The 229562-nt window shown below is 65.6% G+C and carries 201 protein-coding genes and 2 pseudogenes (1 of these 203 running past the window's edge); 117 read left to right on the forward strand and 86 right to left on the reverse strand.

Going from position 1 to position 229562, the window contains the following annotated elements; all coding sequences use genetic code 11:
• Positions 1-674, reverse strand: a 674-nt coding sequence (locus tag QOL68_RS07310; protein WP_282949252.1) for a Shedu anti-phage system protein SduA domain-containing protein, incomplete at its 3' end; no start/stop codon positions are given.
• Between the two features lie 275 nt (positions 675-949).
• On the opposite strand from QOL68_RS07310, the gene QOL68_RS18945 reads away from it, so the two are divergent.
• The 7 genes and pseudogenes from QOL68_RS18945 (at position 950) to QOL68_RS07340 (ending at position 5457) form a co-directional block, all read left to right on the forward strand.
• Positions 950-1144: a hypothetical protein gene (locus tag QOL68_RS18945; RefSeq protein ID WP_420822512.1), complete on the forward strand. Its 195-nt coding sequence runs from the start codon at positions 950-952 to the stop codon at positions 1142-1144.
• A complete protein-coding gene (locus QOL68_RS18950; protein WP_420822513.1) occupies positions 1129-1347 on the forward strand; it encodes a hypothetical protein in 219 nt (72 codons plus the stop codon). The genes QOL68_RS18945 and QOL68_RS18950 overlap by 16 nt, the downstream gene beginning before the upstream one ends.
• Positions 1348-1406: 59 nt before the next feature.
• Complete coding sequence (locus QOL68_RS07320; RefSeq protein WP_146130863.1) at positions 1407-2186, forward strand: hypothetical protein; 780 nt, start codon at positions 1407-1409, stop codon at positions 2184-2186.
• A 29-nt stretch (positions 2187-2215) separates the two neighbouring features.
• Positions 2216-3076, forward strand: coding sequence for a hypothetical protein (locus QOL68_RS07325; protein WP_282949251.1), 861 nt, complete (start codon positions 2216-2218; stop codon positions 3074-3076).
• Positions 3077-3527: 451 nt separating this feature from the next.
• A pseudogene (locus tag QOL68_RS07330) lies at positions 3528-3995 on the forward strand (TrbG/VirB9 family P-type conjugative transfer protein); the annotation flags it as partial.
• Positions 3992-5221, forward strand: a complete 1230-nt coding sequence (locus tag QOL68_RS07335) for a TraB/TrbI/VirB10 family type IV secretion system protein (protein WP_282949249.1) — start codon at positions 3992-3994, stop codon at positions 5219-5221. The pseudogene QOL68_RS07330 and the gene QOL68_RS07335, both read left to right, overlap by 4 nt.
• Complete coding sequence (locus QOL68_RS07340; protein WP_105999349.1) at positions 5218-5457, forward strand: DUF2274 domain-containing protein; 240 nt, start codon at positions 5218-5220, stop codon at positions 5455-5457. The genes QOL68_RS07335 and QOL68_RS07340 overlap by 4 nt, the downstream gene beginning before the upstream one ends.
• A gap of 339 nt (positions 5458-5796) precedes the next feature.
• Here QOL68_RS07340 and QOL68_RS07345 read toward each other — a convergent pair whose 3' ends face one another.
• Entirely contained in the window at positions 5797-6609 is an 813-nt protein-coding gene (locus QOL68_RS07345; RefSeq protein ID WP_282949248.1) for an alpha/beta hydrolase, read from the reverse strand.
• A 553-nt stretch (positions 6610-7162) separates the two neighbouring features.
• On the opposite strand from QOL68_RS07345, the gene QOL68_RS07350 reads away from it, so the two are divergent.
• From QOL68_RS07350 to QOL68_RS07360, 3 genes are read left to right on the forward strand one after another with little or no spacing between them, the layout of a single operon-like run.
• Positions 7163-7438 carry a metal/formaldehyde-sensitive transcriptional repressor gene (locus QOL68_RS07350; protein ID WP_105999351.1) on the forward strand — a complete coding sequence of 92 codons (276 nt, stop codon included), beginning with the start codon at positions 7163-7165 and terminating at the stop codon, positions 7436-7438.
• Positions 7439-7446: 8 nt separating this feature from the next.
• A complete protein-coding gene (gene dmeF, locus QOL68_RS07355; RefSeq protein ID WP_282949247.1) occupies positions 7447-8391 on the forward strand; it encodes a CDF family Co(II)/Ni(II) efflux transporter DmeF in 945 nt (314 codons plus the stop codon).
• Positions 8388-8567, forward strand: a complete 180-nt coding sequence (locus tag QOL68_RS07360; RefSeq protein ID WP_282949246.1) for a DUF1289 domain-containing protein — start codon at positions 8388-8390, stop codon at positions 8565-8567. The genes dmeF and QOL68_RS07360 overlap by 4 nt, the downstream gene beginning before the upstream one ends.
• 53 nt (positions 8568-8620) lie before the next feature.
• Here the strand turns inward: QOL68_RS07360 and QOL68_RS07365 are convergent, their stop codons facing one another.
• Complete coding sequence (locus QOL68_RS07365; RefSeq protein ID WP_282949245.1) at positions 8621-9325, reverse strand: hypothetical protein; 705 nt, start codon at positions 9323-9325, stop codon at positions 8621-8623.
• Between the two features lie 209 nt (positions 9326-9534).
• On the opposite strand from QOL68_RS07365, the gene QOL68_RS07370 reads away from it, so the two are divergent.
• From QOL68_RS07370 to QOL68_RS07385, 4 genes are all read left to right on the forward strand, one after another.
• Positions 9535-9774: a hypothetical protein gene (locus tag QOL68_RS07370; RefSeq protein ID WP_282949244.1), complete on the forward strand. Its 240-nt coding sequence runs from the start codon at positions 9535-9537 to the stop codon at positions 9772-9774.
• A 187-nt stretch (positions 9775-9961) separates the two neighbouring features.
• Entirely contained in the window at positions 9962-11188 is a 1227-nt protein-coding gene (locus QOL68_RS07375; RefSeq protein ID WP_282949243.1) for a TolC family protein, read from the forward strand.
• On the forward strand, positions 11185-12225 hold the full coding sequence (locus QOL68_RS07380) for an efflux RND transporter periplasmic adaptor subunit (RefSeq protein WP_282949242.1): 1041 nt from the start codon (positions 11185-11187) through the stop codon (positions 12223-12225). Before QOL68_RS07375 ends, QOL68_RS07380 begins: the two co-directional genes overlap by 4 nt.
• Positions 12222-15263: an efflux RND transporter permease subunit gene (locus QOL68_RS07385; protein WP_282949241.1), complete on the forward strand. Its 3042-nt coding sequence runs from the start codon at positions 12222-12224 to the stop codon at positions 15261-15263. Before QOL68_RS07380 ends, QOL68_RS07385 begins: the two co-directional genes overlap by 4 nt.
• An 18-nt stretch (positions 15264-15281) precedes the next feature.
• On the opposite strand, the gene QOL68_RS07390 is transcribed toward QOL68_RS07385, so the two are convergent.
• Positions 15282-16361 carry an endonuclease/exonuclease/phosphatase family protein gene (locus tag QOL68_RS07390; protein WP_282949240.1) on the reverse strand — a complete coding sequence of 360 codons (1080 nt, stop codon included), beginning with the start codon at positions 16359-16361 and terminating at the stop codon, positions 15282-15284.
• 155 nt (positions 16362-16516) lie between these two features.
• Between QOL68_RS07390 and QOL68_RS07395 the strand changes: the two genes are divergently transcribed.
• The 7 genes from QOL68_RS07395 (at position 16517) to QOL68_RS07425 (ending at position 23018) form a co-directional block, all read left to right on the forward strand.
• Positions 16517-17281 carry a hypothetical protein gene (locus QOL68_RS07395; RefSeq protein WP_282949239.1) on the forward strand — a complete coding sequence of 255 codons (765 nt, stop codon included), beginning with the start codon at positions 16517-16519 and terminating at the stop codon, positions 17279-17281.
• A gap of 1 nt (position 17282) precedes the next feature.
• Complete coding sequence (locus QOL68_RS07400; RefSeq protein WP_282949238.1) at positions 17283-18389, forward strand: glycosyltransferase; 1107 nt, start codon at positions 17283-17285, stop codon at positions 18387-18389.
• Positions 18386-19132, forward strand: a complete 747-nt coding sequence (locus QOL68_RS07405; protein WP_282949237.1) for a DUF2334 domain-containing protein — start codon at positions 18386-18388, stop codon at positions 19130-19132. The genes QOL68_RS07400 and QOL68_RS07405 overlap by 4 nt, the downstream gene beginning before the upstream one ends.
• Before the next feature lie 214 nt (positions 19133-19346).
• Complete coding sequence (locus QOL68_RS07410) at positions 19347-20129, forward strand: hypothetical protein (protein WP_283404286.1); 783 nt, start codon at positions 19347-19349, stop codon at positions 20127-20129.
• Positions 20126-20650 (forward strand): DUF2141 domain-containing protein, encoded by a 525-nt coding sequence (locus QOL68_RS07415; protein WP_282949235.1) that lies wholly within the window; start codon positions 20126-20128, stop codon positions 20648-20650. The genes QOL68_RS07410 and QOL68_RS07415 overlap by 4 nt, the downstream gene beginning before the upstream one ends.
• Positions 20647-21822 carry a glycosyltransferase gene (locus tag QOL68_RS07420; RefSeq protein WP_282949234.1) on the forward strand — a complete coding sequence of 392 codons (1176 nt, stop codon included), beginning with the start codon at positions 20647-20649 and terminating at the stop codon, positions 21820-21822. The genes QOL68_RS07415 and QOL68_RS07420 overlap by 4 nt, the downstream gene beginning before the upstream one ends.
• The gene (locus QOL68_RS07425) at positions 21822-23018 is read left to right on the forward strand and encodes an LptF/LptG family permease (protein WP_282949233.1); all 1197 of its coding nucleotides are present in this window, start codon (positions 21822-21824) and stop codon (positions 23016-23018) included. Before QOL68_RS07420 ends, QOL68_RS07425 begins: the two co-directional genes overlap by 1 nt.
• Positions 23019-23178: 160 nt before the next feature.
• On the opposite strand, the gene QOL68_RS07430 is transcribed toward QOL68_RS07425, so the two are convergent.
• Positions 23179-23913: an HAD family hydrolase gene (locus QOL68_RS07430; RefSeq protein WP_158258062.1), complete on the reverse strand. Its 735-nt coding sequence runs from the start codon at positions 23911-23913 to the stop codon at positions 23179-23181.
• Positions 23914-24001: 88 nt separating this feature from the next.
• Here QOL68_RS07430 and QOL68_RS07435 point away from each other — a divergent pair, with 88 nt between their 5' ends.
• The 6 genes from QOL68_RS07435 (at position 24002) to QOL68_RS07460 (ending at position 31131) form a co-directional block, all read left to right on the forward strand.
• Positions 24002-25204, forward strand: coding sequence for a CDP-glycerol glycerophosphotransferase family protein (locus tag QOL68_RS07435; RefSeq protein ID WP_282949231.1), 1203 nt, complete (start codon positions 24002-24004; stop codon positions 25202-25204).
• Positions 25194-26510, forward strand: a complete 1317-nt coding sequence (locus QOL68_RS07440) for a lipopolysaccharide biosynthesis protein (protein WP_242445924.1) — start codon at positions 25194-25196, stop codon at positions 26508-26510. The genes QOL68_RS07435 and QOL68_RS07440 overlap by 11 nt, the downstream gene beginning before the upstream one ends.
• Before the next feature lie 113 nt (positions 26511-26623).
• Complete coding sequence (locus QOL68_RS07445; protein ID WP_106000813.1) at positions 26624-27202, forward strand: sigma-70 family RNA polymerase sigma factor; 579 nt, start codon at positions 26624-26626, stop codon at positions 27200-27202.
• A complete protein-coding gene (locus tag QOL68_RS07450) occupies positions 27189-28139 on the forward strand; it encodes a FecR family protein (protein WP_242446189.1) in 951 nt (316 codons plus the stop codon). The genes QOL68_RS07445 and QOL68_RS07450 overlap by 14 nt, the downstream gene beginning before the upstream one ends.
• Positions 28140-28143: 4 nt before the next feature.
• Entirely contained in the window at positions 28144-30516 is a 2373-nt protein-coding gene (locus tag QOL68_RS07455) for a TonB-dependent receptor (protein WP_282949229.1), read from the forward strand.
• A gap of 51 nt (positions 30517-30567) precedes the next feature.
• On the forward strand, positions 30568-31131 hold the full coding sequence (locus QOL68_RS07460; protein WP_282949228.1) for a cytochrome b/b6 domain-containing protein: 564 nt from the start codon (positions 30568-30570) through the stop codon (positions 31129-31131).
• 179 nt (positions 31132-31310) lie between these two features.
• On the opposite strand, the gene QOL68_RS07465 is transcribed toward QOL68_RS07460, so the two are convergent.
• The 7 genes from QOL68_RS07465 to QOL68_RS07495 all read right to left on the reverse strand — a co-directional run bounded on the left by QOL68_RS07465 (position 31311) and on the right by QOL68_RS07495 (position 40301).
• Complete coding sequence (locus tag QOL68_RS07465) at positions 31311-32645, reverse strand: MFS transporter (RefSeq protein ID WP_282949227.1); 1335 nt, start codon at positions 32643-32645, stop codon at positions 31311-31313.
• 90 nt (positions 32646-32735) lie between these two features.
• Entirely contained in the window at positions 32736-33350 is a 615-nt protein-coding gene (locus QOL68_RS07470) for a transmembrane anchor protein (protein ID WP_282949226.1), read from the reverse strand.
• Positions 33351-33367: 17 nt separating this feature from the next.
• Positions 33368-34090, reverse strand: a complete 723-nt coding sequence (locus QOL68_RS07475) for a HupE/UreJ family protein (protein ID WP_282949225.1) — start codon at positions 34088-34090, stop codon at positions 33368-33370.
• Between the two features lie 65 nt (positions 34091-34155).
• A complete protein-coding gene (locus QOL68_RS07480; protein ID WP_282949224.1) occupies positions 34156-37362 on the reverse strand; it encodes an efflux RND transporter permease subunit in 3207 nt (1068 codons plus the stop codon).
• Complete coding sequence (locus QOL68_RS07485) at positions 37352-38599, reverse strand: efflux RND transporter periplasmic adaptor subunit (protein WP_282949223.1); 1248 nt, start codon at positions 38597-38599, stop codon at positions 37352-37354. Before QOL68_RS07485 ends, QOL68_RS07480 begins: the two co-directional genes overlap by 11 nt.
• Positions 38596-39828 carry a TolC family protein gene (locus QOL68_RS07490; protein WP_282949222.1) on the reverse strand — a complete coding sequence of 411 codons (1233 nt, stop codon included), beginning with the start codon at positions 39826-39828 and terminating at the stop codon, positions 38596-38598. Before QOL68_RS07490 ends, QOL68_RS07485 begins: the two co-directional genes overlap by 4 nt.
• A gap of 110 nt (positions 39829-39938) precedes the next feature.
• Entirely contained in the window at positions 39939-40301 is a 363-nt protein-coding gene (locus QOL68_RS07495) for a hypothetical protein (RefSeq protein WP_282949221.1), read from the reverse strand.
• A gap of 457 nt (positions 40302-40758) precedes the next feature.
• Between QOL68_RS07495 and QOL68_RS07500 the strand changes: the two genes are divergently transcribed.
• From QOL68_RS07500 to QOL68_RS07560, 13 genes are all read left to right on the forward strand, one after another.
• Positions 40759-41151, forward strand: coding sequence for a DUF3703 domain-containing protein (locus QOL68_RS07500; protein WP_282949220.1), 393 nt, complete (start codon positions 40759-40761; stop codon positions 41149-41151).
• Positions 41148-41531 (forward strand): hypothetical protein, encoded by a 384-nt coding sequence (locus tag QOL68_RS07505; RefSeq protein WP_282949219.1) that lies wholly within the window; start codon positions 41148-41150, stop codon positions 41529-41531. The genes QOL68_RS07500 and QOL68_RS07505 overlap by 4 nt, the downstream gene beginning before the upstream one ends.
• Positions 41532-41586: 55 nt before the next feature.
• Entirely contained in the window at positions 41587-42795 is a 1209-nt protein-coding gene (locus QOL68_RS07510) for a TolC family protein (RefSeq protein ID WP_282949218.1), read from the forward strand.
• 13 nt (positions 42796-42808) lie between these two features.
• Complete coding sequence (locus QOL68_RS07515; protein WP_282949217.1) at positions 42809-43981, forward strand: efflux RND transporter periplasmic adaptor subunit; 1173 nt, start codon at positions 42809-42811, stop codon at positions 43979-43981.
• A 1-nt stretch (position 43982) separates the two neighbouring features.
• A complete protein-coding gene (locus tag QOL68_RS07520) occupies positions 43983-47264 on the forward strand; it encodes an efflux RND transporter permease subunit (protein WP_282949216.1) in 3282 nt (1093 codons plus the stop codon).
• Positions 47265-47347: 83 nt separating this feature from the next.
• Entirely contained in the window at positions 47348-47752 is a 405-nt protein-coding gene (gene copM, locus QOL68_RS07525; RefSeq protein WP_282949215.1) for a CopM family metallochaperone, read from the forward strand.
• 1 nt (position 47753) lies between these two features.
• Positions 47754-48383, forward strand: a complete 630-nt coding sequence (locus QOL68_RS07530) for a cation efflux transmembrane domain-containing protein (protein ID WP_282949214.1) — start codon at positions 47754-47756, stop codon at positions 48381-48383.
• Between the two features lie 209 nt (positions 48384-48592).
• The gene (locus QOL68_RS07535) at positions 48593-49063 is read left to right on the forward strand and encodes an SRPBCC family protein (protein WP_282949213.1); all 471 of its coding nucleotides are present in this window, start codon (positions 48593-48595) and stop codon (positions 49061-49063) included.
• A gap of 186 nt (positions 49064-49249) precedes the next feature.
• Positions 49250-51739 carry a heavy metal translocating P-type ATPase gene (locus QOL68_RS07540; protein ID WP_282949212.1) on the forward strand — a complete coding sequence of 830 codons (2490 nt, stop codon included), beginning with the start codon at positions 49250-49252 and terminating at the stop codon, positions 51737-51739.
• Between the two features lie 37 nt (positions 51740-51776).
• Positions 51777-52259 (forward strand): SRPBCC family protein, encoded by a 483-nt coding sequence (locus QOL68_RS07545; RefSeq protein ID WP_282949211.1) that lies wholly within the window; start codon positions 51777-51779, stop codon positions 52257-52259.
• A complete protein-coding gene (locus QOL68_RS07550) occupies positions 52256-52702 on the forward strand; it encodes a disulfide bond formation protein B (protein ID WP_282949210.1) in 447 nt (148 codons plus the stop codon). Before QOL68_RS07545 ends, QOL68_RS07550 begins: the two co-directional genes overlap by 4 nt.
• A complete protein-coding gene (locus tag QOL68_RS07555; protein ID WP_194954596.1) occupies positions 52699-53343 on the forward strand; it encodes a DsbA family protein in 645 nt (214 codons plus the stop codon). The genes QOL68_RS07550 and QOL68_RS07555 overlap by 4 nt, the downstream gene beginning before the upstream one ends.
• Before the next feature lie 180 nt (positions 53344-53523).
• Positions 53524-53829 (forward strand): hypothetical protein, encoded by a 306-nt coding sequence (locus tag QOL68_RS07560; protein ID WP_194954597.1) that lies wholly within the window; start codon positions 53524-53526, stop codon positions 53827-53829.
• Between the two features lie 28 nt (positions 53830-53857).
• Here QOL68_RS07560 and QOL68_RS07565 read toward each other — a convergent pair whose 3' ends face one another.
• Together QOL68_RS07565 and QOL68_RS07570 are read right to left on the reverse strand one after the other, a co-directional pair.
• On the reverse strand, positions 53858-54517 hold the full coding sequence (locus QOL68_RS07565; RefSeq protein WP_282949209.1) for a class I SAM-dependent methyltransferase: 660 nt from the start codon (positions 54515-54517) through the stop codon (positions 53858-53860).
• Positions 54518-54564: 47 nt separating this feature from the next.
• Positions 54565-55254: a helix-turn-helix transcriptional regulator gene (locus tag QOL68_RS07570; RefSeq protein WP_282949208.1), complete on the reverse strand. Its 690-nt coding sequence runs from the start codon at positions 55252-55254 to the stop codon at positions 54565-54567.
• 315 nt (positions 55255-55569) lie between these two features.
• Here QOL68_RS07570 and QOL68_RS18955 point away from each other — a divergent pair, with 315 nt between their 5' ends.
• Complete coding sequence (locus QOL68_RS18955) at positions 55570-57492, forward strand: FTR1 family protein (RefSeq protein WP_282949261.1); 1923 nt, start codon at positions 55570-55572, stop codon at positions 57490-57492.
• A gap of 68 nt (positions 57493-57560) precedes the next feature.
• Here the strand turns inward: QOL68_RS18955 and QOL68_RS07580 are convergent, their stop codons facing one another.
• Positions 57561-58199, reverse strand: coding sequence for a cation efflux transmembrane domain-containing protein (locus tag QOL68_RS07580; RefSeq protein WP_282949207.1), 639 nt, complete (start codon positions 58197-58199; stop codon positions 57561-57563).
• 68 nt (positions 58200-58267) lie between these two features.
• Between QOL68_RS07580 and QOL68_RS07585 the strand changes: the two genes are divergently transcribed.
• Positions 58268-58675 carry a MerR family transcriptional regulator gene (locus tag QOL68_RS07585; protein WP_194954601.1) on the forward strand — a complete coding sequence of 136 codons (408 nt, stop codon included), beginning with the start codon at positions 58268-58270 and terminating at the stop codon, positions 58673-58675.
• Between the two features lie 30 nt (positions 58676-58705).
• Here QOL68_RS07585 and QOL68_RS07590 read toward each other — a convergent pair whose 3' ends face one another.
• From QOL68_RS07590 to copC, 9 genes are all read right to left on the reverse strand, one after another.
• Entirely contained in the window at positions 58706-59068 is a 363-nt protein-coding gene (locus QOL68_RS07590; RefSeq protein ID WP_282949206.1) for a copper-binding protein, read from the reverse strand.
• A gap of 22 nt (positions 59069-59090) precedes the next feature.
• Entirely contained in the window at positions 59091-62225 is a 3135-nt protein-coding gene (locus QOL68_RS07595; protein WP_282949205.1) for an efflux RND transporter permease subunit, read from the reverse strand.
• Positions 62222-63460, reverse strand: a complete 1239-nt coding sequence (locus QOL68_RS07600) for an efflux RND transporter periplasmic adaptor subunit (protein WP_282949204.1) — start codon at positions 63458-63460, stop codon at positions 62222-62224. The genes QOL68_RS07595 and QOL68_RS07600 overlap by 4 nt, the downstream gene beginning before the upstream one ends.
• Entirely contained in the window at positions 63457-64686 is a 1230-nt protein-coding gene (locus QOL68_RS07605) for a TolC family protein (RefSeq protein ID WP_282949203.1), read from the reverse strand. The genes QOL68_RS07600 and QOL68_RS07605 overlap by 4 nt, the downstream gene beginning before the upstream one ends.
• A 67-nt stretch (positions 64687-64753) precedes the next feature.
• Positions 64754-65077, reverse strand: coding sequence for a hypothetical protein (locus QOL68_RS07610; RefSeq protein WP_282949202.1), 324 nt, complete (start codon positions 65075-65077; stop codon positions 64754-64756).
• Between the two features lie 8 nt (positions 65078-65085).
• Positions 65086-65451, reverse strand: a complete 366-nt coding sequence (locus QOL68_RS07615) for a hypothetical protein (protein WP_282949201.1) — start codon at positions 65449-65451, stop codon at positions 65086-65088.
• Positions 65452-65618: 167 nt separating this feature from the next.
• Complete coding sequence (locus tag QOL68_RS07620) at positions 65619-67940, reverse strand: heavy metal translocating P-type ATPase (protein WP_282949200.1); 2322 nt, start codon at positions 67938-67940, stop codon at positions 65619-65621.
• 186 nt (positions 67941-68126) lie between these two features.
• Entirely contained in the window at positions 68127-69092 is a 966-nt protein-coding gene (gene copD, locus QOL68_RS07625; protein WP_282949199.1) for a copper homeostasis membrane protein CopD, read from the reverse strand.
• A 4-nt stretch (positions 69093-69096) separates the two neighbouring features.
• The gene (gene copC / locus QOL68_RS07630; RefSeq protein WP_282949198.1) at positions 69097-69480 is read right to left on the reverse strand and encodes a copper homeostasis periplasmic binding protein CopC; all 384 of its coding nucleotides are present in this window, start codon (positions 69478-69480) and stop codon (positions 69097-69099) included.
• Positions 69481-69624: 144 nt separating this feature from the next.
• Between copC and QOL68_RS07635 the strand changes: the two genes are divergently transcribed.
• The 10 genes from QOL68_RS07635 (at position 69625) to QOL68_RS07680 (ending at position 79690) form a co-directional block, all read left to right on the forward strand.
• Positions 69625-69891 carry a hypothetical protein gene (locus QOL68_RS07635; RefSeq protein WP_282949197.1) on the forward strand — a complete coding sequence of 89 codons (267 nt, stop codon included), beginning with the start codon at positions 69625-69627 and terminating at the stop codon, positions 69889-69891.
• A gap of 26 nt (positions 69892-69917) precedes the next feature.
• Positions 69918-70331 carry a periplasmic heavy metal sensor gene (locus tag QOL68_RS07640; protein ID WP_422059619.1) on the forward strand — a complete coding sequence of 138 codons (414 nt, stop codon included), beginning with the start codon at positions 69918-69920 and terminating at the stop codon, positions 70329-70331.
• On the forward strand, positions 70328-70912 hold the full coding sequence (locus QOL68_RS07645; RefSeq protein WP_282949195.1) for an RNA polymerase sigma factor: 585 nt from the start codon (positions 70328-70330) through the stop codon (positions 70910-70912). Before QOL68_RS07640 ends, QOL68_RS07645 begins: the two co-directional genes overlap by 4 nt.
• A gap of 114 nt (positions 70913-71026) precedes the next feature.
• The gene (locus QOL68_RS07650; RefSeq protein WP_282949194.1) at positions 71027-72877 is read left to right on the forward strand and encodes a copper resistance system multicopper oxidase; all 1851 of its coding nucleotides are present in this window, start codon (positions 71027-71029) and stop codon (positions 72875-72877) included.
• Complete coding sequence (locus tag QOL68_RS07655) at positions 72874-74079, forward strand: copper resistance protein B (RefSeq protein ID WP_282949193.1); 1206 nt, start codon at positions 72874-72876, stop codon at positions 74077-74079. Before QOL68_RS07650 ends, QOL68_RS07655 begins: the two co-directional genes overlap by 4 nt.
• Before the next feature lie 38 nt (positions 74080-74117).
• Positions 74118-74561 carry a DUF305 domain-containing protein gene (locus QOL68_RS07660; RefSeq protein ID WP_282949192.1) on the forward strand — a complete coding sequence of 148 codons (444 nt, stop codon included), beginning with the start codon at positions 74118-74120 and terminating at the stop codon, positions 74559-74561.
• A 160-nt stretch (positions 74562-74721) separates the two neighbouring features.
• Positions 74722-75087 carry a DUF411 domain-containing protein gene (locus tag QOL68_RS07665; protein ID WP_282949191.1) on the forward strand — a complete coding sequence of 122 codons (366 nt, stop codon included), beginning with the start codon at positions 74722-74724 and terminating at the stop codon, positions 75085-75087.
• A gap of 454 nt (positions 75088-75541) precedes the next feature.
• Positions 75542-78244 carry a TonB-dependent receptor domain-containing protein gene (locus QOL68_RS07670; RefSeq protein ID WP_282949189.1) on the forward strand — a complete coding sequence of 901 codons (2703 nt, stop codon included), beginning with the start codon at positions 75542-75544 and terminating at the stop codon, positions 78242-78244.
• A 10-nt stretch (positions 78245-78254) separates the two neighbouring features.
• A complete protein-coding gene (locus QOL68_RS07675; RefSeq protein WP_282949188.1) occupies positions 78255-78959 on the forward strand; it encodes a PepSY domain-containing protein in 705 nt (234 codons plus the stop codon).
• Complete coding sequence (locus tag QOL68_RS07680) at positions 78956-79690, forward strand: PepSY domain-containing protein (protein ID WP_282949186.1); 735 nt, start codon at positions 78956-78958, stop codon at positions 79688-79690. The genes QOL68_RS07675 and QOL68_RS07680 overlap by 4 nt, the downstream gene beginning before the upstream one ends.
• 10 nt (positions 79691-79700) lie before the next feature.
• On the opposite strand, the gene hutC is transcribed toward QOL68_RS07680, so the two are convergent.
• Genes hutC through QOL68_RS07705 form a run of 5 tightly spaced genes read right to left on the reverse strand, consistent with a single transcriptional unit; the run spans position 79701 to position 83173 of the window.
• A complete protein-coding gene (hutC, locus tag QOL68_RS07685; protein ID WP_282949184.1) occupies positions 79701-80537 on the reverse strand; it encodes a histidine utilization transcriptional repressor HutC in 837 nt (278 codons plus the stop codon).
• A gap of 27 nt (positions 80538-80564) precedes the next feature.
• On the reverse strand, positions 80565-81320 hold the full coding sequence (arsH, locus tag QOL68_RS07690; RefSeq protein ID WP_282949182.1) for an arsenical resistance protein ArsH: 756 nt from the start codon (positions 81318-81320) through the stop codon (positions 80565-80567).
• A gap of 5 nt (positions 81321-81325) precedes the next feature.
• Positions 81326-82390 (reverse strand): ACR3 family arsenite efflux transporter, encoded by a 1065-nt coding sequence (gene arsB / locus QOL68_RS07695; RefSeq protein WP_282949180.1) that lies wholly within the window; start codon positions 82388-82390, stop codon positions 81326-81328.
• A gap of 11 nt (positions 82391-82401) precedes the next feature.
• A complete protein-coding gene (gene arsC / locus QOL68_RS07700) occupies positions 82402-82830 on the reverse strand; it encodes an arsenate reductase (glutaredoxin) (RefSeq protein ID WP_282949178.1) in 429 nt (142 codons plus the stop codon).
• A 13-nt stretch (positions 82831-82843) separates the two neighbouring features.
• Positions 82844-83173, reverse strand: coding sequence for an ArsR/SmtB family transcription factor (locus tag QOL68_RS07705; protein WP_282949176.1), 330 nt, complete (start codon positions 83171-83173; stop codon positions 82844-82846).
• 175 nt (positions 83174-83348) lie between these two features.
• Here QOL68_RS07705 and QOL68_RS07710 point away from each other — a divergent pair, with 175 nt between their 5' ends.
• Entirely contained in the window at positions 83349-83834 is a 486-nt protein-coding gene (locus tag QOL68_RS07710) for an arsinothricin resistance N-acetyltransferase ArsN1 family B (RefSeq protein WP_282949174.1), read from the forward strand.
• A gap of 125 nt (positions 83835-83959) precedes the next feature.
• Here the strand turns inward: QOL68_RS07710 and QOL68_RS07715 are convergent, their stop codons facing one another.
• The 8 genes from QOL68_RS07715 to nth form a co-directional block, all read right to left on the reverse strand.
• Complete coding sequence (locus QOL68_RS07715; RefSeq protein ID WP_282949172.1) at positions 83960-85228, reverse strand: site-specific integrase; 1269 nt, start codon at positions 85226-85228, stop codon at positions 83960-83962.
• Between the two features lie 254 nt (positions 85229-85482).
• The gene (locus QOL68_RS07720) at positions 85483-86745 is read right to left on the reverse strand and encodes a thiolase family protein (RefSeq protein WP_282949170.1); all 1263 of its coding nucleotides are present in this window, start codon (positions 86743-86745) and stop codon (positions 85483-85485) included.
• 161 nt (positions 86746-86906) lie between these two features.
• Positions 86907-88313, reverse strand: a complete 1407-nt coding sequence (locus QOL68_RS07725; RefSeq protein ID WP_282949168.1) for an efflux transporter outer membrane subunit — start codon at positions 88311-88313, stop codon at positions 86907-86909.
• A 146-nt stretch (positions 88314-88459) separates the two neighbouring features.
• Positions 88460-91642, reverse strand: a complete 3183-nt coding sequence (locus QOL68_RS07730) for an efflux RND transporter permease subunit (protein ID WP_282949166.1) — start codon at positions 91640-91642, stop codon at positions 88460-88462.
• Positions 91643-91799: 157 nt separating this feature from the next.
• On the reverse strand, positions 91800-93077 hold the full coding sequence (locus tag QOL68_RS07735) for an efflux RND transporter periplasmic adaptor subunit (protein WP_282949164.1): 1278 nt from the start codon (positions 93075-93077) through the stop codon (positions 91800-91802).
• Between the two features lie 4 nt (positions 93078-93081).
• Positions 93082-93498, reverse strand: coding sequence for a hypothetical protein (locus QOL68_RS07740; RefSeq protein WP_082657783.1), 417 nt, complete (start codon positions 93496-93498; stop codon positions 93082-93084).
• Between the two features lie 360 nt (positions 93499-93858).
• The gene (locus QOL68_RS07745) at positions 93859-94470 is read right to left on the reverse strand and encodes a TetR/AcrR family transcriptional regulator (RefSeq protein WP_058455233.1); all 612 of its coding nucleotides are present in this window, start codon (positions 94468-94470) and stop codon (positions 93859-93861) included.
• Between the two features lie 81 nt (positions 94471-94551).
• A complete protein-coding gene (gene nth, locus QOL68_RS07750) occupies positions 94552-95223 on the reverse strand; it encodes an endonuclease III (protein ID WP_282949260.1) in 672 nt (223 codons plus the stop codon).
• A gap of 179 nt (positions 95224-95402) precedes the next feature.
• Between nth and QOL68_RS07755 the strand changes: the two genes are divergently transcribed.
• Positions 95403-95849 (forward strand): hypothetical protein, encoded by a 447-nt coding sequence (locus QOL68_RS07755; protein ID WP_058455232.1) that lies wholly within the window; start codon positions 95403-95405, stop codon positions 95847-95849.
• A gap of 66 nt (positions 95850-95915) precedes the next feature.
• Here the strand turns inward: QOL68_RS07755 and QOL68_RS07760 are convergent, their stop codons facing one another.
• Positions 95916-97082 carry a M48 family metallopeptidase gene (locus tag QOL68_RS07760; protein ID WP_282949160.1) on the reverse strand — a complete coding sequence of 389 codons (1167 nt, stop codon included), beginning with the start codon at positions 97080-97082 and terminating at the stop codon, positions 95916-95918.
• A gap of 61 nt (positions 97083-97143) precedes the next feature.
• Positions 97144-97869, reverse strand: a complete 726-nt coding sequence (gene dapB, locus QOL68_RS07765; RefSeq protein WP_282949158.1) for a 4-hydroxy-tetrahydrodipicolinate reductase — start codon at positions 97867-97869, stop codon at positions 97144-97146.
• A gap of 126 nt (positions 97870-97995) precedes the next feature.
• Here dapB and QOL68_RS07770 point away from each other — a divergent pair, with 126 nt between their 5' ends.
• Positions 97996-98700, forward strand: coding sequence for an NAD-dependent deacylase (locus tag QOL68_RS07770; protein WP_282949156.1), 705 nt, complete (start codon positions 97996-97998; stop codon positions 98698-98700).
• Positions 98701-99272: 572 nt separating this feature from the next.
• Here the strand turns inward: QOL68_RS07770 and tadA are convergent.
• Complete coding sequence (gene tadA / locus QOL68_RS07775) at positions 99273-99728, reverse strand: tRNA adenosine(34) deaminase TadA (RefSeq protein ID WP_282949153.1); 456 nt, start codon at positions 99726-99728, stop codon at positions 99273-99275.
• A gap of 128 nt (positions 99729-99856) precedes the next feature.
• Here tadA and rpmB point away from each other — a divergent pair, with 128 nt between their 5' ends.
• Entirely contained in the window at positions 99857-100150 is a 294-nt protein-coding gene (gene rpmB, locus QOL68_RS07780; RefSeq protein ID WP_058455227.1) for a 50S ribosomal protein L28, read from the forward strand.
• Between the two features lie 36 nt (positions 100151-100186).
• On the opposite strand, the gene QOL68_RS07785 is transcribed toward rpmB, so the two are convergent.
• On the reverse strand, positions 100187-101185 hold the full coding sequence (locus tag QOL68_RS07785; RefSeq protein ID WP_282949151.1) for an esterase-like activity of phytase family protein: 999 nt from the start codon (positions 101183-101185) through the stop codon (positions 100187-100189).
• A 169-nt stretch (positions 101186-101354) separates the two neighbouring features.
• On the opposite strand from QOL68_RS07785, the gene QOL68_RS07790 reads away from it, so the two are divergent.
• From QOL68_RS07790 to QOL68_RS07805, 4 genes are all read left to right on the forward strand, one after another.
• On the forward strand, positions 101355-101759 hold the full coding sequence (locus tag QOL68_RS07790; RefSeq protein ID WP_282949149.1) for a glycine zipper 2TM domain-containing protein: 405 nt from the start codon (positions 101355-101357) through the stop codon (positions 101757-101759).
• Between the two features lie 179 nt (positions 101760-101938).
• The gene (locus QOL68_RS07795) at positions 101939-103030 is read left to right on the forward strand and encodes a Ppx/GppA phosphatase family protein (protein WP_282949147.1); all 1092 of its coding nucleotides are present in this window, start codon (positions 101939-101941) and stop codon (positions 103028-103030) included.
• The gene (locus tag QOL68_RS07800) at positions 103027-103740 is read left to right on the forward strand and encodes an RlmE family RNA methyltransferase (protein ID WP_282949145.1); all 714 of its coding nucleotides are present in this window, start codon (positions 103027-103029) and stop codon (positions 103738-103740) included. Before QOL68_RS07795 ends, QOL68_RS07800 begins: the two co-directional genes overlap by 4 nt.
• Positions 103741-103800: 60 nt before the next feature.
• Positions 103801-105264 (forward strand): S41 family peptidase, encoded by a 1464-nt coding sequence (locus tag QOL68_RS07805; RefSeq protein ID WP_282949143.1) that lies wholly within the window; start codon positions 103801-103803, stop codon positions 105262-105264.
• Positions 105265-105284: 20 nt separating this feature from the next.
• Here the strand turns inward: QOL68_RS07805 and QOL68_RS07810 are convergent, their stop codons facing one another.
• The 8 genes from QOL68_RS07810 to QOL68_RS07845 all read right to left on the reverse strand — a co-directional run bounded on the left by QOL68_RS07810 (position 105285) and on the right by QOL68_RS07845 (position 112820).
• Positions 105285-106934, reverse strand: coding sequence for a M20/M25/M40 family metallo-hydrolase (locus QOL68_RS07810; RefSeq protein ID WP_282949141.1), 1650 nt, complete (start codon positions 106932-106934; stop codon positions 105285-105287).
• 206 nt (positions 106935-107140) lie between these two features.
• Complete coding sequence (locus tag QOL68_RS07815; protein WP_282949139.1) at positions 107141-107587, reverse strand: MarR family winged helix-turn-helix transcriptional regulator; 447 nt, start codon at positions 107585-107587, stop codon at positions 107141-107143.
• Between the two features lie 107 nt (positions 107588-107694).
• Complete coding sequence (locus QOL68_RS07820) at positions 107695-108105, reverse strand: Ohr family peroxiredoxin (RefSeq protein ID WP_282949137.1); 411 nt, start codon at positions 108103-108105, stop codon at positions 107695-107697.
• Positions 108106-108258: 153 nt separating this feature from the next.
• Positions 108259-109206 carry a CorA family divalent cation transporter gene (locus QOL68_RS07825; RefSeq protein ID WP_282949134.1) on the reverse strand — a complete coding sequence of 316 codons (948 nt, stop codon included), beginning with the start codon at positions 109204-109206 and terminating at the stop codon, positions 108259-108261.
• Between the two features lie 63 nt (positions 109207-109269).
• Positions 109270-109416 (reverse strand): hypothetical protein, encoded by a 147-nt coding sequence (locus QOL68_RS07830; RefSeq protein WP_282949132.1) that lies wholly within the window; start codon positions 109414-109416, stop codon positions 109270-109272.
• Between the two features lie 73 nt (positions 109417-109489).
• Complete coding sequence (locus QOL68_RS07835; RefSeq protein WP_282949130.1) at positions 109490-111616, reverse strand: S9 family peptidase; 2127 nt, start codon at positions 111614-111616, stop codon at positions 109490-109492.
• A 99-nt stretch (positions 111617-111715) separates the two neighbouring features.
• Positions 111716-112114, reverse strand: a complete 399-nt coding sequence (locus QOL68_RS07840; protein ID WP_282949129.1) for a DUF2141 domain-containing protein — start codon at positions 112112-112114, stop codon at positions 111716-111718.
• Positions 112071-112820 carry a sterol desaturase family protein gene (locus QOL68_RS07845; RefSeq protein ID WP_282949127.1) on the reverse strand — a complete coding sequence of 250 codons (750 nt, stop codon included), beginning with the start codon at positions 112818-112820 and terminating at the stop codon, positions 112071-112073. The genes QOL68_RS07840 and QOL68_RS07845 overlap by 44 nt, the downstream gene beginning before the upstream one ends.
• Before the next feature lie 46 nt (positions 112821-112866).
• Here QOL68_RS07845 and crtY point away from each other — a divergent pair, with 46 nt between their 5' ends.
• From crtY to QOL68_RS07895, 10 genes are all read left to right on the forward strand, one after another.
• Positions 112867-114024 carry a lycopene beta-cyclase CrtY gene (gene crtY / locus QOL68_RS07850; protein WP_282949124.1) on the forward strand — a complete coding sequence of 386 codons (1158 nt, stop codon included), beginning with the start codon at positions 112867-112869 and terminating at the stop codon, positions 114022-114024.
• Positions 114021-115493: a phytoene desaturase gene (locus QOL68_RS07855; RefSeq protein ID WP_282949122.1), complete on the forward strand. Its 1473-nt coding sequence runs from the start codon at positions 114021-114023 to the stop codon at positions 115491-115493. The genes crtY and QOL68_RS07855 overlap by 4 nt, the downstream gene beginning before the upstream one ends.
• The gene (locus QOL68_RS07860; RefSeq protein ID WP_282949259.1) at positions 115493-116074 is read left to right on the forward strand and encodes an LOG family protein; all 582 of its coding nucleotides are present in this window, start codon (positions 115493-115495) and stop codon (positions 116072-116074) included. Before QOL68_RS07855 ends, QOL68_RS07860 begins: the two co-directional genes overlap by 1 nt.
• Positions 116074-117036, forward strand: coding sequence for a phytoene/squalene synthase family protein (locus QOL68_RS07865; RefSeq protein ID WP_282949120.1), 963 nt, complete (start codon positions 116074-116076; stop codon positions 117034-117036). The genes QOL68_RS07860 and QOL68_RS07865 overlap by 1 nt, the downstream gene beginning before the upstream one ends.
• Positions 117033-117602 carry a nicotinamide riboside transporter PnuC gene (gene pnuC / locus QOL68_RS07870; RefSeq protein WP_282949118.1) on the forward strand — a complete coding sequence of 190 codons (570 nt, stop codon included), beginning with the start codon at positions 117033-117035 and terminating at the stop codon, positions 117600-117602. Before QOL68_RS07865 ends, pnuC begins: the two co-directional genes overlap by 4 nt.
• The gene (locus QOL68_RS07875; protein ID WP_058455210.1) at positions 117599-118117 is read left to right on the forward strand and encodes an AAA family ATPase; all 519 of its coding nucleotides are present in this window, start codon (positions 117599-117601) and stop codon (positions 118115-118117) included. Before pnuC ends, QOL68_RS07875 begins: the two co-directional genes overlap by 4 nt.
• Before the next feature lie 75 nt (positions 118118-118192).
• The gene (locus QOL68_RS07880; protein WP_282949115.1) at positions 118193-118843 is read left to right on the forward strand and encodes a 5'-methylthioadenosine/S-adenosylhomocysteine nucleosidase family protein; all 651 of its coding nucleotides are present in this window, start codon (positions 118193-118195) and stop codon (positions 118841-118843) included.
• A 64-nt stretch (positions 118844-118907) separates the two neighbouring features.
• Positions 118908-119459, forward strand: a complete 552-nt coding sequence (locus QOL68_RS07885) for a tetratricopeptide repeat protein (RefSeq protein ID WP_282949113.1) — start codon at positions 118908-118910, stop codon at positions 119457-119459.
• 145 nt (positions 119460-119604) lie between these two features.
• A complete protein-coding gene (typA, locus tag QOL68_RS07890) occupies positions 119605-121437 on the forward strand; it encodes a translational GTPase TypA (RefSeq protein ID WP_282949111.1) in 1833 nt (610 codons plus the stop codon).
• Between the two features lie 202 nt (positions 121438-121639).
• Positions 121640-122209 carry a pseudouridine synthase gene (locus QOL68_RS07895; protein WP_282949109.1) on the forward strand — a complete coding sequence of 190 codons (570 nt, stop codon included), beginning with the start codon at positions 121640-121642 and terminating at the stop codon, positions 122207-122209.
• Positions 122210-122265: 56 nt separating this feature from the next.
• Here the strand turns inward: QOL68_RS07895 and QOL68_RS07900 are convergent, their stop codons facing one another.
• Both QOL68_RS07900 and QOL68_RS07905 read right to left on the reverse strand, forming a co-directional pair.
• The gene (locus QOL68_RS07900; protein WP_282949108.1) at positions 122266-123237 is read right to left on the reverse strand and encodes an alpha/beta fold hydrolase; all 972 of its coding nucleotides are present in this window, start codon (positions 123235-123237) and stop codon (positions 122266-122268) included.
• Between the two features lie 74 nt (positions 123238-123311).
• The gene (locus QOL68_RS07905) at positions 123312-123863 is read right to left on the reverse strand and encodes a carboxymuconolactone decarboxylase family protein (protein WP_282949105.1); all 552 of its coding nucleotides are present in this window, start codon (positions 123861-123863) and stop codon (positions 123312-123314) included.
• A 114-nt stretch (positions 123864-123977) separates the two neighbouring features.
• Here QOL68_RS07905 and QOL68_RS07910 point away from each other — a divergent pair, with 114 nt between their 5' ends.
• From QOL68_RS07910 to QOL68_RS07930, 5 genes are all read left to right on the forward strand, one after another.
• Positions 123978-124919 (forward strand): LysR family transcriptional regulator, encoded by a 942-nt coding sequence (locus tag QOL68_RS07910; protein WP_282949103.1) that lies wholly within the window; start codon positions 123978-123980, stop codon positions 124917-124919.
• 87 nt (positions 124920-125006) lie between these two features.
• Entirely contained in the window at positions 125007-125501 is a 495-nt protein-coding gene (locus QOL68_RS07915; protein WP_282949101.1) for a hypothetical protein, read from the forward strand.
• A gap of 121 nt (positions 125502-125622) precedes the next feature.
• Complete coding sequence (locus QOL68_RS07920) at positions 125623-126087, forward strand: hemerythrin domain-containing protein (RefSeq protein ID WP_204991999.1); 465 nt, start codon at positions 125623-125625, stop codon at positions 126085-126087.
• A 141-nt stretch (positions 126088-126228) separates the two neighbouring features.
• The gene (locus tag QOL68_RS07925; protein ID WP_282949098.1) at positions 126229-128574 is read left to right on the forward strand and encodes a TonB-dependent receptor; all 2346 of its coding nucleotides are present in this window, start codon (positions 126229-126231) and stop codon (positions 128572-128574) included.
• Positions 128575-128660: 86 nt separating this feature from the next.
• Entirely contained in the window at positions 128661-128930 is a 270-nt protein-coding gene (locus QOL68_RS07930; RefSeq protein WP_282949096.1) for a DUF3297 family protein, read from the forward strand.
• Positions 128931-129034: 104 nt separating this feature from the next.
• Here QOL68_RS07930 and QOL68_RS07935 read toward each other — a convergent pair whose 3' ends face one another.
• The 3 genes from QOL68_RS07935 to QOL68_RS07945 form a co-directional block, all read right to left on the reverse strand.
• Entirely contained in the window at positions 129035-129601 is a 567-nt protein-coding gene (locus tag QOL68_RS07935) for a CHAP domain-containing protein (protein ID WP_282949094.1), read from the reverse strand.
• Between the two features lie 166 nt (positions 129602-129767).
• A complete protein-coding gene (locus tag QOL68_RS07940) occupies positions 129768-132122 on the reverse strand; it encodes a putative bifunctional diguanylate cyclase/phosphodiesterase (protein WP_282949092.1) in 2355 nt (784 codons plus the stop codon).
• Positions 132123-132291: 169 nt separating this feature from the next.
• Positions 132292-134043 (reverse strand): fatty acyl-AMP ligase, encoded by a 1752-nt coding sequence (locus QOL68_RS07945; protein WP_282949090.1) that lies wholly within the window; start codon positions 134041-134043, stop codon positions 132292-132294.
• A 181-nt stretch (positions 134044-134224) separates the two neighbouring features.
• Here QOL68_RS07945 and QOL68_RS07950 point away from each other — a divergent pair, with 181 nt between their 5' ends.
• The 4 genes and pseudogenes from QOL68_RS07950 to QOL68_RS07965 all read left to right on the forward strand — a co-directional run.
• Entirely contained in the window at positions 134225-134797 is a 573-nt protein-coding gene (locus tag QOL68_RS07950) for a regulatory protein RecX (protein WP_282949088.1), read from the forward strand.
• 31 nt (positions 134798-134828) lie between these two features.
• Positions 134829-135308, forward strand: coding sequence for a DUF192 domain-containing protein (locus QOL68_RS07955; protein WP_282949086.1), 480 nt, complete (start codon positions 134829-134831; stop codon positions 135306-135308).
• A gap of 60 nt (positions 135309-135368) precedes the next feature.
• A complete protein-coding gene (locus QOL68_RS07960) occupies positions 135369-135755 on the forward strand; it encodes an NADH:ubiquinone oxidoreductase subunit NDUFA12 (protein ID WP_204991991.1) in 387 nt (128 codons plus the stop codon).
• Between the two features lie 240 nt (positions 135756-135995).
• Positions 135996-136166, forward strand: a pseudogene (locus tag QOL68_RS07965) (DUF2155 domain-containing protein); the annotation flags it as partial.
• A 35-nt stretch (positions 136167-136201) separates the two neighbouring features.
• Here the strand turns inward: QOL68_RS07965 and aat are convergent.
• Both aat and QOL68_RS07975 read right to left on the reverse strand, forming a co-directional pair.
• Positions 136202-136993, reverse strand: a complete 792-nt coding sequence (gene aat, locus QOL68_RS07970) for a leucyl/phenylalanyl-tRNA--protein transferase (protein WP_204992078.1) — start codon at positions 136991-136993, stop codon at positions 136202-136204.
• Positions 136990-137826 carry a class I SAM-dependent methyltransferase gene (locus QOL68_RS07975; protein ID WP_282949083.1) on the reverse strand — a complete coding sequence of 279 codons (837 nt, stop codon included), beginning with the start codon at positions 137824-137826 and terminating at the stop codon, positions 136990-136992. Before QOL68_RS07975 ends, aat begins: the two co-directional genes overlap by 4 nt.
• 68 nt (positions 137827-137894) lie before the next feature.
• On the opposite strand from QOL68_RS07975, the gene QOL68_RS07980 reads away from it, so the two are divergent.
• A complete protein-coding gene (locus QOL68_RS07980) occupies positions 137895-138068 on the forward strand; it encodes a hypothetical protein (RefSeq protein ID WP_283404287.1) in 174 nt (57 codons plus the stop codon).
• A 39-nt stretch (positions 138069-138107) separates the two neighbouring features.
• On the opposite strand, the gene QOL68_RS07985 is transcribed toward QOL68_RS07980, so the two are convergent.
• The 6 genes from QOL68_RS07985 to QOL68_RS08010 all read right to left on the reverse strand — a co-directional run bounded on the left by QOL68_RS07985 (position 138108) and on the right by QOL68_RS08010 (position 144825).
• Positions 138108-139601, reverse strand: coding sequence for a TadA family conjugal transfer-associated ATPase (locus QOL68_RS07985; RefSeq protein WP_058455191.1), 1494 nt, complete (start codon positions 139599-139601; stop codon positions 138108-138110).
• A 192-nt stretch (positions 139602-139793) separates the two neighbouring features.
• On the reverse strand, positions 139794-140051 hold the full coding sequence (locus tag QOL68_RS07990) for an ATP synthase F1 subunit epsilon (RefSeq protein WP_058455190.1): 258 nt from the start codon (positions 140049-140051) through the stop codon (positions 139794-139796).
• A gap of 123 nt (positions 140052-140174) precedes the next feature.
• Positions 140175-141713 carry a F0F1 ATP synthase subunit beta gene (gene atpD, locus QOL68_RS07995; protein WP_082657781.1) on the reverse strand — a complete coding sequence of 513 codons (1539 nt, stop codon included), beginning with the start codon at positions 141711-141713 and terminating at the stop codon, positions 140175-140177.
• A gap of 24 nt (positions 141714-141737) precedes the next feature.
• A complete protein-coding gene (locus tag QOL68_RS08000) occupies positions 141738-142613 on the reverse strand; it encodes a F0F1 ATP synthase subunit gamma (protein ID WP_282949077.1) in 876 nt (291 codons plus the stop codon).
• Between the two features lie 75 nt (positions 142614-142688).
• A complete protein-coding gene (gene atpA, locus QOL68_RS08005; protein ID WP_282949075.1) occupies positions 142689-144218 on the reverse strand; it encodes a F0F1 ATP synthase subunit alpha in 1530 nt (509 codons plus the stop codon).
• A gap of 40 nt (positions 144219-144258) precedes the next feature.
• Positions 144259-144825, reverse strand: a complete 567-nt coding sequence (locus tag QOL68_RS08010; RefSeq protein ID WP_204991986.1) for a F0F1 ATP synthase subunit delta — start codon at positions 144823-144825, stop codon at positions 144259-144261.
• Between the two features lie 280 nt (positions 144826-145105).
• On the opposite strand from QOL68_RS08010, the gene QOL68_RS08015 reads away from it, so the two are divergent.
• Entirely contained in the window at positions 145106-145783 is a 678-nt protein-coding gene (locus QOL68_RS08015) for a dienelactone hydrolase family protein (RefSeq protein WP_283404288.1), read from the forward strand.
• 51 nt (positions 145784-145834) lie between these two features.
• Here QOL68_RS08015 and QOL68_RS08020 read toward each other — a convergent pair whose 3' ends face one another.
• Positions 145835-146992, reverse strand: a complete 1158-nt coding sequence (locus QOL68_RS08020) for a serine hydrolase domain-containing protein (RefSeq protein ID WP_282949070.1) — start codon at positions 146990-146992, stop codon at positions 145835-145837.
• Here QOL68_RS08020 and QOL68_RS08025 point away from each other — a divergent pair.
• Positions 146991-147419 carry a hypothetical protein gene (locus QOL68_RS08025; RefSeq protein ID WP_282949068.1) on the forward strand — a complete coding sequence of 143 codons (429 nt, stop codon included), beginning with the start codon at positions 146991-146993 and terminating at the stop codon, positions 147417-147419. The two genes, QOL68_RS08020 and QOL68_RS08025, sit on opposite strands and share 2 nt — an antisense overlap.
• Here the strand turns inward: QOL68_RS08025 and QOL68_RS08030 are convergent.
• The 6 genes from QOL68_RS08030 to purD all read right to left on the reverse strand — a co-directional run bounded on the left by QOL68_RS08030 (position 147416) and on the right by purD (position 152858).
• Complete coding sequence (locus QOL68_RS08030) at positions 147416-147661, reverse strand: hypothetical protein (RefSeq protein WP_058455184.1); 246 nt, start codon at positions 147659-147661, stop codon at positions 147416-147418. The two genes, QOL68_RS08025 and QOL68_RS08030, sit on opposite strands and share 4 nt — an antisense overlap.
• A 3-nt stretch (positions 147662-147664) precedes the next feature.
• Positions 147665-148909 (reverse strand): low temperature requirement protein A, encoded by a 1245-nt coding sequence (locus QOL68_RS08035; RefSeq protein ID WP_082657780.1) that lies wholly within the window; start codon positions 148907-148909, stop codon positions 147665-147667.
• Positions 148899-149672, reverse strand: coding sequence for a helix-turn-helix transcriptional regulator (locus QOL68_RS08040; RefSeq protein ID WP_282949065.1), 774 nt, complete (start codon positions 149670-149672; stop codon positions 148899-148901). The genes QOL68_RS08035 and QOL68_RS08040 overlap by 11 nt, the downstream gene beginning before the upstream one ends.
• A 203-nt stretch (positions 149673-149875) precedes the next feature.
• The gene (locus QOL68_RS08045; RefSeq protein ID WP_282949063.1) at positions 149876-150799 is read right to left on the reverse strand and encodes an alpha/beta fold hydrolase; all 924 of its coding nucleotides are present in this window, start codon (positions 150797-150799) and stop codon (positions 149876-149878) included.
• A gap of 107 nt (positions 150800-150906) precedes the next feature.
• On the reverse strand, positions 150907-151521 hold the full coding sequence (locus tag QOL68_RS08050) for a helix-hairpin-helix domain-containing protein (RefSeq protein WP_282949062.1): 615 nt from the start codon (positions 151519-151521) through the stop codon (positions 150907-150909).
• A 59-nt stretch (positions 151522-151580) separates the two neighbouring features.
• The gene (purD, locus tag QOL68_RS08055; RefSeq protein WP_282949061.1) at positions 151581-152858 is read right to left on the reverse strand and encodes a phosphoribosylamine--glycine ligase; all 1278 of its coding nucleotides are present in this window, start codon (positions 152856-152858) and stop codon (positions 151581-151583) included.
• Here purD and xseA point away from each other — a divergent pair.
• From xseA to QOL68_RS08095, 8 genes are all read left to right on the forward strand, one after another.
• The gene (gene xseA, locus QOL68_RS08060) at positions 152857-154284 is read left to right on the forward strand and encodes an exodeoxyribonuclease VII large subunit (protein WP_282949060.1); all 1428 of its coding nucleotides are present in this window, start codon (positions 152857-152859) and stop codon (positions 154282-154284) included. The genes purD and xseA overlap by 2 nt on opposite strands.
• Positions 154285-154359: 75 nt before the next feature.
• A complete protein-coding gene (locus tag QOL68_RS08065) occupies positions 154360-154566 on the forward strand; it encodes a DUF2093 domain-containing protein (RefSeq protein ID WP_282949058.1) in 207 nt (68 codons plus the stop codon).
• A gap of 26 nt (positions 154567-154592) precedes the next feature.
• Positions 154593-155489 carry a M23 family metallopeptidase gene (locus tag QOL68_RS08070; RefSeq protein ID WP_282949056.1) on the forward strand — a complete coding sequence of 299 codons (897 nt, stop codon included), beginning with the start codon at positions 154593-154595 and terminating at the stop codon, positions 155487-155489.
• A 257-nt stretch (positions 155490-155746) separates the two neighbouring features.
• The gene (locus QOL68_RS08075; protein WP_058455176.1) at positions 155747-158869 is read left to right on the forward strand and encodes a TonB-dependent receptor domain-containing protein; all 3123 of its coding nucleotides are present in this window, start codon (positions 155747-155749) and stop codon (positions 158867-158869) included.
• An 87-nt stretch (positions 158870-158956) separates the two neighbouring features.
• Entirely contained in the window at positions 158957-160960 is a 2004-nt protein-coding gene (locus QOL68_RS08080; RefSeq protein ID WP_282949054.1) for a sulfotransferase, read from the forward strand.
• On the forward strand, positions 160957-162114 hold the full coding sequence (locus QOL68_RS08085; RefSeq protein WP_282949052.1) for an aspartyl/asparaginyl beta-hydroxylase domain-containing protein: 1158 nt from the start codon (positions 160957-160959) through the stop codon (positions 162112-162114). The genes QOL68_RS08080 and QOL68_RS08085 overlap by 4 nt, the downstream gene beginning before the upstream one ends.
• Complete coding sequence (locus QOL68_RS08090; protein WP_282949050.1) at positions 162111-163631, forward strand: putative 2OG-Fe(II) oxygenase; 1521 nt, start codon at positions 162111-162113, stop codon at positions 163629-163631. Before QOL68_RS08085 ends, QOL68_RS08090 begins: the two co-directional genes overlap by 4 nt.
• Positions 163632-163671: 40 nt before the next feature.
• Complete coding sequence (locus QOL68_RS08095) at positions 163672-164010, forward strand: hypothetical protein (RefSeq protein WP_283404289.1); 339 nt, start codon at positions 163672-163674, stop codon at positions 164008-164010.
• A gap of 40 nt (positions 164011-164050) precedes the next feature.
• Here the strand turns inward: QOL68_RS08095 and clpB are convergent, their stop codons facing one another.
• A complete protein-coding gene (clpB, locus tag QOL68_RS08100) occupies positions 164051-166630 on the reverse strand; it encodes an ATP-dependent chaperone ClpB (protein WP_282949045.1) in 2580 nt (859 codons plus the stop codon).
• Positions 166631-166759: 129 nt separating this feature from the next.
• Here clpB and QOL68_RS08105 point away from each other — a divergent pair, with 129 nt between their 5' ends.
• The 4 genes from QOL68_RS08105 (at position 166760) to QOL68_RS08120 (ending at position 173577) form a co-directional block, all read left to right on the forward strand.
• A complete protein-coding gene (locus QOL68_RS08105) occupies positions 166760-168913 on the forward strand; it encodes an acylase (protein WP_282949043.1) in 2154 nt (717 codons plus the stop codon).
• Between the two features lie 90 nt (positions 168914-169003).
• Positions 169004-171880 carry a M16 family metallopeptidase gene (locus QOL68_RS08110; RefSeq protein WP_282949041.1) on the forward strand — a complete coding sequence of 959 codons (2877 nt, stop codon included), beginning with the start codon at positions 169004-169006 and terminating at the stop codon, positions 171878-171880.
• A 25-nt stretch (positions 171881-171905) separates the two neighbouring features.
• Entirely contained in the window at positions 171906-172208 is a 303-nt protein-coding gene (locus QOL68_RS08115; protein WP_204991974.1) for a hypothetical protein, read from the forward strand.
• A gap of 157 nt (positions 172209-172365) precedes the next feature.
• A complete protein-coding gene (locus QOL68_RS08120; protein ID WP_282949038.1) occupies positions 172366-173577 on the forward strand; it encodes a multidrug effflux MFS transporter in 1212 nt (403 codons plus the stop codon).
• 37 nt (positions 173578-173614) lie between these two features.
• Here QOL68_RS08120 and QOL68_RS08125 read toward each other — a convergent pair whose 3' ends face one another.
• From QOL68_RS08125 to QOL68_RS08145, 5 genes are all read right to left on the reverse strand, one after another.
• Positions 173615-175165: an amino acid permease gene (locus QOL68_RS08125; RefSeq protein ID WP_204991972.1), complete on the reverse strand. Its 1551-nt coding sequence runs from the start codon at positions 175163-175165 to the stop codon at positions 173615-173617.
• A gap of 113 nt (positions 175166-175278) precedes the next feature.
• Positions 175279-177408 carry a penicillin-binding protein 1C gene (gene pbpC, locus QOL68_RS08130; protein WP_502957386.1) on the reverse strand — a complete coding sequence of 710 codons (2130 nt, stop codon included), beginning with the start codon at positions 177406-177408 and terminating at the stop codon, positions 175279-175281.
• Between the two features lie 119 nt (positions 177409-177527).
• Positions 177528-183365, reverse strand: a complete 5838-nt coding sequence (locus tag QOL68_RS08135) for an alpha-2-macroglobulin family protein (protein ID WP_282949035.1) — start codon at positions 183363-183365, stop codon at positions 177528-177530.
• 218 nt (positions 183366-183583) lie between these two features.
• On the reverse strand, positions 183584-183961 hold the full coding sequence (locus tag QOL68_RS08140; RefSeq protein ID WP_282949034.1) for a histidine triad nucleotide-binding protein: 378 nt from the start codon (positions 183959-183961) through the stop codon (positions 183584-183586).
• 9 nt (positions 183962-183970) lie between these two features.
• Entirely contained in the window at positions 183971-184291 is a 321-nt protein-coding gene (locus QOL68_RS08145; protein WP_197410162.1) for a phosphoribosyl-ATP diphosphatase, read from the reverse strand.
• An 89-nt stretch (positions 184292-184380) separates the two neighbouring features.
• Between QOL68_RS08145 and ung the strand changes: the two genes are divergently transcribed.
• The 6 genes from ung (at position 184381) to QOL68_RS08175 (ending at position 187183) form a co-directional block, all read left to right on the forward strand.
• Positions 184381-185094: a uracil-DNA glycosylase gene (gene ung / locus QOL68_RS08150; protein WP_282949033.1), complete on the forward strand. Its 714-nt coding sequence runs from the start codon at positions 184381-184383 to the stop codon at positions 185092-185094.
• Complete coding sequence (locus QOL68_RS08155) at positions 185091-185849, forward strand: sulfite exporter TauE/SafE family protein (RefSeq protein ID WP_282949031.1); 759 nt, start codon at positions 185091-185093, stop codon at positions 185847-185849. Before ung ends, QOL68_RS08155 begins: the two co-directional genes overlap by 4 nt.
• Before the next feature lie 87 nt (positions 185850-185936).
• Positions 185937-186068, forward strand: coding sequence for a hypothetical protein (locus QOL68_RS08160; protein WP_269433229.1), 132 nt, complete (start codon positions 185937-185939; stop codon positions 186066-186068).
• 34 nt (positions 186069-186102) lie between these two features.
• Positions 186103-186384 carry a DUF427 domain-containing protein gene (locus QOL68_RS08165; protein WP_282949029.1) on the forward strand — a complete coding sequence of 94 codons (282 nt, stop codon included), beginning with the start codon at positions 186103-186105 and terminating at the stop codon, positions 186382-186384.
• A gap of 12 nt (positions 186385-186396) precedes the next feature.
• Positions 186397-186861, forward strand: coding sequence for a YaiI/YqxD family protein (locus tag QOL68_RS08170; RefSeq protein ID WP_282949028.1), 465 nt, complete (start codon positions 186397-186399; stop codon positions 186859-186861).
• 142 nt (positions 186862-187003) lie between these two features.
• Positions 187004-187183, forward strand: a complete 180-nt coding sequence (locus tag QOL68_RS08175) for a hypothetical protein (protein WP_204991964.1) — start codon at positions 187004-187006, stop codon at positions 187181-187183.
• A gap of 181 nt (positions 187184-187364) precedes the next feature.
• Here the strand turns inward: QOL68_RS08175 and QOL68_RS08180 are convergent, their stop codons facing one another.
• Entirely contained in the window at positions 187365-187586 is a 222-nt protein-coding gene (locus tag QOL68_RS08180; RefSeq protein WP_204991963.1) for a hypothetical protein, read from the reverse strand.
• Between the two features lie 128 nt (positions 187587-187714).
• On the opposite strand from QOL68_RS08180, the gene QOL68_RS08185 reads away from it, so the two are divergent.
• The 3 genes from QOL68_RS08185 to QOL68_RS08195 all read left to right on the forward strand — a co-directional run bounded on the left by QOL68_RS08185 (position 187715) and on the right by QOL68_RS08195 (position 188819).
• The gene (locus QOL68_RS08185) at positions 187715-188062 is read left to right on the forward strand and encodes an Mpo1-like protein (protein ID WP_282949258.1); all 348 of its coding nucleotides are present in this window, start codon (positions 187715-187717) and stop codon (positions 188060-188062) included.
• A gap of 73 nt (positions 188063-188135) precedes the next feature.
• Positions 188136-188339, forward strand: coding sequence for a DUF2061 domain-containing protein (locus QOL68_RS08190; RefSeq protein ID WP_204991962.1), 204 nt, complete (start codon positions 188136-188138; stop codon positions 188337-188339).
• A gap of 51 nt (positions 188340-188390) precedes the next feature.
• Positions 188391-188819: an OsmC family protein gene (locus QOL68_RS08195; protein ID WP_058455156.1), complete on the forward strand. Its 429-nt coding sequence runs from the start codon at positions 188391-188393 to the stop codon at positions 188817-188819.
• Here the strand turns inward: QOL68_RS08195 and QOL68_RS08200 are convergent.
• Both QOL68_RS08200 and QOL68_RS08205 read right to left on the reverse strand, forming a co-directional pair.
• Positions 188816-189400 carry a 2'-5' RNA ligase family protein gene (locus tag QOL68_RS08200; RefSeq protein WP_282949022.1) on the reverse strand — a complete coding sequence of 195 codons (585 nt, stop codon included), beginning with the start codon at positions 189398-189400 and terminating at the stop codon, positions 188816-188818. The two genes, QOL68_RS08195 and QOL68_RS08200, sit on opposite strands and share 4 nt — an antisense overlap.
• A gap of 80 nt (positions 189401-189480) precedes the next feature.
• Positions 189481-190026, reverse strand: coding sequence for an Ivy family c-type lysozyme inhibitor (locus QOL68_RS08205; RefSeq protein ID WP_282949020.1), 546 nt, complete (start codon positions 190024-190026; stop codon positions 189481-189483).
• Positions 190027-190196: 170 nt separating this feature from the next.
• Between QOL68_RS08205 and QOL68_RS08210 the strand changes: the two genes are divergently transcribed.
• Positions 190197-190604, forward strand: coding sequence for a DUF1801 domain-containing protein (locus tag QOL68_RS08210; protein WP_058455153.1), 408 nt, complete (start codon positions 190197-190199; stop codon positions 190602-190604).
• A gap of 70 nt (positions 190605-190674) precedes the next feature.
• Here QOL68_RS08210 and QOL68_RS08215 read toward each other — a convergent pair whose 3' ends face one another.
• Complete coding sequence (locus QOL68_RS08215) at positions 190675-191520, reverse strand: hypothetical protein (protein WP_282949016.1); 846 nt, start codon at positions 191518-191520, stop codon at positions 190675-190677.
• A 158-nt stretch (positions 191521-191678) separates the two neighbouring features.
• Here QOL68_RS08215 and QOL68_RS08220 point away from each other — a divergent pair, with 158 nt between their 5' ends.
• The gene (locus QOL68_RS08220) at positions 191679-192587 is read left to right on the forward strand and encodes an arylamine N-acetyltransferase family protein (RefSeq protein WP_282949014.1); all 909 of its coding nucleotides are present in this window, start codon (positions 191679-191681) and stop codon (positions 192585-192587) included.
• On the opposite strand, the gene QOL68_RS08225 is transcribed toward QOL68_RS08220, so the two are convergent.
• The 5 genes from QOL68_RS08225 to QOL68_RS08245 form a co-directional block, all read right to left on the reverse strand.
• Positions 192584-193417 carry a ThuA domain-containing protein gene (locus QOL68_RS08225; protein WP_282949012.1) on the reverse strand — a complete coding sequence of 278 codons (834 nt, stop codon included), beginning with the start codon at positions 193415-193417 and terminating at the stop codon, positions 192584-192586. The two genes, QOL68_RS08220 and QOL68_RS08225, sit on opposite strands and share 4 nt — an antisense overlap.
• Before the next feature lie 101 nt (positions 193418-193518).
• Complete coding sequence (locus QOL68_RS08230) at positions 193519-195546, reverse strand: BamA/OMP85 family outer membrane protein (protein ID WP_282949010.1); 2028 nt, start codon at positions 195544-195546, stop codon at positions 193519-193521.
• A 97-nt stretch (positions 195547-195643) separates the two neighbouring features.
• Complete coding sequence (locus QOL68_RS08235; protein WP_204991956.1) at positions 195644-197008, reverse strand: HlyD family type I secretion periplasmic adaptor subunit; 1365 nt, start codon at positions 197006-197008, stop codon at positions 195644-195646.
• On the reverse strand, positions 197005-198792 hold the full coding sequence (locus QOL68_RS08240; protein ID WP_204991955.1) for a type I secretion system permease/ATPase: 1788 nt from the start codon (positions 198790-198792) through the stop codon (positions 197005-197007). Before QOL68_RS08240 ends, QOL68_RS08235 begins: the two co-directional genes overlap by 4 nt.
• Before the next feature lies 1 nt (position 198793).
• Complete coding sequence (locus tag QOL68_RS08245; RefSeq protein WP_282949007.1) at positions 198794-199987, reverse strand: helix-turn-helix transcriptional regulator; 1194 nt, start codon at positions 199985-199987, stop codon at positions 198794-198796.
• Between the two features lie 359 nt (positions 199988-200346).
• Here QOL68_RS08245 and QOL68_RS08250 point away from each other — a divergent pair, with 359 nt between their 5' ends.
• The 8 genes from QOL68_RS08250 to QOL68_RS08285 all read left to right on the forward strand — a co-directional run bounded on the left by QOL68_RS08250 (position 200347) and on the right by QOL68_RS08285 (position 221039).
• Positions 200347-201957, forward strand: coding sequence for a TolC family protein (locus QOL68_RS08250; protein WP_282949006.1), 1611 nt, complete (start codon positions 200347-200349; stop codon positions 201955-201957).
• 268 nt (positions 201958-202225) lie between these two features.
• Positions 202226-204415: a calcium-binding protein gene (locus QOL68_RS08255; RefSeq protein WP_282949004.1), complete on the forward strand. Its 2190-nt coding sequence runs from the start codon at positions 202226-202228 to the stop codon at positions 204413-204415.
• 456 nt (positions 204416-204871) lie between these two features.
• Positions 204872-205855, forward strand: a complete 984-nt coding sequence (locus QOL68_RS08260) for a M23 family metallopeptidase (protein ID WP_282949002.1) — start codon at positions 204872-204874, stop codon at positions 205853-205855.
• A 515-nt stretch (positions 205856-206370) separates the two neighbouring features.
• On the forward strand, positions 206371-215016 hold the full coding sequence (locus tag QOL68_RS08265; RefSeq protein ID WP_282949000.1) for a DUF5801 repeats-in-toxin domain-containing protein: 8646 nt from the start codon (positions 206371-206373) through the stop codon (positions 215014-215016).
• Between the two features lie 113 nt (positions 215017-215129).
• Complete coding sequence (locus tag QOL68_RS08270) at positions 215130-216527, forward strand: TolC family outer membrane protein (RefSeq protein WP_058457064.1); 1398 nt, start codon at positions 215130-215132, stop codon at positions 216525-216527.
• Positions 216528-216577: 50 nt separating this feature from the next.
• Complete coding sequence (locus QOL68_RS08275; protein WP_283404290.1) at positions 216578-218710, forward strand: type I secretion system permease/ATPase; 2133 nt, start codon at positions 216578-216580, stop codon at positions 218708-218710.
• Positions 218707-219771: a cell wall hydrolase gene (locus QOL68_RS08280; protein ID WP_282948995.1), complete on the forward strand. Its 1065-nt coding sequence runs from the start codon at positions 218707-218709 to the stop codon at positions 219769-219771. Before QOL68_RS08275 ends, QOL68_RS08280 begins: the two co-directional genes overlap by 4 nt.
• Complete coding sequence (locus QOL68_RS08285) at positions 219768-221039, forward strand: HlyD family type I secretion periplasmic adaptor subunit (RefSeq protein ID WP_282948993.1); 1272 nt, start codon at positions 219768-219770, stop codon at positions 221037-221039. The genes QOL68_RS08280 and QOL68_RS08285 overlap by 4 nt, the downstream gene beginning before the upstream one ends.
• Before the next feature lie 116 nt (positions 221040-221155).
• Here QOL68_RS08285 and QOL68_RS08290 read toward each other — a convergent pair whose 3' ends face one another.
• Together QOL68_RS08290 and QOL68_RS08295 are read right to left on the reverse strand one after the other, a co-directional pair.
• Entirely contained in the window at positions 221156-221794 is a 639-nt protein-coding gene (locus QOL68_RS08290; RefSeq protein ID WP_167541773.1) for a LuxR C-terminal-related transcriptional regulator, read from the reverse strand.
• Positions 221795-222432: 638 nt separating this feature from the next.
• Positions 222433-223548, reverse strand: a complete 1116-nt coding sequence (locus tag QOL68_RS08295; protein ID WP_282948990.1) for a transglutaminase-like cysteine peptidase — start codon at positions 223546-223548, stop codon at positions 222433-222435.
• Between the two features lie 377 nt (positions 223549-223925).
• On the opposite strand from QOL68_RS08295, the gene QOL68_RS08300 reads away from it, so the two are divergent.
• The 4 genes from QOL68_RS08300 to QOL68_RS08315 form a co-directional block, all read left to right on the forward strand.
• Entirely contained in the window at positions 223926-226931 is a 3006-nt protein-coding gene (locus QOL68_RS08300; protein WP_282948988.1) for a TonB-dependent receptor, read from the forward strand.
• Positions 226932-227034: 103 nt separating this feature from the next.
• Positions 227035-228597, forward strand: a complete 1563-nt coding sequence (locus tag QOL68_RS08305; RefSeq protein WP_282948986.1) for a tryptophan halogenase family protein — start codon at positions 227035-227037, stop codon at positions 228595-228597.
• Positions 228598-228607: 10 nt separating this feature from the next.
• Positions 228608-229327, forward strand: coding sequence for a SapC family protein (locus QOL68_RS08310; RefSeq protein WP_282948984.1), 720 nt, complete (start codon positions 228608-228610; stop codon positions 229325-229327).
• A protein-coding gene (locus tag QOL68_RS08315; RefSeq protein ID WP_282948981.1) for a cupin-like domain-containing protein crosses the window boundary here: on the forward strand, positions 229320-229562 show its beginning. The gene runs 786 nt beyond the window's last position; 243 of the gene's 1029 nt are visible here — the first part of the coding sequence; the start codon lies at positions 229320-229322; the stop codon falls past the right edge of the window. Before QOL68_RS08310 ends, QOL68_RS08315 begins: the two co-directional genes overlap by 8 nt.

The raw sequence follows: 229562 nt of genomic DNA on the forward strand, positions 1-229562 counted from the left end.
GGCGTTTCGAGCGCGGACGGCATCACATCGTTCAGCAGTCCACGCCGCAGACGATCATAGGTGGCGATCGATATCTTCGGGCTTAGGTCTTGGAAGCCTACCCTTACCTTTCGCTGCGCTTCATTCTCCAGGCGAGAATCCCCCATCACGATCGTCACACCATCCGGCTGTTTTATGCGTTCGTTTCCGACATTCACGCGGACATTCTCGATGTAGTTCGCGAAGTGGCTCATATATTCGCCGCACTGAGCAAGTGCTTTATGTGCTTCCGTACTAAGCCCGTCGCCGCGCTTGTTCGCGAACTGGACGTCAGGCCGTTTTAGCTCGATGATCTGCCAACTATAGCCGAGCGAGTTGCTCATGGCCGCTATAAAGTCAGGAATGAGACCGCGCTGGCCGTTTACCTGATTGGTCCGAATCCACCGTTTGGCATATGCCCATGTCCCGTGATGACCAGTCGTCCGGAATGCATATTGCAGAAGGTAGGGATGCGTCTCGATTATATTTTGCATCGCCTCTTCCGACCCTGTGGCCAAAGCGGCATCGAATTCTCCAGCCAGCTTGGCGCTAAAATCTCGTCTCGAACCGTACAGCGCGTCCGGAAATTGCTCTGCAAGTTCCCTGTGAAATCGCGCCTGATTTTCCGGTTTGGATAGCTCGAATAGAGTCGGCATCGTTTTCGCTCCTCTTGAACACAAAGTCTACCAGCGCCTCAGGCGGTTGAAAGCCCCCAACTGAGCGCGGCATCTGATGAGCGCACTCTGGCCTCGGCACGCTCGGCCAGGGCGCGCGCTGATGTCGGGCCGCGCGGCGCACTCGGCTCGCTTTCCTTGCGGGGCGGCGGCTAGGCACTGACGCGCATCGCACGCCGCCCCGCTGCGGGCTCGCCAAGAGCGCGTCATTCTCTGGAGGGCATCCGCTGAGTTTCCTGCGCGATAAGCTCGGCACGATGGGGATCTTCCGCTGCGCCGATCTCGCGTCGATCCGAGACGGGCGCAATATCGAGGTCGCCGACGTCATTCTCGTCCGACAGCGGCCCGGGTCGGCGAAGGGTGTGCTCTTCGTTACGATCGAGGACGAGACGGGGATCGCCAACGGCATCGCTTCGACATCTTCCGGCGCCAAGTCATGTCGGCCTCGATGATCGGGATGCGCGGCCGGCTCCAGAAGGAGGGCGAGGTCATCCACATCATCTGCGACCGGATCGTCGATCATGATGCGATGCTGCGGTCGATCGCGCAGGGTGAAGTGTCGATCGCACCCGGTCGCGGGGATGGCGCGCGGAACGGAGGAGGACCGGATTCGCGCGATGCGCCGCTCCGCATCCGGAGTCATGATTTTCACTGAAACATGGCGAGGTTATCAGATATGTTGTCAATCCGATCGCAGCCGTCCACCAAGCAAATATGAACCTGAACGACGCTTTGAAATTGGTTGCGGATGCTCGCGCAGCCAATCCCCAGACCGACGTCCTCTATCAGGCGGTCGACGCGCGCTCCACCATCACCATAGACGTCTCTCCCGAGGAGACTTGGGGCAGCGAGACAACCGCCTTGGGGACGACCATCTCCGTGGCGCGCACGGCTCACCCTTCCGAAAGCCTGATGCACGAACTCCTCCACGCCGACTTGAAGCTGAAGGGATTTCGCCAACATCTGACGATGCTACGTGTGGATGACAACGACATGGTCCAACATGTCGTGCAGGCGCTTGACAATGAGCTTCAGCATCATCGAATGTTCCCGGCATTCGTGGCTGCGGGGCTCGATCCATCCAAATTTTACTGCGATTCAGATGGACAAACCTACAAGAGCGTCCGCACCGAACTCAAACGGATGAAACCGAAAGTGGCGACAACCGGATATTTGTTCCTCAAATATCTGTCTGCCATCGCACCCGGCGGTGCGGGCACCGACGCGGATCGCGAACAGCTCAAGCGGTTCTTTCGCTTGACGGTGCCAGGAGAAAAAATGGCGAAAATCGACGCTGCGGCAGAAATGCTGCTTGCATGGGGAGGCGGTACAAGTCTCGATGCTGGACCCGTCATTCGCGATATCCTTGAAGTCCTTGGTTTCAATGGCTGGTGGATCGGGGCCTCACACAATTTCCCGAAAGACGGCCATTTCATTGGGGCGCCGTTCACCATGCAGGACGCCGAGCGATATGCCGAAGTCTCGCAGGGCTGACGCTGACGGAATGGATCGGGCGACGACCGATGGCTGAACGCGGCGCAATCGCCTTCGAGCCGAAGGTCGAATTTCCCGACAACGCCTTCGAAGCAGCACGAATGTACCTCGCGCTGATGGCTTACCCCGAGCTAGGCGAAGGCCAGCCCGGCGAACGAGGATGCCGCCTCACTGAGGCGTTCTGGGAATATTATATGTGGAACTGGAGGCGGGTTCGCGGTCTGCGCGAGGTCCGTGCCGCGCTCGCCGCGCCCCGCTTCAACACGCCCCGCCAGCGCCGTTTCGAAGGCGCGGTGGAACGTGGCCGCCGCCGTATCATGCGCCGCTTCGCGGCATTCGACATCGTCGGAAGCCAGATGGTGAGCGCGATGTTCAACGCTAACGATATCGCCTACCGAATGAAAAGCGCGGGCGAGGATCCGTTCGAACGGAGCCACACGGGAGGACACGCAACCCTTCGAACCGAGATCTGGCAGCGAGCCATGCCAAGCGCACGGCGCATCATTCGAAACAATCTACCCGGATGGTCGGAGAGCTTCGATCTGAAAGAGAGTGTCGTTCCGGCAGACCCGATCCAGAAAGAAAGGGATCTGGTTGCGCGCGGATTTGTGCAATCGCGGTCCGTCATCCACATGGTTCACGGCATCAACCAGATACTCGAGGATCATGAAAAGGACCTTTACGCGCTGGGCGATGCGGACTGGTTGCTCGTCCTGCTTTGGAACTGCGAAATCTGGATCTGGGAAGCCATCGAACATGCAGAGCGATGGCGGATACTCTCCGGCTGGACTCGCATGCCAATGATCGCTCCCGATCTGATGGTCGAGCTTGTGTCTCCAAAAATGTGCGCGAAATTGCCCACTGCGACGCCGGAAAGCGACCTGCCATAGTTCCCGATGAAAGGAGCTATGATGGAAGTGAATGACCTCGTCGCGCTGTTGGGCGCATTGGCCGCCTTGCTGTCCGCACTTGCCGGGCTGGTGACGGCCTGGCGCAAAAAGCCTGAAGAATAGCCGCCGTGACGGTTCGAATGTTGGCTATCCGCCTCCCGATCGACCTGCACCTTCCCCCTCAGTCGCCTTTCTGCGGGCCTCGACGCGCCTGTGCCGTCAACCCCGTTCGGGGTTCACCCTCGCTCTCGCTCGGTGACGGCCGCTCGCGGGCCCTCCCTTGGGCGCCATCGGGGATAGGCCCCGACGATTCAGGAGAAATTACATGGCCACCATCGCAAATCTCACCGTTAAGACGGACGGCAGCTTCGAAGGCACGCTTGCCACGCTCAGCGTCACCGCACCGATCGCGATCATCCCCAACGGTCGCAAGGCCAAGGACAGCGAACCGATCATCAACACCGACCGTCGCACCTATCATGTCGAACTGCGCGCGACCGCCGCATCCTATATGGCGTCGGTCTCCTGGACCTATCCCGCCGACGAGCTCATCGCCTTGCAAGTCGCCGAGGCCGAGGCGGCGCGCGCCGCGCCCGTAGCCGGGGCGATCGATCTGGCGGCGCTCAATTTCCGCTACCGGATTGCGGGCGACAAGGTCGATTGGCGCCCGGTCCGCGCGTTCGACGACACGCGCCAGCTCTTCATCGAGTTTGGCGCAGATATCGCATCGGGCGACATGCCGCCGCTGTTCGTCATCGGCCGCAGCGGCGAAGCCGAACTCGTCAACTACCGGGTGCAGGGGCGCTACATGATCGTCGACCGCCTGTTCGAGCGCGGCGAACTCCGCTTGGGGGCCGGGAAACAGGCGCGGACCGTCCGGATCGAGCGCGAGATACCGCGCCGCCGGGGCCGGTCATGACCGAGCGCGAGGATCAGGCCGTGCCGCCCGCCGAAGAGCCGGGCGACGAATATCGCGCTGCGCAGCCGCCGGGCATCGACGCCTTCCGCCTGCGCGGCGACCCGCCGCGGGTGATGCGGCTGTCGCGCAAGACGCTGGCGAGCATCGGTGCGGTCGGCGGCATTGCGATCGGCGGCGCCTTGCTCTGGGCGCTGCAACCCTCGGCGCCCAAGACGGCAGAGAATCTCTATTCGGCCGATACAGCCAACCCCGCCGAGGTCGTCACGGGCGCGCCCGCCGACTATGGCAAGGTGCCGAAGCTTGGGCCGCCGCTGCCCGGGGACCTTGGCAGACCGATCGTGGCGGCGCAGCAGAACGGGGAAATCGTCCCCGTGCCGCCGATCGAACAGACGCCGCCCGACGGACGGTCGCTGGCCGACGAAGCGCGCGAGCGCGCGCGGCAGGAGCGTGAGAGCGCGCAGACGAGCCGGCTCTTTCTTGGCGGCGGTTCGTCGCCTGCGTCAGTGGCCGACGCGCTACCGGGGTTGATCGATCGTCCGGTCGGCGACCCGGCGGCACCCGAGGCGCGCGCGCGAACCGCGACGACGGCACGCCGCGCCTTTATCGAAGGCAGCGCCCGGACGCCCGCCGAAAGTGCCGAACGTATCCGCAAGCCGAGCTCGCCCAATATCCTCCAAGCCGGAAGCCTGATCCCGGCAGCGTTGATCACCGGAATAAGGTCCGATCTGCCGGGACAGGTGACCGCGCAGGTGACGCAAAATGTCTATGACAGCCCGACCGGTCGCATCCTGCTCATTCCCCAGGGCGCGCGGCTTATCGGCGAATATGACAGCGAAATCGCTTCGGGGCAGGAGCGCGTGCTGCTTGCCTGGGACCGGCTGATACTGCCCGGCGGCCGGTCGATTCGGCTCGATCGCCAGCCCGGCGCCGATGCACGCGGCATGGCAGGAGTTGCCGATCGCACCGACCATCATTGGGGATCGATGCTGCGCGCCGCGCTCATTTCCACCTTGCTCGGTGTCGGCGCCGAACTTGGCTCCGACGGCGATGACGCGATCGTGCGTGCGCTTCGCGACGGGTCGCAGGATACGGTCAACCAGTCGGGCCGGCGCCTCGTCGAGCGCCAGATGAATGTCCCGCCGACCCTCACCATTCGCCCCGGCTTCGCGCTGCGCGTCCTCGTAACCCGCGATCTGATCCTTGAGCCTGAAGGAGGCGCGTCGTGAGCAGGCTCAGACTTGGTCCGATCGCCGACGACAAGCCGGTGAAGCTTACGATCGAATTGCCGGGATCCCTCCATCGCGAATTGCTCGTCTATGCCGAGGTGCATGCGAAGGCCAATGGCCTCGCGGCGCCTATGGCGCCGGAAAAGATCGCGGTGCCGATGATCGAGCGCTTTATCGCGACCGATCGTGGATTTGCGACGGAACGGCGGCGTCATCCTCGCGTCGGTCAGGCTTGATCGCCCATATTTTGTTCGTTCAAACCGCTGACGGCTGTGCGCCAAAAAAGACGCCCGCGCGATCGAAACCGTGCGGGCGTCAGATGAAGATCTCTGTTCCCTGAAAGGAAGAGCTCTTCTGGGTCGCACGGCGCGGATAGCGTCGCGAGCCGACCGATAATTGTACGGCAGCGCCAAAAGATACCCCGGAGTTCAAACCGATGTCGGCGTTCGATTGGTTTCAGCCAGAAGCCCGGTGATCTCCGATCGGCCAAGACCAGCGAATTCCCTGAGTAGCAAACATTCCGGGGAGATGAAGTGCAGGCGCGCTCATCGAGCACGATTGCTTGCCCCATTTGCTCAAAGAATTCCTGTGTCCTTGAGCCAATCTTCCACGAGCGTCGGCCATCTCTCAACGGGATGACCCAGCGGGCGCATGGCGAAGGCGTGACCTCCCTTGGCAAAGAGATGGACTTCTGCTGGAACGCCTGCCTCGTCCAGCGCTCGCGCATAGACGGTGCTGTTGCAAATCGGATCGACAGGATCGTCCCAAGCCTGAAGAAGAAATGTCGGCGGGGTCATCTTGGTGACTTTGATTCCAGGATCAAGCGAGCCCCCCGCTCTGCACAGGTGGCCCGGGAACATTGCGATGGCAAAATCGGGCCGGCTGCTCACTTTGTCTATTTCGTCGACTGGCTGATAGGCAGGTTCGAATATATTGCTGGTCTGCGCGACCAGATACCCTCCCGCCGAGAAGCCGATGACACCGATCTTGCGGGGGTTGATCTTGAGCTCACTGGCGCGCGAGCGCACCAGGCGTATTGCACGCTGGGCGTCCTGCAACGCAAGGAGGTGCTTGGGCGTCACTGCACAATGGCAGCCTTCATCATAATGGTGGTTGCTTTTGGGAACGCGGTATTTGACGAGCACGCAGATAGTGCCTCTTGAAGTCAGCCAATCGCAAACTTCACTACCTTCCAGATCGATCGCGAGCTTGGAAAATCCTCCGCCGGGAAAAACCAGCATCGCGGCGCCATTGCCGGGTTGTTTGGCTGGAAACACCGTGAGAGTGGGCACAGTAACGTTGAAGACGCCGGTAACCGGACGTCCGGCGAAGCGTTTCGGATTCGTTGCCGTTTCGCTATACTCGGGAGGAAGTTTGACATCTTCCATGTTCGGCGCGGCTCTAGGCCACAATGGCGTCTGCTGATGGCCCGCCGGGGGTTGCCACACGCCCTCCTTCCTGCCCTCAACGCTTGCCGCCTCGGTCACCTTTGTCAGGCCCTTAGCGTCAGAGATAAGCGTCTCAGCCTCGCTGCAGCCAACAACGAAGCCTTGAACGCACAAAAGGCCTGCTAGAGTCAGGCTTCGCCGCAATGAAACTCCGATCCGCCCCGCATTCCGCATTGTCCTGCTTCCTCACCTCGGATCGCCACCGGAAAATTTCTCCTGACGGCATCTAACCTCCAATTGAGCGGCTGACCAACGGATGATTTCTCGGGCTAGAGGCCAATTTTTTTAGGGACATGCCGTGGATCTCGATCAATCTTGCTAAACACGCTGCGCGCTTTGGAAGCTGCGGCGCAGCATTCGGACTTTGAGCGCGCGGCTCCTTGCTGGCATTGTTGCGGACGGGGCCGGGGCCGCGGCGCATTCGCAGCCCTAGTGGAGTTTTGCAGCGATATCGGCTGGCGCCATGTTCCCATATAGGCTAGGGGGCTACCCTATGGGACATATGATCGAAAAGAAGGGCGACCTCTTGGCCCGCGTCAAACGGATCGCCGGCCAGGTTTCGGCCGTCGAGCGAGGGCTCGATCGGGACGCCGGTTGCGCGGAGATTCTGCATCTCGTCGCCGCCGTGCGCGGCGCCGTGAATGGCCTGCTCGACGAAATCGTCGTCGATCATCTCGACGAGCATGTCGCCAAGCCCGGCCTGTCGGACGCCGAGCGGAAAAAGGGCGCTGAAGAACTGATGACGGTCATCCGTCGGTACGTGAAGTAGAGCCACCCATGGCAGAGACGCGCAACATCGACACGCTCGAGCACAATCACGTCTTCCTGGGCGCGTCGCATGACGAGAATGCGCGGCGCACCCTGTGGGTCGTCGCGCTTACGGCGGTCATGATGGTGGGCGAGATCATCGCAGGCTATGTGACGGGCTCGATGGCCCTGCTGGCCGACGGCTTCCACATGGCGACCCACGCGGGCGCGTTGAGCGTGGCGGCGGCCGCCTATTCTTACGCCAAGCGCCACGCGTCCGACCGTCGCTTCAGCTTCGGCACCGGTAAGGTCGGCGATCTTGCCGGTTTTGCTTCGGCGCTCATTCTCGGTCTCGTTGCGCTCGGGATCGGGATCGAATCCGTCTTGCGTCTGTATCAGCCGATCCGTGTCGCGTTTGGAGAAGCCACGGTGATCGCGATTGTCGGGCTAGGCGTGAACATTGTCAGCGCATTCCTGCTGTCCGGTGGCCACGCCCATGGTCATTCACATGGTCATGGGCATCACGATCATCATGGGCACGATCATGGGCATGGTGGCAAAGGTCAGGACAATAATCTGCGATCGGCCTACGCCCATGTGCTCGCTGATGCGCTTACTTCGGTTCTTGCGATCGCGGCCCTGCTGGCCGGTCGATATCTCGGCTGGATCTGGCTCGATCCGGTCATGGGTATTGTCGGTGCCATCGTGATCGCACGCTGGTCCTGGTCGCTCATGCGCGACACCGCGTCGGTGCTGCTTGACGCAAGCGATGAGCAGGTGGCGGGCGAGGTGCGCGACCTGCTGGACGGTCCGGGCGGTGCCCGCATTACCGATTTGCACGTCTGGAGAATTGGGCCGGAAGCGCATGCCGGCATTGTCAGTGTCGCGTCCGGACCCGGGATTGATCAGGAAATGATCCGGGGGCGGCTCAAGCCGGTGCATGAACTCGCCCATCTCACGGTCGAGATCCGATGAAATCGCCGTGCGTCGAAATCTGTTCGTTTGACGGGCGCACCGGTTGGTGCCGCGCCTGCGGCCGCACCAAGCAGGAATGCCGGGGCTGGAAGAAGGCCCGTCCGCATCAGCAACAGAAGATCGCATCAGACCTGCCACGACGTCTGGCGAAGTTGACTGCGACACGATCCGATTAACGGTCGTCGTCAGCGTTTGAACGGGACGCACAAATCACGGCCGTTCTGGAAAGTCACTTCGGTGCTTGAAATGCGGTCTCCAGCTCATCGACCATGTCCAGCTCGGCCTTCGCCGCCGCCCGGGCCCGGGTGACATCGTGCGCTTTGACCGCCGCTTCCATCGCAGTCAGCCCATCGTCAAACCGGGTCCGCAGCTTGGCGAGAGGCGCCAACCCGGAAATCTTTGCCCACCGTTCGCGCGCATAGGTGGTGGCTGCTGCCATGTCGTCCCAACGCGGCGGCTTGGCCTGTGCATCGGCATCATAACGAAAGCCGGCATAATCGAGCAGGCTGACATCAATCGGCACCGCAGGTGTGCCGGGAACCGCGCTCACAATGCTGCGAAAGCCCTCAATCGAGGCGAGCGCGAGATCGACTCTCTGGTCGGATTTTCGCGCGCGGCGGACCGCAGCAAGATGTGTTTGCAGGCTCGCTGACAAGGCAGGGGGAACCATGGGTTTCAACGTGCCAGCCGCCGCTTCTGCCGCCAGTATCGACGTGTCGAGCTCGGCCGGCGTCGCGGTAAATGCCGTCTCGGTCAATGTCTCGAAGGGTTCGCCCGCTGCAGACAGGGCCGCGGCAACTTTCGCTTGGTTGCTTGCCATGGCCTGGCTTGGCGCCGGTTCCGGCATGTCGGCCTTCCCGCCCGTGTCGTTCTTGCCGCCACAGGCCGAGAGCATAAGCGCTGTCGCAAATATTGCTAAGCCGGGCTTGATCATGAGGATGCTCCTTGGGTGGGGGGGATTTCGATGGCGGCGATGCGAGAGTGCTGCTGTCTCGCGGTCGATAAGTTCCGCAAGTGATGCGCGGTATACGCAATGTCCCATATAATCAGCCGAAGCTCCTCTTCGGCTGGTCGAACCAATGCGGACAAAGCAGCTAATATCACACCCCGCCAGCAAGAGTCGCGCTCGAAGGCATATTGAACATGGACGAGGCACCCGCCGTTGCAATCCTTGCGGCCTTTGTCGACGAACGGCGACGCTCCGCGATTGCCTCGGCGTCGCTTGATCGATGTGTGCGCCGCTCAAACAGCTTCTCGCGCGGCAAGCGCCAAATGGCGGAGGCTTCAGATTTCGGCGGATTTTCTTTTTCCGATGCGGGCTTTCTCGCCTGGCGGCGTCAACAGCCCAATGTCCACTCTGCACGCTCCAGCATTCCCGCATGATGTCGAGGCGTTAGTGGTGGGCAGCCGGAAGCGAAGGGGCTATCGTTCGAGCATGACCAAATGGTTTCGGCTGTCACCGCCCATATTGCTGCTCCTGCCGCTGGGGGCTTGCGCCCATTTTGAACCGCGACCACTCGCTGCCGATCCCATGTCCGCGCCGGCTCTACAGGCGCCAATTGCCGACCTCTTGTCGCGCGACGCCGCGCATATCGACCGGCCCTATCTGAAACCCGTGGCGCTCGACCTGTCGGCCCCGCTCGATCCCAATGGCATCGCGATACTCGCGGTGATCGCCAACCCGGAACTCAAGGCGCAGCGCGCCCGCGCCGGCGTGCGGGACGCGCAAGTCTTCGCCGCGGGGCTGCTTCCCGATCCCAGCTTCAGTTTCGGCGTCGATCATATTCTCTCGGGTCCCGATCCGCTCGACAATATCGCCGGCGCGCTCGGTTTCAGCCTCAATGCGCTGCGCACCCAAAAGGTACAGCGCGCCCAAGCGGTCGCCGAGGCGCGGCAGGTTCGGCTCGACCTGGCCTGGGCCGAATGGCAGACCGCCTGCAATGCGCGGCTGCAGGCGGTGCGCGTTTTGGCGCTCGAGCAGGCGCTCGCCAATGCGGCCACCAGCGCGGATGCCAGCGAGGCGCTGCTCGGGCGCTATCTGAAAGCGGCGGGCCGCGGCGACATCGCGCCCGATCAGGTCCAGTCATCGCGCATTGCCGCGCTCGATGCCCAGAGCAATTTTCGCAGCGCCCAGACGAATCTCGCGACCGCGCGCTCCGAACTGCATCGCCTGCTCGGCCTGCCGCCGGCCTACGCGCTGCGGCTAGCGCCCGCGCCGCTCCCGGCGCTGGTTCCCGATGCCGATCGCCTCCTCACTCTCGCGCTGACCGGCCGCGACGATCTGGCGGCCTTGCGCGCCGGTTATGACGCGCAGGAAGCCGCCGTTCGCCGCGCCATCCTCGACCAGTTCCCCACTCTGGATCTTACCATCAGCGGCGCGCGCGATACCGGTGGCAACAAGCTCATCGGCCCTTCGATCGGCTTCACCTTGCCGCTGTGGAACCGCAACCGCGGCGGCATTGCCGTCGCCGAAGCCACCCGTGAGGCGCTGCGGCAGGAATATGACGCGCGCCTGTTCCAGACCCGCGCTGATATCGCCGCCGCCGCATCAGGGCTTGCGATCGCGCGCCAGCAATATGCGCTCCTGCGCGCCGGGATGCCGGCGCTCGCGACCTTCGCGTTGGCGAGCCGCCGGGCCGCACAGCGCGGCGATCTCGCGCTCGCGACCGCCGAGGTCGCCGAGCAGAGCCTGCGCGACCGCCAATTGCTGCTCCTCCAGTCCGAACAGGCGATCGCCGAACAGACCATCGCGCTCGAACTGCTTGTCGGCGCCCCCCAGGAAGCTTGGACCCTATGATCAGCCGCAAACTTCTTGCCCTGCCGCTCGCTTGTGGCCTCATGCTGAGTGGCTGCCAGTCCCCTGCCGATACCGCGGCGCCCGACCCTGTAGCGACGATCGATGTCGCCGCCGTAACCACCGGCGCCATCGACGAAAAGCTAACGCTTTATGGCGCCGCCGAGGCCAATGGCGCAGGTAAATATACGCTGTCGGCGCCGATGGAGGCGCTGGTCCAGGCGATCGACGCGCCAGTCGGGAGTCAGGTGAAGCGCGGCCAGATTCTCGTCCGCCTGAGCCCCAGCCCGACCGCTCGGCTCGATCTTGCGACGGCTTCCGCAACGGCCAATGCCGCCGATCTGGCGCATGCCCGCGCGCGGCGTCTCCGAGCTGATGGATTGGTGAGCGACGCCGAGGTCGAGACGGCGCGCGCTGCCAAACAGGCCGCCGATGCGTCGCGCGCAAGCCTGGCCACCCGCAATAGCGCACTGGTCCTTCGCGCGCCCGCGAGCGGCACCGTCGAGGTCATCGGTGCCAGCGCAGGCGAACTCGTCGCCGCCGGTGCGACGATCGTCTCGCTCGTCAAGGAGGGCGATCTGCGTGCCCGCTTCGGCGTCGATCCCGCGATCGCGCGGCGCATCCCCCAGCCCAGCTATGTCGAAATCACCGCGGCAGGCAGCAAAGCGGCCTTCAACGTCCCCATATTGTCGGTCGACAGCGTCGTCGACCCGGTTACCAAATTGGCGTCGGTCTATGTCCAGATACCCGATGAAAGCGGTGTCGGTGCGGGCGAGAGCCTGACCGGCCGCGTGCTCCTCGCCAATATCGCCGGCGGCATGACCATACCCTATGCTGCCTTGCTCGACGATGGCGGCCAGCCCTTCGTTTTCGCCATCGTCCAGAATGTCGCCAAGCGGCGCGATATCGTTGCCGGTCCGCGCACCGGCGACCGGATCGCCGTTACGTCCGGGTTGAAGCCGGGTGACCGCGTCGCCACGGTCGGCGTCACCGCGCTCGAGGATGGCATGAAAGTCCGCATCCAGGCCGCGAAGAAGTGACCGACGTCATCAGCAAACATGCGCGGTCGATCTGGCTCGCGGTGATCCTGCTCACCCTCGCAGGCGTGGTATCCGCGACCCGCGTTCCCGTCGGGCTCTTCCCCAACATCGACTATCCGCGCGTCGTCGTCTCGGTCGATGCCGGGGATCGCGACGCGGCGCAGATGGAAGCCGAGATCACCCGCCCGATCGAGATCGGGCTGCGCGCCGTCCCGGGCGTGACCGGGGTCCGCTCGGTCACGAGCCGCGGTAGCGCCGAAGTCGCGCTCAACTTTCAATGGGGCGACGATATGGTCGCCGCGGCGCAATCGACGCAAGGCGCGCTTGCCACGTTGCTGCCGACCCTGCCGACGGGGACGCGCTTCAACGTCCGGCGCTCGGATCCCACGATCTTTCCGGTCACCGGCTTTGCCTTGACCTCGGACAGTCTTAGCCCCGAGGCGCTTCGTACCCTTGCGGAACTCAAGATCCTGCCGGCGTTGACCTCGGTCGAAGGCGTTGCCGGCGTCGATATCCTCGGTAGCAGCCCCCGTGAATTTGCAGTCGAGGTCGATCCATCGCGGCTGCAGTCGCTCGGCATCAGCCTGAGCGACGTCGTGGCAACGCTCGGCAAGGCCAATATGGTGCGTGGTCTCGGCAAGATCGAGGATCGGCACCGTCTCTATCTGGTCCTGCTCGAAAACCGCGTCGCCGATGCAAGCGATCTCGCGGCGGTCCCGGTCAAGGCGGCGGCAGGCGGCTCGGGGGTTGTCACACTCGGGCAGATCGCGACAATCACGCCCTCGACCGCTCCGGCGTTCAGCCGGGTGACCTCGGACGGCAAGCAGGCAGTGCTGGTCAACGTCCGCCAGGCGCTCAAAGGCGATACCGTGGCGATCGTGCGCGCGGTCGATGCGCGCCTCGCCGCGCTCCGCCTGCCGCCGTCGGTCAAGGTCACCACCTTCTACGACCAGTCCGAACTTGTCGTAGGCGCGGCCAATGCGGTGCGCGATGCGATACTGATGGGCGCGGTGCTCGCCGGAATCGTGCTTTTCGTATTCCTCCGCTCGGGACGGCTGATGGTCATCACCGGGCTGATGTTGCCCGCGGTCCTCGCGGCAACCTGTCTGCTTCTCTTCGCGCTCGGGATGAGCTTCAACATGATGACGCTGGGCGGCATGGCGGCCGCCGTCGGCCTTGTCGTCGACGATGCGGTGGTGATGCTCGAACATATGATGCGGCGGATGCAGGAGCAGCGGCTGAGCGATCCGCAGTCGCTCCTCGGCGCTGCCGCCGAAATGGGCATGCCTCTGCTCGGATCGACCATGGCGACGATCGTCGTCTTCCTTCCCCTCGCCTTCATCAGCGGGGTGACCGGGGGCTTTTTCCAGGCGCTGGCCGTCACGATGGTCGCTGCGCTGCTCATTTCCCTGCTCTTCGCGCGCTTCGTAATTCCCTTGGTCGCCGCTCATTGGCTGCGCCAGAAGGACGCGGAGTCCGCCGACCGGGCCAACGCCATCCTCGACCCGCTGCTCGCCCGCTACGGCCGCGCGAGTGCGCGCGCCTTTGGCCGGCCTGTCCTGTTTGCGGCGGTCGTCGGGGCGGTTCTGGCGGTCAGCGGCTACGCCGCCTGGCGCAATGTCCCTTCGGGGTTCATGCCGAAGATGGACGAAGGCGGCTTCGTCCTCGACTACAAGGCCCAATCGGGTGCGTCGCTCGAGGATACCGACGCCCTGCTGCGGCGTGTCGAGACGATCATCAGCGCGACCCCGGAAGTGGCGAGCTACTCGCGGCGGACCGGGATCCAACTCGGCGGCGGCCTGACCGAAGCCGATGAGGGCGATTATTTCATCCGGCTCAAGGGCGGCTCGCGGCGCGATATCGAGGCTGTGATGACCGGTATGCGCGAGAAGATCGCAGCCGAGGTGCCGGGGCTCGAGGTCGAGCTGATCCAGCTGATGGAGGATCTGATCGGCGATCTGACGGCAGTGCCCCAGCCGATCGAGGTGAAGCTCTTCGGCGACGATACCGCAGCGCTCGAAGCGGCGGCGAAGACGATCGGCGAGCGCATCGGCAAGATATCGGGGGTCGTCGAGGTGGTCGACGGCCTGCGCGTCGCTGGCGACGCGATCAGCATCGCGGTCGATCCAGGTGCAGCAGCCCAATATGGGCTCGATCCCGACAGCATCGCCGCGCAGCTCGAAACCGCGATCGGCGGCACGGCCGCGACGCAGGTCCGCATCGGTGCGCAGCTGATCGACGTTCGGGTGCGCGCGCCGCAGGACCTGCGAAACGATGTCGCACGGATCGAGAACCTCCCGCTCGTCGCACCGGACGGCAGCAGCATTCGCCTGGCGGCGGTCGCCACCGTCTCGGTCCAGAGCGGACAGAAGCAGCTCACGCGCGAAAATCTCGCCCCCTATATCGCGGTTACCGCGCGGCTCGAGGGCCGCGATCTCGGCTCGGCCATGACAGAAATCCAGAGCGCGGTCGGCCAGCTCAAACTCCCGACCTCGGTCCGCGTCGAATATGGCGGGCTTTATGCAGAGCAGCAGAAGAGCTTCGCCGACCTTGCGTTGGTGTTCGGGGCTGCTCTGCTGCTCAGCGCGTTGCTGATTACCCTTCTGTTCGAACGCGCCGGCTGGACGGCCGCCGCGATCGCGACGGTGCTCCTCACCGCGGCGGCGGTGATGATCGGACTGTGGGTCATGGGAATCGAACTCAATATTTCCGCGCTCATGGGGCTGACGATGGTGGTGGGCATGGTCGCCGAACTCGTCATCTTCTTCCTCGCCGAGATCGAAAGAGACAAGCCGCTCACCGCGGCGATGTTGCTCGAAGCCGGGAAGAAGAGGCTGCGCCCAATCCTGATGTCTGCGTTGATCGCGGTGCTGACGCTCGCGCCGCTCGCGCTCGGGCTGAGCCGCGGCGCCGGACTTCAGCAACCCCTCGCCACGGCGATCATTTTCGGCCTGATTGCCGCGGTGCCGCTGGTGCTCTTCTTCCTGCCAGCCGTCCTGCTGGCGCTGGCGCCGCGCGAGCCTGCACCGGCCGGCTGACCGTGGACGCCGGGCCGATCAGGAGAGCGGGCGCCGCCGATGCGCTGGGGACCTGAACGCCTGCGTCAGGCGATAGGTCACGCGATAACCGACATGGTCTGAAAACATCGTGCCGTCGCGCTCGCGGCCGAACGGCACCGCCATCGCGATGGCCTGGATCGAAGCGCGATAGCCGGGCGAGAAAAATTGCCAATCACGCCCTTTCTGGAAGACAGTGGCGGCGATAGCCGGGACCGCGCGTCCGCAGGGCGCGTCCGATTTCAGGCAATGCTGGAGCGCGTTGTCGATCGACAGGCGCCGCTTCGTGGTCCAGTTCGCCGCGCTGTGCGCGGTCAGGAATGAGCGCCGCTCGGCCGAGCTGGCGTTGAAATCGCCGGCCAATATGACAGGCTGGTCGGGATTGCGGTAGCGGGTGAGAAAGGCGTCGATCGCCTCGACCTGCCGCCGATAAGCGTAGAGCGAACGGGTCTGGGCGACGCCCGAGGATTTCTTGCTGTTCATATGGGTGGTGACCACTGTCACCGGCGTTGCGCTGCCCGGCACCTTGATCGTCACCATCAGCATGCCCTTGTTGGCGAGGCAGTCATAACCCGCGCAAGCAAAGGCGGGGAAAGCCTCGCGATGCACCGACAGGATCGGATAGTCCGACGCCAGGATCAACCCCGAGCCGACTTGTTTGCCCGAACGCTCGCCCTTGAAGAAGCTCGCGCCGTCGATGAAGGGCCGGTCGCTCGCGCGCGGCTTCACCATGCTCTGCAGATCGCGAGACGGACCTTCGACAATATAGCGATAGCCGCTACGACGCGCGATCGCTTTGGCCGGCGCGGTAAAGGCCTCCTGCAGGATGATTACATGCGGCTGCGCGTTGCGCGCGCGCATCGCGAGCAGACGCGCTTCGATGCGCGTGAAGTCGGCGGTGCGATCGGAGGCGATGGGCCAGGGCAGGCCCTTCACATTGTAGGCCATGATCGAAAGTGCGGACGCCGCCGGTGGAGCGGGACGCCGCGGCTCGCTCGCGGCGGCACGAGGGGCGAGACCTCCGAGTAGCAGCGGCGCCATCGCCATCAGTCCGCCCACGCGCATGATCTTCGTCTCCATCCTGGCGATCCCTTCCGCTTCGAGAATTGCTGATTGACGCCGCGGTGCGCAGCGATCCGCACTTTGCGCAGCCGGTGCGGGAATCGCGGCCTGATGGCGTCAGACCTTCCGGACGCCTGACTGGCAGGCGCCGGAGCTTGCCCAGGGGATATGCGATGACGGTGATTGCGGCCCGTGCTGCAGCGATGGCTGCGCTGATACTTCCCTTTGCGGCACTCGCGCAGGAGGCATCGCCGAGCATTGCGGTGACCCACGCCGCGCTCATCGCCCGCGATCGACTGCCTAGCTCGGCGCGGCTCCCCATCGCGCCGGTCCCCACATCGTCGATGTTGTCCTTACTGAACGGTTCGACCGCGCCTGTCTCCGATATCGCAGCGCTCGGACCAATGAAGGTCCGGTCGGCCACCGCCGAGTGGACAGACGGCGAGTTCAAGCTGACTGCGATGCGCGCGCGTTCGCTCCCCGCGACATCTGCCCCGCAAAGTTTCGAATATCGGCATTTCGGGCTGTTGGCGATTCAGCTGGGCGCGGCCCAGCAGATATCTGCGCGCGACACGCTGTCGCTTGGCGCAACCTTTGCGGTTGAGCGCCGACGTCCCGCGTTCATCGTCAGCCCGCACAGAAATTATCGCACCGACGAGCGCGCAATCGCGCTGCACTGGTCCCGCGACAATCGCTTCGATTTCGCTGCGAGCTTGTTCGACGCCGGTCCAGCGAAGAACCGGACCCCCGTCGAGCGTATCGCCGACCTCGCTGGCGGCGCGCCCCGCGCGGTTCGCGGTTGGGGGCTGACCGCCGGCTTGCATCCAGCGGGCGACCCCGAGCGCCTGTCGGTCGGCATCGATTTTCGACAGCAGCAGGACCGCGATGTTCAGCACCGGGACGCGCGCGTCCAGATCTTCCTGAGGCAGAAATTCTGACATGACCCACGCCAGCCACATTGCCATCATCCTCCACGATTTCTCGACCGGAGGAAGCGAGCGGATCGCCATTCGCCTCGCCAACCGCTGGGCCGAGATGGGACGCCGCGTCACCATCATCTGCGGCACCGAGAGAGGCGCGGCGCGCACATTGGTCCGAGCCGGCGTGACGGTCCTGTCTTGTTCGCCCGAGACAAAGCGCAGCCCCTGGTCGCGCGCCCAACTCGGCTGGCGCATGGCACGACTCGTCCGTGCCGCAGCCCCCGACATCCTGTTCTCGCCAGGTAATTTTCACCTCATCATCCTCGCCTTCCTCGGACGTCAGCGTTTCACGAAAAGACCGGTCTTCGTCAGCAAGCTTAGCAACCCGATTCGCCGCGGTGGCGTCCGGCGCCTCGTGCGCGGGCTTGCCGACGCCGCCATCCGCCTCGCCGCCGCCCCGGCGGACGTGCTGGTCGCGATGTCGCCGTCGCTGCTCGCGGAGGCGCGATCGGTGTTTCCCGGCCACGCGCTCGCCGAAATAGCCGAGCCCATCCTCGAGGACGATATCGCTGTACCGCAAAGCCGCGCCGGCCATGAACCCGCGCCGCTCATTCTGTGCGCCGCGCGACTGGCGCCGCAAAAGGATTTGCTCACCGCCATACAGGCTTTTGCCGAACTGCCGGTCGCGCTGAAAGCGCGGCTGCTCATTCTCGGCGAAGGCCCTCTGCGCGGCCGCCTCGAACGCGAAGCGCGGCGGCTGGGGGTCGCGTCGCGGGTCGAGATGCCGGGCCATGTTCCCGACATCGCACCCTATCTGGCGCAAGCTGATCTCTATTTGATGAGTTCGCATTACGAAGGCTATCCTGCGGTCCTCGTCGAAGCGATCGCGGCCGGCGTTCCGATCGTGACGACCGATTGTTCGCTCGCGCTGCCCGAAATCTTCCGGTCGTCCGAGCTGGGCGCCGTCGTCCGGCAGCGCCAACCCGAGGCCATCGCCGCGGCGATCGTCGCGCGGCTCCGCCGGGCGCGCCCCTCGACCGGTGCCGCGCGCGAGCTGACCGATCGTCATAAACTCGGTGCATCGGCAAAGGATTATCTGGCGCTCTTCGACCGGCTTGCCGCATGAGATCCTCGCGCCGCCTGCTGGCCTCGATCCATGACGTCGCACCGGTCCATGCGGCGCGGCTCGACCGCCTCGTACCGCTCGTTGAGGAAGCGGTGGGGCCGGGGCGCTTTGCGCTGCTCGTCGTCCCCGACTTTCACCGGCAAGGATTGCTGACGGCCGACTCCGGGTTCGGGCGCCGTTTGCGCGACTGGTCGAATGCCGGATGCGAGATATTCCTCCACGGCTTCACCCATCTCGACGAGAGCCGCCACCACAGTGCCAGCGCGCGGTGGAAGGCGGCGCGGATGACCGCGGGCGAAGGCGAATTTCTGGGATTGTCGACCCGCGATGCCGAAACGAGGATCGCCGCGGGCCGCGACATGATCGAACAGCTCATTGGCCGGCCGATCGCCGGCTTCGTCGCGCCGGCCTGGCTCTACGGCGAGGACAGTATTGCCGCGCTTGCGGCGCAGAACATCTGCATGATCGAGGATCATTTCCGTGTCTGGAACCCGCAGACCTCGGCGGTCCTCGCAAGGGGACCAGTCGTCACCTATGCCAGCCGTTCGGCTGCGCGCATTGCAAGTTCGATCCTCTGGTCGCAGCTTGCGACAAGGCTGCTCGCGCGGGCGCAAACCGTTCGCCTTGCGGTCCACCCGCATGATGTCGATTCGCCGCGCCTCCTGGCCGAAATTGCGCGCGCTCTCGCGGCCTTTGCGCGCTCGCATCGGCCATCGCCATACCGCGATCTCGTGCCCGGATGATTTTTCGAAGGCCATGGTGCGGATTATGCGCGCGCCTGGCGTCACTCCCCCAGGAACCGCTGCCAAAAGGTGATCGATGGCCTCTCGAGCTTTGCGCACAAACCCGGGGACATGGACCGAGCGCCTCCGGCCACTGCTTCGGGAGCGACAACCTTGGCAGAAATTTCTCTCCCTGGGCCTGTCGCTCGCGCTCCTCGCGGCGCTCGGCTCGAAATTGGCCAGTGTCGGCTTCAGCGACCTGTTGCGAGGCGTGCCCGCCTCGCCGATCTTCTGGATAGGCTTTTCGGCCTATTATCTTGCCCTGCCTGCCTCCGAATGGGTGATCTTTCGGCGCTTGTGGAATATCCCGACCGCTGGTTTTGCCGCCCTGTTGCGCAAGCTCGTCAGCAACGAAATCCTGTTCGGCTATAGCGGCGAGGCCTATTTCTACGGCTGGGCGCGGCGTCGCGCGACGATGGCGGCGGCGCCCTTCGGCGCCATCAAGGATGTCAGCATCCTGTCGGCCGTCGCGGGCAATCTCATGACCCTGGCCATGCTCGCGCTTGCTTGGCCTGCCATCGGCCGCATGGCCCCTGAATTCCATGGTCGCACCGTGGCCCTGTCGGCGGCTCTGATGATCGGGATGTCGCTCGCGCTCCTCGCCTTCCGGCATCGCATCTTCTCGCTGCCCCGCGCCGAACTGCGCATGATATTCGGGGTTCACATCGGGCGTTTGCTGCTGACGACATTTCTGTTGGGCCTCATGTGGCACAGCGCGCTGCCGATGGTTTCGATGGGCTGGCTGCTCATCCTCGCGACCCTGCAACTGCTCGTGACGCGGCTCCCCTTCGTTCCCAACAAGGATCTGGTTTTCGCCAGCGTTGCAATTTTCCTGATCGGTCATGACGGCGCGCTCGGCCCGTTGATCGCGATGATCGCCGGCCTGACGCTGCTCGTGCATCTCGCGCTCGGCGCCGTCCTGACCTTGACCGAACTGGCCACGGCGCACCGGGCATGAGGCACGCAATCGCGCCGCTTTCGCTTTTGCTGCTCGCCGCAGCGGGGCCGGTCCGACCCGATGCCTCGCTCGGCAAGGCCGAGGCGGTGTGCCGGCCGAATGAAGCCGGCCCGGCCCTGCTTGTCGGGATAACCGGGCTCAAGGATCGCAAGGGATTGGTTCGGGCCGAGCTCTATCCCGACAATGACAGCGACTTTCTCGCCGACGATGCGGTCCTGATCAACGCGCATAAATTGTTCCGCCGCGTCGATCTGGACCTGCCGGCATCCGGGCCGGTGACCCTGTGTCTGCGTGTCCCTGGACCCGGCCGCTACAGCCTGTCGGTCCTGCACGACCGGAACCGTAATCTCAAATGGGACAAATTGTCCGATGGCCTTGGCTTCGGCGGCAATCCGAAGCTCGGCTGGTCGAAACCGACGGCCGCGGCCGCTTCGGTCCTAGTGGGAGCGGGGCCGACACGCGCCCAGATCGTCATGACCTATCTGAGCGGGCTCAAATATCGCCCCCTGGAGCGCAAATGAAAATCGCCGATGTCTGCGCCTTTTACACGCCGCACGGCGGCGGCGTGAAAACCTATATTGATCGCAAACTCGCGCTCGGCGCTTCGCTGGGGCACGAGGTCGTCGTCATTGCCCCCGGCTCGCACGATCATGTCGAGCTGCGCCCCGGCGGCGGCCGGATCGTCCATATCGCGAGCCCGCACCTGCTCGTCGACCGCCGCTATCGTTATTTCGACGATGTGGCGGCAGTGCATGCCCGTCTCGACGCCGAACGCCCCGATTTCGTCGAGGCCTCGTCGCCCTGGCGCACCGCGAGCATCGTCGCGGGCTGGCAGGGGAGCGCACCGCGGTCCCTCGTCATGCACGCCGATCCACTGGCGGCCTATCCCTATCGCTGGTTCGGCCGCTTCGGCAGCCGTGAAACGATCGACAGGAGCTTCGACCTCTTCTGGCGTCATTTGCGCCGCCTCGGCGAGCGCTTCGATTGTGTTGTCAGTGCCAATCGTCATCTTTCGGCGCGGCTGCTCACGGGCGGCGTGGCAGGCGTCGCGACAATTCCAATGGGGGTCGACCCGGGCCTGTTTTCTCCCGTGCATCGCGATGCCGACCTGCGCCGCGATCTTCTGGCGCGCTGCGCACTTCCCGAAAGCGCGAGCCTGCTCATCGGCGTGGGCCGTCACAGTGCCGAAAAGCGCTGGCCGCTCGTTGTCGACGCATGCCTTGCGGCATCGCAACATCGCCCGATCGGTCTCGTCCTTGTCGGCGACGGCCGCGACCGGGGGCGGCTCGTGCGTCACATCGGCAACAATCCGCATGTCCATCTTCTTGCCCCGATTGCCGATCGTCTCCTTCTCGCCAAGCTCATGGCGAGCGCCGACGCGCTGATTCATGGATGCGAGGCCGAAACCTTCGGCCTCGTGGCGGCGGAGGCTGCGGCGTCGGGGTTGCCGCTGATCGCGCCCGATGCGGGCGGCGCGTCCGATTTTGTCGGCGACGACAACGGCGAGCTCTACGCGGCTGGCGATGCGAGCGCCGCGGCGCGGGCGATCGGGCGGCTCCTCGCGCGCGATCGCAGCCGGCTACGCGCGGCCGCCGCCCGGCGCGCGCCCGACACACCGCGCATCGACGATCATTTCGCGGCACTTTTTTGCCATTATCAGCTGCTCGCTATGCCTCTGCGCTCTGCCGCCTGATGCCAGCTATTGATCTCTATATCGCGCGGCGGTTGGCGCTCCCCTTTCTCGCCACCGGCGCGGTGGTCATTCTGCTGCTGAGCCTGGAGAATAGTCGGCGGCTGATGGGCTTGCTCGACAATGTCGAGCAGCCGGTCGCGGTCCTGATCAAGCTCATGGTCTATCTCGTTCCAGAATATCTCGGCATCGGCCTCCTGATCTCGGTGTTCGTGGCGGTGGCGGTTGCCTTTCGGGGTTTTGCAATCAGCGGCGAACTCGATATCTTTGCATCAATCGGTTTGTCGCCGGCACGGCTGCTCCGCGTTCCGCTGCTGTTGGCGCTTGCGGTTGCCATGCTGCATGCCGGACTACGCGCCTATGTCGAACCGGCTGGCGAGCAGCGGCTCGACGCGCTCGGCACATCGATCGCGCTCGGCAATCTCGGCTTGTCGATCGCGCCGGGCGAGTTTCTTCGTCCTCGCCCCGACACGGTGTTTCACGTCGACGCCGTCGATCGGCGTACCGGCGAATTTCGGGGTCTTTTTCTTCGCAATCCGGACCTGACCGTCGCTGCCCGGGCCGGAAGGGTCATCAACGGCGGGCGCGGCGAGGTGCTGCTGCGGCTATCCGACGGCCATGTCATCGTCACCCGATCGGCCGGCCGGCTCGAAATTGCGTCCTTCAAAGCATTGAAGATGCCCGTCCAGCTGCTCGCCCCAAAGCTGGCCCGCGGGACGGCGCGCCATCGCAACGATCGCCTCATGCTGGGCGATCTGATCGGCGCCGCTGTCGGCGGACGAACGGGCGCCGAGCGCAATGCGGCGCGCGCTGCCCTGGGCAGCCGGTTTGTCACCGCCGCCTTCATCATCCTCGTCCCCTTTTTCGGATTTGCGCTTGGCGTTCCCCCGAAGCGGTCGACGTCGGCGCTCGGACTTGGCGCCGGAATCCTTCTCATCGTCGGCTTCGTTCAGGCCGTCGTGGCCATCGAAGATAGCGCCCATGCGCTGGCTCCGCTGTTTCAGCTGATGATCGTCTTCGGCTTTGCCCTCGCGGCTCTCGCCTTGTTTCGCTTTCAGCGCAGCCAGGGTCCCGGCGCGATCGAGGCTGCGCTCCTCTCGGCGAGCCGGCCTGCGCGCCACCTGTCGCGCTGGATGCCGGTCGATCGTTTGATGATGCGGTTGCCGGCCGCGCGCCGGCCGATGCCATCGGCCGTCTGAATGACCGTCCGCACCCACCGGGTCGGCCAATCGGGCGCGGCGCACTCGCCTTCGAAAGGCAAGACACGCGATCGCGCCCGTTTCGTTTGGCAGCGGGGCGCGCCGCTCTGGTGGAACCTGCTGCGCTTCGCGACACGAAACCGCAGCGATTGATGCGGTGTCAGGTCGGGGTCACTCTGGCCTGCGCTTGCGGAGCCCCATCGCGCGCCGCCTTGGCCTCGCGCCAGTCATAGACAGTCCAGCCGCGCCTGAGCGCCACATTAAGCAGCTTCTTCGACGGATTGACCGCAACGGCCTCGTCGGCCCATTCGAAGGTCGGAAGGTCCGACAGATCGTCCGAGAAAAAGCGGATATGGACCTTGGTGCGATCGATCTCCTGGCCGCGGAGCCAATGTTCCAGCATTCGCCGCTTGCTCTCGCCATAGCAATTCTCACCGGCGATCCGTGGCGTGAGATCGCGCCGGCGCCACATCGACGCGGTACCGACGACATCGGTGACGCCAAGCTGCGACGCGATTGCCTCAAGATAGAAGAGATGCGCCGCCGAGGCGATGACCACTCGCCGTCCGGCAGCGGTTTCGGCGGCGATGCTCGCAATAGCATCGGCATGGACATTGCGCGTGAGGCTGTGTTCGGCATAGGCGTCGGCAAGGTCAGTGACGGCGTCGAGGTCGACGGCGCCTCCGAGCATCAGACGGTGCATCGCCTGCTTGAGCTGCTTGCGCGTCAGAACCCCCGCTTTGTAAGCGGCCATGAGCGCGACGACCAGCGGCACGAAGATCAGCCGCCACGGGCTGCGCCTCCGCGCGGCAAAAAACAGGAACGGCGACCAGGTTCCGTGGATGGTGAGGGTGCGGTCGAGGTCGAAGACCGAAAGCGGACGGGACGATGGCATGAGCGTTTTCCTCCGCAGCGAGGACGCCACCAGAAGCTTTTTTCCGCACTTGATGCGGATATCGCGCCGCCGCGGCGTCATTCCCCCCATGCGGATCGCCTTTCTTTTCAACCACGACCAGATTCACCAGATGGCGCACAGTCTGCCGGTCGCCACAGCGCTGGCGCGAATGGGCAGCGGCGCTGATATCGTCATTGCGACGACCAGCGACCTTCTCGCGCGCGAAGCGCTCCGACTGATGGGCGGCGCGGTCCCGGCGGGCCTGCGTCTCGTCGCGCTCCGGCTGCGCTCTTTTGCATCCCGGGGCATCGAGGCGGCTCTCGGATCCCTCGTCCCTGCTGCGAAATTGCTGGTTTACCGGGACAATCTGGACTTTTTCCGATCGCTCGACCTGCTCGTAGTGACCGAGCGCACGTCGCTGATCCTGAAGTCCCGTTACGGCCTGTCATCGCTCCGCATGGTCCTGACCGATCATGGCGCGGGCGATCGGGCGATCGGTTTCGGCACGTCCACCGCCCTCTTCGATCATATCTTGGCCGCTGGGCCGAAGATCCGCGACCGACTGACTAGCGAAGCCGGAGTCCGTCCCGAGCGATTGACGATCACCGGCTATCCGAAGTTCGATATCGCCGCCGGCGATGGGCGCCCGCTCAAGTTTCGCGGGAGCAATCGGCCGATCGTACTCTACAATCCGCATGTCTCGCCGCATCTCTCCTCCTGGTACAAGCAGGGCAGGGCAGTGCTCGACTATTTCCTTGCCTCCGATCGCTACAACCTGATCTTCGCGCCCCACATCATGATGTTCGAGCGGCGAATGGCGGTCACGATCGACAAGCTTTGCGTCGGTCTGCCCGGAACGCTGCACCGCCGCTACGCCGCAGCCCCGAATATCCATATCGATCTCGGCAGTGCCGCGCTGACCGACATGAGCTATACCAACGGGGCAGACATCTATCTCGGCGACGTCAGCAGCCAGGTCTATGAGTTTCTCAAATCGCCCCGGCCTTGCCTCTTCCTCAACAGCCACGGCATCGATCCCGATCAGGATCCGAATTTCGCGCACTGGCAGTCGGGGCCGGTCATTTCGAAGGCGGTCGATCTTGGTCGCGGCTTGGAGGAAGCGGTAGCGGAGCATCCGGCGCGCTATCGCGCCGTGCAGCGACGGCTCTTCGACCATACGTTCGACCTCACCGCCGAGCCGTCTTCGGAGCGCGCCGCGCGCGCAATCGTCTGTCTCGCCAGCGGTCGCAAGCCCGAGGGCGCATCGTCCGACACCTGTCTTGTTCACTGACATCGCAAAAGGTTCGGCAGGGCCGGTTCTTCGTATCTACCAGAATCTCGGCCTGCTGCTCGGCGGCAAGGCGGCGGCAGGGCTGATCAGTCTCATCTATGTCGTCGCCGCGGCCCGCATCCTCGGCCCCGAGCAATATGGCGTGCTCGTTCTCGTCAATTATTTCGCGATGCTCGTCGGCGGGCTCATCGCCTTTCCAGGTTGGCACGCGATTGTCCGCTACGGCGTCCAGCCGGCTGAAAATGACCACGCCAAGCTCATCCGGTTGCTCCGCTTTGTCGGCGCGATCGAACTCGCCGCGGGGCTGGTCGCGGTGATTGTCGCGGCGATCGCGGTGCCGATCGTCGGACCGCTGCTTGGGTGGTCGCAGGATGCGCAGGCGCTGGCGATACCCTATTGTTTCGCGGTCCTCGCGACCGTGCGTGCGACCCCCGGCGGGTATCTGCAGATCCTGCGACGCTTCGACCTCCTTGCGCTCCACAATATCGTGACGCCAGTGATGCGGTTGCTCGGAACGCTGGTGGTCATCGCCTTCGATCTCGGGCTCACGGCCTTTCTCGTCGCTTGGCTCGTCGCTGCGCTGGTAGAGGGCATATCGCTCTGGGTCGCGGCCATCTACCTTGCGCGTCGTCATATGCTCGACGAGCCTTTGCTCGGCGCCGTTGCGGACGCGCGGCGCGAGCATGACGGTCTGGGCCGCTTCATGCTGACGGCCAATGCCGATATCATGCTCGGCGACCTCACCGGCAGGCTGACGCCGCTCATTGTCGGCGCAATGCTCGGCCCGGCCGCAGCGGGCCTCTATTCGATCGCGCACCGCGCGACGATCGTCATCTCGCAGCCCGCTCAAATATTGGGACAGGCAGCTTATGCCGAGCTGGCGCGTCTCGCCGCGGACGGCCGCGCGAGGATCGCCATTCGGCATGCCCTCGCGCGCTGCGTCGGTATCGCGCTTGCGACAGCGCTACCCCTGGTTCTTCTCCTCGCACTCTTCTCGCGCGAGGTGGCGGTGCTGATCGGAGGGTCCGCCTATGCAGGTGCTGCGACAGTCATGATATGGCTTACGTTGGCAAGAGTCGTGGCAATGGCCGGACCCCCGACAAGTGCGGCGCTGATCGCATTGGGCCATCCCGGGCTGTCGGTCGGGGGAAATTTGGTCGCCGGACTGGGCCTCTTGCCCTTGCTGCCGTTCTTCACCGGTTCCGCCGGATTGGCGGGCGCCGGCTATCTCGCATTATTGCAGGCCGTGATCGCGGCAGCCCTGCTCGGCTCCGCGCTGTGGCGGGTTACCGCCCGCGCCTCATGATGTCTCCGCTCGCCTCTGCACCGACGCACGGTCACACGCCTTTCCTATTTCGTCGATATCGGGCAGTGATCATGCCCAGCCGCGAGAGCGAAAATGGAAGTGCGCAGCATTTGATGACCGAAGCCCCTGGGCTAGAAGCGATGTTCTTGGCCAATCGGGCGGCCTTGCTGCGCTATTTGCGTGTTCGTCTCCGCGGCGATGGCGATGGCGAAGACATATTGCAGGACCTGTGGCTGAAGCTCGCCGATATCGATGCGAGCCTGATCGCCGAGCCGCTCGCCTATCTGTATCGCGCCGCCGAGAATCTCGTCCTCGATCGCCGCCGCTCGGCGCAGCGCCGTAACGCGCGCGAGCAGGAGTGGACCAAGGGTCATATCGAGGGCAGCATCGCCGCCCCGCGCGACGCCCAGCCGTCGGCCGATCGCTTGCTGGTTGCGCGCGACCAGCTGAGGCGGGTCGATGCGGTCCTCGACACATTGCCCGAACGCACTGCCTTTGCCTTTCGGGCCGTACGGATCGACGGTGTTCCGCAAAAGCAGATCGCTGCCGAAATGGGGATCAGTCTCAGCGCGGTCGAAAAGCATTTGCAACGGGGGTATCGAGCGGTCCTGGACCTCAAGCAGCAGCTCGATGTGGAAATCGACGCGCCGCAACGTCAATGGGCCGAAGGAATTGATGATGGGGACCGGTAGCATCACTGACGACGCCATTGCATGGCATGTGCGGCTGCAAGGTCCGGCAGCCGACGGGGCACTGTGGGCCGAGTTCACGGCATGGATGGAAGCCGATTCGGCGCACGCCGATGCTTATGATGCCGTTGCCATGGCGGACGAGCATCTCTCCGACGAACTGGCAGGCACCGAAACGGTCATCGAGCCTTTGTCCCCGGCCTCCAACGACAATGAACCTGGAGCGCTGCCATGGTATCGGGGCCGCGCTTTTCTGGCGATCGCCGCCAGCCTCGTCCTCGCGCTGTTCCTGTCTCCTGCATTCTTCAGGTCGCCGGGGATGGAAACGATCACGACCTTGCCGGGCGAGACGCGCGAAATCGCTCTGGCCGATGGGTCTAAAATCGCTCTCAACGGCGGCACCACGATCGCGTTCGACCGGAAAGCCGAACGCTTCGCCCGCCTCGAGAGCGGGGAGGCGATCTTCACGATCAAGCATGACAGCGCGCGCCCCTTTGTTGTCGACACCGGCGACGGCACCCTTCGCGACGTCGGCACGATCTTCAACGTGCGACAATCTGCCGATGGTCTGGAAGTCGCGGTGTCCGAAGGCAGTGTGCAGTATCAACCGGGCTCCGATGCGGTGACGCTCACGCCGGGCAAACAGCTACGCGTTCGGCGCGGAACCAAGAAGGTCCTCGTGTCGGCGGTCGATCCGGCCACCGTGGGGGGATGGCAACAGGGGCGGTTGAGCTATCGCGACGCGCCGCTCGCCACGATCGCGGTTGACTTGTCACGGTCGCTCGGCACGTCTGTGACCATATCGCCGGATCTGGCAGGTCGGAGATTCTCGGGGGTCATCCGCGTCGATCGCGACGAGGCGCGCCTTTTCCGCCAACTGGAATCCTTGCTAGGTGTCCGTGCGCGTCATAGTGCCAAGGGATGGCAATTGACGCGTTGATCCGGTGACCTGGACCCATTTGATACCCGTAGCGGCGATCGCCATCTGGACGGCAAGCCCGGCGGCCGCTGCGGAAAGCCAGCGCTTCGATATCCCAGCCCAGCGCCTCGACAATGCATTGATCACGCTTGGTAACGCGGCGCAAATCTCGATCGGCGGAATCGATCAGAGGCTCGCCGGCGCGCGCAGCAAAGCCGTTCACGGGCGGATGACGATCGCCCAGGCGCTGACGACGATGCTGCGCGGTACCGGTTTCACCTACCAGATCGTCGATACGCAGACCGTGCGGATCGTCGCTTTGGCGCCGCGGTCCAAGCCTGTGCGGCCCGCCCCTCGACCCGCCGTGCCGCCGCCGAGAGCCAGCGCCGCGGCCCCGGCGCCCGCCGAAATCGTCGTGACCGCGACCAAGCAGGGTCAGGCCCTCGACAGCTATCCCGGCACCGCACATATTCAGTCGGTCGGCGGGATCGGCCTCGGTGAAAATCAGGGTACGGCAGCATTCATTGCCCGTATTCCGACGCTGACCTCGACCAATCTTGGGCCCGGCCGCAACAAATTGTTCGTGCGCGGGATTGCCGACAGCAGCTTCTCGGGACCGACCCAATCGACCGTGGGTCTCTACCTTGGCGACCTGCGGCTCACCTATAACGCCCCCGAGCCCGATTTGCGCCTCTACGACATCGACCGCATCGAAGTGATCGAAGGGCCCCAGGGTACTCTCTATGGCGCGGGCGCGCTCGGCGGCATCGTGCGGATTGTCCCCAGGATGGCGGACAATGGCGGGTTTCACGCTTCGGCGACCGTCGGGCGATCCGTCACGCGCGATGCCGAACCCGGCTATGATCTCGGCGGAATGCTCAATATCCCCGTCATCGCCGACCGAATGGCGCTCCGCGTGGTCGGCTACAACCAAGTCGAAGGCGGCTACATCGACAATGCGACGCTCGGTATGCGCAATACCAACCGGACGCGCATAGACGGCGCGCGCGCTACCCTGCGTGTCGAGCCTGGCGACAATTGGACGATCGACCTCAACGCCGTCATCCAGAACATCGATACGCGCGATGGCCAATATGCCGAAATCGATCAGCCGCTTCGGACTCACGCGGCCAATATCGCCCAGCCGCATGACAATGATTTTAGGGCGGCAGGACTGGAAATCGCCAAGGACTGGGGCGATCTCAAGCTGCTCTCCTCCACCGGGATCGTGGACCATGACCTGTCGGACACCTTCGATGCGACCGGGTATGGAGGAAATCCGGAAATCCAGATATTCCAAGGGCATGAGGCGATTCGCCTCCTGACCCACGAGACGCGCCTCTCGCACGGCATGCCTTCGGGCAACAGCTGGGTCGCAGGGGTTAGCCTCGTCCGCAATATCGACCGTATCGACCGTCGGCTCGGCCCTCTCGGAGCGCCGGTCACGCTGGCGCAATTGCGAAACCAGAAGACCGAAGTCGCAATCTTCGGCGAGGCGACCCAGCGGATCGCTCCACGCCTTTCCGGAACGCTTGGGGGGCGTGTCGTCTTTGCCGAGACGATCGGGGAGCTGATGGGTGGCTCCGGCGAGGATTTCGAACCGAAGCGTCGGCAAATTCGTGTCCTCCCGACTGCGGCACTGTCATGGAAACCGACGTCCGACCTCCTGACGTTCTTGCGATACCAAAGCGGCTTCCGCAGTGGCGGCATCGCGATCACGGGGGGACAGATCAATTCCGCGCAGCGATTCGATTCGGACTCGATCCACAACGTCGAACTCGGGGTCCGGTTCGGCAGCGAGGCTGACAGCGCGAGGCCCCGTTTTTCCGGCGGCATCACAGCATTCTATTCGATCTGGACCAGTATCCAAGCCGACCTGATTGGAAGCGACGGGCTACCCTTTACCGAAAATATCGGACGCGGCACGGTTTATGGTGCGGAGATCAACGGCCGGTGGCACGTAACCGATCACCTGTTTTTCGACGGTGCGCTGTTCATCAATCGCAGCGCGCTGACCAATCCCGTGGAGGGGCTCGAAGAGGCCGACGAAAGACCGCTTCCCAACGTCGCTCGAACCGGTGGACGGTTTACGGCGGCTTGGGAAAGCCCGCTGTCCGACCGGCTGAGCCTGAAACTCGACGGGACCGTAAGGCTAATCGGCGCATCGAGCCTTGGGACGACCGCGCCGCTCATCCTCGAGCATGGCGAAACGACCCAGCTCGATTTTTCCGCTTCGCTCGCGGCAAGGGACTGGGCGCTGACGCTCGATGCCACAAATCTCCTGAATGTTAGCGGGAACAGCTTTTCCTACGGAAATCCGTTCACCGTGGCGCTGGGCAAGCAGATTACGCCACTGCGGCCGCGAACCGTGAGGGTGGCGCTTCGGTTAGGCTTCTGAACAATTGGAAAGGCGCTAACAGTGACCTCGCGAACACAGGAGTGGGTATTTATGTCCGATGCCGTGTTGAAAAATAGACGGTCGACCGCCACCAAGATTCTGCACTGGTTGGTGGCGCTCGCCATCATGACGCAATTGGGCCTTAGTTTGGTGATGCAAAGCCCGACTCGCAACCGTCCCGGAGATAGCTTTTTTGAAATCCATGAAAAGGTTGGGATCGCTGCGACGTCGCTGCTCGCGGCATTCTGGATCTGGAGTGTCTTGCGTTCGGGCGAGACGCGCCTCGTTGCGTTTTTCCCTTGGTTCTCGCCGAAGCAACTCAGGTTTGTCGCTACCGATGCCAAAAGACTATTTGCACCGATCGAGGACGGAAACAGGGAGCGGCCATTTGCCAGCGCCATTCATGGTCTGGGACTCATCATTGCCTCGGTGATGGCGCTAAGCGGTGTCGTTGGCTATTTCGTGGCCTCGGCTAGCCCCCTCATGGAAGTTCATGAAACGGTGGCCCCGTTGATGTGGGCTTATCTCATCGGGCATGTTGTCAGCGCACTTTTCCACGAACTGCGCGGCGAGCGGATCATCGCGGCCATGTTCTACGCATCGAGCCGCCAGTAGGTTTCACGGTTGGAATGGCTTCGTTAGGCAAGCCAGCGCGCAAAATTGACAAAACTCGCCGACGGTCGATCCCCCCGTGTTTCATGCTGGCGCGGTGATCTCGACAGTGTCAGGGCATGCTCCATTTTTCGAGGACAATCGGCTCCTTAATCGGACGTGAGTCGTTAAGAGGCGAACCCCTATCGGTCTGGCCAGTGGGGGTGCAGATCGTCAATTACGAATGCGTGTTCTGCTTCCCCCGTCGCATGATCCTCGCGAAGATGCGGATGGTCCGCCGGCAAATCGTCATGACGATGCGTCAGGATGTCCGGGTCCTCGCGCGGCCAGACACGCAGGGCGATGAGCGTTCCCATGAGCGCCAGCACCGCGCTTGCGGCGAGGGCCGTGCCCATTCCGGCGCGGGCACCAACCTGGCCGGCGAGCGGATAGGCGACAAGCCAGCAGACATGGCTCAGCGCGAATTGGGCCGCAAACAGGGCCGGCCGGCCCCCAGCATCCGACGAGCGGCGGAGCAGACGCCCGCCCGGCGTGATGCTGGCGGAATAACTGACGCCGAGCGCAAACCAGCCCAGCAGCAGGAAGCTCCAATAGCCCGGCGCCTCGTGCATCGACCATGATGCTGCCAGCACGGCGAGGACGACGGTCATGGCCACGGCTGCCGCAATCATCACGGCGCGGTCGGCGACCCGATCGAGCAGGCGCGGCAACAGCAGCGCCGCGAGCATCGAGCCGCCGCCGAAGGCTGCAAGCGTGATCGCCATCTCGCTCTGTCCCAGCCCGAGAAGGCCGCGCACCACCGCCGGCGTGTTGACGATGACCATCGCACTGGCGGCCGCCGCGGCAAGCGTAACCGCCAGCAGGCCGCGAAGCCGCGGGGTCCTCAGATATTGGCGGGTGCCTTGCGTCGTCTTGTCATAGATGCCGCCGTCCGGCGCCTTGGCCGCGGTGCGCGGCAGCGTGACCGACAGCACGAGCAAAGCCGAGCAGGCGAAGCCGATCGCGGTGCCCGAGAAGAGCCAGTGGAAACTGATGATACCAAGCAGCGCGGCGGCGAGGATAGGGCTGACGAGGCTTTCCATGTCATAGGCCAGACGCGAGAGCGACAGGGCGCGCGTATAATCCTTCTCGTCGGGCAGCACGTCGGGGATCGTCGCCTGGAAGGTTGGCGTGAACCCGGCCGACGCCGACTGGAGGATGAAGATCAGGAGATAGATTTGCCACACCTGGTCGACGAAAGGCAGGAACAGCGCGACGAGGCCGCGCACCACATCCATCGCGACGAGGAAGGGCTTGCGCGGCAGGCGTGAAGCATAGGCTCCGACGACCGGCGCAACGCCGATATAAGCGACCATCTTGATCGCCATCGCGGTCCCGAGCACTGCGCCTGCATCGGCGCCGGCGATCTCGAAGGCGAGGAGGCCAAGCGCGACCGTTGCGAGGCCCGTGCCGACGAGCGCGATGATCTGCGCGAGGAACAGGTGGCGGTAGGTCCGGTTGGCAAGAACGGCGAGCATAGGTGGAACTCCGCTGTCGGCGATTATAGGGGCATCGTCTCCGACCCGGTCGGCGACCGGGCCGGAGTCCGTCAAATCATTGTTGCCTTGTCAGACAACGCGGCGGATGTCGCTATAGGCGCCGTCGGTGCGCAGCGTAATCGTCACGGGCGCGTCCGAGCGATTGCGCCAGAACCAGCCGTGCTTGCCGTCGAAGGCTGCGACAAGTTCGCCGCTCTCGCCGGTGGTATCCTTGCCCTTGCCATAGCCGTGGTACGCGATGCCCGGTGCGTCGGCGTGCGTGTCGAAATTGACGCGCCCGCCTTCGACCGACCAGTTGAAGTTGAGGCGCGCGTCCTTCGCCATCGTCGCCTTGATTTCGGCACCCTGTCCTGGCGCGAGGGTAAGCTTCATCGTTTCCGAGCGTTGCGGCGCGTCCGCCTTGGCGGCGGTTGCTGTCGGAGATGCCACCTGGGCAGCCGGAGCGGCGGAAGCACTTCCGGTGGCCGCGTCGGCCGCGGCCTCTTTGGCGAGCTGCAGCTTGACCTCGCCCATTTCGGTGAGGCCAAGCGCGCCGCCGATCCCGGTCGGATCGATCGCATATTCGCTGGGCAGCACGACGGCGACGAGGATGGCGCCCGCGGCAACGGCGGCGAGCGCGGTCGCGCGGATCAGCTGGCTGCTGGTCGGCAGGTCTTCGGGGCGGGGGCGCTGTGAATTGAACATGATGTGGTTTCCTTCGATTAAGCGGCCGCGAGGCCGGCGAGCTGGTAGCCGACGAGCACGAAGCCCGCGGTCATGAGGATGGTGTTGACGGCGAAGGCATGGCGCATGAAGCTCGGGGTGCGGCGCCAAAATCCCATCAGGATGAGGATCGTGCCGAGCGCGAGCAATTGCCCGATCTCGACCCCGATGTTGAAGGCGAGCAGGTTGGGGATCAGGCCTTCGTTCGCGATCTCGAACTCGAGGATTTTCGTCGCGAGGCCGAAGCCGTGGAAGAAGCCGAAGATCAAGGTCGCGGCCTTGGTGTTGGGCTGGACGCCGAACCAGCGCTGATAGGCGCCGAGATTGTCGAGCGCCTTGTAGACGACCGACAGGCCGATGATCGCGTCGATGATATAGGCGTTGGCGCTGATGCCGGTGAGCACGCCGAACAGCATCGTCGTCGAATGGCCGATCGCGAACAATGTCACATACAGCCCTATGTCCTTCATCCGGTAGAGGAAGAAGATCACACCGAAGAGGAAGAGCAGATGGTCGTAACCGGTGACCATATGCTTGGCCCCGAGATAGACGAACGGCCAGAAGAGAATGCCGCTGCTTTCCTGGATATAGCCCTTGTCGCCCTCGGCGACATTGTGCGCCCAGGCTTCTGCGCCGATCGCGAAACAGAGAAGAAGGAGGCTCGCGGCGAGCAGTGCGGCGCGCAGGACGCCGCCCGGCGGAGCGATGGATCGGATAGACATCATAATACTCCTAGAATGTCGGGAATGGGTGCCCCGCGCGCCGACTGGGCGCGCGGGGCGAGTGGTCAAGCCGGTAAAGGCTTGGCCGCTGGGGGCTCGGGATTTGGGTCCTTGGCGCGGCGGCCGTGCACCATGCGGTAGAGCGCCGGCAGGATGAGCAAGGTGAGGATCGTCGAGGAGACGATCCCGCCGATCACCACCGTCGCGAGCGGACGCTGGACCTCCGCCCCCGCGCCGACGTTGAACGCCATCGGCACGAAGCCGAGGCTCGCCACCAGCGCGGTCATCAGCACCGGGCGGAGACGCGTCAGCGCACCCTCGCGGATCGCCACATCGAGTCCGCTCCCCCCTTCGCGAAGCTGCCGGATGAAGCTCAGCATGACGACGCCGTTGAGCACCGCGACCCCGGAGAGCGCGATAAACCCGACGCCCGCCGAGATCGACAACGGCATGCCGCGCACCAGCAGCGCCGCGACGCCCCCGGTAAGTGCCAGCGGCACCCCCGAGAAGACGATTCCGGCATCCTTCGCCGAGCGGAACAGCGCATAGAGCAGGCCGAAGATCAGCAGCAGTGCGGCGGGCACCACGAGTTGGAGCCGCTTGGCCGCCGAGATAAGCTGTTCGAACGTCCCGCCATAGCTGATCCAGTAGCCTGCTGGCACCTCGACCTCGGCATCGACCTTTGTTCTCAGCTCCTCGATGAAGGAGCCAAGATCGCGGCCGCGGACATTGGCGGTCACCACGACGCGGCGCTTGCCATCCTCGCGGCTGATCTGGTTCGGACCGATCACCACCTCGACCTTCGCCACATCTGCGAGCGGCACGAACCCGCGCATCTCGCTGTCTGGACCCGGCAAGGGGATGCGCAGCCGGCCGAGCTCGTCGACCCGCTCGCGCGCCGCTTCGGGCAGGCGCACGATGATCGGGAAGCGCCGGTCGCCCTCGAAGATCTGCCCGGCCTCGACCCCGCCGATCGACACGGCGACGACATTCTGGACGTCGCCGACGTTGAGCCCGAAGCGCGCGAGCGCCGCCCGGTCGGGCGTGATCTGGAGCACCGGCAGGCCGGTGACCTGCTCGACGCCGACATCCTGCGCGCCCTCGATACCCGAGGCCACAGTCTCGATCGCGTCGCCGACTTCGCGCAGCGTGTCGAGATCGTCGCCAAACACCTTGATCGCGACATCGGCGCGAACCCCCGAGAGAAGCTCGTTGAAACGCATCTGGATCGGCTGGGTGAACTCGTAATTATTCCCCGGGATCTGGGCCACGGCGGCCTGCATCTCGCGGACGAGCTGGGTCTTCGGCTTTCTCGGATCGGGCCAGTCCTTGCGGTCCTTCATGATGATGAAGGTGTCGGCGACCGACGGCGGCATCGGATCGGTCGCGACTTCGGCCGTGCCGATCTTCGCCACCACCCGGTCGACCTCGGGGAACTGTTTGATCCGTGCTTCGAGCGTCGTCTGCATCGAGATCGCCTGGCTCAGGCTGGTGCCCGGAATGCGCAGCGCGTGCATCGCAATATCGCCTTCGTCGAGATTGGGGACGAACTCGGACCCCATGCGCGTCGAAGCGAACCCCGCGATGGCGACAAGCGCGACCGCGCCCGCAACGAACGCGGTGCGCAGCTTCAAGGCGCTGTCGAGCGCGGGCGCATAGGCCTTGCGCGCCCACAGCATCAGCCGGCTTTCCTTCTCCTCGACCTTGCCGGTGACGAACAGCGCGATCGCCGCCGGCACGAAGGTGAGCGAGAGGATCAGCGCCGCGGTCAGCGCCATCACGACGGTGATCGCCATCGGATGGAACATCTTGCCCTCGACCCCGGTGAGCGCGAAGATCGGCACATAGACGAGCGCGATGATCAGCATGCCGAACAGCGAGGGGCGGATGACCTCCGACGTCGCCGAGGCCGCGAGCGCGAACCGTTCACCACGATCGAGCAGTCGCCCGGCCTTGTGCTGCGCCTCGCCGAAGCGGCGGAGGCAATTTTCGACGATGATCACCGCGCCATCGACGATCAGCCCGAAATCGAGCGCGCCGAGGCTCATCAAGTTCCCCGAGATGCCGCCCCGCACCATGCCGGTGATCGTCATCAGCATCGTGATCGGGATGACCGCCGCGGTGATCAGCGCCGCGCGGACGTTGCCGAGCAACAGGAAAAGGATGACGATGACGAGGAGCGCCCCTTCGAGCAGATTCTTCTCGACCGTCCAGACCGCGCGTTCGACCAGATCGGTGCGGTCGTAGATCGGCACCGCCTTGACCCCGGCGGGCAGCGCCCGTGCGGCGACCTCGAGCCGTTCCGCGGCGGCACGCGCCACGATCCGGCTATTCTCGCCCGCGAGCATGAAGACGGTTCCGAGCACCACCTCCTTGCCATTTTCGGTCGCGGCGCCGGTGCGCAGCTCCTCGCCGAGATCGATGTCGGCGACGTCGGCAACGCGGATCGGGATGCCGTTCCGGTTGCTGACGATGATCGCCTTCAGATCGTCGATGCCCAACGCCTGGCCCGGGGTGCGGACAAGATATTGCTCGCCATAGCGTTCGACATAGCCCGCGCCGCTATTGTCGTTGTTGGATTTCAGCGCGCGCACCACATCGTCGAGCGTCAGCCCATAGGCCGACAATCGCGCCGGGATTGGCGTGACATGATATTGGCGCTCATAGCCGCCGATGCTGTTGACCTCAGTGACGCCGGGCGTGTTGCGGAGCTGGGGCCGGATGACCCAATCCTGGAGCGTGCGAAGGTCCTCGGGCGTGTAGGCACTGCCATCGGGCTTCTTTGCGCCGGGGTCGGCCTCGAGCGTATACATGAAGATTTCGCCGAGGCCGGTCGCGATCGGTCCCATTTCGGGGGCGACCCCTGGCGGAAGCTGTTCGCGCGCCGATTGCAGCCTTTCGTTGATCAGCTGGCGCGCAAAATAGATGCTCGTGCCGTCCTCGAAGACCGCGGTGACCTGGCTCAGGCCATAGCGCGAGACCGAGCGCGTATATTGCAGCCCCGGCAGGCCGGCGATCGCGGTCTCGACGGGGAAGGTCACGCGCTGCTCGGCTTCGAGCGGCGAGAAGCCGGGTGCCTCGCTGTTGACCTGGACCTGGACGTTAGTGATGTCGGGGGTAGCGTCGATCGGCAGCCGCTGGAAGCTCCAGACGCCGATCGCGCAGAGAAGGAGGACGGCGGTGAGGACCGCCCAGCGGAAGCGGATCGAGCCCGCGATCATCCGTTCGAGCAAATGCGCCTTGTCTGGCGGGGAGCTGGTGTCAGTGGTCATGGCTGGCCCCCGATTTCTCGATGTCGGCGCGGATCAGGAAGGCTCCGTCGACGACATAGACTTCGCCGGGCGCGAGCCCGCCGAGGACTTCGGTCCATTCGGGTGTGCGCCGCCCGATTTCGAGCATCCGCACCTCATAAGTATTACCAACCTTGGCGAAGACGACCTCGAAGTCGCGGAAGCGCTGGATCGCCTTGGTTCGCACCGCGAGCGGCACATTGGCCTGCGCCACCGCGAAGCTGCCCTCGACCCCCATGCCGGGCCGGAATGTGCGCGACGCCGTCGGCGGTAGATGGACATGCGCCATCAGTGTCTGGCTGCTGATGTCGGCGGTCGGCAGAATCGCTTCGACCTCTCCCTCGAAGCGCGCTTCGCCCGACAGGCTGCGCAGGTTCACCGGCTGGCCGACGCGGACCCGTTCGGCGTCGCGCGGATAGACGAAGAACTCGGCATGAAGCTTGGTCGGATCGGCGATGACGAAGAGCGCGCGATCGCCGGTCGTGTCGCCGACATTGACATTCTTTTCAACAATCGTGCCGCTGATCGGCGCCGTGATGCTGTAGGTCTGGAGCGAATGGCTCGATTCCACCCGTGCGAGAATTTGGCCGCGCCGTACTTGCTGGCCGAGCTTGCCATTCAGCGACATGATCAGGCCGGGAAGCCGGGCGCGGACATCGGCCTTGCCTTCGGGCGTGATCTCGATCCGCCCGCCCATGTCGATGAGGTCGCTGACGGTCGCGCCGCCCGCCGCCTCGACCTTGACCCCACCCGCCTTCGCGGCTTCGGCGGTGATCGTGGTGCGGCCCTCATAGGAGGCGTAGGACCATTTGTGGTTGCGCCCGCCTTCCGACGCCGCAACGCGAACGTCGAAGCTGTGCGGTTCGGTGACGACGCCGCTGCCGCGCAGGAAATCCTCTTGCGGCGTGAAGCTGAACCGGTCGATCTTGCCGCCGAGACGGCCAAGCTCCATCGTCAGTTTGACCTCGGACGGCTTGACCGGCTTGTCGTTCCGGAAGGCATAGACGCGGAACTCCGGATCGACGCCATCTTCGAAGATGGTGACCTCGAGGGCGAAATCGCCGTCGCGCAGCATCCGCCCGCGATGCGGGCCGCGCTCATATTCGCCGGCCTTGGCAGCGGCTTCGCCGCCATCTTTCGTCGGAGGACCGTCGCTGCACGAAACGAGGAGCGCGGCAGTGAGGAGTGGGAACGCCCACATAAGATGTTTTCTGCTCATCGAGCATTCTCCATGGTCGGGATGAGGGCCGCGTGGCGGCCGGTCAGGCGGTCGAGGCGCACGCCCATAAGGTGGAAGCGGCGCAAGAGTTCGACGCGGCGCGAGCGCGCGTCATGGGCGGCGATCTGCGCCTGGCTGAACTCGAGGAAGGTGAAGGCGGTGCCCCCGCGCGCCAGCCCGTCGCTGATCAGGCGCACGGCGCGACTGGCGCTGGGAAGCACCTCCTCGTCGATACGCTTGATTTCGGAGGCGATCAGCCGGCGGTCGGCGACCAGCCGGTCGATCTCGCGGCCGATTTCGACGCGCGTGACCGCAACCTCGGCTTCGAGTGCGCGCTGTTCGGCGCGCGCGCGTTCGACATTGCCGCGATTGGCGGCCTTGCTGCCGAGCGGAATCGAGCCGCCGACCATCACCGCCAGATCATTGCCTTGCCCGAAATGGCGAAGGCCGACACGGGCGCTCGGATCGGCGACATTGCCGGTTTCCGCAAGCTTCACCTTTGCCTCGGCCGCCGTGATCTCGGCCGCGAGGACCGCGACATCGGCTGAGTCGCCGGTGGCGGGAACCGCCACGTCGAGCGTTTGAAACGCAACGGCATCGAGCTGATAGTCGCCGGTGCCGCCCCACCAGACCGCGAGGTTCGCTCGCGCGTTTCGCGCGGTCTCGCGTGCCTGTTCAAGCGCGATCTCGGCCTGCGCGACATTGGTGCGGGCGCGTTCGGCGGCGAACCACGGATCGAGCGCGCCGGTCACGCGGCGGACGACGTCGAGTTCGACGCGCTTGAGGTCGGTAAGTCGTGCTTCGGCGACGGGGATCGCCGCTTCCGCGGCGAGGGCTTCGACCCACGCCGCTTGAACGCGCGCGAGCCGGTCGAGCAGGCGAATGCGGTTCTGCTGGCCGACGATCGCGACATCGGCGCGCGCGGCGCTGATCCGCGCCTCGCGCTTGCCGCCGCGCTCCCACGTCCGTTCGTACCAGCCCGTCGTCTGTGACTGGTTTAACGGCGAATAGGGGTCGGTCCCCGCGAAGTCCTCGAAGTCGATCCCGACCACATCCCGCGGTCGGACGTCGGCCTGCAATATGGCGGCATCGGCCGCTTCGAGCCTTGCGGCGTTGGCGGCGACCGCAGGATCGCTGGCGGCAACCCGCGACAGCGCTTCATCGAGACTTAGGTTCTGCGCCTGGACCGGCAGCGCGAAGGCGGCCAGCAGGGCGCTCCCGCAGAGCAAGACTCTACGGGCAGCATGCGCGCCAAAGCGCGCGCGATTATGGAAAAACATGAGATAACGGCCTCGCTGAAAGGCGTAGAAACATCCCACGCCTCAGGCGGCGCGGGAACTCAGACGGTCAGCGAGATGGTTCTGGGAGGGCGCTCGGGTCCGAGAGCTCGCAGGCCGGCAATCGGCCGCTCGATCCGCCCGCCAAGCAGCGAGCCCGAAGGCGCAAGGGAGGTTGCAGTTGCGATATTGGGAATGAGCAGGTTCGGCCCGCTATCGCCATGATGATGGTGACTGCCATCCAGATCGTCGTCGGGCTGATCACCGGTATCGTGCGAATCGTCATGAGGCGCCGCATGGTCGTCGTGCACAGCGTCGATCGCGAAACTATCTGCCCCTTCATGATCGTGCACCACCATGAGGGCCGGCGCATGCTGGATCTGGCCGGCTGCCTTGGCGGGCATTGTCGCCGCATAGAACATCATCAGCGCCACGCAGAGCATCGCGATCAGGCGGTCAATTGCACGGGCGGGCGAAGTTGGCACATCCACGCGTGTAGTTGCGATCCCTTCCGTTGACAAGCTGCAGCTACCCGCCTCGGCAGGATCGAAATCAATCTCTGAGTGGAGGCTGCGGGTGGTCGGGACGTGGCGCAGGGCCGGTGACGCCAATTCAGATCCCTCAGACTGAGGTGAGAACCGGCCGAACACGGAGTCCCATGATGGGGAACTCGCTCAGCGTCTCGTGACCGGCATACGCCTTTCGAACCAATCTGCGCCGCCCAATATCGGCGGCGGGCGCCATTGGGTCAGCGCAATAATCCGTTCCAAGCTGTTGCGAATGACCTCAAGATCAGCGCTGTCCTCGATTAGGTGCTTGACCCTGTAGTAACTACAGGGTGTAGGTCGCGTTCCGACTCGAGGTTATTCGAGAGGAACGCGCATGGCAAACGACCCCCACCCCGCTAAGATCGCAAAGGCATCAAGCAAAGCCGAAGACCCCGTGCGCACCGCTTATTTTCTCGAACTGAGGGAATATCGAACAGCGCGGGCAATCGGCGACTTCGCTGCGGCATGGCGGCACCTCGAGCGCGCCCATATCGTCGCTCAGCCCAGGTTATGGCTGCACATGGGATCGCATATTACGATGCTCGCATTCGCTTTTTCGCGCCGCGATATGCGGGAAATGTCGGGTCAGTTGCTGCGCATTGCCCTCGTTCCACTCGGCGCGCTGACCGGCCGCCTCCCGACCGGCAACACCGGTCGCGCCCGCATTAGCGCCTTCGCGCCAATGCCGGACGATTTGCAGACTTATATGCGCCAGGATGCGCCATGATCCTCGGCTTGCCTGCGTCTCGTCCGGCTGCTAACCGGCGGTTGATGCGAAATCGCGCGATCCAGTTCCTGTTGCTCATTGTGGCGCTTTTGGCTTGCCCGGACACACCGGTCATGGCCTATGACGCTGCGCCGATTGGCGTCGACGCGCATCAGCATGTGTTTGCGGAGGCCGCCGACGACGCGGCCCCCGACGACAACAGCCCGACGGGCAGCGGCACCGAACTGGTGCATCACCATCATTGCCCCACAGGCTTGGCCGTTGACGCATCGGACGCGGCCGGCGGCTGGTTGTCGACGCGTGACGTGCATCTCGCCGGCACCGCTTCGGCACTCGCTTCGCGCGCGACCGCTCCCCCCACCGAACCTCCCGCCGCCTGATCTCTGCTTCGCGCAGGCCTTTGCCTGCGCCGTGACGCATTGATCAGGAGTATTTATGTCGAAATCATTGGGCACCCTGCTGTTTGCAGGGTTGCTGACCATGGCAGGTCAGCCGGCGTTCGCCGAACCTGTCTCGTTGTCCGACGCGCTTGCGCGCGGTCAGGATGTCTCCCCTCGAATTGCCAAGGCCAAAGCCGAACTGAAGGCGGCCGAAGGCCGCGCCATGCAGGCCGGCGTGCGGCCGAACCCTACCATATCCGCCGAAGTTGAGAATTTCAGCGGCACCGGGCCTTATCGAACCTTTGGCCAGACCGAGACCACAGTCGCGGTCTCGCAGCCGTTCGAACTCGGGGGCAAGAGGCGCGCCCGCAAAGAGGTCGCGGCGGCCGAGCGAGAGTTTGCGCAAATCGCGCTCCGCAGGGCCGAGGCCGACCTCGCATATGACATCATCGTTTCGCACGCCAAGTTGCGCGCGGCCGAAGATCGCGCGAAGCTCGCCGACAGCGACTATGCTAGGGCGGTCGAACTCGCGCGGATCGCTGAGACGCTCGTCGATGTCGGACGCGATCCGCCGCTAACCAAGCTGCGCGCCGACGCGTTGCTCGCCGAGGCGAAGGCCGAAAGCCTGCGCGCAAAGGCGGAGCTTTTGTCGGCGCGGCAGGAGTTGGCCTTGCGCATCGGCAGCGAGGATCCCGAATTGTCGGCCATCGCTCAGGATATTCCGACACCGCCGGCCTTGCCTGCCGATGCCCAGAGCCTCGACGAACGCCTCGCGGCAGCCGAGCGCGATGCGGCTTCGGCGCGAATCCGGCTCGCTCAGGCTGAGGGCGTTCCCGACATCACGGCGTCGGGCGGGGTGCGCAACTTTCGGGAAAGCAAGGACACCGCGTTCATCGTCGGCGTTTCGATCCCGCTGCCGGTGTTCAACCGCAATCGCGGCAATATCTATGCAGCGCGCGCGAGCGGCGAAGCCGCCGAAGCCGAGCTTGCCCAGACGCGTCTCGATACCCGCTTCTCGCGGCGCGATGCCGAGCTGATGCTCGCGGCCGCCACCGAGCGTGTGACGGCCTTGTCGGGCGCCGGACTCTTTCAGGCGAGCGAAGCGGCCCGGGTTGCCGAAATCGGATACCAGCAGGGCAAGTTCACGCTCATCGAGCTGATCGATGCCCAGGAGGCGCTGACCAGCGCCAACCTCAAACTCATTGAAGCCGAACTCGACCGCGCCCGCGCCTTGGCTGCGCTGGGCCGCGCGAACGCGCAATAGGGGACTGAACATCATGCAAATTTTCGAAAACAAGAACCGCCTCATGGCCGCCGTCGCGGTCGGGGCGCTCATACTCGGCGGCGGCGGGATATTGATCGGACGATCGATGACCGCGCCCGAAGCTGCCGCACCCGCGGCAGCACCCGCCGAGAAAGAAGAGGAAGGCCATGTCGAAGGCCAGATCCTGATGGACGTGGCGCGCGCCAAGGGCGCTGGCATCGTCACTGAGACGATCCAGTCCGGCGGTCTCGGATCGGAGATCCTGGCACAGGGTATCGTGGCAGCGACCCCTGAAGGCGAGGCCGTGTTAACGGCGCGCGCCGACGGGGCGATCACGCGCATCAATCGGCGGCTTGGCGACTATGTCAGCATCGGTGACACGGTGGCGGTCATGGAAAGCCGCGATGCGGCTGCGATCGCGTCCGAACGCAGTTCGGCAACGGCGCGGCTGGCTCTTGCCCGCTCGACATACGCCCGCGAAAAGAAGCTCTTCGATGCGCGCATCACCGCAAAGCAGGATCTCGAGGCCGCCGCGGCGGCGCTCTCAGAGGCCGAATCCGAAGCACGGCGTTCGCAGTCGGCGGCATCGGCCGCCAAGGTATCGGGCGACGGCCGCACCCTTGCGGTGACGAGCCTGATTTCGGGGCGGGTCACCAAGTCCGACGCGAAACTCGGGTCCTATGTGCTAGCGGGCACCGAATTGTTCCGGGTTTCCGATCCCCGTCGCATCCAGATCAATGCCTCGGTGCTCGCCGCAGATGCCCGGCGGATCAAGCCCGGCGATACGGCGGTGATTGAACTGCTCGGCGGTGAGACTGTGAATGCTGTGGTTCGCTCGGCAACCCCGAGCCTCGATCCCGACAGCAAGACCGCAACGATTGTCCTCGTCCCCGATGGCATCGGCGGCCTCACGCCCGGCCAGGGGCTGCGTGCGCGGATCAAGCCGCAGGGCGCCGCAGGTTCCACGCTCATCGCGCTGCCCGAAGAGGCGGTGCAGACCGTCGAGGGCCGCGAAGTCGTGTTCGTCAAGACTGCCAAAGGCTTCCAGGCGACCACAGTGGTCACCGGCAAGCGTGGCGGCGGCCGTATCGAAATCGTCGACGGGGTGAAGCCCGGCGCGGTGATCGCGACCAAGGGCGCTTTCCTGCTCAAGGCCGAAATGGGCAAGGGCGAGGCGGAGCATTGAGATGATCGAAAAACTTCTCGACGCGTCGATACGCTTTCGCTGGGGTGTGGTCATCCTCACCCTCATCATCTCGGCCTATGGCATCACGCAGCTCATGAAGCTGCCGATCGATGCCGTTCCGGACATCACCAACAAGCAGGTCCAGATCAATACCGTCGAACCCAATCTCGGTCCGCTCGACATCGAACGCCTCGTTACCTTCCCCATCGAAACCGCCATGGCGGGAATTCCCGGTCTGCAGACGTCGCGCTCGATTTCGCGCAACGGGTTTAGCCAGGTCACGGTGATCTTCGAGGATCATACCGATCTCTATTTCGCGCGGCAGCAGGTCGCCGAGCGGCTCAATCAGGCTAAAGGCACCTTGCCCGATGGCGCCGAACCGCAAATGGGACCGGTTTCGACCGGTCTTGGCGAAGTGCTGATGTACACCGTCGATTTCGCGCCGACCTCGGGGAAAAACAAACCGACGGTCGCCGGGAAGCCGGGCCTCCAGCCCGACGGCTCCTATATAACACCGACCGGGGAGAAGCTCGTCGATGAGGTCGCCAAGCTTGGCTATTTGCGGTCCGTTCAAGATTGGGTGATCCGTCCGCAGCTGCGCTCGGTATCCGGGGTTGCCGGGATCGATTCGATCGGCGGTTATGAAAAGCAGTTCGTCGTTCAGCCCGACGCGACGAAAATGGCGAGCTATGGGATTTCTTTCTCCGAACTCGCCGAAGCCCTCGAACGCGCCAATATTTCGGTCGGCGCGAACTTCGTCGAACGTGGCGGCGAGGCGTTTCTGGTGCGCGCCGATGGCCGCATCCGCACACTCGATGAAATCTCTCGCGCCACCGTTGCAAGCCGCGGCGGCGTTCCCGTCATGGTTCGTGACGTCGCGACCGTGCAGATCGGCGGCGAATTGCGGACCGGCTCGGCATCCGAAAACGGGAAGGAGCTGGTCGTCGGCACGGTGTTGATGCTGGCGAACGGCAACAGCCGGATCGTCGCATCGGCCGCAGCCGAACGCTTGAAAGACGTCACGAAATCCATGCCCGCGGGCATCGTCGTCAAACCGGTGCTCGATCGCTCGCAACTCGTCGATGCGACGATTGGCACCGTCGAGAAGAATCTCGCCGAAGGCGCCTTGCTGGTGGCCGCGGTTCTGTTCTGGTTGCTCGGCAACTTCCGTGCAGCCGTCATCGCCACGCTTGTCATCCCGATCTCGTTTCTGATCATGGGGACGGGCATGAACATCACCGGCACGTCGGGCAATTTGATGAGCCTCGGCGCGCTCGATTTCGGCCTCATCGTCGACGGCTCGATCATCATCATCGAAAACTGCCTCAGACGACTGGCCGAACGACAGCATCATGAAGGGCGATTGCTCTCGCTGAGCGAACGACTGCACGAGGTGTTCGAAGCCTCGCGCGAAATGGTGAAGCCGACGATTTACGGGCAGGCGATCATCTTCCTGGTGTTTGTGCCGTTGCTCACTTTCACCGGAGTCGAAGGCAAGACCTTCTCGCCGATGGCGATCACGGTGTTGCTGGCGCTGGCGGGTGCCTTCATTGCATCGCTGACCTTCGTCCCCGCGATGGTCGCACTGCTTCTTCGCGGCAAGGTCGCCGAGAAGGAAGTGCGTGCGATCGCATGGGTGAAGACGCGCTACGAGCCCGTGCTCAAGCGCGTCATCGCGCGGCCCTGGCCGTGGATTGGTGCCGGCGGCGGGACCTTCGCCGCGGCTGTCCTGGTGTTCGGCATGCTCGGCAGTGAGTTCATCCCGGTCTTGGGCGAGGGCAATCTTGCGATGCAGGCGCTTCGCATCCCGTCGACGTCTTTGAACAAGTCGCAGGCGATGCAGTTGCAGGTCGAAAAGGCTGTCTCAACCCTTCCCGAAGTCGCCTTCATCTATTCCAAAACCGGTACGGCAGAGGTCGCCAGCGATCCGATGCCGCCGAACGCATCGGATACCTTCATCATCCTGAAGCCACGCGACGCATGGCCCGATGGCGTCCGCACCAAGGATGATGTGATCGAACGGGTTGAAAAGAAGCTTGAGCCGCTCGTCGGCAACGCCTTCGAAATCAGCCAGCCGATCCAGCTGCGCTTCAACGAGTTGATCGCCGGCGTGCGCGGCGACATCGCAATCAAGCTCTACGGAGACGATCTCGACGAAATGGGCCGCGCGGCGCAGCAGGTCGCCGCGATCCTGAACACCGTCCCGGGCGCTGCCGACGTCAAGGTCGAACAGACCGCGGGCTTCCCGGTCCTCGACGTCCAGTTCGACCGCGATGCCATCGCACGTTACGGGCTGACGTTGCAGGATGTCAGCGACACGGTCGCGGCCGCGCTCGGTGGGCGCGAAGCCGGCATCGTATTCGAAGGCGACCGGCGATACGATATCGTCGTCCGTCTCGATCGCGCCACGCGCGACGATCTCGACGCGGTGGGGGCGCTTCCCGTGCTTCTTCCCGGCGAGGGCGGTGCGAGGGCATCGGTGCCGCTCAGTGAGCTGGCCAAGTTCGGCTTCTCCGAAGGGTTGAACCAGGTCAGCCGTGAAAACGGCAAGCGGCGGGTGGTGGTGCAAGCCAATGTCCGCGGCAACGATCTGGGATCCTTCGTCGCCGAAGCACAGGAGAAGGTGAACGCGCAGGTCAAGCTTCCGACGGGCAGCTTCATCGAATGGGGCGGGCAGTTCGAGAATCTGCAAGCCGCATCGGCGCGGTTGTCGATTGTCATCCCGATCATCTTCGCGGCGATCTTCGGCATCCTGTTCATGGCCCTGGGCGGCGTGCGCCAGGCGATTGCGGTCTATTCTGCAATCCCTCTCGCGTTGGCCGGCGGCGTCTTTTCGTTGCTGCTGACCGGGCTGCCCTTCTCGGTGTCGGCGGCGGTGGGTTTCATCGTGCTTTCGGGCGTGACGGTGCTCAACGGGCTGGTCGTGATGTCGAGCATCAACCAGCGCATCGACGAAGGAAAACCGGTCGATGTCGCGATCGGCGAGGGCGTCATGGAACGCGTCCGCGCGGTGCTGATGACGGGTATCGTGCCCGCGATCGGCTTCGTACCGATGGCACTCGCCACCGGAACCGGCGCCGAGGTGCAGAAGCCGCTCGCGATCGTCGTGATCGGCGGGTTGATCACCTCGACCTTGCTCACCTTGTTCGTCTTGCCCGCGATCAGCCATCTGCTGCTTCGCGGCCGGCACAACAAGCATGTCGCCGGCGACTATACGGACGTAACCGCCCTTGGCGAACGGGTGTTCCTGCCCGGTGAGGACACGGGCGGCAAACCGGCATGAGCGAGCATCAAGCTCCTCATGCCACGCAGGACGAAACCGATGGCGGCTCTCCGCCGCCATCGGCTTTCCCGGGAGGCAGGGTGATGAAGACCTCCATATCGCTGCTTGGACTCTTGCTTGCGGCCTGTTCGTCCGGGAAGCCGAGCGCCGACGCGGACAGCGCCGGACATGGCGATATGCAGCATGCGGCCGCGGCCACCTCGACACCGGCGGCCAAAGCGTTCGAGGCGGCCGCTGACAAGATGCACAAGGATATGGCGGTGGTTCTCACCGGCGATGCCGATACCGACTTTATGCGCTCGATGATCCCGCATCACGAGGGCGCCGTGGCGATGGCCAAGGTCGCGCTCGAACATGGTAAGGATCCCGAAGTGCGCGACATCGCCAAATCGGTCATCGCGGCGCAGGAGAAGGAAATCACCGCCATGCGAAGCTGGCTGGCGCGGCGCGACAAGGCGGCGCCGCAAAGCCCGCCCAAGGTGAACTGACATGGCCGAGGCTCCCGATCGCGCCGGCGTCGCGGGCGGTTCTGAAAACCCGGACGAACGCCGCACGCTATGGGTCGTTCTCCTGCTCAATGCCGCGATCGCCGGCGGCTTCTTTGTCAGCGGCTTCTTCGCGGATTCCAGTGCGCTGGTGGCGAACGGGGTCGATAACAGCGCCGATGTCGCCGTTTATGCGATCAGCCTCGCGGCGCTCAGTCGCGGCGACAAGTGGAAAACGCGCGCGGCCAAGGCGTCGGGCGCGATGCTCCTGCTGTTCGCTGTCGCCATTCTCGTCGACGTCGCCCGCCGCTATCTCCAGGGGAGCGAACCGATCGGCGCGACGATGATGATCATGTCCGCCATCGCCGCGGTCGTGAACTATATCTGCCTGCGGCTGCTGCAGCGGCTGGAGAAGCCCGACGTCAACCTGCGCGCAGCGACGACGTTCAGTTTCAACGATTTTGTGTCCAACGGCGGCATTCTTGTCGCCGGAGCGCTCGTCCTGTGGCTCGGCAGCAACTGGCCCGATCTGCTCGTCGGCCTCGCGACAGCGGGGATCGCGATCAAGGGCGGAATAGAAATCCTGCGCGACGCGCGCAGCGAGGAAAAAACCGCAAAAGATGGGTCGACCTAAATGGAAGACTCGGTGGCATCGGCGAAAGCGCAGCGACGGAGATGCGGCGGGATGCATCCGCTGGCTTCATTTCTTTCCGATTTGTCACCGATGCGTGCGCCGCAGAATGTCACGATATCCAGAGTTGGCCGGCACGTTGCCGGTTTCCACCGCGGCGCAGGTCCCTCGCCTGCGTCGCGGACTAGCTTCCCGAAGCAAGGAGCTTGCCGATGTTCTCGGTAGAAAGTTCGCTCCGTCTGCACGTTCCGATCGGGCGCGTCTGGCGCTTGCTCGTCGATGTCGAGCGCTACGGCGACTGGCACCCGACGCTGCGCTTTACCGATCGCCCCGGCGACGAGGAGCGGCTGAACTATATCTATTCGCCGCGCGGCGCACGCGGGCCGGAGTTGGCGGCCGAGGGACGGGTTACCGGGCTCGACTGGCTGACCAGCTTCTCCTGGCTGACGGGGATGCCGGGCGTGCTCGTGATCGAGGAAAGTTACCGCCTCGAAAAATTGGGACAAGGCGTCGAGGTGACGCATCGCCTCGCCTGCCGCGGCCTCTTCTCCTGGCTCGGCTACCCTTTCCTGCGGCGCTTCTGCCGTGTCTTCCTGGCGCGCTCGAACAGCGCGCTCGAACAGCATTTCCGTCGCTCGACGGTCCAATCCCGATACGCTCGGCCAAGCGGACGGCGCGCATGAAGGATGATAAGATCTTGGCCGCCGGGAGCCCTCGGCTCCTTGCCCCCGCCCCCCCGGTCGAGGGTCACTGGCGGCCAAGGAGGTGCGGGAGTGGGTCGCGTGCCAAGGCTCCCGCACCTCGTCCATTCGGCAGGACGGGGTGTCGCCCGGACCCTCTCGAATTTGGCAAAAGAAAAGGATCGCATGATGAGTGACCAGCTGCGGCTCGATATACCGCTTCTTCTGCCCGAGGTCGGCGACGAAGCCGATCGCTGCGTCGCGCGCCTGACCAGCGAACTTGAAGGCCGCGAAGGTGTCGACAAGGTCCATGTCGTGCGCGCCGACGACAGCGTGGTGCCGCAGCTTTGTATTCATTACCGGCCCGACATCCTCCCGCTCGAGCGGGTACGCCAGCTCGCGCGGCGTGCCGGTGCGAAACTTGCCGAGCAATATCAGCATCTCCTCTGGACCGATGTCGAGGGGCTCGGGCACACGCGCCGCGCCCGCACGGTCAGCGACCGACTGCGCCAGCTTCCCGGCGTCGTGGAAGCCGAGGCGACCGCGGCGGGCGTGATCCGCGCGGAGTTCAGCCGGACCGATATTTCACTCGACCAGATCCGCTCGGCACTCGCCGATATGGGCGTCTATCAAAAATCGGCGGGGGAGACGAAGACGATGCCAACGAAGCACGCGCAGGAAGAAAAGGGCGACCATAAGGATCATGATCATGGCGAAGGGGCCGGCGGCGATCATGGTCACGCCCACGGCGGGATCTTCGGCGCAAACACCGAACTTTATGTCGCGCTCTTGTGCGGCGCGGTTCTCGGGATCGGTTTCGCGATTGAGAAGCTGACAGGCTTGCCAAGCTGGGTGCCGCTCGCTTTCTACATCGGTGCCTATGGCCTTGGCGGCTGGTTCACGCTCCGCGAGGCGATCGAAAATCTGAAGCTCAAGCGTTTCGAGATCGATACACTGATGCTCGTCGCGGCCGCTGGCGCCGCCGCGCTCGGCGCCTGGGCCGAGGGCGCGCTGCTGCTCTTCCTCTTCAGTTTCGGGCATGCGCTTGAACATTATGCGATGGGCCGCGCCAAGCGCGCGATTGAGGCGCTTGCCGAACTCGCACCGCAAACCGCGGTCGTTCGCCGCGACGGCGAAACGGCCGAGGTTCCCGTCGAGCAATTGCTCGTCGGCGATATCGTCATCGTGAAACCGAACGAGCGGCTTCCCGCCGACGGCTTCGTGACCCTCGGCCGATCAAGCGTCAACCAGGCCCCGGTGACCGGCGAAAGCGTGCCGGTCGACAAGGAGCCGGTGGCCGACCCGAAAGAGGCGGCGGCGCGCGCCGACGCGCTCGAGGCGAAACACCGGGTGTTCGCGGGCACGATCAACGGCGAAGGCGCCATCGAGATTGCGGTGACCCGGATTTCGAGCGACACGACGCTCGCGAAGGTCGTCAAGATGGTCAATGAGGCCGAGACCCAGAAGTCGCCGACCCAGCGCTTTACGGACAAGTTCGAGCGGATATTCGTGCCGAGTGTCCTCGGCCTCGTTTTCCTCCTTCTCTTCGCAGGGTTCGTCGTCGACGAGCCCTTCCGCGACAGCTTCTACCGCGCCATGGCCGTCCTCGTCGCGGCGAGCCCCTGCGCGCTGGCGATCGCCACGCCCAGCGCCGTGCTCTCCGGTGTCGCGCGCGCCGCGCGCGGCGGCGTGCTCGTCAAAGGCGGCGGGCCGCTCGAAAATCTCGGTTCGCTGACCGCGCTGGCTTTCGACAAGACGGGAACGCTGACCGAAGGACGGCCGCGCATCACCGACACGATCCCGGCGCCTGGGGTCACCAAGGAAGAGCTGCTTGCCATTGCAGTCGCGGTCGAGAGCCTGAGCGATCATCCGCTCGCGGCCGCCATCGTACGCGATGGCCGGGAGATTTTCCCCGACGCCGCGCTTCCGGTCGCCACCGATCTGAAGAGCCTTACGGGCCGCGGGGTCGAAGCCAAGGTCGACGGCGAAATCGTCAGCATCGGCAAGGCCGAAATGTTCGGCACCGACGGCATCGCACCGCTATCGGCCGAAATGGCGACCGCCATCGCCGGGCTCCGTGAGAAGGGTCGAACGACGATGGTCGTGCGCAAGGGAACGCGCGATCTCGGTGCGATCGGCCTCATGGATACACCACGCGCCGCGGCGCGCGAGACGATCGCACGTCTCAGCAAGCTCGGTATTCGTCGCATGATCATGATCTCCGGCGACCATCAAAAGGTCGCCGAATCGATCGCCGCCGAGGTCGGTCTCAACGAGGCATGGGGTGACCTGATGCCTGAGCAAAAGGTCGATGCCATCAAAAAGCTTCGCGCCGAGATGCCCGTCGCGATGGTGGGCGACGGCGTCAACGACGCCCCCGCCATGGCGAGCGCCACCGTTGGCATCGCAATGGGCGCGGCAGGCTCCGACGTCGCGCTCGAGACCGCCGACATCGCGCTGATGGCTGATGACCTGTCGCATCTGCCTTTCGCGATCGGCCTTAGCCGCCGCACCCGCTCGATCATCCGCCAGAATATGGTGGTCAGCCTCGGCGTCGTCGTCGTGCTGGTTCCGGCGACGATCTTCGGCCTCGGGATCGGTCCGGCGGTTGCGGCGCATGAAGGCTCGACCCTCGTTGTCGTCGCGAACGCGCTGCGGCTTCTGGCTTATCGCGAATAACCGGGCCGAGGTGGCGTAGCCAATATGGGAGTTGAGTGTGTTTGAGATTGCAAGGGAGACGCTGCTGCCGCGGTCGCCGGCGCAGCTTTGGGACGTTTTGGTGGATTTCGACCACTATGAGCGCTGGAATCCCTATGTCCGGCCCAAAGGTCTCGCCCGACGCGGGGCGGAGGTCGAATATTCCTTCCGGATGAATCCGGCCAATCCGCGCTTCTGGCGCGTCACCGCAACCCTGTCCGAATGCGAGCCGGGTGCGCACCTCGCGTTCGACGTGAAGCTCAGCCGCCTGCTGCTCTCGATCGAGGAACATTTCCGGATAGAGCCCGCGCCGGAAGGCGCGCGGTTGATCCACATCATAAGCTGCAAGGGCCTGATCGCGCGGCTCAGCCTCCCTAAGACGCGCCGAAATTTTGAAGTGCTTCTCAGCGAAACCGACCGCTTCCTGACCCAATATCTCGCTCGGCCGCGAGCCAAGCCACCAGCGAAGGTCATGCGAAAGAAAGGCGGACGGCGACCGTGAACCGGATTGTCCGCGAAACGCAGGCCGGAGATCGCGCCGCCTGGCCAGCGCTGTTTGCCGCCTGGCTGGCTGCGCTCGCCGCGAGCCTCGGGGCCATCTTCATCGGCGAGGTGATGGGGCAGGCCCCGTGCGTCCTTTGCTGGTTCCAGCGCGCCTTCATGTTTCCGCTGGCGATCACGCTTGCCATCGCCGCCTTCCGATCAGACCGCCATGTCGTGCCCTACGGGCTCGCACTGGCGGCGGGGGGCTGGCTTGTCGCCCTCTATCACCTGCTCCTTTACGTGGGATTCATCCCCGCACCGATCGTTCCGTGCGACGGCGGGCCGTCTTGCTCGGGCGAATCGATGAGCGTCGCTGGCGTGCCGCTTCCGCTGCTGTCACTCGCTGCCTTCTCGGCCATTTTGGGGCTTTTGCTCATTTTCCAAAGGAGACTGAAATCATGAACAGACGTTTCGGCGTGGTAGCCACCCTGGTTGTATCGGCGCTCGCGTTCACCGGCGGCGCCATGCTCTACAGCGGATCGGTCGCAGGCGAGCCCGCACCAAAAGCGGTTGCCGGTCCCGTCGATGCGCTCATCCGGCCCCATTCGGCCGTCATTGGGCCGAAAAATGCGCCGGTGACCATCGTCGAATTCTTCGATCCCTCCTGCGAAGCCTGCCGCGCCTTCTTTCCCAAGGTGAAGGAAATCCTCGCCGCTTATCCGAAGGATGTGCGGCTGGTGATGCGCTATCTTCCCCTCCACCCGGGATCGGCCGAAGCGATCGTTATGCTCGAGGCCGCACGTGTCCAGGGCAAGCTCGAACCCGTGATGGCCGCGGTCCTCGATGCCCAGCCCGACTGGCATGACGGCAAGATGGACGCGGCATGGGCGGCCGCCGAAAAGGCGGGGCTTGATGTCGCGAAGGCGCGTGCCATGCCCTCCGCCGAGGCGATGGCATGGATGGAGCAGGACATCGCGGATGCGCGCGCTGTCGGTGTGCGCGGAACGCCCACCTTCTTCATCAATGGCCAAAAACTGCCCAATTCCTCGCCGGAACAGCTCGAAGCTGAAGTTCGCGCGGCGGTCGCTGCGAAGGGCAAGTGACGATTTGCGTCCCGGCGAAGCCCGGGGCGGGCCGTCCGTACCGCGATTGATGCACAAGATGTCGGCCACCTTGCCGCGAATATAACCCGGGTCGCCGCCCAGTCGTGGGCGAAGACCTCATATTCAGAAGGCATTCAAAGACGAGGGCGGATTGCTGGAAACCGAAAAGGAGAGGCTGACATGCGCAGATTTCTGACCATCGCGGCGGCGATGCTTGCCTTCGCCGTTCCCGGCACGGCCCTTGCCCAGCATCATGACGATCGCGGCGGCTGGAGCCGCGGCGATGATGCCCCGCCGGGGCGCGACCGCGATTATCACTCGGCGCGCCACGACGTACCCAATCATGGCTATGACCGAGGCTATCGCTCGAATGATCGCGATTATCGCGGCAATGATCATCGCTACGAGCGGCGCGATCGCTATGAACGACGCTACCAGAAGCGCCGCATGCACCATCATCATCGCGGGCGCCACTGGCGCGGCTAGGCCCGATCGCGCGGTGGACGAAAGGCCGTTACCGCTCCGCCCGATAGATTGAAATCGAACCGGTCGGCGTCGCGATGATCTTTGCCTCTTCCACGGCGTCGAAACCGGCGGATGCGAGAGTGTCCGGCATGCAGCCTCGGGCATTGGGTTCGGTATATTCGACCCCGTCGAGCCACTGGATCTGGCGGAACAGCATGCGCATCAGGGGCGAGCGCTGCTCGCCGTAATCGGCGATGAACAGTTGGCCGCCCGGCCTAAGCAGGCGATGCATCTGCGCGGCTATGGCTTGCTTGATCTCCATCGGACATTGATGAAACACGAGGCTTGAGACGATCTTGTCGCATCCCTGAAGCGCGGCGAACCCATCCAGCTCATCGCCCATTGCCTCGAACCAATGGATATCGGCGCCAGCAGTGCGGGCTTTGGTTTGAGCGATCTCCAGCACGGCCGGGTCGGGGTCCACTGCCAAAATCTCGCTTTCCGGCTCGCCTTCCTTCAACGCGATCGCCAGGGTCCCCGTGCCGCAACCGATATCGACAATCCGATCGCCCGGTTGCGGTGCGACAAGCTTCAGCAAGTCGCTTCGCCACCTTTTCTCTCGGGTCATGAGTGCGATTGCGGCGTCATAGCGGTCGAGCGAACCGCTCTTGCCAAGCGCGGGTACGAAATCTCTGTCGGTGTCGGTCATGACCCTTCTTTAACGGCGGCCATCGCATCCGCGCTTGAACGGAGGGGCTATCCCTCGATCATGAGATCGCTCGCGCAAATGCCGAACATCGCCTTGATCGTGCGCGCGAAATGGGCACTGTCGCTGAACCCTGCCATGTGGGCCGCCTCCGTTGCGCTATGCTGTCCGCCGATCGCGTCGAATGCAATCAGCAAGCGGCGCCACAGCACATAGCGTTGGAATGGCATTCCGATTTCGGCGGTAAAGAGATGGCGGAACCGTCCGAGCGACAGGCCGCTCTCCCGGCCGGCGTCGGCAAGCCGGACGGGTCCTGCCCCGATGAGCCGATCGATCGTCGTCGCGGCTTGCACGATGCGCGCATCGAGCGGTCGGCGCGGTTCAAGTGCGAGCCAAGCCTTCCAGAAGCCCGTGCCACGGTCGCTCGCGACATGGATCGGCTTCGCGCCGTTCAGGCGCGCTTTCAGATCGTCCGGCGGACCGAATTGGATCGTCGGCTCGACATACCAGAGCTCCGCCTCGCTCGCCGGAAGAAGGCAGTGAACGGCTTCGGGCTCGATGAGCAGGCACCGACCTTTGTAGCGCCGCCCCTGGCTATCGATCACTTCGACCGGATCGTCGGAAAAGACCGCCTGCGCGGCGAAGTGCCGATGGGGAATGGTATCGCCGACCGAACCCGACCAGCAGGCGAGAAAATCGCCAATGCGAAGTCTGCCTTTCCAATGTGCGAGGCCGGTCATGCTATTCTGATAGCAGCAGGTCCACCTGGCCGTCACCCCGGGCGATGAAGCGGCTTGGCGTTCCTATATTTCTGAAGAGGCGGCGTCCGGTCAGGCAAGGTGCTCGCATGGACCGAGCGGAACTTGCTTCGGCGCAGCGCGAGAGGCTCGCGCCCGTTGGCGTTGTGCTCCTCGGGAGTCTGATCCCGTTGATCGCGGGTTAGCCAAAGACGCCGATTCCATCTTGATTGCCAGGCCCCAATCAGTCAGTGCAAATCATTCTCAATAGAGGTGGCTGGCGTGGCGATGACCCTGAACCGAAATTCATTCGCGCCGATGCGGGCGCTGGGGCGCGGCGCTCTGGCTGTTCTGCTCTTGGCCCTGATCGCCCTCCAGCCGGCCCGCGCGAGCGAACCCGAGGTTCAGACCATTTGGCGGCTGCTCGATTATGTTGCCGTTGATTATCCCGGTGCGGTGTCCGGCGGCAAGGTTACGAGTGCGGCTGAATATGCCGAGATGACCGAGTTTGCAGCGCAGGTCGAAGCGCGATTGAAACGCCTGCCGCAGAAGACCGCGAAGCCGAACTTGGTGGCTCGCGCCGCCACCTTGCGGCAATCGATAGCTGCGAAATCTGCACCGGCGACGATCGAAGAACAATCGCGGGGGCTCGCCGAGGCGTTGCTTGGAAGCTACCCTGTTCCGCTGGCGCCGCGGTCGGCTCCCGATCTGGCGCGCGGCGCGAAGCTTTACGCGGAAAATTGTTCCATGTGTCATGGCACAACCGGCGCTGGAAACGGCCCGGGCGCCGCGGGACTCGATCCGCCACCGATCGCTTTCACGGACGCGGCGCGTGCGCGCGAGCGCAGCCTGTTCGCGCTCTATCAGGTGATTTCGCAAGGCCTTGAGGGCACGTCGATGGCGAGTTTCGAAGCCCTTCCCGACGAAGATCGCTGGGCGCTGTCCTTTTATGTCGGCAGCCTCGCCTTTCCCGAATCTTCGCAATCCACCGGTCGGCAGATATGGGACAGGGACGCGCCCGTTCGGGCCGCCATACCCGATCTTGCGACCCTCGTGGCCAAGACTCCCGCGCAGCTTGCGCGCGAGTTTGGGGATGGCAATGCCGGGCCGCTGACGGCCTTCTTGCGTCGCCAGCCCGAAGCCGTCGTTGCGAAACCGGTCGGCTCGCTGGCGCTGTCCCGCCAGCGCCTCGAAGCGAGCCTGAAAGCCTATGCCGCCGGCGACCGCGGTGCAGCGTCCGATCTGGCGTTATCCGCCTATCTCGATGGATTTGAACCAGTTGAACCGGTTCTTGCGGCGCGCGATCCCGACCTCATGGCGAAGATCGAGCTGGCAATGGGAAATTTGCGTTCGGCCATCGGAAAGGGTCGCCCGATTGCGGAAGTCGAGGCGGCAAATGCCGAAGTGGCGCGGCTGTTCGTCGAAGCCGAGGCGGCCCTCGCGCCCGAGCGGGCGAGTGCGTCGTCCAGCTTTCTCGGCGCGTTCGGCGTTCTCCTGCGCGAAGGCCTTGAGGCATTGCTGATCGTCATCGCCATGATGGCCTTTCTTCGTAAAACCGGGCGGACCGACGTGATGGGCTATGTCCATGGCGGCTGGGTTTCGGCTCTTGCCGCAGGGGCGTTGACCTGGTTCGTGGCAACCTACTTTATCGGGGTCAGCGGGGCATCGCGCGAGCTCACTGAAGGCTTTGGTTCACTCTTCGCCGCGATCATCCTGATCTCGGTCGGTATCTGGATGCATGGCAAGAGCAATGCCGAAGCTTGGCAGCGTTATATCAAGGAGAAAATCTCCGCCGCGCTGTCGCGCCGGTCGGCGTGGTTTCTGTTCGGCCTGACCTTCCTCGTGGTCTATCGCGAGGTGTTCGAGACGATCCTCTTTTACGCAGCCCTATGGGCGCAGGGAAATGGCGGCGCCATGCTGGCGGGAGCTGCGACGGCTGCGGTCCTGCTGGGCCTAATCGCCTGGGCCATGCTGCGCTACAGCGCCCGGCTCCCGATCACGCAGTTCTTCTCCTGGAGCGCGGCGCTGATCGCAGTCCTGGCCATTGTCTTGGCCGGTAAGGGTGTCGGCGGGTTGCAGGAAGCCGGCCTGCTCGGCGTTACGCCGCTGGCCGGATTTCCCCGAGTTCCGATCCTCGGGGTATACCCGACGCTTCAGACGGTGCTGGCGCAGCTTGCGGCCGCGATCATCCTTGCCGCGGGCTTCTGGTTCAATCGGGCAACGGCGCCGCGCGCGGCTTAGCTTCGCGCGGCGGAGAACATCGTGAGCATGCTGTCAGTGGGCACGAGCAACGACGGGCTTCCCGCACGTCACTCTTTGGCAACCCCTGCCTTGTGCGAAGAAATCTCTCCAAGCGCGTCGCGGATAATATCATAGGCCGAATGGAGGAAGAGCAGCGCGATGACGCCGGCGACGAGAAGGTCGGGCCAGGCCTTGCCGGTCACCGCAACCAGACCAGCCGCGACGATAACCGCCACATTGGCAAGGGCATCGTTGCGCGAGAACAGCCAGATCGCGCGCGCCGTCGCGTCGCCTTCGTTGCGGAAGCGGCTGAGCACCAGCGCCGCCGAGATGTTGACGAGCAGCGCCACGACACCGATGCCGCCCATGAGATCGGCCTCGGGCGCGATCGCATGGAAGGAGCGCCAGATCGCCAATCCGATTACCCCGAGTCCCAAGACGGCGAGAAAGCAACCCTGAACAAGCGCCGTGCGGCTACGCGCGACGGCTGTCCAGCCAAGCGCGATCAGTCCAATAAGGGTGATCGAACCATCGCCGATGAAATCGAGCGAGTCTGCCTTGAGCGCCTGCGACCTTGCGAGGAAGCCGCCGGCCAGTTCAATCACGCCAAAGCCAAGGTTGAGAATGACGACGATCCAGAGCGCGCGGCGATAGGCGGGATCGACACCTGCGCGCTCTTCATCGGCCTCGCAGCCACAATCGCTCATGTCGTCAATCCTTTCCCGTCGCGAGTCGGGGGTCTATATGCACCCTCTAGCAACTATAGGGTCAAGCGATGAAAATCGGAGAATTGGCACGCGCGACCGACACCAAGGTCGAAACCATCCGCTATTATGAATTGGCAGGACTGCTGGCGCCGCCTGCGCGGACCGCTGGCAATTACCGTTCATACGGAAGTGACGAACTCGAGCGCCTGTCTTTCATCCGGCGCGCGCGGGACCTCGGATTTGCGCTGGAGGAGGTCCGCGAACTTTTGGCGCTTGCCGACGACCGCGACCAGCCATGCGGCGCCGTCGATGCGGTCGCGAGCAGCCATCTCGCGACGATCGAGTGCAAGATTGCCGACCTCTCCCAGATGCGCGATGAACTCGCACGCATCATTGGCGGCTGCCGTTTGGGAAAGGTCGGCGACTGCAAGATCATCCAGACGCTGGGGCCGATGCGCGGTTCGGCGCAGGGCTGATCCGTGCCGGATGGGCTGGCGGTCAACCCGTCAGGGTGCGGACTTCGCCTCGATCCGCGTGATGCTGCCCTCGGCACCGTTCCAGTCGAGTTCGAACGCGACGCGGTCGCCGACCTTCAGACCTTTGAGCAAATCCGACGGGGCCTTGAACCCCATGGCCATCGGCGGCCATTTCAGGGCAGCGATTTCGCCATGATCGAGCGTGACCGTGCCCTTGGCGGCATCGATCGCGGTGATCGTTCCTTCGCCTTTGCCATGCTGCACTTCGGAAGCCGAGGTGGCCGCTGTCGCTTCCTGGGGAGCGGTGGTGGGCTGTTTGTCGGCTTCGGGGCTGCAGGCCGAAACGGCGATCAGCAGCACCATGCTGCCGGCCAGAATGCGCATCGATTTCATATTCGGTCTCCTTGTTTTCATGTCACGTCGTCGGGGTTTTCAACGGTTGCTGATCGGGCCATCGCCGGCGCATCATCAGATAGGCGGCGGGGACGATGAACATCGAGAGCAGCGGCGCGGTGATCATCCCTCCGATCATCGGTGCGGCGATCCGGCTCATCACCTCGGAACCGGTCCCGGTTCCGACGAGGATGGGGAACAGCCCCGCAAGGATGACCGCGACGGTCATCGCCTTGGGGCGGACCCGGAGCAAGGCTCCGTCGCGGATGGCCTCCTCGATCGGGCCGTCGCCACGCGCGGCGAGCGCCTGTTTAAGATAGATGAGCATCACCACCCCGAACTCCGCCGCAACGCCCGCGAGCGCGATGAAGCCGACCGCGCTTGCAACCGACTGGTTATAGCCGAGCAGATAGAGCAGCCACAGCCCGCCGGTGAGCGCGAAGGGCAGCGTCGCCATGATGAGCAGCGCTTCGTCCCAGCGGCGGAAGGTCAGGTAGAGCAGGGCGAGGATGATCGCGAGCGTGACGGGTATGACGATCTTCATCCGCTCGGTCGCGCGAACGAGGAATTCGAACTGGCCCGTGTAGGAGACGCTGATCCCCGGCGGCAATTTGACGTCGCGCGCGACCGCCTGCTGGATATCGCCGACCAGCGTCTGCAAGTCGCGGTCGCGGCCATCGACATAGATCCAGGTCACCGGCCGCGCATTCTCGCTGCGCAGCATCGGCGGGCCATCGCTGATCCGCACCCGTGCCACGGTGCTCAGCGTGATCTGCTGGCGCGACGGCGTGAGGATCGGCAAGTTTTCCAGCTTGCCGAGGCTATCACGAAGTTCGCGCGGATAGCGCACGTTGATCGGGTATCGCGCCAGCCCCTCGACCGTTTGCCCGATGGTCTCGCCGCCGATGACGCCGCCGACCAGCGCCTGCACGTCGGCGACATTAAGCCCAAACCGCGCCGCAGCCGCGCGATCGATGTCGACGTCGATATAGCGCCCGCCGGTCAGCCGCTCGGCGAGCGCCGAGGCGACGCTTGGAACCTTGCGGACGACCGCCTCGATCCGCTTTGCGGTGCGGTCGATCTCGGCGACATCCGATCCTGCGACCTTGATGCCGACCGGGCTCTTGATCCCGGTCGCCAGCATGTCGATGCGGTTGCGGATTGGCGGGATCCAGAAATTGGCGAGGCCGGGGACCTTCACGCGCGCATCGAGTTCGGCGACCAGCTTCTCTGGCGTCATCCCGGCGCGCCATTGATCGCGCGGCTTGAAGCGGATCGTCGTCTCGAACATTTCGAGCGGCGCAGGATCTGTCGCGGTGTCGGCGCGGCCGGCCTTGCCGAAAACGCTGTCGACCTCGGGTACCGTTTTGATGAGCCGGTCGGTCTGCTGGAGCAGGCTCGACGCCTTGGCGGTCGAGATGCCCGGCAGCGCCGACGGCATATAGAGGAGGTCGCCCTCGTCGAGCTGCGGCATGAACTCGCCGCCGAGCTGGGTCAGCGGCCACAGGCTGGTCGCGAAGATCAGCCCCGCGATAACCAGAGCCCTTTTGGGATGGCGCAGAACCTGGTCGAGCGCGGGGCGATAGGCGTGCGTCAGCCAGCGATTGACCGGATTGGCCTGTTCGCTCGGGATCCGCCCGCGGATGAGCCAGCCCATGAGCACCGGGACGAGGGTGATCGACAGAATTGCCGCCGCCGCCATGGCATAGGTCTTGGTAAAGGCGAGCGGTCCGAACAGCTTCCCTTCCTGTCCCTCGAGCGAGAAAATCGGGAGAAACGAGAAGGTGATGATGAGGAGGCTCAGGAAAAGCGCCGGGCCGACTTCTGCGGCGGCGTCGGTGATGACCCGCCAGCGCTCCTTGCCCTCTAATGGCTCGCCGGGATGATCGCGTTCCCAATGCTCGAGATGCTTGTGGGCATTCTCGATCATTACGACCGCCGCGTCGACCATCGCGCCGACCGCGATCGCGATGCCCCCGAGCGACAGGATGTTGGCGTTGAGACCCTGGAACCGCATGACGATGAAGGCGATCAATATGCCGAGTGGCAGGGTGAGGATCGCGACGAGCGCCGAGCGCGCGTGCCACAGGAACAGCGCGCAGACGATTGCGACAATGATGAACTCCTCGACGAGCTTCGAGGTGAGATTGTCAACCGCGCGGTCGATCAGACCCGACCGGTCATAGGTGGTGACGATTTCGACCCCCGGCGGCAGCCCAGCCTTGAGTTCGGCGAGCTTGGCGCGCACCCCTTCGATCACCTCGCGGGCATTCTGGCCCTGGCGCATCACGATCACGCCGCCCGCGACTTCGCCTTCGCCGTTGAGTTCGGCGATACCGCGCCGCATGTCGGGGCCGATCTGGACAGTCGCGACATCACCAATCGTCACGGGAATGCCGCCCGCTGCGGTGCGAACGGGCACGGCGCGAAAGTCGTCGAGACTTTTGAGATAGCCGCCGGCGCGCACGATATATTCGGCCTCGGCCATTTCGACCGTGCCACCGCCGCTTTCCTGGTTGGCGCGCTGGAGCGCCTCGGTCACCTCTTGCGCGGTCACGCCATAGGCGGCGAGCTTCGCCGGATCGACGAGGACCTGATATTGGCGCACCATGCCGCCGATGCTCGCGACCTCGGCGACGCCGGGCACCGCCTTGAGCTCGAAGCGCAGAAACCAGTCCTGGAGGCTGCGAAGTTCGGCGAGATCGTGGCGTCCGCTCTTGTCGACGAGTGCATATTCGTAAATCCAGCCGACCCCGGTCGCGTCGGGGCCGAGCGACGCCCGGGCGCCTTCGGGGAGGCGACTTTGCACCTGGCTCAGATATTCGAGCACCCGGCTGCGCGACCAATAAAGGTCGGTGCCGTCCTCGAACAGCACATAGACGAAACTGTCGCCGACGAAGCTGTAGCCGCGCACGACACGCGCGCCCGGAACCGACAGCATCGTCGTCGTGATCGGATAGGTGACCTGATCCTCGACGATGCGCGGCGCCTGACCCGGATAGGTCGTGCGGATGATGACCTGCACGTCGGACAAGTCGGGGAGGGCGTCGACCGGCGTCGTGCGGACGGCGGCGACCCCGATCAGCGCCAGGATCAGCGCCGCGGCGACGACAAGGCCGCGCGCGGCGACCGATACGCGAATGACCTTTTCGATCATTTCGCAACGTCCAGCGGCCGGACCGCGATGCCGGTCAGGCTCGCTTCGGAATCGAGCAGGAACTGGCCCGACGCCACGACCTTCTCGCCTGCTGCAAGGCCGCGCAATATTTCGGTCTTGCCGCCGCCTTCGCGCCCGGTCTCGACCTCGGCGGGGTGATAGCGGCCATCGCCCATCTCGAGCATCACGATCGTGCGCGTCCCGGTGCGGATGACCGCTTCGCTCGGCACGAGCAGCGCGGGCTTGGCGTCGCCTCCCAATGCCACGCTCGCGAACATGCCGGGGCGCAGGCGCCCGCCGCGGTTCGCGAGTTCGACCCGCACCGTCAGCGTCCGGCTGTCCGCCGCCGCGGTCGGCAGGATCGCGACGACACGGCCGCCGAAACTTTCGCCCGGAAAGGCGGCGAGCTTCGCGGTCGCGCGCTGGCCGACCTCCACAGCGCCGGCCTGTGCTTCGGGGAGCGCGGCATTCAGCCACACCGTCTCGAGGCCCGAGATTTCCGCAAGCGTCTGGCCGGCGGCGAGCGTCACGCCCGCGCGCGCATTGAGCGTCTGGATGACACCGCCGATCGGTGCACGGACCGTAACCGTGCCGCTCGTCCGCCCGCTGCGATCGACTTGTGCGATCACGGCCTCGGGCATGCCCATCAGGCGCAGGCGTTGCCGCGCTGCGGCGGTGAGTTCGGGCCGGCCAAGGCGTTTGACGCTCAGATACTCGGTCTGGGCGCCGCCCCATTCGGGCGATTGCAGGTCGGCGATCGGAGCGCCCGCGCGAACCACATCGCCGGGCGCGAGCCGATAGACGCGCTCGACGAAGCCGCCCGATCTTGCCTGGACGATCGCGACGTCGCGCTGATTGAAGTCGACCGTGCCGGTGACGTCGAGCGTCGCGGCAAGGCTCCCTGTCTCGGCGGCCACCACCCGGATGCCGAGACTCTGACGCGCCGACGCATCGACCGATATGCCCGGCGTGGCGTCGCTCGCGCTGCCTCCGTCGGCATATTTGGGCACCAACTGCATATCCATGAAGGGCGACTTGCCGGGCTTGTCGAACTTCTGGTTCGGGAACATCGGGTCGTAATAATAGAGTATTTTGCCGGGATCGCCGGTCGCCGACCCGGCCACCGTCTCGTTGTCGCCCCGCTGCCCGAGCCAGTAGCCGGCGCCTCCGGCAAGCAGCACCGCGGCCATCAGTGCGGCGCGCCACCGCGCCGCCGTTGTCGTCGCATCGGTCATGGCCGTGCCTCCCCATAAGTGAAATTGATGCGAATAGTGTCGCGCGCGACTTCGGCCTCGCGCCCCAGCGCATCTACTTCGGCTTCCGCAAGCGTCAGTGTCGACAGGAGCGCGGTCCCGAGATCGAGCCGGCCCGCCCCGAAGCTTTCGAGATCGAGCTGGGCGCGCTTCTTGGCAAGCGGAACCAGCCTGGTCCGCGCATTGGCAAGCTGCTCGTCGTGCATGCGGTGCATCGCAAGGTCGGCCGACAGCGCCGCCGCGATTTCGCGTTCGGCGGCTTCGCGGTCGAGGCGCGCCCGCGTCGCTTCGCTCGCGCGTGCGGCGATCTTTGGATCCTGGCGCTTGGCGGCAAAGAACGGCAGGTCGATCGTGACCCCGACCGTGACGAGGTCGCCATAATTGGGTTCGCGTCGGCCATAGGCCGCATTGACCGTCCAGTCGGGCCGCTTCGCGGCGCGTGCGAGGCCGGTCTCGGCATCGGCAGCGATCGTTCGGGCGTCATAGGCGCGCAGCCGCGGCAGCGCGGCAAGGCCGGTGCGCAGCGTATCGCCGTCGACCGCGAGTGGTGGCGGTGCGCCCGCCGTGTCGGCGGCCGGATCACCCGTGAAGCGAATGAGCTGCGCACGGAAGCGCGCGATCTCGGCGGAAAGCGCGCTCCGCCGATCGGCCACTTCGGCCCGCAGCTGCTCGGGTTCGAGCGCCTGCGCCGGGCGCGCCGCGCCGCTGGCGAGCCGCCCGGTTACCGTCGCCTGAAGATCATCGAGCCCTTCGTCGAGCAGCTCGAGTTCCTTGAGCCGTTTCTTTGCATAGAAAAGATCGATCCACGCGAGCGCGGTCGCGAGGCGCACATCCTGCGCGGCGACCGCCTGCTCGGCCTCGGCGACCTTGATGTCCGCGCCGGCGCGTTGCGCCCGCGCGCGCCGCTTGGCGGGATTGGTGAATTCCTGGCTGATACCGATGACCTGCATCGTGAAATCGTCGCGGTTGAAGCGGCCCGCATCAGGGCCGGTGACCGGAAAATCCTGAAGCGCGAGATTGAGCTTCGGATCGGGAAGGCGATCGGCGGCAATCGCCGCGGTCTCGGCCGCGCCGACGCCCGCCTCGCGCGCCTTCAGTTCGGGGGCCTGACGTTCGGCGAGCCGCAGCGCGTCGCCGAACGTCAAGGGCTCGGCGTGCAGGGCGGCGGGCAGCAGCACCGCCAGGGCTGTTGCAAATAATATGCGCATGATGGGCCTCTCTTCCGGACAGGATGGCGGGACCGTCCCCGGCGCGGGTCGCCGGGGACGGGAGCCATCAGCCTTCAGAGGGCATCGTCGCCTTGCCGGACATCGCCTTCATGCAGTCGGCCGCATCGGACTTCATCATCGCGCAGTCGCAATGCGCCATCTGCGAAGCCGCGTCCTTCATCCAGACGCGTGTGCGCGGGTTGATGTTGGACTTGTTCGGTCCGGGAACATAGCGCTCCTGCCATTCATAATGGCCGCCGGTCTTCTCCTGGGCGAAGGACGGCGCTGCGAAAGCGGTGGCCGCAAGGACTGCGGCAGCAAAAAACATTCTCATGGTGAATTCCTCGATTGAAAAGCCCGGAATTGCGCGTCGGAACAGACCGGCGCGCAAAATGCAGTTCAAGCGAGGATTAGCGGTGGTTCGGGCTCGGGGCCGAAGCTGCGTCCAACCAGCCGCCGCACGGCCAGCGGATCGGTCAATTCGCGCTGGTAGTCGGCAACGGCAAGCGGCGCCGCCGGCGCGACGACCGCCAGCGGAATAGCGCAGCCCATCTTGGCGATGCAGTCGAGCGTCATCCCCTTGCAGGGCTTATCGGACTGCGAGGTTTCGATGCCCATCATCTCGGCGCACTCGGGGCTCATCGCCGACGCGGCAGCGGGTTGCGGCGTTTCGACGACCGGTCTTGCCATAGCGAACGCCGTCTCCTGGCCAAAGAGACCAAGGAGCGCGCCTGCGAGCAGCATCAAGGTGAGCCAGCGTTTCACGGTAAATGCATGATCCTTGCAGCAGCTTTCGTCAATTTGAATCGGGGCGGGATAGCTGCTCCCTATTCGCGGGGAAACGACGTCCAGTTACGCGGCGTCCGTGCCTCTTGTCTTCATTCTCTTTTTCCGCCGGGCGACTGCGATCCGCGCCTGTTGCGATGTCTCGTTCAGATTCTTACGAACCGCAGCCGCAGCGAATTGGCTATCACGCTGACCGACGAGAGCGCCATCGCGGCGGCGGCGATGATCGGCGACAGGAGCAGCCCGAAGACCGGATAAAGCACCCCCGCCGCCACCGGAATGCCCGCGACATTATAGGCGAAGGCGAAGAAGAGATTCTGGCGGATATTGGCCATCGTCGCATGGCTGAGCTGCCGCGCCCGGACAATGCCCAGAAGGTCGCCGCGCAGCAACGTCACGCCCGCGCTTTCAATCGCGACATCGGTTCCCGAGCCCATCGCGATGCCGACGTCGGCGGCCGCCAGCGCCGGGGCGTCATTGACGCCGTCGCCCGCCATGGCGACGATCCGGCCTTGCTCGCGCAGCCGCTGGACGACCGCGCTCTTCTGGTCGGGAAGGACATCGGCCTCCACATCGTCGATGCCAAGGCGCCGAGCGATCGCCTCGGCGGTGACGCGGTTGTCGCCGGTCAGCATGATGACCTTGATTCCTGCCCCGCGTAGGGCCGCAAGTGCCTCGCCTGTCGTCTCCTTTACGGGATCAGCGATGGCGATGACGCCGGCCGCTTTTCCGTTGACCGCAATATAGATCGCCGTCGCACCATCGGCGCGCAGCCGGTCCGCCGCCTCGGCAAGCGCACCCAAATCGACGTCATATTCTTCGAGAAAACTTGCGTTGCCCAGAACGATCGCCTTGTCATCGACGACCCCCACGATGCCCTTGCCGACCGGCTGGTCGACGCCCGAGGGTTCGACGAGCGCGAGGCCTCTGTCTTCGGCTGCTTTGACGATGGCCGCCGCCAACGGATGCTCGCTGCTGCGCTCGAGGCTCGCGGCAATCCGGAGCAGATCCTGCTCTTCGAAGCCATCGGCGACTTCGATAGCAACGACCGATGGCTTGCCCTCGGTAAGCGTCCCGGTCTTGTCGACAACGAGGGTGTCGATCTTTTCCATCCGCTCAAGCGCCTCGGCATTCTTGATCAGGACGCCGACTTCGGCGCCGCGGCCCACGCCGACCATGATCGACATCGGCGTCGCGAGCCCGAGCGCGCAAGGGCAGGCGATAATCAGCACCGAAACGGCGGCGATCAGGCCATAGGCCATGGCGGGCGCCGGGCCGAGAAACGACCAGACCAGGAAGGCGATGACCGCGACGACAATCACGCCCGGCACGAACCAGCCCGACACGGTATCTGCGAGACGCTGGATCGGCGCGCGGCTACGCTGCGCATCTGCCACCATCTGAACGATGCGGGCGAGCATCGTGTCGCGCCCGATCTTCTCGCTGCGCATGAGCAGGCCGCCGGTCTGGTTGATCGTGCCGCCGATGAGAGCGGAGCCAACATCCTTGGTGACCGGCATCGACTCGCCTGTGACCATGGACTCGTCGACCGTGCCGCGCCCTTCGAGCACGGTCCCGTCGACCGGAACCTTCTCGCCCGGCCGAATCCGGAGCGTGTCGCCAACTGCGACATCGTCTAGCGCAATCTCCTCGTCGCTCCCGTCATCGCGGACCCGCCTCGCGAGCTTCGGCGTCAGGTCGAGAAGTGCACGGATCGCACCGCTCGTCGTCTCGCGGGCTCTGAGTTCGAGTAGCTGCCCGAGCAGCACCAGCACCGTGATGACCGCGGCGGCCTCGAAGTAAACTGCGACCGAGCCGTCGGCGGCACGAAAGGCGGCTGGGAAGATGTGCGGGGCGATCGCCGCGATCATACTATAGCCCCAGGCGACGCCCGTTCCCATCGCGATGAGGGTGAACATGTTGAGGCTCTTGTTGCGGATCGAAACCCAGGCGCGCTCGAAAAAGGGCCAACCTGCCCACAGCACGACGGGGGTCGCGAGCAGCATCTGAATCCAGTTGCCCGACTGGCGACCGACATATTGGTAGAGGCCGGTCATATGGCCGCCCATTTCGAGCGCGACCACGGGAAGAGCGAGAATTAGCCCTATCCAGAAGCGTCGCCGCATGTCGCGATATTCATCGCTGGGGCCGTCCGATGCGGTCGGCATGACCGGCTCCAGCGCCATGCCGCAGATCGGGCAGCTTCCGGGGCCGGGGCGCTGAATCTCGGGGTGCATCGGGCAGGTCCAGATGGCGCCCTCGGGTGCACCGGCTGCGACCGCCTCGCCTTCTGCGGCATAGCGATCGGGATCGGCCTCGAATTTGTCGAGGCAGCCTGCGCTGCAGAAATAATGATGTTCGCCGCCGTGCGTCGCGTTGTGCGGCGTGGTCGCCGGGTCGACCGTCATGCCGCAAACCGGATCGGTCGTGCTCCCGCTGCCTTTGCCCGCGTCCAGATGATCGTGCATCGTTGCCGCTCCCGTACATATCGGTTGCCCGCCTGATGGCTGGGCCGTCCGAACGCTCCCGGTCGAGTTCGCCGATGGCGTCCTTCCTGACGGTTCCAGAATGGAACCGCTCCTATCGATACGCGAGAAAAGCGGTTATCCCTCGGATTTTCTTTGCCCCTGCCGTCAGGCCCGGGGGCTGGCCGGTCAAATCGGTTCGGTGCCGGCGAAGGGTTCGAGCGTGCCGACCCAGGCCACGAGCGCGAGGATGGCGAACGCGGCCAGCGCTTCGAGAATCAGGCTTTTGCGCATAGCTGCAAGCGCCCGTTCGGGGTCGGCATCGATGCCTTCATTCTCGGTTCCCGAAACAGCGGCCGCGAGCGCGGGGGCAAGCCGCCAGCGGTTGGCAGCAGCGAGCGCCAGCATCAGTCCGAACAGCACGAGCTTGGCGACGAGCAATTGTCCATAGGGGGAGCCGAGAGACCGGCCGAGATTCTCGGTGCCAACGATCATCTGGCTGTTGATCAGGCCGGTTCCGGCGATGACGAGGACGCAGATCGTGCCAATGAGCGAAAATCGATCGAGGCTCCGCGCCGCGAGGCGCAGCCCGTCAGGTATCTCGCGGATACGCCGCGGCGAGATCAGCAGATGAAAGGCGCCGATCGCGCCGATCCAGACCGCCGCTGCGACCATGTGCGCTACGTCGCTTATCCTGTGAACGGTGCCCGCGGTGCCTTCGGTCGCCCCCGCGTGGCCCGACCAGACCAGCGTTGCAACGGCGACAGAACCCGCAGCGACCAGTGTCACGGCTGTGGCCGTCGGCCGGCGCGTCATCCATATCGACGCCGCCAGCGCGAGCAGAAGTGCGGCACTTCGGATTATCCAGGCCATCCCGACATCGGTTTCGCGCACGAGGTCCCAGAATGGCTGGAGTTCCAGGGATATGAGCCCCACGCCCTGCATTGAGGCTGCCAGCACGCCCATCCCAAGGAGAGAGAGAAGCAGTCCGGCGGCGCAGAGCCATCGCTCCACGCGCCAGATCGCGGCCATCGGCTCCGGCCCATGGCGCTCGCTTTGGGTCAGCGCGTATAGCGGGAACGCTGCGAGGCCGGCGATGAGCATCAGGTCCGCATAGAGCGCGAACCTGATGCCGATCAGGACGATATCGCCCACCGCCCTACTTTACGGTGAAGCTGAACTCGCTGCCCATGCGGTGCGTGTCGGCACCCGCCGCCGACCATTTCACCTTATAGGTTCCGGGGGTCAACGGGCGTTTGACCATGAGCATCATCGATTTGCCGTCCTTGCCCATCATCGACGAATAGGGAATCTTCATCGGTGCGTGATTGGCCATGCCCGGCATTCCCGTCATGACGAGTTCGGTCTTGACCGTCGAGGCAATGACCTTTTCGTTGAATTTCAGGTCGATCTTGGTCACCTTCGAAACGGTCGAATTGGCAGCGGGCGTCGAGCCGACGAGCTTGGTGTGCGCGCCGGCCGCGACCGGTGCGAGAAGCAGCGCGACAGCTGCTGCGGTAGAGGGGAGAATGGACTTGAACATAAAGACCTCCATTTGCGTGTCTGTCCTGCTAATACGCAATGGGCTGGCCTAACCCTCATGCGATCCACATGAATATCGGTGGGGTGAGGGGTAGTCGTCGTTCGCGCGTATGAACAATGTAACAAGTTTTGGCGAGTTGGGTCGATGGACGAAGAGCTGCACATTTTCAACCGGATCGGCCTGCCTGCCGGGCTGGACGCGCTTGACGATCGCGTCATGGGCGCCCTGACCGTTCGTCGGCGCGAAACGATGGCGACGCGCCGTCTCATGGCGCTTGCTGCCTTTGTGTCGCTCGGCGGCGGAATCGTTGCCGGAAGCGCGGTTTCAGAACCCGCCGTTGCGGCAAGCCCCCTAAGCCCGTTCGGGCCGGCAAGCGCGCTGGCGCCCTCGACCCTGCTGGAATCGCAATAGCAATGTCTTCGCGGCGTCTGCTTCTCGTGGGCCTTATCGCCTTCGCTGCGGCGATCGTCGGCGTGTTCGTCGGCCGGCTGGCGACCGATGCTCCCAAGGCGAATGAAACTGAACTGCATACGCTCCTCCACGATCAACTCGATCTGACCCCGGCCCAGGATGCGAAAATCGACCGGATCGAGGCTGACTTCGCCGGCCGCCGCCGCGCACTCGAACTCGAGATGCGCGCTTCCAATGTTCGGCTTGCGGAGGCGATCAAGGCCGAGCAGGGCTATGGCCCCCGGGTGACCGAGGCCATCGATCATACGCATGACGTCATGGGGACGCTGCAGAAGGAAACGCTCGTCCATCTTTTCGCCATGCGAGCGGTCCTCGATCGCGACCAGGCGGAAATGTTCGACGAAAGCGTGGTCAAGGCGCTGACCGCCGATGCGCGGTGAACCCTGGCCTTTCGCACGCTAGCGACCAGGATCTCGCTGCCTATGCCCGCGCCGGGCGCGACGATGCCTATCGTGAATTGCTGAGCCGGTACAAGGCGCCGGTCTATCGACTGATTGTCAAACACGTCGGGGACCCCGACGAGGCGCTCGATCTGACACAGGAAACCTTCCTGGCCGGCTTTTCCGCGCTGAGCCGCTATGATGGCGACCGTCCCTTCCGTATCTGGATTGCCCGCATCGCGATTAACAAGTGCCGCGATTGGGCGCGCCGTCGCAAGGTGCGCGCCTTCTTTTCGCGCGCCCTGCCCCTCGAGAGCGCGCATCATGTCGCCAGCGATATACCCTCGCCCGACATGGAGGCGAGCGACCGGCTGGAGCTCGCCCGCGTTCGCGGCGCGATCGCGCAGTTGCCGCAAAATCTGCGGGAGGTCCTGCTCTTGCGCGGCATGGATGATGTGAGCCAGGCCGAAGCGGCAGCCATGCTCAATGTGAGCGAGAAAACCGTCGAAACCCGTCTCTATCGCGCCCGGATGCGGTTGAGAGGCCTGCTGGCTGAATCGAGTAACCAGGTTCCGGAGTGACCTCGTGCCTTGCCGTCTCGAACGGCGCTCGGTCTATTCAGGCATTTTGGGTGAGGGGTGACCGCCGCGGATGCGTATGGCTTTAGGAACAATCAGTAACGGTCGGGATGAATAATGCAGATAGACAGGCGTCGATTTGTAAACGGGGCATTGGGCGGCGGAGCGGCGGCCGCGATGGCTGCATGGTTCCCCGCTTGGGCCCAGTCGGGATCGACCGGGATCACCGCGCCCGTTCCAACCGTTTCGGGCAACGACATCACTCTGCGCATCGCTCGGCAGACGATGCGAATCGACGGCAAGCTGAGCCGCGCCATCGGCATCAACGGCACGGTCCCGGCGCCGCTGGTGCGCCTCAAGGAAGGGCAGACGGCGAAGCTCACCGTCGTCAACGACCTCGACGAGGATAGCTCGATCCACTGGCATGGCCTGATCCTGCCGTTCCAGATGGACGGCGTACCCGGCGTGAGCTTTCCCGGCATCAAGCCGCGATCGACTTTCGTCTACGAATTTCCCGTCGTTCAGTCGGGCACCTATTGGTATCACAGCCATTCAGGGCTTCAGGAGCAGCTCGGCCATTATGGGCCGATCGTCATCGATCCCGCCGGCGCTGATCCGATCGGGTACGACCGCGAGCATGTCGTGGTCCTGTCCGACCATAGCCAGATCTCGCCCGAAGCGATTTTCCGCAAACTCAAGGTCAATCCTGGCCATTTCAATATGCAACGCCAGACCTTATCTGGCCTCATGGCCGGCAAGGATCAATCACTTGCGGAGCGCATCGATTGGGGCAAGATGCGGATGGACCCGACCGACGTCGCCGACGTCAACGGCTCCACTTACACCTTCCTCGTCAACGGCCACGGCCCGCGCGACAACTGGACCGCGCTTTTCAATCCGGGCGAACGCGTGCGCCTGCGGATCATCAATGCCTCGGCGATGACGATCTTCAATGTCCGTATTCCGGGCCTCAGGATGACGGTGGTGCAGGCCGACGGGCTCAATGTCGTGCCGACCGAGATTGACGAGTTCCAGATCGCCGTCGCGGAAACCTACGATGTGATCGTGACCCCCGTCGAGGACCACGCCTACACGCTCGTCGCCGAGGCCAACGACCGGTCGGGGATGGGCCGCGCGACGCTTGCGCCGCGCGTCGGCATGATCGCCGAGGTTCCGCCGCTGCGCGAACGGCCGCTCGCGACGATGAAGGACATGGGCATGGGCGACATGGACATGTCGGGCGGCGCGATGGCGGGAATGGACCATTCGGGTGGAAGCAATATGGGCGCGATGCCTATGCCCGCGAGCGACCCTTCCTGTTCGCCGGAACATGCCAAGATGGGTCATTGCACGCCGGCAGGCGAAGCCGGCGCGATGGCAGGAATGGATCATGGTTCGGGTGGCGCCATGCAGCACAGCATGCGCGACTTCAATGTCGCGCCGCAGGTCAAGCGCGATCCGGGTGTTCAGACGATCTCGCCGATGCCGGTCGACCGGATGGGCGAGCCGGGACAGGGGCTTGAGGACGTCGGACACAAGGTGCTGACCTACCACGATCTGGTCGCGCTAGAGCGCAACCCCGATGTGCGCGCCGCCTCGCGCTCGCTCGACATCCATCTTACCGGAAACATGGAACGCTTCATGTGGTCGTTCGACGGCGTGAAGATGTCCGACTATCATGAGCCGATCCCGTTCATCGAGGGCGAGCGGGTGCGGATTAACCTCATCAACGATTCGATGATGAGCCATCCCATTCACCTGCACGGGCATTTCTTCGAACTGGTTACCGGCAAGGGCGACCGCTCGCCGCGCAAGCATACCGTGCTGGTTCAGCCGGGCGGCACCGCGAGCTTCGACTTCACCGCCGACGCGCTCGGCGACTGGGCGTTCCACTGCCATCTCCTCTACCATATGCACGCCGGAATGATGCGCGTCGTCAGTGTCCGCCCGAAGGGAGACGGCGAATGACCCGGATCGCGCTCCTCCTTGCGGGCATCGCGCCGTTCGCTTTTGCTGTTCCCGCCGCAGCCCAGTCGATGGACCATTCGATGCACGGCGCGGCCCCCACCGCGACGCCCGCTCCCTCGTCCACGCCGGCACCGGATGCGCCGCCTGCAACCGATACGGCCGCAGACGGGTCGATGGAGCCGATGGACCATGGCGATATGCCGGAGATGGATAGCGAGCCCGCGGCCTCGACCTGCGCGCCCGAACATGCGGCAATGGGCCATTGTACGCCCGAGGCGGAGGCTTTGGGCAAGGACGCTGCGGATATGGGTGCGATGGATCAAGACACTGCGCCGCCGACGGATCCCGACTGTACCCCCGAACATGCCAAAATGGGCCATTGCACACCGAAGGCTGCGGAGCCCATGGCGGGAATGGAAGGCATGGCAGCGGCGAGCAGCGCCAGCGGCACGGACCTGCCGCCGGGCGACGCGGTCGCGCCCGCGCCGCCCGCAGACTGGTATGCCGATCGCATTTATCCCAAGGGCGAAATGGAGCATTCGCGTCACGAGATGATGAAGGAAAATGGGGCGCAGACCATCGCCTTCGTCAGCTTCAATCTCGCCGAATATCAGGCGCGCAAAGGCCGCGATGGTTTCCGCTGGGACGGCGAGGCCTGGTACGGCGGCGACATCAACCGGCTCACCGTCAAAAGCGAGGGCGAAGGCGTGTTCGGCGAGGGTATCGAGAGCAGCGAAGTGCAGGCGCTCTACAGCCGGGCGATCGGGCCCTATTTCAACGCGCAGGCCGGGATCCGGCAGGACTTCGGACCGGGCCCCGACCGAACCTATGCGACCATTGGTTTTGAGGGACTCGCGCCCTATTGGTTCGAAGTCGAGGGCGCACTCTTCCTTTCGAACAAGGGCGACTTGCTCGCCCGGCTCGAAGGCTATTACGACCAGCGCCTCACCCAGAAGCTGATCCTCCAGCCGATGGCCGAATTCAATCTCGCGGCGCGGGACGTGCCCGAGAGCGGCGTTGGGTCGGGCCTGTCGAATATGGAACTCGGGCTCCGCCTGCGCTACGAGATCGTGAAAGAGTTCGCCCCCTATGTCGGCGTCGAATGGGCGCGCAAATTCGGCGACACCGCGCGCTTTGCGCGGGCGGCGGGCGAGGATGCCAATGGTGTCAGCTTCGTAATGGGGGTGAGGGCCTGGTTCTAGAAGTTTTGCGGGGTGGCAGGACGTCGAGGAGAAATGCCATGAAACCAGCCTATCGCAGCCTCGCGCTGCAGACGATCGTCAGCGGCATCATCATGTATCTGGTGATGTTCGTCATGATCGACCGCCTCTCGAGCTTCTACAACAATCTCAACATGCTCTACATGACGCTGATGATGGTCGCACCGATGGTCGTGCTGATGATCGTCGCAATGCCGGGCATGTTTCCGTCGAGGCGTCTCAACATGGTCCTGCTGCTCGGATCGGCGCTCGCCTTCTTCGGAAGCTTCGCGCTCATCCGGACGCAGACGACGATCGGCGACACCGCCTTCTTGCGTTCGATGATCCCGCATCATTCGGGCGCCATTCTCATGTGCGAACAGGCTTCGCTCAAGGATGCTGAACTACGACGGCTCTGCAGCGACATCATCGCGGGGCAGGCGGCCGAAATCGAACAGATGAAGTCGATTCTCGCGAGGAAATGACATGAAAAGTCCGATCACCCGGCGCCATCTTTTTGGCTTGGTTGCGGCCGGGTCGGGGATGATGCTTGCGGGCTGCAATTCTTCCTCGCGGCCAACGGCAGCGGAAGAGAAGAATGGCAACGCGCGCACGCCGGTCGCCAATGCGACGAAAAGCAGGCAGATGCTCGTCTATCGCGATCCCGAATGCGGATGCTGCGAAGCGTGGGCGGATATCGCACGCAAAGCCGGTTATCAGGTGACCGTCGAGAACCGCGCGGACATGGCTGCGGTCAAGGTGCGACTTGGCGTGCCTGACCAGCTGGCGTCGTGCCACACGGCCCTCATCGGTGGCTACGCAATCGAGGGTCATGTGCCGATGCGGCATATCGCGAGACTCCTCCAGGACAAACCACGCGACATTCGCGGAATTGCCGTGCCCGGTATGCCGCGCGGCTCTCCGGGCATGGAAATGCCCGATGGCAGTGCGGACGCATTCGACGTGATGGCATTCGGCGGCGACGGCAAGATTTCTGAATTTCGCACCTAACGTCGCGCCACGGCTGACGCGGCCGCTGCTCCGACCGGTGGTATCTCCTCTCCCGCGCCGCTGCCGGGGGCGCGGGGGCTTGTGCGCAGCGCCTCGGGCCAGCGTGAACCATTCGAAATGGCCATCAGCATGAGTAGTCCGGTCTCCGGCGATTCGCGCGTCCGTCAGGAATCGTTCGCAACAGCCGCGGCGCGGGACGGCCAGCAAGCGAGAGTTGCTGTAATTTAATTACCAGAATTTGAGATATGACTACGCGCCGCAGGTGCGGGCTCGCTCCATAGGAAAAAAAATGTCTTCGACATGAGGGGAAAGTCTTTGGCGTGCGTATAAAGCATATCCGCTGCAACCAAGAGAAATGAGGCTAACTTATTGAAGTTAGCCAATTATTTCTATTGACCTGTATATACATTTGATGCTCTCTACGGTTCATAACGTAACCAAAAGGGGGTTTCGCATGTCGATCAAAAAATCATTGCTCGCGAGCGCCGCGGTGGTCGCAACTATCGCAACGCCGGTCTTCGCGCAGGAAGGAGAGGCCCCCAGGCCCGCCGCGGAGGTCAGTGATGCGGGGAGCGATATCGTCGTAACCGGCTCGCGTATCCGGCGTCAGGATCTGGCCGGTGTCGGTCCCGCCACGGTCGTTTCGGCTGAGCAGATTGAGAACACCGGTCTGGTGAATATCGAGACGGTGCTGCAGCGCCTGCCCGCCAACGCCGGCTTTGCGGGTAACCAGACCTCGGCCTATTGGGCGAACAACGGCTATGGCACCGCGCAGGTCAACCTGCGCGGTCTCGGTATCAAGCGGACGCTCGTGTTGCTCAACGGTCGTCGCCTCGTCGCGGGCGGAACCGGGGCGAACTCGTCACCCGACCTCAACATGATCCCGGTCGTCGCGCTCGCGCGCACCGATGTGCTCAAGGACGGCGCCTCCGCGATCTATGGCGCCGACGCGATGGCGGGCGTTGTCAACCTCGTGACGCGGACCGACTATGAAGGTCTCGGTCTCAGCGTTCGCCAGGGCATCACCGAAAAGGGCGACGGATCGGATTTCACCGCCGACCTGATCTGGGGCATCCGCAACGACCGCGGCGGCTTCATGGCTGCGGTAACCTATCAGAAGACCAGCGCCGTCAATATGGCGACCCGCGCACCCTGCTCGCTTGCGGAAACCACCCCCGGCACACTTGGCTGCGTCAACAGCGCCTCGACGATCGGCGGCCGCGCGGTGCTGCCGAACGGCCAGCAGATCAATTTCAACCAGGTCCTCGGCGGCAACGGCAACTTTTTCGAGCCCTACAGCGCGGCGAAGCATAATTTCAACTCGAACCCATTCCTTAACGCGGTTAGCCCGGTCGAACGTGTCAGCACGGCCTTCTTCGCTGACTATGACCTGACCGACAATATCGAGGCGTTCGGCGAATTCCTTTATACCTTCCGCAAGTCGAACCAGATTGCGACGCCGGGCACGCTGCGCAATCTGTCGATCGCGGCGAGCAACCCGACCAATCCGACCGGGCAGAACATCGTCCTCATCCAGCGGCGTCTCGCCGAGCCCGGGCCGCGCCAATTCTTTCAGGAAACCGACACCTGGCAGGGCACTTTCGGGCTGCGCGGCAAGCTGTCTAATGACTGGGGCTGGGAAGTCGCGGGCGCGTTCGGACGCAACACCGCGGTCGATGGGTCCACCAACATCGCCAATCTCGAGCGCGTCCGCAATACGATCAATACCAGCATTTGCAGCCCAGCGCCCGGCGCGGCCATTCCGTGTGGCGACTATCTCGGTTTCGGCGATCTGACCCCGGAAGTGCTCGATTATATCCTCTTCACCTCGCGCGATCGCGGCGGCAACGAGCTGGCAACAGTGACCGCCGACCTCAACGGCGACTTGTTCAAGCTGCCCGCAGGACCCGTCTCCTTCGCGGCTGGTGTGGTCTATCGCAAGGAGAAAGGCTGGCGCGATCCCGATCCGCTGACGGTGCTCGGCATTGCCAACACCAACCAGCAAAGCCCGATCTCGGGGACCAGCATCGCAAAGGAAGCCTATCTCGAGCTGTCGGTGCCTATTCTTGCCGATACGCCCTTTTTCCAAGCGCTGACGGCCGGCGGCGCGGTCCGCTATTCAAACTATGATCTGTTCGGAAGCGACTGGAACTATAAGGCCAGCCTCGACTGGGTCATCAACGACAGCTTCCGTCTGCGCGGCACCTACGGCACCGGCTTTCGTATTCCGAATGTCCCCGAACTGTTCGGCGGTGTGTCCGAAGGCAATCTTACGACGACCGATCCCTGCTCGCGCTATTCGACAAGCGGCAACGCCGGGCTGATTGCCAATTGCCAGGCATCGGGCGTCCCGGCGAACTATGTTCAGCTTGGCACGACGATCCTGACAACCGTTGGCGGCAACGAGGATCTTCAGCCCGAAAGCTCGACGACCTGGACCGTCGGGACGGTTATTTCGCCCAAGGGGCTGGTTCCCGGCCTGTCGCTGACCGCCGACTGGTTCGACATCAAGATCAAGGATGCGATCCGGGCGATTCCGGGTTCGACCAAGCTCGCCATCTGTTACGCCAGCGCCAACCTGTCGCATCCCTTCTGCGACGATTTCACGCGCAGTCCGCTGACTGGAGAGGTGACCTTCCTTTCGGCGCAGCCGATCAACACCGGACGCGAGGAGATGAACGGCCTCGATCTTGGCCTCGTCTATAATAATGACATCGGCAGCGTGAATGTCTCGCTCGACGTCAACCTGACCTACCTCAACAAATATGTCGTCCTGCCCTTTCCCGGCGGCGCGCCGATCGACTTTGACGGTTTCATCGGCGGCGGGAACGGCGGTTATCCGAAGTGGCGCGGCTATGGCGTCCTGACCGCCGAAAAGGACGGCGTCAGCGCGACCTGGTCGACGCAGTGGATCGGCAAGGCGACCGACTTCAACGCTTCGCCTGGAGAAATTGGCTACAGCACCCCCAACGTCTTCTATCACAATCTCCAGGTTGCCTTCGAGATCGACGAGAAGACGCGTTTCCAGGTCGGTGTCGACAATCTCTTCGACCGCAAGGCGCCCTACATCCAGAGCTTTACCGATGCGAACACCGACACGATGACCTATGACCTGCTTGGGCGCCGCTTCTATGTCGGCTTCCGGACGGCATTCTGAGGCTATCGTCATGGCTATCCGCTGGCCGTTGCTTGTACGGCGAACGCATAAATGGTTGGCCCTGGTGGTTGGCGTCCAGGCTTTGCTCTGGACTCTGACGGGCTTTTATATGGTGGTTGTCCATATCGACACCATACATGGCGACCATCTGGTGCGCGCGCCGGCGACCGAAGTTATCGACCTTGCCGGCCTTGCGCCGCCCTCGCGAATCGTTGCGGCCGCACCCGGCGTTTCGGAAATCCGCTTGCAGCGATTTTTCGGGTCCCCGGTATGGCGAGCCGAGACGCCGGAAGGCGCGAAACTGTTCGATGCCCGCTCAGGTGCGCCGCTGCCTGCCCTGACCGAGTCCCAGGTCCGCGAGCAGGCGCGGCGCATCTATACGGGCGAGGGCAAGATCGTTTCGGTGCAGCTGCTTGCGAAGGCGCCGCAGGAAATGCAGTCGCGCAAGCCGCCCTATTGGCAAGTCGAGTTCGAAGGCTGGAACCGTCCGACGCTCTATCTGTCGCCGCAGACGGGCGAACTCATCTCGCGCCGCCACGCCCTGTGGCGCGTCTTCGACTTCGCGTGGATGCTCCACATCATGGATTATGACGAACGGACCGACGTCAACAACCCGCTGCTCCGCGTCGCGACCTGGAGCGCCTTTGCCATGGCGCTGACGGGCGCGTGGCTGCTGATCTGGTCCTTCAAGCGCCGAAAGAAGAAGACGGCATGAAACGCATCCGGCTGACGCCGCTCTTTTTCCGCCGCATCCACAAATGGGTCGGGCTTATCCTCGGACTCCAGTTCCTGCTCTGGGCCTTGAGCGGCTCAGTCATGGCGCTTCTCGACAAAGACAAGGTTGGCGGCCACGGCGGCGGCATGTCGCATGCGCATCCCCTGCCTGCTGGCGAGTATTTCGACGTCGCTGCCTTGCCGCGCGGCGAACCTGTCACGGGAGTTCTCTTGCGCGATCTCGGCGCTCGGCCGGTCTATGAACTTCGTACGACCAAGGGCACCCGCCTCGTCGATGCCACCACCGGTAAGGATATGCGCGTTGATGAGGACATGGCGCGCGAGGTCGCGTCGATGATGAACGAGGCGCCGATCCAGAAGGTCAGCATACTCGCCAGGCCAAACCTTGAAGCGCGCGATCATGACGGGGCGATGTGGCGCGTCGACTTTGCCGATGCCGAGAACAGCAGCGCCTATGTCTCGCTCGACACCGCGCGCTTCCTCGTGATGCGCGGCGATACCTGGCGGACGTGGGACTTTTTCTGGATGCTCCACAATATGGATTATGTGAACCGGAAGAGCTTCAATCACCCGCTGATCATCTTCGTCGCCTTTGGCGCGCTATGGCTTTCCGGGACCGGCTTCTATCTGCTCTTCAAAAGCTTCAGCCGCGCCGATTTCCGATGGTTGCGCCGGCGCCGCAAGCCTGTGGTGACCCGCAGCACAGCCTGACCAGCGGCCGTCAATCGTCGATCGAAAAGGCGGCCGAGAGTTCGAAGCGCGAGCCGGGATGCGTTAGCCAGGCGTGGCTGACAAGGCGTGAGTGGCTCCATGTTCTCCGCGTCATCCGCAGCACCGGTTCACCATTCGACAGCCCCAGCATGCCGTGCGTTCGCGCATCGGGCATCTCCGCGCGGACGCGGTGCTCGACCCGTTCGAGCGGCGCGGTTTGTGTCAGATATTCGTTCGGCGTCGTCTGCGTGAAGTCCATCTTTCCATAGTCAGGGGCAGCTGACGCGAGCACAAAGCGCTCTTCGAGCTGGATCGGGAATTCCGCTTCGTGATGGACGATGATCGAGTGGAACAATTTTGTCCCGACCGGCACTTCCAAAAGCGCCGCCATTTCGGCATTGGCCCGGATCTCGTCATTCTGCACGACACGGGCACGGTAAACATGACCGCGCTCGCGTATCTCTTCCGCAATATTTCGGATTTCGATAATCTGGCCGATCGGTTTCGGCTCCGCAATAAACGACCCGCTACCGGCGCGGCGAACCAATATGCCCGCAGCCTGCAGCTCGCGGAGAGCTCGGTTCGCGGTCATGCGCGATACGTCGAACTGCTGCACCAGTTCAGCTTCCGAGGGAACACGGTCGCCGGGTTTTAAGTGGCCGTCCCGAACGGCGTCGCAAATGCTTTGCTTGATTGCCGCATAGCGTGGCGCAGCGCGGCTGTCCTTGTCCTCGGCTTCGACTGGCCGGGAACCGGCTGAACCTTTTGAATTGTTTGAACCGCTTCCGGCTGTGCGAGGGCTGAAATCCATAACCCGTCTATACAGGTTGGTGCGGGGAAATTCCAAGCGGCTGGACGGGCGAAGGAAAAAATATCATGTCCCCGGTAAACCCGCCATCTCGGCCGGCGTGATGACAGGCTCGTTGCGGTCCTTGCGCTCCGAATAGCGATCGACGAGATGGTCGGCATGGCCGCGCGTAAGCACGGTGAATCGCACAAGCTCCTCGGCAACATCGACGATCCGGTCATAATAGCTCGAGGGCAACATGCGTCCCGCCTCGTCGAACTCGGCATAGGCCTTCGCGACGCTAGACTGGTTGGGAATCGTGATCATTCGCATCCAGCGGCCGAGAATGCGCAGCGTGTTGACGCTGTTGAACGACTGCGATCCCGCAGACACCTGCATCACCGCGAGCGTGCGTCCCTGTGTCGGGCGCAGACCCTTATAGGCAAGTGGCAGATGGTCGATCTGAGCTTTCATGATGCCGGTGATCTGTCCGTGCCGCTCGGGGCTGCACCAGACGTGACCTTCCGACCAGAGCGAATGCTGGCGCAGTTCCTCGACCGCCGGATGATCGTCGTCGGCGATCAGGTCGGGCAGCGGCAGGTCCGACGGGTTGAAAATGCGCGTTTCGCAGCCGAACAGCCGGAGCAGGCGCGCGGTCTCCTCGACCACGAGCCGCGAAAATGAGCGTTCGCGAAGCGACCCATAGAGAAGGAGGATGCGCGGCGCCGGATCGAGCGGGCCAAGGCCGAGGCCGGGCTGCGACCGGATATATTCGGGGCTCAGCGCCGGAAAATGGTCGGGGTCAGCGAGCGTCCGGAGACGGGAGAAAGTCGTGGCGGACATGATGGTCAGTCTTTCGCGGGAGTGGAGGCGGGAAACCAGCGCCTGCCGAACCAGAAGGCGAGATGGACCAGCAGGATCAGCACAGGCACTTCGACCAGCGGGCCAATGACCGCTGCAAAAGCAACGGGGGATGCAAGGCCAAACGCGGAGATGGCGACGGCGATCGCCAGTTCGAAATTATTGCCCGCCGCGGTGAAGGCGATCGCGGTCGTGCGAGGATAATCGGCTTCGATCAGCTTTCCCATCCAGAAGCTGATGACGAACTGGACGACGAAATAGATGGTGAGCGGGATCGCGATCCGCACGACGTCGCCCGGAATGGTGACGATCTCGCTCCCCTTTAGGCTGAACATCGCGACGATCGTAAAGAGCAGCGCGACGAGGGTGATCGGCGCGATCCTTGGCAGGAAGCGCTTCTCGTACCAGTCATTGCCCTTGGCGCCGGCCAGTATTTTGCGGGTCAGGAAGCCAGCGAGGAACGGGATGCCGAGATAGATCAGCACCGCCTCGGCGACCGTCCAGAAGCTGACGTTGATGACGCTGCTTTCGAGCGCGAAGAGCGGCGGCAGCACGGTCAGGAAAAACCAGGCATAGACGCTGAAGAAGAGGATCTGGAAGATCGAGTTGAAGGCGACGAGCGCCGCGACATATTGATTGTCGCCCTTCGCAAGTTGGTTCCACACAATCACCATCGCGATACAGCGCGCGAGGCCGATGAGGATCAGGCCGGTCATATATTCGGGTTTGTCCGAGAGGAAGATGACCGCGAGCGCGAACATCAGCACCGGACCGATGATCCAGTTCTGGATCAGCGATATCGCGAGAACCCGCTTGTCCTCGAACACCCGCGGCAGCTCGTCGTAGCGAACGCGCGCGAGCGGCGGATACATCATCAAGATGAGGCCGATTGCGATCGGCATGTTCGTCGAGCCCCACGAGAGGCTGTCGATCGTGGCGGGAAGTCCGGTGAAGGTCGAGCCGAGCAAGACGCCCAGCGCCATCGCGAGGAATATCCACAAGGTCAGATAGCGGTCGAGAAACGACAGGCGTTCGCGCTCCGGTTGCGTCATCGAATCGTTCCTCAGGCGCCGAGGCGATTGCCGGCGTCGTCGACCACCTGTTCGCCGTCTTCCTTGGCGAAAGCGCCGCGCTGGCGTGCAGCAAGGAGGTCGAGCACCGCTTCCGACGGGCGGCAGAGCTTCACGCCGAGCGGCGAGACGACGAGCGGCCGGTTGATCAGGATCGGATGCGCCATCATCGCGTCGATCAGGGCGTCATCGTCGATGCTCTCATCGCCGAGGCCGAGTTCGGTGAAGGGCGTTCCCTTTTCGCGGAGCAGGTCGCGCGGCGAGATGCCGGCTCGCTCGATCAGCTGGACAAGCATTGGCCGCGAGGGCGGTGTCTTCAGATATTCGACGACATGGGGCTCGATGCCCGCGTTACGGATCATAGCGAGCGTATTGCGCGACGTTCCGCAGTCGGGATTATGATAGATGATAATGTCGGTCATGATCGGGTTCCCGTCAGCAGCAGGCGAGCTCGGCGAGCAGCGGCTCACACAATTCGGGGCGCCCTTGGCAGCAGTCCTTCGCGAGAAAGAGCATCAAGCCCTTCAGTGCGTCGATCTCGGCGCGCTGGATAAACTGGCGTCCGCGCTTCTCTGATTTGACCAGCCCGGCTTTGGCAAGAACCGCAAGATGAGTGGAGAATGTGCTCTGGGTCAGTCCCGAGGCATCGACAAGTTGGCCCGTCGACAGCCCTTCGGGCTCATGTTGGACCAACAAGCGGAAGGCCTCGAGCCGGGTGGGGTGTGAAAGCGCCGCGAGCGCGGCAAGGGCGGTGTCGGTGTTCATACATCGGGATTATCCGATAGGTATATGTGCGTCAAGACCCATCGGAAAAATACGATGCATATGCATGGCAGCTGCTTTGCTGTAGCGCCGCCAACACGGCGCCGGACGTGAGGCCTTGATTGCCCGGAGGTGGCAGGCCAATCTGTCCAATCTCCTATTCTGAAACGGTGAAAACATGGATGTTCGTCAAATCGTCATGGAGGACGCACCGGCAGTTCAGGCAATTTACGCACCTTACGTAGCCGGCACGACGATCTCGTTCGAGGAGGTGCCGCCCGACATCATGGAAGTTGAACGGCGCATAGCCGCCATAGTGCCGCACTATCCCTACCTCGTGGCCGAAGTGGACGGGCGGGTTGTCGGTTACGCCTACGCCTCCGAGCACAGGACCCGCGCGGCATATCGGACATCTGTCGACGTGACAGTCTATGTGGCGCCTGGCGCACAACGAAGCGGCATAGCGCGCTCCCTATATTCTCGTCTGCTCCCGGCAGCAGCAAGCTTGGGCTATCACGCCGCTTTTGCCGGCATCGCGCTGCCAAATGAGGCAAGTATCGGGCTCCACGAATCTATAGGCTTCGAGCTGGTGGGCATCTATCGTGAAGTCGGACGAAAATTTGATGCCTGGCACGATGTCGGTTGGTGGCAGCGACTGCTGTGAGCGATGCGGTGATCGCCGAAAGGCGAACGTCCGTCTCTCATGATTTGCGCCGAGAAGGACGCCGCCTATCGCCGAAGTCGATCTTCCACTTTCCCCGGTTTCAAACCAGACGTGTCATGATTGACCTAGGCAGCTAGTTGCATCGTCTGCTGTTTCTCGGCGCCGCGTGCCAGCAATCGTTCGATCTCACTGGATGTCCGCTCCACCGCCAGCTTTAGTGCTTCGTCGATATGGACATAGTCTTGCGTCACATTCTGCGAGGCATGGCCCAGCATGGCGCGAATTGTGAGTTCTGAAAATCCGAGGTCGCCGGCAACACTTCCAAACGTGTGACGAAGCGTATGCGGCGTGACACCTTTGATCCCCGCCAGGCCGCATACCCGCTTCAGGCAACCGCTGACCGCGGTAAACGGGCCTTCGCCAATCGCCGATGGAAACAAGTGCGGGTTGCCGGCAATCTCCGCCTGCGCTTCGAGCACACGGATTGCGGCGGGCCCAATCGCACGAATTTGCGCGCCGCCCTTGGTATCGGGAAACATGACATAGCCGCGATCGGAGTGCAGCCAGCTGCGGTGCATCGCTTGGCCTTCCTGACGGCGATAGCCGGTCAGGAGCAATGTGCGCAACACGCCAAGGGCGATCGGGTTTTCCCCGCCAGCTTCGGCATAGGCGATTGCCTTTCCGAGCATCTCGATCTCGGCGGCGCTCAGGCGCCGGGTCCTTTTCTTTCCGGCGAGTTTCTTGGCGCCAAGCGTCGGATGGGTTTCGAGCAGGCCCTTATGCTTGGCATGGCCGAGGATCGCCTGGAGCGTGCCGACGCAGCGACCCGCGACGCCAGGCCCACCGGTTGCCTTTCCGCCACGGCCTCCCGTCCGGGGCTTTGCAGTCTTGCCGTTCTTTACGTCGGTCTGCATCTGCTCGACGATCGCAATTGTCAGATGCTTGACGATGCGGTTGCCGATCAGTGGGCCGATATGCGTGCGGATACGGCTCTCATCCAGATCGAGCGACGATGTTTTGATGGGGACATTCTTGCGGCCGAGAATGTTCCCGGCCCGAGCCTCTTCGAGATACCAGCTGCACATCTCGGAAACCGTCATACCCTTGCGAACTTGGCGGACCTTGTCGGCGGGATCTTCTCCAACAATGACCTCAGCCAGTTTCAGTTTCGCGAGATCGCGAGCCCGGTCGACAGTCAGCACGCCAAATCGTCCGAGGTTCATACGACGCTTGATGCCCTCGGAATTTCGATACTGGACGACAAAGGTCTTGATACCCGACGCCATGATCCGAAGACCGAAGCCCTTCACCTCGGTATCCCACAGAATGACTTGTTTCGCTTTTGGCGGAACGAGGGCGTCTATGGCCCGCTTGGTCAGCTTCACTATTGGCATGCGCACCTCCTGTTGGAGACACAGCCTCGGAAATCGTCCGTGTCTCCAATGTGTCTCCAAATTCGCGGAAAAAGGGGACGACCGCAGGATACATTAGGTCGAATGGGTTTTCAATAAATTGTGCAAAAATAGTGAGATAGCGTAATATCGGAAGGTATCGAAAAGGTAGAACGGCAAGTTGCCAAGGTTGGGGTCGAGGGTTCGAATCCCTTCGCCCGCTCCAGTTTTCCGAAATCGACGAACGATCGCCGGCCTTACGGGGTGCGCAGCAGCGCCACTGTGCCGTGGCCGCCGTCGGCGCAGACGCTGACGATCGCCCATGACCCGGACGGCAGCGCCGACAGTTCCTTGACCGCCTGGCTGAGGTCGCGCGCGCCGGTCGCGGCGAAGGGGTGGCCGATCGCGACCGAGCCGCCGTTCGGGTTGACGCGGTCCCATGGGAAGGGGCCGAAGTCGAAATCGACGCCCGCGCGGTCCTTCGTCCAGCCGGGCTTTTCGAGCGCGGCGACATTGGCGAGCACCTGTGCCGCGAAGGCTTCGTGGATTTCCCACAGCGCGACGTCCTCGTAACGCAGCCCGTGCCGCGCCAGCAACCGCGGGATCGCGAAGCTCGGCGCCATCAGCAGCCCGTCGACATGATGATCGACCGCGGCGATCTCCTGATCGACCAGCTCGGCGAAGGGCGTTCCGGCGGGTAGGCGCGACAGCCCCGCCTCGGTCGCGACCCACAGCGCGGCGGCGCCGTCGGTGATCGGCGAACTGTTGCCAGCGGTCAAAGATCCCTTGTCCGACTTGTCGAAGGCGGGGGGCAGCGAGGCAAGTTTTTCGGCCGAGGTGTCGGCGCGCGGATTGGCGTCGCGCGCGAGTTCGGGGAGCGGAAGGACGAGATCGTCGAAGAAGCTGCGCTCCCATCCGGCGACCGCGCGCTGGTGGCTCTTGAGCGCCCAATCGTCCTGCGCCGCGCGGGTGATGCCCCATTCCTGCGCGGTTTCCTCCATATGGTCGCCCATCGTGCGGCCGGTGATGCGGTTCGCCCAGCCCTTGACGGGCAAGGTCAGATCGTCGGCGGTCAGCGCCTGCAAGGCGGCGATCGCGGCGGGCGGGTCGGTGCGGAACAGCTTCGTGATCCTTTTCGACGCGTCGAGCTTCAGCCCGATCGGCGGATTGCTCATCACCTCGGCGCCGCCGACAAGCGCGAGGTCGGCGCTGCCGCCAAGCATTCCGGCGGCGGCGAAGGCCGCGACCATGCTCGTCGAGCAGGCGAGGACGGCGGAGAAGGCGGGGACGGTCGGGTCGAGCTTTGCGTCGAGCCACACTTCGCGGCCGATATTGCTCCAGCCGAGGCTCGGGATCACCGTACCCCAGACGAACAGGTCGGGACGCGCGATATCGGCCATCGCCCTGGCGAGCGGGACCGACAGGCTGATCGCGTCATGGTCGGCGAGCGCGCCGCCGCCGCGTCCGAAGGGGGTGCGAAGGCCGGAGGCGACGAAGATTTTCTGGGCGTAGCGCTGCATGGTGACAAACTCCCGATGCGGATCGCGGGGCGGCGGAAGTGCCGCGCGCATCGCTTATATTGGGAAACCAATGTCGCCGGACAAGGCGCGGTCCGGGCGGATTGCCTATGCCCGCAGAAACAAAATCTGTGTCCCCGTGACGGCGGGGACACAGGGCAATATCAGCTCCGGTTCCACCGTCCGCCGAGCGCGCGGAACAGATCGACCTGCGCGTCGGCGATCCGCGCGTCGGCAAGCGCCAGCGAGGCTTCGGCCTCGGCGAAAGTGCGTTCGGCATCGAGCGCGACGAGCCCGTCGATCGCACCCTCGCGCTGCTGCGCGCGGGTGATTTTTACCGCGGTCTCGGCCTGATCGCGCGCCGCCTGCAAGGCGGTCCGCCGGTCGAGCTGGTGCGCGTAGGACGACAGCGCGGTTTCGGTTTCCTCGAGCGCGCGGAGCACCGTCCCGTCGAAGGTCGCGAGCGAGGCCTGCGTGTCGGCCTCCGCCCCGGCGATCCGTGCGCGCGCGCCTTCCTGGTTGAGGAAGTTCCAGTTGATCAGCGGGCCGAGCAGCCAGCGCAGCGGTCCGCCGCCGAACAGGTCGCCGAGCCCCGAGCTGGTCTGGCCGACCGACGCGCCGAGCGTGACTTTCGGATAGAGGTCCGATGTCGCGATCCCGATGCGCGCGGTCGAGGCGGCGAGGCGGCGCTCGGCCGCCGCCACGTCGGGGCGGCGCGCCAGCAGCGCGGCGCCGTCGCCGACCGGGATCGGCTGGTCGAGGCGCAGCGTCGACGTCCGCGCCGCCGCGATCTGCGGCAGTTCGGCGGGCGCACGGCCGGTCAGCGTCGCGAGACGGAATAGCGCGGCGTCGCGCTCGGCGGCGATCGCCGGGATGTCGGCGCGGCGCTGGTCGCGAAGCGCGGCGATGCGCGCCGTGTCGAGCTTCGTCGTCAGTCCGACCTCGGCGCGGCGCGCGGTCAGCGCGACCGACTTGTCGAGCAAGGCGACGATCCGCTCGGCGACGCCGAGCCGTTCGGCGGCCGACGCGGCATCGGCATAGGCGCGCGCGGTTTCGGCAGCGACGGTGACGCGCACCGCCTCGGCATCGGCCTCGGCGGCAGCGACATCGCCGCGCGCCGCCTCGATCCCGCGCGACACGCGGCCGAACAGGTCGACCTCATAGCCGACGGTCAGCCCGGCATCGACCTGCCAGCCGGTGCGGTCGGCGCCGGGCGGAACCTGACCCTCGCTGACGCGGCCATAGGTCGCACCCGCGCTGAGGTTGGTCGAGGGCAGGCGGTCGCCGCGGACTTCGCGCAAGGACGCGCGCGCCTTGGCGATCCGCGCCACCGCGACGCGGACGTCGGTGTTCGCCGCGAGCGCGTCGGCGACCAGGCCGTCGAGCACCGGATCCTTGTACAGCCGCCACCATTCGGCATCGGCGGCAGCGGTACTGGTGACCCCGGCCTTGGTCGAGAGGAAGGGGCCGGACGCCGTCACAGGGGGAGTGGGCGCGACGAAGTCCGGCCCGACCGCGCACGCCGAAAGCGTCAGCGCGGATACGGTGATGAGAAGCGAACGAAGAAGCATTGGAGGTCTCCTGAAACTCTGCCTTCAAAAGAAAGCGGTGTGTTCCCGCGAAGGCGGGAGCCCATCTCGGGCCGGTGCTATTTTGAACCGATCGGTGATGGGTCCCCGCCTTCGCGGGGACACACGGATATTGGCCATGACCCTATCTATTCCGCCGGCTGCAGCGCGGGATCGGCGGCGCCGCCGCGGCCACGCAGGGTCGCGAGACGGTCGCCGAGTGCACGGCAGACGACATAGAAGGTGGGGGTGAAGAGCAGGCCGAACGCCGTCACGCCGATCATCCCGAAGAAGACCGCGGTGCCGAGCGCCTGGCGCAGCTCCGCGCCCGCGCCGCTGGCGATGAGGAGCGGCACGGCGCCGAGGATGAAGGCGAAGCTCGTCATCAGGATCGGACGCAGGCGGTCGCGCGCGGCGCGCACCGCGGCTTCGACCGGCGACAGCCCGTCCTGTTCCTCGGCTTGGCGTGCGAATTCGACGATCAGGATCGCATTTTTCGCCGCGAGCGCGATGAGGACGACGAGCCCGATCTGCGTCAGGACATTATTGTCCATGCCGCGCAGATTGACGCCGACCATTGCCGCGAACAGACACATCGGCACGATCAGGATGATCGACAGCGGAAGCGTCAGGCTTTCGTACTGTGCCGCGAGGACGAGGAAGACGAACACCACCGCCAGCGCGAAGACGAGCGCCGCCGTGCTGCCCGCCGCCTTCTGCTGATAGGCGATGCCGGTCCATTCGGTGCCGTAGCCCGCGGGCAGATTGTCGGCCGCCAGCTTCTCCATCGTCGTCAGCGACGCGCCCGACGAATATCCCGGCGCGGTGTCGCCATCGACCTCGACCGCGGGGTAGAGGTTGTAGCGGACGACGCGGTACGGACCGGTCTTGTCCTTGAAGGTCGCGACCGACCCGATCGGCACCATTTCGCCGGTGTTCGAGCGGGTCTGTAGGTTGGCGATGTCGGCAACCGACTGGCGGAACGGCGCATCGGCCTGTGCGGTCACGCGATAGGTGCGGCCGAGCAGGTTGAAGTCGTTGACGAACGCCGACCCCAGATAGACCTGCAGCGTCTCGAACACGCGTTCAGGAGGCACGCCGAGCAGGTTCGCCTTGGCGCGGTCGATATCGGCATAGACGCGCGGGCTGCCGGTGTCGAAGAAGGTGAAGACCTGCGCCAGACCCGGGGTCTGATTGGCCTTACCGATCAGTTTGCCCGATTCCTCGGCCAGCTTCTGATAGCCATGACCGCCGCGGTCCTGCACCATCATCCGGTAGCCGCCGGCCGAGCCGATACCCTGGATGAGCGGCGGCGGGATCACGATCACGCGCGCTTCGGTGATGTCGGCGACGTCGGCGCGCGCTTCGTTCATGATCTCGTCGAAGCTGACGCCGAGTTTCTTGCGCTCCTCAAAACTCTTGAGCGGGAAATAGGCCGCGGCGGCGTTCGGGGCGAGCGTCTGCGACGGCCCGTCGAAGCCCGCGAGCATCACCGAACCCAGGATGCCCTTGTTCGGCAGGATGCGCTCGGCGACCTTGCGCAGCGCCGCGTCGGTGCGTTCGACCGAGGCGCCGGGGGGCAGCTGGACGACCGCGAGGAAATAGCCCTGATCCTGCGCCGGGATGAAGCCCGTCGGCGTTGCCCAGAACAGGCCCGCCGTGGCGGCGATCAGGCCGCCATAGGTGATCATCATCCGCTTCGGACGCCGGACGAGGCGATCGGTGAGCGACGCATAGGCCGTGCTCATCTTCTCGAACGCCGCGTTGAAGGCGTCACCGGCGCGCTGTAGCAGCTCGCGGATGCGCGAGGGTTTGGCGGGCGCGGCGTGCGGCTTCAGCAGGATCGCGGCGAGCGCGGGCGACAGCGTCAGCGAGACGATCAGCGAGATGATCGTCGCGGTCGAGATCGTCACCGCGAACTGCTGGTAGAAGGCGCCCGACAGCCCGGTCAGGAACAATGTCGGCACAAAGACCGCGCAGAGCACGAGGACGATCGCGACGAGCGCGCCCGACACTTCGTCCATCGAGGTTTGCGCGGCCGTCAGCGATGACAGCCCGCGTTCGAGGTTGCGTTCGACATTCTCGACCACGACGATCGCGTCGTCGACGACGATGCCGATCGCGAGCACGAGCCCGAAGAGCGAGAGGTTGTTGAGGCTGTAGCCGAACGCCGCGAGTACCGTGAAGGTGCCGACGAGCGAGATCGGAATCGCGACGATCGGGATCACCGCGGCGCGCCATTTCTGGAGGAAGACCAGGATCACGATAACGACGAGCACCATCGCTTCGAGCAGCGTGTCCTTCACCGCGTCGATCGACTGCTCGATGAATTTGGTGGGGTTATAGATGACGCGATATTCGAGGCCCTTGGGGAAAGTCTTCGACGCGGCTTCCATCTCGGTCTCGATCGCCTTGGCGGCTTCGAGCGCGTTCGATCCCGGGCGCTGGAACGCCGCGAGGATCACCGTCGGGTCGCCCGACAGATAGGTGTTGCTGTTGTAGTCCGACGCGCCGAGCTCGACGCGCGCGACGTCGGCGACGCGCACCTGCCGCCCGTCGGCGTCGGTGCGGATCACGACGTCGGCGAACTGCTGCGGGTCGGCAAGGCGGCCCTGCGTCTCGACGTTGAGCTGATAGGCGTTGCCGCTCGCATAAGGCGGCTGGCCGAGCGAGCCCGCCGCGACCTGCACATTCTGCGCGCGCAGCGCCGCGACGATCTCGCCCGCGGTCAGGTTGAGCGCCGTGGCGCGCGTCGGGTCGATCCACACGCGCATCGCATAGTCGCGCGCGCCGAACAGGCGGACGTCACCGACCCCGTCGATGCGGCTCAGCCGGTCCTTGAGCTGGGTCAGCGCATAGTTGGACAGGTACGAGCGATCGAGCGACTTGTCGGGCGAGACGAGGTTCACGACCATCAGGAAGTCGGGCGAGGTCTTGCGCGTCACGACGCCGAGACGCTGCACCTCTTCGGGCAGGCGCGGTACCGCGATCGCGACGCGGTTCTGGACCAGCACCTGCGCGGCGTCGAGGTCGGTGCCGATCTTGAAGGTCACGGTGATCGTCACCGTCCCGTCGCCGGTCGACTGGCTCGACTGGTAGAGCATGTTGTCGACGCCGTTGATTTCCTGCTCGATCGGCGTCGCCACCGTCTCGGCGACGGTCTCGGCCGACGCGCCGGGGTAGTTGGCGGTGACCGTGACCGTCGGCGGGACGATGTCGGGATATTGCGAGACGGGCAGCGACCAATAGGCGATCGCGCCGACGAGGGTGATGATCACCGCGATGACCGCGGCAAAGATCGGGCGCATGATGAAAAAGCGCGAAAGACGCATGACGGGCTCCCCGGACTGGAGGATCGAATTTCCAATTATCCCCCTCCCGCTTGCGGGAGGGGCAGCGAGCCCCGGACTTGATCCGGGGCGCAGCGGGGAGGGCATCGGACGGGCAGACCCTCCCCAAACCCCTCCCGGAAGGGAGGGGCCTTCAGGCTCAGCGCGCGAAGGTCGCTTCGCCGACCAGCGCGGTGCTCGGCGGCGCGGCGGTCGCGGCAACCGGCGCGATCTTGCCGACGCGCGTCTGGACCTTGGTCCCGGGTTGCGCGAGCTGCGTCCCGACGATCACGACGCGGTCGGTCGGCGTGACGCCGCCGCGCACGACGCGCAGGCCGTCGACGACGGGGCCGAGCTTGACCTCGCGTGCCGCGACCTGACCGTCCTTGCCGACCACCAGCAGCGTCTTGCGCGCCTGATCGGTCTGGATCGCCGCGTCGGGGACGAGCAGCGCGCGTTCTTTGGCGCCGCTCGACAGGCGCATGTTGCCGAACATGCCGGGCGACAGGAACAGGTCGGGATTCGCGATCACGGCGCGGCCGCGGATCGTGCCCGAACGCGGGTCGATGCCATTGTCGGTGAAGTCGAGCTTGCCGGTGCGGCTGTAAGTCGCCTCGTCCTGCAGCTTGACCTGCACCTCTGTCCCGCTGGCGCCCTCTTCCTGCGCGCGCTTCGCTTTCAGGAACAGGCCTTCGGAGCCGTTGAAGCTGAAATAGATCGGGTCGAGCGCGTTGATTGTCGTCAGCAGGCTGCCAGCACTGCCTTCGCCCGCGGCGACGAGGTTGCCCGCATCGACGCGGCGGTCCGAGATGCGGCCGTTGATCGGTGCGCGGACCTGCGTGAACTCCATGTCGAGCGCGCGCGAGCGGACCCGCGCTTCGGCGGCCGCGAGGCTCGCCGAGGCGGCGCGCACCCGGGCGTTCAGCTGGTCGAGATCGCTCTGCGACACCGCCTCATCGGCGACCAGCCGGTTGGCGCGGGCGAGATTGGTCTGCGCCAGCGCCAAGTCGCTGCGCGCGCTCGCAGCTTCGGCGCGCGCTTCGGCGAGCGCGGCGGCGAAGGGGCGCGGATCGATCGTGAAGAGCAGCTGGCCCTTGCGGACGATCTGGCCGTCGGTGAAGTGGACGCCGGTGAGCTGGCCCGAGACGCGCGGGCGTACCTCGACCGAATTCACCGCCTCGAAGCGGCCGACATAATCGTCCCACTCGTTGATGTCGCGCACCAGCGGCGCGGCGACGGTGACGACCGGAACCGGCGGTGCGGCGTTCGCCGGCGCCTCGCGATGGGTCAGACCCCAGCCGGCGGCGACAAGCAGGAGGGCGGGCAGGCCATATTTCAGGCCGCGGCTGCGCCAGCGATGCCTGGCGGCGTCATTCGGGGCGGGGACGAGGGCGGCTTCTGCCGTCTCCTCGCCCTTGATGGGGGAGAGCATGTTCATGGGATTACTTTCGGAAAAGGCGGGCGACGTGCACTTCGGCGACGCGCTTGCCGAGCAGTTCATAATGATCGGCGTTGAAACCCGCGGCGAAGAAGGCCTGGATTTCACGCTTCGGTACCGAATAGCTGTGGTGCCAGGTCAGCACCGCCATGCGGCGCAGCGCCTCGAGCTTCGGGTCGGCGAGGCGGCGGTTGAAGCTCTCGCCGAAGATATGGCCGAGGAATTTCTGGAAGCGCCCGGGTTCGCGCAGGCTCGAAGGCCGGTCGTGACGCGCGAGCATCACGACCGACCACTCGAGCGCCGAAAAGCCGGCGGGAATATCGGCTTTCGGCGCCGCGGGGGACAGCGCGGGGGCGGAAGGGGTGGGGTTTGCAGCGGCGATGGCGGCGGCGAACCCGTCGTTCAGTGCAAGATAGGCCATGGGTCGATCCTCCTGGAGATGAAGGTTTTATCGGGGGTGCCGGGCGCGAGGGGGCGCGAACCCCGGGGACACTTGCGCCCGGCGAGGGGAGATTCTGGACAAGGGAAGCCGCGTGCCGCCCGGCGGGCGTCAGCGCGAAATTCCGGAAAAAATTAGGGTAGGGCTAGCGGACTAGTCCCGGGTGCAGTCGCAGTGGCTCATCGGCGTTTCCCTTCGCGTCTGGCGGCGGGGCAGGAGCGCCCTGACCATCTGTACTAAGCGGTATATAAACCCGCCGTTCATCTTGTCAAGGAGTTTTGTACCGATCGGTATCGAAAAATTTCGGGCCGGCGATGTTTTTCTTTCGCCGGCCGACCGGCCTTATTTGCTCGGCCACAGCGCCAGGCTGGTGTCGACCAGCCGCTCGAGCTCGGCGCGCGTCGCCCCGGCCCCTGCCTGCACCGTGATTCCCTGCAGGATCGCGTAGAGAAAGCTCGTCAGCCCCTCGGCGTCGATGTGCGCGGGCAGGTCGCCTTCGCGCTTCGCCTGTTCGAACCGCTCGACCAGCGCCCGCTGCGACGAAGCACGGCGGCGGATCACATCGGCCTTGATCGACTCGGCCTCGGGGCTGCACGCGAGCGAACTCATCAGGCCCATGCAGCCGTGCGGCTCGCCTTCGGCGGCGTGCACGTCGACCCCGCCGCGCAGATAATATTCCGCGACCTTGCGCGCCGTCGGCTGCTGGAGCGCGGCGCGCGTATATTCGAGCTTTTCCGCCTCATAGAGATCCAGCGCCTTGTGAAACAAGGCTTCCTTGTTCCCGAAGGCGGCATAGAGGCTGGGCTTGGTGATGCCCATCGCCTCGGTAAGGTCGGTCATCGACGCGCCGTCATAGCCCTTCGCCCAGAAGACGTGCAGGGCTTCTGCCAACGCCTTGTCGACGCAGAACTCACGCGGACGTCCCTTGACGGGGGGGGCAATTGTGCTTTCCATAACGGGCGGTATATAATGACGGACGCGAGAATGTCTAGGGGCTGAACCCGGGGGAGCGGTCCGCGCTCCTTTCGATGACGTTCAGGGCTTGGCTGCCGTCTTCGCTTTCTTCGCGCCAGGCTTGGGGGTTTTCGGCTTGTAGCGGCAGAGATCCTCGACAGGGCAGCGCCAGCATTCGGGGGTGCGCGCCTTGCAGATGTAGCGGCCGTGGAGGATCAGCCAGTGGTGCGCGCCGACCCGGAACGGCTCCGGCGTGTCCTTGTCGAGTTTCCTTTCGACCGCAAGCACCGTCTTGCCGGGCGCAAGGCCCGTGCGGTTGCCGACGCGGAAGATATGTGTGTCGACCGCGAAGGTCTCGGCTCCGAAGGCGCAGTTCATCACGACATTGGCGGTCTTGCGCCCGACGCCGGGCAGTTCGACGAGCGTGTCGCGGTCGGCGGGCACCTCCCCGCCAAAATCGCGGACGAGAATTTCGCTGAGCGCGATGACATTCTTCGCCTTGGCGTTGAACAGCCCGATCGTCTTGATGTGCTGCTTGAGCCCCTCCTCGCCGAGGGCGAGCATTTGCTCGGGAGTCTTCACCTCCTCGAACAGCCGCCGCGTCGCCTTGTTCACCCCGACATCGGTCGCCTGCGCCGAAAGCACCACCGCGACGAGCAGCTGGTAGATATTGCCGAATTCCAGCTCGGTCTCCGGGCTGGGGTTCAGCTCGGCGAGGCGGCGGTAGAATTCGAAGATATCGGCCCTTTTGATAGCCCCGCGCTCCCGCCCCAACTACCCCGAATGGGCTATTTGACTCGCCCATAGCGAAGATACAAGGTCCGTCCACTCCGAAGGCGAGTCGTCAGATCGATTGCTTCGGGTGAGTTCGTTGTCGGGGTACGCCGGACAAGGGGGTCCGGGGATCCTCACCCGGCCTGGAGGGCAGATCAATGACCGGAAAATGGAAAGCGGCCGTGCTGGCCGCGCTGCTGTCGTGCGCCGCGACGGCGCCTGTCGCAGCGCAGGATTTCCCGCTCGTCTCGGGCGATTTTACCGAGGTCTCGATGATCAAGATCGCCGACGGCGGCGAGATGGACTATGCCAATTATCTGGCGGACAAATGGAGGAAATCGCAGGAATTCGCCAAGTCGAAGGGCTGGATCACCGGCTACGCCGTCTATTCCAATTTCAATTCGCGGCCGGGCGAAGCCGATCTGTTGCTGGCCGTATCCTTTCCGAGCCTGCCCGATGCGGCCGAAGAGGAAAAGCGCGACGCGGCGTACCGCGCCTATATGCAGCGCAGCGATGCGCAACTCGTCGCCGAATCGGGGGATCGCGCGAAATATCGCACGGTGCTGGGCAGCTACCTGATCCGCGAGCTCAAGTTCAGGAAATGATCGCGCGGACGGCGGGCCGGGTCGCCCGCCGCCCCCGCCGCGCCCCGCCGCCTTCTTCGCGACGCCTCATTTGTCCGCGGGCGGATGCGCTGCCTTCCACTCCATCGCCGCGCGCACGCGCCGTTCGACCGAAGGGTGCGAATAGAAGACGAACTCCTCGACCGCGTTCGGGCGCGGGCTGCGATATTCGGCGGTCTTGACCAGCGCGCTGGCGAGCGCGTCGGGCAGGTTCACCGTCTGCAGCGAATAGGCGTCGGCCGCGCTTTCGTCGGTGCGCGACAGCGTGTTCAGCACCGGCTGCGCGAGGAAGGCGAAGAGCGAGAGGAGGAACATCAGCACCGGAAAACCGCGCGGATCGCCGATCCCCGCATCGCTGCCGAACGCACGCGCGACGCGCGGAAAGAGCCGGTCGGCGAGGAAGAAGAGCAGCACCGCGAGCAACGAAAAGACGATGACGATGATCCACACGTGACCGAGGACATAATGGCCGATTTCGTGCCCTGTTACTGCCTTCACCTCGTCGAGCGAGGCGCCCTTCAGCGCCACGTCCGAAATCGCGATGCGGGCCGAATGGCCGAGCCCCGAGACATTGGCGGTGAAATTGTTCGACTGGCGCGAGCCGTCGAACATGTAGATGCGGTCGGGGTCGATCCCCGCCTCCTTCGCCTGGACGACCAGCGCATCGCGCACCGGCCCCGCGGGCACCGGCTTGTAATCGTTGAACAGCGGTTCGATCACGACCGGTGCGAGCAGCAGGATCAGCGAAATCGCGGCGGCGGCGAGCCCGCCCGACCAGATCCACCAGCGCTTCCCCGCGCGCCGGATCAGCGCATAGATGCCGAGGAAGAAGAGCGCGCCTAGCAGAACCCCGATGACCAAGCTGATGGCGCCCTGCCCCAGATAATCGCCGAGCGGCTGGCTGGTGCGGCCATAGGCGGTTTCGCGCCACCAGCCGGTGTAGAGATCCCACGGCAGCGTGACGATCGCCGAAAGCAGCAGGAAGGCGGCGCAGACAAGGAAGGTGCGGAGCGCGAAACCGCGCTTGCCCAGCTTTGCGTCGATCCGGTCGAGGATGCGCAAGCGCACGAAAAGATATGTGACCAGCCCCGCGACGACAACACCCCAGAAACTCAGCCATTCGCTGCCATGGGTATAATTGGCGGCCTTGGCGAGCGCCTCGGGACCGAGCGCGTCGATATAGGCCTTGGTCGCGGCGGCGGGATCGAAACTCATGGCGGTCCTCCAGCTGTGTTGTTTCTATAGAACACAGGGAGAGGCGGCGTGCAAGCGGGGTTCAAAGACCCAGCACCTGCGGCATCGTGTAGCGGCCGGGCTTCTGGTGGACCAGCCACAGCGCCGCGCGAACGGCGCCGCGCGCGAAGATCATCCGGTTCTCGGCGCGGTGCGCAAGGGTGATCATCTCCTCGGGCCCCGCGAAGATCACGTCATGGTCGCCCGCGACGGTGCCGCCGCGCAACGACGCGAAGCCGATCTTGCCGTGCCCGCGCGCGCCGGTCAGGCCGTCGCGGCCGCGTTCGGAGCAGGTCGCGAGACTGATCCCGCGCCCCTCGGCAGCCGCCTGGCCGAGGAGCAGCGCGGTGCCGCTCGGAGCATCGACCTTCTTGCGGTGGTGCATTTCGACGATCTCGATATCCCAGTCGGCATCGAGCCGCGCCGCCGCCTCGCGCACCAGATGCGCGAGCAGGGTGACGCCGAGCGAGGTGTTGCCGGTCTGGAGCACCGCAATGTCGTGCGCGGCGTCGTCGATCAGATAATGGTGGCGCTCCTCGAGCCCGGTCGTGCCGATCACGATCGGCTTCGTCGCGGCGACGCAGGCATCGAGCGTCGCTTCCAGTGCGGCGGGTGAGGAGAAATCGACGAGCACGTCGCTGTCGGAGGCAAGGCGGACGATGTTGCCGCCCTTGTCAACGCCGCAGCTGCGCTGTCCGGCCTCCGAGATCGCGGCGGCGAGCGCGACGCCCATCCGCCCTTCGCTGCCGATAATGCCGATGCTGGTCATGGTACGTCCCCTCGATTTCACTCCCCCTTAGCCGCTCGCATCGAGCGAAGTCGAGATGTCCCGAAGGCCGGCGCGATGTCGACGGGTATCTCGACTTCGCCCGACCCGAACGGTTAGAGAGACAGCATGTCTCCGATCCAGAATATCGTCATCCTGACCGGCGCCGGCGTCTCGGCCGAAAGCGGCATCGACACCTTCCGCGACGCGGGCGGGCTGTGGGAACAGCATCGCGTCGAGGATGTCGCGACGCCCGAGGCATTCGAACGCGACCCCGATCTCGTTTTCCGCTTCTATGACATGCGGCGCGAAGCGATCCAGACGAAGCAGCCGAACGCCGCGCACCGGGCGCTCGCGCGGCTCGACGCAAAGTGGCCCGGCGAGCTGACGATCGTCACGCAGAATGTCGACGATTTGCACGAGCGCGCCGGGGCGAGACGGCTCATCCATATGCACGGCGAGCATCTGACCGCCTGGTGCACCGGCTGCGACGCGCATGTGCGGTGGACCGGCGCGTTGATCGACCGGCCTGCTTGCCCGGCGTGCGGCGTGCGCGGCCACCTGCGCCCCGACATCGTCTGGTTCGGCGAGATGCCGTACCGGATGGACGAGATTTACCATGCCATCAATCGCGCCGACCTGTTCGTGTCGATCGGCACCTCGGGCGCGGTCTATCCCGCGGCGGGGTTCGTGCGCGAGGCGCGCGCGATGGGGGCGCTGACGCTCGAGCTCAATATGGAGCCGAGCCAGGGCAGCCATTGGTTCGACGAGGCGCGCCACGGCCCGGCGACCGAGCTGGTGCCGCAGTGGGTCGAGCAGGTGCTGGAAGGTTGAACGGACTCGGCTCGATACGGCGCCGACCGGTTGCGACCGGAGGTTGCCGTTTGGTTCCTCCCCGTGGCGAAGCCATGGGGAGGTGGCAGTGCGAAGCGCTGACGGAGGGGCAAATGGCGCGACGTTGCCGCCCCTCCACCATCGCCTGCGGCGACGGTCCCCCTCCCCAAGGCTACGCCACAGGGAGGATCGCTCCATCATCGTCACCCCGGACTTGATCCGGGGCCTGCCTTGTCTTTTTATCCGAGGCCGGAAGAGGAAAGGCGGGTCCCGGGTCAAGCCCGGGATGACGAATAGCGGAAGGGCGGCTCCCCACCCCAAAGCCGCCACCGCCTTCAAATAGGCCTTTCCTACATTATCCCGCGGTGCCAGCCTTCCTCCGGCTGTTCCATCTGGCGGATAAAAGCGGTCCCGGTTCGGCTTGCAGGCGCGGCGGGCGCGATGCGTCCGGCAACCCCCATCTCCAGAACCGAGGATGCCATAGGCTGAACTTTCCTGAACTTTGAAAAATCCAGCTCGCGATCACCAACGAAAGCGTGGCCGCTTCCCGGCCTCGGCAGACAGCGCCGGACTCACCGCCGCGCGGCGAAAAAGTCCTTCAGCAGCGTTGCCGCCTCGCCCGCGCCGATCCCGTCGTAAATCTCGAGCCTATGGTGGATCGTCGGCTGGGCGAAGGTGCGCGGGCCGTGGGCCACCGCCCCGCCCTTCGGGTCGTCGGCGCCATAATAGAGGCGCGCGATTCGCGCGTGCGCGATCGCCCCGGCGCACATCGCGCAGGGCTCGAGCGTGACATAAAGGTCGCAACCGTCGAGGCGCTCGTTGCCGATTTTCGCCGCCGCGGCGCGAATCGCGACGATTTCGGCGTGCGCGGTGGGATCGTGCGATTCGCGGGGGCGGTTATGGCCCTCGGCGATGATGCGGCCATCCTTGACGATCACCGCGCCGACGGGCACTTCGCCCCAGTCTGCGGCAATCTGCGCCAGGTCGAGCGCGCGGCGCATCGGTTGGGGAAGAGGAAATCGAGCCATTCGTCCCCGCTAATCGCTTGACGAATCTCCGGCAAGCCGATAAGCGCGCGCCTTTCCCGGCCCATCCGGTCCTTTCGGAGCCTTTCGGCCCGCCCCGGACGCCGCCCATTGATTCGAGGAAGAAGACGATGTCGCGCATTTGCGAACTGACCGGCAAGGGCCGCCAGATTGGCCACAATGTCAGCCACGCCAACAACAAGACCAAGCGCACCTTCCTGCCCAACCTGCAGAATGTGACGCTGCTGTCGGACGCGCTCGGCAAGGGTGTGAAGCTGCGCGTGTCGACCCACGGCCTGCGCTCGGTCGAGCACAATGGCGGTCTCGACAACTGGCTCCTGAAGGCCGGTGACGAGCAGCTTTCGGCGAACGCCCGCAAGCTGAAGAAGGAAGTCGCGAAGAAGCTGGCCGAAAAGGCCGCCTGACCTTCCAGGTTTTTCGAATTGCAGGAGGCCGGCGGTTTACCGCGCGGCCTTTTTGCTGTCCGGCGCGCGAACCGGCAGGCCGACGAGTTCGAACTGGACGAGCAGGCTTCGCTGCCAGCGATTGAAATTGTCGTCCGATACGAGCCAGAGAAAGATGCGGGCGCCATCGGTCGTTACCGCCGCGCCTTCGTAATTGTCCGCGAGCGCCCCCGGCACGCGCCCGATCGTCCGTGATCGCAGGACGGCACCCGGGCGGATGTCGGCGGGATCGACGATCGCGACGGTCGTCGTGAACACCGGATCGAAATCCACCCGCCGATGCACGAGCAGAATGCGCCCGTCGGGGAGCGTCGTCGCGTCGCTGACCGCACCCTTGCCTTCCGCGTCATAATAGAAACGCTGCGCGCGCGTCCCCGGGACCGAAGGATCGCCCTCGAACAGCAGCGCCTCTCGACCGCGCGGGTCGTCGTCGGCATTTTCGGAGAAGATGACGATCCGCCCGTCGGGCAAGCGTGCCATCGCCTCCGGCCCGCTATTCTTGGGCCAGTGCGGCCACGGAAGCGCCGCGCGCGATTCGATCCGGCCAAGCGTCGGATCGAGGCGCCAGACCTCGTTCACAAATTCGAGCGCGACCCGGCTTTGGCCCGTCGCCGGGTCGAAGAGCAGCGCCTCGACGTCGCTTTTCGACTTCTTGCCGACATTGCCGCCGGGCACCGGGATCTTGCCGATCCGCGCGTCCGCGACGCGGTCGCCGGGCAGCACCGCGAAGCGCGCCCAATAGCCATTGTCGGCGACGAGCTGGAACCGGTCCGGCCCCGTCACGGCAAGCGATGAAAAGCCGCCGAACATCGCGTTGAAGCTGCTGAGCCGCCAGCCGCGAACAAACCGCAACGCGCCGGCCCGGCTCGCCGGATAGCCGAGTGCGTGGACCGCGATGTCTTGCGACGCGGTGTCGACGACGGGCCGCACCTGCCGCGCGCCTATGGCAGGGCCGATGGCGACGAATATCAGGGCGGCAAGGAACAGGCGGCGCATCGGCGCGGCGATAGGGCCGAACGACGGAAAAGCGCAAGGGGAAGGCAATGAAAGCTGAACCTTAGCCAACAGCGGTGTTCAGGCTTCGCTCAAAGCGAATCGGGCAGAACAGCGTCATCGACCCACCCACTGCCCGACACGGGCTGACACAAGATGAAGGAGAATGACGATGAAAAAGATGGTGACCCTCTCCCTCGCCGCCCTGATGTCGACCGCGACGCTCGGCATGGCGGCACCGGCGGCAGCGCAGCCGGGCTTTTACAATGGCGGCTACGACGCCTATTCGGCGAGCTATGATCGCGACCATCGTCGCTATGATCGCTACGACCGCCGTGGCGACCGCTATGACCGCCGCGATTATCGTAACGATCGCCGCTATTATCAGGGCAGCCGCCGCAACTATCGCCAGTGCGACAATGGCACCGGCGGAACCGTGATCGGTGCGATCGCGGGCGGCCTCGCCGGCCACGAGATCGCAGGCCGCGGCGACAAGACCGTCGGCACGATCATCGGCGGCGCCGTCGGCGCGATCGCCGGCCGCGCGATCGACAAGGGTAATGACGGCTGCCGCTAAGCAGACCCGAACCCCAATAAAGTCTCTTCCCTCCCTTTGCCCCGTCCGGCTGCCGCCGGGCGGGGTTTTGCTGCGTGCAGGGGGCGGGGTTGCCAACGGGGCTGCCGCCGCCTAGTTTGACGTCAAGTGCACGTTCGCGGCTTCGCGCGGACGCGTGATTGAGACAGGTCAACATAGCCATGCGGCAAATGGCAGCGCCATCAGGGCGATCGCCGCGGCCCGGTCCGCCGGCGAAGCGAATTCAAAAAGGGGATTCTCCGTCCCGTCCGATGCCGGTTGTCCGGCCCCGCAGCTATGCCGCCATCGATCTCGGGACCAACAATTGCCGGCTGCTGATCGCGCGTCCGCAGGACGGCGAGCTTGTCGTGATCGACGCTTTTTCCCGGATCGTGCGCCTGGGTGAAGGGTTGCACGCGACCGGACGGATCAGCGACGCGGCGATGGACCGCACCGTCGCCGCGCTCGCGATCTGCGCCGACAAGCTCCGCCGCCGCCACGTCACCCTGTCGCGTGCGGTCGCGACCGAAGCGTGCCGACGCGCCTCGAACGGCGCCGAACTCGCCGCCCGCGTCAAGCGGGAGACGGGGATTGCGCTGGACATCATCTCCGCCGCCGAGGAAGCGCGACTCGCCGTGCTCGGGTGCCACAATCTCATGGAGCCGGGCGACGGACCCGCGCTGATCTTCGACATCGGCGGCGGCTCGACCGAATTGATGCACGTCGACGTGTCCGACCAGGACGTCAAGATTCACGACTGGATCAGCGTGCCGTGGGGCGTCGTCTCGCTGACCGAGCATGCGGCGCCGGGCGAAGACAGCCTGCCCGCGCGGCAGGCGAGCTATGCGCGGATGCGCGAAGTCACGCAGAGCGCCTTCGCCGCCTTCGCCGACCGCGCGACACGCTTCACCGGCCAGCCGCTCCGTCTGCTCGGCACCAGCGGCACGGTGACGACGCTGGCCAGCGTGTTCCTCAACCTGCCGCGCTACGACCGCCGCGCGGTCGACGGGCTCGCGGTTCCCGCCGATGCGATGCGCGACATCAGCCGCCGCCTCGCCGAAGCGAGCCTCGACGACCGCGCCGACATCGCGTGCATCGGGCGCGAGCGCGCCGATCTGGTCGTCGCGGGCTGCGCGATCCTCGAAAGCATCATCGACCTGTGGCCCGCCGCGCGTGTCGGGGTCGCCGACCGCGGTATCCGCGAGGGCATCCTGCGCACGCTGGCGATGCAGGGCCGCGACGTGCCCGTGATCCGGCGCGAGCATCGCAAATGAGCAAGGGCGCAGGGGGAGGCGGCCGCTCGGGCGGCCGTGGCGGCTTGCACGAGCGGGTGAAGACCGCACGGCGGCGCACCGCGTCATCGACGCGCTGGCTGCAGCGGCAACTCAACGACCCCTATGTCCGGCGTGCGCAGGCCGAAGGCTATCGTTCGCGCGCCGCGTACAAGCTGATCGAACTCGACGAGAAATTCGGCTTGCTCAAGAAAGCGCGCGCCGTCGTCGATCTGGGGATCACCCCCGGCGGCTGGTCGCAGGTCGTGCGCAAGGCGAACCCCCGCGCACGCGTCGCCGGAATCGACCTGCTTCCGTGCGAGCCGATCGAAGGTGTCGAGATCCTCGAGATGGATTTCATGGACGACGCCGCGCCCGACGCGCTGATCGAGGCGCTGGGCAGCGCCCCCGACCTGGTCATTTCGGACATGGCGGCGAACACCGTCGGCCATCCGCAGACCGACCATTTGCGGACCATCGCGCTCGCCGAGACCGCCGCCGACTTTGCGGTCCGGAATCTCCAGCCGGGCGGCGCCTTCGTTGCCAAGGTCTTCGCCGGCGGCGCGGACCGCGAGCTGCTGACCGTCCTCAAACGCAACTTCGCGACGGTGAAGCACGCGAAGCCGCCCGCGAGCCGCAAGGGATCGCCCGAACTCTACGTCATCGCGCAGGGGTTCAAGGGACGAAGCGCGGATACCGGAGAGGACTGTTGAGGTTCATCGGCGATATAGGCCACAACAGATAATATTGGGTCGTACTGGGGAGACATGCGAATGAACGGGTCAAGGCGGTCGGTCGCGGGCGCGGTGCTCGCGGCGCTGATGCTCTCGGCGTGCGGCGGGGGTGGAGGCGGCAGCGGAAGCAGCGGCCCGGTCACTGTGACGCCGACGCCGAGCCCGACTCCTGCCCCCACCGCAAGTTGCGGCCTGCCCGCGCGGCAGGCGTTCGCCAAGGCGGTGATCGACGAATGGTATCTTTTCCCCGGCGATGTCGCGAGCAGCACGAATCCGGCGGGCTATTCCGACGTCCAATCCTATATCGACGCTCTGGTCGCGCCGGCGCGCGCGCTCGGCAAGGACCGCTATTTCACCTACATCACCTCAATCGCCGAGGAGAATGCCTTCTACAACAGCGGGTCGAGCGCGGGTTTCGGGGTGCGGCTGAGCTACGATGCATCGCTCCAGCGCGTCACGATCCTCGAGGCCTATGAGAGCGCGCCCGCCTTTGCCGCCGGCATCGACCGCGGCACGCAGATCGTCGGGATCGGAACGGCGACGTCGAATATCCGGACGATCGCCGCGATCGTCGCGAGCGAAGGCACCGCGGGCATCACCAACGCGCTGGGGCCGAGCGATCCCGGTGTCACCCGCGTGCTGCGGATCGTCGACGCGGGCGGGGGCACGCGCGAGGTGTCGGTCACCAAGGCCGACTATGACATCGACCCGGTGTCCGACCGCTATGGCGCCAAGGTGATCAGCGAAAACGGCCGCAACTACGGCTATATCAACCTGCGCACCTTCATCCGCTCGGCCGACCCCCAGCTCGAGAGCGCGTTCCTGAATTTCCGCAACCAGGGGATCACCGATGTGGTGATCGATTTCCGCTATAATGGCGGCGGGCTGGTCAGCACTGCGGAGCTGATGGGCGACCTGCTCGGACGGAATCGCACGGCGTCGGAGCTGTTTTCGCAGACGCTTTTCCGTCCGTCGAAATCGGCCGAGGACGACCGGCATTTCTTCGATGCCAGGCCGCAATCGATCGCGCCGACGCGTATTGCCTTTATCGGCACCGGCTCGACCGCCTCGGCATCGGAACTCGTGATCAACGGGATGCTGCCTTATCTCGGCACCAACATGACGCTCGTCGGCAGTAACACTTATGGCAAGCCCGTCGGCCAGATCGCGCTCGACAAAGCCGAATGCGACGATCGCATCCGCGTCATCGCCTTCGCGACAGGCAATGCGACCGGGCAGAGCGATTATTATGGCGGGCTCGCGCCCAAGATATCGAACAGCTGCGCGGCGGCGGACGACCCGTCCTTTCCGCTCGGTGATCCGCGCGAAGCCTCGGTGCGCGCCGCGATCGACTTTCTCGCGGGCAACGCCTGCACCGCGCGTATCGCCGAGGCGTCGGCGGGCGCGCTCGCGCGCGGCGGGAGGGCACTGGCGGCCGAACCCGAAATGCTGATCGCGCAAACCCCGCGCGCGGCCCAGCGCGAGTTGCCGGGGCTTTTCTGACCGAAAACGCGCGGCGTCTTTCAGTTTCGCGTTGCCGCGCTCGCGTCGCGGACCGCCTTGAATTCGCTACCCGCTTTCCAGCCAGGCCATTTACCCGAACGCGCAAGTTCGTCGCCGATCCGGTAGAAAACCGAAATATCCTCGATCGCACCGTCGAGGTTCCAACCGGCGTCCCATGCGTCGCAGGCTTGATGATAGCATTTGCCGGTATAGTCATCGACCCACTTCTGGCCCGCGTCTTTCCCGCCGCTTATGAGGTCAGAGGCGCCCGCGATGCCCATCATCAACAGGACGGGGACGCCGCGTTTCGCCATGCTGAAATGGTCGGCGCGGTAGAAGAGGCCGCGTTCGGGGAGGCTCTCGACGCTCACCGTTCGGCCCTGTTTCGCGGCGAGGCGCGCGAGATCGTCCTCCAGCGTGCCCTGGCCCTTGCCGAGGAGGATGACGTCCTTCGCACGGCCTGCGGTCTGAAGGATGTCGAGGCCCAGATTGGCGACGGTCGTCTCGGGCGGATATAGCGGGCTCTGCGCATAGGCTTCCGAACCCAGCAGGCCGCGCTCCTCGGCGGTCCAGAAGGCGAAGAGGATGGTGCGGTCGGGCGGCGGCGCGGCCTTGAAATTGCGCGCGATCTCGAACAGCCCCGCCACGCCGAGCGCGTCGTCGTTGGCCCCCGCGCGATAGATGCGGCCCTGCTCGTCGGGCTTGCCCTCGCCATAGGCATCCCAGTGCGCGCCATACATCACGACTTCGTTCGGCCGCTTCGTGCCGGGGATTTTCGCCAGGACGTTCTGGCTTTGCACGACTTCATGCTTCACCGGCACCTCGGCATCGAAGCGGGTACCGAGATCGACGGGCCTGAAATTCTTGCGCCGCGCGGCGGTGCGGAGCTTCTCGAGATCCTGTCCGGCGTCGGCAAAAAGCTTCGTCGCAGTCTCGCCCGAAATCCAGCCTTGCAAGGCGAGGCTCGTCCGCTGTTCGGGCGGGACGACGAGGCCATAGTTTTCGCCGCCGCCGCTTTTGACGACGTTCCAGCCATAGCCGACGCCGTCGCTGTCGTGGACGATCAGAGCGGCGATCGCGCCGCGCCGCGCCGCTTCCTCGAATTTGTAGGTCCAGCGGCCGTAATAGGTCATCGTCCGGCCGCCGAACTTGCCGACGCTGTCCTCGCCCTTCGCGGCGACGAAGTCGGGGTCATTGATCAGGAAGACCGCGACCTTGCCCTTGAGGTCGGCGCCCTTGAAATCGTCCCAGCCGCGTTCGGGCGCGGTAACGCCATAGCCGACAAACACCAACGGCGCATTTGCGACGGCCGCAACGTCGGCCGACTGGAGTGTCGAGACATAGATATCGGTGCCCTGCACGAGCGGGGTTGTCGCGCCCCCGCGCGCGAAGGCGAGTTTCGAAGGCTCGCCGAGCGCGGTGTGGAGGAGGGGGACAGGCTGCGTCCAGCCGCCGTTGGTCCCTGCAGGTTCAAGCCCGAGCGCCTGCAATCGGCCGATCAGATAGCCGATCGTGCGTTCCTCGCCAATCGTGCCGGGCGCGCGGCCCTGAAACTGGTCGGAGGCGAGGGTGCGGACGGTTTCGGTCAGATTCGCGGCGCTGATCTCCTGCGCGCCAGCGGGGGAGGTAACGAGGAGAGCGGCGAGGCAGATGGCAGGGAGTCGGGTCATCCAGGGCTTTCGGTCGATATGTGTGCCCGCGAAGGCGAGGTTCCATCTCCCTCCGGATCATAATGGCGCCGACCGGAGATGGCCCCGCCTTCGCGGGCGAACGCGAACATCTATGGATTGTGCAGCCTAGCCAGCGCGGCCGCATTTGTGAACCGCCGTGCTGGCACAGGAGCGCGACTCTGGCGCCATGGCCGCTGCGACCGCGATCAGGGCGCAGTCGACGCCAGCAGATTGTCGCGCAGGTTGGTGATCGCCTTTTGCACTCTGACGAAATCGTCGCCGAGTCCTGTTGCCTCGATCAGCTTGTCGCCGATACATTCATTCTGCAGGTCGCGGCCCTTCGCTGTCAGGCGGATGCGGACCTGCCGCTCGTCGGCGGGATCGCGGCGGCGTTCGACGAAGCCCGTCTGTTCGAGCTTCTTGAGGATCGGGGTCAGCGTGTTCGATTCGAGGAACAGCTTTTCGCCAAGGCTCCCGACCGTCTGATCGTCCTGCTCCCACAATGCGACAAGTGTCACATACTGTGTGTAGGTGAGCCCGAGCGGTTCGAGCACCGGCCGGTAAGCGCGCCCGAAGGCGAGGTTCGCCGAATAGACCGCGAAACAGAGATAGTCGCTGAGCGGAGGGGATTTGGCGGTCGCGGGCGTAGTCATCAGGGTCCTCTCCAAGGCCGTTCGGTCGGACACGATAAGATCGCAAGACCCGCTTGCCAACCGGGCGGCGCTGGGGGGAGGGGACGGCGCCGCCCGGCAAGCCGGGGTCAGACGAGGGCGGGTTCCGCCAGCGTCAGTTCGATGTCGATGTTGCCGGCAACCGCCTTCGAATAGGGGCAGATCGCGTGCGCGGCCTCGATCAGTTCCTGCGCGACGGCGCGGTCGATGCCCGGAACCTGCACGTCGAGGCGGGCGCGAAGGACGAAGCCGCCGTCCTTGTGAAGCAGGTCGATCGTCGTGTCGATCTCCGGCGTCACCGGCAGTGCGACCTTCTTCTGCTGGGCGGCGAGGCCGAGCGCGCCGAGGAAGCAGGCCGACCAGGCGGCAGCGAAGAGATTTTCGGCGGCAGGGTGCGGTTCGGGAAGCTGGATGTCGAGCACGCCGTTGGTGCTGCGCGCATAGCCTTCGGCGCCGCCTTTGACGTGGGTGGTGCCGGTGAAGAGAGTCTTGTCAGCCATTTTAGAACATCTTTCTGGATTTAGATCGTATCCGGTTATATCGGATGCGATCTAAATATGTGAGTCGCGCCGTCTAGTCAATAGGGCGCGATAGAATCGTGTACGATTGAATTTATGATACTGTCCAAGCCATTGAATTCGGGCAGAAGAAATTCAGGGGCGGCGGCGGAGAAGCAGCCAGGTTGCCGCCGAAGAGGCCACTGCCGCCATCGCCGCGACAAAGGTTCCGGCCTCGGTATGCGCGAAGGGCAGCCCGCCGGTGTTCATCCCGAAGAAGCCGGTGACGAGCGTCGCGGGGAGCAGCAGCGCGCTGATCACCGAGAGGAAATAGAGATTCTGGTTGGTCTTTTGCGCGGCCTGCAGGTCGAGTTCGTCGCGTAGCTGGCGGAGCTGCGCCTGCGTGCTCGCGACGTCGGTGTCGAGCGCGTGGAGGCGTTGGACGTGGCGCTCGGCGACGGGGGCGAACAGCGGCGGAAGGTCGGGGTCGCGTTCGAGCCGGACGAGCGTCGCGCGCATCCCTGCGACGAGGCGGTGAAGCCGCGCGCCGCGGCGGCGCACCGCGATGAGGTCGCGTGTCGCGGGACTCATCCGTTCGTTGAGAAACTCGTCCTCGGCGGTCTGGATGTCGGCCGACAGCGCATGGACATGCTCGCTGAGCCCGTCGACCATTGTCCCGATCGCGAGGCCGAGCGCGTCGGCGCCGTCGCAGACGTCGAAGCCCGCGGCGATGCGCTGGCGCATGATGTCGGCCGAATGGATCGGATGGTAGCGGCCGGTGAGCATCACATCGGGGGTGATGACGATGTGGAGCGCGCCGATCTGCGACGTCTGCGCGACGTCAAACTCACGCTCGAAGTCCTGAAGGACGAGACCGACGACGCCGGCCTCGACGATCACCTGCTGGTGCGTTTCGCGCGCGAGCATCAACTCGTGGATCGGCTCGGGGAGCTTGATCGAGCGGTCGAGCCAGCGCTGGGTGCGATCGTCGGCAAGATTGAGGTGGAGCCAGCGAAAGCTAGCGTCGGCGCAGGCCTCGCATTCGTCGATCAGCGCGGTGCCTTCGCCGCTGCGCGCGCAGCCCCAGATCAGCCCGGGCTGCATCACGATGGCCCCGAAGTCCGGAGCGGCCGGCGTGTCTCCGCGCGTTGCCGTAGCCCTGATCCTTTAGAAGATGGCAGACAAAAGCATGTATAGCACGCCCGAGAGCAGGATCGAAACCGGAAGCTTGAGCACCCACGCCATCACCAAGTTGCGGATCTTCGCCATTTGCAGCCCTGAGCGGTTCGCGGTGTCGGCGGTGGTTGCGTTCATGCGCTTGCCTCGTTCCCGAATCGGATGCCGGGTCGGGCTATGCCTTCGTGATGAAAGGCTTGTGACGCGGACCCTAGTCGTCCGTCGGCGGCGGCGACCAGCCTTTCTTGTACTTCTCGAACCAGGCGAGGATCGCCGAGGCTTTCGCGGCCGACTGCGACGGGCGTGCGGCGATCCCGCCGTGGCTGGCGCCGGGAACCTTGATCAGCGCGGTCGGCACACCGCGCAAGCGGAGCGCGGTATAATATTGCTCTGACTCGCTGACCGGGGTGCGATAATCCTCGGCGCCGACGATGAGCAAGGTCGGGGTCTTCACATTGCCGACGAGCGACAGCGGCGAAAGCGACCAGTAGAGGTCGGGCTTTTCCCACGGCTCGGCGCCCAGCCAATAGGGGCCGAAGAAGCCGGGGCCGTCGGCGGTGAGCGCCTGCGACGTCCAGTTGATCACCGGCTTTTGCGCGACCGCCGCCTTGAAACGGTCGGTCTTGCCGACGATCCAGCTGGTCAGCACGCCGCCGCCCGAACCGCCGGTGACGAAGAGTGCTTGCGGGTCGGCGATGCCGAGTTCGATCGCGCGATCGACGATGCTGATCAGGTCGAAATAATCATTGCCCGGGTAGGCCTTGTCGATCTCGTTCGCGAAGGCCGCGCCGTAGCTGGTCGAACCGCGCGGGTTGGCCGAGAGGACGGCATAGCCAGCGGCGGCGTAAAGCTGGTTGTCGGTCGAGAAATGACCGCCATAGGCCGCGAACGGCCCACCGTGGATTTCGAGGATCAGCGGCACGCGCTGTCCCTCGCGATAGCCGGGCGGCAGGGTCAGCCAGCCCTCGATCGTCTTGCCGTCGTGGCTGGAGGCGGCGGTGATCTTGCGCACCGCGCCAAGCGATTTCACCTCGCGCAAGCTGCGGTTGAGGTCGGTCAGAACGCGCGCGCTGCCCCCGCGCGCGAGTTGTACCTCGGCGGGGCGCTGCGCGGTGCCGCCGGTGAAGGCGATCGCGCCGCCATCCGACACGCTGAAACTGCCGCCGGTATAGGGCCGGTCGAACCCGCCGCCCGAAAGGCCGGTCGCGGCGGTGCGTGCCGAGCCGTCGAGGCCGATGCGCGCGACCTTGGTTTCGCCATGATCGTCATATTGCGCGTAAACCGATTTGCCGTCGGCGGCCCACTGGATCGCATCGACGCTGTAATCCCTGTTTGCGGTCAGGCTGCGCTTGCCCGATCCGTCGCGGTTCATGACGTAGATCCGGGTGTTCTCATAGGCGCGCCGCTTGTCGTCGAAGCCGAGGTAGGCGATTTTCGAGCCGTCCGGCGAAACGAGCGGATTCGCATCGGGACCGTTGCGGTCGGTGAGCGCGGTGACCGCACCGCTCGCGACGTCGAGGCTGTAGACCTCGCTTTCGACCGGATCCTTTTCCCAATCGGGCTTGCGGTTCGCGCTGAAATAGAGGGTGCGGGCATCGCGCGACCAGCTCAAGGCGCCGGTGTCGTGATAGGGGCCGAAGGTCAGCTGGCGCGGCGAACCGCCGGTCGCGGGAACGACGAAGATCTTCTCGAAACCGGGCTCGAGGAATCCCTCGCCGTCGGCCTTGAAGGCAAGGAGGTCGTGGACCTCGAGCGGTTCGGCCCATTTGGCGCCCTCGGGCTTGTTCTCCGGCGCGCTGCCGAAGCTCGGCTCATCGTCCTTGACCAGCATCGTATAGGCGATCGAGCGGCCGTCGGGCGACCAGGCGAGCGAGGAGGGCGAGGTCGGCAGGCCGGTGAGGCGAACGGCTTCGCCGCCGCTCATCCAGCGCACCCAGAGTTGCGCCGAGCCGCCCGCGGTCGAGACATAGGCGAGACGTCTGCCGTCGGGCGACCAGCGCGGCGCGAAGGTTGCGCCTTCATTGGCGCCCAGCGGGATTTCCTCGCCGGTGGTCGTATCGATCAGCCAGATCGAGCCGACCGCGCGGTCGGTCATGATGTCATTCTGTCGCCGGACATAGGCGATGCGGCGGCCGTCAGGGCTGATCTGCGGATCGGACGCGATGGCGAGGTCGAAGAGGTCGGCACCGGTAAAGCGGCGCTCGGGCCCCAGCCGCGCGCTGCCCACCGCGGAGGCCGGGGCGGAAGCGGATTCGGTTTCCGCGGTCGCTTGCCCGGCGAAGGCGGGCTGGGCGGCGAGAATGAGAAGGCTGGCGCCGAAGCAGATGGGCTTGCGCATCGATATTTTCTCCTCTTTTGTCCTCTTCCTTGCGCCTTTGTGCCTTCGCGCGAAACACGAAAAATCCGTCGCATCGCGCCATCCCTCGCCGGGCCGTGCCTACAGCATATATTTCATCCGGATGGACTGGCGCGTGTCGCCCGTCACCACGAAGCTCGCCGACTTGAAGCTCGGGGGCCCCATGCCGATCGCCGGGTTGCGCGAGAAGCCGAAGCCTTCCTTTGGCAGAAACAGCGCCATATCCATCCTGTTGTTGGCATTTTCGTCATGCACCACCGCGATCGCATAGGTGCCGTCGGCGGGCGCGTGGATCACGAAATTGCCGGCGTCGACCGCCTTGACCGCCATCCGCACCGAGGCCTTGTCCTTGCTGCAATCGGGGAAAGCCTTGGGGTTCGTGGTCAGGCAGACGAGAATCTGGCCCTTGTCGTTGCGCAGGCCGGTGATGCCGACCTCAACCGTCGGCGGCGCGCTCGCGGCGGTCAGCAGCAGCGGCAAAAGAACCGAGCCCGATATCCGTGCCGCACGCCTTGTCCCAGAAACGGAAATAGAGCCCATAATTCCCCCGATAGGCGGCGTGATGCGCCTCGTGATGCGTCGCGGTTATCAGCCAGCGCCCCGCGGGTCCATGCACCAGCGCGCGCGGGAACATCTCCCATCCCATATGATTGCCAACGCCCATCACGGTCATGATCGTCAGCACCAGCCCCAGCACCGCGACATGGATCGGGATCAGGAACACCAAAGCCGGGATGACCACCGCGCCGGTGATCGCCTCGACCGGGTGAAAGCTCATCGCCGCCCAGGCGGTCGGCGGGCGGCTCCGGTGATGCACCGCATGCGCGATGCGGAACCAGCGTGGCCGGTGCATCAGCCTGTGCGTCCAGTAAAACCATGTGTCGTGGAGCATCAGATAGGCGAGCAGGCTGACCGGCAAATACCAGAGCGGAAGAGCGTGAACGTCGGTGTAGATGCGCGTCCAGCCGCGTTCCTGCCATCCCCAGGCCACGACGCCCGCCGGAATGCCGTAGATCGCGGCGCTCGCAAGGCTCCAGCCGATCTCGCGCTTCATCTGCGGTTCGAGGCCGCGATAGAGGCCCGGGTGCTTGATCCGCGTCGCCAGCGCGAAGCCGCCGCTGCTGATCAGATAGCGCACCCCGACGATCAGTGTCATCGCGAGCGCGGAGAAAAGGATCGCCGCCATGCACGAAGCGATAGCCGCCCGCGCGCGCTGCGGCTAGGGCAGACGCATGGCCGCGTCGAACACCGACTCTTGTGACATAGCGATCGTCGGCGGCGGGCTCGCGGGCGGGCTCGCGGCGCTCGCGCTCGCGGCAAAGCGGCCGGGCCTCGACGTCCGGCTGGTCGAGCCCGGCCCGATCGGCGGCAATCATATCTGGTCCTTCTTCGACAGCGACATCGCGAAGCGCGACCGCTGGCTCGTCGCACCGCTCGTCCGGTATCATTGGGATCGGTACGACGTCGCTTTCCCCGCGCACGCCCGGACGCTGCGCATGGGGTATAAGAGCATTACCGGCGAAGCGTTGGCCGAGGCGGTCGCGGCAGCGCTGCCCGAGGGCCGCATCCTCGCCGACAAGGCCAAGCATGTCGCGCCCGACCATCTGCTGCTGGCGCGCGGCGGGCGGCTTTCGGCGAAGCATGTCATCGACGCGCGCGGCGCGGGCAAGCTTTCGGACCTCGATTGCGGCTGGCAGAAATTCGTCGGCCAGGCGCTGATCGTCGAGGGCGGGCATGGCATCGACCGCCCCCTCGTGATGGATGCTACCGTCGAACAGCTGGACGGCTACCGCTTCGTCTATCTGCTCCCGTTCGATGCCGAGACGATCTTCGTCGAGGACACCTATTATAGCGACAGCCCCGATCTCGACGTTGCGGCGGTCCGGGGCCGGATCGCCGACTATGCGGCGCGGCGCCAATGGAATGTGACCGCGACCACGCGCGAGGAAACCGGCGTGCTCCCGGTGGTCGTCGCGGGCGATTTCGACCGCCTCTGGCCAGAATCGGACCGCACCGGGCGGATCGGCGTGCGCGCCGGGGTGTTTCATGCCCTCACGGGATATTCGTTGCCCGATGCCGTGCGAACCGCCGCGGCGCTGCCCGATCTGATCGACGGTGCCGATCTGCCGATCCTTTTGCGCGATCGCGCCGCCGCATCCTGGCGCCGCCAGCGCTTCTATCGCATGCTCGGCGCGATGCTCTTCCGCGCCGCCGAGCCCGCCGAACGTTACCGCATCTTCGAGCGCTTCTATCGCCTGTCACCGGGCCTCATCGCGCGCTTCTATGCCGGACGGCCGAACGCCGCCGACAAGCTCAGAATATTGTCGGGCAAACCGCCCGTACCCGTCGGCCGCGCGATTGCGGCGCTTTCGAGATTGGACTGGAAATGACCCGCCGCGCGATCGTCATCGGCGCCGGATTCGGTGGGCTCGCGCTCGCGATCCGGCTGCAATCGGCGGGTGTTCAAACCACGATCGTCGAGGCGCGCGACAAGCCCGGCGGGCGCGCCTATCATTGGCGGAAGGACGGTTTCACCTTCGACGCCGGTCCGACGGTGATCACCGATCCGCCGTGCCTGCAGGAACTGTGGGCGCTCAGCGGCCAGGACATGGCGGCCGATGTCGATCTCATGCCCGTGATGCCCTTCTATCGCCTGAACTGGCCCGACGGGACGAACTTCGACTATTCGAACGACGAAGCCGCGCTGCGCGCCGAAATCGCAAAGCTGAACCCCGCCGACATCGACGGCTACGACCATTTTCTCGATTATTCGAGGGGCGTGTACGAACAGGGCTATGTGAAGCTCGGCGCGGTTGCCTTCCTCGACTTCGCGTCGATGATCCGCGCCGCGCCTGCGCTGATGAAATACCAGGCCTGGCGCAGCGTCTATTCGATCGTTTCGTCCTATGTCGACGACGAGCGGCTGCGGCAGGCGCTGTCCTTTCATACCTTGCTGGTCGGCGGCAATCCAATGACGACGAGCAGCATCTACGCGCTCATCCACACGATCGAAAAGGACGGCGGCGTCTGGTTCGCGCGTGGCGGGACCAATGCCCTGGTGCGTGCGATGGTGCGGCTGTTCGAAGGGCTTGGCGGCGTGCTCCGGCTGGGTGATCCGGCGGCGAAGATCGAAACCGCCGGCGACCGTGTCACCGGTGTGACGACCACGAGCGGCTGGCACGCCGACGCCGACATGGTCGCGTGCAACGGCGATCTGATGCACAGCTACAAGGATTTGCTAGGTCACCGGCGCGGCGCCAAGGTCGCGAAGCGCCTGACGCGCAAACGCTGGTCGCCCTCGCTCTTCGTCGTTCATTTCGGCGTGAGGGGTGATTATCCCGACATCGCGCACCACAGCATTCTTTTCGGTCCGCGCTACAAGGGGCTGCTCGACGACATTTACGGCGGCACGGTGCCTGAGGATTTCTCGCTCTATCTCCATCACCCGAGCATCACCGACCCCGCGATGGCGCCCCCGGGACATTCGGCCTTCTACGCGCTCGCGCCGGTCGCGCATCTCGGCAAGGCCAAGGCCGATTGGGACGGCGCGTTCGGCGAGCAATTTGCCGACGCGATCCTCGATGAGGTCGAGCGCCGCGTGGCGCCCGGCCTCCGCGCCAACCTCGTCACCCGCTTCCACTACACGCCGCAAGATTTCGGCCGCGACCTGTCGGCGCATCTTGGCAGCGCTTTCAGCCTTGAGCCCGTGCTGTGGCAAAGTGCGTGGTTCCGCGCTCACAATCGCGACGATGTGATTTCCAATCTTTACTTCGTCGGCGCGGGGACGCATCCGGGCGCGGGAATCCCCGGCGTCGTCGGCAGTGCCAAGGCGACCGCCCAATTGATGTTGGAAACATGATGAAACGCCTGGCCGTCTATTGCGGGTCCGCGACCCCCGACGATCCGATCTATATCGAAACCGCGCGCCATGTCGGCCGCACGCTCGCGGAGCGCGGCATCGGCGTTGTCTATGGCGGCGGCCGGCTCGGGCTGATGGGCGCGGTCGCCGACAGCGCCTTGGAAGCCGGCGGCGAAGTGATCGGGATCATCCCCGAGGCTCTCGTCGGCGCCGAGGTCGCGCACCGCGGCTGCACCGAGCTCCACGTCGTCAGCGGCATGCACGAGCGCAAGAAGATGTTCACCGACCTGTCCGACGGTTTCCTCACCATTCCGGGCGGCGTCGGCACGATGGACGAATTGTGGGAAGCGATCAGCTGGGCGCAACTCGGCTACCACAGCAAGCCGGTGGGGGTGCTGAACGCGGCGGGTTTCTACAATGAGCTCATCGCCTTCAACCGCAAGATGGTCGAGGTCGGTTTCATCCGTCCGGCGCACGCCGGGATCATGATCGTCGACGCGGGGCTCGACGAATTGCTCGACAAGATGGCGAACTACGAGCCGCACAAGACGATCTTCGCGATGAAGGCCGAAAATCTGTAATGATCGACGGGGGGGCCTATGACGCACATGCCCTCCACGGTTTCGCGCACGACAGCATCGCGCGCGGATCGAAAAGCTTTGCGCTTGCCAGCCAGCTCTTCGACCGGATCACGCGCGAACGCGTCTGGCTGCTCTACGCCTGGTGCCGCGCCGCCGACGACCTCGTCGACGGGCAGGACCATGGCGGCGCGATGCAGGCGGGTCATGATCCCGTAGCCGCCGTCGCGCATATCCGCCTACAAAGCGACCGGGCTTTCGCCGGCGAACCGACCGGCGAGCCCGCTTTCGACGCGCTGGGGCTGCTGCTCACCGAGATCGACATTCCGCGCGCGGTGATCGATGACATCGTCGCGGGCTTCGAGCTTGACGCGAAGGACTGGCGTCCGCGCAGCGAGCAGGACCTGCTGCGCTATTGCTATCATGTCGCGGGGGCGGTGGGTGTCGCGATGGCGCTGGTGATGGGCGTGCCGCCTGCCGACGAAACCACGCTCGACCGTGCGTCGGACCTCGGCATCGCGTTCCAGCTTGCCAATATTGCGCGCGACGTGGCGGAGGATGCCGCCGCCGACCGCTGTTACCTGCCCGTCGAATGGATGGTCGAACTCGACATCCCGCCCGGCCAGCACATGCACCCCGCCTTTCGCGGGCGGCTGTCGGTGATGGCGAAATGGCTATCCGAACTGGCGGAGGAGTATGAGGCCTCGGCGCGCTGGGGTGCCCGCAAGCTGCCGCCGCGCAGCCGCTGGGCGGTGCTCGCGGCGATGGGTATCTATGGCGACATCGCGCGCGAGGTGCGCGCGCGCGGCGACCATGCCTGGGACCATCGCGCCTCGACGTCTCGCCTCTCCAAGCTCGGGTGGGTTGCGCGCGCCGGCTGGTCGGTTCTGCGCCGTCCGCCGGAGCGGCGGATCAGCCGCGACGGTCTGTGGACGCGCGCCCGGGGCGATGAGGCGCCCGCATGAGCTGGATCGAATGGCTGGCCGCCGCGCTGGTCCTCATCAATGTCGCGCTCGTCGCGCTGCGCAGCGTGTGGAACTACCCCTTCGCGCTCGTCGCGGTCAGCCTCTACGCCTTCGTCTTCTTCGAAGCGAAATTGTACAGCGACATGCTGCTGCAGGGCTTTTTCCTCGTCCTCAACCTCTATGGCCTCATCGCCTGGGTCCGGGCGCGCGAGGACAGCGGCGTTCCGGTCGGCTGGCTGAGCGAACGCGCGCGCTGGATCTGGGGCAGCGTCACTTTCGCCGCCTGGATCGTCTGGAGCGCCGCGATGCACCGCTTCACCGACGCCGCCGCGCCATGGATCGACGGCGGCATCGCGATGATGAGCATCACCGCGCAATGGCTGCTCGCGCGGCGGCGCGTCGAAAGCTGGTGGCTGTGGATTGCCGTCGACCTGATCGCGGTGCCGCTGTTCGCGTGGCGCGGCCTCTATGCGACGAGCGCGGTCTATGTCGTCCTGCTCGGCCTGTCGATCGATGGACTGATCCAGTGGCGCCGCGCGGCGTTGACCGGCGCGATCCCCGAATGACACGCCATATCTGCCTTCACGGCGCAGAGAGCACGGGCAAGTCGACGCTCGCGCCGCGACTTGCCTTTCGCCTCGGCGCGCTCGTCGTTCCCGAATATGGCCGCACCTATGCCGAAGAGCACGGCACCGAGTTTGACGAGATCGATCTGCTCGCGATTTTCGACGGCCATGTCGCGGCGACGCGGGCGGCGCTTGCGCAAAATCCCCAGTGGCTGGTGTCGGACACCGACCCGCTGATGACGCAGGCTTGGGCGGTCATGCTGCTCGGTCGGCGCTTGCCCGAGATCGACCTATGGGACGAGCCCGCCGACCTCTATCTCGTCCCGGCGATGAATCTGCCGTGGGAGGAGGATGGAACGCGCCTGTTCGGCAGCGACCTCGCACGGCGCCAGTTCATGGACGTCGCGATCGGCGAGCTCGAGCGGCGGAACCTGCGCTGGGCGTGGGTCGATGGCGACGGCAACGAGCGGCTCGAGAATGCGGTGGCGGCGATGCGCGCGGCGGGGCTTTTGTAGGCGCAAACCGGTCGGTTGGCATCATCTCTGCGCGAATCCTCTTCCATCCGGCCTTGCGGTCGCTACACAGCCGCCATGGCCAACATTTTGATCCTCGCCGCGCTCGCCGAAGAAGGCGATGCGCTGTTCGCCGACGCGGGAAAGAAGCGCGATGGCGTCTTCGCCCCGCGCCGCCTCACCGTGAACGGCCACGACCTGACCATCGTCATCTCGGGCCTCGGCAAGGTCAATGCCGCGCTCGCCGCCGGGATGCTCGGCGGCGATGCCGATCTGTTGGTGATGAGTGGCACTTGCGGGTCGCTGGGTGCGGCCCCCGGCGCGTACTGGCTCGCCGAGGCGGTGCAGCATGATTATGGCGCGAACGAGCCCGGCCGGTTCCGCCGTTACCGCGCGGGCGAGTGGCCGATCGGCAAAGCGGGCGAAGCGAATTTCGCGGCGATGCCCGACCCGGGGCTCGGCCTGCCGCACGCACGGATCGCGAGCGGCGACAGCTTCGTCGCTTGTCCCGACGCTGCGGCGGACCTCAAATCGCTTGGCGCGACATTGGTCGATATGGAGGTCGGTGCGGTTGCCCAGGTGGCGGCGCGGCTCGGCAAACCGTGGGCGGCGATCAAGGCGGTAACCGACGAGGCGAACGGCGACAGCGCGGGCGATTTTCATGCGAATCTGGTACGCGCGGCGCATTCGGCGGGGCGCGAGATCGAGCGGTTGATCGCAGCGATCTGACCGTTTCCCGCTGGGCCCGGCTGTGTTAGCCTCGCGGCTTGACTCGGCCATGGGAGAGGTCGTCATGCACTATCGGTCTTTGTTTGGCCTGTTCGCGGCCTGCGCATTATTGGCCGCGCCGCCAGCCGTCGCGGCGGACGGCGACGTCGGCGGGGGAGGTTCGACCCCCGACCAGATTGCGGCCGCTTATGACCCGACCGCCGACTATCAGGCGGGTGCCGACGCCTATGCGACGGGCGATTACGCCGCAGCCGCGAAGGCGTTTCGCAAGATCGTCGCGGCGGTGCCGAAGAATCCGCAGGCCAATTACCTGCTCGGCGCCAGCCTGATGGCGCAAGGCGATTACGCGCGCGCGGTCAAGCCGTTCGAGACGGCGCTGCGCTATGACGAAAAGATGATCGACGCGCGGCGCGACCTCGGCATTGCGCAGGCGACGCTGGGCAAGACGGAAAAGGCGACCGAACAGCTCGCGGCGCTGAAAGCCCTGCAGGAGGCGTGTGGCGGCATTTGCGCCAATTCGGCAAAGATCACTGACGGGATCGCGCGGATCGAGGCGGCGATCGCCGCTGGTCCGCAGGCGCAAGGCTGGGTCGAACCCGAGATCCGGCTGGTGTAGCGGGGCCGCGCGGCCCGCTGGCGCAGGCGCGGCGCCTTCAGGCAGCGCATCGGCAATTTTGTTGCGATGCAGCAGCGCTTCTGTTAGGGGCGCGGCGTTTCGCGGCGCTCTGCGCGCTGCCCCCTCCCATCAAGGCCCTCTCCGCATGTCTTTGCGCAATATCGCCATTATTGCCCACGTCGATCATGGCAAGACCACCCTCGTCGACCAGCTCTTCCGCCAGTCGGGCACCTTCCGCGACAACCAGCGTGTTGAGGAAAGAGCCATGGATTCCAATGACTTGGAGAAAGAGCGCGGGATCACGATTCTCGCGAAGTGCACCTCGGTCGAGTGGGGCGAAGGCGCCGATGCGACGCGCATCAACATCGTCGACACGCCGGGCCACGCCGACTTCGGCGGCGAGGTCGAGCGTATCCTGTCGATGGTCGACGGCGTCATCCTGCTCGTCGACGCGGCCGAAGGCCCGATGCCGCAGACCAAGTTCGTCACCGGCAAGGCGCTCGCGCTCGGCCTGAAGCCGATCGTCGTCGTCAACAAGATCGACCGCAGCGACGCGCGCGCCGCCGAGGTGCTCGACGAGGTGTTCGAGCTGTTCCTGACGCTCGAAGCCAATGACGAGCAGCTCGACTTCCCGATCCTCTATGCCTCGGGCCGAGGCGGCTATGCCTCGGAAAGCCCCGACGCGCGCGAAGGCACGCTCGAGCCGCTGTTCCAGACGATCGTCAACCATGTGCCGACCCCCGGCCTCGACGAGGACGCGCCCTTCACCTTCCTCGCGACGCTGCTCGACCGCGACAATTTCATCGGCCGCATCCTGACCGGCCGCGTCCAGTCGGGCACGGTCAAGGTCAACCAGCCGATCCACGCGCTCGACATGGACGGCAAGGTCATCGAGACCGGCCGCGCGTCGAAGCTGCTCGCCTTCCGCGGCCTCGACCGCGTGCCCGTCGAGGAAGCCAAGGCGGGCGACATCGTCGCGATCGCGGGGCTGACCAACGCGACCGTCGCGAACACGATCGCCGACACCAGCGTCAGCGAGCCGATCGCCGCGCAGCCGATCGACCCGCCGACGCTGTCGATGCGCTTTGCCGTCAACGACAGCCCGATGGCGGGGCGCGAGGGCAGCAAGGTGACGAGCCGCATGATCCGCGACCGCCTGTTCCGCGAAGCCGAGACGAACGTCGCGATCCGCATCACCGAAAGCGCCGACAAGGACAGCTTCGAAGTCGCCGGGCGCGGCGAGCTCCAGCTTGGCGTGCTCATCGAAACGATGCGCCGCGAAGGCTTCGAACTCGGCATCAGCCGCCCGAAGGTGCTGTACGGCACCGACGAGAGCGGCGCGCGCACCGAACCTTATGAAACCGTCGTCATCGACGTCGACGACGAACATTCGGGCACGGTCGTCGAGAAGATGCAGATCCGCAAGGCCGACCTTACCGACATGCGCCCGTCGGGCGGCGGCAAGACGCGCATCACCTTCAGCGGCCCGTCGCGCGGCCTGATCGGCTATCACGGCGAATTCCTGTCGGACACGCGCGGCACCGGCATCATGAACCGGCTGTTCGAGAAATACGGGCCCTACAAGGGCGTGATCGAGGGGCGCAAGAACGGCGTCCTCATCTCGAACGGCAATGGCGAAGCCGTCGCCTACGCGCTCGGCCCGCTCGAAGAGCGCGGCATCCTGTTCGTCTCGCCCGGCGAGGCGCTCTATGAGGGCATGATCATCGGCGAGAATGCCAAGCCCGAGGATCTGGAAGTCAACCCGATGAAGTCGAAGCAGCTCACGAACTTCCGTTCGACGGGCAAGGACGACGCGATCCGCCTGACCCCGCCGCGCCGCATGACGCTGGAACAGGCGATCGCCTATATCGACGACGACGAGATGGTCGAAGTGACCCCGAAGAACATCCGCATCCGCAAGGCGATCCTCGACCCGCACGAGCGGAAGAAAGCGAGCCGCAAGAAGGAAGCGGCGTAAGAGACAGACCGGCGGCCCAAAAAAGGCCGCCGGTTTTTCGTTGGGGCGTCTCTTTCGGTTTTCGTCATGCTGAACTCGTTTCAGCATCCATGGCTCGCGCTCTCGTTCGGCGCCGCGTTACCGGCTGGGGCAGGCCATGGACCCTGAAACAAGTTCAGGGTGACGAGGAGTGGAGCGAACGGGATATGAAGAGATCGACGCCGTGAGCCGCCTGATCCTGTTCAACAAGCCTTATGGCGTGCTGTCGCAATTCACCGACAGGCGCGGGATGGGGGGCATGACCGCGCCCGCGGATGGCCCGCGCGCGACGCTGTCGGACTATATCGACGTGCCCGGCGTCTATCCCGCCGGGCGGCTCGACCGCGATAGCGAGGGGCTGCTGATCCTGACCGACGACGGCGCGCTGCAGGCGCGGATATCGTCGCCGAAGCACAAGATGCCCAAAACCTATCTGGCGCAGGTCGAGGGCGAGCCCGACGACGCCGCGCTGGCGGCGCTGCGCCGCGGGGTCACGCTGAACGACGGCCCGACGCGCCCCGCGGCGGTCCGCCGCATCGACCCGCCCCCGCTCTGGGACCGCGACCCGCCGGTGCGATACCGCAAGAGCGTGCCCGATGCGTGGCTCGAACTCACCATCACCGAAGGCCGCAACCGCCAGGTCCGCCGGATGACCGCTGCAGTGGGGTTCCCGACGCTGCGGCTGGTGCGGTGGCGCATCGGAGCGTGGGATATCGGGGACTTGGGGTTGGGGGAGTGGCGTAGCATCGCGTGATCGCGGCGCCGACCGGGGACGCGCCGCCCCCGACCGACGCCGCCCTGTTCCCGAGACTAGCGGCCGGCGAAGCTTGCCTTGATTTCGCGGCCGATCGTCACGGCATTCTCGTCGATCACGAAATGGCCGGCGTCGAGCCAGACGAGGCGCGCATCGGGCAGGTCGCGCTTATAGGCTTCGGCGCCCGGCGCGATGAAGATCGGATCGTTCTTGCCCCACAGAATCAGCGTCTTCGGCCGATACTGACGGAACAGCGCGTGCCATTTGTCGTAAGATGCGACGTTCGAGCGATAATCCTCGAACAGGTCGAGCTGGATCGCGTCGTTGCCGGGACGGTCGAGCAGCGCCTGATCGATCGTCCAATTGTCGGGATTGATCGCGTCCGGGTTTTTTGCGCCATAGCTGTACTGGAACCGGGTCGTGTCGAGCGTGAGGAGGGTGCGCGCGCTGGCTTCCGACGCAGCGTTGCGCTGTTGACCGATGGGCAGCAGTGCCTGCTTCACCGGATCGCCGACGCCGTCGAGATAGGCGTTGGCGTTCTGGATCACGAAGCCTTTCACCTGCGTCGGGCGCTGCGCGAAGAGCCGGAAGCCGACCGGGCCTCCATAGTCCTGCATATAGAGGACGTAGGATTTGAGCCCGAGCTGATCGATCAGGTCCGCGACATGCGCGGCGAGATTGTCGAAATTATAGTCGAATTCGGACGCGGGCGGCGCGTCGGACTGGCCGAAGCCGACGTAGTCCGGCGCGATGACATGGAATTTGTCGGCCAGCTGCGGGATCAGGTCGCGATACATCTGGCTGCTACTCGGAAAGCCGTGGAGCAGCACGATCGTCGGCGCCGCCGGGTCGCCGGCTTCGCGATAGAAGATCTTGCGGCCGTTTACGGTCGCGAAATGGTAGCTGGTGGAGTGGATCGCCGATGCGGCGGCGGGCGCCGACGCGGCGGGCGCGGCCTCGGCCGAAAGCGGGGCCGCAGCAAGCAGGGCGATCGCGACGGCGCGGATCAGATTGCGATATTGGGTCATGACGGGTTCCTGTTGGCAGGGTGAGGGGTGGGCGCCGCTAGGGGACGGAGAAGCGGCGCCCGTTTCCGCGCGGTTCAGGCGGGGGTTCGCGCCTGGACGACGGGGAAGTCGATCTCGGTTCGGAAGGCTTCGTTGACGTAGTTGGTGAAGCTGTTGAGCGCGACGTGCAGAACGATCTCGAGCGCCTGTGCATCGGTATATCCTGCCTCGCGAAGCGCAGCGACATCGGCCTCGGCGACATGGCCGCGATTGTGGACAAGCGCGGCGGCGAAGCGGACGGCGGCATCGGCGACCGGGTCGTTCGACGCGCCGCTGCGGTTCGCGGTCATCTCGGCATCGTCGAGCTTGGCGACATTGCGCCCGAGATAGGTGTGTGCGGAGAGGCAATAGCCGCAGCCGTTTATCTCGGCGACGGCCAGCGCGATCCGCTCGCGCGTCGCGGCGGGCAGGCTGCCCTTGCCGAGCGCGCCCATCAGGCCGACATAGCCTTCGAGCGCCTGCGGGCTCGTCGCGACCAGCCGGAACAGGTTGGGGACGCTGCCGATCTGGGCCTTTACGGCCTGAAGCATGGCTTGCGAAGCGGCGGGCGCCGCCTCGATCGTCGCGGGAGTGGGGATCAGGGACATGGGTTTGACCTTTCGTCTGGGGGCCGGGGTTGGCCTGCCGTTGATATAGATCCTCCATATTTCCGAGAGTATTGGTCGATTGCGAAAACTATCCTTCCATATTATGGAAGGAAGATGGATCGGTTCGAGGCCATGCGGACGCTTGTCGCCGCGATCGACGGCGGCAGTCTTTCCGCTGCGTCGCGCGCCCTCGGCATTCCGCTGGCGACCGTGAGCCGCAGGGTATCGGATCTGGAAGCAAGGCTGGGTACCCGGCTGGTTGTCCGGACCAGCCGCCGACTCATCCCGACCGAGGAAGGCGCCCCCTTCATTGCCACGGCGCGGCGCATTCTCGAGGACTTGGGCGAAGCGGAACGCGCTGCCTCGGGGGAATATAGAGCGCCCCGCGGCGAATTGCTGGTCACCGCGCCGATCATGTTCGGCAAGCTGCACGTCGCGCCGATCGTTCATGATTTTCTGGCCATCTATCCCGATGTGACGGTGCGACTGGTGCTTTCGGATGCGGTGGTCGATCTGGTCGAAAATCATGTCGACGTGGCGGTGCGGATCGGCAACCTTCCCGACAGCAGCCTGATCGCGCGCCGGGTTGGTCAAGTGCGGTGGGTTGTTTGTGCCAGCCCCGACTATCTCGCGCGCCACGCGGCGCCCGAAAAACCCTCCGATCTGTCCGGTCATGCGTGCATCGCTTTCGAGGGGCTGCAGACCTATCGCCAATGGCCGTTCGGCATCGGAGGCGACGCAGCGTCGATAGCCATCCGGCCGCGTTTTTCGATTAACACTGCCGACGGCGTCATCGACGGCGCGATCAAAGGTCTCGGTGTAGCACGGATCATGTCGTATCAGGCGTCGGTCGGGGTCAGCGAAGGTCGGTTGGTTCCCATCCTTGAGTCCGACAGCCCGGCGCCGATCCCGGTCCATCTGGTACATTCCGCCCAAGCGCTGCAGCCCTTGAAGTTGCGTGCGTTCATGGATTTCATGATCCCGCGGATCGAGCGCGTTCTGACGCGCATCGACCAGGTCTTTGACCGGCGTCGCGCGGAAGGCCGCGTCGGGTAGGGCGAAGGCGGTCCCCCGCTAGTCGTCCGGCAGACTTCATCATTAGGCCATAATCGCGCCGCAGGTTGCGGGCGGGAGGATGGTATCATGCGACAATCGATGCTTGCGCTGGCGCTCGTCGCCACCGGCGCCGCGCCGCTGCACGCGCAGACGGTTCCGGTCGCGCCGCAGCCCGATGGCGACGCGACGCCGGTCGCGATGGGGGGCTTTGCGGGCGCGCGGGTCCGCATCCCGCTGGGCGGCGGGACGCGTGAGGACCGGCAGGTGCGCGCGGGGCTGACGATCGCGCCGATGCACTATCGCGGCGGCGGCGGCGATCTCCAGAGCTGGCGGTCGCGGATCGGCGAGGGGTTCGAGTTCGGCTTTCGCGGCGGCGGGCGCGCGCCGCAACTGACGCTTGCGGGGATGCGGCTGACCGGCGCGTCCGCCCGACCGGCGCCGGGGAAGGGGCACAGCAACCTGTCGGGCGGCAATGCGGGACTGATCGTCGTCGGGGTCGCGGCGCTGGTCGGCATCGGCCTGCTCGTCGCGCTGGGTGACACCAAGGATGATTGCACCGGGGGCGAATGCAACAACAATTAGCGGCCGACTGACGGGCGGACCAAATTGCCACAATGGCGGCGATTGTGACGCCATCATTTACGGTCCCTTCATCGCCCTCAAGATAGGGAGGCGGCGAGGGACCGCTCATTCTGGATCGGTCATGCCCAATATCCGCGAAATCGAACGGCTGCGCGCCGAACATGCGGCGATCGAGACGCTGTCGCGCTTCCTGCTGGCGCTGGTCGCGGCGCCGCATCCGCCGCGCCCGACCGAACTCGCCGCGGTGCGCGGGATGCTACGCGACACGCTGGTCCGCCACCTGAAATGCGAGGATTGGGCGCTCTATCCGCGCATGCAGTCGAGCGGCGACGCCGAGGTGATGCGGATAGCGAGGATCTTCGTCGATGAGATGGGGCATATCGCGGGCGATTTCGCCGCCTATGATGCGCGCTGGACGCCCGAGGCGGTCGAGGCCGACTGGGACGGGTTCCGCGGTGAGACCATCGGCATCCTCGATGCGCTGGGGATGCGGATCGAGCGCGAGGAGCAGCAGCTTTATCCGCTGGCCGAACGCCTTCCCATCGGCGGAGAGCGGCAGGCGCCGCCGCCGCGCGCTGCCGCCTGAGGTCGATTTTCCCCCCTTTTCACAGACGGTTCATCGACATGTCATCGCCGTGTCACGCCTTCGCCGCAGTGCAGCAATCTGACCGATCTAGAGCCCCCGCGACCCCGGCGCCATTCCGGTGCCGGACAAGGGGATATCCGAATGACGACCTATTTTTCGCACGGCTTGCGGGCCGGAGTGGCGGCGATCGCGGTGCTGGCCGCGACGCCCGCGCTGGCGGGCGAGGCTGTGGACGCGGCGGCGGGCGACGCCGCGGCCGATGACGCGGCCGGCTATGGCGACGACATCGTCGTGCTCGGGCAGGGCGAGGCGCGGCAGGTGCAGGAAATCGGCGCCGCCGACATCGCGCTGGAAGTGTCGGGAATCAGCCCGCTGAAGGCGATCGACAAGCTGCCGGGCGTGAATTTCCAGTCGGCCGATCCCCTGGGCGCCTATGAATGGTCGTCGCGCATCTCGATCCGCGGTTTCTCGCAGAACCAGCTCGGCTTCACGCTCGACGGGATTCCGCTGGGCGACATGAGCTATGGCAACCATAACGGCCTGCACATCAGCCGTGCGATCATCAGCGAGAATGTCGGCCGCGTCGAAGTGGCGCAGGGCGCGGGTTCGCTCGCCGCGGCATCGTCGAGCAATCTTGGCGGGACGATCGAATTCTTCTCGCGCGAGCCCGCCGAACAGCTCGGCATCGACGTCGCCGGCACCTGGGGCAGCGACGAGAACAAGCGCGTCTTCGCGCGGCTCGACAGCGGCGAGATCGTCCCCGGCGGGCCGCGCCTGTCGCTGAGCTATGCCTGGCAGGATGCCGATAAGTGGAAGGGCGACGGCGCCCAGCGGCAGGACCAGGTCAATGCGCGCATCGTCCAGCCGGTCGGCGACGGGCAGGTCTTTGCCTTCGTCAACTACTCGAACCGCCGCGAGAACGACTATCAGGACCTCAGCGCCGAGATGATCGGCCGTCTCGGCTACAAGTGGGACAATTTCGCGAAGAACTGGGACTATGCGGTGCTGATCGCCAGCATCTACCAGAACCAGAATGCCCGCGCCGCCTATAATGCCGGGATCGCGAACGGAACGATCCCCGCAGGCACGCCGTTCGTCGCGCCCTATGCCGGGGTCGGCGAGACCTTTCCGCTGCTGATCAAGACGGTCGACGACGCCTATTATGACGCGTCGGGGCTGCGCAAGGACTGGCTGGCGGGCGTCGGGCTCGACGTGCCCTTCAACGACTATTGGTCGATGAAGCTGCAGGGCTATTATCACGGTAACGACGGCCGCGGTCTCTGGTACACGCCCTATGTCGTGACCCCCGGCGGCGCGCCGATCACGATCCGCACCACCGAATATGAGATCGAACGCTATGGCATCGTCGCGTCGAGTAGCGTCACTCTGGGCGCCAACACCGTCGAAATCGGCATGTGGTTCGAGGATAACGACTTCAACCAGGCGCGGCGCTTCTATGGCCTCGCCGACACGCGCGGCGCCCCGAGCCGCGGCAGCCTGACCTTTCCGAAAGACCCGCTCGCGACGCAGTGGGAGTTCGATTTCAACACCCAGACGCTGCAATATCACGTGCAGGACACGCTCGATCTGGGCGCGCTGCGTCTCAACGCAGGGTGGAAGGGGCTGCGCGTCACCAACAAAGCGACCCCGATCGTCAGCGGCGGTCTCGCCTCGGGGCGGACCGAGGCGAAGGACTGGTTCCTGCCGCAGGCGGGCCTGCTCTATCGCCTGAACGACGATAACGAGCTGTTCGCGAGCTATACCCAGAATATGCGCGCGTTCGAATCGTCGGCCACCGGCGGTCCCTTCGCGACGACGCAGGCGGGCTTCGATGCGCTCGATCTCAAGCCCGAAACCTCGACCACCTATGAACTGGGGTTCCGTACCAAGTCGCGCGTCTTCCAGGGCGTGATCGCGGGCTATTATGTCGACTTCAAGGACCGGATCATCGCCTTCGCCAACGGGTCGGGCATCCAGGGCAATCCGGCGATCCTCAGCAACGTCGGCGACGTCCGCTCGTGGGGCATCGAGGCGGCGGGGACGTTCAATGTCACCCCCGAACTCTCGCTCTTCGCCTCCTACGCGTACAACGACTCCGAATATCAGGACGACGTCGTGAATGCGGCGGGCACCGTCATCGTCGCGACCGCAGGCAAGACGGTGGTCAATTCGCCCAAGCATCTCGCGAAGGGCGAGATCACCTGGGACAACGACCATCTGTTCGCGCGCATCGGCGCCAACTACACGTCGAAGCGCTATTACTCCTACCTCAACGACGCGGCGGTCGGCGGCTTCGTGATCGTCGATGCCAGCATCGGCTATCGCCTGAACGAGAAGATCTCGATCCAGGCGAATGCGACGAACCTGTTCGACAAGGCCTATGTCTCGACGATCGGGACGAACGGTTTTGCGAACAGCGGCGACAGCCAGACCCTGCTGGCTGGCGCGCCGCAGCAGTTCTTCGTGACGCTGAAGGCGGGGTTCTGACGCCGCTCCGATCGACGCCTTGTGATTGACTGGGATGGCGCGGTCCAGCTAGGGCCGCGCCATTCTCTTTTTTCGGAAGTTGCATCATGACCGACACGCCGCCCGACCATCTGTCGACCAACCCGCGCTCGCCCCATTTCGAAATGGAGGTGCTTCAGCGTGGCATCGGCATTCGCTTCAAGGGCAAGGAACGCACCGACGTCGAGGAATATTCGATCTCGGAAGGCTGGATCCGCGTCGCCGCGGGCAAGTCGAAGGACCGGTTCGGCCAGCCGATGACGATCAAGCTGTCGGGCGAGGTCGAGGCGTGGTTCGAGGATGCGGGCGGCGAGGACGGCGAAGCGTCGGAAGACTAACTGCCCATCGTCATTGCGAGCGCAGCGAAGCAATCCAGAGTAGCGTCAGGCCGCCCTGGATTGCTTCGCTGCGCTCGCAATGACGTGTCTGGAATAATTTCCGCTCAGCGGAGCGAGGCGACGACGAGGTCGAGACCGTTGCCGGGCTTCCAGTCGTTCGCGGCCCATTTGGGTTCGCCGCCGCCGAAACGGTGGTCGGGCTTCGCATCGCCGCCGGCGTAGATGAAGCCCTGCACCGGATTGGCGCGCAGCCCAAGGTCGCCGATCGGCGCGTACCAGACGCGGACCGAGCTCCAGTCACCCGACGCGCTGACGTCGACGACGCGGACGTTGCGCTCGATCTGGCCGCGACGGCCGCCGATCGGCGACCAGTTGGCATGGTCGATCAGGATTTCGCGGTCGCTGACGATCTTCTTGACGACGGCGACATGGCCGAGCGGCATGCCGCCGGTGCCGGCAAAGGCCATCACGGCGCCCTTGCGCGGTTCCTGGCCGCGCTCATAGGCGCCGGCAGCCTGCGACCACCAGGTCTTGGCATTGCCGCGGATCTCGACGCCCGATTCGGCGCGGGCGAAGGGGACGCATTGCAGATAGTCGCGGGCCATCGCGGGGACGCTGGACAGCAGCGTGGCGCACAGGGCGAAAGCACCCAGGAAGCGGCGATGGAACATGGAAGGCGACCCCCGTTTGGCTTGTCTTCAAGCGTTGGAGTGTCCTTGCCGCGCTTATGAAACGGCACCAACCATCTAGCGGTGAATCGCGCCGTCGATGCGGTGAGCGGGGGAACCTTTTGTTAAGCCGCTCTATTCGTCGCGCGAGACCTTCCGGTCGTCGCCGTCAGGCGGCGGCGGTCGATACCGGGTCGGGGCGGCGGAACAGCGTCAGCACGTCGGAGGCGGGCATCGGGCGGCCGTAATAATAGCCCTGGATATTGCTGCAGCCGAGCGTGCGGAGCGTATCGACCTCGACCTCGGTCTCGGCGCCCTCGGCGGTCGTCGACATGCCGAGGCTGTCGGCGAGCGCGACGACGGCGCGGATGATCGCGATCGATTCGATGCTGCCCTTGGCGGCGCCGACGACGAAGCTGCGGTCGACCTTGATCGTCGAGAATTGCGTCTTGCGCAGATAGCCGAGCGACGAATAGCCGGTGCCGAAATCGTCGAGGCTGAGGCGGATGCCGAGCCCGATGAGCTGGTCGAGCAATTGCGCCGCCCCGCCGCCGTCGCGCAGGAACACGCTTTCGGTGACCTCGATCTCGAGCCGCTGCGGCGGGAGCCCGCTCTGCGCGAGCGCCGAGACGACGACCGAGGCGAAGGCCGGATCGGTGAGCTGCTCGGCCGACACGTTGATCGCGACCTTCAGGTTCTGCGGCCATTTCATCGCTTCGTGGCACGCGGTGCGCAGCACCCATTCGCCGATCGGCGCGATCAGGCGGCTGTCCTCGGCAAGCGGGATGAAGCGCCCGGGCGAGACGTTGCCGAGCTTCTGGTTGTGCCAGCGGATCAGCGCCTCGAAGCCGTTCAATGTCCCGTCCTCGGCGGTGACGACGGGCTGGTAGTAGAGTTCGAATTCGCCGCGATCGAGCGCGCCGCGTAGTTCCTGCTCCATCACGCGCCGCTCCTCGGCCTGCGCGTGGAGCGAGGCGACATAGGCGGCGACGACATTGCCGCCCTTGTCCTTCGACTTGTAGAGCGCAAGGTCGGCGTTGCGGGTGAGCGTCTCGACCGTCGCGCCGTCCTGCGGACCGATCGCATAGCCGACGCTGGCGCCGACGAAGAGCTGGTGGTTCTCGACCACATAGGGACGGCTGATCGTCTGGATGATCCGTTCGGCAAGCTCCTCCGCCGCGGTCGCCGAGGCGACATTGTGGAGCACGACCGCGAACTCGTCGCCGCCGAGGCGGCCGCAGGTCATCCCGCGCTCCATGATCCCCTTGAGCCGTGCCGACACCTGCGCGAGCAGCTTGTCGCCGGTCGGGTGGCCGAGCGTATCGTTGACCGCCTTGAAGCGGTCGAGGTCGATCATCAGCATCGCGCAGCGCGACTTGGTGTCGATCGCCTGCGACAGCGCGCGGGCGAGATCCTCATGCAGGCTGAGGCGGTTGGGCAGGCCGGTGAGATTGTCGAAGCGCGCCATGCGCGCGATCTGTTCGGCGCTGGCATGTTGTTCGGTGACGTCCGACCCGACGCCGCGGAAGCCCAGGAACTTGCCCGTTTCGTCGAGGCGCGGCGAGGCCGACAGCTCCCACCAGCGCGGCTTGCCGCCGATGGTGACGGGAACGATCAGGTTCGAGAAGCTTTCGCGCCGCTTCATCCGCTCGGCCATGTCGTGCAGCGTCTTCGAGAAATTGCCCGACTCCCAGGCATCGCCCGACAGCGCCTGGAGCAAAGGCACGCCTTCGAGCGCCTCGGCGGTGCCGCCGAGCGCATAGGCGAGGCGCGGCGAGACATGGATGAGGCGGCGGTTGTTGTCGGTCTGCCACAGCCAGTCGGCCGAGGTTTCCTCGAACTCGCGGAGCAACAGGCTCACGGTCTCGGTCTTTTCGTGCAGCGTTTCCTCGGCGCGCCGGAAACGGACATGCTGCTGGCCGAAACGGATGCAGAAGGCCGAGAGCATCAGCGCGGCGAGGCTGGCGACCGCGGCCATCGGCGGCGATCCGGCGGCGACCATCGCGCCCGCCGCCGACACGCTGACGGGCACGATGAACTGCAGGCAGGCGCGCGGCATACTGTGCGCGATGATCGCCAGTGTCAGCATCATCAGCAACACGATCATCCACAGCGACAGCACATGGTCGAGCGGCGGCGCGGCGCCGCGCAGCCAGAAGGGGACCGACCACAGCACCGCGGCATAGAGGGCGTGGCGGTTGCACAGCCGGTATTCGGTGATTCCCGACAATTTGGGGTCACCGAGCGGAAGCTTTGCGAAGAGATTGAACGACCAGAGGCAGAAGGCGAGCGCACAGGCGAGCCAGCCGCTGACAATCGGCCAGGGCATCGACGGCGCCATGGTGAAGGCGGCGACGAACGCCATCGCCGCGCCCGCCCACAGGCGCAGCGGACCCTTGCCGCGGAGCGGCGCGAGCTGGAGCTGTCGGAGGTCCCCCAGATCCTCGTCGCGCGGCCCCAGCCCCAAAAGGGTCCGCACAGAAACATCCTTGGCAACAATCTGGTCGGTCAGCAGGCTTTTCACGGGGCCTGCTTAGCGCCCGCGGGTTACCCGAAGGTAACTATGCACTTCTTGGTGCTGGATTTTTCGTCCCGCAGCGGGACAGCGGAGGAGGGGCGCGTGGCCCCCCGTCACCCCGGATCGAGTCCGGGATGACGAAAAAGGAAATGCCCGAAAGCCTCGCCTGCGCGCCTCAGGCCGCCAGCGCGAAGGGCTGGATTTCGCCGGCCAGATATTGCGCGCGCGCCTTCGAGCGGCTGAGCTTGCCCGAGCTGGTGCGCGGCAGGGTGCGTGGCGGGATCAGTTCGACGAGGCAATTCATGCCGGTGATCGCACGGACGCGGTCGCGAATCGTCTCGCGCAGCGCGAGCCGTTCGGCCTCGTCGCTGGTGCGGCATTGGACGAGCACCGCGGGGGTCTCCTCGCCGCCCGGCGCGGTGATCGCAAAGGCGGCAATGTCGCCCGACTTGAAGCCGGGGAGCTGCTCGACCGCCCACTCGATATCCTGCGGCCAGTGATTTTTGCCGTTGATGATGATCATGTCCTTGGCGCGGCCGACGATATAGATGTAACCGCCTGACAGATAACCCATATCTCCGGTGTCGAGCCAACCGTCCTTCATGCAGGCCGCGGTCGATTCGGGGTCGCGGAAATAGCCGGTCATCAGCGACGGGCCGGTGCACCACACCTTGCCGACGGTCTGGTCGGGCAGGATGTTGCCATCCTCGTCGCGAACTTCGATCGTCATGTCCTTGACCGCCTTGCCGCAATTGACGATCGCGCGGAAACGCGTCGGCCGGCCGGCGTCGCCTGCGGCGCCCGACAGCTCGGTTTCCTCGACCAGCTCGACGACGATACCCTCGCCCGGGGGCATGATGCTGACCGCGAGCGTCGCCTCGGCAAGGCCGTAGCTCGGCAGGAAGGCGCTCGCCTTGAAGCCCGCGTCGGCGAAGGCATCGACGAATTTCTGCATCACGTCGGGGCGGATCATGTCGGCGCCATTGCCCGCGACGCGCCAGCGCGACAGGTCGAAACGGTCCGCTACGTGGCTCTGGCTCGAGATGCGGCGTGCGCAGATGTCGTAGCCGAAGGTCGGCGAATAGCTGAGCGTCGTGCCCTCATTGCGGCTGATCAGGTCGAGCCAGGCGAGCGGACGGCGGGCGAAATCCTCGGTCTTGAGATAGTCGACCGACACCTGGTTGGCGACGGGCGAGAGGAAGCAGCCGACGAGACCCATGTCATGATACCAGGGAAGCCACGAGACGCAGCGGTCGCTATCCTGCAGCTCCATGCCGTGCGAATGCGCCGACAAATTGTTGAGCAACGCGCCGTGGGTCACCGCGACGCCATGCGGGAAGCGCGTCGAGCCGCTGCTGTACTGGAGATAGCAGGTCTCGTCGCTCTTCTGTTCGGGGAGCGCAGCGATCGGCGCGGCACGCGTTTCGAACTCGCTCCAGTCGATCGGTTCGACCCCGCGCTCGTTCGCCGCGTCGGTCGCCATCGCGGCGATTTCGGGCGGGAAAAACAGCATCTTGGGGTCCGAGCTCGTCAGCTGGACGACGAGCTGGCCGACATAGGAATCGCGCCCGCCGAAGCTGGTCGGCAGCGGCAGCGGCACCGGCCAGGCGCCGGCGTAGATCGTGCCGAAGAAAAGCGCCGCGAATTCGGGGCCGGTCTCGGCGATCAGCGCGATGCGGTCCTCGGGCCGCACCCCCGCGGCGATCAGGCGGTAGGCGGTGCTGAGCGCGTCGGCCTTGAGCTCGGCGTAGGAATAGGCGCGGGTCAGGCGCCCGCGCGGATCGTGGAAATTGAGGCCGCGCGTGCCGCTGGCGGCATAGTCGAGCGCTTCGCCGACGGTGGCGAAGTCCGAAAAGCGGCGCGGCTGCGCGCAGAAGGTCGGCGTCGGCACGAGCGCGTCCGCCGCGGGGGCAGGTGTGTCGGTCATAAAGGATGCTGAGTCCCGGGAAACAGGGCGTGCGGCAACAATCATGTCATCTTTCGGTGCCATCGTTTGTTTGCGCGACCTCTGACAGTTGGAACGAATTGGCCCTTTCGCGGGCCGTTGGGCCCGATATGCGGGTTCTGATCGTTCTCAATCGGGCCCGACTGTGGCACAAACATGGCATATGGCCAATCGTCGCAATCCATCCGACCGGCGCAGGGCGCGACTTGACGCCGCGCGGCTCGACGAACTGGCGCTCGCCTATGTGGCGCGTTTCGCGACGAGTCGGGCCAAACTGCTGCGCTATCTGTCGAGAAAGGTTCGCGAATCGGACTGGATCGACGAGGGTGAGGCCATGGCGGCGTGCGAGGCGGTGGCCGACCGGATGGAACGGCTGCGCTTTCTCGACGACAAACACTATGCCGCGATGCGCGCGGGCGCGATGACGCGGCGCGGGCTGGGGGTGCGGCGGGTGAAGGCGCAGCTCTTCGTCGACGGCATTTCGGCCGACGACAGCGGCGAGGCGATTTCCGAGGCCGAGCAGCATGCGCTGGCGGCGGCGATCGGCTTCGCGCGGCGGCGGCGCTTCGGGCCGTTCGCGGTGCGCGCGGCGGACGACCCGGCGCTGCGCGAACGGCAGATTGCCGCCTTCGCGCGCGCGGGGCACAGTCTGGCGTTCGCGCGGCGCATCCTCGCGGTTGCGCCGGGCGACGAGGAGGCGCTGGCGGCGCTGGACGGCGAAGCGGCGCTCGATTAGGCCTCCGGCGAGCGAGAAAGAGGATTTGCCGATGCGTTTGCCGCTTACCGTCGTTGCTCTGGCGCTCGCCACGCCGCTGGCAGCCTATGGCGCTTATAGCGCCTACAATGCGTTCGGCTCCGAAAAGGCGGACGAGGCGACGATCCCGTTGACCATCGCGATGCCCGGACAGAAGCACACGTTCCGCGTCGAGGTCGCGCGCACGCCGGAAGAGCAGGAAAAGGGGCTGATGTTCCGGACCGGTCTGCCCGCCGACGGCGGGATGCTGTTTCCCTTTCCGAAGCCGAAGATCGCGAGCTTCTGGATGCAGAACACCGTGATCCCGCTCGACATGATCTTCGTCCGCGCCGACGGCAGCATCGACCGGATCGCGGAGAATACCATCCCCGAATCGCTCGAGCCCGTGGTCAGCGGCGGCGAGGTCGCGGCGGTGCTCGAACTCGCGGGAGGGACGTCGGCGAAGCTCGGGCTCGACGAGACGGCGAAGGTGACGTGGAAAGACGAGAAATAGGGTTGCGGCGCGCGGTTTGCGGCTTGCTTAGCGCGGGGGCTTGCCTGTAAACGCCACGCCATGAGCATCCTTGGCAAGATTTTCACCTGGTGGGACGGCGCGACCTTCGGCACGCTGCTGGATAGCTGGAAAAATGGCGAGAAGGTGGGCGAGGACAGCCTCGGCAACACCTATTATCGCGCTCGCAAGGGCAACCGTCGCTGGGTGATCTACAAGGGATCGAACGACGCGAGCCGCGTGCCGCCCGAATGGCACGGCTGGCTGCACGGCACGCTCGACGAATTGCCCGGCGATGCGCTGCCCGCGCCGCGCGCCTGGGAGAAGGAGCCGAGCGCCAACCTGACCGGCAGCCTTGGCGCCTATCGCCCCGCGGGCGCGCTCGAACGCGGCGGCCACCGCGCCGCGGCGACCGGCGATTACGAGGCGTGGCGTCCCGGCGCCGACTGAGTTCGCGTGACGCCCACCGCAACCCGGATCACGCTGCTGGCGCTTGTCGCAGCGACCGCGCTCACCGCCTGCGATCGCGGCGGGGACGGCAAGCGGCCGGGCGAGACGAGCGCGCAGCTCGCCAAGTCGGACCATGTGCCGAAGGAAGTCGGCGGCATCGCGGGAGCGACCCCGATGGAGCAGCGCGTCGCGGTGCTCGGCCTGCTCAACAAGCGCAACGGGCTGGTCCGCGAGATCGAGATGAAGCCGGGCGAAAGCGCGCGCATCGGCCGTGCGATCGTCCGCCTGCGCGCGTGCGAGACGACCGCGCCGTGGGAAGATCCGCCCGAGACCGGCGCGTTCGTTCAGCTGACCGTTCAGGATCAGCGCGACGACAAATGGTATCGCGTCTTTTCGGGCTGGCTGTTTCGCGAACGGCCCGAACGCAATGTCATCCAGCACCCGATTTATGACGTCTTCGTCAAGAGCTGCGCGATGACATATCCGGGCGGCGAACCGGTGGCTCGTCCCGCGCCCAAATCGGCCTCGGCGGCGCCCAAGGCGTCGAGCGCGCCCCAGTCGCCCGCGACGAACGGCGGCGAGGGCACGCCCGCGGCGCCTGCGCCCGCCCCCGCTGCCGCGGCGCCCAAGGCTGCGCCGTCTCCCGCGCCGTCCGACAAGACCGAATAGAGCCGTCCCAGATAATCGGCCTGGCTGATCTCGATCGCGCCGAGGCTGGCGAGATGCGGGGTGATGAACTGGCAATCGAGCAGCCGCCACCCGCCCGCGATCAGCCGCGCGACGAGATGGGCGAGCGCGACCTTCGACGCGTCGCGGGTTCGGCTGACCATCGATTCGCCGAAAAAGGCGCGGCCGAGCGAGACGCCGTAAAGACCGCCGGCCAGCGCGCCGTCCAGCCAGACTTCGACGCTGTGCGCGTGGCCGAGGCGGAACAGCCGTTCGTAGCTCGCCTTGATCACCGGGTTGATCCACGTCGTCGGCCGGTCGGCGGCGGGCTCGGCGCAGAGCGCCATCATGTCGGCGAACGCCGTGTCGGTGGTGACGCGAAAGCGGTCGGAGACGATGACCTTCTTGAGGCTGCGCGACAGATGGAAGCCGTCCAGGGGCAGGATCGCGCGCAGCCGCGGCTCGACCCAATGGACCGACGGGTCATCCGCCCCGTCGGCCATCGGGAACAGCCCCTGCGCATAGGCGCTGAGCAGCAGCGCGGGGTCGATCGTTTCCTGATGCCGCGTCAGGAGGCGGGCTTCACGAATTTCAGCGTCATGCGGTCCGATTCGCCGATCGCGAGATATGTGTCGCGGTTCGCGTCGCCCTCGGTCAGCGTCGGCGGCAGCGTCCACACGCCCTTCGGATAATCCTTCGTGTCCTTCGGGTTGGCGTTGATCTCGCTCTTGCCGGCAAGCTTGAAGCCCGCCGCTTCGGCGAAGCCGATGATCGAGCTTTCCTTCATATAGCCCGATTTCTCCTCCTTCGCGCTGTCGTCGCTTTCGTTCAGGCGGTGGTCGACGATGCCGAGCGTGCCGCCGGGTTTGAGCATCGCGAAAATCTGCTTGAAGGCTTCGGCGGTGTTGTCCGTGCCGTCGAAGCGCCAATTGTGGACGTTGCGGAAGGTCAGCACGACATCGGCGCTGCCGTCGGGCACCTTCGGCCCGGCCCCGGTCGCGGGAAATTCGGCGAGCTTCACTGCGCCATATGTGGCGGCGTCGGCGGCCTGCTTCGCCTTGACGCGGGTCAACCCGCGGTCCCACGGCGCGGCGGCATAGAGCGTGCCGCCGCCTGTTTTCGCCAGCGGAGCGAGGATTTCGGTGTACCAGCCGGCGCCCGGCCACAGCTCGACGACGGTGTCGCCGGGCTTCACCCCGAAGAAAGCGAGGGTTTCGGCGGGGTGGCGATATTTGTCGCGGGCGACGTTGGCGGGGGTGCGGGTCGGCGCGGCGACCGCGGCGGCGAGGGCATCGCCCGGCTTCGCGGCGGAATCCTTCGCGACCGCATCGTGCGAAGGGGCGCTGCAGGCGGCGGCTACGGCGGTCAGCAGCGCGGCTATTGCAACGGGACGGAAATGACGCATATCGGCACCTCGTTCTTGGGGGGAAGGAGCCCCTGTTTGCGAAGGGATGCGCGTCAATGCAAGGGTCGATGCTGACGGTGAGCGCGATGGGCGCTGTGGTCGCGGTGGTCGCCGAGATCGCCGACTATCGCCGCCGTCACCGCCGCGACGTCGATGCGGTCGGTTTCATGCCGTGGCGGGGGATCGCGCTGGTGGGAGTAGTGGTCGCCATATTGGCGGCGGCGTTGGCGTTGAAGCCTTGATTTAGCCGTCGCCCCCGCCTTCGCGGGGGCGACGATGTTTTACAGACACGCCTCGAGATAGGGCTGGTCGAAGCCGTACTGGCGCGCCTTTTCCAGCGTATAGGGGCGCAGGCCCATCGCGCGATATTCGCCGACGATCTTGCCGTCCTTGTCCTCGTCGAGATACTCGAACTTGAACAGTTCCTGGGTGACGATGACGTCGCCCTCCATGCCGATCACCTCGGTCACGTTGGTGACGCGGCGCGAACCGTCGCGCAGGCGCTTGATCTGGATGATCATGTCGACCGAGTCGGCGATCTGTTTCGAGATTGCTTCCTTCGGGATCTTGATGTCGCCCATCAGAACCATGTTCTCCATACGGCCGAGGCATTCGCGCGGGCTGTTGGAGTGAAGCGTACACATCGAGCCGTCGTGGCCGGTGTTCATTGCGGCGAGAAGGTCGAAACATTCGGCGCCGCGGACCTCACCCATGATGATGCGGTCGGGACGCATACGCAGCGCGTTCTTGACGAGATCGCCCATATGAATCGCGCCGTTGCCCTCGAGGTTCGCGGGACGCGTTTCGAGCGGCAGCCAGTGCGGCTGCTGCAGGCGAAGTTCGGCGGCGTCCTCGATCGTCAGCACGCGCTCGCCGGGGTCGATCATCTTCGACAGCGCGTTGAGCATCGTCGTCTTGCCCGAGCCCGTGCCGCCCGAGATGACGATGTTGAAGCGGCTGGCGCCGGCGATCTTGAGCGCGGTGCACATCTTCTGGCTCATCGCGCCCCATTGGCAGAGCATGTCGAGGGTGATCGGCTTGGCCGAGAATTTACGAATCGAGATCGCGGTGCCGCGAAGCGAGAGCGGCGGGACGATCACGTTGACGCGGCTGCCGTCCTTGAGGCGGGCGTCGGCGAGCGGCGTGGTCTGGTCGACACGGCGGCCGACCATGTTGCAGATGCGCTGGGCGATCTGGAAGAGATGCTGTTCGTCGCGGAACTGGATCGGCGCAATGACCAGCTGCCCCTTGCGCTCGACATAGGTCTGGTACGGACCGTTGACCATGATGTCGCTGATTTCGGGATCGGCGAGCAATTCCTCGAGCGGGCCGAAGCCGAGCAGCTCGTCGACGAGCACCTTTTCGAGCGCGAACTGCTCGCGGCGGTTCAGCGTGATGCGCAGTTCGGTGAGCACTTCGAGGATGATCGGGCGGAATTCCTCGGTCAGCTCGTCCTTGCTCAGCGTCGCGGCGGCTTCCGGGTCGACGCGTTCGAGCAGACGCGGCAGCACCTGTTCCTTGATCTTGTGGACGCTGGCCTCGAAGCCCTGTGCCTTTTCGGGCTCGGCCATTTCGGCGGTCGAGCGCTGGTTCAGCCGCTCCATCGCCTCTTCTTCGGGCGACAGGTTCAACGAGAGCGGTGGCGCTTCGGCGGACGGCGTGTCGAGGGCAGGGAATTGCGACCCCCCGCCGAAGCCGGGGCCAGTCTGCATCGGCTTGGCCACGCCGAAGGCGGGGCGGCCAGCGGTACCGGGTCGGCGTCCGAATGCGCTCATCACATCATCCTGTTTTAAACCAACAAGCTGGGAAATTTGCCGATTTTCATGGCCAAGTTCCCATTCGATACGGTGAATAAATCGGAAACTTTGACATTCTCCTAATACGAAGGAGGTTGTGGCATCGCGCATGTAAAAAGGGCCCGCATCCGGTGGATGCGAGCCCTTTTGATGCGCCGTGGACGGCGAAAATCAGCCGGCGATATGCTCGGCGAGGACGGTGAGGCCGGCCTCGTTGACTTCGGCGAAGCCGCCTTCGACCTCGATCGTCTCGGGGGCGGCGCCATTGGTCGCATAGACGGTCAGCGGGCCGTTGCGCAGCGTCGCCATGAACGGCGCGTGGCCTTCGAGCACCGAGAAGTCGCCCTCGCTGCCGGGTACGGTGACCATATAGACGTCGCTCGACCGCTCGAGGCGGGCGGGGGTGACGAGTTCGAACTTCAGAGCCATTCTCAAATCTCCCCCCTCCCGCTTGCGGGAGGGGTCGGGGGAGGGACCGTTTCGTTTATAGCGGAGGGCAGTCCCCTGACAGGCCCTCCCCTAACCCCTCCCGCAAGCGGGAGGGGAATTTGATTACGCAGCGTCGGCGGCCAGCTTGGCGGCCTTGGCGACCGCTTCCTCGATGCCGCCGACCATGTAGAAGGCCGCTTCGGGGAGGTGGTCGTACTCACCGTCGACGACGGCCTTGAACGACTTCACCGTGTCTTCGATCGCGACGAACTTGCCGGGGATGCCGGTGAAGACTTCGGCGACGTGGAACGGCTGCGACAGGAAGCGCTGGATCTTGCGCGCGCGGGCGACGACGAGCTTATCTTCTTCCGAAAGCTCGTCCATGCCGAGGATCGCGATGATGTCCTGCAGCGACTTGTACTTCTGCAGCGTTTCCTGAACGCGGCGGGCGGTTTCGTAATGCTCCTGGCCGACCGTCGCGGCGGTCAGCACGCGCGAGGTCGAGTCGAGCGGGTCGACCGCGGGATAGATGCCGAGTTCCGAAATCGCGCGGCTCAGCGTCGTCGTCGCATCGAGGTGGGCGAACGAGGTTGCGGGAGCAGGGTCGGTCAAGTCGTCCGCGGGAACGTAAATGGCCTGTACCGAGGTGATCGACCCCTTGGTGGTCGAGGTGATGCGTTCCTGCAGCGCCCCCATGTCGGTCGACAGGGTCGGCTGGTAGCCCACGGCCGAGGGAATACGGCCGAGCAGCGCCGACACTTCCGAACCCGCCTGCGTGAAGCGGAAGATGTTGTCGACGAAGAACAGAACGTCCTGGCCTTCCTGGTCGCGGAAATATTCGGCCATGGTGAGGCCCGACAGCGCGACGCGGGCGCGGGCGCCCGGGGGTTCGTTCATCTGGCCGAACACCAGCGCCACCTTCGACCCTTCGGGGGTCGGGTTGCCGTCGGCGTCCTTGGCGATAACGCCGGCATCGAGGAATTCGTGATAGAGATCGTTGCCTTCGCGGGTGCGTTCACCGACGCCCGCGAACACCGACACGCCGCCATGGCCCTTGGCGATGTTGTTGATCAGTTCCTGAATCAGAACGGTCTTGCCGACGCCGGCGCCGCCGAACAGGCCGATCTTGCCGCCCTTGGCATAGGGCGCGATCAGGTCGATGACCTTGATGCCGGTGACGAGGATCGCGGCTTCGGTCGACTGGTCGACGAATTCGGGAGCCTTGGCGTGGATCGGCGCCGACATGTCGCTGTTCACCGGGCCGCGTTCGTCGATCGGGTCGCCGATGACGTTGAGGATACGGCCGAGCGTCTGCGGGCCGACGGGGACCGAGATCTGCGCGCCGGTATCGGTGACGGGCTGGCCGCGGGTCAGGCCGTCGGTCGCGTCCATCGCGATGGTGCGGACGGTGTTCTCGCCGAGGTGCTGCGCGACTTCGAGGACGAGGCGGTTGCCGTTGTTCTCGGTCTCGAGCGCGTTCAGAATGGCGGGCAGCTCACCCGTGAACTGGACGTCGACAACGGCGCCGATGACCTGCGCGACGCGGCCGGTGGCGGTCGCGTTCGACTTCGCCTTGGGGGCAGCGGTCTTGGTGGCGGCCGGCTTCTTCGGCGCGGCGGCCTTCTTGGCGGGAGCCTTCTTCTCGGCGGGTGCGGTGGCCATGGTCTTCTTCCTTGCTTGGATAGCTTACAGCGCTTCCGCGCCAGCGATGATTTCGATGAGTTCGGTGGTGATCGCCGCCTGACGCGTGCGGTTGTAAACGATGGTCAGCTTGTTGATCAGGTCGCCCGCGTTGCGCGTCGCATTGTCCATCGCGGTCATCGACGCGCCCTGTTCGGAAGCGGCGTTTTCAAGGAGGCCCTTGAAGATCTGGATCGTGACGTTGCGCGGCAAGAGGTCGGCGAGAATCGCCTCTTCGTCGGGTTCGTACTCGACCGCCGCGCCGCTCGACATCGAGGCTTCGGCCGGGGCCGGAACGGGGATCAGCTGCTGGCCGGTCGCGATCTGGAGCAGCGCCGAGCGGAACTTCGAATAGAAGAGGTGCGCGACGTCGAAGGCGCCGGCCTCGAACAGCTCCATGACCTTCGCCGAGATTTCGTGCGCCTGCTCGAAGCCGATGTCGCGGATGCCGGTGGTTTCGTAATTCTCGATGATCTGGCCGGGGAAGAGGCGGTTGATCACCGGGCGGCCCTTGCGACCGACCAGGAAGAACTGGACCTTCTTGCCCTGTGCCTGCAGCTCGAGCGCCTTGTCGCGCGCGGCCTTGACGATGTTCGAGTTGAACGCGCCGGCAAGGCCGCGGTCGCTGTTGAGCACGACGAGCAGGTGCGTGTCGCTCTTGCCGGTGCCCGACAGAAGCTTCGGCGCCGAATCCGACGCGCCAACCTTCGACGCGAGGCTGGCGACGACGCCTTCGAGCCGCTCGGCATAGGGACGCGCGGCTTCGGCCGCGGCCTGCGCCTTGCGCAGCTTGGCGGCGGCGACCATCTTCTTGGCCTTGGTGATCTTCTGGGTCGACTTGACCGAGACGATCCGCCCTTTGAGTTCCTTCAGACTGGCCATCAAGCCTCTCTCTGTGTGTCCCCGCGAAGGCGGGGACCCATGGACCCCCGCCTTCGCGGGGGTACACGTTATGGGTTACGCGAAAATCTTGGCGAAGGCGTCGAGCGCCGCGACCAGGCTCTTCTTGGTGTCGTCGCCCAGATCCTTGGTGTCGCGGATCGCTTTCAGCACATCGGCGTGATCGCTGCGCAGATAGGCGAGCATCGCCGCTTCGTAGCGCGACACGTCGGTCGTCGCGACATTGTCGAGATAGCCGTTGGTGCCGGCGAAGATCGACGCGGTCTGTTCCTCGAACGGCATCGGCTGGAACTGCGGCTGCTTCAAAAGCTGCGTCAGGCGCGCGCCGCGGTTGAGCAGCTTCTGCGTCGAGGCGTCGAGGTCCGAACCGAACTGCGCGAACGCTTCCATTTCGCGGTACTGCGCAAGCTCGAGCTTGATCGAGCCCGACACCTTCTTCATCGCCTTGGTCTGCGCGGCCGAGCCGACGCGGCTCACCGACAGACCGACGTTGATCGCGGGGCGGATACCGGCGTTGAACAGGTTGGTTTCGAGGAAGATCTGGCCGTCGGTGATCGAAATCACGTTGGTCGGGATATAGGCCGACACGTCGCCCGCCTGCGTTTCGATGATCGGCAGCGCGGTGAGCGAGCCCGAACCATTGTCGCTGTTCATCTTCGCGGCGCGCTCGAGCAGGCGGCTGTGGAGATAGAAAACGTCACCCGGATAGGCTTCGCGGCCCGGCGGACGGCGCAGCAGCAGCGACATCTGGCGATAGGCGACGGCCTGCTTCGACAGATCGTCATAGACGATCACGGCGTGCATGCCGTTGTCGCGGAAGAACTCGCCCATGGTGCAGCCCGTATAAGGAGCGAGGAACTGCAGCGGGGCGGGCTCCGACGCGGTCGCGGCGACGACGATCGAATATTCCATCGCGCCATTTTCTTCGAGCTGGCGGACGATCTGCGCGACGGTCGAGCGCTTCTGGCCGACGGCGACGTAGATGCAATAGAGCTTCTTCGATTCGTCGGTGCCCTTGTTCGCTTCCTTCTGGTTGATGAAGGTGTCGATGGCGACCGCGGTCTTGCCGGTCTGACGGTCGCCGATGATCAGTTCGCGCTGGCCGCGGCCGACGGGGACGAGCGCGTCGAGCGCCTTGAGGCCGGTCTGGACGGGTTCGTGGACCGAGGTGCGCGGGATGATGCCCGGCGCCTTCACCTCGACGCGCATGCGCTTGTCGGCCTTGATCGGCCCCTTGCCGTCGATCGGGTTGCCCAGACCGTCGACGACGCGGCCGAGCAGGCCCTTGCCGACGGGGACGTCGACGATCGTGCCGGTGCGCTTGACGACGTCGCCTTCTTTGATCTCGCTGTCCGAGCCGAAGATCACGATGCCGACATTGTCGGCTTCGAGGTTGAGCGCCATGCCCTTCACGCCGTTGGCGAATTCGACCATCTCGCCGGCCTGCACATTGTCGAGGCCGTGGACGCGGGCGATGCCGTCGCCGACCGACAGCACCGAGCCGATCTCGCTGACCGTGGCGTCGGTGCCGAAATTGGCGATCTGGTCCTTGATGACCTTGCTGATTTCAGCGGCGCGGATTTCCATTGTTTAGCCTTTCATCGGGCAAATTTGGCGTGCGGGCTTCTCAGCCCTTCATCGCCTGGGCGAAACTGTTGAGACGGGTACGGATGCTGCCGTCGATCAGCTGGCTGCCCAGCTGGACGACGAGGCCGCCGAGGATGGCGGGGTCGACGGTGGTCGCGATCTGGACGTCGCGGCCGACACGGGTCTTGAGGTTCGCGGCGAGCGCCTTCAGCTGCTCGGCGCTGAGCGGATGCGCGCTGGTGACCTTGGCGGTCACTTCGCCGCGGTGCGCGGCGACGATCGCGTTGAAGGCGCCGATCATCCCGCCGAGGTCTGCAAGCCGGCGGTTTTCGGCGAGGACGCCGAGGAAATTGCCCGTCAGCGAATCGAGGCCGAGCGACCTGGCGACCGCGGCGATCGCCTTCGCGGCGTCGGCGCGGCTGATCACCGGGCTCGAAACGAGCGCCTTGAGGTCGGCCGATTCGGCCAGCGCGTTGCCGAGAACCGAGAGGCTCTTCTGGACGCTGTCGATCGCGTTCGATTCGCGCGCCAGATCGAACAGCGCGCTGGCATAGCGGCCCGCGAGGCCCGCCGTGATGTTGCCCTGAATGCCGCCGGAATTCTCCACGCGCGAAAGTCCTTTTCTACGATCCCTTGGGGGATGGCTGCGCGGATTTTCCCGGCGTCCGAAGACACCCCCGCTGCACAGTCGCGGCGCGCGTAGCAACGATTTTGCTGCAATGCAAGGCGGGGGGTGGGGAGACTGCCCGCTATCTCTCGTCCGTTTGCCTCGCGCTTGTCGAAGGGCCGTCCTTCCTTCAAAGGTTGAAAGAAAGAAGAACGGTGGTTGACCTACGGTCGCCTGGCGGCCCGACAAGCCCGGCACGAACGGAAGAGAGGTGCAGCCCATGGGTGAAATGATTCGCATGACAATGGATGATGGCGCCGAGATCGCCGTCTATCATGTGCAGCCGGAGGGCGACCGCCGGGGCGGGCTGGTGCTGATCCAGGAAATTTTCGGGGTTACCGACCATATCCGCGAGCTCTGCGACGAATATGCCGCCGATGGCTATGAGGTGCTGTCACCCGCGCTGTTCGACCGCGAGCATCCGGGGTTCGAGAGCGACTATTCGGGGCCGCAGTTCGAGCGCGCGGTCGAGCTCGCTCGCAAGCTCCATCCGTTCGAGCAGAGCCTCAAGGATGCGCAGACGTGCATCGATGCACTGAAGGGAAGGGGACCGGTATTCATCACCGGCTATTGTTACGGCGGGTCGGTCGCGTGGCGGATGGCGCAGATCAGCCCCGACCTCTCGGCCTCATCCTCCTATTACGGCAGCCTCGTCCCGACGATGTTCAAGGACGAGGCCCCGGCCTGCGCCACCATCGCCCATTTCGGCCGCTTCGATGCCGGCATTCCGATGGAGGGTGTCGAGGCGCTGATCGCGAAAGACCACCCGACCGCGCAAATCTTCGTCTACGAGGCCGGGCATGGTTTCAACAGCGACCGGCGCAAGGATTATCACGAACCGAGCGCCGATCTGGCACGCGAGCGGACGCTGATGCTGTTCAAGGCGTGCGGGGGCTAAGGCGATGGCGCCCGCAACCGACCGGAGCCGGTCCCAGGCGCGGTGAGCAATTCAAAGCGCGGCGGTCAAATCGGCCAGATGCCGCCGCAGCGCCGGGAACTGGTCGTCCTTTGTGATCCCCAGCCGCACGATCGTCACGCGCTGCGAGGGCGAGACGATGATATATTGCCCCTGATGGCCGATGCAGGCGAACAGGTCGTTGGGGCCGCGGTCGGGCCATAGCGCCTCGTCGGCGCCCGTGGGCCGGCGCCGGTTCAGCCAGATGTGCCCGCCATAGCCCGCGTCCCCGGGCGAGGGCGACAGCATGAAACGCATCCAGGTTTCGGGCAGCAGCCGCTGGCCGCCCGCGACGCCATGGTTGCGTAAAAACTCGCCGAACTTCGCATAGTCGCGCGCGGTCGCGTGCATGATCGAACCGCCGATCATCGTGCCCTTGGCGTCGAACTCGGGCGTCAGGCTGGTCATGCCGAGCGGTTCGGCGAGCCGTCCCGCGATGAACTCGCGCATCGCCTCGCGTCGCGCCTCGGGATTTTGCGACGGGGTCAGCGTGTCGGTCAATATGTCGGACAGGATGACGCTGGTCGCCGAACTATAATTGAAAAGCTCGCCCGGCCGCGCCGCCGCGGGCTTGGCCTCGGCAAAGGCGGCCATGTCTCCGGCGCCGGCGCCGAAGAGCATTTCGACCGTGTCGCCCTTCCACACCGGATCGCCATTTTCGACATGCTCGAGCCCCGAGGCCATGTGGAGCAGGTGGCGCAGGCTGATCGTCCCGCGCGGGTCGCCGCTGCGTTCCCACCCGCTGACCGGCGCGGGCGCGTCGAGCGACAATTGCCCGTCGGCGACAAGAAATCCGGTAAGGACGGCGGTGATGCTCTTTGCCATCGACCAGCTGATCAGCTTTGAATCGGGGCCGAAGCCCTCGCCATATCGTTCGTAGACCGGCTGGCCGTCGCGCAGCACATAGAGCGCGCGCGTCTCGCCCACGTCGTCGGCGTCGTCGAACAGCGCGTCGGCCTTTGCCTTGATCGCGGGGTCGAGCGCCGGGAGCGCGGGCGACGCATCGACCGGCGTGATCTCGTCGAGCGACACGCCAAGCCGGGGGGCGGGTGCGCCGGGTGCGATACCTCCCTGCCCGGCGGCCTGTCCCAGCGACCAGCCGCCGAGAAGGAGCAGCGCCGCACTTGCCAGCATGGCTTTTTTCGTGATCATGGCGCCGGTGACTAACACCAACCCGCCCGAGACGGCAACGCCCGACCGCCAGCCGTCGGCGCCGCCCCCCGAAGTTCCCCCGCACCTGCGCGGCCGCAAGCGTCGCGACGGCAAGAGCGGCGGGAGCCTGCCATGGGCAATCGGCTTTGGCGTCCTGCTGGCGATTTTCCTCGTCTGGAAATTCCCCGCGTTCAAGGCGCAGGCCGAGCTGGGATCGGCCTATGCCGCGCGCGTCGGCTGTTCGTGCCGCTATGTGCAGGGGCGCAATCTCGAAAGCTGCCAGACCGATTTCGAACCCGGCATGGAAATGGTCTCGCTGAGCGACGACCCGGCGACGAAGACCGTGACCGGCAGCGTGCCCATGCTCGCCTCGCGGAGTGCCCGCTTCGCGGGTGCAAGCGGCTGCCTGATCAATCCGTCGGACTAGCGCCCGACGCGCGCGGCGATCAGGGCGACCGCTGCAGGCAGTCCGAAGACGAACAGCCAGACGACGGCTTCCTCGCCCCAGCCATAGCCCGCGCCGAGCACGCCATAGAGAAGGTTGGCGATCGACACGAGCAGCCACAGCGCGAGGAAAGCACGCGTCGCCCGGGACTTGTCGCGGACGAGCAGGCGCAGCCCGATCAGCAGCCCGAGCGCCGCGATCAGCATGATGGCGGTATGCGACATCGTCTATTCTCCCTGCCCATGATCTCTTCGCCTGGCGCGCTCGAACCGGCCGAGCCACGGCGCCCAGCGCCGCCAGCCGCCATGATAGCTGCCCCATTCCCAGATCGCGGTGAAGACGAGCACCGCGAAGGTCGCGATCCCCAGCGTGACCGGCTGCCAATGACCGAACCACGCCGCGGCGCCGACGCCGAAGAGCGCCGCGGCGCCGATCATGTGCGAGAAGGGCGGCAGCGGTCGGCCCGATGTGGCATGCTTGAACCCCATATTGCCGATAAGGAACAGCAGCGGCCCGCCGATCGACACGGCGAGCATCGGAAATTCGATATGTCCGTTCGGGTGCGCGAGCAGCATTTCATCGGCGACCGCCGACACGACCAGCCCCGCGACGATCGGAATATGCCAATAGGTATAAGCGTACCGCGCCAGCAGCCCGGCCGCTTCGGCCGTTTCCATGGCCTGACTGCCGCGCCGCGCGCCGGTGTCGAAATAGAGCCACCACAGCGCCGCGGACCCGAGGAAACAGGTCGCGAAGGCAAGCCAGTGCAGCGGGCTTTGCGGTGTCGTGGCAAAGGTCGCGCCGGTGATCAGCACCCCTTCGCCGAGCGCGATAATGATGAACAGTGCGCAGCGCTCCGCCATATGCGCGCCCGAGATGTCCCAGCTTCCGGCGTCCGACCGGCCGAGCCCGGGAACGCGGAAGAAGGTCGCCGGGCCGGCATAGTCGATCGCGAGCGCCGCCGCCCACAGCAGCATCCGCTGCCCGGGGTCGGCGAGCGCGCCGCCGATCCAGAAGGGCAATGAGAAGAACGACCAGATGATGATGCGGGTGAAGTTGCGCGCCCGCGCGGGGTAAACCCCGTGACTCGCCCAGATCATGTAGAGCGAACGGCCGATCTGCATCGAACAATAGGCTGCGGCGAACAGCCAGCCGGACTTGCCGAAAGCCTGGGGAATCGAACTCGACAGCGCAAGGCCCGCCAGCATCAGCGCGAAGAGCATCAGCCGTACATTGGCGCGCTCCGGGTCGAGCCAGTTCGCGACCCATGTGGTGAAGATCCACACCCACCACACCGCGAACAGCAGCATCAGCGTTTGCAAGGCGCCGAGCCAGCCTAGATGTTCGAGCAGGCCGTGCGACAATTGGGTGATCGCGAAGACGAACACCAGATCGAAGAAAAGTTCGATATTGGTCACCGGCGCATGACCATGGGCGTCGCGGATGCGGAACAGATTTGCCCTAATCGTCACAACTTACCCTCCCGCTCGCAAACGCGCGCCACTCCCCCGGTGACATAGCAAGCTTGCGGCGAAAGACAGCACAGAGATGGGCATGGCTCGAAAAGCCGGTGGCGAAGGCGATCTCGGCGATCGAGAGCGGCCGGTTGGCGAGAAACCAGCAGGCACGCCGCAATCGCTGATGCAGCACATATTGCGCGGGGGTCCGGCCGGTGGCGCGCGCAAAATTGCTGATCAGGCTGTTGACCGACATGCCGGTCTCTGCCGCCATATCCTCGACCGTGATCTGGATTTCGAGCTGCGTCTGGATCGACGCCATCAGCCCGTCGATGCGGCGCAGAAGCGCCTGCGGCAAGGGCAGTGCGATGTTTCGCGCCAGTGCCTCCGCCAGTACCGCGACCAGCGTGTCGGCGGCTTTGGTGTCACCGGCCAGCAGTTTGCGGACGAGGACCGTCATTTGCGGATCCCGATGCGCGGCGATCGCCCGCGCCCCGCCGGGGACCGCAAGCCGCGCGGCCGGAATCTCGATGTGGATCGACCGCGCCGTTCCACCCTTGGCCGTGGCCTTGAACCGTCGGCCGGCCGGCACGAACCATATCTCGTCGGGCAACGGATCCCCCAGCGCGGTGCGATGACCGTCGAGCCAGGTTTCGAGCCAGTGATAGCTGCCAGCGTCGTGAAGGATCAGCATATGGACGTCGCGCTCGACCGTCCAGCTGGCCGGGCCATCGATCGTGTCGGTGATCGAGGCGACCTTGAGTCCTCCCACATCCATGGCGCGAATATGGCAAAGGTGGGAGAATCTGAAAGCCTGCAATAGAGGCGAAACTTATGGTTAACTCGCGCCCGGCTTTTTCGGTCGCCTGATTTGACGAATTGCGGACCACCCGCAGAACCGACCCCTCCCGGCAGGCGGCGGCACCCCTGCCGCCTGCCAACTTTTTTCCAGGTATTCAAGGGTTTGGTGCCGGTGGCGGGTCACCCGTTGACCAGAAAATCGTCCATCGCCGCGTTGACCGCATCGGGGGCTTCCCACGGCACGAAATGGCCGCAGCCCGGAACCTTCACGATCGACACATCCGGGACCAGTTCCTCCATCCCGTCGAGGTTGCACGCGGGCAGCGCAACGTCGTCGAGCGCCCAGACCACCAGGGTCGGGATCGTAAGTTTCGGGAAGGGCGCCGCGGGCGGTTCGGCATAGGGCTCGTCCATCGCGGGCACGGCCATCGGCGAACCGCGATACCAGTTGATCATCGCGCGGCAGGCGTCGCGGTCCTCCCAATCCTTGAGCAGCCGCGCGATCTCGTCGGGCGGCTGGATGCCGCCGCTCGGCACCCGGTCTGCGAAGGCGTGCGCCAGGATACCGGCGATGCCATGCTCCTCGATGATCGCGTCGCTCGCAGGGTCGCGGAAGGTTCGGATATACTGGCTGGCCGCGCGCTGTTCGGGGTTGGCGAGCAGCAGGCGCTGGAAGATCGCGGGATGCGGCGCGTTGGCGATCACCGCGCGCGTCACGCGTCCAGCCCATCCCGGATGCAGCCCGCCCGGCTGTCCGCCGAGCGCGACCCCCCAGGCGATCGCCCCGCCCCAGTCGTGCCCGACGATCGTGAAAGTCCCGACGCCCAGCGCGTCCGCCAGCGCGAAGACGTCGGCGATCAGCTTGTCGGGCGTGTAGGATTCGGCGTCCTGCGGCTTCGACGACCCGCGATAGCCGCGCTGGTCGGGCGCGATGCAGCGAAAGCGGTTCGCGAAATGCGGCAGCTGAAAGCGCCACGTGCGGTGCGATTCGGGGAAGCCATGGAGAAAGACCAGCGCCGGCGCATCGCGTGGCCCGACATCGACGACGTCGAGTTCGACGCCCGTCGAAAGCCTCACCCGCTGCTGCTCGAAATCACCGATCATGCATCGCTCCTTTGGTTTCGTTTCGAAACCAGATGTGGCGGCGATCGGCGCGGCTGGCAAGCGGCAACGGGTGATGGCGCTGGTGGGGCGGCGGCTGGTGTCGGTCGTCAGCTGCCCTGTAATTCCCCACCCAGCGCACCATATTTCGCCTCGAACCCGGCCTTGTCGCCGCGGGCGAGATAGCCGGCCTGGTCGACGATCGCATCGCGCGCGATGCGCCCCTGGAAGGCGCCGAGCTGTGGGTCGATGACCGCGACGTCGGCGTCGGTCCAGTCGGCGATCTGCTGAAAGCGGGTTACGCCGAGGCCGTTCAGCAGCGCGACCATCTTGGGGCCGACGCCCTTCAGCAGTTGCAGATTGTCGGCCTTGGCCGCCGGTGCGGGGGCCGGTTCCGGCGCAGGCTGCGGCTCGCGCGTGGGTTCGGGAGCGGGCTCGGGTTCGGGAGCGAGCGGCGTCTCGGCGACGGGCTCGGGTACCGGTGGAGGAGGCGGAGGAGGGGCGGCGACGGGCGCGGGCGCCGGTTCCTTCGGTTTGAAGCGCGCCGGCTCGGCGGCGATAATCTCGGGCTTCACCGCTTCGAGCGGTTTCTTCGGTTCGTCGGACGGCGCGATCGGGGTCTCGATCTCTTCGGCCTTGTTGCGCCCAAAGAGCCACCACAGCAGCACGACCGCGACGACCAGTCCGACGACTGCGATGATCCAATTTTCCTGAAGCCACGCCATGACGATCTCCCTGTAATGTGGTCAGCCTATGCGGACGCGTCAGCGCCGTCCAGCGCGGCCTATTCCGACTCGCGCGCGACTTCGCGCCAGCCGATATCGCGGCGGCAGAAGCCGCCCGGGAAATCGAGTTTGTCGACCGCGGCATAGGCGCGCGCCTGCGCCTCGGTGACGCTCTTGCCAGTCGCGGTGACGTTGAGGACGCGGCCGCCGGCGGCGACGAGCGTCCGGTCCTCGCGCGCGGTGCCGGCGTGGAAGACGCGCACGCCGCCCGCTTCGGCGTCGGCGATGCGGCGGATCGCGCCGCCCTTGTCGGGGGTGCCCGGATAGCCGTTCGCCGCCATGACGACGGCGAGGGCATAGTCGTGCGAGAAGGTCGGGGTGTGGGCGGTCGCGAGTGTCCCGGTCGCGGCGGCGTGAAGCAAGGCGGCGAAGTCGCCCTTGAAGCGCATCATCAGCACCTGGCATTCGGGGTCGCCGAAGCGGCAATTATATTCGATGAGCTTCGGACCTTCGCCGGTCAGCATCAGCCCCGCGAAGAGCACGCCGACGTACGGCGTACCCTCGGCAGCGAGCCTCGCCACCGTCGGGCGGACGATGCGGTCCATGACCTGCGATTCGAGCTCGGCGGTGAGCACCGGCGCGGGGCTGTACGCGCCCATGCCGCCGGTGTTCGGGCCAACATCGCCGTCGCCGACGCGCTTGTGGTCCTGCGCGCTGCCGAAGGCGATCACGTCCTTGCCGTCGGAGAGCGCGAAGAAGCTCGCTTCCTCGCCGATCATATACTCCTCGATCACCACCTCGGCGCCGGCGCTGCCGAAGGCGCCGTCGAACATCTCCTCGATCGCGGCTTCGGCATCTTCGCGCGTTTCGGCGATGATCACGCCCTTGCCCGCGGCGAGGCCGTCGGCCTTGATCACGACGGGGATCGCGAAGCCTTCGAGCGCCGCGAGCGCTTCCTCGGCCGATGTGCAGCGGACATAGCCCGCGGTCGGGATGCCGGCGCGCGCGCACAGATCCTTGGTAAAGCCCTTCGATCCTTCGAGGCGCGCGGCGGCGGCACCGGGGCCGAAAGCGGGAATGCCGATCTCGCGGAGGCGATCGGCAAGCCCCGCGACGAGCGGCGCTTCGGGCCCGACGACGACGAAGTCGATCGCATGCGCCTTCACGAAGGCGATCAGCCCATCGAGGTCATCGGCGGCAATCGGCACGCATTCGGCGTGGAGTTCGATTCCGGGGTTGCCGGGCGCGGCATAGAGCTTGGCGCAACTCGGCGATTGTGCCAGTTGCCACGCTAACGCATGTTCGCGGCCCCCAGAGCCCACCAGCAGGATATTCATGTCAGTCCCTTTTCCCGATCCGGCGTCCGACGATGGCACCGAAGCGCGGCTGTTAGCCGAGGCTTCGCCGGGGGACAATGCGCCCGATATGACCGTCAGCCAATTGTCGGCAGCGATCAAGCGGACAGTCGAGGATGGTTTTTCCCGTGTCCGCGTCCGCGGCGAACTGTCGGGCGCGAAACGCGCCGCATCGGGGCACTTCTACGCGGCGCTGAAGGACGAAAATGCGCTGATCGACATGGTGATGTGGAAGGGGCAGGCGGCGCGCCTTGCTTTTCGCCCCGAAGACGGGATCGAGGTGATCGCGACCGGCAAGCTCACCACTTACCCGGGGCGCTCGAAATATCAGCTCGTCGTCGACACGCTGGAAATTGCGGGCGAGGGCGCGCTGATGCTGCTCTTCGAGAAATTGAAGGCGCGGCTCGGCGGTGAGGGGCTGTTCGACCGCGAGCGCAAGCAGCTGCTCCCCTATCTGCCAGAGGTGATCGGGGTCGTGACCTCGCCGACCGGCGCGGTGATCCGCGACATTCTCCACCGCCTCGCCGATCGCTGCCCGACGCGCGTGATCGTGTGGCCGGTACTGGTGCAGGGCGAGGGCGCGGCCGCGCAGGTCGCGAATGCGGTGCGCGGGTTCGACGCACTTGCCCCCGGCGGGCCGGTGCCGCGCCCCGACCTCGTGATCGTCGCGCGCGGCGGCGGGTCGATCGAGGATCTGTGGGCGTTCAACGAAGAGGTCGTCGTGCGCGCGATCGCCGATTGCCGCATCGCGACGATCAGTGCCGTGGGGCACGAGACCGACGTGACGCTCGCCGACTATGTCGCCGACGTCCGCGCGCCGACGCCGACCGCGGCCGCCGAAATGGCGGTGCCTGTCCGCGCCGAACTGCAGGCGCAGCTTGCGACTTGGAACGGGCGGATCATCGGCGCGGCGAACCGCCAGCACGCGCTGCGCGGCGAACGGCTCGCGGCGCTGGCGCGGCATTTGCCGAAGCGCGAGGCGCTTTATGCGCCGCAGCGTCAGCGGCTCGACGACAATGGCGACCGGCTCGACCGCGCGCAGCGGCACCGGCTCGCGGTGACCGGCGAGCGGCTCGCGACGCGCGCGGGGGCGCTGCGGCCCGCACTGCTGACGCGGACATGGGACCGCGAGCGCGCGAAGCTCGAAGGGCTCGGACGGCTGCTGACCTCGCTCGATCCGCGCGCGCTCCTGTCGCGCGGCTATGCCATGGTGCGCGATACCGGGGGTGCGATCGTGACCACCGCGACCAAGGCGCGCGATGCGGGCCATCTGCGCCTGATCTTCGCCGATGGCGAAGTGCCGGTCGCGGCAATCGATGGCGATGCGCCGCCACCGCCGAAGCCTGCGCGAAAACCCGCGCCTCCGCACGGAGCGTCGCCGGGGCGGGGGCAGGGCGAGCTGTTCTGATCGGGCGCGGGGGTGGCCGAACGCCGCATCGATGCTATATCGACGGTGATACGAGAAGATTTACGGAATGGACCCATGTTGATCGCCAGCAGCAACCGCCTCGCCCGCCTGCACTATGGACCGAACGGGTTTCGCGTCCTGTCGCCCGGCGACCATGTGCTCTGCGCGGTGAGCGGCGTGCCGATCGCGCTCGACGAATTGCGTTACTGGTCGGTCGCGCGGCAGGAGCCCTATGCGACCGCCGCCCTTTCGGTGCAGGCCGCGCTCGAACATAAGGTATGAGGCCGTCGAGATTTGGACCGTGGCCGATGGTCGCGGTGCCGCTGCTTGTCATTGCCGCAGGCTGTGTTCCTTCATCCGAGGCGCCCGCAAGGCCCACGCCGTCGCCCGTCACGAGCGCTCCGGTCGCAGTCGCGCCGCCGCCGCCCGCCGAACCGGTTCGCGCCGATTTCACGCTGCGGGGCGTTCCCGAACAGGGCGCGGTCATCGTCGGGCGGGCGCCGAGCGCCACGCAGGCGTTGACGCTGGACGGCGCGCCGGTGCCGCTGGCGGCCGATGGCGGCTTCCTGATCGCCTTCGATCGCGATGCCGGACCCTCGGCGCGCCTCGTCGCGACGCTGGCGAGAGGCCGCACGGTTGAACGCACGCTGAGCATCGCGCAAGGGAGCTGGCGGATCGAGACGATCAACGCGCCCTATCGCGGCAGCGCGTCGAGCGATGCCGAATTCGAACGCCGCCGCCCCGCCGAACTGGCGCAGATCGCCGCGGCGCGCGCGACGCCGGTGCGTTCCGATGGCTGGCGGCAGGCGTTCCGCTGGCCGGTGACCGGGCGCCTGTCGGGCCTTTTCGGGTCGCAGCGCGTCTATCAGGGCAAGCCCGGCGCCTATCACAGCGGCACCGACGTCGCGGTGCCCGCGGGGACGCCCTTCGTCGCGCCCGCCGACGGCGTGGTGACGCTCGCCGCGTCCTCGCCCTTCACGCTCGAGGGCAATCTGCTGATCGTCGATCATGGCATGGGGCTGTCGAGCGCCTTTCTTCACTGCCAGCGGCTCGACGTGAAGGTCGGCGACCATGTGGTGCAGGGGCAACAGCTCGGCACGGTCGGGCAGACCGGACGCGCGACGGGCCCGCATATGCACTGGGGCCTGAAATGGCGCGATGCGCGGCTCGACCCTGGCAAGCTGGCTGGCCCGATGCGGCCCTGACCGCCGTTCGCGGGGGTTCGTTGTAATTTTATTGCGCGTCTTGGCGCAGCTTTATTCGATTTTTCCGCACTGCCGGGCGCCATGTTGCAAATTCGTCACAATGACCGGCGAAACGGCCACGCGCGCCGGGAATTCCCTTTACTCCAGATGAACGAAAGATCATCCCGCTCCGATCAGGGTGCGTTCGTCATGCGTTTTTGACGCCGATTTTTCGCATTCGGGTATCGTAACCAACTCAGTAGCAAGGGACTGCAACTGTGAAGAAAACCCATTTTTCCGCACTGCGGCTGGGCGCTGCCCCGCTCGTTCTCGGCGTCGGCCTGCTGGCCGCTGCGCCGGCGATGGCGCAGGACGCGCAGGGAAGCGAAGACAGCGCAACCTCGGGTGACGAAATCATCGTCACCGGTACGCGTATTCCCCAGGCCAATCTCGAATCGGCCGCTCCCATCACCGTCGTCAGCAGCGAAGACATCAAGTTGCAGGGCACGACCCGCGTCGAAGACCTGCTGAACTCGCTGCCGTCGGTGTTCGCGAGCCAGAACTCGACGACCGCCAACGGTTCGGACGGCACCGCGTCGGTCGACCTTCGCGGCCTCGGCACCACCCGTACCCTCAGCCTCGTCAACGGCCGCCGCCTGCTTCCGGGCGACCCGAGCCCGTCGAGCGGTTCGGCCGCCGACATCAACATCATCCCGGCCGCGCTGCTGAAGAACGTCCAGGTCCTGACCGGCGGCGCCTCGGCGACCTACGGTGCGGACGCTGTTGCCGGCGTCGTCAACTTCGTGATGGACACCGACTTCACGGGCTTCCGCGTCGACGCGCAGTACAGCCTGTTCCAGCACAACAACCGCAACAAGTTCCTGCCCCCGCTGCTCGATCGCCGCGGCTTCGGCTATCCGCGCGGCAGCACCGCCGATGGCGGCACGATCGACGTCACCGCGACCTTCGGTGCGGCGTTCGACGACGGCCGCGGCCACATCGTCGCCTATGCCGGCTATCGCAAGGCGAACGAAATCACGCAGGCCAAGCGCGACTACAGCTCGTGCGTGCTGCAGAACAGCGGCGGCGGTGCCCCGCAGTGCGGCGGCTCGCTGACCAACTCGGCGGGTACGGCGATCCTGTTCGACCCGACGCTCAACACGGCGTCGTCGACGGTGTACAGCTTCCTGCCGGGCGGCGGGTTCGAAAACACCACGTCGCGGTACAACTTCGCGCCGACGAACCACTATCAGCGCCCCGACGAACGCTATACCGCGGGCCTGTTCGCGAACTATGAGATCAACGAGTCGATCAAGCCGTATCTCGAGTTCATGTTCATGGACGACCGCACGGTCGCCCAGATCGCCCCGTCGGGCAACTTCGGCAACACGCTGACGATCAACTGCGACAACGCGCTGATGTCGGCCGCCCAGCGCGCCATCATCTGCGCCAATCCCAACCTGATCAACGGTTATATCGGCAACTTCCCGACCGCGGTTGCGGCGCCGTACAACCCGACCCCGGGTGCGGCTCCGCTGGTGTTCACCGACACGCTCGGCAACACCTACAACCAGGCGTTCCTGCAGGTGCTTCGCCGCAACGTCGAAGGCGGTCCGCGCCAGAACGACCTGCAGCACACCAACTATCGTGCGGTGATCGGGACGAAGGGCGACCTCGGCAAGGCCTGGTCGTACGACACCTATTACCAATATGGCCGTTCGAACTACACGCAGGTCTATTCGAACGAATTCTCGGTTGCCCGTCTCGGCCGCGCGCTGAACGTGATCGACGATCCGCGCACCGCGGCGTTCGACCCCGTCTGCCGCTCGGTCATCGACGGCAGCGATCCGAACTGCGTCCCCTACAACATCTTCAACGGTGCAGGCGGGGCAAGCGCGGCTTCGGTCAACTATCTGTCGGCGACCGGCTTCCAGAAGGGCTATACGTCCGAACAAGTCGCCAACGCGTCGCTGACCGGCCAGCTTGGCGAATATGGCATCACCTCGCCGTGGGCGACCGATGGCGTCGGCGTCAACCTGGGCTTCGAGTGGCGCAAGGAATCGCTCGACCTGCAGACCGACAATGCTTTCCAGACCGGCGATCTCACCGGCCAGGGCGGCGCGACGCTGCCGCTGTCGGGCAGCTTCCGGGTCTATGAATTCTTTGCCGAGACCCAGATGCCGATCATCCAGGACAGCTTCATCTATGAGCTGACCTTCAGCGGCGGTTATCGCAAGTCGTGGTACAAGACGAGCGCCGACCGCAAGTATGACACCGACACGTACAAGCTGCAGCTCGAATTCGCGCCGATCCGCGACATTCGTCTCCGCGGCCAGTACAACCGTGCGGTGCGTGCGCCGAACATCCAGGAGCTGTTCGCCACCCCGACCGTCGGCCTTGCCGGTTCGAGCGATCCGTGCGCCGGTACGCCGGTCACCGCGACCGACTATGGCTGTATCGCGCAGGGTCTCGCGGTGGGTCAGGGCACCACGCCGAACCCGGCCGGCCAGTATAACGGCCTGCTTGGCGGCAACCCCGACCTGACGCCGGAAAAGGCGACGACGAAGACCTTCGGCGTCGTCCTGCAGCCGAGCTTCCTGCCGCGCTTCTCGCTGACCGTCGACTATTTCGACATCAAGCTGAAGGATGCGATCCAGCCGCCGGCACAGGATGCGATCCTGAAGGATTGTACGCTGAACGCCACCGCGACGTTCACGCCCTTCTCGTGCAGCCTGATCAACCGCGACGCGGCGGGTTCGCTGTGGCTGACCCCGGGCGGCTATGTCGACAACACGCCGTCGAACCTCGGTAAGGTCCGCACCAAGGGCATCGAAATCAACAGCGCGTACAGCCATGAAATTGGCGATTTCGGCACGCTGTCGATGAGCTTCATCGGTACCTATCTCGACAAGTATCGCGTCGATAACGGCATCACCGAAGCCTATGACTGCGCCGGCCTCTATGGTCCGGTGTGCTCGGGCGGCGGCACGACCGCCGGCGGTTCGATGCTGCCGAAGTGGCGCCACAAGCTGCGCACGACGCTGCAGACCGCAGGCGGCATCGGCGTTTCGCTCCAGTGGCGCTTCATCGGCAAGGTCAAGGCCGAAACGTTGGACGACAGCCAGTCGCTGGCCGGCGATTTCAACTTCGATCCGGGTCTGCACATCAAGTCGTACAGCTACTTCGACCTCGCGGGCACCTTCGCGATCGGCGACAGCTATACGTTCCGTCTTGGTGTGAACAACATCTTCGACAAGCAGCCGCCGTTCGTCACCTCGGGTAGCGCTATCCGTGACGGTTCGAACCTTTGCCCGACCGGGCCTTGTAACGGCAACACCTACCCGGGCACCTACGATGCCCTCGGTCGGTATCTCTACGCGGGCGTGACGCTGGACTTTTAAGGTCCGGAATTCGTCCTAAGATAGGGGGCGGCGGGTCGCAGGACCGGCCGCCCCTTTTTTTGATTCGAACCGGTGGACCAAGACGAGATGCTCGATTCCAGAACTGCCGACGCGCTGCGACAAGCCGTGGGCGCCGCCCGTTCCGGCGACGTCGCGCGCGCGAAACTGCTTGCCGAGGACGCCTTGTCCGAAGGCGGCGACAAGGCCGCGCTCAACGCCTTTCTCGGCATGTTGCAAGCGCGCTCGGGCGACCTCGCCGCGGCGGCGCGCCATTTGCAGGCGGCGCACGAAGCCCGCCCGACCGACACGACGATCGCATGCAACCTGATCGCGGTGCTGATCGAGAAGGGCGACCTTGCCGCGGCGCTGGCGGTCGCGACGGCCGACCTCGCCAAGACCGATCCGACCTTGCGCATCGCGCGCTATCGCGGCTTCGTCGCGCAATCGCTCGAGGATTTTCCGACCGCGGTCGAGGCCTATGAGCATGTCGTCGCGGGCGAGCCCGGCGATTTCGAAAGCTGGAACAATCTCGGCAATGCGCGGTCGGCGATCGGCGACCTTGAGGGCAGCGTGACCGCGCTCGAAAAGGCGATGGCGCTCAACCCGCACGCCCCGCCGACGCGCCTGAATCTCGCCGTCGCGCTGCGCTCGGTCGGCCGCGTAGAAGAGGCCGAAGCGCTGCTGCGCCGGACGTCGGAGGAATTTCCCGACGACGCGCGCGCGCTGCACGAGCTGTATGTGCAGTACAAGAAGGAGGGGAAGCAGGACGAGGCGATGGCGGCGCTCGAAGCCGCAATTGTCCGCGATCCCGAGAATGCCAATCTCCAGCTCAAGTTTGGCGTCGAATGCGGATTGATCAATCGCGTCGACGAGGCCGAACAGGCGTTTCGCAAGGTGCTCGATCTCGACCCGACGGTGGTCGATGCCTATGTCGGGCTGACCGTCCAGTTCGAGCACAGCAACCGCGAGGAGGAGTTCGCGCCGCTGATTGCGCGCGCCGAGGCGCATGGCATCGACGAAGGCACGCTCGCCTTCATGCGCGCGTTTGAATTTCGCCGTGCGAAGCGTTTCGACGAGGCGCTGGCCAGTCTCGCGCTGGTGCCGCCCGACCTTCAGCGCGAGCGCACGACGCATTTGCGCGGACAGCTTCTCGACCGGCTGGGCCGCGTCGACGAAGCCTTTGAGGCGTTCAGCGAGACGAACCGCCTGCATCAGGAATCGCAGACCAATCCGCTCGAGCGCTCGGCCGAGCTTCGCGCGCAGGTGCGCGACGACCTGGCTTTCATGACCCACGAATGGGCGGCAAGCTGGCCCGCTGTCGAGGGCGGGGACGAACGGCCCGATCCGGTCTTCCTGCTCGGCTTCCCGCGCTCGGGGACCACCCTGCTCGACACCATCCTGATGGGACATCCGGACACCGTGGTGCTCGAGGAACAGCCGCCGCTGAACCTCACCGAAAAACATGTCGGCGGGACGGCCGCGATCCCGGGGCTCGACGCGGCTGCTGTGGCCGACGCACGGCGTTTCTATTGGGACGAGATCGCCAAAGTCGCACCCGAGCCGATCGCGCCGGGCAAGATGCTGATCGACAAGTCGCCGCTGTTCCTGACCAAGGCGGTGCTGATCCAGCGCCTGTTCCCGAACGCGCGCTTCATCCTCGCGCTCAGGCATCCGTGTGACGTGCTGCTGAGCTGCTTCATGAGCAATTTCCGGCTCAACAACGCGATGTCGAACTTTCTGCGGCTGGAGGATGCGGCCGAATTCTACGACCTCACCTTTTCGCACTGGGAGCGCGCGAACGCGCTGTTCCCGCTCAAGGTCCACACGATCGTCTATGAGCGGCTGGTCGAGGATGTCGGCGCCGAAGTGCGGCCGCTGTTCGACTTCCTCGGGCTCGAATGGCGCGACGAGGTGCTCGACCACCAGGCGACCGCGAAGAAGCGCGGGCTGATCACCACCGCAAGCTATGCGCAGGTCGTCGAGCCGATCTACAAGCGCGCCGCCGGGCGATGGGAGGGCTATCGCAAGCATCTGGAGCCGATCTTCCCGATCCTCGAGCCGTGGGTCCGAAAATTCGGATACAGCCTGTGAGCGCCGACCGCGCCGCGCTGGTCGCCGAAGCCGATCGCGCGCTCGCGGCACAGGATTTCGCGCGCGCCGCCGCGCTGCTCGAACAATCGCTCGCGATGGGCGAGGATTTTCCGGTGTTGCTCCGGCTCGCAGGGACGCACCGCGCGGCCGGACGTCCGCGCGTCGCGCTCGATGCGGTGCATCGCGCGCTGACGCTCGCGCCGCTCGACTTCACCGCGCTGATGATGCGTGCGAGCCTGCTCGACCGGATCGGCGATCCCGGCGCGGGCGAGGCGTGGGGGCATGCGATCGCGCAGAAGCCCGCGGATGCCTTGCCGCCGCAGCTCGCTGCCGTGCTGGCCGAGGGCGAGCGCAAACATGCGGCGTGGCTCGACACCAAGGAGGCGCATTGGGCGGCGCGGACGACGGAGGCCGAAAGCCGTGCCGATGCCGAAGAGCGTGCGCGGATCGCGCGCTTTCGCAGCAATGCGCTGCGCCGGACGCGCGTCTATCACAGCGAACCGACGCATTTCCATTTTCCGGGGCTTGCCGAGCGCGAATTTCATCCGCGCAGCCTTTTCCCCTGGCTCGCCGAGATCGAGGCCGCGACCGACACGATCGCGGCGGAACTGGCCGCGGTGATGGCGGCCGAGCGCGCCGAGCTCGTCCCCTATGTCCAATATGCGGCGCACCAGCCGCTCGCGCAGTGGCGGGCGCTCAACCACAATCCCGACTGGACGGCGATCCACCTGTGGCGGAACGGCCGCCGGATCGAGGCGAACGCGCGCCACTGCCCGCGGACGATGGAACTGCTGGGGCTGGTCGACCAGCCCGAGATCGCGGGGGCGTCGCCCAACGCGCTGTTTTCGCTGCTCGCGCCGGGCACCGCGATCCCGCCGCACGTCGGCTACAACAACACGCGCCTTGTCTGCCACCTGCCGCTCGTCGTACCGGATGGCTGCTGGTTCCGCGTCGGCGCCGAGACGCGCGACTGGGAGCGCGGGCAGGCGTTCGTCTTCGACGACACGATCGAGCATGAGGCGATGAACCCGAGCGAGCAGTTGCGCGTCGTTTTCATCTTCGACCTCTGGCACCCCGATCTCCGCCCTGCGGAGCGCGCGGCGGTCGCGGCGATGATCGGCAGTGCGCCCGACGCCGTGCCGGAGAGCCTGTGAGCTTTGCCGCGCGACTTGCCGCGGCGCGGCGCGGGCAGGCCGACGTCGATGACATCGCCGATCTTGCACGGCTGGCGCTCGACGAGGGCGAGGAGGAACAGGCGTTGCCGCTCGTCCTCGCTGCCGCGTCGCGGGCCGATACCGCGCGGCTGTGGCAATGGGCGGGGCTGTTGCAGCGCGGGCTCGACGCGCACGCCGATGCGATCGACAGTTTCGCGAAGGCGGCGCGACTGGCGCCGGACGATGCGAGCATTGCGCACGGCCGCGCGTGGGTTGCCTTCGAGGCGGGGCTCGACGCGGTGTCGTTATTCGAGGCGGCCGAGCGGCTGGGGCCACCGAACGGCGATGTGCTGATCGGCCTTGCCGCGGCGCGCTGGGCGGCGGGTCAGGGCGAGGCGGCCGAGGCCGCGCTCGACGCGATCGTGGCGCAGGTGCCGCTGTGGCTGCAAGGCCATATGCAGCTCGCGCAGCTGCGTGCGCTGATGGGACGGCGCGAGGCGGCGACCGCGTCGTTCGAACGCGCGCTGGCGCAGGAGCCGGCGTCGCTGCCGCTCTGGCGCGGCCTGCTCGACCTACACCTCCAGCGCGAGGATCATACGGCGCAAGTCGAGGTCGTCGCGCGCGCCGTGGCGGCGGGCGTCGCCGAAGCCGATGTTGCCGACCACGCCGCGATCGCCGCCGCCGAGCTGGGGCAGGCCGATCGCGCCGACCGGCTGTTCGAGGCGCTACCGGGCGAAGCGATGCGGATCGGGACGCGGATATGGCGGGTCCGCTACCTCTTGCGCAGCGGGCGGTTCACGCAAGCCGGGCCGATGGTCGACGCCGAGATCGAGGCAGGCGGTGCGCGGCGCGCGGCAGTCTGGCCCTATGCACTGCTGCTCTGGCGGCTGACCGACGATCCGAGATACGCATGGCTTGGGGGCGATCCCCGCTTCGTGCAGACCTTCGACCTCCGAGACCGGCTGCCGCCGCTGGGCGAGCTGGCGGCGCACCTGCGGACGCTGCACGTCGCGCGGAGCGAATATCTTGACCAGTCGGTGCGCGGTGGGACGCAGACCGACGGTCCGCTGTTCAGCCGGATCGATCCGGTGACGCAGGCGCTCCGCGCCGCGGTGGTCGAGGCGGTCGACGCCTATGTTGCCGCGCTTCCGCCGCCCGACGCGGCGCATCCGCTGCTTGGGGTCCGGCGCGAACGGCGGCGGCGTTTTGCGGGAAGCTGGTCGGTGCGGCTGCGCGGCGCGGGATATCACGAAAACCATGTCCATCCGCAGGGGTGGATCAGTTCGGCGCTCTATGTCGCCTTGCCCGAAAAACGCCCCGGCGATGCGCCCGAGGCGGGCTGGCTGACGCTGGGCGAGCCGCAGGCGGCGCTGGGGCTCGACCTGCCGCCGACCCGGATGGTCGAGCCGGTAGCGGGGCGGCTGGTGCTGTTTCCGTCGTGGATGTGGCACGGGACCAGGCCGTTCGTCGAAGGGGAACGGCTTACCGTCGCCTTCGACGTGGCGCCACCGCGCTGAAACGGTACGAAGAAGGGCACAGGCACCCGTCGCAAATGGCTTGGCCGGACGGCAATCCGCGCATAAGCTGCGCGGCGGAACGATGAAGAAGGTTCAGCCCATGTCCCACGTTCGATCATTGTCGCTCGGTGCCGCGCTGCTCGGTGCTGCGCTCGCGATTCCCGCCGCGGCCGGTGCCGCCGAATCGTCGACGACCGCCAGCAACGGCAAGAAGGCGCTCGACCCCAATGAGGTCGTTTGTCGCAAGCAAGAGGTGCTGGGCAGCCGCCTGAAGTCGGTTCGCGTCTGTCGGACGCGCGCGGAATGGGCCGATGCCCGCAACGAGACGCGCGGCGAAATCGAGCGCGTGCAGGTTCAGCGCGGCGCCATCGGCCAGTAAAAAAAAGGGCGCCCCTCCTCCCGGAGGGACGCCCTCTACCTTATGCCGGTGTCAGTTTCAGCGCGCCGTCGCCTTCGTCGACCCTGATCGTCGAGCCGTCACGGACGTCACCTTTCAGGATCAGGTCGGCGAGCGGGTCTTGCAGATATTTCTGCACCGCGCGCTTCAGCGGCCGTGCGCCATAGACGGGATCATAACCCACCCGGCCGAGCCACGCGCGCGCGGCATCAGTGAGATCGAGCGTGACTTTGCGGTCGTCGAGCAGCTTCTGCACGCGCGCGACCTGGATATCGACGATCCCGCCCATATGCTGCTGCGCGAGACGGTGGAACAGCACGATCTCGTCGAGTCGGTTCAGGAACTCGGGCCGGAAATGCGCGCGCACCACCTCCATCACCGCGGGCTCGGCCTGCTCGACCGGCGCATCGTCGGGCAGCGCCGCGATCGCCTGGCTGCCGAGGTTCGACGTCAGGATGATCAGCGTGTTGGTGAAATCGACCGTGCGGCCCTGCCCGTCGGTCAGGCGCCCGTCGTCGAGCACCTGGAGCAGGATGTTGAACACGTCGCCATGCGCCTTTTCGACCTCGTCGAAGAGCACGACCTGATAGGGGCGGCGGCGGACGGCTTCGGTGAGCACCCCGCCTTCCTCATAGCCGACATAGCCGGGAGGGGCGCCGATCAGCCGCGACACGGCGTGCTTTTCCATGAATTCGGACATGTCGATGCGGACCATCGCATTGTCGTCGTCGAACAGGAACCGCGCGAGCGCCTTGGTGAGCTCGGTCTTGCCAACGCCCGTCGGGCCGAGAAAGAGGAACGAGCCCAGCGGCCGGTTCGGATCCTGCAGCCCGGCGCGCGCGCGGCGAACCGCAGTCGAGACGGCGCGCACCGCCTCGTCCTGGCCGATGACGCGCTTGCCGAGCGTGTCCTCCATGCCCAGCAATTTCTCGCGCTCGCCTTCCATCATCCGGTCGACCGGGATACCGGTCCAGCGGCTGACGACGGCGGCAATGTCGTCGGCGGTGACTTCCTCGCGCAGCATCGCGTTGCCCGCGACGGCCTGTGCCTCCTCGAGCTGTTTTTCGAGGCTCGGGATGGTGCCGTATGACAGCTCGCCTGCCTTCGCGAGGTCGCCGGCGCGCTGCGCCTGATCGAGCGCAGAGCGGGCGGCGTCGAGCTGCTCCTTGATCTTCGCCTCGGCGTGGATCTTGTCCTTTTCGGCCTGCCATTTCTGCGTGAGCGCCGCCGACTGTTCTTCGAGGTTCGCGAGTTCGGCGCGCAGCTTGTCGAGTCGGTCCTTCGACGCCGCATCGCTTTCCTTCGACAGCGCCGCTTCCTCGATCTTCATCTGGATGATGCGGCGATCGAGATTCTCGATCTCCTCGGGCTTCGATTCGACCTCCATGCGGATGCGGCTCGCGGCCTCGTCCATCAGGTCGATCGCCTTATCGGGCAGGAAGCGGTCGGAGATATAGCGGTTCGACAGCGTCGCGGCGGCGACGATCGCGCCGTCGGTGATCCGTACGCCGTGGTGCAGCTCGTATTTTTCCTTGAGTCCGCGCAGGATCGAGATCGAATCCTCGACCGTCGGCTCGCCGACGAACACCGGCTGGAAACGCCGCTGCAACGCGGGATCCTTTTCGACATATTTGCGATATTCGTCGAGCGTCGTCGCGCCGATGCAGTGGAGCTCGCCGCGCGCGAGCGCGGGCTTGAGCAGGTTCGACGCGTCCATCGCGCCGTCCGACTTGCCCGCGCCGACCAGCGTGTGCATCTCGTCGATGAACAGGATAATCTCGCCCTCGGCCGACTTCACTTCGTCAAGCACGCCCTTGAGGCGCTCCTCGAACTCGCCGCGATATTTGGCGCCCGCGATCAGCGCGCCCATGTCGAGCGCGAGCAGACGGCGGTCCTTGAGGCTGTCGGGGACGTCGCCGTTGGCGATCCGCAGCGCAAGGCCTTCGGCGATCGCGGTCTTGCCGACGCCGGGTTCACCGATGAGGACGGGATTGTTCTTGGTCCGGCGTGCAAGAATCTGGACGGTGCGGCGAATCTCCTCGTCGCGGCCGATCACGGGGTCGAGCTTGCCGTCGCGCGCGACTTCGGTGAGGTCGCGCGCATATTTCTTGAGCGCCTCGAAACTGTCCTCGGCGCCCGCGCTGTCGGCGGTGCGGCCGCGGCGCAATTCGTTGATGACGTTGTTGAGCGCGTCGGCCGTCACGCCGGCATCGGCGAGCGCCTTGCCGACCAGGCTGGACGGAGCGAGCACCATCGCCAGAAGCAACCGCTCGACGGTGACATAGCCGTCGCCGGCCTTGGCCGCGAGCTGTTCGGCCTGGTCGAGCAGGCGCACCGCATCATTGTCGAGCCCCGGCGTCGCTTGCGCGCCCGAGCCCGAAACGGCGGGCACCTTGGCAAGCAGCGCGTCGATACCCTGCACCGCACGCGGCACATCGCCGCCGGCGCGCTGGATCAGGCCGGCAGCCATGCCTTCTTTATCTTCGAGCAGCGCCTTGGCGATATGCTCGGGACTGATCCGCTGGTGGTTCATGCGGATCGCGATCGTCTGCGCCGCCTGCAAAAAGCCCTTGGCGCGATCGGTGAATTTTTCGAGGTTCATGTCGAGTAAGCCCCTTTCTCGCCACCAAGATAGTGTTGCCAATTTGCAACACAAGGCCATGGCTTTTCGCGCCGTGAAATTTAGGCCATGAGGTCGGCATCATTGATACCGAATGGAGAAGAAAAGCGGATGCGCAAATTTTTCGTCGGCGTCCTGATCCTGTTCGTGGCGATCCTCGCCGGCCTGGCGCTTTGGGAGCCGCTGACGGCGCAGGCGCCGACGGCGACCGAGTTCAGACCGGCCGACGTACAGATTGCGCGCGACAAATATGGCGTACCGCACATCTTCGGAAAGACCGACGCCGACGTCGCCTATGGCGTCGCTTACGCCCACGCCGAGGATGATTTTGCGACCTTGCAGGAAGTGCTGGCGATGACGCGCGGGCGCGCTGGCGCGATGCTTGGCGAGGATGGCGCGAAGGTCGATTATGCCGCGGCGCTGCTCGATGTGCGGGCGACGACCGCGCGCGACTGGCCGCGGCTTCCGAAGGATGTGCGGGCGCTGTTCACCGCCTATGCGGCGGGGCTCAACCATTATGCGGACAAGCATCACGATGAGGTGCGGCTGTCGGGGCTGTTCCCGGTGACCGGCGAAGATGTCGTCGCGGGCTTCGTGCTACGCTCGCCCTTCTTTTTCGGGCTCGATTCGGTGCTCGGCGGGCTGACCGGCGACAAGCCCATGGGCCGCGAGGGCGGGCCGTCGCTCGATGCGAAGGGCAAGCTGGTGCCGCGCGAACTGACTCCGGTCGGCCGCGATCCCGAGGCCAATGGCTCGAACGGCATCGCGGTGGCGCCGTCGCGCGCGACCGACGGCGCAACGCGGCTCGTCTCGAACTCGCACCAGCCTTGGACGGGCGGGGTCGCCTGGTACGAACTGGTCGTCCATAGCGGCGAGGGCTGGGATTTCGCGGGCGCGAACTTCCCCGGCTCGCCCTATCCCTTTCTCGGGCACAATAAATATCTCGGCTGGACCAACACGGTGAACCGGCCCGACCTGATCGATATCTACAAGCTGGTGCTCGACGAAAGCGGCGAGAAATATCGCTTCGACGGCAAATGGCTGCCGCTTGAGGAAAAGCGCATATGGCTGCGCGTCAAATTTGGACCGCTGGTGATCCCGGTGCCGCGGACGATCTATCGCTCGGTGCAGGGGCCGGTGATCAAGAACGACAAGGGTGCCTTCGCGATCCGCTATGCCGGCATGGATCAGTCGGCGATGGTCACCCAATATTACCGGTTGAACAAGGCGAAGAATTTCGCCGAATGGCGCGCAGCCATGGCGGGGCAGGGCGTACCCGCGACCAATTTCATCTACGCCGATGCGAAGGGCAATATCGGGCTTTTCTACAACGCGATGTTCCCCGATCGGCCCGCAGGTTACAATTGGCGCGGCATCCTGCCGGGCGACACTTCGGCCGACGTCTGGACCAAGACGTTGCCGTTCGACCGCGTCCCCGCGCTGGTCAATCCGCGCTCGGGCTATGTGATGAACGCGAACAACACGCCGTGGGTCGCGGCGGGGCCGGGCGACGAGCTCGATGCCGCCGCCTTTTCGCCGCTGCTCGGGGTCGAAGACGACATGACCAACCGCGCGACGCGTCTGATCACCCTGTTCGAGCAATCGGGCCAGATCGACGAGGCGCGGCTGAAGGCGATCAAGTACGACACCGCCTATGCGAAGACCGGCTACGCGAAGGCGTGGATGGACCGGTTGCTCGCGCTCGATACCAAGGGTGATCGGGCGCTGGCCGAGGCGCAGGGCCTGCTCCGCCATTGGGACTGGAACCTCGACGGCAAGGGCAAGGGCGACGCGCTCGCGCTGATGGTGCTTCGCCCCGCCAACGGCAGCCATTATCAGCGCAAGCCCGATCCCGATCCGCGGCAGGTGCTGAGCGATGCGGTGAATCACCTGCAGGAGCATTTTGCCGGGCTCGATCCCAAGCTCGGTACCGTGCTGCGGCTACGGCATGGCGAGGGCGCGCATCGCATCGACCTGCCGCTCGATGGCGGCAACGATACGGTGCGCGCCTCGACCTTGTGGGACGTCGAACCCGACGGGCGGCTGAAGGTGCGCCACGGCGACAGCTTCATCATGTTCGTGATGTGGGATGCGGCGGGCAAGGTGCGGTCGGAATCGGTCCAGCCCTTCGGCGCGGCGACGACGCGGCCCGATAGCCCGCACTATAACGACCAGGCAAAGCTGTTCGTCCAGCACAAGCTCAAGCCCGTATTGTTCGATCCGGCGGCGCTGAAAGCCAGCGGAGCGCGCTTCTATCGGCCTTGAAAGCCGCGAAGCGCCGTCCTAAACCGCTGATACAGTGCCGTCCGGCACCCCGATCGCGCGTTCGCGCGGCCTTGCTTCAAGAGGAAGTTCATGCCCCGTTTTCCCCGTGCCGCCCTCGTCCTCGCCCTATCGACCTCGCTCGTCGCCGCGGGCCCCGCGCTCGCCAAGGCAAAGGAGGCGAAACCCGCGCCCGTCGCCGACCTCGTGAAGGCGGTCGACATTCCGTATCAGAGCTTCACGCTCGACAATGGCCTGCGCGTCATCGTCCACGAGGATCGCAAGGCGCCCGTCGTCGCGGTGTCGGTCTGGTATCGCGTCGGGTCGAAGCATGAACCCGCGGGCAAGACGGGCTTCGCGCATCTGTTCGAGCATCTGATGTTCAACGGTTCGGAAAATGCGCCGGGCGATTTCTTCGAACCGCTGCAGCAGGTCGGCGCGACCGACAGCAACGGCACGACCAGCTTCGACCGCACCAATTATTTCGAGACGGTGCCGACCGGCGCGCTCGACCGCGCGCTGTTCCTCGAAAGCGACCGCATGGGGCATCTGCTCGGCGCAGTGACGCAGGAGAAGCTCGATAACCAGCGCGGTGTCGTCCAGAACGAGAAGCGCCAGGGCGACAACAATCCCTATGGCCTGCTGCGCTACGAGATTTTCGAGAATCTCTTCCCCAAGGGGCATCCCTATCACCACAGCACGATCGGCTCGATGGCCGACCTCAATTCGGCAAGCCTTGCCGATGTGAAGAAGTGGTTCACCGACAATTACGGCCCGAACAATGCGGTACTCGTCCTCGCGGGCGACGTCGATGTCGCCACTGCAAAGGCCAAAGTGCAGGAATGGTTCGGTGACATCGCGCGCGGACCCGAGGTGAAGGCGCCGCCGGCGTCGGTGCCGACCCTGCCAGCGCCGCTCGCGAAGGAGGTCAAGGATCTGGTGCCCACCACGCGCATCTATCGCATGTGGGCGATCCCGGGGCTGAACGATGCCGAGGCGGTGCCGCTACAGATGGCGGCGGCGGTACTCGGCGGGCTTTCCTCGTCGCGGCTCGACAATGCGATGGTACGCAAGGATCCGGTCGCGGTCAGCGTCGGCGCGGGCGCGCAAACCTTCGAGGATGCGGGCATCTTGATCGTCCAGGCCGATGTGAAGCCCGGCGTCGATCCGAAGGTCGTCGGCGACAAGCTCGACGCCGAGATCGCGAAATTCCTCGAAACCGGGCCGACCGCCGACGAATTGCAGCGCGCCGCGGCGAGCTATCTCGGCGGGACGATCTCGGGGCTCGAATCGGTCGGCGGTTTCGGCGGCAAGGCGGTGACGCTGGCCGAAGGCGCGCTCTATTCGAACGATCCTGCCTATTACAAGGTCGAGCTCGACCGGCTGGCGAAGGCGACCCCCGAGCAGACCGCCGCGATCGCGCGCAAATGGATGTCGCGCCCGGCCTTCTCGCTTACCTATACGCCCGGTGAACGCACCGAGGGCGGTGAAAACCGCGGCGGCGCGGTCACGGCAGGCAAGGTCAGCGCGGTTGCGCCCGACCGCTACTGGAACCCCGAACTCGGCGATGTCGGTCCCGACACCGGGATGGATACGTCGTTCGCCGACCGCTCGCAGCTTCCGGCCGTCGCCGACCTCAAAGCGCTCGACTTCCCGGCAATCGAGCGCGCGAAGCTCAAGAACGGGATCGAAGTCGTCTTCGCGCGCCGCGCGACGGTGCCGACGGTCAATGTCGCGGTCAGTTTCGACGCGGGTTATGCCGCCGATCCGCGGGGCGCGCTCGGCACCCAGTCGCTGATGCTCAGCCTGATGGACGAGGGCACGACGAGCCGCGATTCGATCGCCTTCGCCGAAGCGAAGGAGCGCCTCGGTGCGCAGATCGACGGATCGGCGACCGCCGACGAGACGGTGTTCAGCCTGTTCGCGCTGAGGCCCAATCTCAGCGCCTCGCTCGGCCTGCTTGCCGACTATATCCGCAATCCGGCGTTCGACGCGCGGGAACTCGACCGCGTTCGTGCGCAGCAGCTCAATCGCCTCAAGGCCGAACTCAACAATCCGAACGCGATTGCGAGCCGCGTGCTGATGCCGGTGCTCTATGGCGCCGACCATCCCTATGGCATTCCGCCGTCGGGCCTCGGGACGACGGCGGCGGTGACCGCGGCGACGCGCGACCAGCTCGCGGCCTTCCATTCGGCGTGGATCCGGCCCGACAATGCGCGCATTTTCGTCGTCGGCGACACCACGCTGAAAGAGGTGACGAAGCAGCTCGATGCCGCTTTCGGCAACTGGAAGGCGCCCGCATCGGCCAAGGGTGCCAAGCATTTCGAAACCCCGGTGCCGACACCGAAGCCGCGCATCCTGCTCTTCGACCGGCCGAAGTCGCCGCAGTCGGTGATCATGGCGGGCAAGGTACTGACCGTGAAGGGCAGCGACGAGATCGAGCCGCTGCGCGCCGCGAACGATATCTTCGGCGGCAATTTTCTGTCGCGCTTCAACATGAACCTGCGCGAGACCAAGGGCTGGTCCTATGGCGTGCGCTCGCGGATCTCGAACGACAGCGACCGGTTGACCTGGGTCGCGATCGCGCCGGTGCAGGCCGACCGCACCGGCGATTCGATCAGGGAGTTCCAGAGCGACATCCAAGCCTATCTCGGCGACAAGGGCACGACCAAGGAAGAGCTGGAGCGCACCGTCAACGGCAGCGTCCGCGAGCTGCCCGGCAGCTTCGAGACTTCGGGCGACGTGCTCGGCGGGATTCGCCAGATCGTGAAGTTCCAGCGGCCCGACGATTATTACGAGAAACTGCCCGCGACCTATGAGGCAATGACGACCGCGGAAATCGACGCCGCGGCGCGCAAGGCGCTCAGCACCGGCGATCTCGTCTATGTCGTCGTCGGCGACGCGGCGGTGGTCAAACCGCAGCTTGACGGGCTGGGCCTGCCGGTGGAAATAGCGACACCCGCTAACTAACATCAGTTTCAGTAGGAGAGAGTCTATGTCCGGTGTCGATGGCAGCTATGAGTGCGTAACCAAGTCGCCGATGGGCGACCAGAAGTCGGTTTTCACCGTCAAGAGCGACGGCGACAGCTTCACCGGCCAGAACGCCGGCGCGATGGGTTCGCTCGATGTCGAGAATGGCAAGGTCGACGGCAACAAGCTGACCTGGACCATGAACATGAAGGTGCCGATGCCGATGACGCTCGAATGCGAAGCGACGATCGACGGCGACGCGCTGACCGGCACGATCAAGGCCGGCGCCTTCGGTTCGATGGCGATGACCGGCACGCGCCAGGCCTGATTTTCGGGTCGCACGGAAACGGAAAGGGCCGTCCCGGATGGGGCGGCCCTTTTGCTTTGCATAGCTTTTCTGAGGCCGGGGGCTATCCAAAGCGGCGGCTTGGGCGCATAGGCCTCCCGCAATGCACAAAATGACCGAATCCCCCCAGCGGTCCCGCATGCCCGGTGACCGCGAAATGGTGTTCATGATGGCGATGGTCATGGCGCTGAATGCGCTCGCCATCGATTCGATGCTGCCCGCGCTGCCCGCGATCGGCGAGGGGCTGGGCGTCGCGTTGGCCAACGACCGCCAATATGTCATCTCCACCTATCTTTTCGGAATCGGCGCGGGCTCGCTGCTCTATGGCCCGCTGTCGGACCGCTTCGGGCGCAAGGGCGTGCTCGTCCCGGCGCTGTTCGCCTATGTCGCCTTCTCGATCGGCTGCGGGCTCGCGACGAGCTTCCCGATGCTGCTTGCGCTGCGCTTCGGCCATGGCCTCATCAGCGCCGCGCTCGGCGTCATCGTCGTCGCGGTCATCCGCGACCTCTTCTCGGGCGATGCAATGGCGAAGCGGCTGTCGATGATCTTCCTCGTCTTCATGATCGTCCCCGCGATCGCCCCGACGATGGGCGCAGGGGTTGCCGCCGTCGCCGGGTGGCGATCGATCTTCATCGTCCTCGCGGTGATGGGTGTGGTGATGATCCTGTGGCTGCGCCGCCTGCCCGAGACGCTGCATCCCGACGACGTGCGCCCGCTCGATCTCAAGACGATGATTGCGGGCTGGGCGACCGTTACGCGGCACCGCCGCGCCGCGGGCTATATGATCGCCTCGGGGATGATGCAGGGCGCGCTCTACGGCTATCTCAACAGCAGCGAGCAGATCATCGCCGATATCTTCGATGCGCGCAGCTGGTTCCCGCTGGTGTTTGCGTGCGTCGCGCTCGGCATTGCGACCGCCAATTTCTCGAACGCCGCTATCGTCGAGCGCTTTGGGGCGCGGCGCGTGTCGCAGAGCGCGACCTTTGCCTTCATGGCGACCTCGATCGTGCAGATCCTCGTCGCGCTGAGCGGCGCCGAGACGCTGTGGATGTTCACGGTGCTGATGATGGTCAACGTCGGGCTGATCGGCTTCATCGGCAGCAATTTCGGATCGATCGCGATGGAGGACTTCGGCCATATGGCCGGCGTCGCGTCGTCGTATCAGAGCTTCGCCAAGACCTTGCTCGCGGCGACCGTCGGGGCGCTGATCGGGCAGCAATATGACGGCACGACGCTGCCACTTGCCTATGCCTTCCTGATCTCGGGCGTCGTGGGTCTGATATTGGTGTTCTGGGCCGAGCGCGGCAAGCTGTTCACGCGGCCGGGAACCGCGCCCAAGACGCCTTACTGACCGGGTAAAAAGAAAGGGGGCCGAAGCCCCCTTTCCCTTAACCGTTGAACGAGGGAGCCGGCGGCACCGGCGGCGGCGGCGCGTCGGGATCCTCTTCATGCACCTCGACATGGCCGAGCCCGACGTGGCTGCGCGAGCGGCTGTAGCCGAAATAGACCAGCAGACCGATGGCAGCCCAGATCAGGAAGAGGATGATGCTCTTGTGATCGAGGCTGGCGAACAGATAGATGCAGCCGCCGATCGCGATCGGCGCGGTGATCCACACCAAGGGGGTGCGGAACGGCCGGTGGCGGTTGGGTTCGGTCTTGCGGATCACCATCACCGCGATCGACACCGCCGCGAAGGCGAAGAGCGTCCCCGAGTTCGAGATGTTCGCGAGCTGGCCGACCGGGAAGAAGGCGGCGAAGAGCGCGACCGCGATGCCGGTGATGATCGTGATCACGTGCGGCGTATTGAACTTCGGGTGGATCTTCGAGAAGGCGGCGGGGAGCAGGCCGTCGCGGCTCATCACGAAGAAGATGCGGGTCTGGCCGAACATCATCATCAGGATGACCGACGGCAGCGCGAGGCCGGCGGCGAGACCGAGCAAATTGCCGATCTGCGGCCAGCCGATTTCGCGGAGCGTGAACGCCAGCGCTTCCTTCGAGCAGACGACATCCTTGAAACCCTCGGCGGCGCGCGTTGCGCATTGCGCGGCGAGTTCGCGGCTGCCGGGATCGAGGACTGCGCCCGCTGCGCCGGTCACCGGCTGCGAGCTGAGACCCGGAGCGCCGATCACGCCAGCGGCGACGAGCAGGTAGAAGATGGTGCAGATGGCGAGCGAACCGATCAGGCCGATCGGCATGTTGCGCTGCGGATTCTTGGTTTCCTCGGCCGCGGTCGAGACCGCGTCGAAGCCGACATAGGCGAAGAAGATCGACGCTGCCGCCATCGAGATGCCGATGAAGCCGGTCGGTGCAAACGGCGAGAATTGCTCGCTGTTCATGACCGGCACGGCAAGGATGATGAAGACGGTGAGCGCGGTGACCTTGATCGCGACGAGGATCGCGTTGACGGTCGCGCTTTCCTTGGTGCCGATAACGAGCAGCCACGTCACGAGCCCGGCGATGAACATCGCGGGCAGGTTAATCGCGCCCCCGTCGAAGGGGCCGGCAACGAGGGTGTCGGGTATGTCTATGCTGAGAAGATTCTCGAGCAGGCCGACGACATATCCGGACCAGCCAACCGAGACCGCGCCCGCGGCGACCGCATATTCGAGGATCAAGGCCCAGCCGACCATCCACGCGATCAGTTCGCCCATCACGGCGTAGCTATAGGTATAAGCCGAGCCCGAGACGGGCACCATGGCCGCCATCTCGGCGTAACAGAGCGCCGCAAAGGCGCAGACGAGGCCGGCGATGATGAAGCTGACCATCATGCCCGGGCCCGCTTTCTGGGCGGCCTCGGCGGTCAGCACGAAGATGCCGGTGCCGATGACGGCGCCAATGCCGAGCATGGTGAGCTGGAAGGCACCGAGCGATCGGTGCAGCGACTTTTTCTCGGCGGTGGCCAAGATGGCGTCGAGCGATTTGACGCGACCAAATATCATCCAAAATTCCCCTTTGGGGCCCGGGTGCGGGCCTTCTCCTGGCGGGGCAGACTAAAGGCTCTGCGCGTCAGCGCAACTTAATTTCAGACGTGTGACAGGGGCTTTGTCGCAGTTCAGCGCACCGTGAAGCGGACACGGTCGATCGGCTTGCCGCCGGGATCGACGAGGGTCAGCATATGGATGCCGGGGCGCGGCAATATCTGCTGCCCGCCGTCGGCGTCGCCCAGCACGCGCTTGTCGAGGATCAGCCGATAGCCGGGGACGTCGCCGCTGACGATCACCGCGAGGCGCTGGCGATCCAGCGGGATGTCGGGATCGAGCGCATAGACGCTGCCGCTGACCGGGCTGGTGATGCGCGGACGGCGCGCGGCCTGCGGTGCGGCCGCCAGTTCGCTCTGCGCGGTGCCGGTCAGGAAATACTCGCGGCGCGGCGGCTCGCGGGTGCCGGGGAGGCTGATCTGGCGCACCTCGACACCCGCAGGCATTGCGGGGGCCTTGCCGGGGCTGCTCGCGTGGAGCGCCATCATCACGTCGCGCCAGACGGGGGCTGCGCCCGAGGTGCCCGACACCGCCCGCATCGAATCCCCCTCCAGATTGCCGACCCAGACCGCGACGGTGTAGCGGTCGGTGAAGCCGATGCACCAATTGTCGCGCATGCCCTTCGAGGTGCCGGTCTTGGCAGCGGCCCAGAAAGGCAGGCGGAGCGCGCTATCGGCGCCGAAGGCGTCGGCGCGCGCCGACGCATCGGCGAGGATATCACCGACGATGAAGGCGGCGGGGGCGCTGACGATCCGGCGGGATTCGGGGTCTTCCTCGCCGGGCCGGAAATGGACCGGCGACCAGAGGCCTTGATTGGCGAGGGTACGGAACGCGTTGGCCTGCTCGACGAGGCTGGCCTCGGCCGAACCGAGCGCGAGGCTGAAGCCGTAATATTCGCCGTCCTCGACGAGGCTGTGGTAGCCCAGCGCCCAGAGGCGGTCGCGGAATTCCTGGACGTCGTCGATGACGAGCGCGCGCACCGCGGGGACGTTGAGCGAGCTGGCGAGCGCGTGGCGGACGCTGACCGGCCCCTTGAAACTGTGGTCGTAGTTTTTTGGGACGTAGAGGCCGGAGGCGGTGTCGAGCTGGACCGGGCTGTCGTCGAGGATCGAGGCGGCGGTGAGCCAGCCATGCTCGATCACCTGCGCATAGAGATGCGGCTTCAAGGTCGAGCCCGCCTGCCGCGGCGCGTTGGCGCCGTCGACCGCGGCCGCGGTCGATTTGAGGCCGACGCCGCCGACATAAGCGAGGACGTCGCCCGTCGCATTGTCGAGCACGACGACCGCGCCGTCGCGCACGCGGTCGGAGCCGAGGCCCGCGAGCTGGCGGCGCAGCGCGACGATCGCCGCGGTCTGGATGCGGCGGTCGATGGTGGTGGTGACGCGCTTGCCGGGCTTGTCGAGCAGGCGCGTCGCGAGGTGCGGGGCGAGCCCGGGGTCGAAGCGGGTGGCACGCTCGCCTGAGACGAGCGTCGCGGCGGCGGCGTCGATCGTGCTGCAATCGGCTGCCTTGGCGATACGGCAGGCGCGCTTGCCGAGTATTTCGGCTTTCGCGGCGGGGTTGGGGAACAGGCCCGCAAAAAGCGCGGCGTCGGTGCGGTCCATCTGGGTAGGGGTCTTGCCGAACAGGCTCTGCGCGCCCGCGCCAATCCCCTGTACCTCGCCGCGCAGGGGAAGCAGATTTAAATAGGCCTCGAGCATCTGTTCGTGCGTCCAGTCGCTCGCGAGCGCCTGCGCGGCGCGCATCTGGCGGACCTTGGCGAGCCAGCCGCGCTGGCCGGGTTGCGCGAGTTCGGGGGCGAGGAAAGCGGCGAGCTGCATCGGCAAGGTCGAGGCGCCGCGCGACCTGCCGCCCGTCCAGCGAGTCTTGATCGCGCTCGCGATCGCGAGCCAGTCGACCCCGCCGTGCGACCAGAAGCGGTGATCTTCGGCTGCGATGACGGTGTTACGGACGTCGGGGCTGATGTCCTTCAGCGGCACCCACGCGAGGCGGCGGCGCTCGAAATCGACGCGCTCGCTGTCGAGGAGCCTGCCGTCGCGGTCGTAGAGCCAGGCTTCGCTGGGCTTCCAGTCGGCGCGGACCGTTTCGTAGGCGGGCATCGCCGGGGGGCGGGTGAGGAGATGCGCGGCGGTGGCGAGGATGAGGGTGGCGAGCGCGAGCCAGCCCAGCGCATCCTGCCAGCGCCACTTGCGGGCCTGCTTCATCATCTAATTCAGCACGCGCTCCCGCGAAGGCGGGAGCCCATCTCCGGTCGGTTCAAAATCGAGCCGTCCGGAGATGGGCCCCTGCCTTCGCAGGGGCGCAAGTTCAAGCGCGTTTTCCATCACTCCGCCGACGCCGCGACCGTCACCGGCGCGTTCGGCCATTGGCCGCGGATTGCGGGGGAGTACATCGCCTCGACGCGGGTCGGGGGCAGGGTGAATCTACCCGAGCCGCCCAAGCGCACGACATATTCGACCGCGTGGGTGCCCGCGGGCATCCAGCCGTAATAGCCGCGCCAGCTGTCCTTGCCGCGTTCGACGTAGCTTGGCTGCCAGCTCGACCCGCTCGCCTGCGCGCCGAGCATCTCCGACTGGCCGCCGAGGTTGCCGACGATCGTCGCGCCCGGCGGAACCGGATCGTTGATCACGACCCAGGTCCGGCCCGCGGCGGCGATGACCTCGATCCGCACCTTGATCACGTCGCCGCGGGTCAGACGGTCCTTGTTCGCCGCCTTGACGACGCTGACCGAGCGCTTGATCCGATAGCCCGCGTTGAGCGGTTCCTTCAATGGCACCGCGGCCTTGACGCTGACGGTCGCCCACGGCGCGCCGGTGCCTTCATGCTTCAGGCTCATCGTCGCTGCGGCGAGCGCAACGTGAAGCGGCGAAGGTGTTTCGGCGGGCAGCGGCCAGCTTTGCGAGGCGGTGCCGCCCGCAAGGCTGATGTTGGTGACGCCGGTGATCGCGCTTGCGGGGTAGAGTTCCGCGAAGCGGCGGACGGTGACCGCGCCCCAGGCGTTCGCCGGGGTGGTGTCCCAATGGCCCTTGCGCTGGCGCTGCGCGACGCCGACCATCAGTTTGCCCGCGTCGTCCTCCCAGCCCTTGCGCCCGAGCACGGCTTCGAGCGCCTTGATCGCCATCTCGTCGCCGCTCGTCATCATCCACCAAGGTGCGCGGGCGTCGTCGACGAGGTCGAGGCGCGTGCCTTCATAGACGAGCCGCTTGCGCAGCTCGGCTTCGGCTGCGGTACGAAGCGCCGCGGCGTTGCGGACGCCCGGGGTGCGCTCGATCGCGACGAGCCAGTCGGCGAGGGTGCCGGTCGCCATGTCGATCGGCTTGGTGTCGATCGACGCGACGAGCGCGGGGCTCGACGCATTGTTGCGCGCGAGCGCCGCGAGCGCGGCGATGCGGATCGGGCGGAGGTCGTAGGGACCATAGCCCTTGCGGGTCAGCCGCCCTTCGACGACCGCCTGCAGCGCCTTCACCATCTTCGCCTTCGAGGCGTCGGGGATCGCGAAGCCGTTCGCGGCGGTCACCGCCATCACATAGGCGGTAAGCTCGATCGAGCCGTCCATCCGCTCGTTCGGCCAGTAGCGAAGCAGCCCGTCCTTATCGAGATAGGTCGGCATCGCCCCCGCCAGCGCCTGCCATCGGCCGACATCGCCGAGCGCGATCGCGCGCGAGGTCGACTGTTCGAAGCAGTTGTACGGGTAGATCGCCATATAGTCGCGGACGCCCGAAAGCGGCGGCGCGAGCGTGCCGGCGAGCGCGACGTCGACATAGCCGCCGGGCAGCGCGCCCGCGGGGATCGCGATCGGCAGCGTCGTGTTCGGGCCGACGCGGAACAGGCTGGCGGCCCAGGTCTCGACCGGGATCGCCGGCTCGACGACCTGATCAAAGACGAGGCGGTCGCGCGCCTTGCCGTCCTTCGACACCGCATCGACAGTCCACTGGATCGGCCCGGTCTGTTCGGGTGCGGTCACCTGCCAGTTGACCGGCACCGCGGCGCCCGCGGGGATCGTCACGGTGAGCGGCGGCGCGGTGAGGGTCGCAGGCGACAGCGTCGGGGTGGCGGTGACCGTCATCGCCTTGTCGGTGCCGTTGCGGAGCGTGAAGCGCGCGTCGAAGACGTCGCCGGTGCGGACCAGTTCGGGCAGGCCCGCATAGACGCCGAGATCCTGCACGGTCCGGATACTGGCCTCGCCGGTCCCGAAATATTGCGAGCCGTCGGTGGCGATCGCGACGAGGCGGAAGCCCGAAAGATTGTCGCTGAGCGGGACGTCGACGTTCGCGCGGCCCTTGCCGTCGAGCGGGACATGCCCCTGCCACAGCAGCACGGGGCGGAAGTCCTCGCGGGTCAGCCCCGAAAGGTCGCCGCCGCCACCGCCGCCGGGTTCGAGCGCCTTGCGGCCATAGTGGCGCTTGCCGACGACCTGCATCTGCGCGGTCGAGGTCAGGACGTCGAGCGTGCGCTCGCCCATCATCGCGTCGATCAGCTTCCAGCTTTCGTTCGGCGCGAGCTGGAGCAGCGCCTCGTCGACCGCGACGAAGGCGACGTCGGCGCCGCTGGCGGGCTTGCCCGACGGGTTCTTCACCTCGATCGCGACCTTCGCGGTCTCGCGGATCGCATATTTTACCTTGTCGGCCTTGACCTTGACACCGAGCTGATGGCCCTCCCAGCCGACCTTGATCTTCGCGATGCCGAGGCGGTAGCTCGGCTTGGCGAGATCGACGAGAGCGGTGGGCGGCGCGCCCTCGCTATTCTCGATCTTGAAGCCCACCGCGCGCTTCATCTTGCGGAACCAGCTTTCGTTGCCGGTGACGCGGCCACGAACCGCCATCACCGAGACATAGACGTCGGGTGCGTAAGTGGCGGGCAGCTTGACCTTCACGACCGGATTGGTGCCTTTCAGCGGCACGACGAAGCTGGAGAGCACGCCTTCGCGCTCGACGGTGACGAGCGCGGTCGCTTCGCGGAAGGGCATGCGGACCTGGAAGCTGGCGGTGTCGCCCGAGGGGTAGCGCGGCTTTTCGGCGATCACGTCCATACGGTCGCCATTGTCGCCGCCGAACCACCAGTCGTTGTCGCCCGCGAGCCAGACCGAGCGCACCGCGCGGGCCTCGTTGCCGTCGGCATCGACCGTGGTTGCGACGACGGTGACTTCGCCCGAGACGCCGGGCGCCATCGCGCAGCGCGCGCGGCCGAGCTTGTCGGTCGTCGCTGCGCAGGTCGCATCGAGCTTCGTCGTGCGCATCTGGTTGTCATAGGCGTAGAAGCCGCCGATCAGGCGGCGCCGCGCGGTGATGATCTCGCGATTGTAGAGCGCGACCTGGACGCGCTGCCCCGCGATCGGGCGGCCATCCAAATCGAGCGCGACGAAATTGAGGCGGAGATCCTTGTCGCGCATCAGCCAGCCGTCGGTCTTGACGCCGAGGCGCACCGCCGACGGGAAGAGCATGATGCGGCGGCTCGACGTCAGCGTTTCGCCATTCGCGTCCTCATAGTCCATTTCGACCGCCATCTGCGTCGGCTGGGTGACCGGCTGATCGACGGTGATATTGGTCGCGGCGCTGCCGTTCGCGTCGAGCCGCAGCGGAACCGAGCGCGCGAGCGGAAGCTCGGCCTCGGGTTCTTCGCCGCTGTCGTCGAGCTGAATCACGCCTTCCTTGACCGGCTGGCCGTCGAAATCCCAGTCCTGATAATCCTCGGGCGCGTTCCAGCTGGCGCGGAAGTTGGTGCGGATCTCGACCGGAATATTCGGCGCAGGGCCGCCCGAGAGATAGCCGACGAAGAAGGATAGCGGCACCGTCGTCGGCCGCACCGGAGGCGTCTTTGGCCCGGTCACGGTCGCCTTCATCGTCGGCAGGCGATATTCGTCGACCTTGACCGTCTGGCCCGACCAGATTGTCTTGTCCTCGCCCTTCTTGTCCTTGGTCACGAAAACGAGTTCATAGTCGCCCATCGGGGCGGACGCAGGGACGTTCCAGACCGTTTCGCCGCTGCCGTTCGCGTCGATGGCGAACGGCATTTCGAATTCGGTATCCGAACCACGATGGACGAGGCGGAGCTTGCCCGCGAGCGGCCCCGGCGTCGAGAACCCGGTCCCGACGGGACGGCGCAGAATATGCTTCATATGGACCGTCTCGCCCGCCTTGACGAGCGCGCGGTCGAAGAGCGTGTGGAGGATATCGCCGCGTTCGGACCAGCCGTAAGGCAGGTCGAAATCATAGGGACGGATGCCGTTGCCCCAGTCGGTGAGGGTGAAGCTGAAATCGTCGCCGCTGCGGGCGCTGACCATCAGGGCGTGGCCCTCGCTGTTCGCGGGATCGGGGTCGTCCTCGCAGCTCGCATAGGTTTCGGGCTGCGGCAGGGTCGACGCGAAGGCAAGGCGGCCCGACTTGTCGGCGGTGCCGCGCGCGAGCAGGCGGCCGGTACAGCTGTCGGTCACGCGGATTTCGGCGCCCGCGACGGGCAGGCCGGTGTCGAGCGCGGTGACCCACGCAAGCGAGCTTTCGCGGCCCCATTTGAAATGCACCGCCATGTTGGTGACGAGTGCGGCGGTCGCGACATAACGCGTCGCCTTGCGGCCGAGCAGCACCGCGCCGAGTTCGGGGCTGGCGATCTCGACGACGTGGAAGCCCTTTTCGGCCAGCGGAATGCCGACGACCTCGAACTCCTTGCCGCCGGCGGCGGGCGAAAGCTGCATGTCGCGGCGTTCGCCGCCTGCGGGCGCGTCCTCGAACACCGATTTGGTGCCGGTGTAGTTTACCGTGACGTCCTCGCCTTTCGCATTCTTTTCTTCGCGATAATCGGTGTCGTCGGCATCGGCGACGCGCTTCAGCCAGCGCGCGATCGCAGCATCGTCGTCGCCGACCTTCAGCGTCGTTGCGGGCATCTTGAGGTTCTTGCTGACCATCGACGCCTCGACCCCGCGCACGGTGACGGGCAGGATGCCGCCCTCCGACGCTTCGAGAATGCCGAATTCGGCCGCGAATTTGACCAGCGGCGGCGCGCGGTCGATGTGGAATTTCAATGGGAAGTTCGACTGGTTCTGCAGCTTGCGGCCGCTCTGGTCGGTGACGTCTGCCGGCAGGACGAGCGTCGCGTCGACATTCTGCGATAGCGGGCCCGAGAAGTGAACGCGCTCGAGATATTTGTCGTTCTTGTCGTCGTCGTCGAATTTGGCGGTATAGCTCTTGCCGTCGGTGGTCTTGAGCGTCGCGGCGAGCGCGGTTTCGCGCGGCACCGGCGCGGCAAAGATGACATTGACGTCCTTCAGCGGGTTGCAGCCTGCCTGTGGATTGACGCGGCTGCACGACATTTTGGCGGTGAAGGCGGGGCGCACATCATGGTCGAACCGCTGGTCGCGGCCCGCGGTGCGGCCGGGCACGCCGGCCTGCGAAATACGCGCGTCCCACACAAGCGCCATCTCGCGGCCCGGTGGCAGCGGACGGCGGCATTTGACCGGAACGACACGCTCGAGCAGCGCATCGCGGTCGCTGCCCGCGGCGGGCAGGCGCAGCGGCAGGCCCGCGTCATAGGCGAAGGATTGCGCCGACCAGTCGCTGCCGAGGCCTTCGAGGATCTTCACCGCGGTGTCGCGCGGGAGCACGTCGACGGGAATCTTCTCGCCGATGCCGTCGACCGCGCAATAGGCGAAGCGGCCGACCGAGGCGCGGTCGGCGGCGACGTTGGTCGCGACGAGGAAAATCTGGTCCTCCTCGATCCCGTCATAGGTGCCGCCCGCCAGCACCGCGCGCGCCGAGGGGCCGCCGGTGTCGATCTCGAACCGGCTGTTTCCGACGACACCGACACCGCGTGCGGTCGTCAGGTCGCTGCGGAGCTCGACGTGACAGCTGACGCCGCCGGGGAGCGATTTTTCGAATTCGAGCACCCAGGTGCGCGTGTCGACCCAGCGGCTCGTTGCATCGACCTTGCAGTCATGGGTCGCGGGCGCCCTGGCACGCGGATCGCCGAGCGGGACCATGTCCTCGGAGAAGCGCAGCGTGAAGCGGCTGATCGTGCCGTCGCCGGTGCCCGACGAGCCGGGGGTCGCGAGCGTGACCTGCGGGACGGTGTCGCCGCCCGCGGCGACGAGCGCGAGGCCGAGGGGAACGATCAGCGCCAGCTTGATCCTGCCGGCATAGCGCTTCGCCAGCGCCCGCCACCCGTGCCGCATGCCTTGTCTCCCCGGTCTGACCCGAAATGCTATCCTGCTGGAAACGGGTGCATGAGTCCACCCGTCGCCGCGCAGCGCGCACGGTTAATCGCAAAGCGGGAAAGCGCTGTGACGGCCAGCATAGACAGACTCGAAAATGGGGAGAGTCGGAAAACGGATTCAACTTCATTCGTCATCCCGGACTTGATCCGGGATGACGAGGTTGGACGGTTGCCCACTTACCTTGCGAGCATCGGACCCAGCTTCTGCCCCGCGAAGATATGGACGTGGAGGTGCGGCACCTCCTGATGACTGTCGAAGCCGACGTTGGCGAGCAGCCGATAACCCGGGGCGACGATGCCCTGATCGCGCGCGACCTTGCCGACGGCACGGACGAAGCCGGCGATTTCGGCGTCGCTGCCGCGCTCCGAAAAATCGTCCCAGCTGACGTAAGGGCCCTTGGGGATCACGAGGATATGCAGCGGCGCCTGCGGATTGATATCGTGGAAGGCAAGGGCATATTCGTCCTCATAGACGGTCTTCGACGGCAGCTCGCCACGCAGGATGCGCGCGAAGATATTGCTGTCGTCATAGGGAAGCGTCGCGTCGATCGGCATGGAAGGCTCCTATTGGGGGCGGCTGGCTTTTTCGGCGTGGCCCGAGGTGCCGTGGCGTCGACCGAGTTCGGCAGCGACGGCGTCCCAGCCGAGGCCGCGGTCGGCGAGCAGGATGGTGAGGTGGAAGATGAGGTCGGCCGCTTCCCCGGTCAGCGCCGCATCGTCCTCGGTCAGCGCGGCGATGATGGTTTCGGTCGCTTCCTCGCCGAGCTTCTGCGCGATCTTGCCGCGGCCCTTCGCGGCGAGGCTCGCGACATAGGATGCGCCCGCGTCGCCGGCGGCGAGCCGGTCGTTCACCACCGCTTCGAGCTGGGTCAATGTCTCGCCGATCGCCATAGGAGCCGCCCTTTCGTTCGTCGCCGTGCCTAGCGGCGGGAAAGGCGCTGGACAAGCTGCGATGCCTCTGGTGAAGCGCGGACATGGCCGAGGTCAAATTGCATCCCGACTGGCTCGCCGCGATCGGCGGCGAGTTCGAGCAGCCCTATATGGCGGCGCTGAAGGCGTTTCTCGCGGGCGAGCGCGACAAGGGAAAGGCGATCTATCCGCGTCCGCGCGACTGGTTCGCCGCGCTCGACGCGACGCCGCCGCAGGATGTGCGCGTCGTGATCCTGGGGCAGGACCCCTATCACGGGCCGGGGCAGGCGCATGGGCTGTGTTTCTCGGTCCAGCCGGGGGTGCGAACGCCGCCAAGCCTCGTCAACATCTACAAGGAAATGAAGGCCGATCTCGGCATCGCGCCCGCGCCGCACGGATACCTCAAGCATTGGGCCGAGCAGGGCGTGCTCCTTCTCAACAATTGCCTGACGGTCGAAGCCGGAATGGCGGCGTCGCACCAAGGCAAAGGGTGGGAGAAGTTCACCGACGCCGCGGTTGCCGCCGTCGCGGCCGACCCCGCGCCGAAGGTCTTCATTCTGTGGGGCAGCCACGCGCAGCGCAAGGCTGCCAATGTCCCGGGACTTGGAGCGGACAGCCCGCACCTGATCCTGCGCGCGCCGCACCCTTCGCCGCTGTCGGCGCACAACGGCTTTTTCGGGTCGAAGCCCTTCAGCCAGGCGAACGCTTTCTTGGAGACGCACGGGCGCGGGGCGATCGACTGGCGGCTGCCCGACAATCCGGAGGCGCCCGCCGCATGAGCCTGTTGGCCGACCCGGCAACGCTCGCGGTGCTCGTCGCGGCGGTGATCCTCGTCGGCATGGCGAAGGGCGGGCTGGCCGGAGTCGGCGCGCTTGCAACCCCGCTCGCGGCGCTCGTCCTGCCGCCCGCGACCGCTGCGGCGGTGCTGCTGCCGATCCTGATCGTGCAGGACGCGATCAGCGTCTGGGCTTTTCGTCACACATGGGACGGCTGGATCATCGGCTGGATGCTGCCCGGCGCCGCCGTCGGTGTCGCGGCGGGCTGGTTCTATGCCGAGCGGGTCAACGAGGCGCAGTTGATGATGGCGCTGGGCGCGATCACGCTGGCGTTCGGCGTCTATCGCCTGTGGGTCGAGCGCGGCGGACGCGTCGTCGCGGCGTCGACCTCGCCCGGCTGGGTCGGGACGATCTTCGGCGGGATTATGGGGCTGACGAGCCAGATCGCGCACGCCGGCGGACCGCCGTTCCAGATGTGGGTGACGCCGCGCAAGCTGCCGCACCTGACCTTCATCGGGACGAGCGCGATCCTGTTCGCAATCGTCAACTGGATGAAAGTGCCCGCCTATCTCGCGCTCGGCGCCTTTCCGCACGAGGTCGTCGTCGCGGCGCTGCTGCTGATGCCGCTCGCGATCGTCTCGACGCTGCTGACGGTGCGCTGGATGAAGCGGATGAATCCCGAACGTTTCTATGTCCTCATCTATCTCTTGATGGTCTTCCTCGGCGCGAAGCTGCTCTGGGACGGGCTGCACGGATGATTGCCGGAATAGGGCGACGCGGGCGTGCAAAGCGCCTAGGCTGTCCGGCGACGGGTGTTCATGCCCGCCGCCGCAAAGGTATTGACCATGGCCAAAGGCCAGAAGAAATCGAGCCGCGAAGCCCGCAAACCAAAGGCCGAAAAGCCCAAGAAGCCGAATGCGAGCAATCCGTCGACCAAGCCGGGCGTTGTCGCCGGGCTCGACAATATGAAGAAATGACCGCGCATGCCGCGGTGGAAAACATGAGGCCGTCATGGTGAAGGCCGTGTGGAACGGTGCGGTGATCGCCGACAGCGACGACATTGTCGTCGTCGAGGGCAATTCCTATTTTCCGCGCGCCGCGGTCGATGCGGCGCTGTTGTCGGACAGCGCGACGACAAGCTTTTGCCCGTGGAAGGGCGTCGCGCATTATCATCATGTCACGGTCGACGGGCGGGTGAACGAAGACGCGGCCTGGTATTATCCGGAACCCAAGGAAGCGGCGGCGGCGATCGCGGGCCGCATCGCCTTCTGGAAGGGCGTCGAGGTCGGCTGACTTCGTCCATAGATGCCCGAGACCGTCCAGATCCTCGTCGATGCCGATGCCTGTCCGGTAAAGGACGAGATCTACAAGGTCGCGTGGCGGCACGAAGTGGCGGTGAAGATCGTCAGCAACAGCCGGTTGCGCGTGCCAGACCATCCATTGATCGAGCGCGTGGTCGTCTCGGACGGGTTCGACGCCGCCGACGACTGGATTGCCGAGGCTGCCAGTGCGACGAGCGTCGTAATCACTGCGGACATATTGCTGGCCGATCGCGCGCTGAAGGCCGGGGCGACGGTGCTCGCGCCGACCGGCAAGCCATTTACGGCCGCATCGATCGGTCCGGCGATCGCGACGCGCGCGATCATGGCCGACCTGCGCGCCGGCATGGGCGAAGGACTCGGCGGGCCGCCGCCCTTCTCCAAGGCCGACCGGTCGCAATTCCTGCAGGCGCTCGACACGGCTTTGGTGCGGCTGAAGCGAGCAGGATAAGTTTCTTCGCTTTCTTTTCAGTCTCTTGTCATTTTTCTTCGCGCGAGTGACCGCGATCACCGCGAGATGTGACGTCATGCGGCAAAAGCTCTTCATCGAAACATCAACCGCCCCCCGGCGGACAGACCGAGAGGAAGAGACGATGACCAGCAAGATGATCGCCCCCGTGATGGCCCTGACGATCGCGCTGTCGGCGACCCCCGCGATGGCGCAGTCGGCGCAGCCCGCGCAGGGGAGCATGACGATCAGCAGCGGCCCGATCCAGATCCTGATCGGCCTTCTTCTTCCCGCGGTGCAGAAGGTCCGCGAGGCGGCGCGCTAATAAGCCTCCCGTTCCGTGCTGGCCCGTACGCCGGCACGGGGCCAGCCCTCCCGCCACGCAGGACCCCGGCGGGAGGGCACAATTTCCCCGCACGGGGTTGCGGCGGTTTATCCGAAGGGGGACCGGGCGGAACCGCCGGCGCCGCCCGACCTCCCGAAAGGTGACGGTCGGGCGGCTTCGTTCAGTTGCCGGCGCTGCGATGACGGAAGAAGGCCAGCAGCAACACGACGGTGACGATGCCGACCATCGCGCCTGCGGAGGTCGTGACCAGCCGGATCGATTCGGCCGGGTCGTTCGAATTCCAGGCACCGCTTTGCGTCTGCCCGATCATCCACCAGGCGCCGCCGATGATGATCGCGTCGAGCAGGACCAGCCCCATGAGCGCGCGAACCGATTTCTTCATGACCGCCTCCCCTGTCCGACCCGCGCGCGATCCTATCACATTGTCACAGAATGCCGAAATATTTGGCGCTGCGACGGCAGGGTGTCTTTCGTTTGACCAGCCGCCATCCGCAGCGCATCCTCGGCGCCATGTCACGGCTCTACACGAACTTCGCCGAATTCTGGCCCTTTTACCTGCGCGAGCATAGCAAGCCGCGGACGCGGGCGCTCCACTATGTCGGGACCAGCCTTGTCGTGCTGATCGCGGCGGCGGCGCTGCTGACGGCGCGCTGGGGCTGGCTCGTCGCTTTGCCGGTCGCGGGCTATTTCTTCGCGTGGGTCGCGCATTTCGGGGTCGAGAAGAACCGGCCGGCGACCTTCACCTATCCGCTGTGGAGCCTCGCCGCCGATTTCCGGATGTGGGGGCTCTGGTTGACCGGCCGGCTCGGCCCCGAGCTCGATCGCGCGGGGGTAGAACGCAAAACTCGATCAGACTGACCGAAAGCCATCGCTGGCCGTTATTGCGAATCATTCTTAAATTCTTGATGTTCGCAGTTACTGGAGACGGACGATGCCGACCGACCTGATCAAGACCTTCACCTATTTGTCGATCCATCTGACCATCGGGTTCAGCGTCGCCTATGTGATGACGGGCTCGGCGACGCTCGCCGGCGGGATCGCTATCATCGAGCCCTGTATCAATGCCGTCGCATTCTTCTTCCATGAAAAGGCGTGGAAGCGACTGGGGTCAGGGCGTAAGCTGCTTTCGGCCTGATCGCTCCCCGATCATCATCGAGTCCTACCGACCCAACCGAAGGAGACCAACATGACCGTCAACCGCGCATCCGCCCGCTACGAAGGCTTCGGCAAGGAAGGCAAGGGATCGATCACGACCAAATCGGGGGTGCTGAATGCACAGCCCTATGGCTTCGGGACGCGCTTCGAAGGTCAGCCCGGGACGAATCCCGAGGAACTGATCGCAGCGGCGCATGCCGCCTGCTTTACCATGGCGCTGTCCTTCGGGCTGGCGCGGGCGGGCTATTCGGGCGACACGCTCGAAACCGGCGCGGCGGTGACGCTCGAGCAGCAGGATGGGGGTTTCACCATTACCAAGTCGGCGCTGACGCTGACGGGCAAGGTGCCGGGGATTTCGGCCGAGGAGTTCGCCGCGATCGCCGCGGAGGCCGAGAAGAATTGCCCGGTGTCGAAGCTGCTCAACTGCGAGATCACGCTCGAACATAGTCTGGAAGGCTAAGCCGCGCGGCGAAGCGGCGACGGCAGTTCGTCGGCCATGAAGTCGAACGCGCCCTGCGCCGGAGCAAGCAGCCGCCAGCTTTGGAGGACGCGGTAGCGGCCGTGTCCGACGTGACTTTCGATCAGGGCAAGATCGCGCGGGATCCAGTTCCACATGACCGGCACCGGATCGAAGGGATGCCTGCCATGCCCCAGCGTCACATGCGGGCGGAGGCCCGAATGGCGATACAGGGGTTCGATCCCATGCGGCGCGAGAAGCGCAACGATCGCCTCATAGAGTTGGCGAATGGCGGCGACGCTCCCGGCGGTGACGAGTTCGGCGCCCGCGCCCTTGCTGACGATCCGGCCGAACGGGATGCAGGCTGCGCCGGGCAATCCCGCTGCGAACGCCTTCGCGACCCGTTGCCGCAGAAACGGGTGCGGGGCGGACGCCTCGTCGATCGTGCAAAGCGTCACGTGGTAATTCTGCGGCTTCAGCCCCGCGAACAGATCGCCCGAAACGGGCGGCAATTGGCGTGCCAGCCAGCCGGCGCGGTCGGCCGGAACCTGAAAGCCCAGAAAATAGCGGAACATCGGCGTCATCGGTCTTCCTCCGAATCGGATAATGTTCCTATTATGTTCTCAATCGGCGCGCGAGTCGAATCATCGCGAGGAACCGCGCGCTACTGGCAGTTGCCGTCGCGTTTTTCTTCCTTGCCGGTCGACAGGAACCAGCGCGATTTCGCGGCGTCGGCTTCCTCGTCATAATAGCAGACGTCGGTCGCGCCGGTGCGCGGGTCGACCAGCACCGCCCATTGGTGGGCGCCGCAATTATGCGCCTCGCACGCCCACGACATGACCTTGTCGCCGCGCATCTCGATCGGGCCCGCGGGCCCTTCGAGCGTCGTGATTGCTTTCAGCGCGGCCTTGTCCCTGACGCTCGCGGCGATGCCCGCCTTGACGAGCGCATGGTCGTTCCATGCGACGCCGTCGACCTTGTCGAAGGGATATTTGCCCACATAAGAGGCGAGCTTCGACCCGGCCGTCGGTGGCAGCGGCGAGGGCGCTTCGGCCGGCTTTGCAGCGGCGGCGGGTGCGGGGGTTGCTCCCTCCGCGGCCGGAGCTGTCGTCGTGGCGGCGCCGGCGGGGGTCTCCCCGGCCTTTTCGCCGCAGGCGCCCAGCATCAGCGCCACGGCGGGCAGGCATATCGTCGAACGGCGGATGGTCATGGCTTTCTCCCTGAAACACGAATTTCCGAGAGCGGACACGGCGGTACGCTAATCGCAGCCTAGCATCGTTGCGCCCGCCATGTCATCGTCGGCTCGGACGCTATCGGGCCGAGGCGATGACGGAAAAGGTGGCATTGCTGTCGGGCGAGCAGATGTGAGGAGAGATTTGGGTGTCTGACGAAGATCCCTCGGCGCTGATCGATGCCAAGATCGCGTCGCTCGGCGACTGGCGCAGTGCGACGCTGGCGAAGCTCCGCGCGCTGATCCGCGAGGTCGATCCCGACGTCGTCGAAACGGTCAAGTGGCGCAAGCCGACCAATCCCGGCGGGGTGCCGACATGGGAGCATGCGGGGGTGCTGTGCACCGGCGAAACCTACAAGGACAAGGTCAAGCTGACCTTCGCCAAGGGGGCGGCGATCGACGATCCGGCGCGCCTGTTCAATTCGAGCCTCGACGGCAATGTCCGCCGCGCGATCGATCTGTTCGAAGGCGACGGGGTCGATGCCGCGGCGTTCAGGGCGCTTGTTCGCGGAGCGGTTGAAGCGAATCTTGCGAAGCCTGCACGCACCAAGGCGTAAGTAGGGATCAGCGCGAAGCATCGCCCTGCGCCACCGCGGGGAGATCGGCATCGAACGCCCCTTCGGCCGGCTATTGCGCCGGTCGGCAATCCTTGAGCCAGAGGACATGCTTATACTCGTCGAAATCTTCGACTGTACCCGTCAGCTTGATCGCCTTGTCGGGCTTGAGCTGGAGCGAATAGGCGGCCTGACCCGGTGCCATATAGCAGACGATGTCGGTCTTGAACGGCGCCTGGTTGGGCAGGCGGATCGCCTGATCCCAGGGGTCTGGAACTTTGTAGCCGATGCGAAAGGCATTGCCGTCCTTGGTGACATAGGCGACGGTGCCGTCGACGGTGAATTGCTTGCCCTTGTACCGCGTCAGCACGCCCGCGGCGTTGCGCTCGGTGTCCTTCGACACTTGCTGCGACAGGCCGAGCGCGCTGATCTTGACCGGGGCGGCGGCGACGGTCGTCGCGGTCGCGCCCTTCTTCGCGGCGGCTGCACCCGCCTTGCCGCCCTTGATCGCGTTCAGCATGCCGCACATTTCGGCCATCGCAAGCTCGGTCTTCGTCGACTGGCCGGCGCGCAGCTTGGCCTCCATCACGACCGTGCCGACACCGCCGGTCTGCGTGGCGGTGATCTGGATCGGAAAGGCGCGCGCGCCGCCGGTCATCGGCTGTTCGATAAGCATCGACCCGAACTCGGCCTCATCGGCCATGATGTCATAGCCCTTGCCCGCAGCGATCCCGCGCATCTGGCCGATCGCGACTGCGGGCGGCAGGTCGGCGACGGTTACCGCGGCTGTGAATCGGAGCCCGGTGATTGCATTGCCCTTTTTCACAAAGGCTTCCTCGCAGGTCGCGGCCTTCGCGGGCGTGGCGGTGAACAGCAGGGCAACGGGGGCGAACGCAGCGGCAAAGCGTAGAGCGGTCATGGGGTCTCCTGACGACTATGTTGTAGGGCATATTGTGCCCCAGCCGATGCGCGATGGCAATGAGTAAGCCCCTCATATAATGACGGATTAGGTGATTTTAGGACTCGTCCTCTTTGTCTTGATCTCACCTTTGGTTGAGCTTTCATAAGCGTCGGCAGATGATTCGTTTCGAGGAGCCTTTGCCGATGTTGCACCACAGCCAGCCGCCGCTTTCGGCCGACGATCGCCCCGAAGACGGTGCGGGACGGCCATCCTTCCTGTCGCGCTATCTGGCACGCATCGGGCTCGCCAGCCGGCCTGCGCCTATGCTGGAGGGGCTCGTACTGCTGCAGGCGGCGCACCAGGCCGCGATTCCGTTCGAATCCTTCGACGCGCTCACCGGCGCGGGGGTCGATATTGCCCCGGAAGCGATCGAGGCGAAGCTGGTCGACCGTGGGCGCGGCGGCTATTGCTTCGAGCAGAATGCGCTGTTCCTTCGCGTCCTCTCCGAACTGGGTTTCGACGCCGAGGGGCTGATCGGGCGCGTGCGCTGGATGCTGCCCGACGACGCTCCGGCGACGCCGCGCACCCACATGACCATCCGCGTCCGGCTCGGCGGACGGCCCTGGCTGGTGGACGTCGGTTTCGGCGCGACGGTACCGCCGCAGCCGCTCGCAATGGACCAGCCCGGCGCGGCGCAGCCGACACGGCACGAAACCTATCGCCTCACGCCGCACGGCGGCGGCCACCGCGTCGAGGCTGCAGTCGCGGGCGAGTGGCGCGTGCTGTACGACCTCGAAGATGCGCCGGCACCCGCGATCGATTACGAGGTCGGCAACTGGTACACATCGCAGCATCCCGCCTCGCACTTCCGCCACCAGCTTATCGCGGCTCGGACGACGGACGAGGCCCGGTACGGCCTGCGCGACAACCGGCTGACGATCCGCCGCGCGGACGGTGGCATCGATCAACGCTACCTGTCGGCCGATGCGATCGAGGCGGCGCTGCGCGAGATCTTTCTGCTGACCCCCGAACCCGGCTGGCGCCGGGTTATCGAGCGCGCGGCGACGGCGGAGGTCGTCGGCTAGCTACAGCCCGTTCCTTCCTTGCGCGCAGCCCAGCCGATCGCGCCGTTCACCATCTGCAGGTGCGTCGGGTCGCGCCATGCCTCGGCGCGGTGGCCGAGCGCCGAGTAGAAGATGCGCGCACGGCCCTCGCAGCGCCACCAAATCAGCGCATGACCATCATCCATCCGCAGCTTCTGCTCGAGCCGCAGCGTGCCCTCGTCGAGCCATGCGACGATATGCGCGTCGGCGGCGGGCGGGGCGTCCCAGCTGTAATATTCGTCGGTCCAGCGCCAGCGTTCGGGCAGGTGCCAGGTCGCGGGATGGCCGCGCCCCTTGACGCTCAGCCACGCCGTCTGGAACTGGTCGGCGCCGCCCGGGTGGCCGATGAAATTGCCGTTGCCGCGCATCCGGACGAACCAGTCGGGGTGGCTGCCGTCGCCTGCGCTGTGGAGGCCGACGAAACCGCCACCGCGCGCGATGAATGCCCGAAAGGCGGCGCGCTGCTCGGGGGTATAGATGTCGCCGCTGGCGTTGGCGAAGACGATAACGTCGAACTTCGCAAGGCTCTCGGGATTGAACACCGCGGCGTTCTCGGTCGCGAAGCTGCTCCAGCCGCGCGCCTTCACCAGTTTTTCGATCGCGGGCACCGCCTGGGCAATGCTGTCGTGGCGATAGCCGTTGGTCTTGCTGACGATCAGCACCGCGGGGTGTTTCAGTTCGGGCAGGGTCGGCGCGACGGTGTCGAAGGTCGGCGCCGGGCGGCGGGGGTCGGGTACCGCCGCGGGCGGGGCGGGCGTCGATCCGGCCTGCAGCGTCAGCAGCAACATCGCGGCAAGTTTGGCGGTGGGCATCTCCGTCTCCTGTCCGTTGCGGTCGCCTTGCTAATGATACCGGTGGCCTGGCGCAACGCCCTCGCTCTGGGCTAGTAGCCGCCCCTTTGGTCGTCGCGACGCTAAAAAGCCGTACCGAAGGAAATCGAGAAGCGCTTCGAGCGGTCGCCGTCCTGCCGCACGACCGGTTCGGCGAAATTGATGCGGAACTTGCCGCCCGGCGTGTTGAGCGACACGCCGATGCCGACCGCGACGCGCGGCTTCGCCGAATTGCCGATCAGCACCTCGCCGGGCGCGAGGTCGGACTTGCGCGCGCCGAACACCGATCCCGCGTCGACGAACAGGCTGGGGGTGATTCCGAAGCGGTTCGTCCCCGCGCCCGGCCGGACCGACACCTCGAAACGCGCGACATAATAGGCGCGGCCGCCGATCGCGGTGGTTTCGCCCGGCGCCGCGGCGGTCGGCACGACCTTGGGCCCGAGGCCGCGCAGATCGAATCCGCGCATCGCGTTGCCGCCGATGTAGAAGCGGTCGAACAGCGGCACCTCGCGCCCGCCCAGCGAGGTCAGGAACCCGCCCTCGACCCCGAGCGAGAGGACGAGGTCGCTGCCCAAACCCGCGTAGGCGGTGCCGCCAATGCGCCATTTGGCATAGCGCGATGTGCCGCCCGGACCGGCGAAATCCTGCACGATGCGGACCTGGAAACCGCGCGTCGGGTCGACCGCGCTGTTGCGCCGGTCGAGGCTGAGCGCGAGGCTGAGGATCGAGCTGCGCGAGCGGCCGAGCGCGTTGCAGAAAGCGCCGCCGAGCAGCGCCGGATCGCAGACGGTATCCTGGTCCTTGATGCGGAAATTCTCTTTCGCGAATCGATAGTTGGCGGTCGCGCGAAAGCCGCCCTTGATCGCCTTGCCGATCAATATATTGGCGCCGCGCGCATCCTGCCGGAATTCGGAGGATTGCTTGTCGCTGCCGAAACCGATCGCCGACGAGCGCGACCAGAACAGGGTCGGCGCGAAGGCGAAGCGGCTGCCCATGAAATTGGCATCGGAATAACCGACCTCGGCCTGTGTCTGGATGTCCGAATAGCGGAACAGCGCGGTGATGTCGCGGCCGGGGCCGCTGATATTGGTGCGCGACAGCTTGATCGATCCGACCGGCCCCTCGATCGACGAATAGCCGCCCGACAGCGCCAGCCCGCCACGCGGTAGCGGTTCGGGGCTCAACAGGTCGACTTCCTTGGCCTGTGCCTCGCCTTCTACCGTGCTGCCCTCGGGGCCGATTTCCGGCGGCGGCGCCTCGGCGGCAGGGGCGCTTTGACCGAGTTCGGACGCCTCGGGCCGCGGCGCTGCGGCGGCGAGCGTCACGCCCCCCTCGCCATGCCCCGCCGGCAGATCGAGAAGCGGCGCATGCATCGGGGAGATGCCGCCCGCGCTGTCGGGGGTCAGCGAGCTTGGGCCATTGCCGCCGTCGGGCCCGCAGGCTGTTTCGGGGCAGGCTTCGCCGCCGGGCCGCTCCAGGTCGGGCGGCGCGGCGAGCGCCTGTCGCTGTGCCCCCTGATCTCCGAGCCAGGACACGGCGGATATATCGGCGTCAAAAGCCGGAAATCCCGCGTCCATGGCGTGCGCTTCCTGTTCGGCTGCAAAGGGGGCATCGGCCGGTGGCACCGCGCCCGGAGGCACGCTGTCCGCCGCCGCCCGAGCGGCAAGGACGATGTCGGCGGGAAGAGGGAGAGCAGCGGGGAGAAGAGCCGTGGCAGGGAGCTCGGGGGATGTGGCGGCCGGGGCCGGAGGCAGCGGCAGATCGCGTGCTACCAAGGCCGGGGCGGCGGGACGCGAGGCGTCGACCAAGGATTCGGGCGCCGGCGCTATCGCGGCCGGGGCATCCGCCGACGGGCTGGCCGGGGCCGAAGTAGGCCAGCGATGCGGCGGCCGCAGGTCGCCGACCGGTTCGAAAAGGAAGGCGCCGACGCGCGTCGGTGTCGCCGATAGCGCAATCGCGTCCAGCCCACCGATATCGGACGGATCGACAGAAGGCCGATCGATCGCCGGCGACGGACGCGGAAGGTCGGGCGTGAACCGCGGCGGCGGGTCCAGCGGTGCGGAATCGCCGATCCCGATCGCGGCCGCGACGCCCAGTGCAGTCCCCTGCACGGCGTGGCCGACGCCCCGGAACAGTATTCCGTAACCGCACAACTGTTTTTCCCCCCTCTCGCGGCCGGCTAGCCATCGGCCGCTGCCGCCGTCCCGGTCATGATTCCCGGAACGATCGGTTGAAGCTGTCGATCATCGGCTGGAAGAGATATTGCAGCAGCGAACTGGACCCGAGATCGATGAAGACTTCGGCAGGCATCCCCGACATGAGCCGCACGTCGGGATAGCGTTTAAGCTGCTCGGGAGAGATTTCGACGATCACCTTGTAATATAGCTGGTGCGCGTCCTGGTCGTAGATCGCATCGGGGCTCACCTCGCGCACCGTGCCGATCAGGTTCGGGATAACCCGCGCCTTATAGGGGGTCAGCCGGACCTCGGCCTTCAGCCCCGAATGAACCATGTCGATGTCGGTCGGGCGCAGCCGCGCCGAGACGACGATTTTTTCCGACGATGGAACGATGTCGAGGATCGGTTGCCCCGATCCCAGCACGCCGCCTGGCGTGATCAGCCGCAGGTTCGCCACCCGTCCGTCGATCGGGGCGAGGATCTGCTTGCGGCTGCGGACGTCGGTGCTGACCTTGAGCTGCTCTCGCGCCTCGGCGATCTTGAGCTGAACCTCGCGCTGCTGCTGCGCCGCGTCGAGTACCATCTGCCCGCGCAGCGACGTCATCTGCGCCTGCGTTTCGCCGATAGCATCGCGCAGCCGGTCCATATTGTTGGTCAGTTTGCCGCGTTCGCCGGCAACCGCCGATTTCTGGCGTTGCAGCGCGAGCAGGCGCGATTTGCGCTCCAGCCCTTCGTCGACGAGCATGTTCACGCCCATTTCCTCTTCTTCGAGCAATTTGGCCTGGTCGCCAAGCGCCACGATCTGCGCGCCCGAACTGCGAATGTCGGCGTTCGCCTGGCTGATCCGCTGCGACAGGATGGCCGACTGCTCGGCCAGCCCGCGGCGGCGCGAAATGAATTCGGCGTTCGACGCCGCAATGATTTCCTTGACCTCGGGATCGCTTGCGGCCGCGAGCAGTTCGGCCGGGTAACTGATCCGGTCGAGCCGCAGCCGTTCGGCGGTAAGCCGCGCGTCCTGCGCGAGGAGGCCATAATAGCTCGAGCGCAGCGCGGCGTCGGACGCGTCGTTCTGAGTCGCGTCGAGCAACACCAGCGGCTGGCCGGCGCGGACCTGCTGCCCCTCGACGACCAGGAATTTGCTGACGATGCCGCCTTCCAGATGCTGCACGGTGCGGCGCCCGCCGCCCGCCGCTTCGAGGAAGCCCGAGGCGATGGCGGCGCTGTTGAGCGGTGCCGCCCAGCTCCAGATGCCGAAGGCGGCGACGAACAGCCCGATCGCGATCATCGCAAGGCGCATCGACCGCCCGACCTTCGGCGCGGCGAAATCCGCCGCCGGTGCAGGGAGGGCGAGCGGTCCGGCCTCGCTGCCGGCCTCGAGACGTACCGGAATGTTCACGCCCCCATCCCCTTTTCGTTCGCCATCGCCGGCGGCGCCTTCGGACCGCCCGGTGCGCCGCCCGGCTGGATCACCCGCCGCTTCCCGGCCATTTCCTCGACGACGGTGCGCGCGTCGCCGAATTTCGCGGCCTGCCCGTCGATCATCAGCAGGATCTTGTCGGCAAGCTCGAGCAGGTTCGATCGGTGCGAGACGATGATCGTCGTCACGTTCATCGCCTTCAGCTTCTTGATCGTGCCGAGCAGCGCCGCGTCGCCGCGCGCGTCGAGGCTGGCGTTGGGTTCGTCGAGCACGACGAGCGGCGGCATGCCGAACAGCGCGCGGGCAAGGCCGACGCGCTGGCGCTGGCCGCCCGAAAGCTGGTAGCCGCCGTCGGTCAGCACGCAGTCATAGCCGCCGTCGAGCTGCAGGATCATGTCGTGGCAATCGGCAAGTTTCGCTGCTGCGATCACGTCGGCATCACTCGCGCCGGGACGGAAGCGGCCGATGTTCTGGCGGATGCTGCCGGGCAGCAGCTCGACGTCCTGCGGCAGGTAGCCGACGTTCGGGCCGAAGTCGCTGCGCATCCAGTCGAACGTGTCGGCCCCGTCGAGGCGGACATGCCCCGCGCTTGGCTTCAGCACCCCGACGAGCAGCCGCGACAGCGTCGTCTTGCCCGACGCCGACGGACCGACGATCGCCAGCGCGGTGCCCGCATCGATCGCGAAGCTGACATTCTTCAGGATCGCGCCTTTCATTCCCGGCGCGGCATAGCTCAGCCGTTCGACCGCCATCGCCCCGGTCGGCTTGGGAAGCGACATTTGCGACGGGCGCGGGCGCGGCAGGTCGCAGAAGCGCGACAGGCGGCGCAGGCTTTCGCGCGCGAGCACGAACTGCTTCCAATAGCTCATCGCGGCTTCGATCGGCGCGAGCAGCCGCGCGATGAGGATCGAGCCGGCGATCATCGCGCCGCCGGTGATCTGCTGGTCGAGAACGAGCAGCGCGCCGGTGCCCAGCAACGCGATCTGAACGAAATTGCGGATGAACTTCATCCAGGCGAGGATCTTGCTCGACTGGAATTGGGTGCGATCGACCGAATTGGTCTCTTCATGATAACGGTGCGCCCAGTGGGCGACGGTGTCGTCGGCCATCCCCATGGCGTCGATCGCTTCGCTGTTGCGGACGAGCGATTCGGCATATTGCATGTTGCGCGCGCCAAGCGCCTGCGCCTCGCTGATCGCGTTTCGGGTCATGCGCTCGTTATACCAGGTGAGCCCGAACAGCGTGATCGCGCCCACCGCCGAGATCAGGCCGAAAAGCGGGTGCAGCAGGAAGACGATGAACAGGTAAAGCGGTACCCACAACATATCGACGACGCTGAAGACCGTCGGGGTCGAGATGAAATTCTTGACCTGCGCCAGTTCGCGGAGCGCCTCGAGCCGCGTGTTCGGCGCGATCAGCCGCTGTTCGAGCGATCGGACGAGGAGCGAGGGGCCGAGCCGCTGCGCCAGCCAGGTTCCGACCCTGTTCGCGACCTGCTGGCGGATGCCGTCGAGCATCGAACCGAGCCCGATCACCATCGTCACCGCGAGGACGAGGAAGAACAGGGTATCCTTGCTCTGGCTCGACAGCACGCGATCGAAAATCTGCATCATGAACAACGACATGGCGAGCGCCGCCAGGTTGGTGATCATCGAGAAGAAGATGAGCTTGCCGGCGATCGCGCGCTGCGGCAGCAGGCTGTCGGTCAACAGGTTGCCGGAGCGTTCGCGGCCGAACGCGGCGGTCAGGGCATTGAAGGCCATGTCAGAAGTCCCGGAGCGCCGGGCCGTCGCCCGCGTGAAGAGGCAGGACGAGCCCCGAGATCAGACCCGCAAGCTCCATCTGGCGATGCACGCCCAGCTTGGCGCGGACGCGCTTCAAGTAGGTGCGCGCGGTCTCTTCCGACAGCCCGCAGCCTTCGGCGGCGTTGCCGAGGCTGCTCGATTTCAGGAACTGGCCGAGGAAACGCTGTTCGGACGGGAGCAGCCCCAGCGCCTCGAGCAGCGACGTCGGTGCGTCGACCTTGCCCGGGCCCATGAGGATCAGCATCGCGCAGCGCGCGGTGACGTCGCCCGACCGCGATTTCGCCGAAACGACATAGGCGAGGCGCCAGTCGCCGTTGCTGCAATCGAGCCGGAACACATCCTCGACCGGCTGCGACGCGGTCGCGGCGCGGCGGATGCTTTCGCGCAATTCCTTCGCCTGCTGCGGATTCGCGGCGACGATCGCGCCGTCGGCGGCCCGGATCAGCCATTTGCGCTGACCGAGAAGCGCGGTCGCGGCGCTGTTGATGAACAGCGGGCGTCCGTCGGCCGAGAGCAGCGCCATCGCCAGCGAGACGCGGTCGAACATCCCTTCGAGCATCGCCGACCGCTGCGACTGGCGTGCGAGCTGCGCAGCATGCGTCGCCGAATCGGCGAGCAATGGCGCGACCATCTGCAGCGAGGCGATGTCGCGGTCGCTGAAGCGGGCCGATCCGCCCTGCCGGAAAAACAGCGCGTGGATACAGGCGCCGCCGCGCTTCATCTGGAGCGCGACGCCGCAGTCGTAGAGCCCCGTCGCCGGGTCGCCGTGCGTACCGAGTTCGGCGCCGAAGCCGGTTCCCGCGATCTGGAAATGGTGGACGGACTGCTCGCCGATGCGCGACCAGAGGTCGTCCATCATAGCGAGGAGCCGCTGCGTCGCATCGGCGTCGTCGCGGACATGGTCGAAGCCGAGCAGATAGGCGTGCCGCTGTGCGCCGCTGCCCGAAAGCGTGACCGTCAGGATCGCCGAGCTGATGTCGAACTGGCCGAGGAAGTCGTGCCAGACCTTGCGCGTGTTCGCCATCGCGTCGACGCCATGCCGGAGCCCCGAGATCGTCTCTCCATGGTCGGGTTCGAACGGGAGATCGCAGGAATGGAAAGCGTCGCCGCCTGCATCGGCATAGAGAGTCGAAAGTTCGGCATCCGAAGACATTATGGCCCCCCATGAGACATTGGACCCGGAGCGGGGGTTGAAAATCCCGCAACAGGACATGCACGCGCGACCATATTGTCCGGCACGCCGGCCCCGTACGGATGGGACCGCGCGCCTTGCCGGTATGCCTTGGGCATCTTACTCAGCGGCTGTCGGTGGACGGACACCCGCCGACAGCGCTCCTGCCGTGACGGCTGCAGGAAGCGGGGTTTGTCTATTTCGATTCGGCGGATCGAGTCTATTACCCACTCGGACATATCCGTATGGGTAGTTTCCCGCCCTTCCGCCGCGGCCTATCCTCACGCCATCGAGATAGCCGGGGTCGCCGCTCGCATCGACGATGTCTCAGGAGGGGGCAAATGCAGGGACCATCGACCAAAAGCGCGCGCCTGCTATGCGCGTCCGGCGCACTCGCGATTGCAGCGATTCCCGCGCTTTTGCTGGCCCAGGCCCCGGCACCGGGACGCGCGCCGTCGAGCACGATGGCCTCGCTCGCCAAGACTGTCATCGAAACCAATCCCGACATCGAAGCGCAGCGTCAGCAGGTGCGAATCACCAAGGCGCGACTCGCCACCGCCGAGGCGGGCTACTTCCCGACGGTCGAGGCGAACGGAACCGTCCAGCGGCGCGAGATCGACGTCAAGAATGGCGGCCGCGGCGATTCGAAATATACGTCGGCCAACGGAGCGATCGAGGCGCGCCTGCGCTTCTACGACGGCAATCGCACCTATAATTCGGTGCAGATCGCGACCGCCGAGATGGCGGCGGCCGAAGCGGGGCTCGATGCGACCATTTCAGACACGCTGCTCGACCTGCTCACCTCCGCCGCCGACGTCCATCTCCAGCGCAAGGTGCTCGAATATTCGCAGCAACAAAGTGACGCGATCGGCGAGCAGCTGCGCGCGACGTCGCGCAAGCTGGAATTCGGAGAGGCGACGCGTACCGATGAAGAGCTGGCGAAGGCCCGGCTCGCAACGGCGCAGGCCGGCGTCCTCGCCGCGACCGAGGAGCTCAACGTCAACGGCTACGAGTTCCGGACCGTGAGCGGGCAGTCGGCGACGACGCTTCCGGCGCTTCCGGCGCTCGCGCCCGTGCCCGACTCGCTTGCCTCGGCCCAGAAGATCGCGCTCGAGAACGCGCCGCGACTGCGCGCCGCGCGACTTAATGCGGAGGCCGGAAAGGCCGGCGTCCAGTTCGCAGCGGGAGCGCTGTTTCCGCAGGTCGACGCGGTCGGCGGCTATGAGTATCTGGCCGGCGGGGTCGCGAACCTGTTCACCGGCAAGCTGCCCGACGATCGCTCCTCGCTCTATGGCGGACTCGAGGTTCGGGTGCCGATCTTCGTGCCGCGCGACCATGCCGAAATCGGCCGCGCACGCGCTGTCCGCGACCAGCGCCTGTCGCAGACCGACATCGCGACCCGTGCGGCCGCGGAGGAAGTGGCGAGCTATTGGACGCGGTGGCAGTCGGCGAAGAGCACGATCGTCACCGCAACCGCCGCGGTCGCCGCGATCGAACAAGCGGCCGAGGGCCTCAAGAAGGAGGCGCTCGGCGGCAACCGGACGCTCACCGACGTGCTCGATGCGCAGAACGAGTTGCTGACCGCGCGGGTGACGCTCGAACGCGCCAACCGGAACGAATTCGTCGCGCGCGCAGGGTTGCTGGCGGCCATCGGCCGGCTCGACGGCGATGCGATCCTCGAGGGGCGGTGCTGCACGGCTGGCGCGGCGGGCACCGTGTCGCGGCCGGGCGCATCGGCGCTGGGGCGTCCGGCTGCGGGCGAAAGCATCGCCAGCGGGGACGCGTCCGCCAAGGCCTCCGCCACTCCTGTGCGGCCCGGACAGTCGATGCTTGGCAGTGCGCCCGTCGCGTCGGCGCCCGCTGTTCCATCTTCTGGCGGCGAGGCGGCGACGCCGGCCGCGTCGCTTGGCGGCAGACCGTCGGCCTCGGCACTCGGACGCCGCGTCAAATAGTATCGGATCGCGTCGAAACAGCGCGACGGGCCGCCCTTCGGGACGGCGCGGAGCGTGCTGTGCCCGTGACAGTTCAGCGACAAGAACTGCCCCAAAATGAAGCAGTTCGGAAAATCTTCGGCCATGTCCCCAAGCAGGAATATGCCCCCCCCGGCCCCCGCCATATCCAAGCTTCATGGCTCGACAACCGATCGGGCCATGGGGGTGTGATTTCGCCCGAGTCGGTGAGACCGCATCTTTGCGACCCAACAATGAAGAGGATAGCGAAATGCCAACTGTGACTCCTTCGAACGCACCGACTGCGGCCAAGAATCCGACCGCCCGCGGTCAGGTTCTGGGCACCAATGCGGTCGACTTCATCGATCTGAACGCGATCGTCTCGACCGCCACGCTGCCTTACAACGCACGTGGCAACGGCGGCAACGACACCGTCTACGGCAACAACCTCGACAACGACCTTTATGGCGACGCCGGCAATGACGCTGTTATCGGACGTTATGGCAACGACCGTATCGACGGCGGTACCGGCAACGACACGCTGATCGGCGACCAGGCCGATTTCGTCGTCATCGGCCCCGGAAACGTCCAATATGTCGGCATCGACAATGGTGTGGCCGACGGCAACGACACGCTGCTCGGCGGCGCGGGTGACGACACCGGCTACGGCGGTGGCGGCAACGACTATATTCGTGGCGATGCCGGCAACGACACGCTTTACGGCCAGTCGGGCGATGACCGCGTCGAAGGCAATGCCGGCAACGACTATATCGACGGCGGCAGCGGCCAGGACAACCTCTATGGCGGCACCGAAACCGACGTGGTCCTCGGTGGGACGGGCGACGACTATATTGAAGGCGGCACCAACAGCAACGGTGTCGACCAGCTGTACGGTGGCGACGGCAACGACGTCATTTTCGGCGACAATGGTGTCAACCGCAAGGCCGACCCCGACTATGCCTACAACCAGAGCGGCTACAACCCGGGTAACGGCCATGCCGATTACATCGAGGGCGGCGCAGGCGACGACCAGGTCTTTGGCCAGGGCGGCGGCGACACCATCCTCGGCGGCACGGGCGACGACCTTCTCTGGGGCGATGACGGCAACGACGTCGTTCTTGGCGGCACCGGCTTCGACCAGCTCGACGGCGGTGAAGGCGACGACCTCCTGCTCGGTGAAGACGGCGACGACGAAATCGACGGCGATGCCGGCAACGACGTCATCCGCGGCGGGGCGGGTCTCGACTTCGTCCAGGGCGGCGCCGACGACGACGACATCGGCGGCGGTGCCGACGATGATACGCTCAACGGCAACGACGGCAACGACCTGGTCCATGGTGACGGCGGCAACGACGTGATCTGGGGCGAAGGTGGCGACGACGACCTGTATGGCGACGACGGCGACGACGTGATCCGCGGCAACGGGGATCCCTTCTTCGATCCGCTCGATCCGTCGAACACCGATGCCGACTTCATCTCGGGCGGCAACGGCGACGACATCATCAACGGTGACGAAGGCGACGACGTCATCGAAGGTAATGACGACAACGATACCCTGTCGGGCGACGACGGCAACGACGTCATCTCGGGTGGCTCGGGCTTCGACAACATCACCGGCGGCAACGGCAACGACGTTGTTTCGGGTGGCGACGACGACGACCTGATCCAGGGCAACAACGGTGCGGACAATCTGTCGGGCGATGACGGCAACGACCTGATCTATGGTGGTGCCGGAAACGATGTCGTCAGCGGCAACGACGGGGATGACCAGCTCGCTGGCGATGCCGGCAACGACACCATGTACGGTGGTGACGGTGACGACATCATGTATGGTGACACGCTGTACGAAAACCTGGGCAACCCGGGTGGCGGCAACGACACCATGTTCGGTGGCGATGGCAACGACTATATGTCGGGTGGCTTCGGCAACGACAACATGAACGGCGATGAAGGCGACGACACCATTCGCGGCGACACCGGCAACGACACCATCAATGGTGGCGTGGGCGATGACAACCTCGAAGGTGAATCGGGCAACGACACCATCACCGGTGGCGAAGGCGACGATCACATGTCGGGCGGCGCAGGCAAGGATCTGTTCAAGTTCGACTCGACCGACAACTCGCCGGGATTTGGCAACGACGTGATCGGTGCTCCGTTCAACCTGGGTGACGGCCGCGACTTCAACCTCGCGAACCGTGACACGCTGGTGTTCGATGTCGACGCGGGCTTCGACCCGGCGAACGACATGGGCGTCGTCACCGGTGACTTCGACGGCCAGGGCGACGGGCTCGACGTCTATGTCTTCACCTCGGCCGGTGCGGTGCTGATCGAAGACTTCTGGGAAGGCGCTTCGGCTCCGATCCAGGCGCTCGCTGCACTGGGCGCCTATGACTCGGTTGCCGCGATCAATGCGTACAGCCAGGGCAATGCGTCCTACGACATGATCACGTTCGTCTGAGGACAAGGCTTCGTACGGGGAGCCCGTTTCCTCGACGGACCTCTGCAGACTGGAGGGCAGGCCGCGGCCTGCCCTCCTTTTTATGCGCGGCGCCGGCCCCTCTCGCGAGGCGTCGGCGCCATCTTTTTTTCATCGAATTTCCCAATGTCCCCATCTGGGAATGGCGGGAAACGTGGGTTTCCGCCATTCCGGTTGCAGGGTGGCGGTCAGAATCATCCTCAAGATGCTCGCTTTGGCCAAGCGGGCTTGCAGAGTAAACGTCAACGGCATTTCTGCCGGCAAATCGAGGGAATTCCGTACTATTCTCTGGCTTCTGGCAGGTTCCCGAGTTCAGTCGGTCCCTCGGCCGGCTAGCCGTGTCCGCCGCCCAGACCCCCCGGGCGGCGGCCGGCGTCGGGCCTCCGGGCCGTCCGCAGGCGGGGCTGGGCACCCTGCCGCAAGGCAGATGTCATCCCGATGATCGCGACCATTCTCTCCTTTCCTTTCGCCATGGCGCTGTTCGCGGTGTCGGCGTCCGGCGACCAGCCAGCCTTCGCCTTTCCCGTAGACTGCCGCGTCGGCGAATCCTGCCTGATCCAGAAGCTGGTCGATCATGATCCGGGGCCGGGGCGGAGCGACTATCACTGCGGAACGCTGACGACCGACGGGCACGACGGGATCGATATCCGGCTTCGGACGATGGCCGACATGCGGGCAGGCTATGCGGTGCTTGCGGCGCGCGACGGGCTGGTGCTCCGCACCCGCGACGGGGAGCCCGACATCAGCGTGACCGAACGGACCGCGCCAGCCGACAAACAGGCGGGCAATGGCGTGGTGATCGACCATGGCAACGGATGGGAAACGCAGTACAGCCATTTGCAGCGCGGCAGCGTCGCCGTCCGCCCGGGGCTGCGCGTCGCGGCGGGCGAACGCATCGGCCTGATCGGGCTGTCGGGGAACAGCGAGTTTCCGCACCTGCATTTCGCGATCCGGCATCGCGGGCAGCCGATCGACCCCTTCACCGGCGGGGCCGCGGACGCATCCTGCGCCGCGGCGGGCGCGTCATCGGGCCTCTGGACCCCCCCCGCCGCGCTGCAGCTCGGTTACCGGCCGACGGCCGTGATCGCCGCAGGCCTTGCCTCCGCCGTGCCCGCAAAGGCCGTCACCGGCCGGGATCCGTCCCCGCGGCTCGCGGGCCGCGATGCGCCGCTGATCCTGTGGGTCGACGCGATGGGTGCGATGTCGGGCGACCGCCAGTCGTTCGCCATCGCGGGCCCCGACCGCGGGATCGTGCATAGCCAGGAGAGCGTCGTGGCCGGGGGCGGCCTCAGCTGGTTCGCCTATAGCGGCAAGCGCGCACCGCCCGGCGGCTGGCCGGCAGGACATTATACCGGGCGCTATATCCTGCGGCGCGGGCCGGATATCGTCGCGGAGTTCGACGTTGAAGGCGTGATCGAATAAAGTGGAGGCATACTTGAAAATTCAAGTATAGTCTTCATTAAATTGGAGAATAAACCATAACTATTTCGCCAATTTTATCTAAATTGTCCGAGAAGATTCGGTCTTAAGACGAAATGTCCCGATTTTTACTTTTCCAGATGTCCATATCTGTGAAGTTTAAGGAAGTTTTAACCCTTAAGTTATTCGATCTACCCGAAAGTATAGGGCCGCATACCGAAAATTGCCATTGCAGAATCAGTGACCTGGGTCTGTATTTCCCGGGTCAGTGATGACGCACGGGCATCGGTCGCCAAAGAGAACCTAGCAGATCACAAAAGCGAACATTGCGCATTCGGACGGCCATCTGGCGCGAACGCGATGCCGCTCGCCTTAGTCCGGTGTGACCTCCGTACAGGTCTTCGCCGGACGTCGGGGCGGGGGATGAAGTGCAGGGGGGCCGAAAGGCGATGGAGCGACAGGCAATTCAGCGACCCGAGGAGGTGGCTGGTACCGCAAGGGCCGTTCCGGCGGGCGCGATGCGTATTGTGCCCGCCAATGACGTTGTCCAGCTCCCACCCGGAACGCGGCTCGACGCCATCAGGCTTTCGGGCAACGACCTTGTGATCACCCTGCCCGACGGGCAGGTTCTGCTGATCGTCGACGGCGCGCTCCATATTCCGCAGTTCCGGATCGGGCCGATCAATATTCCCGCGCCGACGATCGCGGCGCTGATCGCGACGCAGGAGCCCGAACCCGCGGCGGGAACGCTGCAAAGCTCGGGCGGAAATTTCGCCCAGACGCCGGGTGACATCGGCGACCCCTTCGCGATCGGCAACCTGCTGCCGCCCACCGACTTCGGCCTGCCCGATCGACAGGCGCGCGAAATCATTCCCGACGCGATCGACAACAAGCCCGATATCGTCATCATTACCCCCGATCAGCCGGCCGGTGCCGCCGACGCGACCGCGACGGTGTCGGAGGCTGCGCTGCCTGCGCGCGGCACCGAACCGCCGGGATCGGACGAGGCGTCGGGGCAGGAAGCGATCACCGGCACGATCCAGATCACCGCGCTCGACCAGCCGAGCAGTGTATCGGTCAACGGTACGGTGATCACCGCGGTAGGCCAGACCGTCGCCACGACCTACGGCCAGATCGCCATCACCAGCATCACGCCCGATGCGATCGGCTACAGCTATGTGCTGACCGACAATGCGACCGTTCCCGACGCGCGTGATGTCGTGACGGTGACGGTGACCGATGCCGACGGCGACGTCGACACGGCAACGCTGACGCTGACGATCGCCGACGATGCCGCGATCGCGCGTCCCGACGTCGACGACACCGAAGCAGGCACCCGCAATCCGGCCGCCGGTAATGTCATCACCGGCGAGGGCACGACCAGCGGCGCGGCCGGCGCCGACACGCTGGGCGCCGATGGGGGGCTCGTCACCGGCATCCGGACCGAGGCGGCGACGGACTTCCTGGCGCCGGGGGCGCCGATCGAGGGCCAATATGGCCGACTGTTGATCACCACCGATGGCCGCTATGTCTATGTCCGAAATCCGGGGACGCCGGGTGGCGTCTCCGACACATTCGTCTATCGCCTGACCGACGGCGACGGCGACACATCGACCGCGACGTTGACGATCAACATCGCCGACAGCACGCCGACGCTGGCGGTTCCGGTCGCGGGGGGTGAAGGCACCTTCGTCAACGAGGCGGGGCTACCCGAGCGGCCCGGCGAGCCGGCCGGATCGAGCACCGGCGACGATTCCTATTTCAGCTTCGGCACGATCCAGTTCGGGGCGGCCGACGGCCCGGCGGCGATCACGATCAACGGGATTGCAGTGACCGAAGAGGGACAGGCGATCGCGCTGCCTACGGGCACCTTCTACATTGTCGCGATCAACCCCGATTCGATCGAATATGCCTTCGCGCTTGAGGATAATGTGATCGGCGATCCGGCGTCGCAGACGATTACGGTCGGAATCACCGACATCGATGGCGATGCGGTCTCGGCCAGTTTCGAAATCGACATCATCGACGATGCGCCGATCGCGATCGCCGATTTCGACACGATCGTCAGCGGCAACGACACGGCGACGGGCAATGTGATCACCGACGTCGAAAATGACGGCGGCCGGGATACCGTCGGCGCCGACGGCGCGCTGGTGTCGTTCGTGACCGGCAGCGGCGATCCGGTGCCCGCGGGAACGCCCGTGGCGGGCCTCTATGGCATCCTGACTCTCAATGCCGATGGCAGCTACAGCTATGCCCGCGATCCGGAAGCGCCGGGCGGCGTCGCCGATGTCTTCACCTATCGTCTGACCGATGGCGATGGCGACAGCACGACCGCGACGCTGACGATCAACATCGCCGACAGCGGGGTCCGGATTCGCGTACCGAGCGGCTCGGACGACGGCCTGACGGTTGCCGAGGCGGGGCTGCCCGGCGGATCGGCCCCCGAAAGTGGCGGTGCCGCGACCAGCGGTTCGATCGCGATCTCGGCCCCCGACGGGTTCGGGACGATCCGGATCAACGGGATCGAGGTCACGACAGTCGGGCAGGCGATCGAGGGCAGTTTCGGGACGCTCACCATCACGAGCCTGAGCCCGACGGCGATCGGCTATACCTATGCGCTGACCACGGCGAGCTATGGCGACGATGCGACCGACAGCTTCGGCATCACCGTCAGCGACAGCGACGGCGACAGCGCGAATGCGTCGCTCGAAATCGCGATCATCGACGATGTCCCGACCGCGATCGACGATGTCGATGCGGTCGATGCGGGCAGCGAACAGGGTGCCGACGGCAATGTGCTCACGGGCATCGGCGGCGACGATGCGAATGCCACCGATGGCGCCGCCGACGTGCAGGGCGCCGATGGTGCGACCGTCACGGCGGTATCGTTCGGCGGCGAGACCGGCGCGGTCGACGGCCAGACCCTTGGCGCCTATGGCACCCTCGAGATCGCGTCCGACGGCAGCTACCTTTATGTCGTCGATCCCGAAAACGCCGATGTCGCGGGGCTGGGCGGAAACGAAGAACTTACCGAAACCTTCGACTATGTCATCACCGACAGCGATGGCGACGAAGCGACCGCGACGCTGACGATCACGATCCGCGGCCGCGACGACGGGATCAGCTTCACCGGCCTGAATGCCGATGGCGGCGAAGTCACCGTGTCGGAGGCCAATCTCGCGGACGGGTCGGACCCGAACGGCGATGCCCTGGTCCGCACCGGCAGCTTCAGCTTCGACGCGCCCGACGGCATCGCGGGGCTGACCGTCGGCGGCGAGCCGCTCTTCGACGGCGACATCATCGTCGGCACGTCGATCGGCACTGCGCTCGGTATCCTGACGATCACCGATTTCGAACCCGTCTATGACAATGCCGGCGACATCATCGGCGGGACGATCGGCTACAGTTACGAACTGGTCGACAACAGCCTGCTGCACAGCGGCGCCAACGGGGTATCGCTGACCGATAGCTTCGCGGTGGCGATCACCGACAGCGACGGAACGACGTCGACGGCGAGCCTCGACGTTCGCGTGCTCGACGACAATCCGGTCGCGCGGTCGGCGCCGTCGATCACGGTCGCCGAGGATGCGCCGCCGATTTCGGGCAATCTGCTGGCGAACGACACGCGGGGCGCTGACGGCGCGGTGGTGACCGGAGTGACGATCGGCGGCGTGGCGGTGACAGTCGCGGCGAGCGGAACGACGAGCTATACCAACGCGAACGGCACCTATACGTTCAGTGCCGATGGCGCGTGGACTTTCGATCCCGTTACCCAGACGAGCCAGTTCCCCATCGCGGCCGATTTCACCTATACGATCACCGATGGCGATGGCGACCAGTCCTCGGCGCTGCAGCAGATCCGCCTTGCGGACGGGGCAGAGCCGACAGCCGGCGCCCCGATCAGCCTGACCGTCGACGACCAGCATCTGACGACCGGATCGACACCGTCGATCTTCCAGCCGGTCACCGCAAGCGGTCAGATCGCGTTCACGCCGGGCTCCGATGCGATCGCGTCGATCGGCTTCGGCGATCCCTCGGGCCTCGACGGCGGGCTGATCTGGACGCTCGAGTCGGATACGCAGATCATCGGCCGCGATGCGGACGACAATGTCGTCGTCATCCTCGACCTCAGCGTCGCGGGGAACGTCGCGACCGTTACGATGACGCTCGAGTCCAACTACGGCATGCACCCCGACACGCTCGCCGACGACCTTGCCGAACTGGGCTCGGTCGAGGTGATTGCGACCGACGCCGACGGCGACAAGGTGGCGGGCACGGTCGATCTTTCGGTGTCCGACGATGTTCCCTCGATCATGGCCGTGACCTCTTCCACCGGCGCGCTGATGGTCGACGAGACCAATCTTGCGGCCGACGCGACCGCCAATTTTGCGATTTTCTTCCACGTCGTTACCGGCGCCGACGCCGCGGGCAGCAAGGTCAGCTACGCCTTCGAGGTCACGACCGCTTCGGGGCTGGTCGATGTCGCGACGGGGTCGAAGATCATCCTTCAGGCGAACGGCAATGTCGTCGAAGGGCGCTTGCAGGACTCGCTCTCGACCGTCGCCTTCCGGCTGACGATCGACGCCAACGGGCAGGCGACGCTCGACCAGATGCGCGCGATCAAACATGGCGATGCGACCAATCCCGACGATATTGCAACGCTGTCGTCGACGCTGATCCGCCTCGTCGCGACCGTCACCGACGGCGATGGCGACCAGGCGTCGGCGATCGCATTCGTCGGCAACACGCTGGCGTTCCGGGATGATGGCCCGTCGATCGACGCGACGAATGTCGACACGAACAGCATCCTGCTCACCACGCAGGATGCCGACACGCGCGGCGCGGCCTTCGACACCGCGACCGCAGACCTGTCATCGGCCTTCTCGGCAGCGTCGGTGCAATTCGGCGCCGACGGCCCCGCCGGGGCGGGTCAGGTCACATGGAGTTATGCGCTTGCGCTGGGCACGGCGGCTGCGACCACCGCCCTGACCAGCAATGGCGTGCCGGTCACGCTTGCCCTTGTATCCGGACAGATTGTGGGCAGCGCGGGCGGCACGCCGGTCTTTTCGGTGTCGGTGAATGCGGCGACGGGCATCGTCACACTCACCCAATTCGCCGAAATCGACCATCCGTTGCCGGGGTCTCCGGCCGACTATGCGGCGCAGCTCGTCGAGCTGGGCGCAAATCTGATCGAGCTGCGCGGCACTGCGACGATCACCGACCGCGATGGCGACAGCGTATCGGACACGGTCGCCGTCGACCTTGGCGGCAACATCCGCTTTGCAGACGATGGTCCGACCGTCTCTGCAGGCGGCAGCGCGCCGGTGCTGGAGCTCGACGAGAGCAATCTCGCCGTGGATACGACGGCCGACTTGTCGGGCCTGTTCGCGCCGACGACCGATTTCGGCGCCGACGGCCCCGGCACCACCGCCTATGAGCTGGGGGTGACCGCCGGACCGAGCGGGCTGATCGATTCGCTGACCGGCGAGCCGGTGATCCTCTCGATCGTCGGCGGCGTGGTCTATGGCCGCACCGCGTCGCACGAGGTGTTCCGCATTTCGGTCGGCCCCGGCGGCCTCGTCACCTTCGACCAGTCGCGCGCGGTACTTCATACGCCCGACAGTGGCCCCGACCAAGCGCTGTTCTTAGCCGGCAGCAACCTGATCACGCTGACCGCGATCGTCACCGATGGCGATGGCGACACGGCGCGGACGACCGCGGACATCACCGGCCAGTTCGCGATCCGCGACGACGCCCCGCTTGCCGTCCATGACGAGGACAATGTCGCGCGCGACGGCCAGAATTTCGCCGACGGCAATGTATTGACCGGGATCGGTGGCATCGACGAGAATGGCATGGACGGGTCGGCCGACACTGCGGGCGCCGACGGCGGGCTGCACGTCACGGGGGTCGCCTTCGGCGCGACGACGGGATCGATCGGCGCGGCGCTGGCGGGCGACTATGGTGCGATCACCATCGCTGCCGACGGCAGCTATCATTATGATCTCGACCCCGCCGACCCGGCGGTCATCGCGCTCGGCGCGAACCAGACGCTGACCGAAACCTTCCACTACACCGTGCAGGACGCCGACGGCGACAGCGCGACCGCGACGATCACGATCACGATCACCGGCGCCAACGACTTCCCCGTCGCGCGCGCCGACACCAACTGGGTGCTCGACGGACCGAGCGGGTCGGACCCGAGCGCCACCGGCAATGTGCTGCAGGATATCGCGCATCCCGGCGCGCCCTTCGGCCTCTTCGCCGACGTCGCCGACAATGATCCCGACCTCGAGCCGATCACCGTCACCTCGGCAGGCACCTATGTCGGCCTTTATGGCACGCTGGTGATCGCCGCCGATGGCAGCTACACCTACACGCTCGACGAGGACAAGGCGGCGGTCAACGCGCTCGACGCGGGCCAGACGCTGGTCGACACCTTCACCTATATGATCAGCGACGGCGCGCTTTCGGTCGCCTCGACGCTGTCGGTCACCGTGTTCGGGACCAACGATGCGCCGACGATCGGCACTGCGATCGCGCGCGTGTCGGAAGAAGGGTTGGCTGGCGGGGTGCCCGATGCGCTGCCGGACGCGACGCTCGATACCACGAACAGCACGACCGCCAGCGGCTCGCTGGCAATCGGCGACGCCGACGCGGGCGAGACGCTGACCGCGACGCTGGGCGATCCCGGCCCGGTGCTGACCGCGGGCGGGGTGCCGGTGACCTGGACGGGCGTCGGCACCGGCACGCTGATCGGTTCGGCCGGCGGGGCGGAAGTCATCCGCGTCACGCTGGCGCCGAACGGAGCCTATACGGTCAAATTGTCGCACGCGGTCGACCATCCGACCGTTGCGCTGGAGGATCTCAAGAATTTCTCGGTTCCGGTGTCGGTGTCCGACGGCACCACGACGACGACCAACGCCGCGGCGATCCAGGTCGTGATCGAGGATGATGCGCCGAACGCCGTCGGCGAGGCTGGATCGACTTCGCAGCCGACGCAGGATGTGAACACGCTCTTCATCCTCGATTTCAGCGACAGCATCGACAATGGCGAGCTGAACACGATGATCAGCGCGGTGCAGGGCGCGCTCAGCCAGCTCGACAACGCGGCATCGGGCGTGATGACGATCCGCTTCGTGATCTTCTCGTCGGGCTCCTTCGCCTCGCCGTCCTTCGCGAGCGCTGCCGATGCGAACGCCTATCTCGACTCGCTCAACCCGGCGGCGGGCGGCGAACGGCCGTCGAACGAGGAAATCGGGCTCAACACCAACTATACCGGCGCGATCCAGACCGCGCTCGCCAATTTCACGGCGATCTCGGGCGCCAGCAACCAGGTCTTCTTCCTGAGCGACGGCAACCCGAACCAGGGGGTGCAGTTCGGCGGCATCCCGCCGCAGGTCATCAATTCGCTCGCCGCATCGACCGCGTCGGCGTGGAACAGCTTCGTCGACAATAATCACATCAATGTCACCGCGATCGGGATCGACAACAACCCGCTTCAGCCGCTCAACATCCAGCGGCTGCGCGACGTCGACCTCAACGACGCGCCGAACAACCAGCCGATCCTCGTCGACGATTTCCAGGACCTGGTCAGCACCTTGCTGTCGGTCATCGTGCCGTCGGCGGTGGTGGGCGATCTCGACACCAACGATGCGTTTGGCGCCGACGGCGGCCGCCTGCTGTCGATCACGGTCGGGACGACCACCTACAGCTGGGACGGCGCATCGAGCATATCGGTGTCGACCGGCGGGTCGATCGCCGGCACCAGCCTCAATGCCGTGGCAACCCCGATGGGCGGCACGCTGACGCTCAACTTTGCGACCGGCCAATATACCTACCAGCCGCCGACGCCGATCACCGTCACCGCGACCGAGGTCTTTTCCTATGTGCTGACCGACCGCGATGGCGACACCGCGACGGCGAACCTGTCGATCACGATCAACGCGCTGGCGCCGCCGATCGCGCTCGACCTCGATGGCGACGGGATCGAGTTCGTGTCGTCCGACGCGGCGGTCCGCTTCGACTATGACGGCGACGGGGTGGCGGAGACGACCGCATGGGTCGGCCGCGACGATGCGCTGCTCGCGATCGACAAGAATGGGGACGGCAAGGTCAACAACGGGTCGGAACTTGTTTTCGGCGGCAAGGGATTGTCCGACCTGCAGGGACTCGCTGCCGCCTATGACAGCAACGGCGATGGCAAGCTCGACGCGGCAGACAAGCATTTCGCGAAGTTCGGCGTCTGGCAGGACGCCAATGGCAATGGTGTGACCGATCCCGGCGAGTATCGCTCGCTGATCGATGCCGGGATCATCAGCATAGCGCTGGTCTCCGACAATCGTGGCTACACGGCTGCGGACGGCCAGGTCGTCGTGCGCGGGGAGGCGACCTATACCCGCGCCGACGGCAGCTCCGGCAAGCTCGCCGACGCCGCCTTCGCGACGAATTTCGTCGCCGACCAGCAGCGGAGCGCGGCGGGCCTGTCGACCGCAATGCTCGTCGCTGGACTTGCCGCGGCGACCCCGCTCGCCGCCGAAGAGCCTGCATCTGCTCCGGCGGAACAATCGGTCGCGGCGACCCTCGCGGTCGAGGCGACGACGAGCGCCGCTTCGCAACAGCAGGACGTCGAACCGGCGACCAAGGCCGACCTCTCCTCGCATCTCGCATCGGATGAATCGGGCAGCGACCGCCACCATAGCGACGCCCCGACGCGGCAGGCGATCGATCGTGGCGGCGAAGACAATGACGCGACCAGCAATGCCGCCGATCCGGCGCCCGAGCGCAGCTATGCGAGCCTGCTCGACGAGACGCACGTCGATCGCGCCGAGGCTGCTGCGCCCAAGCCCGATGCGGCGCCGTCGGTCGATCAGGTCCTGGTGCTGACGCCCACGCAGATCGTTCCCGCCGACGGGGCCGCGCACGACGTCAAGGCGATCGTCGCCGGAGCGCTCGAAGGACCGCAGGTCGATCTCGATGCGCTGCTCGGCGCGGCGCCGGCGTCGAACGAGGCGCTGCCACAGGTGCCCGTGCTCGCGAGTGCAACCGACGGGTTGCTCGGCGATGGTGGGTCGATGGGTACCGGGCACGGATTCATGGCGGGTCTCGCCGAACAGCATATCGCCGCGCAACTCGAACAGGCGGCGGCGGTTCACGCGTGACCGCACGAAAGACGGAACAAAAAACAAGGGGCGCAACGGGGGAAGCAACGCAGGCCGACTGGCCGGGACCGCTATCCGCCGACGACGACCGAGGGAAAAGCAGGGGAAATGAGATGCCGAAGATCCGTACAGCAGCCTTGTTGCTCACCGCCGTCGCCGTCGTCGCGATATCGGGAACCGCGCGCGCGCAGCGTGTCGAGCTCAAGACTGCGGTCGAAACGGCGATGCAGACGAACCCCGAAATCAACCAGGCGGTGGAAAACCGTACCGCAATCGAATTCGAGCGCGAACAGGCGCAGGGCCTGTTCCTGCCGCGGGTTTCGGTCGAGGGATCGGCGGGAATCCGCCGGCTCGAAAACAGCACGCGGCGCAATCTCGGGATCGCCGATGACAAGCTCTATCCGGTCGAAGGCAGCCTGCGCATCGAACAGATGCTGTTCGACGGAGGCGTGCGGAGCAAGGAAGTGAAGCGCCAGGCGTCGCGGACCGACGGCGCCGCCTTTCGCGTCGAGGAACGCTCGCAGTTCATCGCGCTGCAGGTGACGCGCCAATATCTCGACTATCTGCTCCAGCAGCGCATTGTCGCGGCGTCGCAGGACAATATCGATTTCCACAGCAAGCTGGTGGCCGACCTGCGCGAAGGCGTTGCGAAGGGTTCGCTCAGCATCGCTGACCAGCAGCAGGCCGAAGAGCGGCAGCAGGCGGCACAGGCACGGCTGACCGAATCCAATCTCGACCTCGTCAACACCGGGGCGTCGTTTCGGACGCTGACCGGTCTCGAACTTGTCGACGGCGCTTCGCTGCCGCCGTCGCTTGCGGGCAATATCCCCGCCTCGCTCGAGGAGGCGCTCGGCCGCGCGCGCGAGCGCAATCCCCGCGTGCGCGAGGCGCAGGCCGATCTCGACGCGGCGCACGCGATGGTCGGCAAGGCGAAGGCCGAGCAGATGCCGACGCTCGCGCTCGAGGGCAATGCGCGCATCGGCGACGATATCGACGGCTTCCGCGGCGAGACCAACGATCTGCAAGCGGGCGTCGTCATGCGCTGGGACGTCTTCAACGGCGGCATCAAAAAGTCGAAGGTGCAGGAAATGTACCGCCGCGAGCGCGAGGCGCGCTTCCGTGTCGACCAGATGGTGCGCGAAGCCGAAGAGGATGTGCGCATCGCCTGGAATACGTGGGACGCGCAAGGCCGGCTGGTCAAGGAACTCGAAGAGCAGAGCCGCGTGTCGGACGAACTGCTGCGCTCGTACCGCGCCCAGTTCAACGTGGGCCGCCGCTCGTTGCTCGACGTGCTCGACGCGCAGAACACCCGCTACAATGTCCAGGTTCGCGCCGAGACGGCCAAATTCGCGCAATTTTACGCCGAGTTCAAATTGCTGGCGGCGCTCAACGACCTGCTCGCGGCGATGGAGGTCGCGCCGCCGAAGGCCGCGATCGCCGATGCGCGCGAGCGTTTCAAGGTCAAGCCCGCACCGCAGACCGATCCGGCCTCGATGCGGGAACCGCGGTGAATTTTCCGGGTCATATGCGTGGTGCCCGCCGACTTCGCGACGTTTCGCTGATGACGGGGTTCGATAGCTGGCGGGCCGCGCCTGCCGATGGCGACGAACTGCTCGATACGGTCGCGGGCATCGCCGCGATGTTCGAGCGCCCCTTCGCCGAGGGGCGCGTCAAGAAGGGGCTGGCGCTAGACGAGGACGGGTTCGTCCCGCTCGACCAGATCGACCATGCGCTGGATGCCGTCGGGCTGCGCTGCCATCTCGTGCGCCGGCCGCTGGCGGGCTGGAACACGCAGGACGTGCCCGCGATCCTGCTCGTCGATGGCGAACGGCCGCTGATCCTCACCGACCTCGATGGCGATGCCTGTTCGGTGCGCCTGCCGGGTGCGAGCGCCGACGTCCGCGTCGACCGCGCGCTGCTCGAGGCCGCCTATTCGGGGCAGGGCGTGATCGTGCGCCACGATCCGTCGAGCGAGGCGGCGCGCGAGCGGCCGTGGGACGAGGCGGCGAAGCATCACTGGTTCTGGAGTGAGGTGTGGAAAGAGCGCGGGCAATATGCCTATGTGATGCTCGCGTCGTTCCTGATCAGCCTGCTCGCCTTTGCGATGCCGCTGTTCACGATGAACGTCTATGACCGCATCATCCCGAACAAGGCGGCGTCGAGCCTGTGGGTGCTCGCGCTCGGCGCGATGTTCGCGATCGCGGTCGAATATGGCCTGCGGCTCGCGCGCACCGGCCTGATCGACGAGGTCGGACGCGGAATCGATGCGCGGCTGTCGCAGCGCCTCCTCGACAAGGTATTGAACCTGCCGCTCGCGACGCAGCGCGGCAGCACCGGCGCACTCGCGCGGCGGGTGACCGAATATGAACAGGTGCGCGACTTCTTCGCCTCGACCACCGTCGTGCTGGTCACCGACATCTTTTTCCTCTTCGTCTTCGTCGGTCTGATCGCGGTGCTCGGCGGCTGGCTGGCGGTGATTCCGATCGTTTCGATGGCGATCATGCTCGTCATGGGCTGGCTGCTCCAGCGGCGGATGAGCCTCGCGGTCGCCGATGCGCAGGTCGACACCAGCCTGCTCCAGACGACGCTGATCGAATCGATCGGCAGCCTCGAAACCGTGAAGGCGTGCCGCGCCGAAGGGCGGATGCTCGGCAAGTGGCGGCGGCTCTCGGCCTCGAACGCCTACACGCAGGAAGAGATGCGCAAGCTTACCGCGACCGCGGTCAATCTTGCCACGCTCTGCCAGCAGGGAACGAGCATCGCGCTGATCATCGGCGGCTTCTACCTCTTCAATGCCGGCATCATTTCGATGGGCGCGATCATCGCGATCGTCATGCTCGCCAGCCGCTCGCTCGCCCCCGTCGGGCAGCTCGCCTTCCTGATGACGCGCGGGCGGCAGGCGTTCGTCACGCTGAACAGCCTGCAATTGCTGATGGACCAGGAGGACGAGCGCGAGAAGGGCAGCCGCTCGATCACGCCGGAGATCCGCAGTGGGCGCTTGCAGCTCGACCATGCGGGGTTCCGTTATCCCGATACCGAGCGCGAGGCGCTGGCCGATATCAGCCTGACGATCGAGCCCGGCGAGCGCATCGGGCTGATCGGCCGCGTCGCATCGGGCAAATCGACGCTCGGCCGCCTGCTTTGCGGCCTCTATGACCCGACCGCGGGCAGCTATCGCATCGACGGCCTCGAAAGCCGGCAATATGATCCGCACGACCTCCGCGAAACGCTTCGCTTCGTCGGGCAGGACGCCGAGCTGTTCAGTGGCACGGTGCGCGAGAATCTGCTCGTCGGCGCGAACGAAGCGAACGACGCCGCGATCATCGAAGCGGTGAAGCGGTCGGGCGCCGACGCCTTCATCGGCCGCGACGCGACGGGGTTCGATTTCCACATCGGCGAACGCGGATCGCGCCTGTCGGGCGGGCAGCGCAGCTTCCTGGTGCTGGCGCGTGCGCTTGTGACCCCGGCGCATCTGCTCTTCCTCGACGAGCCGACGGGCGCGATGGACAGCCAGACCGAGCAATTGTTCGTCGACCGGTTGCGGACCGCGATCCCCGCCGACCAGACACTGATCCTCGCGACGCACCGGATGGCGGTGCTGAACCTCGTCGACCGGCTGATCGTGATGGACAATGGCCGGATCGTCGCTGACGGCCCGCGCGATGAAATCCTCGCGCAGCGGACGCTGTCATGAGCGCCGCGGTCGCCCCTCGCCGCTACGGCACTGTCGCGCCCGACGACAATCGTCGCACCGCGTTGTGGGTGCTTGGCATCGTCGTCATCGTGTCGCTGCTGACCTCGAACATGCTGTGGGCGAAACTCGGCGAAATCATTGGCGCCAGCGATACGGACTATCACGAGCGCGATACGGCGCCGCCGCCGAAGCTCGATCGCGAGATGGTCGAACTGATCAAGCTGACCGAAGACCCCGCGCAGATGATCGTCGAGGCGCCCGAGACCGCGATCACGCGCAACGAGGCGATCCCCTTCGCCCACGGCCCGGTCGTGAAGGCGCGGCCCTTCGAGCCGATGGCCGCCGACCAGATTGCGCGGCTGACCGCGCTCAAATGCCTGACGCAGGCGGTCTATTTCGAGGCCGGTTTCGAACCGGTCAAGGGGCGGCGCGCGGTGGCGCAGGTCGTGCTCAACCGCATGATGCACCCTGCCTTTCCGAAATCGGTATGCGGTGTCGTCTATCAGGGGGTGAACCGGCCGGTGTGCCAGTTCAGCTTCACCTGCGACGGATCGTTGAAGCGGCGTCCCAATGCCGAGGCGTGGAAGGAAGCCGAGGAAGTCGCGCTCGCCGCCCTCAATGGCTATGTCGAACCGTCGGTCGGCTATGCGACCCATTATCACGCCAATTATGTGTCGCCCTATTGGGCGCCCAAGCTGGTCAAGCTCGCGCAGATCGGCGCGCATATCTTTTACCGCTGGCCGGGCCGCTGGGGCACGCCGGGAGCCTTTTCGGGCCGCTATAGCGGAATGGAAGCCATACCGGCGATCCTGCCGCGTGCTTCGCTCGCGAAGGGCGGCGGAGGCGCAGGTGGCGACGGGCGGACGCTTGCGGCGGCGGGCGATCCGACCGCCGCGCTGCAGGACCGGCGCGCCGAAAACGACAATGGCGGCCGTCTCGACACTGCGAAGGGCTGGGAGCTCGCGATCCCGGCGCCCGAGGAAGCGAGCCGCGCGTCGCGGATGATCGCCGCGCAGCAGGGCGGCGACTTTGATATCGGATTGAAGGAGAGCGGTTCGTGATCAGGGCGCGCCCCTATGTGGGCACCCGCCGGGTGATCCTGGCGTCGGCCGTAGGGCTGTTCGTTTTCGTGAGTTGGGCGAGCTTCGCCAAGGTCGAGGAGGTGACGCGCGGACAGGGCCGCGTCATCCCTTCCAGCAAGGCACAGGTCGTCCAGTCGTCGGAACCGGCGACGATCCTCGACATCGTCGTCCGGCCGGGGCAGCCGGTGCGCCGGGGGCAGTTGCTCGTGCGGCTCGACGACACCGAATCCTCGTCGCAACTCGGCCAGATCGAGGCCGAGAACCGCTCGCTTGCCGCGCGCGCGGCGCGCCTGGGACGCGAGGGGAGCGGCAGCGGAGCGGGCGCCGCTTGCGGCCCCGGACAGAGCCAGGTCGAATGCAGCCAGGAGGCGGACCTGCAATCGGTGCGCGCCGCCGCGCTCAAGAGCCGGCAAGCCGCGCTCGCCGCCGCGGTCGAGCAGCGCCGCCGCGATTATGACGAGGCACAGGCGACGATCGCGTCGCTGAAATCGAGCCTCGGCCTCGCGCAGAATCAGGTCGAGCTGCTCGAGCCGCTTGCGGCGAAATCGATCGTACCGCAAACCGAATTGCTCAACGCGCGGCGCGAGGCGACCGAAATCCGCGGCAAGCTCGCCGCCGCCGAACAGGCGGCCTCGCGCGCCTCCGCCGCGATCAGCGAAGCGCGCGCGCAGATGTCGGAGGCGGGGCTGCAGTTCCGGCAGGAGGCGCTCAACGAACGCAACCAGCTGGTGGCGAAGATGGCGGTGAATTCGGAATCGCTGCGCGGCGCCGCGGGGCGCCGCGACCGGAGCGAAATCCGCTCGCCCGTGAACGGGATCGTCAACGACGTGCAGGTTACGACGGTCGGCGGCTTCGTTCAGGCCGGGCAGAAGATCATGCAGGTCGTGCCCATCGGCGACAAATTGCTTGTCGAGGCGCGTGTCGCTCCGCGCGACATCGCGTTCATCAAGGTCGGCGACCGCGCGAATGTGAAGGTCACGGCCTATGATTTCGCGATCTATGGCGCGCTGTCCGGGCGCGTCGTGCAGGTGTCGGCCGACAGCATTTATGACGAGGTCGCAAAGGAGGCCTATTTCACCGTCGTTGTCGAGACCGACGTCGCTTACCTCAAGAGCGGGCAGCGCAAGCTGCCGATCAGCCCCGGGATGATCTGCGACGTCGAGGTGATCACGGGCAAGAAGAGCGTGCTCAGTTACTTGTTCAAGCCCTTCCTGCGCGCTCGCTCGGAAGCCTTTACCGAACGCTGATCGCGCCCGTCCGGACCAAAAAAGCGGGCCCCGGATTTGATCCGGAGCCCGCTTTTTTGATACTTGTCGCAAAGAACGAGAGGCTGCGCGTCTTCCCGTTCAGATCGTCGGGGCGATCAGGCCGCCCGTCCCGTGACCGGTGACAGCCTGGGGAGAGCCCGCGCCGGCCGTACCTCCCGCAAATTGAGCTGCACCGGTTCACCTAAACCGTTTTTGACTCCCCACGTCGCGGCCTGGGTGCGGTTCTCGACCCCCAGCTTGCGGAGGATCGCCTTCACATGCACCTTCACCGTGGCTTCGCAGATCCCGAATTGCCGCGCGATGACCTTGTTCGCCATGCCCGCCATGATGCTTTCGAGAATCTCGATCTCGCGGTCGGACAGGCCGACCGACGCCGCGCTGACCTTCCAGTCGCCCGCAATCGCGGTCGGAATCCAGCTCGTCAGATTGTTGACCAGCTGCGACGGGAAAACCTTTTCGCCAAGCGCCACCAACCGGATCGATTCGGTGAGCGGTGCGCAGGAAATTTCCTTGATGATGACGCCATCGGCGCCGATCTGGAACGCTTCGACCACGTCCTCGAAGGAATAGTGGTCCATGAGCAGCGCCAACCGTGTCCTGCTTCGCTTCGCGGCGAGCTTGCGGCACGCGTCGAGCCCGAAACCGGCGTTTCCGCTGTCGATCACGATCACATGATGATCGTCGTCGCGTTCGATATTTCCCTGTGGGTCGAGAAGCGCCGAGATATCCGACACCGAAGCCTCGATCCGAAAATTGTCACTCGAAAGTATGTTTCGCAAACCCTCCCTTGCGATTTCGTTTTTCGCCACCAGCGAAATTTGAACCACCTCCAACATCACCCGCCTCCCTGAAAGTTCAGTCAAGGCAACCCATTTTGTTTTTCAACGTCACTCGAACCGCATGTCCCCGCCGATCATCAAACCCGGATCGCTTGTTTTGTTAAATCGCGTTAACTTTTTCGATTCGTGATCGATTTACTGCAAATATGGTTATACAATTTGCTTAGGGATTCCATCGGGATTCAGCTCTCTACCCCCAAAGAGGTAGCGTTGGTTCCCGCCCCCCTTGTCCCCTGTCGGCCCTTCCGAAGAGTGGGTGTTGTTTAACACATGAAATGCAGAATGTTAAACGATGCCTGAGTGCGGGAGCGAGCAATGCGGTGCTACCCCTATGGATAGCACAGCCGTCGCCCGCGTGCGAGCTAAGTGTCCCAAAATATGATCGGTTCGGTCGCAATCCTTAATCATTTAGGCCATGGCCCGAGTCGCAAGCAGACTCGGCGCGGGGCGAGTCGCGTTGCGCGCGACGCTACCGAACTGGCACGATATCGCTGCCCGTATCGATGGTAATGTTAAGGTGGTCGCGTGCCTTGTTATCGCGTTTCGAACAGCCGCCGCCGGCCGACCATGTCGCGCACGGTCCGCGCGGCCGTCAGGCTGGCTAGGACGAAGCCGGTCGCGGTGCCGCGCGTTGCGGCGGTCTTTTCGGGCCGTCGGCCAAGGCTTGTCATCGTCCAATTCCCTATCCGCGCCGGGACGGCATCCGCATTTCCCGGAACGGCGAGCTGTGCTGGCGCGGGCTGGCTGTCGGCATAGCCGTGAATCCAGCGCCGCGCGCCGCTGAACGACAGCATAGGCCGCATCTCGCCGGCTTGCGGGCCGCCATAGAGACGGTCGGTCATATTATCGAGCGCCAGCCAGCCGTCCTTCGCCCGGACGAGCAGCACCGCATGGTCGGCGCCCAGCGCGAGATCGCGCAGCAGAACGAGCTTCATATGGTCGTCGTCGATCCCGGCGGCGCGCAGCATCTGCATTTTAAGGATCGCGAAATCCTCGCAATCCCCGCGGCCGCGCGCGAGCGTTTCCCCGGCGGTCGCCCAGAAGTCACGCTGGCCGTAATTGCGCTCGTCCTCGACATAGGCGAGCGTCCGATTGACACCCCGGTTGACGCGCTGGAGCAAATCCCGCTCGTCGATCCCGGCGGTCACGCCGGCCTTGCGCAGTTCGGCGCGCATCAGCGGCCCCGGCGCCGCCCGCCGGACGCGGTCCCAGCGGGCGTCGAAGCGCGTATGAGCGACCGGGAGCGCCACCGTGCCGAGTTCGGACTCCGGATCGCTCGCAACGGGTTCGAAGAAATCGGGGCGCGAGAGGCGGCCGGGTACGGCCGGGCGGCGGGAGCAGGTGGCTGGACTTGCCGGTGCCATCGCCTGCGTGGCGTCGGCGGAAGGGGGGCGCCCCGTGGCGGCGGGCTCCAGCACGCCGCCCTCCTGGCGCAGGCGCATCCGGTCGAGCGCGCTCAATTGCCGGTAGGGCGTACCGGTCGGCGAGGCGATCGATGCCGGGATGGCGGTATTGGCGACGGAGTGGCACGTGTCGCTATTGAACCAGCCCGGTTTTCCGTTGCCGGTCTTCGCGACGTCGGCGTCGATCGCGGCTTGCGCCGCGGTCGCCACGAGCATTGCCGCCGCCGCGATTGCGGTGCGGGCCATGGGCGAGCAGGATGAGAGAAGCCGGCTCATCATGCTTCGGCAGATGCCTGAACAAGGTAAGAATAAGCTTAATGACCCCTGCGATCACGTCTCGCGAAGGCAGCGCGGCAGCCGCCCACCGGCGCGATGGAATTCGTAGTCAACGCCGCTTCATGCCTGCAGGCGCCGGGGATCTTCCGCTGCCCCGATCTCTCGCCTTTCCCCTCCTTTTGGCTGAAAACCAGGGTACGAAACGCCGCGGAACCCGCCTGTGAGGATGGGCGCCGAGAAGAGGAACTGCCCGCATATGCATTGACAAAGAGAACGTTATCATCTAGGTGAACGTTCACATTATTCGAATGCCGTCACCAGAACGGCGCATTTGGGAGGGTTACGGGATGCAGGCTTCGCACAAGCATTGGCTCGCCAAATTTTTGGTCGGCACGTCGGCGCTGTCGCTGATCGGCGCGGCCCAGGCGGCTATGGCGCAGGAAGCTCCGGCGGACAGCAGCGATAGCGTGGGCGACGAGATCGTCGTTACCGGTATTCGCGCCAGCCTCGAGGCGTCGGCCGATATCAAGCGCAATGCGCAGGGCGTCGTCGACGCGATCTCGGCAGAAGACATCGGCAAATTCCCTGACACCAACCTCGCGGAATCGCTTCAGCGCATTACGGGCGTCTCGATCGACCGGTCGAACGGCGAAGGTTCGCTCGTCACCGTTCGCGGCTTCGGACCCGAATTCAACCTCGTGACGCTCAACGGGCGCCAGATGCCGACCGCCTTCATCGGCGACGGCGGCAGCGCGCCCTCCTCGCGTTCGTTCGACTTCGCCAACCTCGCGTCGGAATCGATTTCGGGCGTCGAGGTTTACAAGAGCGGCCGCGCGACGATCGAGTCGGGCGGCATCGGCTCGTCGATCAATATCCGCACCCCGCGCCCGCTCGACAAGCCGGGTATGCACGGCAGCCTGTCGGCGAAGGCGGTGGTCGACTCCTCGCGCAACAGCGGCGATTCGGTGACGCCCGAAGTGTCGGGTATCTTCAGCACGACCTTTGCCGACGATACGATCGGCTTCGCGATCAGCGGTTCCTACCAGAAGCGCAAGTCAAGCACGAACACCGCGAACGTCGGCTGGCGCGACGGCTATCTGGGCAGCGAGAATAATTGGGGTTCGCTCGCGCAGCCGGGCGACCCGCGCTTCCCGAACATCACCAATCGTCCCGACGCGACCGATGTCTATCAGGTGCCGCAGAACGCGTCCTATGACCTCAACGATATCGACCGCGAGCGCATCAACGGCCAGGCCGTGCTGCAATTCCGCCCGACCGACGGGCTGACCGCGACGATCGACTATACCTATTCGCGCAACACCGTTCAGACCCGCAACAGCAATGTCGGCGTCTGGTTCAACCATGAAGATACGTCGAGCGCGTGGACCGACGGTCCGGTCGCGGGCCCGATCTTCTATACCGAACGCTTCGGTCCCCCGGGACCGGGCTGCGCCGCGCCGTCGCCGCCGCCGCCGAACCAGTGCGCGATCGGCAAGGATCTGTCGTACAGCGGCGCGCTCACCGAAACGCGCGCCGAGAACAAGTCGCTCGGCTTCAACGTCGAGTGGGAGGGCTCCGATGGCGTGAGCTTCGAGCTCGACGCGCATCATTCGACCGCGACGGTAAAGCCCGTCAACGACTATGGGTCGAGCATCTCGGTCGGCAACGCGGTGTTTGGCGTCGCCAACCAGACGATCAATTTCGAGAATGACTTGCCGGTCATCTCGTACAACATGCATCCGGGCATCGACCCGCTGAATGCCGCGCTGATCACCCCGACGGGCAACGCCTTCCGCAACGCCTATTTCAGGGACGAGATCAACCAGGTTCAGCTGCGCGGCCGGTACGATCATGACAGCGGTCTGCTCGATGCCATCGACTTCGGCGTGTCCTATGTCGAGAACAAGGTGCGTTCGGCCTTCGGTACGATCCAGAACGACACCTGGGGCGGTGCGGGTCCGGCGTCGGATATTCCCGACGACATCTTCGAGCTCGAAACCATTCCCGACAAATTCCCGGGTCTGGCGCAGCCGGGGATGATCCAGAGCTTCTACAAGTTCGATTTCGGCCGGATGGTCGACCTGATCGAAGGGTTGTACGGCACGTGCAGCAGCCCGCAGACGGGGGCGCAGGGCGTGCCCGGCACCTGCCTTGCGAAGTTCAACACCGATCGCCGCATCACCGAAAAGACGCTCGCACCCTATCTGCAGGCCTCGGCGGTGTTCGACCTGTTCGGCAATCCGGGTCATTTCGTTGCCGGCATCCGGTACGAGACCACCGACATTTCGTCGGCGGCGCTTGTTCCGGTCCCGGTCGATACCCGCTGGGTCGGCGACAATGAGTTCAACGTCGTCTATTCGGGCGACAGTCAGTTCACGCGCTTCAAGGGCTCGTATGACAATTGGCTGCCGGCGTTCGACCTCGACGTCTCGCCGATGGAAAATGTGAAGCTGCGCGCCTCGTACAGCCACACGATCACGCGTCCCGACTATGCCAGTATGCAGGGCGGCCGCACCATCGATACGCTGTTCCGCGTCGGCGGCGGCACCGGCGCACAGGGCAATCCGGGCCTGATCCCCTATAAGTCGAAGAATATCGACCTGTCGGCGGAATGGTATTACGCGCCGGCAAGCTATCTGTCGGTCGGCTATTTCCACAAGGATGTCAGCAACTTCATCTCGTCGACGCGGATCGACACCAATGCGTTCGGACTGACGACCCCGGTCGGCGGCCCGCGCTGGAACGCGGCGATCGCCGCGCTCGGCGCCAGTGCGACGGTGGCGCAGATCCGCCAATATATCATCACCAACTTCCCGAGCACGGTGACCGGAAACATCATCAACAGCGCGCCCGGCGATCCGTTGCTGAATTTCGAGATCACGACGCCGATCAACAGCGACCAGACCGCCTCGCTGAACGGCTGGGAGTTCGCGCTCCAGCACAGCTTCTGGGACACCGGCTTCGGCGTCATCCTGAACTACACGATCGTCAATGGCGATGCGACCTACGACAATACGCAGCCGTCGTCGGTCCCGCAGTTCGCGCTGACCGGGCTCAGCGACAGCGCGAACGCTGTGCTCTTCTACGACAAGGGGCCGCTCCAGGGCCGTGTGGCGTGGAACTGGCGCGACGAATATCTTTCGGGCACCGGTCCCAACCCTTTCTATGTCGAGGATTATTGGCAGATCGACGCCAGCGCGAGCTATGAGTTCATCCCGGGCCTTACGGGTTTCGTCGAGGCGATCAACCTGACGGGCGAAGGGCGCCGCGGGCATCTCCGCAGCAAGAACAACGTGAGCTTCGTGTCGCCGGGCTACGCCCGCTACGCCGCCGGGGTCCGGTTCACCTTCTAGGCGCGGCGTCCCCCGTCCGCCCGTTGGCGAGAGAGCCGCGCCTCCCATGGGGTGCGGCTCTTTTGCGTGACGGATCGTTGCGAGTGGCTTAGGAACGTTCTCAATGACGCAAAAGGTCGAGAGGGTTGTGATCGTGGGCGGCGGCACCGCCGGGTGGCTGGCGGCGTCGCTGATCGCGACATCACGCCGCGCGAAGGCGGCGCCGCTGTCGGTGACGGTGGTCGAGGCGCCCGATGTGCCGATCGTCGGGGTCGGCGAGGGCACCTGGCCGACGATGCGCACGACGCTCCAGACGATCGGGCTCGACGAGGCCGAATTTCTGGCCGCGTGCGACGGTGCGTTCAAACAGGCGTCGCGCTTCGACGGCTGGGTCGACGGGTCGGCGGGCGACAGCTATCTCCATCCTTTCACCACACCGCCGCCGCTGCCGATGGGCGAGCTGCTCGCGGCTTGGCAGGCGACCGCGCCCGACCAGCCCTTCGCGGCGGCGATGAGCGCGCAGGCCGCGGTCTGCGACCTCCACCTCGCGCCGCGCCAGCGCGCGATGCCCGGCTATCAGGGGGCGACCAACTATGCCTATCATTTCGCGACCGAGAAATTCGGCGCGCTGCTCGGCGCTCACGCGAAGCGGAACCCGCTGATCACCCATATCCTCGACCATGTGACCGGCGTCCGGCACGCCGAAAATGGCGATATCGCTGCGCTGACGACACGCAGCGGCCGCGAGGTCGAAGGCGACCTCTTCATCGATTGCAGCGGCTTCAAGGGGCTGCTGATCGACGGCGCGCTGGGCGTCGAGTGGGTCGACCGCAGCGACCATGCGTTCAACGACCGCGCGATCGCCTCGCAGGTGCCGGTGCCGCCGGGCAGCCCGATCGCCTCGCAGACGATCGCGACCGCGCACGAAGCGGGATGGATCTGGGACATCGGCCTGCCGTCGCGTCGCGGCATCGGCTGCGTCTATTCGAGCCGCTTCATGGACGCCGAGCGGGCCGAGGCGATCCTTCGCAACTATATAGCCCGCGAATTGCCGGGCGCCGTGCCCGACAGCAATGTGTTCGGGGTGCCGTTCCGGCATATCGGTTTCAAGACCGGTCACCGCGAGCGCTTCTGGGAACGCAACTGCCTGTCGGTCGGGCTCGCTGCGGGCTTCGTCGAACCGCTCGAGGCCTCGGCGATTGTATTGATCGAGCTGTCGCTGCGCGCGCTCATCGACAATTTCCCGGCCGACCGCGCGGCGATGGATATCCACGCCGGGCGCTTCAACAAGCTGTTCCGCTATCGCTGGGATCGCATCATCGAGTTTCTGAAGCTCCACTATGTGCTGAGCCGCCGCGAGGAGCCCTATTGGCGCGCACACCGCGACCCCGACCATATCCCGCCGCACCTCGCCGATCTCTTGACGCTGTGGCGCGACCAGCCGCCGTCGTCGTCGGATTTCCCCTACATCGACGAGATTTTCTCGGCGCAGAGCCATCAATATATCCTCTACGGTATGGGCTTTCCGCCGCCCGCGGGCTGGCCCGCCAGCGACGGTGCGGTGGCGGCGCTCGCCGAGATGCGCCAGCGCGCTCGCACGCTCGCGGCCGGCCTGCCGACCAACCGCGCCTATCTCGACGCACTCGCCGCCGAGCGCCCTGCCGCAGCAGAAGCTGCCGCCGAATAGAAAGACCCGCATGACCAACCACGCCATTCTCGACCAGACTGTCCACCACGATCTGCGCGTGCGTGTCGATGCGGGGGCCGACCTTGGCGACGGGGTGATGGCGACGCTGACCGTGCCGTCCGAGTTCCGAAACATCCAGGGCCATTTCCCGATCCTGTTCCGCCGCGAGGCCGGACAGGACGAGTTTTTCGCCGTCGCGCTGCTCGGCTTCGAATCGGGCGAGAATCTCTTCCTCGACGGCGCGCGCTGGGACGCCGGGTATCGGCCGCTGTCGCTCGCGATCCAGCCCTTCCTCGTTGGCCGTCCCGCAAGCGGCGACGGCCCCGCGCAGGTGCATGTCGATCTGGCCCACCCGCGTATCGCGTCGGGCGACGAGGGGGTGCGGCTGTTCGACGCGGCGGGACTCGCGACCCCGTATCTCGAAGAGATAGCGGGCAAGCTCGGCGACCTCGACCTCGGCTACCGTCAGAGCGCTGCCTTCTTCGATGCGCTGACCGAGCATGACCTGCTCGAACCCTTCACGCTCGAGGTGACGCTCGACGACGGGTCGGTCAATTCGCTCGTCGGTTTTCACATCATCGACGAGGCGAAGCTCCGCGCGCTCGACGCGGCGGCGCTCGGCAAGCTGCACGGTGACGGCCACCTGATGCCGATCTTCATGGCGCTCGCCTCGCTCTCGCAGCTTCGTCCGCTCGTCGACCGCAAGAACCGCAGGCGGCGCCATGGCTGACCGCGACGGCCCGATCTACGACCGCCTGGACCGCGTACCCGAGCGCGAGTGGAGCGGCGCCGGGCTCGATTCGCTGCTCGACGATGCGCGCGAGCCCTTCGTGCTGCGCGGGCTCGTAGCCGGCTGGCCGCTCGTCGCCGCGGCGAAACGCTCGGCGCGCGATGTGCGCCGCTATCTGGTCGATCATGCGCGCGACCGTCCGTTCATGGTGTCGATCGGTCCGCCGGGGCACGAC

Origin of the sequence: Sphingopyxis sp. Geo25, from assembly GCF_949769135.1 — a bacterium.
Taxonomy (GTDB): Bacteria; Pseudomonadota; Alphaproteobacteria; order Sphingomonadales; family Sphingomonadaceae; genus Sphingopyxis.

What these genes read in the sequence shown, in the direction of transcription:
- QOL68_RS18945 (WP_420822512.1), top strand. Translation starts at nt 950, where the DNA reads ATGGGGATCTTCCGCTGCGCCGATCTCGCGTCGATCCGAGACGGGCGC.
- QOL68_RS18950 (WP_420822513.1), top strand. Translation starts at nt 1,129, where the DNA reads ATGTCGGCCTCGATGATCGGGATGCGCGGCCGGCTCCAGAAGGAGGGC.
- QOL68_RS07320 (WP_146130863.1), top strand. Translation starts at nt 1,407, where the DNA reads ATGAACCTGAACGACGCTTTGAAATTGGTTGCGGATGCTCGCGCAGCC.
- QOL68_RS07325 (WP_282949251.1), top strand. Translation starts at nt 2,216, where the DNA reads ATGGCTGAACGCGGCGCAATCGCCTTCGAGCCGAAGGTCGAATTTCCC.
- QOL68_RS07335 (WP_282949249.1), top strand. Translation starts at nt 3,992, where the DNA reads ATGACCGAGCGCGAGGATCAGGCCGTGCCGCCCGCCGAAGAGCCGGGC.
- QOL68_RS07345 (WP_282949248.1), bottom strand. Translation starts at nt 6,609, where the DNA reads ATGGAAGATGTCAAACTTCCTCCCGAGTATAGCGAAACGGCAACGAAT.
- QOL68_RS07350 (WP_105999351.1), top strand. Translation starts at nt 7,163, where the DNA reads ATGGGACATATGATCGAAAAGAAGGGCGACCTCTTGGCCCGCGTCAAA.
- dmeF (WP_282949247.1), top strand. Translation starts at nt 7,447, where the DNA reads ATGGCAGAGACGCGCAACATCGACACGCTCGAGCACAATCACGTCTTC.
- QOL68_RS07360 (WP_282949246.1), top strand. Translation starts at nt 8,388, where the DNA reads ATGAAATCGCCGTGCGTCGAAATCTGTTCGTTTGACGGGCGCACCGGT.
- QOL68_RS07365 (WP_282949245.1), bottom strand. Translation starts at nt 9,325, where the DNA reads ATGATCAAGCCCGGCTTAGCAATATTTGCGACAGCGCTTATGCTCTCG.
- QOL68_RS07370 (WP_282949244.1), top strand. Translation starts at nt 9,535, where the DNA reads ATGGACGAGGCACCCGCCGTTGCAATCCTTGCGGCCTTTGTCGACGAA.
- QOL68_RS07380 (WP_282949242.1), top strand. Translation starts at nt 11,185, where the DNA reads ATGATCAGCCGCAAACTTCTTGCCCTGCCGCTCGCTTGTGGCCTCATG.
- QOL68_RS07390 (WP_282949240.1), bottom strand. Translation starts at nt 16,361, where the DNA reads ATGGAGACGAAGATCATGCGCGTGGGCGGACTGATGGCGATGGCGCCG.
- QOL68_RS07395 (WP_282949239.1), top strand. Translation starts at nt 16,517, where the DNA reads ATGACGGTGATTGCGGCCCGTGCTGCAGCGATGGCTGCGCTGATACTT.
- QOL68_RS07400 (WP_282949238.1), top strand. Translation starts at nt 17,283, where the DNA reads ATGACCCACGCCAGCCACATTGCCATCATCCTCCACGATTTCTCGACC.
- QOL68_RS07405 (WP_282949237.1), top strand. Translation starts at nt 18,386, where the DNA reads ATGAGATCCTCGCGCCGCCTGCTGGCCTCGATCCATGACGTCGCACCG.
- QOL68_RS07415 (WP_282949235.1), top strand. Translation starts at nt 20,126, where the DNA reads ATGAGGCACGCAATCGCGCCGCTTTCGCTTTTGCTGCTCGCCGCAGCG.
- QOL68_RS07420 (WP_282949234.1), top strand. Translation starts at nt 20,647, where the DNA reads ATGAAAATCGCCGATGTCTGCGCCTTTTACACGCCGCACGGCGGCGGC.
- QOL68_RS07425 (WP_282949233.1), top strand. Translation starts at nt 21,822, where the DNA reads ATGCCAGCTATTGATCTCTATATCGCGCGGCGGTTGGCGCTCCCCTTT.
- QOL68_RS07430 (WP_158258062.1), bottom strand. Translation starts at nt 23,913, where the DNA reads ATGCCATCGTCCCGTCCGCTTTCGGTCTTCGACCTCGACCGCACCCTC.
- QOL68_RS07435 (WP_282949231.1), top strand. Translation starts at nt 24,002, where the DNA reads ATGCGGATCGCCTTTCTTTTCAACCACGACCAGATTCACCAGATGGCG.
- QOL68_RS07445 (WP_106000813.1), top strand. Translation starts at nt 26,624, where the DNA reads ATGACCGAAGCCCCTGGGCTAGAAGCGATGTTCTTGGCCAATCGGGCG.
- QOL68_RS07450 (WP_242446189.1), top strand. Translation starts at nt 27,189, where the DNA reads ATGGGGACCGGTAGCATCACTGACGACGCCATTGCATGGCATGTGCGG.
- QOL68_RS07460 (WP_282949228.1), top strand. Translation starts at nt 30,568, where the DNA reads ATGTCCGATGCCGTGTTGAAAAATAGACGGTCGACCGCCACCAAGATT.
- QOL68_RS07465 (WP_282949227.1), bottom strand. Translation starts at nt 32,645, where the DNA reads ATGCTCGCCGTTCTTGCCAACCGGACCTACCGCCACCTGTTCCTCGCG.
- QOL68_RS07470 (WP_282949226.1), bottom strand. Translation starts at nt 33,350, where the DNA reads ATGTTCAATTCACAGCGCCCCCGCCCCGAAGACCTGCCGACCAGCAGC.
- QOL68_RS07475 (WP_282949225.1), bottom strand. Translation starts at nt 34,090, where the DNA reads ATGTCTATCCGATCCATCGCTCCGCCGGGCGGCGTCCTGCGCGCCGCA.
- QOL68_RS07480 (WP_282949224.1), bottom strand. Translation starts at nt 37,362, where the DNA reads ATGACCACTGACACCAGCTCCCCGCCAGACAAGGCGCATTTGCTCGAA.
- QOL68_RS07485 (WP_282949223.1), bottom strand. Translation starts at nt 38,599, where the DNA reads ATGAGCAGAAAACATCTTATGTGGGCGTTCCCACTCCTCACTGCCGCG.
- QOL68_RS07495 (WP_282949221.1), bottom strand. Translation starts at nt 40,301, where the DNA reads ATGATGTTCTATGCGGCGACAATGCCCGCCAAGGCAGCCGGCCAGATC.
- QOL68_RS07500 (WP_282949220.1), top strand. Translation starts at nt 40,759, where the DNA reads ATGGCAAACGACCCCCACCCCGCTAAGATCGCAAAGGCATCAAGCAAA.
- QOL68_RS07505 (WP_282949219.1), top strand. Translation starts at nt 41,148, where the DNA reads ATGATCCTCGGCTTGCCTGCGTCTCGTCCGGCTGCTAACCGGCGGTTG.
- QOL68_RS07510 (WP_282949218.1), top strand. Translation starts at nt 41,587, where the DNA reads ATGTCGAAATCATTGGGCACCCTGCTGTTTGCAGGGTTGCTGACCATG.
- QOL68_RS07515 (WP_282949217.1), top strand. Translation starts at nt 42,809, where the DNA reads ATGCAAATTTTCGAAAACAAGAACCGCCTCATGGCCGCCGTCGCGGTC.
- QOL68_RS07520 (WP_282949216.1), top strand. Translation starts at nt 43,983, where the DNA reads ATGATCGAAAAACTTCTCGACGCGTCGATACGCTTTCGCTGGGGTGTG.
- copM (WP_282949215.1), top strand. Translation starts at nt 47,348, where the DNA reads ATGAAGACCTCCATATCGCTGCTTGGACTCTTGCTTGCGGCCTGTTCG.
- QOL68_RS07530 (WP_282949214.1), top strand. Translation starts at nt 47,754, where the DNA reads ATGGCCGAGGCTCCCGATCGCGCCGGCGTCGCGGGCGGTTCTGAAAAC.
- QOL68_RS07535 (WP_282949213.1), top strand. Translation starts at nt 48,593, where the DNA reads ATGTTCTCGGTAGAAAGTTCGCTCCGTCTGCACGTTCCGATCGGGCGC.
- QOL68_RS07540 (WP_282949212.1), top strand. Translation starts at nt 49,250, where the DNA reads ATGAGTGACCAGCTGCGGCTCGATATACCGCTTCTTCTGCCCGAGGTC.
- QOL68_RS07555 (WP_194954596.1), top strand. Translation starts at nt 52,699, where the DNA reads ATGAACAGACGTTTCGGCGTGGTAGCCACCCTGGTTGTATCGGCGCTC.
- QOL68_RS07560 (WP_194954597.1), top strand. Translation starts at nt 53,524, where the DNA reads ATGCGCAGATTTCTGACCATCGCGGCGGCGATGCTTGCCTTCGCCGTT.
- QOL68_RS07565 (WP_282949209.1), bottom strand. Translation starts at nt 54,517, where the DNA reads ATGACCGACACCGACAGAGATTTCGTACCCGCGCTTGGCAAGAGCGGT.
- QOL68_RS07570 (WP_282949208.1), bottom strand. Translation starts at nt 55,254, where the DNA reads ATGACCGGCCTCGCACATTGGAAAGGCAGACTTCGCATTGGCGATTTT.
- QOL68_RS18955 (WP_282949261.1), top strand. Translation starts at nt 55,570, where the DNA reads ATGCGGGCGCTGGGGCGCGGCGCTCTGGCTGTTCTGCTCTTGGCCCTG.
- QOL68_RS07580 (WP_282949207.1), bottom strand. Translation starts at nt 58,199, where the DNA reads ATGAGCGATTGTGGCTGCGAGGCCGATGAAGAGCGCGCAGGTGTCGAT.
- QOL68_RS07585 (WP_194954601.1), top strand. Translation starts at nt 58,268, where the DNA reads ATGAAAATCGGAGAATTGGCACGCGCGACCGACACCAAGGTCGAAACC.
- QOL68_RS07590 (WP_282949206.1), bottom strand. Translation starts at nt 59,068, where the DNA reads ATGAAATCGATGCGCATTCTGGCCGGCAGCATGGTGCTGCTGATCGCC.
- QOL68_RS07595 (WP_282949205.1), bottom strand. Translation starts at nt 62,225, where the DNA reads ATGATCGAAAAGGTCATTCGCGTATCGGTCGCCGCGCGCGGCCTTGTC.
- QOL68_RS07600 (WP_282949204.1), bottom strand. Translation starts at nt 63,460, where the DNA reads ATGACCGATGCGACGACAACGGCGGCGCGGTGGCGCGCCGCACTGATG.
- QOL68_RS07605 (WP_282949203.1), bottom strand. Translation starts at nt 64,686, where the DNA reads ATGCGCATATTATTTGCAACAGCCCTGGCGGTGCTGCTGCCCGCCGCC.
- QOL68_RS07620 (WP_282949200.1), bottom strand. Translation starts at nt 67,940, where the DNA reads ATGCACGATCATCTGGACGCGGGCAAAGGCAGCGGGAGCACGACCGAT.
- copC (WP_282949198.1), bottom strand. Translation starts at nt 69,480, where the DNA reads ATGTTCAAGTCCATTCTCCCCTCTACCGCAGCAGCTGTCGCGCTGCTT.
- QOL68_RS07635 (WP_282949197.1), top strand. Translation starts at nt 69,625, where the DNA reads ATGGACGAAGAGCTGCACATTTTCAACCGGATCGGCCTGCCTGCCGGG.
- QOL68_RS07650 (WP_282949194.1), top strand. Translation starts at nt 71,027, where the DNA reads ATGCAGATAGACAGGCGTCGATTTGTAAACGGGGCATTGGGCGGCGGA.
- QOL68_RS07655 (WP_282949193.1), top strand. Translation starts at nt 72,874, where the DNA reads ATGACCCGGATCGCGCTCCTCCTTGCGGGCATCGCGCCGTTCGCTTTT.
- QOL68_RS07660 (WP_282949192.1), top strand. Translation starts at nt 74,118, where the DNA reads ATGAAACCAGCCTATCGCAGCCTCGCGCTGCAGACGATCGTCAGCGGC.
- QOL68_RS07665 (WP_282949191.1), top strand. Translation starts at nt 74,722, where the DNA reads ATGCTCGTCTATCGCGATCCCGAATGCGGATGCTGCGAAGCGTGGGCG.
- QOL68_RS07670 (WP_282949189.1), top strand. Translation starts at nt 75,542, where the DNA reads ATGTCGATCAAAAAATCATTGCTCGCGAGCGCCGCGGTGGTCGCAACT.
- QOL68_RS07675 (WP_282949188.1), top strand. Translation starts at nt 78,255, where the DNA reads ATGGCTATCCGCTGGCCGTTGCTTGTACGGCGAACGCATAAATGGTTG.
- QOL68_RS07680 (WP_282949186.1), top strand. Translation starts at nt 78,956, where the DNA reads ATGAAACGCATCCGGCTGACGCCGCTCTTTTTCCGCCGCATCCACAAA.
- arsH (WP_282949182.1), bottom strand. Translation starts at nt 81,320, where the DNA reads ATGTCCGCCACGACTTTCTCCCGTCTCCGGACGCTCGCTGACCCCGAC.
- arsB (WP_282949180.1), bottom strand. Translation starts at nt 82,390, where the DNA reads ATGACGCAACCGGAGCGCGAACGCCTGTCGTTTCTCGACCGCTATCTG.
- arsC (WP_282949178.1), bottom strand. Translation starts at nt 82,830, where the DNA reads ATGACCGACATTATCATCTATCATAATCCCGACTGCGGAACGTCGCGC.
- QOL68_RS07705 (WP_282949176.1), bottom strand. Translation starts at nt 83,173, where the DNA reads ATGAACACCGACACCGCCCTTGCCGCGCTCGCGGCGCTTTCACACCCC.
- QOL68_RS07710 (WP_282949174.1), top strand. Translation starts at nt 83,349, where the DNA reads ATGGATGTTCGTCAAATCGTCATGGAGGACGCACCGGCAGTTCAGGCA.
- QOL68_RS07715 (WP_282949172.1), bottom strand. Translation starts at nt 85,228, where the DNA reads ATGCCAATAGTGAAGCTGACCAAGCGGGCCATAGACGCCCTCGTTCCG.
- QOL68_RS07720 (WP_282949170.1), bottom strand. Translation starts at nt 86,745, where the DNA reads ATGCAGCGCTACGCCCAGAAAATCTTCGTCGCCTCCGGCCTTCGCACC.
- QOL68_RS07725 (WP_282949168.1), bottom strand. Translation starts at nt 88,313, where the DNA reads ATGCTTCTTCGTTCGCTTCTCATCACCGTATCCGCGCTGACGCTTTCG.
- QOL68_RS07730 (WP_282949166.1), bottom strand. Translation starts at nt 91,642, where the DNA reads ATGCGTCTTTCGCGCTTTTTCATCATGCGCCCGATCTTTGCCGCGGTC.
- QOL68_RS07735 (WP_282949164.1), bottom strand. Translation starts at nt 93,077, where the DNA reads ATGAACATGCTCTCCCCCATCAAGGGCGAGGAGACGGCAGAAGCCGCC.
- QOL68_RS07740 (WP_082657783.1), bottom strand. Translation starts at nt 93,498, where the DNA reads ATGGCCTATCTTGCACTGAACGACGGGTTCGCCGCCGCCATCGCCGCT.
- QOL68_RS07745 (WP_058455233.1), bottom strand. Translation starts at nt 94,470, where the DNA reads ATGGAAAGCACAATTGCCCCCCCCGTCAAGGGACGTCCGCGTGAGTTC.
- QOL68_RS07755 (WP_058455232.1), top strand. Translation starts at nt 95,403, where the DNA reads ATGACCGGAAAATGGAAAGCGGCCGTGCTGGCCGCGCTGCTGTCGTGC.
- QOL68_RS07760 (WP_282949160.1), bottom strand. Translation starts at nt 97,082, where the DNA reads ATGAGTTTCGATCCCGCCGCCGCGACCAAGGCCTATATCGACGCGCTC.
- dapB (WP_282949158.1), bottom strand. Translation starts at nt 97,869, where the DNA reads ATGACCAGCATCGGCATTATCGGCAGCGAAGGGCGGATGGGCGTCGCG.
- QOL68_RS07770 (WP_282949156.1), top strand. Translation starts at nt 97,996, where the DNA reads ATGTCTCCGATCCAGAATATCGTCATCCTGACCGGCGCCGGCGTCTCG.
- tadA (WP_282949153.1), bottom strand. Translation starts at nt 99,728, where the DNA reads ATGGCTCGATTTCCTCTTCCCCAACCGATGCGCCGCGCGCTCGACCTG.
- rpmB (WP_058455227.1), top strand. Translation starts at nt 99,857, where the DNA reads ATGTCGCGCATTTGCGAACTGACCGGCAAGGGCCGCCAGATTGGCCAC.
- QOL68_RS07785 (WP_282949151.1), bottom strand. Translation starts at nt 101,185, where the DNA reads ATGCGCCGCCTGTTCCTTGCCGCCCTGATATTCGTCGCCATCGGCCCT.
- QOL68_RS07790 (WP_282949149.1), top strand. Translation starts at nt 101,355, where the DNA reads ATGAAAAAGATGGTGACCCTCTCCCTCGCCGCCCTGATGTCGACCGCG.
- QOL68_RS07795 (WP_282949147.1), top strand. Translation starts at nt 101,939, where the DNA reads ATGCGGCAAATGGCAGCGCCATCAGGGCGATCGCCGCGGCCCGGTCCG.
- QOL68_RS07800 (WP_282949145.1), top strand. Translation starts at nt 103,027, where the DNA reads ATGAGCAAGGGCGCAGGGGGAGGCGGCCGCTCGGGCGGCCGTGGCGGC.
- QOL68_RS07805 (WP_282949143.1), top strand. Translation starts at nt 103,801, where the DNA reads ATGAACGGGTCAAGGCGGTCGGTCGCGGGCGCGGTGCTCGCGGCGCTG.
- QOL68_RS07810 (WP_282949141.1), bottom strand. Translation starts at nt 106,934, where the DNA reads ATGACCCGACTCCCTGCCATCTGCCTCGCCGCTCTCCTCGTTACCTCC.
- QOL68_RS07815 (WP_282949139.1), bottom strand. Translation starts at nt 107,587, where the DNA reads ATGACTACGCCCGCGACCGCCAAATCCCCTCCGCTCAGCGACTATCTC.
- QOL68_RS07820 (WP_282949137.1), bottom strand. Translation starts at nt 108,105, where the DNA reads ATGGCTGACAAGACTCTCTTCACCGGCACCACCCACGTCAAAGGCGGC.
- QOL68_RS07825 (WP_282949134.1), bottom strand. Translation starts at nt 109,206, where the DNA reads ATGCAGCCCGGGCTGATCTGGGGCTGCGCGCGCAGCGGCGAAGGCACC.
- QOL68_RS07830 (WP_282949132.1), bottom strand. Translation starts at nt 109,416, where the DNA reads ATGAACGCAACCACCGCCGACACCGCGAACCGCTCAGGGCTGCAAATG.
- QOL68_RS07835 (WP_282949130.1), bottom strand. Translation starts at nt 111,616, where the DNA reads ATGCGCAAGCCCATCTGCTTCGGCGCCAGCCTTCTCATTCTCGCCGCC.
- QOL68_RS07845 (WP_282949127.1), bottom strand. Translation starts at nt 112,820, where the DNA reads ATGGCGGCGATCCTTTTCTCCGCGCTCGCGATGACACTGATCGTCGGG.
- crtY (WP_282949124.1), top strand. Translation starts at nt 112,867, where the DNA reads ATGGCCGCGTCGAACACCGACTCTTGTGACATAGCGATCGTCGGCGGC.
- QOL68_RS07855 (WP_282949122.1), top strand. Translation starts at nt 114,021, where the DNA reads ATGACCCGCCGCGCGATCGTCATCGGCGCCGGATTCGGTGGGCTCGCG.
- QOL68_RS07860 (WP_282949259.1), top strand. Translation starts at nt 115,493, where the DNA reads ATGAAACGCCTGGCCGTCTATTGCGGGTCCGCGACCCCCGACGATCCG.
- QOL68_RS07865 (WP_282949120.1), top strand. Translation starts at nt 116,074, where the DNA reads ATGATCGACGGGGGGGCCTATGACGCACATGCCCTCCACGGTTTCGCG.
- pnuC (WP_282949118.1), top strand. Translation starts at nt 117,033, where the DNA reads ATGAGCTGGATCGAATGGCTGGCCGCCGCGCTGGTCCTCATCAATGTC.
- QOL68_RS07875 (WP_058455210.1), top strand. Translation starts at nt 117,599, where the DNA reads ATGACACGCCATATCTGCCTTCACGGCGCAGAGAGCACGGGCAAGTCG.
- QOL68_RS07880 (WP_282949115.1), top strand. Translation starts at nt 118,193, where the DNA reads ATGGCCAACATTTTGATCCTCGCCGCGCTCGCCGAAGAAGGCGATGCG.
- QOL68_RS07885 (WP_282949113.1), top strand. Translation starts at nt 118,908, where the DNA reads ATGCACTATCGGTCTTTGTTTGGCCTGTTCGCGGCCTGCGCATTATTG.
- typA (WP_282949111.1), top strand. Translation starts at nt 119,605, where the DNA reads ATGTCTTTGCGCAATATCGCCATTATTGCCCACGTCGATCATGGCAAG.
- QOL68_RS07900 (WP_282949108.1), bottom strand. Translation starts at nt 123,237, where the DNA reads ATGACCCAATATCGCAATCTGATCCGCGCCGTCGCGATCGCCCTGCTT.
- QOL68_RS07905 (WP_282949105.1), bottom strand. Translation starts at nt 123,863, where the DNA reads ATGTCCCTGATCCCCACTCCCGCGACGATCGAGGCGGCGCCCGCCGCT.
- QOL68_RS07910 (WP_282949103.1), top strand. Translation starts at nt 123,978, where the DNA reads ATGGATCGGTTCGAGGCCATGCGGACGCTTGTCGCCGCGATCGACGGC.
- QOL68_RS07915 (WP_282949101.1), top strand. Translation starts at nt 125,007, where the DNA reads ATGCGACAATCGATGCTTGCGCTGGCGCTCGTCGCCACCGGCGCCGCG.
- QOL68_RS07920 (WP_204991999.1), top strand. Translation starts at nt 125,623, where the DNA reads ATGCCCAATATCCGCGAAATCGAACGGCTGCGCGCCGAACATGCGGCG.
- QOL68_RS07925 (WP_282949098.1), top strand. Translation starts at nt 126,229, where the DNA reads ATGACGACCTATTTTTCGCACGGCTTGCGGGCCGGAGTGGCGGCGATC.
- QOL68_RS07930 (WP_282949096.1), top strand. Translation starts at nt 128,661, where the DNA reads ATGACCGACACGCCGCCCGACCATCTGTCGACCAACCCGCGCTCGCCC.
- QOL68_RS07935 (WP_282949094.1), bottom strand. Translation starts at nt 129,601, where the DNA reads ATGTTCCATCGCCGCTTCCTGGGTGCTTTCGCCCTGTGCGCCACGCTG.
- QOL68_RS07945 (WP_282949090.1), bottom strand. Translation starts at nt 134,043, where the DNA reads ATGACCGACACACCTGCCCCCGCGGCGGACGCGCTCGTGCCGACGCCG.
- QOL68_RS07950 (WP_282949088.1), top strand. Translation starts at nt 134,225, where the DNA reads ATGGCCAATCGTCGCAATCCATCCGACCGGCGCAGGGCGCGACTTGAC.
- QOL68_RS07955 (WP_282949086.1), top strand. Translation starts at nt 134,829, where the DNA reads ATGCGTTTGCCGCTTACCGTCGTTGCTCTGGCGCTCGCCACGCCGCTG.
- QOL68_RS07960 (WP_204991991.1), top strand. Translation starts at nt 135,369, where the DNA reads ATGAGCATCCTTGGCAAGATTTTCACCTGGTGGGACGGCGCGACCTTC.
- QOL68_RS07975 (WP_282949083.1), bottom strand. Translation starts at nt 137,826, where the DNA reads ATGCGTCATTTCCGTCCCGTTGCAATAGCCGCGCTGCTGACCGCCGTA.
- QOL68_RS07980 (WP_283404287.1), top strand. Translation starts at nt 137,895, where the DNA reads ATGCTGACGGTGAGCGCGATGGGCGCTGTGGTCGCGGTGGTCGCCGAG.
- QOL68_RS07985 (WP_058455191.1), bottom strand. Translation starts at nt 139,601, where the DNA reads ATGAGCGCATTCGGACGCCGACCCGGTACCGCTGGCCGCCCCGCCTTC.
- QOL68_RS07990 (WP_058455190.1), bottom strand. Translation starts at nt 140,051, where the DNA reads ATGGCTCTGAAGTTCGAACTCGTCACCCCCGCCCGCCTCGAGCGGTCG.
- atpD (WP_082657781.1), bottom strand. Translation starts at nt 141,713, where the DNA reads ATGGCCACCGCACCCGCCGAGAAGAAGGCTCCCGCCAAGAAGGCCGCC.
- QOL68_RS08000 (WP_282949077.1), bottom strand. Translation starts at nt 142,613, where the DNA reads ATGGCCAGTCTGAAGGAACTCAAAGGGCGGATCGTCTCGGTCAAGTCG.
- atpA (WP_282949075.1), bottom strand. Translation starts at nt 144,218, where the DNA reads ATGGAAATCCGCGCCGCTGAAATCAGCAAGGTCATCAAGGACCAGATC.
- QOL68_RS08015 (WP_283404288.1), top strand. Translation starts at nt 145,106, where the DNA reads ATGGGTGAAATGATTCGCATGACAATGGATGATGGCGCCGAGATCGCC.
- QOL68_RS08025 (WP_282949068.1), top strand. Translation starts at nt 146,991, where the DNA reads ATGGCGCCGGTGACTAACACCAACCCGCCCGAGACGGCAACGCCCGAC.
- QOL68_RS08020 (WP_282949070.1), bottom strand. Translation starts at nt 146,992, where the DNA reads ATGATCACGAAAAAAGCCATGCTGGCAAGTGCGGCGCTGCTCCTTCTC.
- QOL68_RS08030 (WP_058455184.1), bottom strand. Translation starts at nt 147,661, where the DNA reads ATGTCGCATACCGCCATCATGCTGATCGCGGCGCTCGGGCTGCTGATC.
- QOL68_RS08040 (WP_282949065.1), bottom strand. Translation starts at nt 149,672, where the DNA reads ATGGATGTGGGAGGACTCAAGGTCGCCTCGATCACCGACACGATCGAT.
- QOL68_RS08045 (WP_282949063.1), bottom strand. Translation starts at nt 150,799, where the DNA reads ATGATCGGTGATTTCGAGCAGCAGCGGGTGAGGCTTTCGACGGGCGTC.
- QOL68_RS08050 (WP_282949062.1), bottom strand. Translation starts at nt 151,521, where the DNA reads ATGGCGTGGCTTCAGGAAAATTGGATCATCGCAGTCGTCGGACTGGTC.
- xseA (WP_282949060.1), top strand. Translation starts at nt 152,857, where the DNA reads ATGTCAGTCCCTTTTCCCGATCCGGCGTCCGACGATGGCACCGAAGCG.
- purD (WP_282949061.1), bottom strand. Translation starts at nt 152,858, where the DNA reads ATGAATATCCTGCTGGTGGGCTCTGGGGGCCGCGAACATGCGTTAGCG.
- QOL68_RS08065 (WP_282949058.1), top strand. Translation starts at nt 154,360, where the DNA reads ATGTTGATCGCCAGCAGCAACCGCCTCGCCCGCCTGCACTATGGACCG.
- QOL68_RS08070 (WP_282949056.1), top strand. Translation starts at nt 154,593, where the DNA reads ATGGTCGCGGTGCCGCTGCTTGTCATTGCCGCAGGCTGTGTTCCTTCA.
- QOL68_RS08080 (WP_282949054.1), top strand. Translation starts at nt 158,957, where the DNA reads ATGCTCGATTCCAGAACTGCCGACGCGCTGCGACAAGCCGTGGGCGCC.
- clpB (WP_282949045.1), bottom strand. Translation starts at nt 166,630, where the DNA reads ATGAACCTCGAAAAATTCACCGATCGCGCCAAGGGCTTTTTGCAGGCG.
- QOL68_RS08105 (WP_282949043.1), top strand. Translation starts at nt 166,760, where the DNA reads ATGCGCAAATTTTTCGTCGGCGTCCTGATCCTGTTCGTGGCGATCCTC.
- QOL68_RS08110 (WP_282949041.1), top strand. Translation starts at nt 169,004, where the DNA reads ATGCCCCGTTTTCCCCGTGCCGCCCTCGTCCTCGCCCTATCGACCTCG.
- QOL68_RS08115 (WP_204991974.1), top strand. Translation starts at nt 171,906, where the DNA reads ATGTCCGGTGTCGATGGCAGCTATGAGTGCGTAACCAAGTCGCCGATG.
- QOL68_RS08120 (WP_282949038.1), top strand. Translation starts at nt 172,366, where the DNA reads ATGCCCGGTGACCGCGAAATGGTGTTCATGATGGCGATGGTCATGGCG.
- QOL68_RS08125 (WP_204991972.1), bottom strand. Translation starts at nt 175,165, where the DNA reads ATGATATTTGGTCGCGTCAAATCGCTCGACGCCATCTTGGCCACCGCC.
- pbpC (WP_502957386.1), bottom strand. Translation starts at nt 177,408, where the DNA reads ATGAAGCAGGCCCGCAAGTGGCGCTGGCAGGATGCGCTGGGCTGGCTC.
- QOL68_RS08135 (WP_282949035.1), bottom strand. Translation starts at nt 183,365, where the DNA reads ATGCGGCACGGGTGGCGGGCGCTGGCGAAGCGCTATGCCGGCAGGATC.
- QOL68_RS08140 (WP_282949034.1), bottom strand. Translation starts at nt 183,961, where the DNA reads ATGCCGATCGACGCGACGCTTCCCTATGACGACAGCAATATCTTCGCG.
- ung (WP_282949033.1), top strand. Translation starts at nt 184,381, where the DNA reads ATGGCCGAGGTCAAATTGCATCCCGACTGGCTCGCCGCGATCGGCGGC.
- QOL68_RS08155 (WP_282949031.1), top strand. Translation starts at nt 185,091, where the DNA reads ATGAGCCTGTTGGCCGACCCGGCAACGCTCGCGGTGCTCGTCGCGGCG.
- QOL68_RS08160 (WP_269433229.1), top strand. Translation starts at nt 185,937, where the DNA reads ATGGCCAAAGGCCAGAAGAAATCGAGCCGCGAAGCCCGCAAACCAAAG.
- QOL68_RS08165 (WP_282949029.1), top strand. Translation starts at nt 186,103, where the DNA reads ATGGTGAAGGCCGTGTGGAACGGTGCGGTGATCGCCGACAGCGACGAC.
- QOL68_RS08170 (WP_282949028.1), top strand. Translation starts at nt 186,397, where the DNA reads ATGCCCGAGACCGTCCAGATCCTCGTCGATGCCGATGCCTGTCCGGTA.
- QOL68_RS08175 (WP_204991964.1), top strand. Translation starts at nt 187,004, where the DNA reads ATGACCAGCAAGATGATCGCCCCCGTGATGGCCCTGACGATCGCGCTG.
- QOL68_RS08180 (WP_204991963.1), bottom strand. Translation starts at nt 187,586, where the DNA reads ATGAAGAAATCGGTTCGCGCGCTCATGGGGCTGGTCCTGCTCGACGCG.
- QOL68_RS08185 (WP_282949258.1), top strand. Translation starts at nt 187,715, where the DNA reads ATGTCACGGCTCTACACGAACTTCGCCGAATTCTGGCCCTTTTACCTG.
- QOL68_RS08190 (WP_204991962.1), top strand. Translation starts at nt 188,136, where the DNA reads ATGCCGACCGACCTGATCAAGACCTTCACCTATTTGTCGATCCATCTG.
- QOL68_RS08195 (WP_058455156.1), top strand. Translation starts at nt 188,391, where the DNA reads ATGACCGTCAACCGCGCATCCGCCCGCTACGAAGGCTTCGGCAAGGAA.
- QOL68_RS08200 (WP_282949022.1), bottom strand. Translation starts at nt 189,400, where the DNA reads ATGACGCCGATGTTCCGCTATTTTCTGGGCTTTCAGGTTCCGGCCGAC.
- QOL68_RS08205 (WP_282949020.1), bottom strand. Translation starts at nt 190,026, where the DNA reads ATGACCATCCGCCGTTCGACGATATGCCTGCCCGCCGTGGCGCTGATG.
- QOL68_RS08215 (WP_282949016.1), bottom strand. Translation starts at nt 191,520, where the DNA reads ATGACCGCTCTACGCTTTGCCGCTGCGTTCGCCCCCGTTGCCCTGCTG.
- QOL68_RS08220 (WP_282949014.1), top strand. Translation starts at nt 191,679, where the DNA reads ATGATTCGTTTCGAGGAGCCTTTGCCGATGTTGCACCACAGCCAGCCG.
- QOL68_RS08225 (WP_282949012.1), bottom strand. Translation starts at nt 193,417, where the DNA reads ATGCCCACCGCCAAACTTGCCGCGATGTTGCTGCTGACGCTGCAGGCC.
- QOL68_RS08240 (WP_204991955.1), bottom strand. Translation starts at nt 198,792, where the DNA reads ATGGCCTTCAATGCCCTGACCGCCGCGTTCGGCCGCGAACGCTCCGGC.
- QOL68_RS08245 (WP_282949007.1), bottom strand. Translation starts at nt 199,987, where the DNA reads ATGTCTTCGGATGCCGAACTTTCGACTCTCTATGCCGATGCAGGCGGC.
- QOL68_RS08250 (WP_282949006.1), top strand. Translation starts at nt 200,347, where the DNA reads ATGCAGGGACCATCGACCAAAAGCGCGCGCCTGCTATGCGCGTCCGGC.
- QOL68_RS08255 (WP_282949004.1), top strand. Translation starts at nt 202,226, where the DNA reads ATGCCAACTGTGACTCCTTCGAACGCACCGACTGCGGCCAAGAATCCG.
- QOL68_RS08260 (WP_282949002.1), top strand. Translation starts at nt 204,872, where the DNA reads ATGATCGCGACCATTCTCTCCTTTCCTTTCGCCATGGCGCTGTTCGCG.
- QOL68_RS08265 (WP_282949000.1), top strand. Translation starts at nt 206,371, where the DNA reads ATGCGTATTGTGCCCGCCAATGACGTTGTCCAGCTCCCACCCGGAACG.
- QOL68_RS08270 (WP_058457064.1), top strand. Translation starts at nt 215,130, where the DNA reads ATGCCGAAGATCCGTACAGCAGCCTTGTTGCTCACCGCCGTCGCCGTC.
- QOL68_RS08275 (WP_283404290.1), top strand. Translation starts at nt 216,578, where the DNA reads ATGACGGGGTTCGATAGCTGGCGGGCCGCGCCTGCCGATGGCGACGAA.
- QOL68_RS08280 (WP_282948995.1), top strand. Translation starts at nt 218,707, where the DNA reads ATGAGCGCCGCGGTCGCCCCTCGCCGCTACGGCACTGTCGCGCCCGAC.
- QOL68_RS08295 (WP_282948990.1), bottom strand. Translation starts at nt 223,548, where the DNA reads ATGGCCCGCACCGCAATCGCGGCGGCGGCAATGCTCGTGGCGACCGCG.
- QOL68_RS08300 (WP_282948988.1), top strand. Translation starts at nt 223,926, where the DNA reads ATGCAGGCTTCGCACAAGCATTGGCTCGCCAAATTTTTGGTCGGCACG.
- QOL68_RS08305 (WP_282948986.1), top strand. Translation starts at nt 227,035, where the DNA reads ATGACGCAAAAGGTCGAGAGGGTTGTGATCGTGGGCGGCGGCACCGCC.
- QOL68_RS08310 (WP_282948984.1), top strand. Translation starts at nt 228,608, where the DNA reads ATGACCAACCACGCCATTCTCGACCAGACTGTCCACCACGATCTGCGC.